The sequence below is a fragment of the Paenibacillus illinoisensis NBRC 15959 genome, assembly GCF_004000925.1.
Classification (GTDB): domain Bacteria; phylum Bacillota; class Bacilli; order Paenibacillales; family Paenibacillaceae; genus Paenibacillus; species Paenibacillus illinoisensis.
In genome coordinates, this window is sequence record NZ_BIME01000008.1 from 1 (window position 1) to 230,686 (window position 230,686).

The 230,686-nt window shown below is 48.2% G+C and carries 210 protein-coding genes, 1 pseudogene, 1 riboswitch and 1 other annotated feature (1 of these 213 cut by a window edge); of the genes and pseudogenes, 163 read left to right on the top strand and 48 right to left on the bottom strand.

Annotation, left to right across the window (positions count from 1 at the left end):
* Positions 1-251 precede the first annotated feature (251 nt).
* Positions 252-1,199 carry a class I SAM-dependent methyltransferase gene (locus PIL01S_RS18855; protein ID WP_127538875.1) on the top strand — a complete coding sequence of 316 codons (948 nt, stop codon included), beginning with the start codon at positions 252-254 and terminating at the stop codon, positions 1,197-1,199.
* Positions 1,200-1,275: 76 nt separating this feature from the next.
* Here the strand turns inward: PIL01S_RS18855 and PIL01S_RS18860 are convergent, their stop codons facing one another.
* Positions 1,276-3,663 carry a helix-turn-helix domain-containing protein gene (locus PIL01S_RS18860; RefSeq protein ID WP_127538876.1) on the bottom strand — a complete coding sequence of 796 codons (2,388 nt, stop codon included), beginning with the start codon at positions 3,661-3,663 and terminating at the stop codon, positions 1,276-1,278.
* A gap of 494 nt (positions 3,664-4,157) precedes the next feature.
* Between PIL01S_RS18860 and PIL01S_RS18865 the strand changes: the two genes are divergently transcribed.
* The 12 genes from PIL01S_RS18865 (at position 4,158) to PIL01S_RS18920 (ending at position 14,622) form a co-directional block, all read left to right on the top strand.
* Positions 4,158-4,466, top strand: coding sequence for a LiaF transmembrane domain-containing protein (locus tag PIL01S_RS18865; RefSeq protein WP_095292221.1), 309 nt, complete (start codon positions 4,158-4,160; stop codon positions 4,464-4,466).
* A 34-nt stretch (positions 4,467-4,500) separates the two neighbouring features.
* The gene (locus tag PIL01S_RS18870) at positions 4,501-5,172 is read left to right on the top strand and encodes a PspA/IM30 family protein (protein ID WP_127538877.1); all 672 of its coding nucleotides are present in this window, start codon (positions 4,501-4,503) and stop codon (positions 5,170-5,172) included.
* A 4-nt stretch (positions 5,173-5,176) separates the two neighbouring features.
* Positions 5,177-5,407, top strand: coding sequence for a PspC domain-containing protein (locus tag PIL01S_RS18875; RefSeq protein WP_095292218.1), 231 nt, complete (start codon positions 5,177-5,179; stop codon positions 5,405-5,407).
* Between the two features lie 17 nt (positions 5,408-5,424).
* Positions 5,425-5,928, top strand: a complete 504-nt coding sequence (locus PIL01S_RS18880; protein ID WP_127538878.1) for a PspC domain-containing protein — start codon at positions 5,425-5,427, stop codon at positions 5,926-5,928.
* 1 nt (position 5,929) lies between these two features.
* Positions 5,930-6,637 (top strand): PspA/IM30 family protein, encoded by a 708-nt coding sequence (locus PIL01S_RS18885; RefSeq protein WP_127538879.1) that lies wholly within the window; start codon positions 5,930-5,932, stop codon positions 6,635-6,637.
* Between the two features lie 149 nt (positions 6,638-6,786).
* Entirely contained in the window at positions 6,787-7,434 is a 648-nt protein-coding gene (gene liaF, locus PIL01S_RS18890) for a cell wall-active antibiotics response protein LiaF (RefSeq protein ID WP_127538880.1), read from the top strand.
* 34 nt (positions 7,435-7,468) lie between these two features.
* A complete protein-coding gene (locus PIL01S_RS18895; RefSeq protein ID WP_127538881.1) occupies positions 7,469-8,584 on the top strand; it encodes a sensor histidine kinase in 1,116 nt (371 codons plus the stop codon).
* Positions 8,526-9,194, top strand: coding sequence for a response regulator transcription factor (locus PIL01S_RS18900; RefSeq protein WP_095292211.1), 669 nt, complete (start codon positions 8,526-8,528; stop codon positions 9,192-9,194). Before PIL01S_RS18895 ends, PIL01S_RS18900 begins: the two co-directional genes overlap by 59 nt.
* Positions 9,195-9,413: 219 nt before the next feature.
* On the top strand, positions 9,414-10,151 hold the full coding sequence (locus PIL01S_RS18905) for a YwmB family TATA-box binding protein (RefSeq protein ID WP_127538882.1): 738 nt from the start codon (positions 9,414-9,416) through the stop codon (positions 10,149-10,151).
* A 248-nt stretch (positions 10,152-10,399) separates the two neighbouring features.
* Positions 10,400-11,950: a glucose-6-phosphate dehydrogenase gene (zwf, locus tag PIL01S_RS18910; protein WP_127538883.1), complete on the top strand. Its 1,551-nt coding sequence runs from the start codon at positions 10,400-10,402 to the stop codon at positions 11,948-11,950.
* A 349-nt stretch (positions 11,951-12,299) separates the two neighbouring features.
* Positions 12,300-12,698: a DoxX family protein gene (locus tag PIL01S_RS18915; RefSeq protein ID WP_024634146.1), complete on the top strand. Its 399-nt coding sequence runs from the start codon at positions 12,300-12,302 to the stop codon at positions 12,696-12,698.
* A 343-nt stretch (positions 12,699-13,041) separates the two neighbouring features.
* A complete protein-coding gene (locus PIL01S_RS18920) occupies positions 13,042-14,622 on the top strand; it encodes a peptide chain release factor 3 (protein WP_127538884.1) in 1,581 nt (526 codons plus the stop codon).
* 196 nt (positions 14,623-14,818) lie between these two features.
* Here the strand turns inward: PIL01S_RS18920 and sspI are convergent, their stop codons facing one another.
* Positions 14,819-15,052 (bottom strand): small acid-soluble spore protein SspI, encoded by a 234-nt coding sequence (sspI, locus tag PIL01S_RS18925; protein ID WP_095292206.1) that lies wholly within the window; start codon positions 15,050-15,052, stop codon positions 14,819-14,821.
* A gap of 167 nt (positions 15,053-15,219) precedes the next feature.
* Here sspI and PIL01S_RS18930 point away from each other — a divergent pair, with 167 nt between their 5' ends.
* Both PIL01S_RS18930 and PIL01S_RS18935 read left to right on the top strand, forming a co-directional pair.
* Positions 15,220-15,882 (top strand): potassium channel family protein, encoded by a 663-nt coding sequence (locus PIL01S_RS18930; protein WP_127538885.1) that lies wholly within the window; start codon positions 15,220-15,222, stop codon positions 15,880-15,882.
* A gap of 52 nt (positions 15,883-15,934) precedes the next feature.
* Positions 15,935-16,723: a TrmH family RNA methyltransferase gene (locus PIL01S_RS18935; protein WP_127538886.1), complete on the top strand. Its 789-nt coding sequence runs from the start codon at positions 15,935-15,937 to the stop codon at positions 16,721-16,723.
* A gap of 351 nt (positions 16,724-17,074) precedes the next feature.
* Here PIL01S_RS18935 and PIL01S_RS18940 read toward each other — a convergent pair whose 3' ends face one another.
* Entirely contained in the window at positions 17,075-17,944 is an 870-nt protein-coding gene (locus PIL01S_RS18940; protein WP_127539038.1) for a helix-turn-helix domain-containing protein, read from the bottom strand.
* A gap of 118 nt (positions 17,945-18,062) precedes the next feature.
* On the opposite strand from PIL01S_RS18940, the gene PIL01S_RS18945 reads away from it, so the two are divergent.
* A complete protein-coding gene (locus PIL01S_RS18945) occupies positions 18,063-19,223 on the top strand; it encodes a Gfo/Idh/MocA family protein (protein WP_127538887.1) in 1,161 nt (386 codons plus the stop codon).
* A gap of 339 nt (positions 19,224-19,562) precedes the next feature.
* Here the strand turns inward: PIL01S_RS18945 and PIL01S_RS18950 are convergent, their stop codons facing one another.
* Positions 19,563-19,883, bottom strand: coding sequence for a winged helix-turn-helix transcriptional regulator (locus PIL01S_RS18950; protein ID WP_095292196.1), 321 nt, complete (start codon positions 19,881-19,883; stop codon positions 19,563-19,565).
* 416 nt (positions 19,884-20,299) lie between these two features.
* Here PIL01S_RS18950 and zwf (PIL01S_RS18955) point away from each other — a divergent pair, with 416 nt between their 5' ends.
* From zwf (PIL01S_RS18955) to yunB, 4 genes are all read left to right on the top strand, one after another.
* Complete coding sequence (gene zwf, locus PIL01S_RS18955) at positions 20,300-21,754, top strand: glucose-6-phosphate dehydrogenase (RefSeq protein WP_127538888.1); 1,455 nt, start codon at positions 20,300-20,302, stop codon at positions 21,752-21,754.
* A 126-nt stretch (positions 21,755-21,880) separates the two neighbouring features.
* Positions 21,881-22,774, top strand: coding sequence for a phosphogluconate dehydrogenase (NAD(+)-dependent, decarboxylating) (gnd, locus tag PIL01S_RS18960; RefSeq protein WP_127538889.1), 894 nt, complete (start codon positions 21,881-21,883; stop codon positions 22,772-22,774).
* An 86-nt stretch (positions 22,775-22,860) separates the two neighbouring features.
* Positions 22,861-23,505: a fructose-6-phosphate aldolase gene (fsa, locus tag PIL01S_RS18965; protein ID WP_095361223.1), complete on the top strand. Its 645-nt coding sequence runs from the start codon at positions 22,861-22,863 to the stop codon at positions 23,503-23,505.
* 257 nt (positions 23,506-23,762) lie between these two features.
* Positions 23,763-24,638 carry a sporulation protein YunB gene (gene yunB / locus PIL01S_RS18970; RefSeq protein WP_174818713.1) on the top strand — a complete coding sequence of 292 codons (876 nt, stop codon included), beginning with the start codon at positions 23,763-23,765 and terminating at the stop codon, positions 24,636-24,638.
* Between the two features lie 77 nt (positions 24,639-24,715).
* Here the strand turns inward: yunB and PIL01S_RS18975 are convergent, their stop codons facing one another.
* Positions 24,716-25,774, bottom strand: a complete 1,059-nt coding sequence (locus PIL01S_RS18975) for a M23 family metallopeptidase (RefSeq protein ID WP_127539040.1) — start codon at positions 25,772-25,774, stop codon at positions 24,716-24,718.
* Positions 25,775-25,996: 222 nt separating this feature from the next.
* On the opposite strand from PIL01S_RS18975, the gene lipA reads away from it, so the two are divergent.
* Positions 25,997-26,896, top strand: a complete 900-nt coding sequence (lipA, locus tag PIL01S_RS18980; protein ID WP_110756964.1) for a lipoyl synthase — start codon at positions 25,997-25,999, stop codon at positions 26,894-26,896.
* A 14-nt stretch (positions 26,897-26,910) separates the two neighbouring features.
* Complete coding sequence (locus tag PIL01S_RS18985; RefSeq protein ID WP_246058480.1) at positions 26,911-27,306, top strand: YutD family protein; 396 nt, start codon at positions 26,911-26,913, stop codon at positions 27,304-27,306.
* Between the two features lie 80 nt (positions 27,307-27,386).
* On the opposite strand, the gene PIL01S_RS18990 is transcribed toward PIL01S_RS18985, so the two are convergent.
* On the bottom strand, positions 27,387-28,190 hold the full coding sequence (locus PIL01S_RS18990; protein WP_095292189.1) for an NAD kinase: 804 nt from the start codon (positions 28,188-28,190) through the stop codon (positions 27,387-27,389).
* A gap of 107 nt (positions 28,191-28,297) precedes the next feature.
* Complete coding sequence (ylbJ, locus tag PIL01S_RS18995; RefSeq protein WP_127538890.1) at positions 28,298-29,554, bottom strand: sporulation integral membrane protein YlbJ; 1,257 nt, start codon at positions 29,552-29,554, stop codon at positions 28,298-28,300.
* Between the two features lie 563 nt (positions 29,555-30,117).
* Between ylbJ and PIL01S_RS19000 the strand changes: the two genes are divergently transcribed.
* Complete coding sequence (locus tag PIL01S_RS19000) at positions 30,118-30,495, top strand: globin domain-containing protein (RefSeq protein ID WP_095361226.1); 378 nt, start codon at positions 30,118-30,120, stop codon at positions 30,493-30,495.
* A 38-nt stretch (positions 30,496-30,533) separates the two neighbouring features.
* Positions 30,534-31,265 (top strand): DUF2225 domain-containing protein, encoded by a 732-nt coding sequence (locus tag PIL01S_RS19005; RefSeq protein WP_127538891.1) that lies wholly within the window; start codon positions 30,534-30,536, stop codon positions 31,263-31,265.
* Between the two features lie 11 nt (positions 31,266-31,276).
* Here the strand turns inward: PIL01S_RS19005 and PIL01S_RS19010 are convergent, their stop codons facing one another.
* Together PIL01S_RS19010 and PIL01S_RS19015 are read right to left on the bottom strand one after the other, a co-directional pair.
* Complete coding sequence (locus PIL01S_RS19010) at positions 31,277-31,510, bottom strand: hypothetical protein (RefSeq protein WP_095292183.1); 234 nt, start codon at positions 31,508-31,510, stop codon at positions 31,277-31,279.
* Positions 31,507-31,677 carry a YycC family protein gene (locus PIL01S_RS19015; protein WP_095361228.1) on the bottom strand — a complete coding sequence of 57 codons (171 nt, stop codon included), beginning with the start codon at positions 31,675-31,677 and terminating at the stop codon, positions 31,507-31,509. The genes PIL01S_RS19010 and PIL01S_RS19015 overlap by 4 nt, the downstream gene beginning before the upstream one ends.
* A 131-nt stretch (positions 31,678-31,808) precedes the next feature.
* Between PIL01S_RS19015 and PIL01S_RS19020 the strand changes: the two genes are divergently transcribed.
* On the top strand, positions 31,809-33,608 hold the full coding sequence (locus tag PIL01S_RS19020) for a M3 family oligoendopeptidase (RefSeq protein WP_127538892.1): 1,800 nt from the start codon (positions 31,809-31,811) through the stop codon (positions 33,606-33,608).
* Between the two features lie 319 nt (positions 33,609-33,927).
* Positions 33,928-34,341, top strand: coding sequence for an O-methyltransferase (locus PIL01S_RS19025; RefSeq protein ID WP_095361230.1), 414 nt, complete (start codon positions 33,928-33,930; stop codon positions 34,339-34,341).
* An 80-nt stretch (positions 34,342-34,421) separates the two neighbouring features.
* Here PIL01S_RS19025 and PIL01S_RS19030 read toward each other — a convergent pair whose 3' ends face one another.
* Together PIL01S_RS19030 and PIL01S_RS19035 are read right to left on the bottom strand one after the other, a co-directional pair.
* Positions 34,422-34,655, bottom strand: a complete 234-nt coding sequence (locus PIL01S_RS19030; protein WP_127538893.1) for an alpha/beta-type small acid-soluble spore protein — start codon at positions 34,653-34,655, stop codon at positions 34,422-34,424.
* Positions 34,656-34,852: 197 nt separating this feature from the next.
* Positions 34,853-35,830, bottom strand: a complete 978-nt coding sequence (locus tag PIL01S_RS19035) for an aldose 1-epimerase (RefSeq protein ID WP_127538894.1) — start codon at positions 35,828-35,830, stop codon at positions 34,853-34,855.
* Positions 35,831-36,070: 240 nt separating this feature from the next.
* Positions 36,071-36,317, top strand: a binding site (T-box leader).
* Between the two features lie 72 nt (positions 36,318-36,389).
* On the opposite strand from PIL01S_RS19035, the gene trpS reads away from it, so the two are divergent.
* On the top strand, positions 36,390-37,382 hold the full coding sequence (trpS, locus tag PIL01S_RS19040; protein ID WP_127538895.1) for a tryptophan--tRNA ligase: 993 nt from the start codon (positions 36,390-36,392) through the stop codon (positions 37,380-37,382).
* A gap of 103 nt (positions 37,383-37,485) precedes the next feature.
* On the opposite strand, the pseudogene PIL01S_RS30140 reads toward trpS, so the two are convergent.
* Positions 37,486-37,551, bottom strand: a pseudogene (locus PIL01S_RS30140) (GntT/GntP/DsdX family permease); the annotation flags it as partial.
* A gap of 31 nt (positions 37,552-37,582) precedes the next feature.
* The gene (locus PIL01S_RS19050; RefSeq protein WP_095292171.1) at positions 37,583-37,780 is read right to left on the bottom strand and encodes a hypothetical protein; all 198 of its coding nucleotides are present in this window, start codon (positions 37,778-37,780) and stop codon (positions 37,583-37,585) included.
* Between the two features lie 118 nt (positions 37,781-37,898).
* Between PIL01S_RS19050 and PIL01S_RS19055 the strand changes: the two genes are divergently transcribed.
* On the top strand, positions 37,899-38,117 hold the full coding sequence (locus PIL01S_RS19055; RefSeq protein WP_095292170.1) for an alpha/beta-type small acid-soluble spore protein: 219 nt from the start codon (positions 37,899-37,901) through the stop codon (positions 38,115-38,117).
* Positions 38,118-38,224: 107 nt separating this feature from the next.
* On the opposite strand, the gene PIL01S_RS19060 is transcribed toward PIL01S_RS19055, so the two are convergent.
* Positions 38,225-39,205: a metal-dependent hydrolase gene (locus PIL01S_RS19060; protein ID WP_127538896.1), complete on the bottom strand. Its 981-nt coding sequence runs from the start codon at positions 39,203-39,205 to the stop codon at positions 38,225-38,227.
* 257 nt (positions 39,206-39,462) lie between these two features.
* Here PIL01S_RS19060 and cyoE point away from each other — a divergent pair, with 257 nt between their 5' ends.
* Both cyoE and PIL01S_RS19070 read left to right on the top strand, forming a co-directional pair.
* Positions 39,463-40,392: a heme o synthase gene (gene cyoE, locus PIL01S_RS19065; protein WP_127538897.1), complete on the top strand. Its 930-nt coding sequence runs from the start codon at positions 39,463-39,465 to the stop codon at positions 40,390-40,392.
* 238 nt (positions 40,393-40,630) lie between these two features.
* On the top strand, positions 40,631-41,242 hold the full coding sequence (locus PIL01S_RS19070; RefSeq protein WP_095361390.1) for an SCO family protein: 612 nt from the start codon (positions 40,631-40,633) through the stop codon (positions 41,240-41,242).
* 100 nt (positions 41,243-41,342) lie between these two features.
* Here PIL01S_RS19070 and PIL01S_RS19075 read toward each other — a convergent pair whose 3' ends face one another.
* Both PIL01S_RS19075 and PIL01S_RS19080 read right to left on the bottom strand, forming a co-directional pair.
* The gene (locus PIL01S_RS19075) at positions 41,343-41,690 is read right to left on the bottom strand and encodes a toprim domain-containing protein (RefSeq protein WP_095292165.1); all 348 of its coding nucleotides are present in this window, start codon (positions 41,688-41,690) and stop codon (positions 41,343-41,345) included.
* A gap of 165 nt (positions 41,691-41,855) precedes the next feature.
* Positions 41,856-43,037: an MFS transporter gene (locus PIL01S_RS19080; protein WP_127538898.1), complete on the bottom strand. Its 1,182-nt coding sequence runs from the start codon at positions 43,035-43,037 to the stop codon at positions 41,856-41,858.
* 216 nt (positions 43,038-43,253) lie between these two features.
* Here PIL01S_RS19080 and PIL01S_RS19085 point away from each other — a divergent pair, with 216 nt between their 5' ends.
* The 12 genes from PIL01S_RS19085 to PIL01S_RS19140 all read left to right on the top strand — a co-directional run bounded on the left by PIL01S_RS19085 (position 43,254) and on the right by PIL01S_RS19140 (position 57,714).
* Positions 43,254-43,709: an ATPase gene (locus PIL01S_RS19085; RefSeq protein WP_127538899.1), complete on the top strand. Its 456-nt coding sequence runs from the start codon at positions 43,254-43,256 to the stop codon at positions 43,707-43,709.
* Positions 43,710-43,727: 18 nt separating this feature from the next.
* Complete coding sequence (locus PIL01S_RS19090) at positions 43,728-44,876, top strand: transglutaminase domain-containing protein (protein ID WP_127538900.1); 1,149 nt, start codon at positions 43,728-43,730, stop codon at positions 44,874-44,876.
* A 106-nt stretch (positions 44,877-44,982) separates the two neighbouring features.
* Positions 44,983-47,007, top strand: coding sequence for a peptidoglycan D,D-transpeptidase FtsI family protein (locus PIL01S_RS19095; RefSeq protein ID WP_127538901.1), 2,025 nt, complete (start codon positions 44,983-44,985; stop codon positions 47,005-47,007).
* Between the two features lie 879 nt (positions 47,008-47,886).
* A complete protein-coding gene (locus PIL01S_RS19100) occupies positions 47,887-48,288 on the top strand; it encodes a hypothetical protein (protein WP_127538902.1) in 402 nt (133 codons plus the stop codon).
* Positions 48,289-48,589: 301 nt separating this feature from the next.
* Positions 48,590-50,566, top strand: coding sequence for a peptidoglycan D,D-transpeptidase FtsI family protein (locus PIL01S_RS19105; protein WP_127538903.1), 1,977 nt, complete (start codon positions 48,590-48,592; stop codon positions 50,564-50,566).
* A 307-nt stretch (positions 50,567-50,873) separates the two neighbouring features.
* Positions 50,874-51,788 carry a metal ABC transporter solute-binding protein, Zn/Mn family gene (locus tag PIL01S_RS19110; RefSeq protein ID WP_246058481.1) on the top strand — a complete coding sequence of 305 codons (915 nt, stop codon included), beginning with the start codon at positions 50,874-50,876 and terminating at the stop codon, positions 51,786-51,788.
* A 93-nt stretch (positions 51,789-51,881) separates the two neighbouring features.
* Entirely contained in the window at positions 51,882-52,640 is a 759-nt protein-coding gene (locus tag PIL01S_RS19115) for a metal ABC transporter ATP-binding protein (protein ID WP_127539042.1), read from the top strand.
* A gap of 2 nt (positions 52,641-52,642) precedes the next feature.
* Positions 52,643-53,602: a metal ABC transporter permease gene (locus PIL01S_RS19120; RefSeq protein WP_127538904.1), complete on the top strand. Its 960-nt coding sequence runs from the start codon at positions 52,643-52,645 to the stop codon at positions 53,600-53,602.
* The gene (locus PIL01S_RS19125; protein WP_127538905.1) at positions 53,602-54,474 is read left to right on the top strand and encodes a metal ABC transporter permease; all 873 of its coding nucleotides are present in this window, start codon (positions 53,602-53,604) and stop codon (positions 54,472-54,474) included. The genes PIL01S_RS19120 and PIL01S_RS19125 overlap by 1 nt, the downstream gene beginning before the upstream one ends.
* 306 nt (positions 54,475-54,780) lie before the next feature.
* Complete coding sequence (locus PIL01S_RS19130; RefSeq protein WP_127538906.1) at positions 54,781-55,530, top strand: Cof-type HAD-IIB family hydrolase; 750 nt, start codon at positions 54,781-54,783, stop codon at positions 55,528-55,530.
* A gap of 54 nt (positions 55,531-55,584) precedes the next feature.
* Positions 55,585-56,025, top strand: a complete 441-nt coding sequence (locus PIL01S_RS19135; RefSeq protein WP_095292156.1) for a DUF456 domain-containing protein — start codon at positions 55,585-55,587, stop codon at positions 56,023-56,025.
* Positions 56,026-56,085: 60 nt separating this feature from the next.
* Positions 56,086-57,714 carry a putative polysaccharide biosynthesis protein gene (locus tag PIL01S_RS19140; protein WP_127538907.1) on the top strand — a complete coding sequence of 543 codons (1,629 nt, stop codon included), beginning with the start codon at positions 56,086-56,088 and terminating at the stop codon, positions 57,712-57,714.
* Positions 57,715-57,843: 129 nt separating this feature from the next.
* Here PIL01S_RS19140 and PIL01S_RS19145 read toward each other — a convergent pair whose 3' ends face one another.
* The gene (locus PIL01S_RS19145) at positions 57,844-59,115 is read right to left on the bottom strand and encodes a DUF2515 family protein (protein WP_127538908.1); all 1,272 of its coding nucleotides are present in this window, start codon (positions 59,113-59,115) and stop codon (positions 57,844-57,846) included.
* A 118-nt stretch (positions 59,116-59,233) separates the two neighbouring features.
* Here PIL01S_RS19145 and PIL01S_RS19150 point away from each other — a divergent pair, with 118 nt between their 5' ends.
* The 6 genes from PIL01S_RS19150 (at position 59,234) to PIL01S_RS19175 (ending at position 64,751) form a co-directional block, all read left to right on the top strand.
* Positions 59,234-59,578, top strand: a complete 345-nt coding sequence (locus PIL01S_RS19150; RefSeq protein WP_127538909.1) for a thioredoxin family protein — start codon at positions 59,234-59,236, stop codon at positions 59,576-59,578.
* A 289-nt stretch (positions 59,579-59,867) separates the two neighbouring features.
* Positions 59,868-60,806, top strand: a complete 939-nt coding sequence (locus tag PIL01S_RS19155) for a COX15/CtaA family protein (protein ID WP_127538910.1) — start codon at positions 59,868-59,870, stop codon at positions 60,804-60,806.
* A 209-nt stretch (positions 60,807-61,015) separates the two neighbouring features.
* Positions 61,016-61,744, top strand: a complete 729-nt coding sequence (locus PIL01S_RS19160) for a Cthe_2314 family HEPN domain-containing protein (protein ID WP_127538911.1) — start codon at positions 61,016-61,018, stop codon at positions 61,742-61,744.
* A 123-nt stretch (positions 61,745-61,867) separates the two neighbouring features.
* Positions 61,868-62,008: riboswitch (SAM riboswitch) on the top strand.
* A 125-nt stretch (positions 62,009-62,133) separates the two neighbouring features.
* Positions 62,134-63,168 carry a methionine ABC transporter ATP-binding protein gene (locus PIL01S_RS19165; protein ID WP_127538912.1) on the top strand — a complete coding sequence of 345 codons (1,035 nt, stop codon included), beginning with the start codon at positions 62,134-62,136 and terminating at the stop codon, positions 63,166-63,168.
* 1 nt (position 63,169) lies between these two features.
* Positions 63,170-63,829, top strand: a complete 660-nt coding sequence (locus tag PIL01S_RS19170; protein ID WP_170948264.1) for a methionine ABC transporter permease — start codon at positions 63,170-63,172, stop codon at positions 63,827-63,829.
* An 85-nt stretch (positions 63,830-63,914) separates the two neighbouring features.
* A complete protein-coding gene (locus PIL01S_RS19175; RefSeq protein WP_127538913.1) occupies positions 63,915-64,751 on the top strand; it encodes a MetQ/NlpA family ABC transporter substrate-binding protein in 837 nt (278 codons plus the stop codon).
* Between the two features lie 122 nt (positions 64,752-64,873).
* On the opposite strand, the gene PIL01S_RS19180 is transcribed toward PIL01S_RS19175, so the two are convergent.
* Positions 64,874-65,875 carry a DUF2167 domain-containing protein gene (locus PIL01S_RS19180; protein ID WP_127538914.1) on the bottom strand — a complete coding sequence of 334 codons (1,002 nt, stop codon included), beginning with the start codon at positions 65,873-65,875 and terminating at the stop codon, positions 64,874-64,876.
* 208 nt (positions 65,876-66,083) lie between these two features.
* On the opposite strand from PIL01S_RS19180, the gene PIL01S_RS19185 reads away from it, so the two are divergent.
* Entirely contained in the window at positions 66,084-66,866 is a 783-nt protein-coding gene (locus PIL01S_RS19185) for an SDR family oxidoreductase (RefSeq protein ID WP_127538915.1), read from the top strand.
* 75 nt (positions 66,867-66,941) lie between these two features.
* On the opposite strand, the gene PIL01S_RS19190 is transcribed toward PIL01S_RS19185, so the two are convergent.
* Positions 66,942-67,187, bottom strand: coding sequence for a NifU family protein (locus PIL01S_RS19190; protein WP_062324083.1), 246 nt, complete (start codon positions 67,185-67,187; stop codon positions 66,942-66,944).
* Positions 67,188-67,267: 80 nt separating this feature from the next.
* Here PIL01S_RS19190 and PIL01S_RS19195 point away from each other — a divergent pair, with 80 nt between their 5' ends.
* Positions 67,268-67,522, top strand: coding sequence for a YuzB family protein (locus tag PIL01S_RS19195; RefSeq protein ID WP_127538916.1), 255 nt, complete (start codon positions 67,268-67,270; stop codon positions 67,520-67,522).
* On the opposite strand, the gene PIL01S_RS19200 is transcribed toward PIL01S_RS19195, so the two are convergent.
* Together PIL01S_RS19200 and mqnE are read right to left on the bottom strand one after the other, a co-directional pair.
* A complete protein-coding gene (locus PIL01S_RS19200) occupies positions 67,519-68,580 on the bottom strand; it encodes an NAD(P)/FAD-dependent oxidoreductase (protein ID WP_127538917.1) in 1,062 nt (353 codons plus the stop codon). The two genes, PIL01S_RS19195 and PIL01S_RS19200, sit on opposite strands and share 4 nt — an antisense overlap.
* 220 nt (positions 68,581-68,800) lie before the next feature.
* On the bottom strand, positions 68,801-69,907 hold the full coding sequence (gene mqnE / locus PIL01S_RS19205; protein WP_127538918.1) for an aminofutalosine synthase MqnE: 1,107 nt from the start codon (positions 69,905-69,907) through the stop codon (positions 68,801-68,803).
* A 474-nt stretch (positions 69,908-70,381) separates the two neighbouring features.
* Between mqnE and PIL01S_RS19210 the strand changes: the two genes are divergently transcribed.
* From PIL01S_RS19210 to PIL01S_RS19220, 3 genes are all read left to right on the top strand, one after another.
* Positions 70,382-70,738 (top strand): HesB/IscA family protein, encoded by a 357-nt coding sequence (locus PIL01S_RS19210; protein WP_127538919.1) that lies wholly within the window; start codon positions 70,382-70,384, stop codon positions 70,736-70,738.
* Between the two features lie 229 nt (positions 70,739-70,967).
* Positions 70,968-72,080 carry an acyltransferase family protein gene (locus PIL01S_RS19215; RefSeq protein WP_164764280.1) on the top strand — a complete coding sequence of 371 codons (1,113 nt, stop codon included), beginning with the start codon at positions 70,968-70,970 and terminating at the stop codon, positions 72,078-72,080.
* Between the two features lie 263 nt (positions 72,081-72,343).
* A complete protein-coding gene (locus PIL01S_RS19220) occupies positions 72,344-72,985 on the top strand; it encodes an NAD(P)-dependent oxidoreductase (protein WP_127538921.1) in 642 nt (213 codons plus the stop codon).
* A 135-nt stretch (positions 72,986-73,120) separates the two neighbouring features.
* Here the strand turns inward: PIL01S_RS19220 and PIL01S_RS19225 are convergent, their stop codons facing one another.
* The 4 genes from PIL01S_RS19225 to PIL01S_RS19240 form a co-directional block, all read right to left on the bottom strand.
* Positions 73,121-73,606 carry a hypothetical protein gene (locus PIL01S_RS19225; protein ID WP_127538922.1) on the bottom strand — a complete coding sequence of 162 codons (486 nt, stop codon included), beginning with the start codon at positions 73,604-73,606 and terminating at the stop codon, positions 73,121-73,123.
* Positions 73,607-73,752: 146 nt separating this feature from the next.
* On the bottom strand, positions 73,753-74,733 hold the full coding sequence (locus PIL01S_RS19230; RefSeq protein ID WP_371859973.1) for a glycoside hydrolase family 53 protein: 981 nt from the start codon (positions 74,731-74,733) through the stop codon (positions 73,753-73,755).
* Positions 74,734-75,027: 294 nt separating this feature from the next.
* The gene (locus PIL01S_RS19235; protein WP_127538924.1) at positions 75,028-76,065 is read right to left on the bottom strand and encodes an acyltransferase family protein; all 1,038 of its coding nucleotides are present in this window, start codon (positions 76,063-76,065) and stop codon (positions 75,028-75,030) included.
* Positions 76,066-76,549: 484 nt separating this feature from the next.
* A complete protein-coding gene (locus tag PIL01S_RS19240) occupies positions 76,550-76,777 on the bottom strand; it encodes a hypothetical protein (protein ID WP_095292093.1) in 228 nt (75 codons plus the stop codon).
* A 249-nt stretch (positions 76,778-77,026) separates the two neighbouring features.
* On the opposite strand from PIL01S_RS19240, the gene ppk1 reads away from it, so the two are divergent.
* Complete coding sequence (gene ppk1, locus PIL01S_RS19245; RefSeq protein WP_127538925.1) at positions 77,027-79,108, top strand: polyphosphate kinase 1; 2,082 nt, start codon at positions 77,027-77,029, stop codon at positions 79,106-79,108.
* Here ppk1 and PIL01S_RS19250 read toward each other — a convergent pair.
* Positions 79,068-80,594, bottom strand: a complete 1,527-nt coding sequence (locus tag PIL01S_RS19250; RefSeq protein ID WP_127538926.1) for a Ppx/GppA phosphatase family protein — start codon at positions 80,592-80,594, stop codon at positions 79,068-79,070. The two genes, ppk1 and PIL01S_RS19250, sit on opposite strands and share 41 nt — an antisense overlap.
* Positions 80,595-80,619: 25 nt before the next feature.
* Positions 80,620-80,874, bottom strand: a complete 255-nt coding sequence (locus tag PIL01S_RS19255) for a hypothetical protein (RefSeq protein WP_127538927.1) — start codon at positions 80,872-80,874, stop codon at positions 80,620-80,622.
* A 236-nt stretch (positions 80,875-81,110) separates the two neighbouring features.
* Here PIL01S_RS19255 and PIL01S_RS19260 point away from each other — a divergent pair, with 236 nt between their 5' ends.
* Together PIL01S_RS19260 and sda are read left to right on the top strand one after the other, a co-directional pair.
* Positions 81,111-81,770: a YheC/YheD family protein gene (locus PIL01S_RS19260; RefSeq protein ID WP_127538928.1), complete on the top strand. Its 660-nt coding sequence runs from the start codon at positions 81,111-81,113 to the stop codon at positions 81,768-81,770.
* A gap of 352 nt (positions 81,771-82,122) precedes the next feature.
* Positions 82,123-82,266 carry a sporulation histidine kinase inhibitor Sda gene (sda, locus tag PIL01S_RS19265; protein ID WP_017692430.1) on the top strand — a complete coding sequence of 48 codons (144 nt, stop codon included), beginning with the start codon at positions 82,123-82,125 and terminating at the stop codon, positions 82,264-82,266.
* A gap of 21 nt (positions 82,267-82,287) precedes the next feature.
* On the opposite strand, the gene PIL01S_RS19270 is transcribed toward sda, so the two are convergent.
* Positions 82,288-82,539, bottom strand: a complete 252-nt coding sequence (locus PIL01S_RS19270; RefSeq protein WP_127538929.1) for a hypothetical protein — start codon at positions 82,537-82,539, stop codon at positions 82,288-82,290.
* A 74-nt stretch (positions 82,540-82,613) separates the two neighbouring features.
* Positions 82,614-83,588, bottom strand: coding sequence for an NAD(P)/FAD-dependent oxidoreductase (locus tag PIL01S_RS19275; RefSeq protein ID WP_218029840.1), 975 nt, complete (start codon positions 83,586-83,588; stop codon positions 82,614-82,616).
* Positions 83,589-84,145: 557 nt separating this feature from the next.
* Between PIL01S_RS19275 and PIL01S_RS19280 the strand changes: the two genes are divergently transcribed.
* Positions 84,146-85,339, top strand: coding sequence for an NAD(P)/FAD-dependent oxidoreductase (locus PIL01S_RS19280; RefSeq protein WP_095361277.1), 1,194 nt, complete (start codon positions 84,146-84,148; stop codon positions 85,337-85,339).
* Entirely contained in the window at positions 85,336-85,593 is a 258-nt protein-coding gene (locus tag PIL01S_RS19285; RefSeq protein WP_095361278.1) for a hypothetical protein, read from the top strand. The genes PIL01S_RS19280 and PIL01S_RS19285 overlap by 4 nt, the downstream gene beginning before the upstream one ends.
* Positions 85,594-85,688: 95 nt before the next feature.
* Here the strand turns inward: PIL01S_RS19285 and hemQ are convergent, their stop codons facing one another.
* Positions 85,689-86,435, bottom strand: coding sequence for a hydrogen peroxide-dependent heme synthase (hemQ, locus tag PIL01S_RS19290; protein ID WP_127538931.1), 747 nt, complete (start codon positions 86,433-86,435; stop codon positions 85,689-85,691).
* Positions 86,436-86,688: 253 nt separating this feature from the next.
* Between hemQ and PIL01S_RS19295 the strand changes: the two genes are divergently transcribed.
* The 3 genes from PIL01S_RS19295 to PIL01S_RS19305 all read left to right on the top strand — a co-directional run bounded on the left by PIL01S_RS19295 (position 86,689) and on the right by PIL01S_RS19305 (position 89,765).
* The gene (locus tag PIL01S_RS19295; RefSeq protein WP_095292079.1) at positions 86,689-86,982 is read left to right on the top strand and encodes a YuiB family protein; all 294 of its coding nucleotides are present in this window, start codon (positions 86,689-86,691) and stop codon (positions 86,980-86,982) included.
* Positions 86,983-87,342: 360 nt separating this feature from the next.
* Positions 87,343-88,878 (top strand): replication initiation and membrane attachment family protein, encoded by a 1,536-nt coding sequence (locus PIL01S_RS19300; protein ID WP_095361280.1) that lies wholly within the window; start codon positions 87,343-87,345, stop codon positions 88,876-88,878.
* Positions 88,879-89,090: 212 nt separating this feature from the next.
* Positions 89,091-89,765: a hypothetical protein gene (locus PIL01S_RS19305; RefSeq protein WP_127538932.1), complete on the top strand. Its 675-nt coding sequence runs from the start codon at positions 89,091-89,093 to the stop codon at positions 89,763-89,765.
* Positions 89,766-89,888: 123 nt separating this feature from the next.
* Here the strand turns inward: PIL01S_RS19305 and PIL01S_RS19310 are convergent, their stop codons facing one another.
* Positions 89,889-92,645: an endo-beta-N-acetylglucosaminidase gene (locus PIL01S_RS19310; protein WP_127538933.1), complete on the bottom strand. Its 2,757-nt coding sequence runs from the start codon at positions 92,643-92,645 to the stop codon at positions 89,889-89,891.
* 211 nt (positions 92,646-92,856) lie between these two features.
* On the opposite strand from PIL01S_RS19310, the gene PIL01S_RS19315 reads away from it, so the two are divergent.
* The 11 genes from PIL01S_RS19315 to dnaI all read left to right on the top strand — a co-directional run bounded on the left by PIL01S_RS19315 (position 92,857) and on the right by dnaI (position 114,137).
* Positions 92,857-94,686: a sensor histidine kinase gene (locus tag PIL01S_RS19315; RefSeq protein WP_164764281.1), complete on the top strand. Its 1,830-nt coding sequence runs from the start codon at positions 92,857-92,859 to the stop codon at positions 94,684-94,686.
* A gap of 1 nt (position 94,687) precedes the next feature.
* Positions 94,688-96,202, top strand: a complete 1,515-nt coding sequence (locus PIL01S_RS19320) for a response regulator transcription factor (RefSeq protein ID WP_127538934.1) — start codon at positions 94,688-94,690, stop codon at positions 96,200-96,202.
* Between the two features lie 283 nt (positions 96,203-96,485).
* On the top strand, positions 96,486-97,958 hold the full coding sequence (locus PIL01S_RS19325) for an ABC transporter substrate-binding protein (protein ID WP_127538935.1): 1,473 nt from the start codon (positions 96,486-96,488) through the stop codon (positions 97,956-97,958).
* 78 nt (positions 97,959-98,036) lie between these two features.
* Positions 98,037-98,966, top strand: a complete 930-nt coding sequence (locus PIL01S_RS19330) for an ABC transporter permease (protein ID WP_127538936.1) — start codon at positions 98,037-98,039, stop codon at positions 98,964-98,966.
* An 84-nt stretch (positions 98,967-99,050) separates the two neighbouring features.
* Positions 99,051-99,905 carry a carbohydrate ABC transporter permease gene (locus tag PIL01S_RS19335; protein ID WP_217506623.1) on the top strand — a complete coding sequence of 285 codons (855 nt, stop codon included), beginning with the start codon at positions 99,051-99,053 and terminating at the stop codon, positions 99,903-99,905.
* Positions 99,906-99,938: 33 nt separating this feature from the next.
* Positions 99,939-102,248: a glycoside hydrolase family 3 N-terminal domain-containing protein gene (locus tag PIL01S_RS19340; protein ID WP_174818714.1), complete on the top strand. Its 2,310-nt coding sequence runs from the start codon at positions 99,939-99,941 to the stop codon at positions 102,246-102,248.
* A 3-nt stretch (positions 102,249-102,251) separates the two neighbouring features.
* The gene (locus tag PIL01S_RS19345) at positions 102,252-105,392 is read left to right on the top strand and encodes an alpha-mannosidase (RefSeq protein ID WP_127538937.1); all 3,141 of its coding nucleotides are present in this window, start codon (positions 102,252-102,254) and stop codon (positions 105,390-105,392) included.
* A gap of 294 nt (positions 105,393-105,686) precedes the next feature.
* Positions 105,687-107,006, top strand: a complete 1,320-nt coding sequence (locus PIL01S_RS19350; RefSeq protein ID WP_127538938.1) for a glycoside hydrolase family 125 protein — start codon at positions 105,687-105,689, stop codon at positions 107,004-107,006.
* Positions 107,003-110,170, top strand: a complete 3,168-nt coding sequence (locus PIL01S_RS19355; protein ID WP_127538939.1) for a beta-galactosidase — start codon at positions 107,003-107,005, stop codon at positions 110,168-110,170. The genes PIL01S_RS19350 and PIL01S_RS19355 overlap by 4 nt, the downstream gene beginning before the upstream one ends.
* 3 nt (positions 110,171-110,173) lie before the next feature.
* Positions 110,174-112,957, top strand: coding sequence for an alpha-mannosidase (locus PIL01S_RS19360; protein ID WP_127538940.1), 2,784 nt, complete (start codon positions 110,174-110,176; stop codon positions 112,955-112,957).
* Between the two features lie 229 nt (positions 112,958-113,186).
* Positions 113,187-114,137, top strand: a complete 951-nt coding sequence (gene dnaI, locus PIL01S_RS19365) for a primosomal protein DnaI (RefSeq protein WP_127538941.1) — start codon at positions 113,187-113,189, stop codon at positions 114,135-114,137.
* A gap of 97 nt (positions 114,138-114,234) precedes the next feature.
* On the opposite strand, the gene PIL01S_RS19370 is transcribed toward dnaI, so the two are convergent.
* Complete coding sequence (locus tag PIL01S_RS19370) at positions 114,235-114,390, bottom strand: YqzM family protein (RefSeq protein ID WP_095292061.1); 156 nt, start codon at positions 114,388-114,390, stop codon at positions 114,235-114,237.
* Between the two features lie 264 nt (positions 114,391-114,654).
* Between PIL01S_RS19370 and trxA the strand changes: the two genes are divergently transcribed.
* Together trxA and uvrC are read left to right on the top strand one after the other, a co-directional pair.
* Positions 114,655-114,972, top strand: a complete 318-nt coding sequence (gene trxA / locus PIL01S_RS19375; protein WP_095292059.1) for a thioredoxin — start codon at positions 114,655-114,657, stop codon at positions 114,970-114,972.
* Between the two features lie 284 nt (positions 114,973-115,256).
* On the top strand, positions 115,257-117,344 hold the full coding sequence (gene uvrC / locus PIL01S_RS19380; RefSeq protein WP_127538942.1) for an excinuclease ABC subunit UvrC: 2,088 nt from the start codon (positions 115,257-115,259) through the stop codon (positions 117,342-117,344).
* Here uvrC and PIL01S_RS19385 read toward each other — a convergent pair.
* Positions 117,313-119,010, bottom strand: coding sequence for a CPBP family intramembrane glutamic endopeptidase (locus tag PIL01S_RS19385; protein WP_127538943.1), 1,698 nt, complete (start codon positions 119,008-119,010; stop codon positions 117,313-117,315). The two genes, uvrC and PIL01S_RS19385, sit on opposite strands and share 32 nt — an antisense overlap.
* Positions 119,011-119,471: 461 nt before the next feature.
* Between PIL01S_RS19385 and PIL01S_RS19390 the strand changes: the two genes are divergently transcribed.
* The gene (locus tag PIL01S_RS19390; protein ID WP_127538944.1) at positions 119,472-120,812 is read left to right on the top strand and encodes a TrkH family potassium uptake protein; all 1,341 of its coding nucleotides are present in this window, start codon (positions 119,472-119,474) and stop codon (positions 120,810-120,812) included.
* A 16-nt stretch (positions 120,813-120,828) separates the two neighbouring features.
* Complete coding sequence (locus PIL01S_RS19395) at positions 120,829-121,500, top strand: potassium channel family protein (RefSeq protein WP_127538945.1); 672 nt, start codon at positions 120,829-120,831, stop codon at positions 121,498-121,500.
* 54 nt (positions 121,501-121,554) lie between these two features.
* Here the strand turns inward: PIL01S_RS19395 and PIL01S_RS19400 are convergent, their stop codons facing one another.
* Positions 121,555-122,478 carry a LysR family transcriptional regulator gene (locus tag PIL01S_RS19400; protein WP_127538946.1) on the bottom strand — a complete coding sequence of 308 codons (924 nt, stop codon included), beginning with the start codon at positions 122,476-122,478 and terminating at the stop codon, positions 121,555-121,557.
* 294 nt (positions 122,479-122,772) lie between these two features.
* Here PIL01S_RS19400 and PIL01S_RS19405 point away from each other — a divergent pair, with 294 nt between their 5' ends.
* From PIL01S_RS19405 to PIL01S_RS19430, 6 genes are all read left to right on the top strand, one after another.
* Positions 122,773-123,441, top strand: a complete 669-nt coding sequence (locus PIL01S_RS19405) for a succinate dehydrogenase cytochrome b558 subunit (RefSeq protein ID WP_127538947.1) — start codon at positions 122,773-122,775, stop codon at positions 123,439-123,441.
* A 41-nt stretch (positions 123,442-123,482) separates the two neighbouring features.
* Complete coding sequence (gene sdhA, locus PIL01S_RS19410) at positions 123,483-125,225, top strand: succinate dehydrogenase flavoprotein subunit (protein ID WP_127538948.1); 1,743 nt, start codon at positions 123,483-123,485, stop codon at positions 125,223-125,225.
* A 364-nt stretch (positions 125,226-125,589) separates the two neighbouring features.
* Entirely contained in the window at positions 125,590-126,354 is a 765-nt protein-coding gene (gene sdhB / locus PIL01S_RS19415) for a succinate dehydrogenase iron-sulfur subunit (RefSeq protein ID WP_127538949.1), read from the top strand.
* Positions 126,355-126,531: 177 nt separating this feature from the next.
* Complete coding sequence (locus PIL01S_RS19420) at positions 126,532-127,479, top strand: metallophosphoesterase (protein ID WP_127538950.1); 948 nt, start codon at positions 126,532-126,534, stop codon at positions 127,477-127,479.
* A gap of 72 nt (positions 127,480-127,551) precedes the next feature.
* On the top strand, positions 127,552-128,301 hold the full coding sequence (locus PIL01S_RS19425; RefSeq protein ID WP_127538951.1) for a metallophosphoesterase family protein: 750 nt from the start codon (positions 127,552-127,554) through the stop codon (positions 128,299-128,301).
* A 137-nt stretch (positions 128,302-128,438) separates the two neighbouring features.
* Positions 128,439-129,050, top strand: coding sequence for a GNAT family N-acetyltransferase (locus PIL01S_RS19430; RefSeq protein ID WP_110757061.1), 612 nt, complete (start codon positions 128,439-128,441; stop codon positions 129,048-129,050).
* Between the two features lie 273 nt (positions 129,051-129,323).
* On the opposite strand, the gene PIL01S_RS19435 is transcribed toward PIL01S_RS19430, so the two are convergent.
* Complete coding sequence (locus tag PIL01S_RS19435) at positions 129,324-130,133, bottom strand: histidinol-phosphatase (RefSeq protein ID WP_127538952.1); 810 nt, start codon at positions 130,131-130,133, stop codon at positions 129,324-129,326.
* 31 nt (positions 130,134-130,164) lie between these two features.
* Positions 130,165-131,067: a LysR family transcriptional regulator gene (locus PIL01S_RS19440; RefSeq protein ID WP_127538953.1), complete on the bottom strand. Its 903-nt coding sequence runs from the start codon at positions 131,065-131,067 to the stop codon at positions 130,165-130,167.
* A gap of 459 nt (positions 131,068-131,526) precedes the next feature.
* Here PIL01S_RS19440 and PIL01S_RS19445 point away from each other — a divergent pair, with 459 nt between their 5' ends.
* From PIL01S_RS19445 to PIL01S_RS19465, 5 genes are all read left to right on the top strand, one after another.
* Positions 131,527-131,985 carry a chemotaxis protein CheX gene (locus PIL01S_RS19445; RefSeq protein WP_095292039.1) on the top strand — a complete coding sequence of 153 codons (459 nt, stop codon included), beginning with the start codon at positions 131,527-131,529 and terminating at the stop codon, positions 131,983-131,985.
* Positions 131,986-132,040: 55 nt separating this feature from the next.
* The gene (locus PIL01S_RS19450) at positions 132,041-132,814 is read left to right on the top strand and encodes an SDR family NAD(P)-dependent oxidoreductase (protein WP_095361304.1); all 774 of its coding nucleotides are present in this window, start codon (positions 132,041-132,043) and stop codon (positions 132,812-132,814) included.
* A gap of 212 nt (positions 132,815-133,026) precedes the next feature.
* Positions 133,027-134,400 (top strand): DEAD/DEAH box helicase, encoded by a 1,374-nt coding sequence (locus PIL01S_RS19455; protein ID WP_127538954.1) that lies wholly within the window; start codon positions 133,027-133,029, stop codon positions 134,398-134,400.
* Positions 134,401-134,427: 27 nt separating this feature from the next.
* Entirely contained in the window at positions 134,428-135,180 is a 753-nt protein-coding gene (locus PIL01S_RS19460) for an ABC transporter ATP-binding protein (RefSeq protein WP_095292035.1), read from the top strand.
* Positions 135,181-135,182: 2 nt separating this feature from the next.
* Positions 135,183-136,400 carry an ABC transporter permease gene (locus PIL01S_RS19465; RefSeq protein WP_127538955.1) on the top strand — a complete coding sequence of 406 codons (1,218 nt, stop codon included), beginning with the start codon at positions 135,183-135,185 and terminating at the stop codon, positions 136,398-136,400.
* Between the two features lie 182 nt (positions 136,401-136,582).
* On the opposite strand, the gene PIL01S_RS29550 is transcribed toward PIL01S_RS19465, so the two are convergent.
* The 3 genes from PIL01S_RS29550 to PIL01S_RS19475 all read right to left on the bottom strand — a co-directional run bounded on the left by PIL01S_RS29550 (position 136,583) and on the right by PIL01S_RS19475 (position 139,101).
* Positions 136,583-136,720 (bottom strand): hypothetical protein, encoded by a 138-nt coding sequence (locus PIL01S_RS29550; RefSeq protein ID WP_164764282.1) that lies wholly within the window; start codon positions 136,718-136,720, stop codon positions 136,583-136,585.
* A 287-nt stretch (positions 136,721-137,007) separates the two neighbouring features.
* Positions 137,008-138,306: an aminotransferase class I/II-fold pyridoxal phosphate-dependent enzyme gene (locus PIL01S_RS19470; RefSeq protein ID WP_127538956.1), complete on the bottom strand. Its 1,299-nt coding sequence runs from the start codon at positions 138,304-138,306 to the stop codon at positions 137,008-137,010.
* Positions 138,307-138,483: 177 nt separating this feature from the next.
* Entirely contained in the window at positions 138,484-139,101 is a 618-nt protein-coding gene (locus PIL01S_RS19475; RefSeq protein ID WP_127538957.1) for a pyridoxamine 5'-phosphate oxidase family protein, read from the bottom strand.
* Between the two features lie 213 nt (positions 139,102-139,314).
* Here PIL01S_RS19475 and pdxR point away from each other — a divergent pair, with 213 nt between their 5' ends.
* Together pdxR and PIL01S_RS19485 are read left to right on the top strand one after the other, a co-directional pair.
* Positions 139,315-140,766, top strand: a complete 1,452-nt coding sequence (gene pdxR, locus PIL01S_RS19480) for a MocR-like pyridoxine biosynthesis transcription factor PdxR (protein ID WP_127538958.1) — start codon at positions 139,315-139,317, stop codon at positions 140,764-140,766.
* Between the two features lie 226 nt (positions 140,767-140,992).
* Positions 140,993-141,778, top strand: coding sequence for a helix-turn-helix domain-containing protein (locus PIL01S_RS19485; protein WP_095292024.1), 786 nt, complete (start codon positions 140,993-140,995; stop codon positions 141,776-141,778).
* A 373-nt stretch (positions 141,779-142,151) separates the two neighbouring features.
* Here PIL01S_RS19485 and asd read toward each other — a convergent pair whose 3' ends face one another.
* Together asd and PIL01S_RS19495 are read right to left on the bottom strand one after the other, a co-directional pair.
* Complete coding sequence (gene asd, locus PIL01S_RS19490; RefSeq protein ID WP_127538959.1) at positions 142,152-142,943, bottom strand: archaetidylserine decarboxylase; 792 nt, start codon at positions 142,941-142,943, stop codon at positions 142,152-142,154.
* 85 nt (positions 142,944-143,028) lie between these two features.
* Positions 143,029-144,159 carry a YheC/YheD family endospore coat-associated protein gene (locus tag PIL01S_RS19495; protein WP_127538960.1) on the bottom strand — a complete coding sequence of 377 codons (1,131 nt, stop codon included), beginning with the start codon at positions 144,157-144,159 and terminating at the stop codon, positions 143,029-143,031.
* A gap of 445 nt (positions 144,160-144,604) precedes the next feature.
* Here PIL01S_RS19495 and PIL01S_RS19500 point away from each other — a divergent pair, with 445 nt between their 5' ends.
* The 34 genes from PIL01S_RS19500 (at position 144,605) to PIL01S_RS19665 (ending at position 184,970) form a co-directional block, all read left to right on the top strand.
* Positions 144,605-149,935 carry a WIAG-tail domain gene (locus PIL01S_RS19500; RefSeq protein WP_127538961.1) on the top strand — a complete coding sequence of 1,777 codons (5,331 nt, stop codon included), beginning with the start codon at positions 144,605-144,607 and terminating at the stop codon, positions 149,933-149,935.
* Positions 149,936-150,220: 285 nt separating this feature from the next.
* Positions 150,221-151,108 carry a glycosyltransferase family 2 protein gene (locus tag PIL01S_RS19505; protein ID WP_246058483.1) on the top strand — a complete coding sequence of 296 codons (888 nt, stop codon included), beginning with the start codon at positions 150,221-150,223 and terminating at the stop codon, positions 151,106-151,108.
* Positions 151,109-151,112: 4 nt separating this feature from the next.
* On the top strand, positions 151,113-152,201 hold the full coding sequence (locus PIL01S_RS19510) for a glycosyltransferase family A protein (protein ID WP_246058484.1): 1,089 nt from the start codon (positions 151,113-151,115) through the stop codon (positions 152,199-152,201).
* Positions 152,198-152,971, top strand: a complete 774-nt coding sequence (locus PIL01S_RS19515) for a glycosyltransferase family 2 protein (RefSeq protein WP_127538962.1) — start codon at positions 152,198-152,200, stop codon at positions 152,969-152,971. Before PIL01S_RS19510 ends, PIL01S_RS19515 begins: the two co-directional genes overlap by 4 nt.
* The gene (locus PIL01S_RS19520; protein ID WP_127538963.1) at positions 152,968-153,699 is read left to right on the top strand and encodes a sugar phosphate nucleotidyltransferase; all 732 of its coding nucleotides are present in this window, start codon (positions 152,968-152,970) and stop codon (positions 153,697-153,699) included. The genes PIL01S_RS19515 and PIL01S_RS19520 overlap by 4 nt, the downstream gene beginning before the upstream one ends.
* A 222-nt stretch (positions 153,700-153,921) precedes the next feature.
* Complete coding sequence (locus PIL01S_RS19525) at positions 153,922-155,148, top strand: GT-D fold domain-containing protein (protein WP_246058495.1); 1,227 nt, start codon at positions 153,922-153,924, stop codon at positions 155,146-155,148.
* Between the two features lie 58 nt (positions 155,149-155,206).
* Positions 155,207-156,757, top strand: coding sequence for a glycosyltransferase family 2 protein (locus tag PIL01S_RS19530; protein WP_164764283.1), 1,551 nt, complete (start codon positions 155,207-155,209; stop codon positions 156,755-156,757).
* 209 nt (positions 156,758-156,966) lie between these two features.
* Positions 156,967-157,923: an aminoglycoside phosphotransferase family protein gene (locus PIL01S_RS19535; protein ID WP_246058485.1), complete on the top strand. Its 957-nt coding sequence runs from the start codon at positions 156,967-156,969 to the stop codon at positions 157,921-157,923.
* A gap of 186 nt (positions 157,924-158,109) precedes the next feature.
* A complete protein-coding gene (locus tag PIL01S_RS19540) occupies positions 158,110-158,388 on the top strand; it encodes a glutaredoxin family protein (protein WP_127538966.1) in 279 nt (92 codons plus the stop codon).
* Positions 158,389-158,686: 298 nt separating this feature from the next.
* A complete protein-coding gene (locus PIL01S_RS19545; protein WP_127538967.1) occupies positions 158,687-160,024 on the top strand; it encodes an LLM class flavin-dependent oxidoreductase in 1,338 nt (445 codons plus the stop codon).
* A gap of 136 nt (positions 160,025-160,160) precedes the next feature.
* Positions 160,161-161,801: an ABC transporter substrate-binding protein gene (locus tag PIL01S_RS19550; protein ID WP_127538968.1), complete on the top strand. Its 1,641-nt coding sequence runs from the start codon at positions 160,161-160,163 to the stop codon at positions 161,799-161,801.
* Between the two features lie 42 nt (positions 161,802-161,843).
* A complete protein-coding gene (locus PIL01S_RS19555; RefSeq protein ID WP_127538969.1) occupies positions 161,844-162,776 on the top strand; it encodes an ABC transporter permease in 933 nt (310 codons plus the stop codon).
* A gap of 47 nt (positions 162,777-162,823) precedes the next feature.
* Positions 162,824-163,741 (top strand): ABC transporter permease, encoded by a 918-nt coding sequence (locus PIL01S_RS19560; RefSeq protein WP_127538970.1) that lies wholly within the window; start codon positions 162,824-162,826, stop codon positions 163,739-163,741.
* A gap of 26 nt (positions 163,742-163,767) precedes the next feature.
* On the top strand, positions 163,768-164,316 hold the full coding sequence (gene ssuE / locus PIL01S_RS19565; RefSeq protein ID WP_127538971.1) for an NADPH-dependent FMN reductase: 549 nt from the start codon (positions 163,768-163,770) through the stop codon (positions 164,314-164,316).
* Positions 164,317-164,385: 69 nt separating this feature from the next.
* Positions 164,386-165,258 (top strand): LysR family transcriptional regulator, encoded by an 873-nt coding sequence (locus tag PIL01S_RS19570; RefSeq protein ID WP_127538972.1) that lies wholly within the window; start codon positions 164,386-164,388, stop codon positions 165,256-165,258.
* Positions 165,259-165,315: 57 nt separating this feature from the next.
* A complete protein-coding gene (locus PIL01S_RS19575; protein ID WP_127538973.1) occupies positions 165,316-166,377 on the top strand; it encodes an LLM class flavin-dependent oxidoreductase in 1,062 nt (353 codons plus the stop codon).
* A gap of 60 nt (positions 166,378-166,437) precedes the next feature.
* Positions 166,438-167,661 carry an amidohydrolase gene (locus tag PIL01S_RS19580; RefSeq protein WP_127538974.1) on the top strand — a complete coding sequence of 408 codons (1,224 nt, stop codon included), beginning with the start codon at positions 166,438-166,440 and terminating at the stop codon, positions 167,659-167,661.
* Positions 167,662-167,938: 277 nt separating this feature from the next.
* Positions 167,939-168,838, top strand: coding sequence for a diaminopimelate epimerase (locus PIL01S_RS19585; protein WP_246058486.1), 900 nt, complete (start codon positions 167,939-167,941; stop codon positions 168,836-168,838).
* Positions 168,801-169,607, top strand: a complete 807-nt coding sequence (locus tag PIL01S_RS19590) for a nicotianamine synthase family protein (RefSeq protein ID WP_127538975.1) — start codon at positions 168,801-168,803, stop codon at positions 169,605-169,607. The genes PIL01S_RS19585 and PIL01S_RS19590 overlap by 38 nt, the downstream gene beginning before the upstream one ends.
* A 38-nt stretch (positions 169,608-169,645) precedes the next feature.
* Positions 169,646-170,932 (top strand): opine metallophore biosynthesis dehydrogenase, encoded by a 1,287-nt coding sequence (locus tag PIL01S_RS19595; RefSeq protein WP_246058496.1) that lies wholly within the window; start codon positions 169,646-169,648, stop codon positions 170,930-170,932.
* Between the two features lie 17 nt (positions 170,933-170,949).
* Positions 170,950-172,548 (top strand): staphylopine-dependent metal ABC transporter substrate-binding lipoprotein, encoded by a 1,599-nt coding sequence (gene cntA, locus PIL01S_RS19600; RefSeq protein WP_127539048.1) that lies wholly within the window; start codon positions 170,950-170,952, stop codon positions 172,546-172,548.
* Between the two features lie 35 nt (positions 172,549-172,583).
* Positions 172,584-173,519, top strand: coding sequence for a nickel/cobalt ABC transporter permease (opp1B, locus tag PIL01S_RS19605; RefSeq protein WP_127538977.1), 936 nt, complete (start codon positions 172,584-172,586; stop codon positions 173,517-173,519).
* Positions 173,516-174,412, top strand: coding sequence for a staphylopine uptake ABC transporter permease subunit CntC (cntC, locus tag PIL01S_RS19610; protein WP_127538978.1), 897 nt, complete (start codon positions 173,516-173,518; stop codon positions 174,410-174,412). The genes opp1B and cntC overlap by 4 nt, the downstream gene beginning before the upstream one ends.
* Positions 174,393-175,217, top strand: a complete 825-nt coding sequence (gene cntD / locus PIL01S_RS19615) for a staphylopine uptake ABC transporter ATP-binding protein CntD (RefSeq protein WP_127538979.1) — start codon at positions 174,393-174,395, stop codon at positions 175,215-175,217. The genes cntC and cntD overlap by 20 nt, the downstream gene beginning before the upstream one ends.
* On the top strand, positions 175,204-175,956 hold the full coding sequence (locus PIL01S_RS19620) for an ABC transporter ATP-binding protein (RefSeq protein ID WP_127538980.1): 753 nt from the start codon (positions 175,204-175,206) through the stop codon (positions 175,954-175,956). Before cntD ends, PIL01S_RS19620 begins: the two co-directional genes overlap by 14 nt.
* Positions 175,957-175,969: 13 nt before the next feature.
* Entirely contained in the window at positions 175,970-177,166 is a 1,197-nt protein-coding gene (gene cntE / locus PIL01S_RS19625; RefSeq protein WP_127538981.1) for a staphylopine family metallophore export MFS transporter CntE, read from the top strand.
* Between the two features lie 179 nt (positions 177,167-177,345).
* Entirely contained in the window at positions 177,346-178,572 is a 1,227-nt protein-coding gene (gene cntE / locus PIL01S_RS19630; RefSeq protein ID WP_246058487.1) for a staphylopine family metallophore export MFS transporter CntE, read from the top strand.
* A gap of 282 nt (positions 178,573-178,854) precedes the next feature.
* Positions 178,855-180,051 carry a GTP-binding protein gene (locus PIL01S_RS19635; protein ID WP_127538982.1) on the top strand — a complete coding sequence of 399 codons (1,197 nt, stop codon included), beginning with the start codon at positions 178,855-178,857 and terminating at the stop codon, positions 180,049-180,051.
* A gap of 72 nt (positions 180,052-180,123) precedes the next feature.
* A complete protein-coding gene (rpsN, locus tag PIL01S_RS19640; RefSeq protein WP_063566651.1) occupies positions 180,124-180,393 on the top strand; it encodes a 30S ribosomal protein S14 in 270 nt (89 codons plus the stop codon).
* Between the two features lie 43 nt (positions 180,394-180,436).
* Complete coding sequence (locus tag PIL01S_RS19645) at positions 180,437-180,769, top strand: DUF3024 domain-containing protein (RefSeq protein WP_127538983.1); 333 nt, start codon at positions 180,437-180,439, stop codon at positions 180,767-180,769.
* A 340-nt stretch (positions 180,770-181,109) separates the two neighbouring features.
* Positions 181,110-181,913 carry an undecaprenyl-diphosphate phosphatase gene (locus PIL01S_RS19650; RefSeq protein WP_127538984.1) on the top strand — a complete coding sequence of 268 codons (804 nt, stop codon included), beginning with the start codon at positions 181,110-181,112 and terminating at the stop codon, positions 181,911-181,913.
* A gap of 206 nt (positions 181,914-182,119) precedes the next feature.
* Entirely contained in the window at positions 182,120-183,049 is a 930-nt protein-coding gene (locus PIL01S_RS19655; RefSeq protein ID WP_127538985.1) for a copper amine oxidase N-terminal domain-containing protein, read from the top strand.
* 294 nt (positions 183,050-183,343) lie between these two features.
* Positions 183,344-183,712: a hypothetical protein gene (locus tag PIL01S_RS19660; protein WP_127538986.1), complete on the top strand. Its 369-nt coding sequence runs from the start codon at positions 183,344-183,346 to the stop codon at positions 183,710-183,712.
* A gap of 343 nt (positions 183,713-184,055) precedes the next feature.
* Positions 184,056-184,970 carry a phosphotransferase gene (locus tag PIL01S_RS19665; RefSeq protein ID WP_127538987.1) on the top strand — a complete coding sequence of 305 codons (915 nt, stop codon included), beginning with the start codon at positions 184,056-184,058 and terminating at the stop codon, positions 184,968-184,970.
* 244 nt (positions 184,971-185,214) lie between these two features.
* Here PIL01S_RS19665 and PIL01S_RS19670 read toward each other — a convergent pair whose 3' ends face one another.
* Positions 185,215-186,588: an MFS transporter gene (locus PIL01S_RS19670; RefSeq protein WP_127538988.1), complete on the bottom strand. Its 1,374-nt coding sequence runs from the start codon at positions 186,586-186,588 to the stop codon at positions 185,215-185,217.
* A 191-nt stretch (positions 186,589-186,779) separates the two neighbouring features.
* Between PIL01S_RS19670 and PIL01S_RS19675 the strand changes: the two genes are divergently transcribed.
* Complete coding sequence (locus PIL01S_RS19675; protein WP_127538989.1) at positions 186,780-187,085, top strand: ArsR/SmtB family transcription factor; 306 nt, start codon at positions 186,780-186,782, stop codon at positions 187,083-187,085.
* Between the two features lie 608 nt (positions 187,086-187,693).
* On the opposite strand, the gene PIL01S_RS19685 is transcribed toward PIL01S_RS19675, so the two are convergent.
* Positions 187,694-188,758, bottom strand: coding sequence for a substrate-binding domain-containing protein (locus PIL01S_RS19685; RefSeq protein ID WP_127538990.1), 1,065 nt, complete (start codon positions 188,756-188,758; stop codon positions 187,694-187,696).
* A gap of 259 nt (positions 188,759-189,017) precedes the next feature.
* On the opposite strand from PIL01S_RS19685, the gene modA reads away from it, so the two are divergent.
* The 20 genes from modA (at position 189,018) to PIL01S_RS19785 (ending at position 205,474) form a co-directional block, all read left to right on the top strand.
* Positions 189,018-189,857: a molybdate ABC transporter substrate-binding protein gene (modA, locus tag PIL01S_RS19690; protein WP_127539050.1), complete on the top strand. Its 840-nt coding sequence runs from the start codon at positions 189,018-189,020 to the stop codon at positions 189,855-189,857.
* A complete protein-coding gene (gene modB, locus PIL01S_RS19695; RefSeq protein ID WP_127538991.1) occupies positions 189,854-190,537 on the top strand; it encodes a molybdate ABC transporter permease subunit in 684 nt (227 codons plus the stop codon). The genes modA and modB overlap by 4 nt, the downstream gene beginning before the upstream one ends.
* Positions 190,538-190,785: 248 nt before the next feature.
* The gene (locus PIL01S_RS19700) at positions 190,786-191,118 is read left to right on the top strand and encodes a hypothetical protein (protein ID WP_095291961.1); all 333 of its coding nucleotides are present in this window, start codon (positions 190,786-190,788) and stop codon (positions 191,116-191,118) included.
* Between the two features lie 278 nt (positions 191,119-191,396).
* A complete protein-coding gene (locus tag PIL01S_RS19705; RefSeq protein ID WP_127538992.1) occupies positions 191,397-192,236 on the top strand; it encodes a transporter substrate-binding domain-containing protein in 840 nt (279 codons plus the stop codon).
* Positions 192,237-192,260: 24 nt separating this feature from the next.
* Complete coding sequence (locus PIL01S_RS19710) at positions 192,261-193,004, top strand: amino acid ABC transporter permease (RefSeq protein ID WP_095361342.1); 744 nt, start codon at positions 192,261-192,263, stop codon at positions 193,002-193,004.
* Between the two features lie 4 nt (positions 193,005-193,008).
* Positions 193,009-193,719, top strand: coding sequence for an amino acid ABC transporter permease (locus PIL01S_RS19715; RefSeq protein ID WP_127538993.1), 711 nt, complete (start codon positions 193,009-193,011; stop codon positions 193,717-193,719).
* A complete protein-coding gene (locus PIL01S_RS19720; protein WP_127538994.1) occupies positions 193,716-194,468 on the top strand; it encodes an amino acid ABC transporter ATP-binding protein in 753 nt (250 codons plus the stop codon). Before PIL01S_RS19715 ends, PIL01S_RS19720 begins: the two co-directional genes overlap by 4 nt.
* A gap of 121 nt (positions 194,469-194,589) precedes the next feature.
* The gene (locus tag PIL01S_RS19725; protein WP_095291953.1) at positions 194,590-194,877 is read left to right on the top strand and encodes a nucleoside-diphosphate sugar epimerase; all 288 of its coding nucleotides are present in this window, start codon (positions 194,590-194,592) and stop codon (positions 194,875-194,877) included.
* Positions 194,878-194,900: 23 nt separating this feature from the next.
* Positions 194,901-195,239: a restriction endonuclease subunit S gene (locus PIL01S_RS19730; RefSeq protein WP_095291951.1), complete on the top strand. Its 339-nt coding sequence runs from the start codon at positions 194,901-194,903 to the stop codon at positions 195,237-195,239.
* Positions 195,236-195,535: a hypothetical protein gene (locus tag PIL01S_RS19735; RefSeq protein WP_095291950.1), complete on the top strand. Its 300-nt coding sequence runs from the start codon at positions 195,236-195,238 to the stop codon at positions 195,533-195,535. The genes PIL01S_RS19730 and PIL01S_RS19735 overlap by 4 nt, the downstream gene beginning before the upstream one ends.
* 1 nt (position 195,536) lies before the next feature.
* Positions 195,537-195,878, top strand: coding sequence for a FliH/SctL family protein (locus PIL01S_RS19740; protein ID WP_095291948.1), 342 nt, complete (start codon positions 195,537-195,539; stop codon positions 195,876-195,878).
* A 257-nt stretch (positions 195,879-196,135) separates the two neighbouring features.
* A complete protein-coding gene (locus tag PIL01S_RS19745; RefSeq protein ID WP_246058488.1) occupies positions 196,136-197,230 on the top strand; it encodes a CgeB family protein in 1,095 nt (364 codons plus the stop codon).
* A gap of 53 nt (positions 197,231-197,283) precedes the next feature.
* On the top strand, positions 197,284-198,423 hold the full coding sequence (locus tag PIL01S_RS19750; RefSeq protein ID WP_246058489.1) for a CgeB family protein: 1,140 nt from the start codon (positions 197,284-197,286) through the stop codon (positions 198,421-198,423).
* A 33-nt stretch (positions 198,424-198,456) separates the two neighbouring features.
* Positions 198,457-200,037, top strand: a complete 1,581-nt coding sequence (locus PIL01S_RS19755; RefSeq protein ID WP_246058490.1) for a glycosyltransferase — start codon at positions 198,457-198,459, stop codon at positions 200,035-200,037.
* A 13-nt stretch (positions 200,038-200,050) separates the two neighbouring features.
* Entirely contained in the window at positions 200,051-201,142 is a 1,092-nt protein-coding gene (wecB, locus tag PIL01S_RS19760; RefSeq protein ID WP_095291945.1) for a non-hydrolyzing UDP-N-acetylglucosamine 2-epimerase, read from the top strand.
* Positions 201,135-202,121, top strand: coding sequence for a polysaccharide biosynthesis protein (locus tag PIL01S_RS19765; protein ID WP_095361348.1), 987 nt, complete (start codon positions 201,135-201,137; stop codon positions 202,119-202,121). The genes wecB and PIL01S_RS19765 overlap by 8 nt, the downstream gene beginning before the upstream one ends.
* Complete coding sequence (locus PIL01S_RS19770; RefSeq protein WP_127538995.1) at positions 202,118-202,945, top strand: dTDP-4-dehydrorhamnose reductase family protein; 828 nt, start codon at positions 202,118-202,120, stop codon at positions 202,943-202,945. The genes PIL01S_RS19765 and PIL01S_RS19770 overlap by 4 nt, the downstream gene beginning before the upstream one ends.
* Positions 202,927-203,865, top strand: coding sequence for an NAD-dependent epimerase/dehydratase family protein (locus PIL01S_RS19775; RefSeq protein ID WP_127538996.1), 939 nt, complete (start codon positions 202,927-202,929; stop codon positions 203,863-203,865). The genes PIL01S_RS19770 and PIL01S_RS19775 overlap by 19 nt, the downstream gene beginning before the upstream one ends.
* A complete protein-coding gene (locus PIL01S_RS19780) occupies positions 203,862-204,578 on the top strand; it encodes a glycosyltransferase (RefSeq protein ID WP_127538997.1) in 717 nt (238 codons plus the stop codon). The genes PIL01S_RS19775 and PIL01S_RS19780 overlap by 4 nt, the downstream gene beginning before the upstream one ends.
* A gap of 179 nt (positions 204,579-204,757) precedes the next feature.
* A complete protein-coding gene (locus PIL01S_RS19785; RefSeq protein WP_127538998.1) occupies positions 204,758-205,474 on the top strand; it encodes a glycosyltransferase in 717 nt (238 codons plus the stop codon).
* A gap of 177 nt (positions 205,475-205,651) precedes the next feature.
* On the opposite strand, the gene PIL01S_RS29555 is transcribed toward PIL01S_RS19785, so the two are convergent.
* The gene (locus PIL01S_RS29555) at positions 205,652-205,822 is read right to left on the bottom strand and encodes a hypothetical protein (protein ID WP_164764285.1); all 171 of its coding nucleotides are present in this window, start codon (positions 205,820-205,822) and stop codon (positions 205,652-205,654) included.
* Positions 205,819-207,057, bottom strand: coding sequence for a glycosyltransferase family 4 protein (locus PIL01S_RS19790; protein WP_127538999.1), 1,239 nt, complete (start codon positions 207,055-207,057; stop codon positions 205,819-205,821). Before PIL01S_RS19790 ends, PIL01S_RS29555 begins: the two co-directional genes overlap by 4 nt.
* Positions 207,058-207,237: 180 nt before the next feature.
* On the opposite strand from PIL01S_RS19790, the gene PIL01S_RS19795 reads away from it, so the two are divergent.
* Together PIL01S_RS19795 and PIL01S_RS19800 are read left to right on the top strand one after the other, a co-directional pair.
* Positions 207,238-207,597: a hypothetical protein gene (locus tag PIL01S_RS19795; protein ID WP_127539000.1), complete on the top strand. Its 360-nt coding sequence runs from the start codon at positions 207,238-207,240 to the stop codon at positions 207,595-207,597.
* Positions 207,598-207,856: 259 nt separating this feature from the next.
* Positions 207,857-209,341, top strand: a complete 1,485-nt coding sequence (locus PIL01S_RS19800; protein ID WP_127539001.1) for a DHA2 family efflux MFS transporter permease subunit — start codon at positions 207,857-207,859, stop codon at positions 209,339-209,341.
* Positions 209,342-209,426: 85 nt separating this feature from the next.
* On the opposite strand, the gene PIL01S_RS19805 is transcribed toward PIL01S_RS19800, so the two are convergent.
* On the bottom strand, positions 209,427-210,500 hold the full coding sequence (locus tag PIL01S_RS19805) for a glycosyltransferase family 4 protein (RefSeq protein ID WP_246058491.1): 1,074 nt from the start codon (positions 210,498-210,500) through the stop codon (positions 209,427-209,429).
* Between the two features lie 370 nt (positions 210,501-210,870).
* Between PIL01S_RS19805 and PIL01S_RS19810 the strand changes: the two genes are divergently transcribed.
* The 7 genes from PIL01S_RS19810 (at position 210,871) to PIL01S_RS19840 (ending at position 217,464) form a co-directional block, all read left to right on the top strand.
* Positions 210,871-211,908 carry an ABC transporter ATP-binding protein gene (locus PIL01S_RS19810; protein ID WP_246058492.1) on the top strand — a complete coding sequence of 346 codons (1,038 nt, stop codon included), beginning with the start codon at positions 210,871-210,873 and terminating at the stop codon, positions 211,906-211,908.
* On the top strand, positions 211,905-212,621 hold the full coding sequence (locus PIL01S_RS19815) for an ABC transporter permease subunit (protein ID WP_127539004.1): 717 nt from the start codon (positions 211,905-211,907) through the stop codon (positions 212,619-212,621). The genes PIL01S_RS19810 and PIL01S_RS19815 overlap by 4 nt, the downstream gene beginning before the upstream one ends.
* Positions 212,622-212,625: 4 nt before the next feature.
* On the top strand, positions 212,626-214,020 hold the full coding sequence (locus PIL01S_RS19820) for a GldG family protein (RefSeq protein ID WP_127539005.1): 1,395 nt from the start codon (positions 212,626-212,628) through the stop codon (positions 214,018-214,020).
* Complete coding sequence (locus PIL01S_RS19825; protein WP_164764286.1) at positions 214,017-215,030, top strand: DUF4340 domain-containing protein; 1,014 nt, start codon at positions 214,017-214,019, stop codon at positions 215,028-215,030. The genes PIL01S_RS19820 and PIL01S_RS19825 overlap by 4 nt, the downstream gene beginning before the upstream one ends.
* A gap of 197 nt (positions 215,031-215,227) precedes the next feature.
* Positions 215,228-216,241, top strand: coding sequence for a YhcN/YlaJ family sporulation lipoprotein (locus PIL01S_RS19830; protein ID WP_127539007.1), 1,014 nt, complete (start codon positions 215,228-215,230; stop codon positions 216,239-216,241).
* Positions 216,242-216,488: 247 nt separating this feature from the next.
* Entirely contained in the window at positions 216,489-216,713 is a 225-nt protein-coding gene (locus PIL01S_RS19835; protein ID WP_017692532.1) for a helix-turn-helix domain-containing protein, read from the top strand.
* A 211-nt stretch (positions 216,714-216,924) separates the two neighbouring features.
* Positions 216,925-217,464: a DUF4303 domain-containing protein gene (locus PIL01S_RS19840; protein ID WP_127539008.1), complete on the top strand. Its 540-nt coding sequence runs from the start codon at positions 216,925-216,927 to the stop codon at positions 217,462-217,464.
* 148 nt (positions 217,465-217,612) lie between these two features.
* On the opposite strand, the gene PIL01S_RS19845 is transcribed toward PIL01S_RS19840, so the two are convergent.
* Positions 217,613-217,960 (bottom strand): hypothetical protein, encoded by a 348-nt coding sequence (locus PIL01S_RS19845; RefSeq protein ID WP_127539009.1) that lies wholly within the window; start codon positions 217,958-217,960, stop codon positions 217,613-217,615.
* 223 nt (positions 217,961-218,183) lie between these two features.
* On the opposite strand from PIL01S_RS19845, the gene PIL01S_RS19850 reads away from it, so the two are divergent.
* The 5 genes from PIL01S_RS19850 (at position 218,184) to PIL01S_RS19870 (ending at position 221,995) form a co-directional block, all read left to right on the top strand.
* Positions 218,184-219,047 carry a MurR/RpiR family transcriptional regulator gene (locus tag PIL01S_RS19850; protein WP_127539010.1) on the top strand — a complete coding sequence of 288 codons (864 nt, stop codon included), beginning with the start codon at positions 218,184-218,186 and terminating at the stop codon, positions 219,045-219,047.
* Between the two features lies 1 nt (position 219,048).
* Positions 219,049-219,777 carry a glucosamine-6-phosphate deaminase gene (gene nagB / locus PIL01S_RS19855; RefSeq protein WP_127539011.1) on the top strand — a complete coding sequence of 243 codons (729 nt, stop codon included), beginning with the start codon at positions 219,049-219,051 and terminating at the stop codon, positions 219,775-219,777.
* Entirely contained in the window at positions 219,774-220,988 is a 1,215-nt protein-coding gene (gene nagA / locus PIL01S_RS19860; protein ID WP_164764287.1) for an N-acetylglucosamine-6-phosphate deacetylase, read from the top strand. The genes nagB and nagA overlap by 4 nt, the downstream gene beginning before the upstream one ends.
* 29 nt (positions 220,989-221,017) lie before the next feature.
* Positions 221,018-221,512 (top strand): hypothetical protein, encoded by a 495-nt coding sequence (locus tag PIL01S_RS19865; RefSeq protein WP_127539012.1) that lies wholly within the window; start codon positions 221,018-221,020, stop codon positions 221,510-221,512.
* Between the two features lie 111 nt (positions 221,513-221,623).
* On the top strand, positions 221,624-221,995 hold the full coding sequence (locus tag PIL01S_RS19870; RefSeq protein WP_127539013.1) for a hypothetical protein: 372 nt from the start codon (positions 221,624-221,626) through the stop codon (positions 221,993-221,995).
* Between the two features lie 609 nt (positions 221,996-222,604).
* Here the strand turns inward: PIL01S_RS19870 and PIL01S_RS19875 are convergent.
* Entirely contained in the window at positions 222,605-223,960 is a 1,356-nt protein-coding gene (locus PIL01S_RS19875; protein ID WP_127539014.1) for a dipeptidase, read from the bottom strand.
* Positions 223,961-224,178: 218 nt separating this feature from the next.
* Here PIL01S_RS19875 and PIL01S_RS19880 point away from each other — a divergent pair, with 218 nt between their 5' ends.
* The 5 genes from PIL01S_RS19880 to PIL01S_RS19900 form a co-directional block, all read left to right on the top strand.
* A complete protein-coding gene (locus tag PIL01S_RS19880) occupies positions 224,179-226,581 on the top strand; it encodes an AraC family transcriptional regulator (protein ID WP_164764288.1) in 2,403 nt (800 codons plus the stop codon).
* Positions 226,582-226,913: 332 nt separating this feature from the next.
* The gene (locus PIL01S_RS19885) at positions 226,914-227,843 is read left to right on the top strand and encodes an ABC transporter permease (RefSeq protein ID WP_164764292.1); all 930 of its coding nucleotides are present in this window, start codon (positions 226,914-226,916) and stop codon (positions 227,841-227,843) included.
* A gap of 37 nt (positions 227,844-227,880) precedes the next feature.
* The gene (locus tag PIL01S_RS19890) at positions 227,881-228,768 is read left to right on the top strand and encodes a carbohydrate ABC transporter permease (RefSeq protein ID WP_095293262.1); all 888 of its coding nucleotides are present in this window, start codon (positions 227,881-227,883) and stop codon (positions 228,766-228,768) included.
* Between the two features lie 18 nt (positions 228,769-228,786).
* Entirely contained in the window at positions 228,787-230,298 is a 1,512-nt protein-coding gene (locus PIL01S_RS19895; RefSeq protein WP_127539017.1) for an extracellular solute-binding protein, read from the top strand.
* 206 nt (positions 230,299-230,504) lie between these two features.
* On the top strand, positions 230,505-230,686 hold the 5' portion of the coding sequence (locus tag PIL01S_RS19900) for a glycosyl hydrolase (protein ID WP_164764289.1). The gene runs 3,157 nt beyond the window's last position; only the first 182 of its 3,339 coding nucleotides appear in the window; its start codon is at positions 230,505-230,507; the stop codon falls past the right edge of the window.

Below are 230,686 nucleotides of genomic sequence, written 5' to 3' on the forward strand. Positions count from 1 at the left end.
GTATAACCCTGTGGATTGCTTAGACAATTCACAGGGTTATTTTTATTACTTTATTTCTCGCAATTGATGAATAGTCCAAACTATGAGGTTGACGTATAAATAAATTAAATATATTGTAGATAAATAAAGTCTTTGATATGGAGCCATTGTGATATTGGCTAAACAGTGTTGAGATACTTTTATTGGTTTAAAAAGAGAAGATCCTTTCTGGTGAACTTTCAATTTTATTACATAGAACGGAGTGAAACGAAATGCTTGAGCAAAAAGTGTCTGAGGAGAACAATTCAGTTAATTATTCAGAACTATTATTTGATCTATCGATCTGGGAAGAGGCGTGGAAGCAGCGGCCGAGGAATCCAAGATATAAGAAAAAGAGTGCGCCATTCGAAACGGAAGAAGCATTTGAACGCTGGGCACGAGACTATCATCATCAATCCTTCACAGAAGAAGGTAAGAAGCGTTCCGAGCGCATCATGAGCTGGATTGAGAATCAAGGCGTAGACTTCAGTGAGTTATCCATTTTGGACATTGGAGCGGCTTCAGGCATTTTTACAATTCCTTTTGCAGAAAAGGGGGCAACTGTCACTGCAGTCGAACCTTCAGAACTGCTTATTTCTTTGATGAAAGAGACAATCCCGAATACATTAGCATCTAAAATTGAGATCGTTCCTGAACGGTTTGAAGAAATATCGATTCAGGAGAAAGGCTGGGAACAGAAATATGATTTTGCCTTTGCTTCCATGTGCCCCGCAATGTCTGATTGGGAAACCGTTGAACAGGCAATTCAAAGTGCTCGCAAATACGTTTATATCAGTGCTATGGCCGGCCCGAGAGTGCATACGTTAATAGACGAGTTTAAAGAGGTACTTCATGTTAATCCGCCTTACCGTTCGGGAGATATGGGATACATACAACAGCTGCTATTCTTGAAGGGTTACGCGTATACGTCGTTAATTACTAATGAAGTCAACACCATTGAGATGCCTGTTCAGCAAGTTGTAGATCATCTACAGGAATGGCTAAACACCTATGGATTGCCTACGGACACAGACTCACTATACAGGGTTGAGCACTATATCCGAAGTGCCTATCCAGATGGCGTGGTTAACTTCCTACGTGGCGGCAGGTTCGGAAAAATACTAATTCAGCTGGACCAACAGAATATGAAGATTGTTCGTAAGAAAGAAGCTAAGCAATAAAATAAGAAATAAACCATGCGCGAATCATTAAAAGGAGCAGACCATCTGCTCCTTTTTCATTCGTTATTACAAACAATTATTTCATGGAAGAGCGAAGAGGCTTCTGTCTACGTTCCCGGTACTGACCTGGAGTGATTCCCTCCCATTTTCGAAAAGAACGGATAAAGTTCTGCGGGTTGTTGTAACGAAGCCGAGCAGCAATATCCTTAATGGTTAGCTCGGTTTCATCCAACCATTTTCGGGCCATCTTGAACCGATACTGTGACAAATATTCACTGAATGCGTAGCCTGTTTCTTTGCTGAACACAGTACTCAAATAGCTCGCATTATAATGGAGCCTACAAGCACACTCTTCGAGTGTCAGATCGGTATCGTATTCCTGATGGATGATGGCAATCATTCTTTCCGAGATCTGCTGATGCTGTGCATATTGCCTTTCTCTGAAAATGCCAATAACCGGTCTAATGATACGGTAAATAAACCATTGTTCGATATCGGCAGCCGTTTGCAGAGCGAGCAGTTCGTTAATCATTGGGCTGTGCCCTGAAGAGATCTGCCCAAGTCGTATACCTGATTCCTGCATCATTTGTAATATGTGCATCAATAATCGAGTTAAAGCAACCTGGTATTCTTCCTCGGTCCATTCCATATGATACACACGCTGGAGCAACTGTTGTAATAGTACGGAAGCTTCTGCCTCATCTGCAGATTGAATCGATTGCATAAGACGATATTCGAGGGACTCAGGGTAAGGTAGCGTCCACAAGGAAGAGTAAATTGAGGCTTCCTCATTTTGTTTGACGCTAGCTCCTGATATGGTCTGCAGCTGTAACAGCTTCCTGGCTTCAATATACGCCAGGTGTATTTCTGAAAAGGAAGAGTATGGTTGACTGAAACGGATATTCAGCTGAAGATTCAAAACTTCACTCACTCGATGGTGCAGAAGCTCAGTTATTTCGTAAAGTTCATTTGAAAATACAGAGTTGTCCATTTTAACAGAACCTATTACGGTTACTACAGTCTGTTCCACAATGATCGGAAGGAGTTGTCGATCCTTATCGATGGATTCCTCCACTATATTCTGAACGGCAAATAACAGGAGATCGAGATCGTGATGATCATACTTCGTTTGACTTGCTAAATCGATCTGTAGGTTCAATACGACTATTTGTTGCCACTCAATAAGATGATCTCTGTAGCCTAGTTCGCTCAAGATTTGGTGCAGCATGCCAGGCGAGCACTTACCTAGAAGCATATTTATCATATACTGAGTGCGTGTCTGCAAAACGTATTGATTTAATTTATACTCCATCTGGGATCGAGAAGCTGAAAGCTGGGTAATATGGGTCTTGATCTGCTCGAATTCATCTTGAGATCGTAAAAAGGATTGTTGCAGTTTCTGATTCGATAAAACTCTGTCAGTAATACCTAGCTGCGATAGCAGGTTCCGTATAGGGATATGCAAACGCCTTGAACCTAACCCTACGAATAATATCGAGAGTAGAAGGAGTATTACGCCGACAGACAAGGTATACAGTCCAATCTCAATATACTCTTGGGATAGGATATTCATGGGTGTAATTAAGATATAAGTCCATCCCTTTAACGGTGTCTTAGCGAAGGTTAAGGAATATTCTGTATCGGCAATTCGAACCTCGTGGTATTCCTTTGAAGCAGCAGACATATTCGGAGAGAGCAATTCGCTCATGTCCATTTTAGATTCAATATCTTCGATGTTCATTGCCGATAAGGGTTGTCCAATATACATAGGATCGGGGTGAACAAGAATACGCTGTTCCCTGTTCACAATAATCAATTCTGAAGCAGACATATCCATGTCAACGGATTCAGATACAATAGAATGATGTAATGAGCATGCAGGAATTCCGCCAATTAAAGCTGAGTCAGCGGGTGCATTCATAAACGAGATGGATCTGCCGAGCACGATATGATAGTTACATCCGGACGGGAAATCCTGTTCATTATGCTTAAATACAGATGATGGAATCAGCTGCCAGCCAGAGGTCTGGGTTTTGGACAACAAATCTCGCATGGGAAGAGCCAAAGGGAAGTCCGTGTTAAGATATAACCCCGCATGATCGACCAGCCAATCCTGAGCTTCGTTAACTAGCGTAATATCCATTAAGGGCTCCCAGGATCGCATATGTTGAAATTCGGATTGAAGCTGGTTAGCTGTCGTTAATGTTCCTGGAAGTGTGGCTGAAAGGGACTGAAGTGTAATAGGAGAGCGAGTCGCCTGATCCAGCATATAACTGACGGTGTTAAGCTTATGCTCGACGCTCGTCTGCATGTATAAAAGAAGTTGTTTATTCGCTTGCATGCGATGCAGCTCCGTTTGATTCATGGAATACAGAATTGCCGCTATTCCGGCCAGCAGAATAGGCAAGGTACTGAGCAGAATGCCAAATAAGATCATTTTATGAAGATAACTGATGGACCGCACAGCCCCCACTCCTAACTTCAGAATTAGGATCAATACTGCTTCTATTTTAGTAAACGCTTACATTAATAACAACATAAATTTGTTTATATGGATAAAAAAGTATTTGCGTTTCGAGTTAAGAAGAGCTTTTCATTCAACCGTACATCATTCGGGGGAAACGAATTCCTTTTGTAAACGTACATAAGGCTTAAGGGCAGATCATATCAATGGCGCTTGCAAGCTCAGATGAGTTAGTTCGCTCTCTAGTACCGGATAAGGGGATATGAAGCATTCCAATTTCAACCTCATTGTATGTCGACAGAGGTCTGATGCAAGGACAGACGGAGGTCCAACACCATCCCCGACCTGAGTCTAGGATGAAAAACCGTCCGCGGTCTGTTTTGAAAAGTCCCCGTTTCCCCTAGAATAAAGACATAAGGTTAAACAAGAAACAACAAACACAAACGAGCAAATAAACAAATCAAAATACAAACCGAAAGGGTGGTGAAAAAATTATGAGATGGAATAAGGGAAATGGTTGGGCGATTGTCCTGATTGCGCTGGGTGCTCTCATCCTTTTCGGAAAGTTAACTCCGCTTCTTGGACACCTGATGGGGTATCTGATTCCGATTCTGATGATTGCACTTGGTTACTACGGGGTTAAACGAGGAAATGTAATGCTGGGCTGGATCGTCTTGATCATCGGTATCCTGTCACTGATGGGTAAACTGGCTTGGTTGATCGGACCAATCATCGCCATCGGATTAATCATCTTCGGTGTCTCGATGCTCAGCAACAATCGCAGTCGTCGTGGCCGCTACTAAATTATCACGATCTTGAAAAGGAGGACAGAACATAATGAGTGTATTTCGTCGAATGCGGGATATTACCGTAGCTACATTAAATGAACATCTGGAGCAAAGTCAGGATCCAGTCAAACTGATTGATCAGTTTCTGGTCTCGACCCGCCAAGACATTGGCGAAGCCGAGAAGCTTCGTCATCAATATGCAAGCCATACTAGACAGATGAAGCAGCAAGCCTACCAGGCAGCAAGCATGGTGCACAAACGGGAAGAGCAGGCTTCAATGGCTCTGAAAGCAGGAGAAGAGCATCTTGCGAAACTGGCCCTGCAGGAGAAAATTCTCCATGAGGAAAAAATGGAACAATACAATGAACTGTATGCCCAGAGCAATGCAGCATTACAGGAACTTGATGAACAGATTGACCAGCTGAAAGTGGAGTATCAGAATGTGTACAGCAAACGTCAATACTACTACGCTCGTATGCAAACCATTCAATTGCAGCAACGAATGAATCAAAGAGGTCACTACAATAATCAGAATGTACCTCGAATGTTCAATCGCTTGGACGACCAAGTCTCTGATCTTGAATATGAGGCACAGAGTCTGAGAGACATTCGCCGCATGAGCCAGGATGGTTCAGGAACAGCAGGCAGCATGTCCTCCTCTACCTTGGATAAAGAGCTGGAGCGCCTGAAACAGAAGCTGAACAATGAAAGGAAGGAGTAGTCACATGAATAGATTATACCGCTCGACGCGTAACCGAAGGCTGACAGGTTTGATCGGCGGCATCTCTGAGAATCTTGGTTTTAGTTCGATGCTGCTGCGTCTCATCTTCTTCATCAGTATTTTCGCTACGGGGGGTACATCATTGCTGATCTACTTCATCGCTGCATTAGTGGTACCGAAGGAACCCTATCCTGCAGATCCATACGGATATGATTCCGTAACAGGATATAAGTAAACGAAAGGAGTAAGCACATGAGCAAATTATACCGCTCAACGCGTGACCGGATGCTAACAGGTTTGATCGGCGGGATATCCGAATCCATCGGAATGGACTCCACGCTGCTGCGGATCATCTTCGTCATCAGCATCTTTGTAACAGGCGGCACAGCGTTGTTAATCTACTTTATCGCAGCCCTGGTGGTACCGAAAGAACCGTTTCCACCTTATGACCCGTACGGTTACGGTCCAGGTCCTGGTCCCGGTCCTGGCAGAGGATACAACAGCTATGATCACGACCCGAACAGAGGACCTTTCCGGGGCAACAATCAAGGTCACGGTGGCTTCGGTCCCGGCCCAGGTTACAATAACAGACCCAATTCGGGCCCACGCTCTTACGATAATAACAGCTATGGAGCAGGTGCACCTCAAGAGAGTGAACTGGATTCCATGATGAAAGATATTGAGAAAAAAGCATTGAAAAAAGAAGTTGAAGAGCTTCGCCAAAAATTATCTCGTTACGAGAAGGGAGAAAAGTAAAATGGGAGTATTTAAACGGATTAAGGATATGACTAAAGCGTCGGTAAACGATATGTTGGATAAAGTGGAAGACCCGATTGTAATGTTGAACCAGTATTTGCGTGACATGGAGGCAGAAATCCATGAGGCTGAAGTGACAGTAGCCAAACAAATGGCAAATGAGCGTCGCATGAAACAGCGCCTGGACGAAGCGGAGCGTACTTCGGTACAACGCGAGTCCCAAGCTGAAGCTGCGCTGGCTAATGGTCAGGAAGAAGTAGCTCGCAAATTGCTGGAAGAGAAAATCTACTTTGATCAAAAAATTACGGAGTACAGTGAACTGCACGCACAATCTGAAGCACAAGCCAAAGATTTGCTGCAACAGCTCCATGACATGAAAGACGAGTTCTACAAAATGCGTAACAAACGCAATGAGCTCGTATCCCGTGCCCAAATGGCCAAAGCCAAAAAGCAAATGTCTTCCATCAACAGCCTGCATTCAATCGAAAGTGGTAGTGCATCGCTTGGATTCCATCGTATGGAAGAGAAAATCATGCAGCTGGAAGCTGAAGCAGACGTATCCCGTGCTCCTTACCGGAACACACAATCTACGTATACCAATCCTGTAGATGTTGAAAAACAATTCAAAGTAGATCAACAACTGCAAGCCCTGAAAAACAAACTGGGCAACGGATCTAAAAATGAAACAGGCAGCACTTCTAAAGAATAACTGTTCGCTCAGCAGACAATATGATATTCTATAAATCGTGAATAAAGAACGGTTTGTAGAACAAAGGTTAAGCCATACAGGTCATTATCGCCTGGTATGGCTTTTCCAACGAATAGGGAAAGTCAACTTGCAGAGGAGGTGCGGCAGAGATGAACAAAAAAGAACAATGGCTTGCATTTGCGATCATTATTATCGGTATAATCATGCTATTGAATCAGCATATTAATCTGCTGACAGCTGCCGCACTGATCCTGTTAACGATTGGAATGGTCCAGGTTCGTAAAGGAGATACGCACAAAGGTCACCGCTACTTGGCGATTGGTGGATGTCTTCTGCTGCTTGGGAACCTGATGATTGTATTTTTAATTGTACTTGCTTCACTAGCCTATTTTTATTCCAAAAACAAAAAGATGCATCTGCATGGCGATGTCATGCGCAAACAGAATTTTTTGGCCCGCTATTACTGGGACCAGGTGCCTTGGACGTTACGAAGCATGAGCTTATGGCACGCTATTGGTGAAGTCAATGCAGATCTGTCTCTCTCCATTCCGGAAGAAAAACAGACCATTGTATTGTTACAAGGGGTTATGGGAAATGTTCGTTTGACACTGCCTGAGGATTACGGAGTAGAGATTGAGGCTTCGGTCATGTTTGGACGAATTAGCCTGAACGGGGAAAAAGACAGTGGCATGATGAACAAGTTGATATGGAGAACGCCTGGTTATGAAACCAGTGAACATAAAGCAAAATTTGTTATTTCTTATATTGTTGGCGACCTAAGCATTCGTAATCCGTAATAAATCAATAAGTGAAAAAAAGGAGGAGACCCGGTTGAAGACAAAACGACATACCGACATGGTAACCCGAAGTATGGGTGAAGGGATCCTCCTTGTTTTCATAGTGCTCGCTGTTATCTTATATGTGCTGTATACATATGGTTATCTTGCTCCGTTTGCTGGATGGAGGCATCTGATTCAGTCTGGCTTAGCGCTGGTTTTATTGCTCATAGGCATCGGAGCGGCTTTTGGCTTCTATCAGAGTTACCGGGTCAAACGCAGGCTTGAATTGCTGCGGGAAACCCTTCTACAATGGGAAAAGGGATCTCTATCGCGCACCGTACCCGATCTGGGGATCGACGATGTAGGCCGTTTAAGCGAACAGCTCGGGCGGATCGGCAAGAAGTGGGAAGATCAGGTTACCTCACTGCAACGATTATCGACCAACAATGCACAGCTCGCAGAGCAAGCCAGAATAACGGCAATTGTGGAAGAGCGGCAGCGATTGGCACGAGAGCTGCATGATGCCGTTTCCCAGCAGTTGTTTGCCATTTCGATGACTGCCACAGCGGTTGGACGAAAGATGGAAAAGGACTTTGCACGTGCCCAGCGGCAGGTGGCGTTGATTGAGGAGATGGCTTCGGTAGCCCAATCCGAGATGCGGGCATTGCTTCTGCATTTGCGACCGGTTTATCTGGAAGGCAAACATTTAGAACAGGGCCTGAAAGATCTTGTCATGGAATTAAAAACCAAAGTACCCATGGACATTGTGCTTGAGATGGATGAAGATATTCATTTGGTCAAAGGCATTGAGAATCATCTGTTCCGAATTATTCAGGAAGCGATGTCCAATACACTGCGCCATGCCAAGGCAGAAAAAATGGAGATTCGGCTGCAGCGCCGGACCGATGCGATTCGTGTGCTTATTCGTGATGATGGTCAGGGCTTCGATCTGGATGACCAGAAGCAGGCTTCCTATGGTCTGGCCAACATGCGGGAACGTGTTACGGAGATCGGGGGAGCCATTCAATTTGTAACGGCACCAGGCAAGGGAACACGAATTGAGATAACGATACCTTTGATGAGCGATGAAAGTGAGGAAGAACATGTCAATGGAACCGGAAGTAGAAACGGAGACGGAAACGTCGATCAAAGTGTTGCTCGTGGATGACCATGAAATGGTACGGATCGGCCTCGCGGCCGTGCTCGATACGGAGGACGGGATCGAGGTTGTGGGTGAAGCGGGAAGTGGCGAGGAAGGCATTCGACTGGCACAGGAATATAAGCCGGACGTTGTTCTGATGGATCTAGTCATGGAAGGCATGGACGGGATCGAGGCTACCCGGCAGCTGCTCAAAATGTATCCGGAATGCAAAGTCATTGTGCTAACCAGTTACCTGGATGATGAAAAAATGTATCCTGTTATTGAGGCAGGTGCCTTCAGCTATCTGTTAAAGACATCAAGAGCCAATGAAGTGGCAGATGCCATTCGTGCTGCGGCACGTGGACAATCGGTTCTGGAATCGCAGGTGGCCTCCAAAATGATGAATCGATTCCGGCAGCCTCAGGCAGCAGCCCCGGCTCATGAAGAGCTTACTGACCGGGAGATGGATGTGCTTCGTTTACTCGCGAAGGGCAAGTCCAATCAGGATATAGCCGATGATCTCATTATCGGTATCAAAACAGTCAAGTTCCATGTAACGAATATCCTGGCCAAACTTGGTGTGGACGACCGGACACAGGCAGCCATCTATGCCTATAAAAATGGTCTAGCAGAGTAAGAAGACTGTAATGTGAACGACTTTAATTAGCAAAATTCATTGAACAAGAAAACGTACTTAACGAATTTGAATAGCATAGATAGGCAAGTGGAAAGGTCTGCTCTACCATGCACATGGTAGAACGGGCCTTTTTGTGATGTCCAAGGAAGTTTAGCAAATGGGGAAAGGGGGCATGCTGTTGATAGATTCATAGAACGAAAGAGAGAGCGGAGGATAACCATGTTAAATCGTTGGATGTCTGCAGGTATAGTGGCTTTGGCACTTATTATTGTTATAGGTATGACGACGGCGTATGCAGAGAGAAACGAGTCAGAAGGTGAGAAATTGGAACAGTTGATACATACTTCGAACGCAGCAATGGATCAGATGGAACGCATGATTATCAAATGGCAGGGACAAGGGACAGGGAGTGCAGAGGAAGAAGCAGCACGCTTGTCGGAGCAATTGGGACTGCCGCGACCGGTTTTGGGAAGCCAGACAGGTCATGATGTATATCGCAGCGAGATTCAGGCTGAAGGAAGTCGTGCAGGCATATTGGTAAATGCCGTCGTGACTGGAGAGAACAGATACTATGTTATTGTACAGTTGGCGGGTAATCGTTCCACTGAATTAAGCGAACTCGTTTCTTTGCATGAACAGGTAGATCAGCTGCTTGCAAATTCTAAGGTGGAAGCAACATGGAACCTTGCAGTTCAGGGCAGAGGAACAACCGATGCATCGGTTAGCAATCAACTAGAAGAGACAGAGGCTAAGCTGTCTAGCCAGCTGGGTATGCATGCAGCTGAGCGTTATACGGATGACAACACTGCAAGCGTGTCCTACAGTGTCCCTGAGCTCCCGACTGCGATCCAGAGTGGCTCGGATATTCTGAACATGCAGATTGCTGTACATCAGGACCACGATAAGGGAAGCAATCGTATTACGTTAGGTTTTCCGGTAATCACTATAGAATATTGAAATGATATTAGGTGAATTTATAGGCTCGATCATGAATATTTATAGATGAATTTTCAGAGAAATGTTTGGAGGAATAAGGGGCTCCTTTATCCGGAAAATTAGTGCAACCCTTCAGGCAATATGCTAAAATGGCATCACATCCAAGAGGAAGCTACTGGTAATTGTCGGTTGTATGTTGTGCATATATAACACCATTACATAGCTCGGGAAGAGCAGAGAAAGAGTCTTCCCGGAAGGAAGAGGAGCCCATGGTCGAAAAACAAATGCGAGATGAAGTGCAGACGCCAGGCGCAGTATTTTTCATTTTTGGAGCAACGGGTGATTTGGCCCGCCGGAAGCTCTTTCCGGCAATCTATAGTCTTTACCGCGAAGGCAAGCTAGCCGAAGACTTTGCGGTTATTGGTGTAGCCAGACGTCCGAGGACACCAGAACAATTCCGGGAAGACATTCATGAATCCATTAAGGAGTTCTGCCGCTATCCGGCAGGTGACCCTGATGAGTGGAATGCGTTTGTCGAACATTTTGAGTATAAATCTCTTGATATTAATAACGTGGATGGCTTCAGAGAGTTACGGGATCAAACAGAAGGTCTGGAAGCGAAGTTTAACACGCCAGGCAACCGGCTGTTTTATCTGGCACTGGCTCCAGAGCTGTTCGGCAGTGTCTCCTATAGTTTACGTGATGGCGGAATGCTGGAGAGCCGAGGCTGGAACCGGCTTGTCATTGAGAAGCCGTTCGGGTATGATCTGCAGTCTGCCGAGCAGTTGAATGAGCAGATCCGTGAGGTGTTCCGTGAAGAGGAAATCTATCGGATTGACCATTATCTGGGCAAGGAAATGGTGCAGAATATTGAAGTGATTCGCTTTGGTAATGCATTTTTTGAGCCGCTCTGGAATAACAAACATATTGCGAATGTTCAAATCACGCTTGGTGAGACCGTTGGTGTGGAGGAACGTGGGGGTTATTACGATCATTCCGGTGCGCTGCGGGATATGGGGCAGAATCATATGCTTCAGATGCTGACGATGATTGCCATGGAGCCGCCAAGCCGTCTATTTCCCGAGGATATCCGGGACGAGAAGGTTAAGGTGCTGCGTTCCTTGCGACCATTTACGTCCGATGAAGAAGTGAGCAATAACGTTGTCCGTGGACAGTATACGGAAGGGGAGTACCGTGGAAAACAGCTTCCGGGATATCGGCAGGAGGACAAGGTTGATCCGGAGTCGAATACCGAGACTTATTTTGCTGCGCGTGTATTCGTGGATAACTTCCGCTGGGCGGGTGTACCTTTTTACATTCGCACAGGCAAACGTCTGCCGGTGAAAACGACCGAGATCGTGGTTGAATTCAAGTCCATGCCGAACAATGTATATCTGGGCAAAAAATATAAACTGGAACCGAATCTGCTCGTCATTCGGGTGAATCCGATGGAAGGCATCTACATTAAAATCAATGCCAAGAAACCGGGCTCGGACTCCGAAATTCAGCCGCTCGCAATGGACTTCTGCCAGAGCTGCATGATTGGAATCAACTCGCCAGAAGCATACGAGCGTCTGCTGCATGATGCAGCAGAAGGGGATTCCACGTACTTCACCCGCTGGGATGAAGTGGCGACGGCATGGTCTTTTGTCGACCGTATTGCTTCCGCATGGGCTGGAAATCATGGAGAACTGCATACGTATCCTGCAGGTACATGGGGACCGGAAGCGACAGGGAAGCTGCTGGAGCAGGATGGTTTCCACTGGTGGCCGGTGAATGGGCAGGACGAAGACAGTGTTATTTGGCAAGTGAACAACTAATCTAGTAAATCAGGTGTAAAGAAGCCTTGGATAGGACGTAAGTGCGCGTTCTTCCGGGCTTTTTTTGCGTAGGAGAGAGAAAAGAATAATAAGGAAATAAATAAATAAAAATAAGTTGTTGACAAAAAGTAAGTGAATAACTTATACTCAACTCAAGAGTTAAAGAAATTACGCAAAAAGAAAAACGGACGAAGGAGTTCTAAGGAGCTCTTCGAACCTATAGATTATTCATGAGATGAAATTTGAACCAGGTGAAGGGGTTACGATCACATTCATGAAGTAAAATTTTCGCATAATATCTTTAATATAAGAATACCAGATTGTAACTATTTGAATGGAGGAAAAGAACATGTTGGATGTAGGACTTTTGTTGATTCGTTTGGTAATCGGTTTGTCGTTTATGGCTCATGGTGCACAGAAATTGTTTGGTTGGTTCGGGGGTTATGGGATCAAGGGTACAGGTGGATGGTTTGAGTCCATGGGGATGAAGCCTGGTGCACTCGTTGCACTGCTGGCAGGTTTGGCGGAATTCGGTGGCGGCTTGCTGCTTGCTCTGGGTCTGCTGACTCCAGTTGGTGGCATTCTGATTGCACTGACCATGGTGATTGCGATTGTGAAAGTTCATGGTGCGAATGGATACTGGTCTACACAAAACGGATTTGAGTATAATCTCGCGATCCTGGTGATCGGTGTGGCGTTGGCTCTGACCGGTGGAGGACAATACGCACTTGATGCATTGATTTTCTAAGTAAGCTAGGAACGTGAATTAGGAGTACCTGGATGCCAATCTATTGGCTAAAGGTGCTCTTTTTTTGCGATTGGAAAAGTGAAGAATCCTTTGCAGGTAATCGGTTATTTTCGGTAAAGATTATGGTACAATAGGAGAGTTGGGTAAGAAGCAGGTTAACGGTTTGTTATAGCAGCACAGGAATAGGGAGGATGAACTCCGTTGTAAATGTGTAAAATTAAACCTAATGTGCAAGAATCGAAGGAAACAATCAACCGGTATCGCCGGATTGCATAAATGATTGAGATTAGACCGGCCAGGCCGGTAATTAACGTTGAATGAACGGACGAAAGGGATAGAACCTATGAGCAAAACAGATAACATTCTTCAACAGGAAGTGGACAAACGCCGGACGTTTGCCATTATCTCTCACCCGGATGCGGGTAAAACCACATTGACCGAGAAGCTCTTGCTGTTCGGGGGCGCGATTCGTCTCGCCGGTACGGTCAAAGCGCGGAAAGCAAGCAAGCACGCTACAAGTGACTGGATGGAAATCGAGAAACAGCGGGGGATATCGGTTACATCTTCCGTCATGCAGTTCGATTACCTGGGTCATCGTGTAAACATTCTGGATACTCCGGGTCACCAGGACTTCAGTGAAGATACCTATCGTACACTGACGGCTGCAGACAGTGCAGTCATGTTGATTGACGTGGCCAAAGGTGTTGAGGCACAAACCATCAAGCTGTTCCAGGTTTGTGCGAAGCGCGGCATTCCGATCTTCACGTTCATCAACAAGCTGGACCGTGAAGGACAAAGCCCGTTTGATCTGATGGAAGAGCTCGAAAACGTACTGGGTATTCGCTCCGTACCGATGAACTGGCCAATTGGTACAGGACGCGATCTGTGCGGCGTGTATGACCGGATGAAAAATCAGGTGGAATTGTTCCAAGGGGACGATCACTCCACGATTAAAGTGCAAAAAGTGGACGGCTACGAAGATCCGATTATCCGCGAGATGGCGGGAGAATATCTTCATGACCAGCTGTGTCAGGATCTGGAACTTCTGGATGTAGCGGGAGATCAGTTTGATATGGAGAAGGTACAACGTGGAGAGCTGACACCAGTATTCTTCGGCAGTGCCATCAACAACTTTGGTGTGCAGACATTCCTGGAGAACTTCCTGCAGCTGGCTCCTAAGCCTGAGCCGCGTCACAGTACCGCGGGTGAGATCGAGCCAACGAATGAGAAATTCAGCGGATATGTATTTAAAATCCAGGCAAACATGAACCCGGCACACCGTGACCGTATCGCGTTTCTGCGGATCGTGTCTGGTAAATTCCAACGGGGGATGAGTGTTAAGCATAACCGTGTGGGGAAAGAGATTAAGCTGTCCCAACCACAGCAATTCCTAGCTCAGGATCGGGATATCGTAGAAGAAGCATATGCTGGCGATATCATCGGGTTATTTGACCCGGGTATTTTCCGGATTGGCGATTCGCTTAGTCAGGGAAGTGAGGTTGTGTTTGATGAAATGCCAACCTTCTCGCCAGAGATTTTTGCCAAAGTAACCGTCAAAAATGCACTGAAACATAAACAGTACCAAAAGGGTATCGACCAGTTAACGGAAGAAGGAACAATCCAGGTGTTTAACACCGTGAGTTTCGATGAAACACTGCTTGGTGTTGTAGGTCAGCTCCAGTTCGAGGTATTCGAATACCGGATGAAAGGCGAGTATGGGGTAGATGTACAGCTGCAGCGTATGCCTTATCAGTTTGCTCGCTGGATCGTGGATGAGAATCTGGATCCGAGCAAATTCCGGATTAACTCTACCCTGGTGAAGGATAAAAAGGGGAATTACGTTGTCCTGTTTGAGAATGAGTATGCGATGAGAACAGCAATAGACAAAAACCCGACTGCTCAATTCCTTGAGACAGCTCCATAAGTTTAGCTTAAAATGAAGCCATTATTATAATGGCAGAAATACAGAAATAATAAAGATCCCTCCGCCTTCTGGCGGGGGGATCTGTTGCTTTGCACCTTACTTAGATGGCAGGTATGATCCAGCCGGATAAGGGAAAGCTTTCTTTTGCAGGCAGAACAAACGTGATGACGGTTACCGATCCCTTTCAATACCTCGATTAGCGAAGCGGTTGAACGGGGATGGTGTGCAGATGCTCCTGCGCGACTTGAATCAACTCATCCTGCTTCGCAGAATCAGTGTTCTTCCAGATCATTTCAAAAATGGCGCCAAGTCCGGGCAATGCGGCTTCCGGTCCATCGACAGAACCTTCAATCATCTCCCGGAGCTGATCATCACTTTTGTCATGAACTTTATGAACAATCGCTTCACGCAGGCTTAATGTAATTGGCATCGCAATTCCCTCCTCGTATATTCGGCTGCTCCTATACTGTTCCCTGGGAAGCGTGAGCGCATTCAAGTTTATCCGGCTTTGTGGTATACTACGAAGGATATTTAAGTAAGCATTGACATCCGAAAGGATGTGCAAGAGCTGAAGTGCAGCGGGAGGTTAAGACCCTAATGGCTAAGAAACAGTATGCCGTAATTGGCATGGGGCGGTTCGGATCAAGTGTGGCCAATGCGCTGAGTGGTATGGGATTTGACGTACTGGCAATTGATGCGGACGAGCAGCGGACCCAGGAAATGTCCAATGTGGTGACTCATGCTGTATCGGCAGATTCAACAGATGAAGAAGCGCTGCGAGCGCTGGGCATACGAAATTTCGACGTTGTCGTTGTGGCAATCGGTGAAGATATTCAGGCGAGCATTTTGACGACCCTGATTTTGAAAGATATGGGTGTACCGGTTCTGATCGTCAAGGCACAGAATGAGCTGCATGGTAAAGTGCTGCAAAAGATTGGAGCGGACAAGGTCATTTACCCTGAGCGGGATATGGGGCTGCGTGTAGCCCATCATTTGACCTCCCCTAACATACTGGATTACATTGAGCTGTCTGAAGATTACAGCATATTGGAGATGAGAGCCTCCGAGCAGATGATCGGCAAAAACCTGTTGGAGCTCAACATTCGTGCACGCTTCGGTTGTAATGTCATGGCTATTCGCAGTGGGAATTCCATGAATATCTCTCCATATGCGGAAGATCGGATTGAAGCTGGAGATGTATTGATCATAGTGGGCCACAAAGACCATTTGACGAAAATGGAGCTCGCCTATCCGAAGTGATCTCTCGGAGTCACCCGGAGTAAATTGAACGGCAGACGGGAAGGATGGAAAGATGGATATAGTATCACCGCAAAATTCACGTGTGAAGGAATGGGCACAGCTGCTGGAGAAGAAGCACCGTACCCGTCAGCATAAATACATCATTGAAGGCATTCACCTGGTTCAGGAAGCGCTGCGTGCACAGGCTGATCTGGAATGCATCGTTTACGATGGTGAGCAAGGAGTACCTACAGAACTGGCTGGCCTCGAAGGACCCCTTCAACGTATAGAATGGATCAGCGTATCGCCGGCTGTGATTGCCAAATGCACGGATACGATGACACCTCAGCCTGTTTTTGCCATTGTACGTAAAGGTCGTGAGCCACTGAAAAGCCTGCTCTCTGAAGAGCGAGGACTTGTTGTGGTGCTGGATGGGGTGCAGGATCCGGGCAACGTGGGAACGATCATTCGCAGTGCTGACGCAGCCGGAGCAGCCGGTGTGGTGCTGGGTGCAGGCTCTGCCGATGTGTATAATCCAAAGACGATTCGTTCAACGATGGGATCATTGTTTCATTTGCCCATTGTGGAAGGGCAGCTCGAATCTTTGCTTCCAGAAGCGAAAGCAGCAGGCGTGAAGCTCGTAAGTACCTCTTTGCAGGCAGAGTATTCATGTTATAGCTATGATTTTACTCAATCCGTTTGGCTTGTGATCGGCAATGAAGGCAAGGGGATATCCGAGTCTACGGCAAGGCTTGTGGATGATGCGATTACGATACCAATGCAGGGACAAGCTGAATCGTTAAATGCCGCAATGGCGGCGACGATTTTGATGTTCGAAGCAATGAGACAGCGGATGGTTTAGTTTATAGATATGTAAATAGTAAGTACGATATAGAACAAGGATTCAAGAAAAACAAATTAAGTTTATTCCTACTTTTGTGAGAGATAGGGATGAGCTTTTTTCTTTTGGAATATAAAGATTATCGACCAATCAGAAAAATGAACTGGATCAGAGAGAAACTCTACAGCTCTCTGGAGAAGCTAGGACTTGAAATCAGGGAATCCTGTAGTAAGGAATAGTGGGAAGAATCTGAACACTGCTTGTAACTTCAATCTGACATTCAAATATGATTTGGATACAATCGTTCCGAAAATGAATGAGTGAAGGCGGAGGGCATGTTCCTTCGCTTTTTTGGGTGTACGGATTATTAATTCATGCCCTCCCTTGTACGTTCAGCCGATATTGATGCGGAGTTGTACCGGTAACAGAACGGAATACTTTACAGAAGTAGGAAGGCGTGGACATGCCTACACGATGACCTATTTCAGGGACGCTGTATGAATTGCGGGCAAGCAATACACAAGCATGACGAATACGGGTAGCTTGAGTATAGGCGACAATGGTCGTTCCTGTGGCCTTTTTGAATACATGAGACAGATGATAAAGAGACATGTGCAGTTCTGCAGCGAGATCTTTGAGTTGAAAGGGTTCATGGTAATGTTCCTCAATCCACTTCATGATGGCTTCAGCGTGAGGATGAAGGAGACTGTTGAAGGTTGGACGCACGGATTGGGAGAGGGCATGCTTGTCTTCTTCCCATATGTATTGAATCTGTACGAGCAGGTTCAGTAAAAAGAGCCGGGCAGCCTCCTCTTCTCCTTCTCCATGAAGTCCGTTGAGATGAATCTGCGCGAACTGTTCCATAAATTGCACCAGCATGGATGAAGAAGGAAGAATGAAAGGTGCAATAGGTGAAGGTTGTCCCAGAAACTCCTGTACAAATTGATGAGTAGCCGTAAAATACCGCCAGGTTTCCTTCAGCAAATCCAGATCAAACATAAGTACACTACGGACAAAAGGATGATCATCCGTAACCTGAATCTGAACCTGATGCAGCTGAAAAGGACGGAAAATGATCAGTGTACCCGGTTTAAGAGGAAAAGCTTGGCCTTCCGTAATTAACTGACCATATCCATCATGAATGTAGGTCACTTCCATTTGGGAATGGGCATGAAATATTTCACGAAAAGTCGTGGTGGATGTACGTCGGCAAGCCAGATCGAATTGCTCATTGTCTAACATGGACAATGCCTATTCCTCCCTTACATGAGCACAAGATCCTTTTATTTTAACACAAGATACACGCATAAAAGCGCTTAATAATTGTGTATTGTGAAAGGAACAAAGGAGGTATGTTCAGATGTTAAAAGTAGCGATTATTGGAGCTGGTGCAATTAGTGGAGCACATATCTCAGCCTATTTGGCCTTTCCCGATCGATGTCAGATTGTTGCTGTGGTTGATATGTACCCTGAAAAAGCACAGAAACGAATTAACGAACATGGACTGAAGAAGGCACAGGCAGTAACGGATTATAAAGAATTGCTAAGCCAAAATATTGATGTGGTCTCTATCTGTACTCCGCCGTATACACATGCTCCCATTGCGTGTGACTTTTTGTATGCGGGTACCCATGTGCTGGTGGAAAAACCGATGGCTTCTTCCCTGGAAGAAGCGGACCAGATGCTGAAGGCAGCCGAACAGAGCGGCAAACTTCTATCGGTCGTGGCACAGAATCGGTTCACTACACCGATGATGAAGCTTAAGGGTGTACTGGACAGTAAGCTCATGGGTCCGATTGTACATGTTCAGGTGGATTCATTCTGGTGGCGGGGTCATAACTATTATGATCTGTGGTGGCGTGGGACTTGGGAAAAAGAAGGAGGTGGCTGTACGCTTAATCATGCTGTACATCATATTGATGCCATGCTCTGGATGATGGGTCCACCCGTGGAACTGCAGGCCATGATGGGCAACACGTCGCATGATAATGCGGAAGTGGAAGATGTGTCGATGGCAATGCTTCGATTCCGTGAAGGAGCACTAGGTATGATCACGAGTTCCGTCGTACATCACGGAGAAGAGCAGCAGTTAATTTTTCAAGGCAAAGAGGCCCGGGTATCTGCTCCGTGGAAAGTGGTTGCCTCAACGGCACGTAGTAATGGATTTCCGGAGCCAAATCCGGAGCTGGAACAGCAGATACAGCAGAAGGCCGACGCATTGCAAGATGTCATTCACGTCGGTCACGCAGGTCAGGTCGAGAATGTGCTAAACGCCATCGAGATCGGATCACCGCTTCTGGTGGATGGACAGAGTGGGCGGAATACACTTGAACTGATTGTAGGTATATATAAGTCCGCGAGTACGGGGGAGAAAGTTACCTTTCCTCTGGAATCAGGCGATGCGTTCTACACACGTGAGGGTATAATGCAGCATGCGGTGCACTTTTACGAAAAGAAAACGGCAGTGGAGAACTTCGAGGATCTGAGCATTACGCTGGGAACCCAGTGGGAGTCAAAATAAATAAAGGAATGAATAGCAAAAAGATGCCAAGATCTCATAATAAAAGTGAGGCGGCATCTTTTTTGCTAGACCAGAATCTCACGCATATATGTTATCAAACCTATCATATAAATGGACGATAATTTGAATACCTAGATCCCCTGGAACTATCCGATCCTCAATTTGGGGAATAAGCTAAATGACACTTCATGTAACTATTACAACATCTGCTGCACTTTTGTAGGAATTAATCCAAAATAATCCGTTTACCTGCCACGTTCCACTTACTCAAGGGAAACGCTATTTGCGGAATCGAAAGGGAACGTTATTGAGTAGTTCCAGACATATTATATAATAGCATTACAGCCACTTATCCGCCCATCGCTCCACCGCACTTAATGCCCTTCCCAGCTCCGTCCCTTTGCGGGACAACATATATTCTGTCCGAACTGGTCGCTCTGTAACCACATGGCGCACGACCAGACCTTCTTCCTCCAGTTCTTTCATTCGTTCATTCAGTACGCGTTTGCTCAAGTCAGGGATATAAGCGTGAATTTCACTGAATCGTTTGGGCTCTTCCATCAACGCATGAATAATGAGGGCAACCCACTTCCGGCCAATGATCTGATAAGACTGTTCCACCTTTTCGCATATTTGCTTGGCATTCTCATCATCGCTCATAATTGTACTCCTTTGAATTAGTTATGCTTATTATAGCACTAGTATACTTATTGTAACCTGGATGTCTAGAAGCGTTATGTATAAAATATCACATACCAATTGTTTATAATCTTACCACATAAAGCGTTAACAATAAATAAAAACCCTGTAAACACTGGTGTTCACACGTTAGACATGATTGTTGACGAATTGTGACGACAGGTGTAATATGGGTAACGTTAATTCAAATGGTTACAATTTATAACCTTGGTTTAAGGTTGTGGAGAGAAGGAATGTTCCATGGTTAAATTCGGGTATGTTATATAAACGGAGGCAAGGCGGGTCACGCACCCACTTATTCCGTCTTTTGTCATGCTTGGATTTGAACATTTTGCACCATCATATACTATACTGCACAGATCACAGGAGGCACTCCAATGGACGCAATGACATTTGTCCTGTTCGGGGCAACAGGCGATTTAGCCAAACGCAAGATTTACCCTGCATTATATAACTTGTACATTGATCAAAAAATGCCAAAATCCTTCTCCGTTATCGGTCTTGGACGGCGTGAATTGTCGGATGCTGACTTCCAGGCGAATGTCGAAAAGTCACTGCATGAATTCTCACGGCAAACGCCTGAAGAAGAATCCCAGGTACGTGATTTCATTGGAGCTTTCCGTTATTGCTCCCTGAATAATACGAAGCTTGAGGATTACACAAAATTGTTGAAAATCGTCGAGCAGCGTGAACAGGAACTGAGCATTCCGGAAAATCGCATGTTCTACATGTCAGTTGCACCAGAATTCTTTGAGCCAATCGCACTGAATATTCAGGAAAGCGGCCTGGGTAACACCAAAGGCTGGAAGAAGCTAATTATTGAAAAACCATTCGGACACGATCTGCAATCTGCACGTGAACTGAATGAGAAACTCAGCAATACCTTTGCAGAGGAAGAAATTTATCGCATTGACCATTTCCTGGGCAAACCGATGGTTCAAAATATTGAAACTCTGACGTATGCGAACCCGGTCATTCAGGCATTGTGGTCCAACCGTTACATTGCCAATGTGCAAATCACAGCTAGTGAAACGGTTGGTGTTGAAGAACGTGCTGCGTATTACGACCAAAGTGGTGCCGTTCGCGACATGTTCCAGAACCATATGCTTCAATTGCTGATGATGATTGCCCTGCATTTGCCAAAACGCTGCACACCGCAAGAAATTCAGTTTAAAAAGCAAAAGATTGCTGAAGCACTTCGACCACTGACCAAAGAAAACATCGCTTCTGAAGTGATTCGTGCTCAATACGGCGCAGGCGAGCTGCAAGGGAAATCCGTTGTCGGCTATCTGGACGAGCCTGGTATCCCGGCTGGTTCCCAGAACGATACGTATGTTGCGGCGAGATTGTGGATCGATGATCCATTCTGGAGCGAGGTTCCCTTCTACATTCGTACAGGTAAACGCCTGGCTGAGAAATCCACACGCATCGTAGTTGAGTTTAAGGCGCCGCTTAAAACAGGTCATGAATCCGAAAATACGACCGAGCCTAACCTGCTGACGATTGAAATTGGTCCAGGGGAAAGCATCTCGCTTCAATTGAATGCGAAGAACCCATTGAACCATGGTGAAGTGGAGCCAATCAACATGACATTTGCTTCAGGCAAACGCAATATTCCGGAAGCTTACGAAAACCTGATCTTTGACGCTATGCGCGGAGATTCCACTTTCTTCGCTCACTGGAACGAAGTGGAGCTGGCATGGCAGTGGGTACAGCCGATTCTGGAAGCCTTCCAAGATGGCAGTGTACCGCTGGATACGTACAGCGCAGGATCGCAAGGACCTGAGTCCGCAGATCGTTTGATTGCAGAGAATGGCTACCGTTGGTGGTAAGCACATCTAAGGCTAACTTAATTTACCGTTCCAATTTTGCATAAGTCCTTCCGGTAAATGGCCGGAAGGCCGTAAAAATTTTTGATATAGATAAACTTATAATTGTTCATAACAGGAGGATTTATTATGAAACTTGGACTTATTGGATTGGGCAAAATGGGATTGAACCTGGGCAGAAACCTGATTGACCACAAACATGAAGTGGTTGCTTTTGACTTGAACGCTGAAGCTGTTAACGAAATGAAAGAATACGGAGCACAAGGCGTTTCTTCTTATAAAGAAATGGTTGAGTCTCTGGAATCTCCACGTGTGCTGTGGATCATGGTTCCTCACAATGTGGTTGATGCTGTACTGGCTGAAGTAAGCCCGCTGCTCTCCAAAGGCGACATCATTATCGAAGCAGGTAACTCCCACTACAAAGAGTCGATCCGTCGTTACGAGGAATTGAAACCATCCGGTATCCACTACATGGATGCAGGTACTTCCGGTGGTATGGAAGGCGCACGTAACGGTGCTTGTTACATGATCGGTGGAGACCCTGAAGCTTGGGCAATCGTTGAGCCGGCATTCAAAGACACTGCAGTAGAGAACGGTTATCTGTATGCAGGTAAAGCAGGTAGCGGTCACTTCCTCAAAATGGTGCACAACGGTATTGAGTACGGTATGATGGCATCCATCGGTGAAGGTTTTGACGTACTTGAGAAAAGCGACTTCGACTTCGACTTCGAAAAAGTGGCTCGCGTATGGAACAACGGTTCCGTTATTCGTTCTTGGCTGATGGAGCTGACTGAGCGTGCATTCTCCAAAGATGCGAATCTCGATGAAATCAAAGGTGTAATGCACTCTTCCGGTGAAGGACGCTGGACTGTGGAAACAGCATTTGACCTGCAAACCGCTACACCAGTTATCGCATTGTCCTTGCTGATGCGTTATCGTTCCCTGGAGACAGATACATTCACAGGTAAAGTGGTAGCAGCACTGCGTAACGAATTTGGCGGCCACGCTGTAGAAAAAAATTAAGTTAATATATAACTGTTAACATATAAGGTTATTCGGGTAATGAATATCATCGTGTTTATAAATTCATCAAGTGGAGGGAACATATCATGAAATTTTTCTTGGATACAGGGAATGTTGAGGAAATCAAACGGATTGAACGTCTTGGTCTGGTGGATGGAGTCACGACCAACCCGTCTTTGATTGCCAAAGAAGGCCGAGTATTTAAAGAAGTGATTCAGGAGATCTGTGGCGTTGTCAAAGGCCCAGTCAGTGCTGAAGTCATCGGTCTCAAAGCCGAAGATATGTTGAAGGAAGCTTATGAAATTGCTGAATGGGCACCGAATGTAGTCATTAAACTACCGATGACCGAAGATGGGCTGTATGCTTGTCATGAGCTTACGCAAAAAGGAATTAAAACCAATGTAACGCTGATCTTCTCGGCAGCACAAGGCCTGATGGCGGCAAAAGCAGGAGCGACTTACATCAGCCCGTTCGTTGGCCGTCTGGATGATATTGCGGTGGATGGCATGAAGCTGATTCGTGACCTACGCCTTATCCTGGATACGTACGATATGCCGTCCGAGATCATTGCAGCAAGCATCCGCAATATCAAACATGTTGAAGATGCCGCCCTTTCCGGTGCGCACATTGCGACGATTCCTGGATCGCTCCTGCCGACATTGTGGAAACATCCGCTGACAGACAGTGGCATCGAGCGCTTCCTGAAGGACTGGGAGACTGTTCCTAAATAATGTTGCGAAAGACTTATACTTTGTTATGAAGCATAGCATAAATGGATCGAAGCCTTCACCTTGCAGAGCAATCTGCAGGTGAGGGCTTTTTTTATTATGATGAAAAAAGAATAGCTAAGCCACTCTGAGCGAACCGCCAATTTAATAAACGGATGTTGTTGCCGTCACATGGGTGCTGTCCTTCTTTTTCGGGACAACGGTGCATAAGGATAACATATAACCCTAGAGCTCATCCCGCAGGGAGAGGGGGACACCCGATGATGAGAAAAAGATGGCGGAGCCGAAGACGACGGAAGCCGCCAAGCGGCAAACGCAAGATGTGGCTGATTATTTTACTGGTAGCGGTATTTTGCCTGATGCAGGGCTTTGCGTATGTGGATAAAAAAATGAAGCCTCCAATTATGCATTTGGCCAAAATACGGGTGAAGCAGATTGCTACGGAAGCGATCAACAAGGCCATAACGGCCCAGGTGGCGGAAGGCAAATCGACCGAAGGGCTGATTGACTGGAAAACCGATACTGCCGGTAAAGTGTCCGGTTTCATGCTGAACTATGATGAGCATATGCGCATTACCGCAAGTACGATGAATATTGTGCAGTCTACGTTACAAAATGTGCATATGTTAAAAGAAAAAATCCCCCTTGGTCAGGCTCTGGGGAGCCCGGTTCTGGCATCCTTTGGCCCGAATATTCCCGTTCGTATCGAGCCACAGGGGGCTGTGAAGGTTGATCTGAACACCAGGCAGCAGAATGCCGGAATCAACATGATCCTGGTAGAGGTGTACATTCATATCATTGCCGAAGTGGCCGTGGTGGTTCCCTTTGATATGGAGCCAGAGACGGTAGATACCGAAATACCGATATCCTACCTTCTCGTGGTCGGGGATGTGCCCATGTATTACTACGATAATCAGGGCAAGCCGGTAGGCAGTAACGGCAGCAGTGCACCATCTATCGCACTACCATCAGGCCAGCCTGGCGTTTCCGGCGGTACTGGGGTGACACCGAACCCTTCCGGTCAGAATCAGCAGCAGACACCAGGCGGTCATATGCAGGGAGATGAGCTGGAGCTTGAGCCTGATCTTACAGAAGAAAATGGTGGACTGCCGCTTGATACAGACGTGAATCATTGAATTGATTTGAATTGAATTAAACTAAAGAGGTTCAACCAACAAAAAAACGGGATCCTCTCCTAAGAGGTCCCGTTTCTTTATTTGCTTTTCGCCTTGGCCTTCTTCTGCTCACGTTCTTCCCGTTCCCAATGCTTCAAAAGCGGATAAGGGTCAAACGACCATTCCGTCAGTCCGGTATCCCGGTAGATGCCGTAATGCAAATGGGGAGGGAATTTCCCCTGGGTACCTGGTTTGCCATAGCCGGAGCTGCCTACCCAGCCCACGACTTGACCGGGGGTAACGACCTCGCCAATATGGGCATTCTTATCAAAACCGGATAGATGGGCGTAATAGTGATAGTGGTTGTTCAAATCACGGATCCCAATCCGCCAGCCACCAAAGGGATTCCAGCCCTTAATCTCCACGACACCGTAACAGGTGCTGCGCACGGGAAGTCCGTGGGGAGCGAAAATGTCTGTTCCCTCATGGATACGATAACCACCCCAGCTGCGTTTGGTCCCCCATGTGCTGCGATAGGAATAATTTGTGCCGAGCGGAACAGGAAACGCATGGGTAAACAAATCGATACTGTCAAAATGCTCGTATAATTTCGCAAACTGCTGAATGCGCTGAACAGCCCGGGTATTATGATAATACTCCCACAGGGCAATGCTGAAGTCCTCCTGACGGGCCCCGAATCCCTGGATAACGTTCGCCATACTGTACAGCACATCCAAGTCGTTGTTGGCATCCGCCAGTCCATCTCCCGATCCATCACGGCCGTATCCATTAAAAAAAACGATGGAGCCCGGCTGTTGATCCGTCTCATCCGGGTTAAGCCAGCCTCTCCAGGCGGGAGATGTCATGAAAATCCCAGTCAGTCGCTCCTGGTGCTTACGGTCTTTGGGATGAGCACGTGTCAGAGTTCGTTCATATTGGTCGATGGCTGCGAGTCTGAACCACGGGATGCCGGTTATTTGTTCAATGCTCTCATATAAACTTCGGCGTGCTTTTAAAATCTCCGCTGGTTTCATTTCGGAAAGTTCGGTTTTGGATGGCGCAGCAGAGGATTCACCATAAACATCAACAGGCAAGAATGGGAGAAGCAATGTGCCTGCAAGTAGGGTTTTAATCCAAAAAGAGTGAGTGAGGTGCATTTTGTTGCGATTTTGCACAGGGAAGCAGCCCCCTTTCCATTGAGATGATGCACAGGCGTGCCCGGTGAACCAAGCTATAACCTAGCGTTCTTCAAAAGTCCTTATTTTATCCGTGTAAGGGTGGATTGCACAAGATGTGACAAATGGGGGTTTTTCCAACGCTTTCATGGTATAATATGTTCCGAGCAACAGCCTAACTTCATTAGAAAGAGGGTTTACGCATTGGCTAAACGTGTTAAGGAACCGAAACCGGACTGGATTCGGATTAAATTGACAACCGGCGATAACTATCAGGAAATGAAAACGATGATGCGTTCGAAAACGCTGCATACAGTATGTGAGGAAGCACGATGCCCAAATATTTATGAATGCTGGGCCAATCGAACAGCTACTTTTATGATTTTGGGCGACATTTGCACACGGGCATGCCGCTTTTGCGCTGTAAATACCGGCTTGCCGACGGAACTTGATTTGCAGGAGCCAGAACGCGTCGCAGAAGCTGCGGAGCAAATGAACCTGCAGCACTGTGTTATTACAAGCGTTGCTCGTGATGATTTGAAGGATGGCGGAGCGACCATTTTTGCCGAGACGGTAAAGGCAGTTCGACGCCGCTTGCCTTTATGTAGTGTAGAAGTGTTGATTCCGGACTTCCTGGGTGATCGGGATTCCCTGAAAATTGTCATGGATGCCAAACCTGACATTCTCAATCACAACATTGAGACGGTAGAGCGGTTATCGGACAAAGTCAGAGCCAAGGCCAAATACAAGCGTTCACTTGAATTGCTTGCTCGTGCCAAAGAAATGCAGCCCAACATACCGACCAAATCCAGCATCATGCTGGGTGTAGGTGAGGAATATCAGGAAATTTTGCAAACCATGGATGATCTGCGTGCTGTAGATTGTGATATCATGACGATTGGTCAGTACCTGCAGCCATCCGAGAAGCATCTGTTTGTTGAGAAGTATTATCCGCCAGAAGAGTTCGCAGCATTGAAGCAGGAAGGACTGAAACGTGGATTCAGCCACGTTGAATCCGGACCGATGGTGCGCAGTTCCTACCATGCACATGAACAGGTTAAATCTGCTGCAAAACATGCGGAACAGGCGGCAACACACGCATAATGGAGGACACTGGATTGGAAGAAGAAAAAAGCACTGAGCAGGTTCAGGACACAGTCCAGGACCAGCCTCAGGATAAACCAGAAGAAAAAGTACAGGAAAAAATCATCGTTCAGGTGAACGGTAAAAATTATGAGATTGTGCAGAACCATAAAGAAGGCTGGAACCCGGAAGTTTTCCGCGACCGGTACAGTGAAGTGCTGGAGCGCTACGATTACATTATCGGAGACTGGGGCTACAGTCAGCTGCGGCTCAAAGGCTTTTATCGTGATAATCATCCCAAAGCCACGAAAGATTCCACCATCTCCAGCATGGTGGATTATATCAATGAATATTGTAACTTTGGCTGTGCTTACTTTGTTCTTCAGAAGAGCAAAGAACAGCCTCAAGCCAAAGCAAAAAGCGGCTCCTGAGAAGGGCCGCTTTTTTGTGCATGTTATTATATCCGGGAGTATTCTTTGGTGAACAACAATCAGCTTGTTTCCGAACCAGGCTAGTCCAAAAAGGCAGTGCGAACCCGGTTCCAAAACGGATAGGGGCGATATCGGGCAAAGCTTACCTTGTGACTTGCTACCTGACAACGTACGGAGATCAGATCCTCCACCATGACATTGACATGATCGATTGTCAGCAGCAGCCTTTGGTCCTTACGCGAGAAAATGTCACAGTGATGGTGCTTGGGCAAAATAACCGGTGAACCCAGCGTCCGATAGACACGGTTATTGATTGAAGCAATTTCAGCAATCTGAATTGCCTCAATGGTCGGATGTACCATGGCACCACCCAGGGCCTTATTATAGGCTGTACTGCCTGAAGGCGTGGATACGCAGATCCCGTCACCCCGGAACATCTCAAATGTCACGTCATTAATGTCGACTTGGGCTACGACCGTACCGTCCACACCTTTTAACGTAAATTCATTTAAGGCAATATAGGAGGTGTTACCCGATTTTTTACGAATTTCAAGCTCCAGCAGCGGGTATTCTACAATTCGGGGTTTGAGTCGTTCGGGATCCCCTTTTCCGCTCATCAATCGTACCAATTCCTGTAATTCGTCCTTCTTCCAGTCGGCATAAAAACCGAGATGGCCTGTATGAACCCCAACAAAAGCAATGTCCGGGATCCGGTCGATGAAATTGTGAAATGCCTGCAGCATTGTACCATCGCCTCCGATGGAGATAACAATCTCCGGCGATTCTGCATCCAGCTTGAACCCTTCTTCTTTTGCCAGCGCATGAAACTGCTGACTCAGATCAATCGATAACTGGTCTCCGCGGTCTTGAACATAGTATCTCAAGATGAAAGCTCCTTTGTGGTCATTATATTACCGATGATAATCAATTCCAGAGCAGAACACAACGCTTGGACTGATATTCATTCGAAATATATGTGCGCAAGCAGGGCTTATTTTTGGAATCGTCTTGGGAAGAGTAGGATACGAAGCAGAGAAAAGAACAGCAGCAAAAGCAGCACGCCACCAAGGATCACGAATCCGAACCATATAATTTGTCCCGCATCTGGTGAGTATATTGCTGCTGTAGCTACAGGTGAAGAGCTGGTCTCACTTATGGCGGGCCATGCGGCTTGACCCATTAAAGGTACCCAAAGTAATAAAACAAGTACAGGTGCGATTAGAGCATGTATGGCTCTCGCAAACAGAAACGGCCCATATCGCATCGGTGTGTTGCTGAGTATGCTCATGATCTGGGCATGTACCGACAATCCTCCCCAGGACAACACAAATGCAGCAGCGGCTGCCTTATAAACAAGAGGGACGGCTGTACCTGCTCCTCCCGCTTCCTTGGCACCAAGAGTCACTTCAAACAAACCACCTACAAGACTCTGCGATAAGGCAGGCGGCAAGTTCATGAAGGTGAGCAGCTGCTCTGTCATTTGATACAGCACGCCAAGTGATCCGGTCTGTACAAGTAACTCCATCATGACAGAGAAGAATACAACAAGCCCACCTACGATAATAATAAGGCGAAGGGATGAGGAGACGGCCTGGCGCAGTAGTTCTCCGAATGCACGCCCATCTGCCATTCGTGCCTCATGCATGGCATGGATAGCCTGTATGAGTCTGCTGCCCTTTGGCTTCACGGTTGAGGTTGAAGGCGTAGGGGATGGAGAAGATGAGCTAGCTGCCCTTCCATGGAATCGCATGAGCAGACCAACGATGAAGGCAGCGGCATAGTGAGAAGCGACCAGAACCGGAGCAACGGCTACATTGTGAAAAAAACCGACGGATACTGCACCGATCATGAAGATGGGATCGGATGAAGTAGTGAAGGCCACGAGCCGCTCACCCTCTTCCCGCGTGACCAGCTTTTGATCCCATAATTGAGCGGTTAATTTCGCTCCTGTCGGATAGCCGGAAGCGCAGCTGACCGCGAATACAAAACCTCCGCTCCCTGGAACACGAAACAGGGGGCGCATGAGTGGATTTAACAGGGTCCCGAGAAAATGGACAATGCCGAAACCGAGCAGCAGCTCAGAAAGAACCAGAAAGGGAAAAAGGGATGGGAATAACACATCCCACCAGATGGAGAGCCCTCTTACACTTGCATGCCAGGTCTCTGCAGGGAACAGGACCATAAGAAAACAGAGAACGAGGAGAGCGAGTGTAATCAGAACATGGGTAAGTTTGTATGAAGCTGCCATGCATACCTCTCCTTTATATGATAATGGTCGTTAAGCCTGCTGAAGTGAGTGTCGCTTGTGCCATCAATATATGAACCAAGGCGGACAAACAGTACAAATTAATATCCGGAAAGCGCTTGCAAAAATGGCTGTATTTTTAAACGATGTATGCTAAAATGATAAAAAACGCCTGAACGTCACCTATTTGTCCAATAGGGTGAAATTCAAATCGGATGGAGTGATGATTATGAGTCTTGTCACCGGAATCCTGGTCTGTGCTTTTGTCTATGTGATACGTGCCTCGCTTGTACGCTCTGAAGAAGAGGACTGGCGAAGTTATTAATGGAATATATGGTGCGCCAATCTTGCGATTGGTGCTTTTTTTGTGTCTTCCGAAGTGAAGAGGTTCTAGAGGAAAAGGTACGAAGACATCTTGACTTGCTGATGTTAGATAGGACTTTTGGGATTTTTTTGATAGAATGAAGATAAAGGTGATGGCAACCTGATCTCGATTTTGTTTTCACATTTAAGCATTGATGTGTAAGATATGCCAAAATTCGACACGACTAGTGAGGGTTAGATGAATGAATCCCAATCTGAGTATTTATGAAAATCTGGGCGGAGAGCAGGGTGTTCGGGCATTAGTTGAAGCCTTTTACCCTATAGTCCAGCAAAACGAACAACTGGCTCCTCTATTTCCGGAAGATATACAGCCGGTTATGGACAAGCAATACATGTTTTTGTCTCAGTTTTTCGGTGGACCTGCGTTGTTCTCTGAAGCGTATGGTCATCCGATGATGCGTGCCCGCCATATGCATTTTGAGGTGACCGTTGAACGGGCACACGCCTGGCTGGCATGCATGGATCAAGCGTTGACACAGATCGGTGTGGAAGAGCCGCTGCATTCTTTTGTCCTGCAGCGTTTGTCGGGGCCGGCACATCATTTTGTGAATACGCCGTAACTCCGAATACAGGTAAAACGGGAGAGGGATGGAAACGAGTGGAATTAGAACCTCTATATAAGGTGAAGGTCACATGTCATTATTGTGAAACCGAGTTTGAAACCTCCAGAGTCAGACCGAGCTTGAAGCGGCCCTATCGGACAGATTCCGATTTTTGTGCCTACTATAAGCTGGAGAATCCGGATTTCTATGTTGTGCGGATCTGCCCTGAATGCGGGTTTGCATCGACAGAGAACTCGACAGATAAACTGACTGACAAGCAGCGACTTGCGTTCAAGGAACAGATCGGTAATCGTTGGGAGAAGCGGGATTACAGCGGAGCACGGACACTAGATCAGGCACTGGCCACATACAAGCTCGGTCTATTCTGTGCTCAGGTGATCCAGGAGAAGGATCGCATTGTAGCAGGACTGCTGCACCATATCGCCTGGTTGTATCGTTACCGGGAAGATCATGAGCAGGAACGGCGCTTTCTGGAGTTTAGTCTGGAAGCTTATGTTAGAGTGTTCGAGCGGGAAGGCGCGGGCAGTAATGAAGCAAGACTGCTGTACCTGCTTGGTGAGCTGAATCGCAGAGCAGGGCACTTCCACGAGGCCGTCAAATGGTTCGGGCGTGTCATTCACGATAAACGGATCACGGATGCGGCTATGATTCGGGCATCTAGAGAGCAGTGGGCCCTGCTGAGGGAACAAATGATATCCGGCAAGATGGAACTGCCTGAAGAAATGATTGAAGCAGATAAAGAGGCTGCTAAGCGCAGCCCCATCTAATTGAACTTTGATTATTTGCGGACAGGTTTACTGGAGAGCAGATAATCACTGTCGTTATCAATAACGGTCATGCTGCCATTACAACAAGGAAAGACCAGCAATTTCTTTTTGCCTTCACGAATGCGTACAAGCTCTCTCGGTTTGAGGGGCAGCAGCACATTGCTTGCTTGGCAAAACGGGCATTGCTGTACATAGATGTCCCCCATGACAATATCATAGGGCCAGCTGTTTTCAAAAGGGATCATTCCTGCTCGCCTTCTGAAGGGGCTGGTTTGGATGCTTCTTCTTTGGCCAATTCGGCAATCTTCTGCAACAGGATGTGCTGGGGCATGTGCATCAGGTGCTCAAGCGGTACGCCAAGGGATTCTGCTAATTTGACGGCTGTGTCAGCCGATATTTGTAAGGGTTTCATCACATTTACCTCCTGAAAAAGTGGCTTAAACTATTTCTCTAGTATAGAGATAGAGCACTCATAAAACCAGTTTTTAATTGAAGTATTTTAGCTCAAATCCTTGAATTCCAAAAAGAGAGGTGCCTTATTAAATGAAAACACCATTAAAACCTGTATGGGATCTGGAGTCCATTTTTAGTGGAGGTTCTTCCTCCGAATCGTTCGCTGCGTACTTGGCCCTGCTAGAACAGGATGTACGCAAACTTCAAACCCTGTTGATTGAAACCGCTGCACCAAAGACACTTGAAGAAACTTATGCATTCGACGCCATTCTGGAATTACTGCAGAGCTGTTACATTCGGATTTCGGAAGGTTCTGCATTTGTGTCTTGCCTTTCATCGCAAAATCAGCAGGATAAGAAGGCTACGCAGCTGCAAGGCTCCGTTAGTACTCTCGGGGCCATGCTGAACAGCAGCAAGTCCCGTTTTGATAACCTTCTTAGTCAGACAGCAGATGACATATGGGAGAAATGGGTTGCTCGCGAAGATATCAAGCCTTTGGCTTTTGTACTGAATGAGAGCCGGACACAGGCTCGTGAGAAGCTGTCCCCTGAACTTGAAGGCCTTGCGCTGGATCTGGGCGTGGATGGCTATCATGGTTGGGGCAAGTTCTATAATACGATCGTAAGTAAAGTAAACATTCCGTTTGAACAAAACGGTGAAACGATCATGCTATCCGCCGGACAGGCTGCCAACAAGCTGAGTGACAGTGATCGCAACGTGCGTGAAACGGTATTTGCGAGCTGGGAGAAGGCTTGGACGGATGTAGAAGACTTCTGTGCCGATACATTAAACCATCTAGCCGGATTCCGTCTGAAGTTATATGAGAACCGCGGCTGGGACGATATTCTCAAAGAACCACTAGCTATCAACCGGATGTCTCGCCAAACGCTCGATACGATGTGGGACGTTATCAACGGAGCCAAACCGGCACTCGTGAAGTATCTGGAACGTAAGGCGAAGCTGCTGGGTGTGGATAAACTCAGCTGGAGTGATATTGATGCACCTGTAGGCAAGTCCGGTGGCAAAGTGACTTATGATGAGGCGGCAATCAATATCGTTGAACAATTTGCCAAATTCAGCCCGAAGCTCTCGAAATTTGCAGAGATGGCGTTTGAGAAACGCTGGATTGAAGCGGAAGATCGCCCAGGCAAACGTCCAGGTGGATTCTGCACTTCTTTGCCGCTAAGCAAAGCTACCCGCATATTCATGACGTTCTCCGGAACGCCATCCAACGTTTCTACACTTGCGCATGAACTGGGTCATGGTTACCATCAGCATATTATGGAAGAGCTGCCTGCACTGAATCAACGTTATGCCATGAATGTGGCGGAGACGGCCTCCACATTTGCCGAGCTGATTGTTGCCGACGCATTGGTGCAGTCAGCGACAGATGAACAGGAGAAGCTAGCTCTGCTGGAAGATAAGATTCAGCGCAGCGTTGCCTTCTTCATGAATATTCATGCCCGTTTCCTGTTTGAGAATCGCTTCTATGAACAGCGCAAAAAAGGCTTGGTTAATGCAGATGAGTTATCCAAGTTGATGGTGGAGGCTCAGCAGGAAGCCTTCTGTGGTGTTCTTGCAACGGATCATCCTCACTTCTGGGCATCCAAGCTGCATTTCTATCTGACAGGTGTACCGTTCTACAACTTCCCTTACACCTTTGGCTACATGTTCAGTGCGGGCATCTACGCCAGAGCACAGCAGGAAGGTACAGCCTTTGCAGACAAATATGATGATTTGCTGCGGGATACCGGGCGAATGACGGTGGAAGAGCTTGCACAGAAACATCTGGGTACAGATCTGACACAGCCTGACTTTTGGCAAAATGCTGCGAATCTGGTAATTGCCGATATTGAGCAATTTCTTGAAATGACAGCAACCACGAAGTGACAAATACGGGGAGTGGTACCCAAGCATTTTGAATGAAATGCTTCGTATACTCGTATGTGAAAAAGAGAGCTGCACCACATGTTAACCAGCATGTGGATGCAGCTCTCTTTGGTTATTCTATTCGTGGGACTGATTCGTATAATTTGTCGGATTATCAAGAATTAACTCGTTTTAAAGCATTGGATTGGCAATTAATTGTGCAACTTATAGTCATAAATACCCAAGTTTGTTTCATTTTGTTGAATGAGTATATTTGTTGTCATATAATGGTTCGTAAGTCCTTGTTTTGAGGGATGAAGTGCATAAAGGAGGAGCAATAATGGTAAATATTGACCAGCTTTCATTAGCAAGACAGTTGGATTTGGTGTTTAAAGAACTTGATAAGGAACTGTCAGGGTTAGACTCAGGTGTAGTTTTTGTGCAAATACGCAATAATGTAATTGGAAAGTTCGGTATTCGACATAATCCGATTTCTGGACGGAATGGACAAATGGAAACAGAGGATCAGGGGTTAACTGGAAGTCAGCGCTCCTCATTCCGAGCTATGGCACTTGAGACTTTAAAGTTTAAGCAGAACTGGACACATGGAGAAATTTCGTATGACTTCACCGTAAGACAAGGCGTGATTTTGGTGGACGCTACGATGGAATCCAATTACAACATGGCTAACCTTATGATTCGCTACCCTAGAACAAATACATATAAGGATTCAGGAATGGAGTCGACATCTTAATTGTGCAGACATGCACAAAAGCGGCGCTTCCGGAGAAGGCCGCTTTTTGGCTTTAAATCATCCAAGCATTAGTCCAGAACTTAAGAACGACCAGACAATTGTTGCTCAGCGATTTGTACCAGACGTTTAGTAATGTATCCACCCAGAGAACCTGTCTCACGGGAAGTGTAGTTACCGTAGTAACCGTCTTGTGGAATTGTTACACCCAGCTCTTGCGCAGCTTCTACTTTCAATTGTTGCAGCGCTGCGTTTGCTTGAGGAACAACCAGATTGTTGGAACGGCTTCCGCTACCTCTGTTTTGACCTCCGTACATGTGTGTCACCTCCTTATGGCTTGGTGATGTTAGTATGGTTAGAGAATGAGGAAATATACGTGATATGGCGTAAGGGAATAATTGGGATTTAATTGTAAAGAAACACATGAAAAAAGCCGATCCAGACAGGATCGGCCTCTTTGTTAATAAGGTAAATATTATAGGTGTGTTGTACTACCGTACAAGATTGAAAGGGACTACTCCTTGGTAGGAGCTATAACCTCAATCCGGGTGAGAAGTTCAACGGGTTGTTCAGGTTCCAGACGAATTAACCCGGTCTGTTCATCCGTCAGAGGGAGGTTCGGGGCATCGGAGAGCCAGGTGTAGGGCTCAATGCACAGAAACTGATCGGATTCACCCTTGGTAAAGAGCACCCAGTGTTTAAAATACTGTTCATCTGCTGAGTAGTTCAGCATATATCCATCCTGACGACGGAGCTGGGCAGTCGCTGCCTGACCTTCCGTAGCTTTGAGAATCGTATCCCAGTTGCGTCCCTGCATATTAACACCTTGATTTAAGGCGTCCCAATCTCCAAGAGGTTCAAGCTCACCCGTGGGCAGCTGTTCCTCGTTCTGAGCATATACGCCAGAGACAGGTAGTTGAAGTGTCCAATCGGCAGGCTTGCCGTCTAGCAGGAACCATGTATGATATCCCATTCCAAACGGAGCGGGAGTCGAACCCAGGTTGGTAACACGAAGACGCTGGCTCAGCACGGAGTTTTGCAGCCTGAACGTCATTTCGAGCTTCAGAGGCACCGGAAATTGTTCCATCCAATGCTCTTCATTTGCAGTCAGCAATTCGGTTGTAATGGCACAGCCTTCTTCATCTTCTTCAATGTCGCTGACACACCAGGATTGGGTGCGATGGAGACCGTGAATATGGTTGTCATTTGCCGTATTCTGATCGAACTGGTATTGAACCCCTTCGTATTCGAAGCGTCCACGATGTATGCGTCCTGGCGGAACTAGAAGCGGAACACCGAAGTGATAAGGTTTCTGCAAATAAAATGCTAAATCATCTTCTTCTGGACTGCGGACGACATCACGATCCTGCACCAGATCACGAATCGAGATGATATTGTTTCCTAGACGCGGTAGCAGGGTGATCTCCAATTCACGGCTATGTAGGATATACGTGTCGTAACCATTCCATTGGCCTTTGGTCACTTGTTTCATATCGATGCTCCTTTTCCCACTTGAAATCTGTCTGCAAGCGGCTTAACATGCTCCGCTGCAGGCGTGTCATTGAGTACATGCCAGCAATCCCATACAGCCCTCCGTGGGAGGGCTAAACAGGATAAGCAATTCCATCATAACAGATTTCGGCTTGGCGGGTAAAAAAAGCTGATTCCATTTTTGACAATCTGCGTGAAGCGGATTAAGATGGAATGCAGAAGGAAATAACATATGAATTGAATTAAAGCGATGACAGGGATAAGTAAGTCAGGAGAAAACTCTTCAGAAAGCCGGTGGGTGATGCGAACCGGTGTGAACTCTTTACCGAATGGACCCTGGAGTGCCGATTGGAACAGGTGCCTTGCAGAAATGCAAACCGTACCTCAGTAGAATTGGACGTCTATTCCACGTTACGGGAAAATGAAGGTGTTTTTCGCATGATTGAAAAACACGAATAAGGGTGGCACCACGGTCTCACGTCCCTTGCGGATGTGAGGCTTTTTTGCGTCCGCGGAGAAGAAACAGACTTGAACAAAACATGAGGAGGCGCAAGTGACTTATGAAAACTGTATTATCTGGAATCCAGCCAAGCGGTAAACTTACGCTGGGCAACTATATTGGTGCAATCAAGAACTTTGTGAAGCTGCAGCATGATTACCAATGCCATTTTATGGTGGTAGATCTCCACGCAGTAACCGTGGCTCAGGAGCCAGCTGCACTGCGTGAACAGTCTGAAGCCGTCGCTGCACTGTTTCTAGCAGCGGGGATCGATCCAACAAAGTCAAATGTGTTCCTGCAATCCCATGTTCCTCAGCATGCTGAGCTTGGATGGTTGATGACGACACTGACATCGATGGGTGAACTGGAGCGGATGACCCAGTTCAAGGATAAATCTTCAGGCAAGGACTCGGTGGGGGCAGGCTTGTTCGTATATCCTTCATTGATGGCAGCCGACATTTTGCTGTACAATGCGGACCTCGTTCCTGTAGGAGAGGATCAAAAACAGCATTTGGAACTCACCCGCGATCTGGCGGGCCGTTTCAATCATCGTTATGGAGAATACTTTACCATTCCGGATCCATATATTCCGCAGGTGGGCGCACGCGTGATGTCCCTGGACGATGCTTCCTCGAAAATGAGTAAAAGTAATCCAAATGCGGGCAGCTACATTGCCCTGTTGGACCCGCCGGATGTGATCCGCAAGAAAATCAGCCGTGCCACGACGGACTCCGGACGTGAAGTGGTTTACGATCCGGCCAAAAAGCCAGAGGTCAGCAATCTGATGAGCATCTATGCAGAGTGTGCAGGCATTACGCTGAATGAAGTAGCAGAGCGTTACGAGGGTAAAATGTATGGTCCGTTCAAAAAAGAGCTGGCCGAAGTGGTTGTCTCTGTTATTGAACCGTTACAGGAACGATATCGCGAAATTCGTGAATCTGGCGAACTGGCCGAGATTTTGGAGACTTCAGCACGTCGTGCTGAAACAGTCGCTGCCAAAACGCTTCATGATGTGAAAGAACGCATGGGGTTTGTTCCTAGACGTACAGTATAGGCTATCACGGACATCGTTCAACAATGTTAAAATTTCACGATATAAAGTGAACAAAAAAGAGAGGAGCCAACAGCTCCTCTCTCTTTCTGTTCATATAGGAACCTGCACCGCCTGATTCAGCCATCATTTTGCCCAGCATCGTGCCAAGTCCGATAACATTGGCTATGGTTCAAAGCGTACTACTGAGTCCACCTTCCAGGTCAGGATGTCGATTCGGATGTAGAACGCAATTCCTGTCGTTCCTTCTTGGCACGAATGACGAAACCCCAGCCGATATTGGCAATGGACAGGATGAACAGCAGCGAGGCTAACCAGCCGTTATAAGAAATCGATATGGCTGAAACCGTTAACAAAACAATCGAAGAGAATGCGAACCATAAGGACAAACCTTTACTCATTGGGAAAAACCTCCATCACAAATTTAATGAATCTCCGTATAACTTGAGGCGTGCGAGCCATAATAATCTTGCAAGCTTGCAATACATTACAGACACAGATTGAAAGGAGATTTTAAATATGGCTCAAGGATCTCGTTCTAACAACTTGGTGGTACCTCAAGCAACTGCAGCACTGCAACAATTGAAAATGGAAGCTGCACAGGAACTGGGTGTAACAATCCCGCAAGACGGTTACTACGGTAACTACACTTCCCGTGAGACAGGATCTCTTGGTGGTTACATCACCAAACGTCTGGTACAAATCGCTGAGCAACAATTGTCTGGGTCTGGCAAATAATTTATCATAAAAGCAAGCAACAAAACAAAGGCCCGGAGCGGAAACGCTCCGGGCTTTTCATCGCGCAACCGTTCCTTACTTGATTGTGCCTTTCCCGGTCCTTCTCGTCAAGACCGGGCAGATAAAAGTTTTTTATCCATTTTTTCATCGCTTAACCAGCCCACATACGTATCAATCGTTTCAAAATTGCGGTCCATCACGACAACGGCGACAAACGGATACTGCTTGCGGTGTCGATACCGTACATCCGCCCAGCGGACTTTGTATCCTGCAGGCAGCTCCTCTACCTCCGCAACCGCATAGGAGGTGAAGTAGAGAAAGGCAGTGACCTCTGGTGATTTGCGTGAGGCAGCTACAGCCGCATGAGTGGAAGAAGAGGCATGCAGATGCCATGTCAGCTCTGCTCCATCCATTTTTCCGATTTCGTAACTGTTATCCGCAAAATGCTTCACCACATGCCAGCGGTTCCAGGATATCGTTGGAATGACGATATAGCGAAGCGCCGGTTTGTTGTTGTCCAGCCTTTTTACTTTGGCTACAGCCTGGGCATGGGCAATGATTCGCCATACATAATAGAGGGCTATAACGATATACAGTGTGACAAACAACGGAGCAGGGGCGATCAGATCAAAGGCCCACAGCAGGATTGCCACCACGTGCGAAGCGAACAGAAACGGATCGAAAATATGAATGATATTCCAGGCAATCCATCGTTCCGAGAATGGTCTTGCTGCCTGGGTTCCATAGGTGTTGAACAGATCGGTAAAAACGTGAACGCCCACAGCGACAGCTGTCCAGGTAGCGACGTGTCCAATGGGAACATCCGGGAAAATCAGTGCAATGACGCCCGTGATGAGCAGAACCCATAATAGAAGAAAGGGCGGCGAGTGGGACATACCCCGATGATTTCGAATGTACAATGAGTTGCTTTTGAGACGCAGTGCCGTATCAATGTCAGGGGCCTGCGAGCCAGCAATGGTACCCACCATCACCGCAGCCGCGAGCATGGGACTGGAAGCCACGACAGGATCGACATAAGCCAGACCTGCCAAACCAATACCCATGACAAAATGTGTAGAAGTATCCATAAACGTCTCCTTTGTGGTGTAGCTCGATTTCATCATATTAATGATTCTCTATCTAGGTGATACCCATATATAGTGTATATTATCCGCCTGTCTTGAAGCAAAACAGCCAAAACCCGAAAAAGATGTCATAAGAAGTTCATTTCACCCAACATTTGTACGAGCATTGTCATACTCTTGGCCATTTACCTATGATAAACTTTATATCGGAGACAAAGAGAGAAACCTCCAAACCGAGAATTAAGGGGGATTAACCAAGCGTGGACAATCAGTTGGGATACCAGGCTTCTTCCGATTCTGCAACATTGACCTCGCCTCCGACCAAGTCGGGATCGTGGAAAGACTTTATTCATATCACCAAACCGGGAATACTTCGGACCAATCTTATTGCTGTTTTTGGAGGGTTTTGGCTGGCATCCCAGTGGGATTTCAACTTGGTAAAGATGCTGCTGACCCTACTTGGGACTGCGCTTGTTATGGCTTCTTCCTGCGTATTTAACAATTATTTTGATCGTGAACTTGATTTGAAAATGGAACGTACCCGCAACCGCTCCTTACCGACAGGAAGGCTAACACCGAAGGTGGTATTGTCGTATGCCATCATTTTAGGCGTGCTAGGCTTAACTGTTCTTTTTGCTTTTTCGGGTATACTTGCCGGATTATGCGGCATTTTTGGCATGTTTGTCTATGTTGTTATTTATACGCTTTGGTTAAAACGTTCTTCAACATGGAGCACATCCATCGGTGGTTTGTCAGGTGCCATGCCGCCAGTTATCGGCTATGTCGCTGTAACGGGACGTTTGGACCTGGGTGCATGGCTGCTTCTTGCCATGTTGTTCCTGTGGCAGCCTCCGCATTTCTGGGCGCTCGCCATCCGCAGGGTAGAGGATTATCGGGCCGGTGGATTTCCGCTGCTGCCTGTAGTGAAGGGCATTGAACGGACCAAGATTCAAATGATTCCTTATCTGGTGCTGCAGATTTTTGTTCCCATTCTAATGTATGCATACGGGTATGCCGGTATTTTTTATCTGACGGTATCACTGGTGCTGTCTGTACTGTGGCTATATTATGCACTCAAAGGATTTCGTGCGCAGGATACGGACGCCTGGGCCAAAAAGGTATTTCTTTATTCCATTAATTATCTGTCTCTGAGCTTCATACTGATGATTCTGGATACGGTTCATAAATAATGGGATGGATTACGGTGAAGGTGCAAAATAAATGCTTGGGCATCTGCATCAAGAACGGTTACAATAAGGAAGGGTCCCATCCAGAGTGGGGTTCTTCGTATACATATGCAATTTCAAGCAAAAGAAGTTACTTATTTCTTCATAACGTGACATCCCGGGCAAGAAACGATAGCCATGTAATTCAAAGCAAGATATGTATGCGCATTCATATCGAAAGCACAGAGAAAGGACGAGGATGATGCTGAAAAAGTACAAATGGACCTGGATGCTGCTAGGTCTCGCACTGATTATGGCTGTATACCTCATGTGGGGCACCGTCTTTGCCAGCAAGGAGAAATTACCCGAGATTCGGGAGATCCAATCCTTCTCCATGGAAAATGTGGATGGGACAACGGTTTCGCTCGATGATACCAAAGGCAAGGTGCGGCTGTTCTATTTTTATTTCACCAGTTGTCCTGATGTATGCCCAATTACGACGTTTACGTTGTCCCAGGTGCAGGATTTGTTGAAGGAAGATGGCACATTCGGCAAGGATGCGTCCTTTGTTTCGATTTCATTTGATCCGGAAGTCGATACCAAGGAGAAAATTAAGGAATTCGCGGACCGTTTCCACGCGGATTATGACGGGTGGTATTTCCTGCGAGGGGATATGGATAAAACAAAGCAGCTCGCCAAGGATTCATTTCAGATCCTGATTGAAGGCGAGAGCAAGGATGACTTTGCACATATGAACATGATTGGTCTCGTAGACCAGAACAATCAGCTGCGCAAGGTGTATAATGCATTTAATACAGAAGATGTCGAGCCTGCAGTAATCGCAGAGGATATCCGCAATCTGATCAATGAATAATCTGTTCAAATTATATTAGAATCCTGTTAGTATCCATAAAAAAGGCTGATTGTCGGGTTGGTAAATAACCGGTAATCAGCCTTTTGCAATTGTTTTACGTTTAGAATGACGGGTACTCGGGGTATTGAATATACTCTTCCAAACCGGCCTTCTCCAACTGGGCAATGATGTATTCATCAGGGGTTCCTTCCACACCCGCATAACCACGTCTGGTATACATCTGCACTGCATCAGGGAAGGCGTCTCGCAGCACACCTCTGATTTTTTTACCCGAACTGTCATTATCCATAAACAGATATACTTCATCATAACCAACCTGTTTGCGCAGGGACTCCAGCTTGAGCGAATTGAGAGTGCCGAATGTACATAAAATGTTGATTTCCGGCCCAACGAGACGTTTCAGCTTGCTGCGATCATTCTTACCTTCCACAATGACATGAATAGGCATGATATTCACCTCTTGTTCGAGAGCTAGTGTCGACATTCCCCGGGAAATGTTGCAGCGAAAATCGACTGGATTATATATAGTTTAGCTGTAAATGGGGGAATGATGCAAAGCAAAGGTGAATACAAGCCATTTTAATAAAAAAAGTACTTACATCATGGATTACGTTTATCCCAGTACGCTATTCGGATCGGTTGAAGACAGGGATGCCTCACGTCTGCTGGTGAAGTAAGGAAGGAGCAGAATGCCGACCATTAATAGAATAAACGCGATGAAATACGGCGAGACACCTACACGCAGCTGACCTGCGGCGATTGGACCAATGAAGGATCCAATGGAGGTAGCGATGGACTGTAGTGAGAAAATACGTCCCAGCTTGCTTCCGCCACTTAAACGGATAAACAGGGTAGCCATAGCTGGAAAAGTAATCCCTTTGGACATGCCAAGTACAAACAGTACAGCTGCCAGAGGAATGTCCGGGAAGGCTGCCAGCGTGAAGAAGCAGAGGGACATCAGCAGCACACCCGCAGTTAAACGCAGCTTGGGCGAATAACGATTAAGAAACAGCATGCTGAGGGTGAGGAGTGCTCCGACACTAATGACCGAAAACAATAACCCTGTAGACATCATGGAGGAGTGTCCACCGCCCCGAAGAGGCAATTCAAAAAACAGAATCCCTTGTGCACAAGCAATGACCAGAGGCAATGCAAAATAACGCCAGGAGACAGGAATGAAGGTATTCGTACTTCCTCCGAGGTTAGCAGGTTTGGGAGGTACGGTTTCTTTCTCACGCTGAACATCGACAAGCCCCTTCGGCATGGACAACCAGGCGATCATACCCGACAGAATGAGCAGGTATCCAAGACTTGCAAATGTAGCAGAGAATCCCAAAGCACCAACAATCAGTGCTCCAGCAGCTGGAGATACAACAGACGCCAGCGTATGCACGACACCATGTCCGGACATATACTTGCCCTGAGTGACCGGGTTGGTCGACAGCTGAGCAAGCAGTGCTAGACAGGCCGGAGACAGAAAGGCGAGCACAAAGCCGCTGATGGAACGAAGCGCAAGCAGCTGCCATGGCGTGTGAATGTGGGCTTGCAGCAGCAGAATAATACCTGCTCCAAGCAGACTAAACACGATATAACGCCGACTGCCGTGTTTATCGATTTGTGTGCCGGCAATTAAATTGCCGGGAAGATGAGTCAAGGAGTAGATTCCCATCATCCACCCGATGAAGGTGGGTGCAGCTCCAAGCGAGATGGCAAAGGGGGTCAGGATGGGATATTGGGCGTGCAGGTCAAAAACAGCAAGAAACAAAAATAGATAGAGCCAGATGGCCGTTTTCACAAAAGCCCCTCCTTGTTAAACGATACATGTTCATGCCAGGTCGTCAGATGTGTTCCCGATTCTTCATGCAAAACCTCATGGTACTACTTGTACGTTCAACTGGACGAACTTAGACCTTTATTTTTATGAGAGAGTGCTTAGCTGACAGCGGGTTCGGAAATCATGTATAATATTCGGGAAGTGTGATTTCTTAACTCTAATACGGAAGGTGTAATCATGAACATAGAAGTGATCAAAGAGTTTGTGATGCAGAACTGGCTGGTGATCGTCGTTGCACTGATCATTTTGTTCTTTGTTCTGAATGTGGTCAAAACCGTATTGAAATGGGCGATTGCCATCATCATTATTGCGGCTCTGTTGATATACAGCGGCATCTCCATCGATCAGATTAAACAGACGGTTTCAAATGTGCAGTCCAGTACGATGGACACATTGAAAAAGGAAGCGACCAATATGATGGTGAAGGAAGCCTCCAAGGCCACCTACGCCAAAGGGCAGGATGGACAATTTACCATTACGAGTCCCAATGTGGAAATTAAGGGGACAGCCGGGTCGAACAAGGTCAATGTGACCTTGCGCGGAATTTCACTGGGCGAATGGAATCTCGACAATGAAACGATACGTACGTTTGTCGAACAGGCCAGAGGAAATGGAACTGTACCAGCTTCTTAGCAAAGGGGGAATGAATACGTGTTGCAGAGTTGGCTGGACAGCCTGAAGGAATTCAATGGCATCACGATTATGCTGTTATTGATTGTGGCAGCTTCATTGCTCCAGGGATGGTCCAGAGGGGCTTCGCGTTCTGCAGGAAGATTATTTGGATTCCTGATGGATGGCATTATGGCGGTCATTGGCATTCTGCTGTCCATTGGTTTGACCCTTTGGCTGGCGCCGTATGTGCAGCAGTGGTTGTCTGCACATGCTTCAGCCATGCCGAATCGGGATCTGAACCGATGGGAGCAGATGTATTATACGTTGGTTACGGCGATTGCTGATTTTCCATTGATGCGGTTTGCCGTGTTGTTTGTGCTTAGTTATGGATTTATTCGTATGGTTCTTGGCTTGTTCTCGTCCCTTTTCTTCAGAAGGAGATATCATTCGGCAGAACAAGAGAGCAGTCCCAAGGGTATTATTAGCCGCTTCATGGGTGCAATCATAGGAGCAGTCATTGGATCTGCCCGCGGGATGATTGTCATTGCCGTTCTTTTCATGATTGTCAGCCTGTATCCCGGAAGCATGTTCAGCCGATATGTAGAGGCTTCGCCGATCTACATGCAGGGAGCAAAGTCCGTTATTGAACCGTTATCCGGTAACCTGATCAAGGACAAGCTGCCGGTATTTACCCAAGCGGTTCAGAAGGAACTGGGCGGAATTTTGCAGCGCAAATATGATGTCATTGACCACAATATTCCTGCAGATATTGAATCTGCAGCCAGTGAAATTGTGAAAGGTCACACGACGGATGAAGCGAAAGCACGGGCCTTGTATGATTGGGTTGGTTCCCGCATTCAATATGATTACGGGAAAGTGGATGATTATGAGCAAAAAGGCATATGGCATGAACAGACACCGCAGAACACGTTTGATACGCGTAAAGGGGTATGCATTGATTACGCACGTTTGTATGCGGTCATGGCCCGTTCACAAGGGCTGGATGTTAAGGTCGTTACAGGACTTGGGTACAACGGCCAGGGCGGATATGGCCCACATGCATGGAATGAAATTTATTTGAGTGATTCCCAGAGCTGGATTCCGCTTGATCCGACATGGGCGGTGAGCGGTGACTGGTTCAATCCTCCGAATTTTGCCGATACCCATCTGAAAGATCAGACAGCATAACATTACACCGGACAGGGTTCCGGATTATGACGACGTTGCCAGGTTATCATACCGCGGCTGGACTTCTAAGAGCGGTATGCATCAAGTCATGAAAGAGGTAGGATGAATGAACAATCATTCAAAAGAGAAGGATGAACTTACCGACAAACGGCGCTTCAGTTACCGGATGAACGTATTTTTCTTCGCTTCCTTTGTTATTTTTAGCGTTATTATCGTACGGCTGGCGTTTCTGCAATTCGTGGAAGGGCCTGAGCTCAGTCAGGAAGAGGCCAGCAACATTACCAAGGATGTGCCGCTCGCTCCGGTGAGAGGAACCATCTATGATTCAACCGGTGAGGTGAAGCTGGCGTATTCCAAGCCGATTCAGTCTCTATACCTGACGCTCTATAAAAACTATGGTGATGTAAACGGACAACCAAGTCCAAACTTCCCGGAAGCTCAGGATATTGCAACAAGGCTGCATGATGTGTTCGAACAGTACAAAACCAAGGAGTCGGAGTCCCTTACCGTTGATCAGATCATTGAAGCGATGGATCTGAACTCCCGCAAGGCGAATGGCTTCATGCCACGACTTATCAAGAGCGATCTGTCGGAGGAAGAAGTGGCTTATTTCCTTCAGCACAAGGATGAATTCACGGGAATTCAGATTGTTGAAGAAAGTGTGCGATACTATGATCCGGACACCGTGGCTGTTCAGACCATCGGATATTTGAAAAAATTCAAAAGTTCCAAAACATTGGACAAATACCAAGAGATTGATGAGGCCAACAAAACGCAAACGGACCCGGGACTGGTATATACGGAAAACGAGTTTGTCGGGTTCGACGGTCTTGAGCTGCAGTATCAAGATATACTGCGCGGCAAAAGCGGTTATAACTCCGTGGATGTGGATTTGCGGAATTTGCCTGAGGGCGTTGCAGGATCTACTCCACCTGAGAAGGGCTATGACCTGATTACGAGCATCAACAAAAACGTGCAGGTGAAGACAGAGCAGGCGATCCTGGATCAACTGAGCTGGCTGCATACGCACCCGGTTTCTGGTAGACTGCACCCGAATGCTAAGACAGGTTTTGCGGTAGCAATGGAAGTGGACACTGGGAAAATTGTGTCGATCGCCAGTATGCCGGACTACGATACGAACATCTGGAGAACAGGAAGCATCACGAACGAACAATATGATGACATCAAATATGTCTATCAAAATGGTACCATTCGTTCCTTCCCTCCGGATGATTCCAAAAAGCGGGCTGAATCGGTTGTATTGCTTGGTTCCACGATCAAACCTCTGAGTGTATTGATCGGTCTAAAGGAAGGTTTCTTCACTACGAATACCGTATATCCAGACAGGGGTTCTACAACTTTCGGTGGGGATAACCGCAGAGTACAGAACTCTTCCGGTCACGTATACGGTCCGTTGACTCCACATGATGCGATTCGTCACTCTTCCAACGTTTTTATGATCGATGAAATCGGTAAGAAGTTGTACACCCAATATGGTGCCGGAGGGATCGATATATGGGATAAGTACATGAAGCAATTCGGTCTCGGTGTTTCGACTGGAATCGATCTGCCAAACGAATGGCTGGGATACAGAGAATACACGAATGAACAGGAAAGTTCTCTGACTCGTCTTGTGTATGCTTCTTTTGGTCAACAGGGGAAATACACGGCCATGCAGCTTGCCCAATATACAACGATGCTGGCCAACAAGGGTAAACGAATGGAGCCGCAATTGGTAAGTGAGATCCGAGATTCCGAAGGGAATGTCGTAGAGAAAATGAAACCAAAAGTGCTAAGTACGGTCGATTTCAATGACGCTTATTGGAATGAGGTACAACGAGGCATGGCTACGGAGGTTACTGCATTTAGCGGATTCCCTTATGACTTTGCCAGAAAAACAGGAACCTCTACACAGGTAGTCGGCGGAAAATTGGTCGACAACGGGGTATTTATCGCGTATGCGCCGCGGGAAAATCCAAAACTGGCTGTAGCCGTGGTTATCCCCGAAGGGGGCTTCGGTTCCAACAGTGCGGCTCCTGTTGCACGTGCGATCTTTGATGCGTATGACGAGGAGTTCGGTTTGGACGGTGTTCCGAAGAAAGATAAAACGGAAGAAACAGATACACAATAAAACCAGTCGCTCCAAAAACAAGATAGGGAAAATGCATGTATGATCTTGTAAAGTGGCATTGAGAGTAAATCTATTCGACGTCCATTCCAGGAAGTTAATTCCGGGAGAGGACGTCTAATTTTTTTGAAATAGTTTACGATATAAAATAAAAATATGCGACGAGAGGATAAAAATGGTAGAATAGTCCTTGCTTAGCATAGATTTATCGAGAAAATACGGCTAATAACGGCTGAGATGCCGGTCCAGCGTTTGATACAATTGCAGGATAGTCTTGCCTCTGAAATCAATAGCTTATGGTATCTGATCCGGATTTATATACATACAGAGTTCTGGGGGCGAATAATGAGAACGTTTTTTGGAGTGCTTTTTATAATTATAGCGGTACCAATATTACTTCTATTTTTAGCTTTGTTGACCCGAGTACAGAAAGGATATGATCTGTTTATCGTGATAACGGTCTTCCTCTTACCGGGGATTATATTGATGTGGGCTGGCATTAAAAACCTCAATAGTAGGCCCAAGATATCGTATTCCGTTCCTCCTTATCGTCCAGACAATCATGTGGGAAACGATGGAGGGAGCGACCATCTACATCAGTCGGATTCGGTTATTAAACCTAACGTTTTCCGACAGAACATCAACGTAATTAATGGTCATCGAGACCAGCAGGTTGGAATTAATTTAGACCCTGATTTTAATACATACAACAATAGTTCACCTGAGAATGAACACAGGCAGGAACCACAACGTCCCAAGGGTCCTGTGTCAGTTGAATGTTCCGGGTGCGGAGCAAAGGTCAAGGTTCAAGGAATGATGTCTGCTGACTGCGAATATTGTGGCACGACTGTTCAAATTTCGTAACTCAGAAGGGGAATTTCAATGAGAAAAATGTTGGCTAGCATCCTTTTTCTATTATCATGTCTGCCCGTTTATTCTCTCTCTGTTCATACAGCCCTGGAGGGAGGTTGGGAAATCCCAGTTGCTATTTTCTTTCATTTTATACCAGCAACTGCTTTGTTGTATGTTGTATTCAGATTGTTCAAGGGATATCCGTTATTTGATCGAGGACACCGTTCCGGTTCTACAAACCACAAGTCTAGTGAAGAGCATGCCTCAATGGTAGACGAGAGAGAGTGTCGTCAGGAAAAAGAACAAGGGGAACCTGAGCAAAAGGAAGAGAAGAAGCTGCAGATTTCTTGTTCTGGTTGTGGTGCAAAGATACACGTTTCCATTCATTCCACATCTCCATGTGAATATTGTGGAACTATGGTACATGCTTAATAATTGGGGCAAGGAACAAAGTAGACAACCATAGAATTTATAATCGGCAATTTCTTCCTTGAGGAAGGGTTGCCGATATTTTTTTGTGATTTTGTTGATAAATGCAGTCTTGATCCTGAAACCAATTTGCTAAATTGTCACTTGCATATGTTTAAGATGACTCATGTTTACGAAAATGTAACCAAATTTTGGGGGACATGGAAGTCAACCTTTGATAGACTTATATAGGGAAAATATCTGAGCTGTACGTTAATGATTTAGACTGTTAACCATTATTGATATAGAACGGAGAGGCTTATACATGTTTAACCGATGGAGGAGCAAGAAAGCATCCGATGAAGACAAAACTGTCAACAAGCCGTCCGCAGCAAGAATAAACCTGTTCTTTTTCGCTGCATTTGTCATCTTCAGTATTCTTATTTTTCGATTAGCCTTTGTGCAGTTTGTCGAGGGACCTGAATTGACGTATATGGAAACGACACGTAATACAAAAGACATTCCGCTGGCACCTGTGCGTGGACCGATCTATGATGCCACGGGAAAAGTGGCGTTAGCATATTCCGAGCCTGTACAGTCTCTGTATGTATTATTGTATGAGGACTATAGTAACGGTTCCCGGCAGGAAGAAGCTCAAAAACTCGCAGATGATCTGGCTGCAGTGTTCAAAAAGTTTAATCCTGGTGATAAGAAACAGCCGGATGCTGAGGAGATCATGAAACGCCTCGATCTGGATTACCAGAAGACACATGGGTACACACCAAGGTTGGTGAAATCCGATCTGAATACGAAAGAAATCGCTTATTTCATGGAAAAAAAGGCTGAATATCCAGGGGCTATGGTGCTGGAGGAAAATGTGAGAAAGTATGACCCTGATAGGGTTGCTGTCCAGGTCATTGGCTACACTAGAGAGTTCAAGGGGCAACAAAATAACTTGGATAAATATAAAGAAATTAGTAAGTCACTGGCCACGGAAAGAGACCCGGGCCTTCGCTATACTCAGCAAGAAATGGTTGGGGTAGGTGGGCTGGAGTTTCAATATCAGGAGGAACTTCGTGGAAGAAGTGGCTATCAATCTATCGATATTAATGCACGTAATCTTCCTGAAGGAACAATCATGCAGACTCCGCCGGAGAAAGGCTACAGCCTAGTCTCCACAATCAACAAGGAAATTCAGTTGGCAGCTCAGGAAGCGATTACAGATGAACTGCGCAAGCTGCCTAAAGCCATTACGGGGTATGCAGTGGCGATGGAAGTAGATACCGGAAATGTTGTGGCCATGGCGAGCATGCCGGACTATGATCCGAATGATTGGGATTATGAGAAGATCAAATACGTCTACCGTAATGGGACGATCGCTTCCTTCCCGCCGAATGATTCAAAGCCTAGGCATGCCGAATCCGTGGTATTGCTAGGTTCCGTCATTAAGCCTCTTAGTGTGCTTATCGGTCTGAAAGAAGGCTTGTTTACAGCAGGACAGACCTATCACGATCAGGGATATGCCATTCTGGGGAAAGACGGGCGGCAGGTGAGAAACTCCCACTCTGCTTATAATGGTCATATCACGGCAAGACGCGCCATAGAGAAGTCTTCCAATGCGTTTATGATTGATATGGTAGGCAAACGTTTGCTGAATAAATATGGCTCAGACAAAGGGATAGATAAATGGGACGAATATATGAAAGATTTCGGCTTGGGGGTCTCTACAGGCGTGGATCTGCCAGGTGAGTACCTGGGCACACTTGAATATAAAGATAAAGACGAATCAGCATTGACACGTCTGGCGTTTGCCTCATTTGGTCAACAAGCAAAATACACGACGCTTCAGCTCGCACAATATACTACGATGCTTGCCAATAAGGGCAAACGGATGGAGCCTCATTTGGTGAAAGAAATTCGTGACGCAGAAGGCAATGTCGTTAAAAAAATTAAACCTAAAGTTTTAAACGAAGTGGATTTTGCGGATGCATACTGGAATGAAGTACACCGCGGCATGGTCACCAAAGTAAGCTCGTTTGACGGATTCCCTTATGACTATGCCCGTAAAACAGGTACGTCCGAGCAGGGAACCGGACCGAATAAGAAGGAGAACGGTGTGTTTATCGCATTTGCACCGCGTGAGAATCCAAAACTGGCCATCGCAGTTGTTGTACCGGAAGGCGGATTCGGGTCTGTCAGTGCGTCGCCAATTGCACGCAAAATCTTCGATGCATACGATGAGGTGTACGGTCTGGACGGGACGCCAAAAGGGAAAAAGGGTCAGGAGAAGGACAAAGAGTAAAACAAGATTTTTGAGAAGAGGTACCAAAGTAACGGAGATTAACCCATGTGCAGTGGGGTATTCCATATCACGATCCTGCAAAACAGCCAGTGAAAAGGCTGATATACGCAACCGGACAGGCAAGGGAAATTAGCCCTTGCCTTTTTATTTTTCATCGGCTAAAATTTGCACAAGGGAAACATTATTAGTCGTGTATAAATTTTAATACCTTGTACAACAAAATTAGATGCGGACAATTATGTTAGGAGAGGGAAAGGAGAGGTTCGAGTTGTTAATGGTGAAAATGAGGAGTATTCAAAGAGGGCTCATGACGCTGTCAGCCCTGGTGTTGATTGTGGTTTTGACCGCTTGTTCCAGCTCAGCCGAATCGGGAAACACAGAAGGGAAGATGCAGGTTACAGCAACCACAGGCATGATTGCAGATGTAGCACGTGAGATCGGAGGGGCATACGTTGACGTTACCGGGCTAATGGGTCCAGGCGTAGACCCCCATCTGTATAAGGCTTCGCAAGGGGATATCCGCAAGCTGGAGCAAGCTGAAGTCATTTTTTATAACGGGCTGCACTTGGAAGGGAAAATGACTGATATTTTGGAGAAGATGTCCAAGAGCAAAACAGTAACTGCCGTAACAGACGGCATCCCAGTAGATGAATTGCATTCGGGTCAGGAAACCGGAGGTACGGAATATGATCCACATGTCTGGTTTGATGTGAGCCATTGGATGCATGCGGCAGAAGCCGTGCGCGATACACTTGTGGAGGCAGATCCGGATCATGCTGAGGCGTATCAGGCTCAAGCTGAAACGTATTTGGCAAAGCTCGAGGAGCTGGATAACGAAGTGCGCACAAAAATTCAGGAGATCCCTGAAGCGAGCCGGGTGCTTGTTACCGCGCACGATGCTTTTGGATATTTTGGTGAAGCCTACGGCATGAAAGTGATGGGACTTCAAGGTATCAGCACAGCAGCCGAATATGGTGCGAAGGATGTCAGTGAACTGCGGGATTACCTCGTGGATAACAATATTAAGGCGGTATTTGTGGAATCGAGTGTACCAGCCAAAGCGATGGAAGCCATTATTGCCGGAGCCGCCGAAAAAGGACATACGGTCAGCATTGGCGGGGAACTGTTCTCGGATGCCATGGGTGCTGAAGGAACAGAAGAAGGTACTTACATTGGCATGATCCGTCACAATACCGAGACGATTGTAGAGGCATTGAAATAATGATTTTATCCAGAGAGGAGTGGAAGCAGCATGAGCAAGACAACGTTATCTGATAACATGCTTACATCCCAGCATCCGAATGAATTGCAGGGAATGAAGCCTACAATGGCCCCTCTTAGTGTACGGGATCTGGCTGTAGCCTATCATAAAAAGCCAGTTCTCAGCGGGGTTTCCTTTGATATACCCGAAGGCCAGTTGATTGGGATTCTCGGTCCGAACGGGGCCGGGAAGTCCACCCTGATCAAGGCTGTACTCGGACTGGTACCGAAAATGCACGGTGAGGTGCGGATTTTTGGTCAGTCCTACCGTGAGCAGCGGCGCCGGATCGGCTACGTTCCCCAGCGGGAATCGGTCGATTGGGATTTCCCAACCCATGCACTGGATGTGGTGATGATGGGCAGGTATGGTCATCTGGGCTGGTTCCGCCGTCCAGGCAAGAAGGAACGGGATCTGGCTGCACACTGCCTTGAGCAAGTGGGTATGGGAGACTATATGCATCGCCAGATTAGCCAGCTGTCAGGCGGACAGCAGCAGCGAGTCTTTTTGGCTCGTGCGCTGGTTCAGGATGCGGACCTGTATTTCATGGATGAACCGTTTGCAGGCGTGGATGCGACAACGGAAAAGGCCATCATTTCCCTTTTGGAACAGTTGAAAAAGCAAGGGAAGACGGTACTCGTTGTTCATCACGATCTTGCGACGGTGGAGGAATATTTTGATCATGTGCTGCTGCTCAATGGGCGACTGGTTGCTGGCGGGCCGACAAGCGAAGTGTTTGTACCGGATACGCTGCAGGAAACTTACGGAGGCCGGATTGCAATGATCGGAAGCCGGACGGAGAAGGGCCAGGTGTAGTAATGGGGAACTGGATCCTTTCCATTCTGTCTGACCCCAACACACGCTGGATTTTGCTTGGCTGTTTGTTGCTCGGGTTCAGCAGTGGCATTATTGGTTCATTTACATTTTTGCGCCGCCAAAGTTTGATGGGCGATACACTGGCACATGCGGCATTGCCAGGGATTTGTATTGCTTTTATGTTGACGGAAACCAAGTCCGTAGGTCTCTTTCTGTTTGGTGCACTCGCTGCAGGAATCATTGCGACCTTCGGGATATCCTGGATTACCCGATATTCACGGATTAAGCAGGATGCAGCGATGGGGATTGTGCTGACGGTATTTTTCGGCATCGGTGTAGTCATGCTGACCCGTATCCAGCATGGTGCCAGCGGAAGCCAAAGTGGGCTCGATAAATATTTGTTTGGTCAGGCGGCCTCCATGGTGATGACCGATGTATACGTCATGGGCGGTGTCTGTCTCGTTTTACTCATTGCCTGTCTGCTCTGGTTCAAGGAATTCAAGCTGGTGAGCTTCGATCCGGGATTTGCACGGGGCATGGGTCTGCCTGTTGCGGTGCTTGAACAGCTGATTTTGCTGCTGACAGTCATCGCGGTTGTAGCGGGAATTCAGGCAGTCGGAGTTGTTCTTGTTGCTGCCTTGCTTGTGACTCCTGCGGCAGCAGCGCGCTGCTGGACGGATTCACTTGCACTTATGGTGCTGCTCGCAGGCATATTTGGTGCTCTGAGTGGTGCCACGGGCACCATCTTCAGCACGCTCGTTCCTAATCTGCCGACAGGACCCGTGACGGTCCTTGCGGCTACGGTACTGTTTGCCGGCTCGGCGCTGCTTGCTCCGCGTCGGGGGTTACTGGCTCGCCGTTTGCGAAGCATGCAGGCCAAATCGGCTTATCTTCGAGAAGAGCGTGCAACACTTCAGACACTTTCCGCCCAAGGAACACAGCAGGAACGGGGGGAGCTATAATGGCTACATTTTGGATCATATTAACGGCTGTATTGGTTTCGTCCGCATGTGCCATTCTCGGATGTTTCCTTATCTTGCGGCGAATGGCACTGGTTGGGGATGCCATCAGCCATGCCGTGCTTCCCGGGATTGCCATTGCTTTTCTGTGGAGCGGTTCCAGGGATTCATTATGGATGCTGCTCGGGGCCACTATTTTCGGCCTGTTAACAGTTTTTCTCATTCAAAGCCTGCAGGCCGGAGGACTGTCTTCCGATGCGTCCATTGGCATTGTATTTACGGCACTGTTTGCTGTCGGTGTTATTCTGATCAGTCTGAATGCCCAGCATATTGATCTGGACCTGGACTGTGTGCTCTTTGGTGAGATTGCCTACGTTCAGTGGGATACGTTAACACTTGGGGGTACGGATGTCGGGCCAAGGGCCGTCTGGATGCTGGGTATTACGCTCTTGGTCATCCTGATTGTTATCGGATTGTTCTATAAACAGTTCAAATTGTGCGCCTTCGATCCGGCGCTGGCAGCTGCCTGCGGTATTCCGGTCGTATTGTTCCATTACCTGCTCATGGGGCTTGTATCCATGACGTCCGTGGCTTCCTTTGAAAGTGTGGGGTCCATCCTCGTGGTGGGCATGTTGATTGTTCCCGCGGCGACAGCTTATCTGCTCACGGATCGATTGGGAAAAATGATTTTGTACAGCGTACTGGTGGGGGCTGCTTCCTCTGTTGGGGGATATATGATGGCATATGCATTGGATGCTTCCATTGCAGGCTGCATGGTGGCGGTAGCTGGAATTCTGTTTGTTTTGGCACTCTTGCTCTCTCCGAAACATGGCATTATCCTCCGCTACGCTCGTCGTAAATTCGCGACACGTTAGAACTAGATAACAACCGTCTGCATACGCAGGCGGTTTTTGCTGTTTGGGATGTGTGATATCGGGTATGACATCCATATAGATGAGGATTTCCCTCGATCTGCTCCAGCACATAAGTGCATATGATCTTGTCTGCCTTCATATCGTTATTTGGATTGACCGTTATTTTGTTGCATCTGGATGATCTGTGGTAAAATGGCGTTAGCTGTGACGTCCGGAGCGTCCGCCTCCTGCGGATACCGGGCGGTCTTTTTGTGAGAGAATAGTTGGATAGAGAGAAGTAGAGAGACAACCGAGGAGGAATACTGCATGAGTGAACTTAAATACAAATTGCTGGCGCTGGATATGGACGGGACATTGCTCAACGATAACCATGAAATTACCCAGGAAACCGCTAAGTGGATACAGATCGCCATCCGGCGCGGGGTGCATGTGTGCCTTTCCACAGGAAGAGCTGTATTCCATGCGATGCCGTACGCGGTACAGCTTGGACTGGAAACGCCGATGGTCACGGTGAATGGCAGTGAAGTCTGGAAAGCTCCACATGACCTGCACATTCGTCATCTGATGGACCCGGCCCTGATCCGTACCATGCAGGAAATTGGCGAGAAATATAACAGCTGGTATTGGGCATATTCCGTAGAGGAGCTGTTCAACCGTGAGCGTTGGACAGAAAATATTGAAGATCTGGAATGGCTGAAGTTTGGTTTCAATACGGAAGATGATGAAGTTCGTCATCAGATCATGATGGAACTGCAGCAGCTGGGAGGCCTTCAAATGACGAATTCCTCACCAGTTAATATCGAGATTAACCCGGCTGGCATTTCAAAAGCGAGTGGCGTGGCTGAGGTCTGCAAACTGCTGGGCATAGAAATGTCCGAAGTCGTCGCAGTGGGAGACAGCCTGAACGATCTGGCCGTAATCGAGGCGGTAGGTCTGGGTGTTGCCATGGGGAACGCACAGGACCAAGTGAAGGAAGCCGCTGATCTGATTGTGGCGAGCAACAATGAAGATGGAATCGTGGAAGTCATTCGTGAACACATTTTGAAGGGGGAATAACCTTTGCTTGCAACCGTTGGCTGGATTTTAATTGTGCTTTTGTTTGCAGTGGGAATGGCCGGAACGGTATACCCGATACTGCCTGGAGCTATAGCGATCTTTTTCGCGTTTCTGGTCTATGGCTGGTTCTTCAGCTTCGATCCGTTTGGTGTATGGTTCTGGATTTTCCAGATTCTAATCGTGGTGGTCCTGTTCGTAGCGGATTATGTGGTTAGTGCATGGGGGGTCAAGAAGTTCGGAGGCTCCAAGCTATCTACAACCCTGAGTACGATTGGTGTCATTATTGGTCCATTTGTCATCCCTGCATTCGGGTTGGTATTGGGACCGTTTATCGGTGCATTTATCGGGGAATTAATCGGCGGATCATCACCTTCCAAGGCTACAAAGGTCGGGTTCGGTTCCGTCGTTGGTCTGTTTACCAGTACGGTAATGAAAATTATTTTGCAAATCGTCATGATTGTTCTGTTTATTATCTGGGTAGCAAGATTCGCATAGACGTTCGGGATGGGCTTCAACCAGATGCACGTCCGTGTGGGGGAAAGAAGGGGAATTAGTTTGTCTAAGAAGGAAACATTCATTAAGGGTACGCTCATCCTGGCGGCCGCTGCACTCATTGCCAGAGTACTTGGTCTTGTGCAGCGGGTACCGCTGGAGCATATCCTTGGCGATATCGGTAACGCATCGTTTACCATCTCCAATACGGTATACTTAATGCTGTTAACCGTCGCAACGGCGGGAATTCCCAGCACGCTCAGCAAGATGGTGTCTGAACGCTACGCGCTGGGGCGCGCAGGAGAAGCACAGCAAATTTATAAGGCTGCCTTGATTTTTGCTGCGGTAGCCGGGGTTGTCATGTCAGCCTTACTGTGGTTTGCAGCGCCTTATTATGCAACGTATGTATCCAAGGTACCGGAGGCTGTTAGTGCGATTCGGGCCCTGGCTCCGGCACTGCTGCTCTTCCCGGCTATTGCCATGATGCGTGGTTACTTCCAGGGACGCGGCAATATGACGGCAGGCGGTATATCTCAGATCGTAGAGCAGTTTGCCCGGGTTGGTACAGCCATTATCGTGGCATATGTTATGCTGCAATGGAATTATGATGACAGAACGATTGCTGCAGGAGCTTCATTCGGTGGGGTGCTAGGAAGTATCGGTGCCTTTGCCGTCATGCTCTACTTCACCTTGAAGCTGCGCCGTAGTGATCGTGCAGCCCAGCTGGAGGTTGTTCGTGCAGAGCAGCTGCCAATGCGAGGGATATACAGTGATATCTTCAAACTGTCGATTCCCATAGTGTTATCGTCCCTTGCGGTTCCGGCGATTAACTTTATCGATTCATCACTTGTGGTTCCGCTGCTCAGCGGTCGTATTGGTTTGGAAGAGGCAACAGGGGTGCTGGCGATCCTCGGTGCGAAGGCGCAAAGTATTGCGGGAATCCCGCCGATTCTGGCCATTGCGCTTAGCCAATCGCTCGTGCCTGTCATTTCGGCAGCCTTTGCACGCAAAGATGAAGCCCATCTCCAGAATCAAATTACGCTGGCCATGCGCATTTCGATTTTGACAGGGATGCCGATCGTCATTGCCCTTTGTGCGGCAGCCTATTCGGTGAATGGATTACTGTTCAGTACGCCAGATGGGACTCCCATCATTACCTTGCTGACCTTCGGTACCATTTTCCAAATTACGATGATGACAACCAACTCCATTCTGCTTGGAGTTGGTAAACCGCGGATTACAATGATCAGTGTAGCTGCAGGGATTATCGTTAAATTTGTAGCAAGTTTGATTCTGGCTCCGATATTCGGCATCTATGGGATCATTATTGCAACAGCATTATGTTTCCTGGTGATTACGTATCTGAACCTGCGAGTACTGAGAAAAATCGTAACCTTCTCGATCATGGGTGAACGCTGGGTTGGCTTCGTGGTAACTGTCCTGCTTGCTGCAGGTATTGGTTTCGGTGCAAACTGGGCTGGCAATTGGCTCTTTGGTTTATTCCTGCCAGCACGTGTATCCTTCCTCATGACCTGCCTGGTTGTCGGTGCGCTCGTTGTGGTCGTATACCTGGTCATGCTTGTCATTCTTCGCGTATTGCGCAGAGATGAACTTGGCAGCTATCCGCGTATTTTGCAAAAGGTACTGCGGCCGCTCATGCGTCTTCAGCGTGGTACGGGTCAGCGGGCATAGGTTGATGCTAAACATTTAAAAAATAAGTACAAGCTCTGTCTGCTGCTTAAGTGGGCAGGGCTTTTTATTTTGAAATCGTACAAGATGAACTGCTGACAGCCGATTCGAGAAAACCGTACTCTAGGTCACTTAATGCAGCAATGTCTTGGCATCATGGGCAACGGCCGTTTTGAGCATCCCATATCGGTGTTCATGGCTCATTTCAAATAACCAGGGACGACGCGGTGCACTGAGGTGTCCAAGACTATCCCGATTTTGCAGCCAGTCCTGTCTGGTGATCGGTTCATAAGGCGTGTCTTTCCATACGGCGAGCAGCTCTGGACTGTATAATCGCCCACCTTCTGGCATCCATTCGTGTTCCAGCAGTTCCTGAGTATAGAATTTCGAGTCTGCTGCCCCCTCCAAGCTCGTTGTGAATAGACCCGGCCAATATTCGGCACGTGAGCCTCTGTGGGGAACCGAACGGGCAAACTCTAACACTTGTGTGTACACTTGCTCAATGCCAAACAGCATGGCGTACAGGCTTTTGCCAAACATGATTCGCTCATCCAGCTTGCCAAAATGTTCGATTACCCTCCCGGCGAGTCCTTTTCCGCGCCCAAGGGGAAACACAATATGATTAAGCCCGGCGAGGTTGTGCAGGTGAAATGCAGGCTTGGAGAGTACTTCTTTTTGAAAATAAGGATGCTGTACGACCCGGCTCTCAATATAGTTCTGCTCATTAATAATTAACGCCACACTAAGCAGGGAGCTGCATCGTTCCAACCAGAACCGCTCCCAGATGGGTGTCATGAACGCCGATACGTGAAAATGGGATAGCAGGTGAAAGCAGCTTCGCCCGATTCGCCTGCTGTTCATGTAGAGCAGAAGCTGAGGATAGGCATCCTGGAAAATGAGTGCATTACAACGTTCAAGCAACCGATACATATGTTCCCGATCCGTCTGGTTTTGCAGATTATGCATAAGGTTGCTCTGCAGATCGGTCATATGATAACCACCATTGCGGGAAACCATGTGGGCAAGCAAGGCCCAATGCAGTTCGGGATATTGGTCATAACATGCCAAATAGGCTGCTGTACGCGTGATATTGCTTCGATTATTTTCTACCGTTAGCGTTTTAATTTCTTCCAGAATGATGCAATCCTCTTCACATAATGGGGCGCTTTTGGCATGTCGGGTAGAAGCCGTCTCCGTAACGGGTAACAGCCGTTCAATCTCCCCCTTCAGCGTCTCAGCCATTTCAGCTTCCCAAGCCAAATCTCGTGAAGGATGACGAAGCTGCGCTGAAGCCTTCCAAGCGGCCTGTTTACCACGCCATACTTCTTTGGCGGCTCCAGGAATGGAACGAACAATACGAAAGAGCGAATCAGGGGATACAGCATCGTTTCGGGTGGAAGTCATCGCCTGTCATCCTTTCATCAGGGTTGGTTTTAAAATAAGTATGTGCTGAATATTTGACTTCCACTCGGCAATTTGCTTCACTAAGGATAAGACAAGGTACAGAAAGGAAGATGTTGTCATGGAACAGATTACATCCAAACCTGCATTTGATGTGGCCATTCAATCTCCTCGGCTTACCGTAGCGGTATTTAAGGCAGATTGGTGCGGAGACTGCAAGTACATTGATCCGTTTATGCCTGAGGTCGAGGAAAAATTTGCTCGCGATTTGACACTGGTTGAGGTCGATGTAGATCAGGTGGGCACCGTTAGTGAGGAACAAAATATTTTGGGTATTCCAAGCTTTGTTGCATACACTGATGGTCGCGAACTTGTTCGCTACGTGAACAAACTTCGCAAGTCGAGAGAAGAGATTGAACAATTTTTGCAGCGTGCGGTTGAAGTGTACAATACGATTCATAAATAAAGGAAGGCACGGGCGAATTCGTCTGTGAATTCTAATTGGCGCCGTTTCTCTTGAAAAGAGGAAATGGCGTTTTTATTTTTTGCTTTTTCAGGGGACAATAAAAAGGTACATATAAGGGATGACTTGTTGGTCATTCTGTCGACAGACGTTAACATTTTGTCACAAAGCGAGGCGTCAATGACACTTTTATCCGGTATAATGAATTTAGTTGTGAAATAAGTGTCAAAGTATCGAAACAAGCGGAGAGATCGTTCTTCGCCATCTTAAACCAACAGCGGGTGAGAAAAAATTGAAGCACTTAACCTTGTTTAAATGGTTAACCGTATTAACTTGTCTTGTTATGTTCCTGGCTACGTTCGGCGGTGGGGTCGTTACCAAGACGGAATCCGGACTGGGGTGCGGCACGGAGTGGCCTTTATGTAACGGTAAACTCGTTCCTGCACATACTGTAGCCTCACTGATTGAATATTCGCATCGCGCGGTAAGCGCATTGGCTGGATTGCTTTCTGTTGCCTCTTTTGTTGCATTTCTACGATATGGCAAATCACGTCGTGATCTGCAGTTGTTTTCATTCTTAACGTTGATCTTTGTCATTATCCAGGGGATTATGGGGGCTTTTGCCGTCGTCTTCTCCCAATCATCGGCGGTCATGGCGCTGCACTTCGGTTTTGCCCTGATTGCCTTTGCCAGTTCCCTGATGATGGCTCTCGGTATTAGGCAGGAGGCTCGTCATGGTGGTCTTGAAAGGTTGAACAAATACCCGCGGGTCAGCAAAAACTTCCGCAACCTGGTATGGTTCTCAACCATCTACACGTATCTTGTGGTATACACAGGGGCCTTTGTAAGTCATACAGACTCAGCTGGGGGCTGCTCAGGCTTCCCGCTCTGTAACGGACAGATTATACCTGAACTGTCTGGTGGCGTGGCCGTAGCGTTTGCTCACCGTGTAGCCGCTGCTTCCCTTGTTATTGTGATTGCGATCCTGGGGCATTATGCATATCGCAAACATCCGGATAACACGGAACTTCGGGCATTGGGCGTCGTATCTGTGGTGCTCATTCTGCTCCAAGTCCTGATCGGTTTTGGCATGATGCTTACCATCAGCCGTCCGGAAGTGTACATGTTCGTGGCTCTGGCTCATATGCTTGATATCGCCATATTGTTCGGGATATTAACCTATATGAGTTTCCTGGTGTACAAGCTTCATCGGCCGGCTGATCGGTTCTAGAATTTCACTCGAAAGTCAGTCGTTCTGGTTTCCAAATTGCCAAGTCCATCATCCAATGATGCACATCATTGGACAGGTGGACTTTGTTTGATGTCAGGCGGGTCAGGGCACCCTAAGTTTGCAGCGACCACACGTTTACTCTGATTCCGATTAGGTTTAATATTATAAATCATCTTATTGATCAGCAGAGTGGAAAGAGGAGGCTGTATATGCTGCGAACGTTGCTGGGTGAATTGCCGCGTCAGAATGAGGGCGTATTGGAAGAAGCGATCGAGTCCATGGTGGAGACACTCGGACTTTTACAACGACAGCTGGATTTGAATCAGGACCCGACTCACGATTATCGCAAACTGTACGTATGGACGCAGGGATTAATTTCTTCACTGGACGAGCTGGAGCAGGCCTGCTTCGCTGCTTCCCACTTCCGCCAGAAGGTCAGGGCTGGCTCCACCGATGATATGACCATTGAGGAGAAGGCTGAGTACGCCCGATACGTGTACTTCTACAAGGATGGGTTCATTCGTTGTTTTGCGATTCTCGATAAGACAGGCACGGTTTTAAATGAAATATTTAATCTGAACACATCCAAGGTGAAATCCCATTTTTCGTATTTCACCGTGATGAGACAGTTTGGCTATTCGAAAATGCATAATGATCTTGCTGTTGAGTTAATTAAGATTAAGGATGCATACCGGGAACCGATGAGCAAACTGCGCAAACGTCGGAATATGGAGATTCACTACATGAATTCCGAGATGCAGGATGATCTGTGGCAGCTTCATCAAACGTTGCAGGGGAAAGTGAAGCTTGAAGATCTGGATCAGCACCTGGAGGAATTGCGTCAGGGCGTGGATATGGTTTGTGAAACGCTAAAAGCGGCTTATGGTTACATCAATAAAATGTGGCACAAGCAGGGCATGTCAGAACTGGCAAAATAAATGTGTAATATTTACCTTTGACAAAGCGGAATACTTGGATTATACTGAGTTTCTAATTAAGCGTTACATGACATTAACATGCATACCATTTACATTTTACCACTGAACTTATAAATTTAATATTTCTTATCGAGAGCGGCGGAGGGACAGGCCCGATGAAGCCCGGCAACCGATTTATAACGACATGACAACCAGTCATACATTATAGATGTTAGGTGCTAATTCCTACAAAATGGTGCACAGCACGATTTTGGCAGATGAGAAGGTATATTCTTTCGCGTGAAGAGCCCTTTTTGTTTCTGCAAAAGGGCTCTTTTTTATATGTCAGAGGGGAGTTTTCCTTTCATTCGGGTAAAGATACATGTAGGCGGTGGGAAGGAGAAGTCATATTGATCGAATTAAAAGGATTAACCAAGACGTATGGCAGAGGTTCAAAACAAACGACAGCCCTAGCCGATTTGGATCTAAAGATCGGTAAAGGTGAAATATTCGGAGTGATTGGACACTCCGGTGCAGGGAAAAGTACATTGATCCGTTGTATCAACCTGCTCGAAAGACCAACATCTGGTGAGGTATGGGTAGATGGAGTCAACCTAACTGGTCTCCATAAGACAGAGCTGCAGAAGCAGCGACGCAAGATTGGCATGATATTTCAGCACTTTAATCTGTTATCCTCGGCTACAGTATATGACAATGTAGCTTTTCCACTAAAGCTCGTGAATACACCTAAAGCTGATATTGACCGCAAGGTGAAGGAGATGCTGACTCTCGTTGGATTGGAGCATCATAGCAGCAAATATCCAGCTCAACTGTCAGGTGGACAAAAACAAAGAGTTGGTATCGCCCGGGCACTTGCCAGCGATCCTGCCGTTCTGCTGTGTGACGAAGCAACATCTGCCCTTGATCCGCAGACGACAGCTTCGATTCTGAAGCTGCTGCTGGACATCAATCAGAAATACAATCTCACGATTGTTTTGATCACGCATGAGATGCATGTTATTCAGAGCATTTGTGATCAAGTTGCTGTCATTCATCAGGGGGGAATTGTGGAACAAGGCCCTGTAACGGATGTCTTCCTTAAACCACAGCATGCCATCACGCGTGACTTCATGCAGCGTGATCACGAGTCTGAGCTTCTCTTGGAAGAAGCAGCATTGGCGAATGCGGGTGGAACAGTAGAGCAGGATGGCCGATCACAATTGGTCAAAATTTCGTTTTTGGGTGAGAAGACGTATGAAGCCATTCTATCGAGAACCGTTCGTCAGACCGGAGTGGACTTTGCCATTCTGCAAGGAACGATCTCAAGGATCAAACAGATTCCATATGGTCAGTTGACCGTGCGGTTTGAAGGCGATACGGATGCGATCAGCCGGACTGTGCAGGAATTGAAAGAGCAAGGGCTTGATGTGGAGGTGCTTCGTTAATATGGATTTTTCAACTGTACGTTGGGAAGAGATCGGTAAGGCCTCCATTGAAACACTGCAAATTCTGGGAGCTTCCGGTTTGTTCACCATCATTATCGGATTGCCGCTGGGTGTGCTGTTATTCATGACAGCAAGATCGGCTTCCATCCAGTCACGTACAATCTACACCGTGTTATCCATTATTGTGAATATTCTGAGATCAGTACCATTTATCATTCTGATTGTTGCCCTCATTCCGTTTACACGTTCACTCGTCGGTACAGCCACTGGGGTGCTTGGCGTCATACCGCCGCTTGTAATCGCAGCTGCTCCTTACTTCGCAAGGTTGGTTGAGACAACGCTGCGTGAAGTAGACCGTGGCGTCATCGAGGCCGCTCAGGCGATGGGAGCATCCACCGGACAGATTGTAAGACGTGTACTGCTGCCTGAGGCGCTTCCTGGCCTTCTCGCGGGAATTACGATCACTATTGTTACTCTGGTATCTTATACTGCCATGGCCGGCATGGTCGGCGGCGGCGGGCTCGGAACGCTTGCGATTAACTATGGATACTTCCGTTACCAATATGAAATCATGATTATTTCCGTTGCATTTATGGTGATTCTCGTACAAGTTCTGCAAATGTTTGGCGATCAACTGGTTAAACTGTTCACCCGGAAATAACACATATATAGCATACTGCATCCATTCAATACTGAATGAATGTAAAGATGCAACAAAAAAATTTATTGGAGAAGGGGTTTTACACATGAAAAAATGGTCTTTTGCACTGCTAAGCTTGATGCTGATTGCGGTACTGGCTGCATGCGGAAACAACAAGGATTCCGACAGTGGCGCAGATAATGAAGCGGGCGCACCGCGTACCGTGGAACTGAAAGTCGGCGCTTCACCTACGCCGCATGCTGAAATTCTGGAGAGCATCAAACCTGAGCTGGAAGCTCAAGGCATTCGTTTGCAGGTTGTAACGTTCAACGATTATGTTCAACCAAACCAACAACTGGCGGACAAACAGTTGGATGCAAACTTTTTCCAACACCAACCTTACCTGGATACTGAGAACAAAGAACGTGGTTTTAACCTTGTAACTGTAACTCCTGTCCACGTTGAACCTTTTGCTGGGTACTCCAAAAAAATTAAATCCTTGGATGAGCTGCAGGACGGCGCCAAAGTAGCCATTCCAAATGACCCGTCCAACGGTGGTCGTGCACTACTGCTGCTTGCAAAAGAAGGAGTCATTACGCTGAAAGACAATACGGACATTGCATCCACCATTCAAGATATTACAGCTAATCCGAAAAACCTGAATATTATTGAGCTTGATGCAGCTATGATGCCTCGTCAACTGGATGAAGCGGATCTGGTATTCATCAATGCCAACTATGCACTTGAAGCTAACCTGAACCCAGAGAAGGATTCTTTGCTCATCGAGGATTTGCAAGGCAACCCTTACGCTAATATTCTCGTTGCCCGTGAAGACAACAAGGATGCAGATGCCATCAAGAAGCTGGCTGCAGCCCTGAATTCCGAAGCAGTTAAAACCTTCATCAAGGAACGTTATCAAGGTGCAGTTGAGCCTGCATTCTAAATTGCCCATTCAATGCTACTCGAAATTGAGTTGAATAATGTACGAAAAACCGAGCCTCTCTGCCTGAGAGTTACTCGGTTTTTTTATTGTTCTTGGAATTGATTGGTGTACGCAGATGATCCTTATTGTTTATTTTCAGGAGATATGTGCTCCGATTTCCGATTATAGTAGGACAATTCATTGTGATCGGCGTATTGCTGTTCATCTGCTTCTTGCAGATAGGCCTTTTCATTAGGGGATAATGCATCATCATCTGTCCCTTGCTTCCTCCGTCTGAATTTCAGCCAACAGAATAGGATAACCACGATAGGAAGAATAACGTACCACCCTTTTTTGAACAAAAGCAAAATACTGAATTTTTGCCCGGCAGTGTAACCGATCCCGCCTACCAGAATGCTTTTGAGTCCCACGGTAGATGTTTTGTCCGTTGATTCATCATAATCTTCGTAGGTGTTCCCTGGATTAACGCTAAGCTGATTCAGAACCACTTCTTCAAATGCCAGGCGATTTTGTCCAAAACTAGGCTGATCTGTAACGAGAATGGCCGTAATGTACCCTTCACGAGTCAGAAACTTCACATTGTAATTAACCATAGCTTGCTCATTCGCGTCCTTGAAACCAACGGAGTAAACCAATTGACGCTTGATAGGGTCAAATGTTGGTTCAATTTCCCACCCCGTAATAGATATTTTATCTTCAGGAGCGAGTTCCCTATTTTCTTCTTCTGTGCCTCGGATATAACTGCTTAACAATTCTTCAGCATCTAAGTTCTGATCGTGATCATGGATATGCCCTGTTTTGACGTACTCAAACACCACATACCATGATGCATGCTCACTGGTGCTGTACAGACTTCCAATTTCGTTGCCATTAGGTTTCGAACCACTGTTTAGCATAGAACGCTGAGTGTTGGCTTTGTCCAAAAATGAATGATCCTTGAATATTTGAAGAGTTGCCTTATTATCCAAAGACACGGAAACAGGTCCATCAATCCAGCCATATTCATAAGGAGATGGAGAAGTTTCGCTTGCAGCGAAGATGGGCGAAGTAAAGAGATGTGTTAAAGGAATTATTAGCAATAATGCCAGTAGGAAGGTGATAAAACCTTGGTTGCTGTTCTTCATTTTGGGACCCTTTCAACATAATGTATATTTTAATCAAATCTTCAATGTAGATTCTTTAGCCTCATCGACATTAACATATAAAGAGGTTTTCCATCAAGGTATTTTTGGAATAAAAGGGATTTATTAGATAAAGGGAGAAGCAAGTTGTGAGGGGATGATAAATCTTTTATACTGGATGAGTGACTGCTCTTTGAAGAGGGGGATGGACGTGAAGGGGAAGATTGCCCTCATAACGGGAAGTGCCAAAGGTCTTGGGAAAATGACGGCCCTCCGTCTGGCAGATCAGGGATGCCATATTGCCTTGAATTACGTGCACAGCCGTACCGAAGCTGAAGCGCTTCAGGCCCAGATCACAGCAAAAGGTGTACAGTGCATTGCCATTCAAGCAGACATTTCCAAAACGGAAGACATCGCCAAGTTGGTAGAACAGGTTGAAGTCGAGCTGGGCAGTATTGATATCCTGGTGAATAATGCAGGACCTTTCGTTCGCGAACGCCGATTGTTTGCTGACTATACCGAGGCTGAGATTCAGATGTTGGTACAAGGGAACTTGCTTGGACCCATGCTTCTGGACCAACGCGTGCTTCCGGAGATGCGACGCAAAAAGTGGGGCCGAATTATTCACTTTGGTTTCAGTCATGCGGGAGAGGCGCGATCTTGGCCTCATCGTGCAGTTTACGCTGCTGCGAAGGTAGGTTTGGTATCCTTTACGAAGACGCTTGCTGTGGAGGAAGCTCCTTACGGCATTACGGTGAATATGGTGTGTCCGGGCGATATCCGGGGGGCCAATAAGGAAAAAACCATTGATGAATTAGCTGGCATAACCGATCAGGAGACGCCGAGAGGACGTCCTGGGAGCGGTGAAGATATTGCAAGGGTGATTACGTATTTGTGCCTGGATCACTCCGATTTTATTACAGGCAACATTATGGATGTTTCGGGCGGGCTCGATCCTATACGTCCAACCATCCAGCGTGAAGAGGGACATTAGTGAAACGCACAAAAAAAGAGCCCTCCGCTTCAATTGAAGCGAAAGGCTCTTGAGGTTTATTTCGTGAAGGATTGATTAGAATACTTGTACGACTTCTTCGACACCGTCAACTTCTTCAAGAAGGGCGCGTTCAATCCCGGCTTTTAAGGTAATGGTGGAGCTTGGGCAGCTGCCGCAGGCACCGACCAGTTTCAGCTTAACGATGCCGTCCTCCACGTCGACCAGTTCCACGTCACCGCCATCGCGTTGCAGGAACGGACGAAGTTTGTCAAGCACGTCAGATACCTCATCATACATGGTGCTTTGTGCGTTTTCGCTCATATTTTTCAACTCCTTTCCTCTATATATTATATTACAATTGGCCGTAAATTAAAATGGTCAAACAAAGCAGGTGAATCTACATGAGACCGATTATTGAATTTTGTGCCAACAATATGCATTTTGGCACAGATGAAGTCATGGAGCAACTCGAAGAGAATCCAGACTATGATGTGATAGAATACGGCTGCCTCAGCAACTGTGGCCAATGTTATATGACTCCTTTTGCACTAGTTAATGGTGAAGTTGTCATCACGGACAAAGTGGAAAATCTATATAACGCCATTCTGGCCAAAATTGCCGAAGCCGATGCCTGGGATGAGCTGGATCTCGACTAACCGAGATGACGCTTGGACATCCAGAGCACGCCGCTTTTCAAGATACGAGGTACACGTCCCATCATGGACGTTTTGCCCATCAGCCCAAACCCAGCCTTCTTGCCGAGTGCACCTAGCGTGCCACGGAGCTTGAGCGGCTGCGGGTTGGGCTTTTCGCCTTTCCAGAGGGCATGCTGAATATGAGCGATCTGTTCACCCTGTACTTCTGCAGCCTGACCGCTTGGTGCATAAGGTACACTGGCACAGTCACCGACAACATAAACATCTGTGTATTCAGGAATTTGATAATATTCATTCAGTACAACCCGGCCCTGAGGGTCCTTTGTAACGTCGAGATCCTGCACGACTTTAACGGGCTGAATGCCGGCTGTCCATACTACAGCATCCGTCAGAATTTCTTCATCCCGGTTATAGATAGCGTTCCCTTCAACACGAGAGATGGCGACATGTCCGCGTGTCTCTACCTGATGTTCGTTAAACCACTCATGCACGTAAGCGGACAATCGCTGCGGGAATGCCGATAATACGCGCTCACCGCGGTCCAAAATACTAATGTTGAGATCGGGTCTGCTCTCTCTTAGTTCGGCAGCCATCTCGACACCGCTCAAGCCACCGCCAACAATATGCACGTGTCCGTAAGCTTTAACTTCGTTCAGACGGAGGTAGGTTTCCCGCGTTTTGCTAAAACTTTGAATGGTACAGCTGTATTCTTCCGCTCCCGGAGTATTGTGGAAACGGTCTGTACAGCCAAGTCCGATGACAAGCTTGTCATACTCCAAAGGATCCTGGCCTTCAAATTCAATCTGACGCTGTTCCAGATCAATCGAAGTGACTTCTCCATAACGGTAAGTAACTTTCTCATGGACTGGAAATTGGATGCGCAGGTCATAGTCGGATACGGTACCTGCTGCGAGTGCGTAATATTCAGTCTTCAATCCTTGAAAGGGGCTCCGGTCCACCAACACGATTTGTGTATCTGACGGTATTTTGCCTTCCAGAAGTTCCTTGATGATCGTGAGGCCGCCATAGCCGCCCCCGAGAATGACGAAATTTTTCATGACTCGGCTTCCTTTCTGCATCAGTCCCGTATGATCGGGGCTGTAACCTGTGGAGCAGCTATGCTTTCACATAGCTGCTCCTTTTGTTTTATTTTAATTAATTATTATATCGAAAATTTTGGAGTTTAAAATCAGAGGTATTATACCAACTTGATGCATCGATTCGAATGGTCGTTCTCCTTGTATGGATGAAAGAGGCTATCGAGACGATGCAGCAGGTTTATTCGTATACTTGAATTTCGTTGTAGAAGGTGTCGCGTTCAACAGGAATGCGTCCAGCGCCCTTAATGAGCCAGATGAGCTCTTTGCGGGTGAGGCCTTCAGGTGTTAACGCACCTGCAGCATGACTGATCCGTTCGCGAACGATAGTACCATGGGCATCCGAAGCGCCGAATCCAAGTGCAACTTGGGTCAGCTGTGGGCCGATATTGATGAAGTATGCTTTAATGTGGTCGATGTTATCCAGCATGAGGCGGCTAATCGCAATGGTTTTAAGATCCTCGTATGCCGAGTTGCGGCGCATAATGCTGGCATTTTTGCTCTTAGGCTGCATGGAGAGTGGAATAAATACCATGAAACCGTTGGTTTCATCCTGCAGTTCGCGAATTTGTGCCATGTGGTTAACGCGATCCTCGTAAGATTCAATCGATCCATACAGCATTGTAGTATGCGTACGCATGCCCAAATTATGAGCGGTACGGTGTACCTCAAGATAGCGATCCACGTTTGCTTTGTCGACACGCATTTTTTTGCGGTATTCATCGGACAGAATTTCTGCTCCGCCGCCCGTCAGTGATTTCAGGCCTGCTTTTTGCAGTTCCTGCAGTACTTCCTTAATGCTGAGTCCGCTGATCCGGGTGAAGAAATCGATCTCAGCTGCCGTGTAGGCCTTCAGCGTAACATCCGGATATTTCTCGTTTAAAGCACGTAGGGAATCGACATAATATTGAAAAGGAACATGGTTGTTATGTCCGCCTACAATATGGAACTCACGTACACCAGGATGAATATGCTGTTCCACGTAGTCGATCATTTCCTGTCCGGATAGTGTGTAGGAGCCTTCTTCGCCCTGGTCTTTGCGGAAATTACAAAAAGCACAGTGTGCTTCACAAACGTTCGTAAAGTATAGGCTCATGTTTTCAATAAAATACACTTTCTTGCCGTTCTTCCGCAGGTTGGCCTCATTGGCCAGTTGGCCGAGAGTCAGCAGATCATCCGTTTGATACAGATAGACGCCGTCTTCTACGCTCAGCCTTACGCCGTTCTGCACTTTCTCAACGATTTCCGCCATTCTTTTGTCTGTGAATGGTGTTACCAATGTAGACATTTTGTTTCCTCCTGTTCTTAACCGGATTTGAGTTAAATGTAGGTCTTGTTTACAGAACTACATAAAAAAGATGCGGTCATCTGCCGCCTCCTTAGAGGACTAACCCTCCATTACCCGGTGCAGCATATGCTGCATGTGTAAAGCTGAATTTTTCTTTAAATTTCTGGCCTCATGGATGTAAAATCTAAAAGTGAGTCTGATGACTCTATATGCATTGGGGACTGCGTGGCAGTCTCGAAATGTGAAAAAAATTACAACTCCATATATGATCATCATTTGAATAAGTCATGACAAAATATCGACATTTCAGAGCGATCACCTATCCATTATAAACCTCGTGTCCCGGGGGTTCAATACACTGGCAAGAAAAAGGAGCCGAGGACAGACTCGGGAATAAGGATAAACATGGCTTGAGCCTCTTGACGGGGTGGAGTATAATTTAAAGAGAGTTAATGAAAAGGAGAGTGACCTGGCATGATTAGCATCAGCGAAACAGCTGCCGATCGATTGAAAGAGATGCTTTCACAGCAAGAGACACCTGGCATGTTCCTGCGTCTGGGCGTAGCTCCGGGAGGTTGTACCGGATTTTCGTACGCCATGGGCTTTGATGATAAAGAATCCGAAGAGGATATTTATATGGATATTCACGATATGAAGGTTGTAGTCGAGAAGGAAAACCTGAAATATCTGAACGGTCTTGAAATTGATTTTGAAGAGTCCGGTATGTCCGGCGGCTTCACCATCCATAACCCCAATGCGGTTGCGACATGCGGCTGCGGATCTTCTTTCCGTACGAGAGAAGAAGCTGGGGTACCGGATAAGGATTGTTAGGACTTCAACAGTTCGACGTTATTTTCTAAACATAAAATGAACTATTAAAATCAGGCCTCTATAGCGTGTTAGTCTCGGACTAATTACGTTGTAGAGGTCTTTTTGTCATGTTCTTGAATGTAAGCAAAAGCAATGGATTTGAAAAATGACAATAAAATTCAATATTTACTAAATCAATTCATCAATGATACAATCTGTATCAAATTGAAGGGGAAAGGGGAGTTTGGTATTGAAAAAAGAATTGGTCTCAGAAGTTATCTGGCTTAGGTGTCTTGCCTGTCTCACTGTTGTCGCCATTCATTGTATTAATATGACCTTTACAAACTATGAGGGGGTACTTTCTAACTTATCCGTAACGTTCCTAGAGGTAGTAAAACTTGCTCTCTTGTTTGGGACGCCAACATTTGTCTTTATTTCCGAGTTTCTTTTAGCAAAAGCCTATCCCACCCAAATTCCCGATAAATTCCTGTGGAAGCGTGTTAGATATATCCTGATTCCCTACATAACGATGGCAGTAGTCTATGCTTTTTATAGCTTAACCAGATCAGGGGAACTAACAGCAACTGCCTTAATTGTTAAAAGCCTTAGAAACATTGTTGTAGCTGATTATATAGCCTACTTTATTATTGTTATCTTCCAATTCTATGTATTGCACATCATTTTTACTAAATATTTTCAAAAGGCTTCACCTAAGCTCATGATTACTCTGTGCTTAGTGGTTAATCTAATCTACCTTGGTTTCTTCAACTTTGTCCCCCCGCTTAATTTTGTTCCGAGTGCGGAATATATTTGGACTCGTCTATACTGGGTGCCTTTTCCTGGCTGGTTATTTTATTTCTCAGTAGCTTACTATTGTGGTAGAAATCATGCTGCATTTAAAGAGTTTTTGAATCGAAATATGAAGTGGCTCATTTACTCACCTATAGTCACTTTCCTTGTCATCTTGTTCTTACGATTTGGAGAACTACTACCCGAGGCAAATTCAAAAAGGGTAGACATCTTGTTCTATACGATAAGTATGATCTTCGTTATTTTCTATCTTACTTCTAAAATTAAACACATACCTTGGATTATTGATCTGGTAAGCAGGTATTCCTTTGGTATCTACTTATTACATTTGATATTCGTGCAAAACTTTAGCGAAATTTTCGATGGGCTCAATCCATGGATCAATATACCTTTAACTTTTGTTCTGAGTATTAGCATATCAATTCTACTCACTTTTGTGCTTCATAAATTGAGGATTGGAAGCTATTTCGTGGGTAAAATTGGGGCCAAGTTTAGTACGAAAACAAAAAATATACAGAATGAAAATTGGGTTGAGAAGGAAGTAAAGGTTTGAGGTAATCCTGACATCCTGACACTTGTTAATCACCGCGGTTCCATAAATTTTGAGTAACGTAATAAAGGAAGATTAAAGACCCATGCCAAGACTAATCATAGAAATGTAAAGAAATAATGCGCAGTTTTCAGTTGGGAGGTACATCTGAAGCTGCGTATTATTATGTTTTAATCACCAGAGGGGAATAGTTGACAAAGTTAGTTGTAACTAATATAGTTACAATATAAGTTATCCCACAAAACAAACTTAAAGGAGAGATGATGATGAAAATCGGAATTATTGGTGCAACAGGCAAAGCAGGTAATCTGATCCTGAAAGAAGCAGCGAGCAGAGGCCATGAAGTAACTGCAATTGTACGTAACGCATCCAAGGTGGAAGACAAAAGCCTGAACGTATTGGAGAAGGATGTATTCGATCTTACTTCGCAGGATGCTCTAGCATTTGATGTTATTGTTAATGCATTCGGTGCACCTGCTGGAAAAGAACATCTGCATGTGGAAGTGGGACAGGCTCTGATCAACATCCTGAAAGAGGCTCCTCAAACTCGCCTGATCGTAATAGGCGGGGCTGGCAGTCTGTTCACCGATGAGACGCACTCCCTGCGTGTCGTTGATGCGCCAGGGTTCCCTGATGCATACAAACCAACAGCGACAAACCAAGGGAAAAACCTGCAGGACCTGCAAGCATCCTCCGGCATTCAATGGACATTCCTTAGCCCGGCAAGCTTCTTCAATCCAGAAGGTGCACGCACTGGAAAATATCAAACGGGTAAAGATCACATCATTCTGAACAGTGAAGGCAAAAGTTATATCAGCTATGCAGACTATGCCATTGCCTTAGTGGATGAAATTGAAAATGCAAAACACAAAAACGAACGCTTTACTGTCGTAGGCGAAGCGAAGTAACCCTGTTTAGCCATATAACTAAAACGGACGTCGATCATTTCAATAGATCAGCGTCCGTTTCATTTATAATAGAGTTATGGATGTAGCTAATGCTGCAAAAGAATTAAGTGTTCGTTTTACCGAATTTTCGGCGGATTAGGTGATATCTGTAGGCTCCGCAATGCTCGCTGTATCCATACCATCAGCACCATCAACGGCATCGATGACACCTACAGCAAGAGTAGTCACTGCGGCCGCCGCAAGAAGATGCTTGGCACCAAGCTTCACTCGGTCCATATCTTCTTCTTTGATGCCTACGACAACATCCTTGCCACCGTTATATACATATTTGGCTGAAACGGCAACGCCCTTTGCCGTGTTGGTCACGGCATCTCCCAAATCGGCAAGTCCTGCCTCAACCGCTGCATCATCTTTTCGAATGGCGCCGCTGGCCAGATCATATGTACCACTTGCTAATTGTCCTACCGTTTTCCCCGTGTTAATCGTAGCTTTCTCTACGCCGTTGCCAACCTCCTTGATAAAGGGGCTGCCTGCGATCTCACCGACAACCCTTACGCTGCCGCCAAGTACTTTGCCGGTAACTTCCCCTGCGAACTGCCCTAATCCTTTTAAAAAGCTCATCCCTAAACCTCCTCTAGAAACGATAAGTTCTCTTATAGCTTATTATATTCGTATGCATGCCAAAAAACCAACGGTGACAGCCCAGGCATCGGAAAAAAAGACACTGCCCCACCGGGGGCAGCGCCTTTTCGCATACTCGACAATTCCTAGTCGATAAATCCTTCCATGACCACTGTCGGCATCATATTCGACTGCCAAGCGCCTTTGCCGTAACCACCGTTATACCCTGGAGTAGCTTGCGGCTCCCAGTAAAATATGCCTTTTCCTTTGCCGTTTGGCAGATTGCGGATTTGATTTTTCATAGCGGCGACGAAGCTTTTGCCTGCAGCAGCCTGGTTATTGTCCATGCCGATCTCGGAGATGATGATTTCTTTGCCGTAGCGATTGATCAGGTCTTTCGCATTGTTCACCGTGTTCGTCACCGCTGTGTTCCAGCCGGAAGCCGAAGGATAGAGGGACATGGCAATCATATCAAAGTTAGCCCCATTATTGATTAATCCACCAATATTCCATACATACAGTGCGTTATCGTCTCCGCCTGCCAGATGCACGATTGTTTTGGTTCCAGTGCTCATGGACTTGACGGCATTATGGCCCGTGTTCACCAGCCAAGCGTAATTTTTCATGTTCGTGGATGCTTTGCCATCCTCCCATAACATGCCGTTGCTGGTTTCGTTACCGATCTGCACCCAGTCAGGCGTTACCCCTTTGCTCTGCATGGCCGTCATCACGTCACGTGTATGGTTCCATACCGCATCCATCAGCTGTTGAAAGGTGTAATTTTTCCAGGCAGCCGGTTTGGTTTGTTGACCAGGGTCAGCCCAAGAATCACTATAGTGTAAAGTCAACATGACGCTCATGCCCGCATTCTTGGCCCGCTGTGCCAAAGCTGCTGCGCGATCCTTATTCATATATCCGTTGCCATAATCATTGGATGGATTAACGAACACCCGAATACGAACCGAATTGATCTGATAATCATTTTTCAAAATATCAATAATGTCACGCTGTACACCATTTTTGTCTTTCCACTTGTAACCTTGCGCTTCCATGCCCGGTACCCAACTGATATCTGCCCCTTTGGCGAAGCTGGGAGCTGCGCTGGCATGCTGACCTGCAGGCAGCATAATCGAAGTGAACAACAAAATGAGAACAAGGACAATTGAAGTTTTGTAACCCCTTACAAATCTGACCATTAAAATATTCCTCCCTGAATATTAGAATGAGTTGCAATCTAATTATAGGCGGGAGAACTGTACCACTACAGGGTTCATTTCCAATATTTTGGTTGTTTTTTAAACCACTCTACTGATGGATTTATCAGTAATATGCAAGGAAGCTGCCCCGCATTGGGACAGCCTCTTGAGATGTTCTGTACGAACCTGAGTGAGCACGGTTGTTCATACACAGCAGTTTCTGCTTCAGCTAACCGGTGTTGTCTGTGGTGCTGGAGTGGGTACATGAGGTGTAATAGGACGTTTTTTGCGTTTGAGATAACGATTGGTGAAGCGATTTTCTATGACTTCATAAGAAATATGAGAGATTAAGGTTGCAATAATCAGACCGGCCACAAATGTGATGGATACCGATACATAATCAGGCAAATTGAAGCGCGCCATTACTCGCTGGAAGGGAAATAGGGCAAAGGGATGCAGGAGATAAAAGCTGTAGCTTATCGTTCCGAAGTACTGGAAAAAGCGAGTACTCAACACATTTGATAAAACTCCATGTTCCTTGATGATCAGATAGAAGAAATACACGCCGAAGATGATCGAAAAATAAATATCCCCGAAGTATGTAGCCAGATAAATGATGATTAAGGCTAAGAGCGAGTGCAGCTTGGAGGGGAGAAAATTAAACTTCTCACTAGCGTAATAGGCCAGAACTCCTGTTAGAAAGAACAGTGCCCGCGGCATGCGAATGACGACAGCCAAAGTGATGGCAAGACCCAGTATGATTAAAAACCACTTCATGTATTTATTGTTTAAGGGTTTGAGTGATACGAAGAAAATGACGCTGACCAGGTAAAAAGCAAATTCATAACTGAGTGTTCTTGCATTACGAACAGCTTCTTCAAGTGGAAAAACACCTGGAAGCATGAACAATCCATAAATGAAATTCAGAATGTATTCCGAAGCCGTCAAATTGGCCAACCAATCAAATTGAATTACAGGTCCTGCCACAAACATAATGACAAGCAAGGGGAGATATACCGGATAGATTCGTATGATGCGATTATAGACAAACTGTCCAATCTTCCCGTGTTTCACTAAACTTTGCACAATAAGATAGCCACTAATCATGAAGAAAACATCAACACCGATTTCTGCCAAGACCAAGGTAGCGTGCTCGTTCATGGTAAGGTAACCGCCGTTAATCGACATGGATATAACATGTCCGACAAAAACCATTAGTGCACATAATCCACGCAGTCCGTGAATTGTATGGTTCTTACTCACGTCAACACCATCTCCAATTTATAAAATGATTATTTGTCTATTGAGGCAAGCGTATCGTGTATGTATTCACAACCCACCTTTCGTTACAGCCTTTGAAATAAAACCAAGGGTTAACAGCCAGTGTGTTCCGATTTATGATACAAAATGTATCATTGTGTTATTTGAATCATAACACTTGATAAATTAATTGACAATAAGTTAAGAAAAATTTGAAAATTTCATTTTCTTTTCATTCTATTCGCTCCTACACAAAAAAGGACAAATAAAAAAAGCCGTCCGAAGACGGCTTTTCTACCCGTGGCGCTTATTAAAACCTTGATCCGTATCCCGCGCCTCCACCAGTCTCATTTAATTTGAGCTAGTGGATCGGGTAAGGGACACGTTCAACATGTGATTAGAAATGTTGACGCACCTCCTTTCCTTGTGGCAAGAGTATACAACACCTGGTTTCGGAAAGCTAGTGTTTTTTTCGTATTAACGCAAATTATTTTTCGGTCTGGAACATCGTCATATCTCGTGCATAATGACTCTTCGTTCCGTTCTCGTTACGGATACGCACGCTGTCTTCGCTGATCCGCTCGACAATCCCGCGACCCACTTCGCAATATACACCAGCCGGGTCTTCTTGCCATGCCGTTACGACGCATTGGGACAGGGCGGCGGTGAAAAACTCTATATTTTTTTGTAACGTTCTAGGTTTATTTGATTTCATTATATACTCCTTTAATAACGACGTATTTGGAAGAAGAACAGCAACCGGACCAAATCGCACTGTACCTCACTTTACTCTGTCTACTGCACTTTGTAAAGGGATGGAAAAAGTTATCGTCATGAGGTATCATTTACATAAATTTTACACTGCTTTTACACTGCGATGACGCTTGTATCCAATCACGGATAGTACAATTATAGTAGAACCAACTAAACAAGGATTGATATGCAACACATTCGGAGGCCATACATGCATAGAGATATTAAAACAGGCAACTATGTTAACCGTGACTTAAGCTGGGTTGAATTTAATCGTCGTGTGCTTCAGGAGGCGCAGGATTCTACCACACCTCTATTGGAACGGTTGAGATTTCTCGGAATTGTAGCCAGTAATCTGGACGAGTTCATGAGTGTAAGGGTAGCAGAGACAAAAGAGAAAATTAAAGCAGGATTTACCCAAAAGGATTTCACAGGATACACCCCGTCCGGTTTATATCGGAGATTGATCAAACGAACAGGTGCCATGGTGGCTGAGCAATATAAAACCTATCGGGAATTGATTCGCCTGCTCGCCAAAAAGGGAGTTGTTCTACAAGAGTATAACGAGCTTAATGGAACACAGCAACGGGCAATGGATCAATATTTTCATGATATTATTTTCCCTGTATTGACACCCATGGCCGTGGATCAGAGCCGACCATTTCCACTGGTGCATAATAAATCGGTCTATCTCGCCGTGATGCTTCAGAAGGAAGAAGAACAGGAGGATGACCCGTTTTTTGCGATTGTTCAGGTCCCCTCGAATCTGCCGCGTGTCGTTCCGGTACCTCTGCGTGCAAACAGCAAAAAGAAAACATTCATATTAATAGAAGATTTGATTAAACATCATACACATACCCTGTTTAGCGGATATATTCCGCTGGCTGTCCAGGAATTCAGGCTAACCCGTAACGCGGACCTTTTCATTAATGAAGAGGAAGCGGAAGATTTGCTGGAAGCGATTGAGAAGGAACTGCGGCGCCGACGCCGGGGAGCTCCAGTGCGGCTTGAAGTATGCAAGGACTTTCGTTCGGATGCTCTGCTCGAGCTGCAGGAAGAATTCGAGATCCAGGATCCAGTATATGAGATCGATGGTCCGCTCGATCTGAGTTTCCTGGCTGGATTTGTAGAGAGTATCGAAGGCTTTTCTCATTTGAAATATAGTCCGGTTCAGCCGGTGTATCCACCGGAATTTTTACCGCGGGAGAGCCATTTTGAACTGCTGCGCAAACGGGACGTACTTGTTCATCATCCTTATGAATCATTCGAACCAGTCACTGATTTTGTCCTTGAGGCATCGGAAGATCCTCGAGTCATGGCTATTAAAATGACATTGTACCGGGTAAACGGGGATTCACGTCTCATCCCGGCCTTGGCTCATGCAGCAGAGAGTGGCAAACAAGTGACCGTTGTGGTGGAGTTGAAGGCACGCTTTGATGAAGAACGCAACATTGCGTGGGCGCGCAAGCTGGAAAAGGCAGGCTGCCACGTTGTATATGGTTTGGTTGGTTTGAAGACCCATGCAAAAATTATTCTTGTTGTGCGCAGGGAACAGAATGGCTTAAGACGTTATGTGCACGTTGGAACAGGTAACTATAACGAGAGTACGGCGAAGGTGTACACAGACGTAGGACTGTTCACCTCCAATCCGATCATTGGTGAAGATGCATCGGAGCTCTTTAATGAAATAACCGGTTATTCGGGACCGAAGGCCATGCAGGCTTTCCGCGTTGCTCCGGATGGCATGAAGGATGAACTGTTTTCACTCATACGGAGGGAGACAGAGCATGCGCTTAAGGGGAAACGGGCCCGCATTATTGCCAAAATCAACTCGTTATCTCACCAGGATATGATTGATGAATTATATGTTGCATCCCAGGCAGGTGTACAGATCGATTTAATTGTCCGCGGGGTGTGCTGCCTTCGCCCAGGTGTTGAGGGACTCAGCGAAAATATTCGGGTGATCAGTATCGTGGATCGATTTTTGGAGCACTCTCGCCTGTTTTACTTTGAGAATAGCGGGAACCCGGATGTATATATCTCCAGTGCAGACTGGATGACCCGGAATCTGAAACGGAGAATTGAGCTGATGTGCCCGGTATTTGATCCGTCACTCAAAAAGATGCTTGTCGACATCCTGAATCTGTCCCTGAATGACAATGTGAAGGCAAGGGAATTGATGCCTAGCGGCAATTATGTCTTTGTGGAAAACGAAAAGCCCCCGCTGAGAAGTCAGACGGAGGCAATGGGCATTATTCCTTGGAAGCCTGCAGAGTGGAGTATGTCAACTTAACGTCCCAAGCTTCTTCCAGATCCTTGGCGGCCTCTTCCAGGCCATGCATTTCCAGTAACGGCTCGGCTGAGCAGATGAGTTTGATCTGCAGCGAGCCGTTTTCTTTGGTTACACGTATCGCAGAGATTCGCTCCGAACGATGAATGGCCTCGGCTATGCGCAAGATGGAGCCCAATCGGTGAGCGTGCCGTTCATCCGAATCCTTCAGAATGTCCCGGTGCTTATTCAGCAGCTGGGGCGTTCTTTTTTTGGGATGATAATCGGCTGCGATAGCTGTCAGCACGGTCTCCCGGTGGGAAAGTCCATATATGCCCGCATTCATAATCCAATACGCCGAGTGCTGGGGATAACGGAAATAATTGATCTGTTTTCCTGCCCCATGAAGCATGCAGGCGGTATACAGGATTCGTGCATCTGCTGGTTTGGGTGCGTCCCCATCCAATGCCTCATAGAGCACGGTTGCATCCTGATGGATTCGTTTCAGCTTCTTCTCGGGAACTGGCGGGCCAAAATGAATGAAGTTGCGGATGCTGTCCTCCAGTGCAGTAGGAGAGGCTGGCCGGTGCGGGGCCATCAGATCACGCAAAATCCCGTCACGCAATCCCGCTCCGCTTACGACATAACGATCTCCCTGAAGAATGTCGAAGACCGTTCTGAGAATCAGAACACCGGGCACAATGATGTCAGCACGATCCTTCGCCAGGCCAGGCACCTTTTTGCGCTGACCTGATGTCAGATAAGGCAGTGATTTGGCCAGGTTCTCCATGGCTGAAGCACTGATCTCGTAGTGGTGGGTTACAGGTAACGAGTATTGTGTTCTTTTTTGCTCAATTTTGGCCAGAGTACGCATGGTACCTCCAAGACCGATGAGCGGAAGACCTGGATGCTGACGGACCCAATCCTGATCTTTCAATGCCTGAATGACATCATTGCACAGCGCAGCAACATTTGCTTCAGACCAGGAATCCTCCCCGCCATACCTGGCATGCGAGTTTACGGCACCAATGGGCAGTGAGATACTGTGGAGTCTTTTGCGATCCCGGAATACGGTTACTTCCGTACTGCCGCCACCGATATCCACGACATAGCCATCCTGCAGATCAATGGACTGAATAACCCCAAGAAAGCCGTAATACGCTTCCTGATCTCCGGATGCACATTCAATCTCAAGTCCGGTCTCCTCTTCAAGCCAGCCAATGATCTGAGCAGCGTTGCGTGCATTGCGAATGGCAGCTGTAGCCGCAGCACGAATGACTTTCGTTTGGAATGCGTCACAAGTAGCCTTGAATTGTTGCAAGACGGTGATGGCCTGTTCCAGCGAATGGCGCAGGATCTGGCCATCCTCTTCAACCACGTTGCTGAGGCGCGCAGCATATTTATCTTCATGAATGATCCGGTAGGCTCCTTCATGATCCAGTTCGTAAATGACGAGACGAATGGAGTTGGAGCCAATATCGATAATGCCGAGAGTTCCTTTTGAGTTCATATGCATCTCCTTCTAGACAGGTATTCTACCCAAGTTGCAGCAGGGCAGCCATGGCTTCCGGTGAACCTGGAGGGGTGGAGGAGAAGGGCGTGGTCAGCATTACCACAATAATGAAGACGATGAAACAGGCAAACAGTATGCAGCTTACGGCAAAACCGCGATTGCGTTTCTTCATAAACAGCCGAATACCTGTAACGAAAAGAAGTACTGTGACGGCGACCAGCACGATAGACATTGCGACATAGGCTACGCCATACAGTGATTTGAAAAATGCTTCCATATTTTCTGAACGCTCCTTAGATCCTCTTATTTAAGCCTTTCCATTACATTCCTTAGTAGCATACGACAGATTGATGCGTTTGAAAAGTAAACCAGGCGTGTGTGCCTTTCTATAAACAAGCCTATAGACACTTCTTACGGAAAAGGGGCAACTGCCTTGGACAGACATCCAAGAGGGGACGGCTTCTGTTGAGTATGTATATGGAAGGACCATTGTTCAGGAAAGGAGATCAACCCATGTCAAGACAGCTTGCAAGCAAATGGCTGAAGACTGCAGCACTGATGAAATATCCGGTAGCAGCTGTCCATATCCCGCAGACGATGGCATTTAATTCGAGAAATCTGCTGCACATGCTCAGCCGTTATGGAATGGTGTATATCAAACCTATAGTCGGTGGCGGAGGTTATGGTGTTATCAGGGTATCCACAAGCGGAGGGAACTACCGCTATACGCATATGAAAGTTACACGTACATTTACCAACTACGGCCAGATGTATCGCTCGCTGGTACGGATTAAAGTTAGACGGAGATATCTGATCCAGCAGGGAATTCATTTGGCAATGATACAGGGCAGACCTGTGGATTACAGGGTAAAAGTCGTCAAAACCGAGCGAGGCTGGGTTTTCCGTTCCATGGTAGGGCGTTTGGCTCGTCCCGGATTGTGCGTAACCAATCTGAGCAAAGGCGGGACGATGCTGCAAGGCAGAAGGGCCCTTAGTTTATCACTCCCTCATATATCCACCAGACACAAACGCCGGGAAATGCGTTCATTGACGTTGACATGCACTCAGATTATGGAAAGGCAATTTCCAGGTGTAGGTCAACTCGGTTTCGATTATGGGCTCGATCACTCCGGGAAGATATGGATTCTAGAAGTGAACACCAGACCTCAATAAAAAAGTGAAAAAATATAAAAAAAACCAAGATTACACCGATAAACATATAGAGAAAATATTTTGGAAAACGTTTGAAATAAAAACAAATTGGGTAATTTACACGGAATAAGTCTTAAAACTATGAGTTGAAGCTAAAAAAAATTCTCTCACATTCGTTCTAATAGAAACGTTACGATCCTGTGCATAAGTAATATCCACATTATCCACGTTGCTTAATCAACATTTTTACCATTTATCAACAACCTATGCACAGGATTTCCACAAAACCTTGTGGATAACAGAACGCTTGTTCTCTTTATAAATCTCTGATATGATAGTTTTGAGGAAAAAAAAGGAAAGGTTGTGGCGGGAAATGGCTATGTTATCCGATGAGATGTTATTGGATTCCTACCATAAGGCGATTGAGCTTAATCTCGAGAGAGATTTCATCGCGCTGCTATTGGCAGAAATCCATAAGCGCAAACTGGGTACCGACGTATCTGCCATTCTTCACTAGAGATCCTCATTGCAGGCAATGTTACAGGTTTCCGGACATGTCCCATTGTGCTACAGACCAGAGGGTGCTGGTATGACAATGGTGACAGTACAACATATGCATGCAACCGTTTTCGTTTCCGTCTTCCTCTATCATGGAAGTCTGTAACGAATAGGGGCTGTACGGTCCGGTGTAATCGTCCAATTTGCCGCATTCTGACAGTCCCTGAAGGCAGTGGGGACAAGCCTGCTCCGGTACAACCAGACCGTTACACAGCGGGCATATATAAGACAAGGGTATCCCTCCTGATATTGAATGTTCAGGAGTAAGATACCCTTTTTTGTACCTTTTATGTGATTCGCGTAAAACTATCGTTTCATGTTGCTGCTGTGTCCTGGGGACAACTTTGCATCCGGATCGAAGTAAACCTTCGCGTTGTTAACAGCGGTTGGTGCTTCACCAAACCCAACAGCGATCAGCTTCAGCTTGCCTGGGTATGTTGTAATATCCCCGGCGGCAAAAATGCCTGGAATGGATGTTTCCATACGGGAGTCAACAACGATGGAGTTGCTATCAATTTCGATCCCCCACTCGGCAATGGGCCCGAGCGATGATACAAATCCAAAGTTGACGATCACGGCATCAACGTCAATTTCTTGTGTTTCTTTGGTTTTGACGTGTGACAGCGTGACTTTGGTAATAGCTTCATCCCCGTGCAGTTCTGTAATCTCCGTAGGTGTAACCACGTTGACTTTGGAGTTCATCAGGTTCTCCACACTGTGCTCATGTGCACGGAATTTGTCACGACGGTGGATCAGGGTTACTTGTTCTGCGATTGGCTCCAGCATAAGTGCCCAGTCTACGGCAGAGTCACCGCCACCACTGATCAGTACTTTTTTGCCGGCAAAAGCGTTCAGATCACTGATGAAGTAATGCAGGTTTGATTTTTCGAACTTGGCTGCACCTTCAAGTTCCAGGCGACGTGGTTCGAAAGCACCAACACCGGCAGTGATGATTACTGCTTTGGCATGATATTCGTTCACATCGGTTTTGACGATGAAATGACGCTCGTCCAGTTTTTCAACGGATACTACTTTTTCCTCAAGACGAATATTCGGGTTAAAGTGACTCATCTGCTCAATCAGATTGTTTACCAGTTCCTGAGCCGTCACTTTGGGGAACCCTGCAACGTCATAAATGTATTTTTCGGGATACAGCGCAGCCAATTGTCCACCAAGTTGTGGCATGCTTTCGACCAGAGTAACGGATGCCTGACGCATCCCTCCGTAAAATGCGGCGAACAGACCTGCAGGGCCGCCACCAATAATAAGTAAATCGGTCATGTCATGACCGGCAGTTTGTGCAGTCAAGAATCAACAACACCTTTCTTATTTTAATAGGTAGTTAACAGAAATAATGTAGCCGGATACCTCATGTAGCCAGCGTTTGTTGCTGAACTGTCTTTCTCATTATAAACGGTGTAAACTGGGTTGCAAAGTTGGTAACGGGACTAACATGGGAACAATTGATGAAGATCAGGTGAGAATAGGATGAAATTGGAAATGAAAGGTTATGAAAGATAACAAAAAAAACCTTGATATTTACCAGAAATACAGATATTCTTGACCTGTACTATGTGTTTTTTTGTCTAAATAAAAGCCAATTTGTAAAACGAAGACATTACCTGTAATTTGTTGATTCTTGTGTATAATTTCACAACTTTAATTGGACATGTACATACAAAATATTCAAATAAATTCGTGAAGTTAACATTTGTCGTCATATGGATAAGACCTCATCCATATTTTGTAGTAAGTACAGCTGAAGGTATGATACCCGAATGAAGATACAAAATGTTGTAAAAGTAGATGATGTGAGTGAAACCGGAAGGGGTTAAGACATGAGCAGCATTCCCAAAATCGTCATTCTCGGCGCGGGCTATGGCGGGATTTTAACAGCCCAGCGGCTGCAGAAGGAATTAAATTATAATGAAGCCGACGTCACATTGGTGAATCGGCATGATTATCACTATATTACAACACACCTACATATGCCAGCAGCCGGTACGGATTCGATTGAGCATGCGAGGGTGCCGATTTCCAAGCTGATTGATGAATTCAAGATTGATTTGGTCAAGTCGTCGGTGAAGGAGATACGACTGCAGGATCGCAAGGTCATTTTGGAAGATGGAACGTTATCCTATGACTATCTGATTATTGGACTCGGCGGTGAACCGGAGACCTTCGGTATTCCGGGCATGCTGGATCATGCCATGACCATTCGCAGCATCAACTCGGTACGACTCATTCGTGAGCATATCGAATATCAGTTTGCCATGTACAAAAACGATAACAAACGTAACCGCATTCGTTTTGTAGTGGGCGGAGCAGGTTTCAGCGGAGTTGAGTTTGTGGCGGAGCTTGCTGACCGCATTCCGCAGTTGTGCAAGGAATTCGACGTTAATCCAAAAAATGTGCATATTTACAATGTAGAGGCAGCGCCTTCAGCCCTGCCTGGCTTCGATCCGGAGCTGGTAGAGCATGCAATGAATGTGCTCAAGAAGAAAGGCGTAACCTTCAAAATCGGTGTTCCGATCAAGCAATGCTTGCCGGATGGTGTCATTGTGGGTGAAGGTGAAAAAATTGATGCTGCCACGGTGGTATGGACCGGTGGAATCCGCGGTAACGCGCTGCTTGAACAGGCTGGCCTCGAAGTGATGCGCGGTCGGGTAAAAGTGGACGAATATTTGCGAGCTCCGGGACATGAGCATGTCTATGTTATTGGTGACAATTCACTCGTATTTAACGGGGAAGGACGTCCATATCCACCAACAGCCCAGATTGCCATGCAGCAAGGTGTGAACTGCGCCAAAAACGTTGTCGCTGCCATTCGCAAAAAACAGCCACAGCCCTTTGTGTTTACCAGCAAGGGAACGGTTGCTTCGCTCGGTAAAGGGGAGGCCATTGCTGTGGTTGGGGGTAAAAAATACAAGGGCTGGAAAGCTGCCCAGCTGAAGAAACTGGTGGATCTCCGGTATTTGTTCATCATCGGTGGAATCCCGCTTGTGCTGAAGAAGGGGCGGTTTTTTGGATGAGACATTGCAGTGTTCAAGTTCGCGGCCTGCTTACGCGTGATGAGCTGGATCGTTATAACGCCCTGATGCAGGTAGGTGGTTATCTGGAGGAGCAGAACCAGTATGACCTGGCTTATATTGTGCAAAAGGAAGTGGACATTCTCATCCTGCCTGCAATTGAGCGGTTGAAGGAAAAGGGACGGGATCGTGACCGGGCCACGGCCGAGTTTCTGGAATCGCTTAAGGCAATGGAAGAAGAAGAGGACCGGGATTAATTCGGAGTTTGAACATTTCTGGATAAAATGAATACCATAAAAAAAGCACCGGTGACTCTCCCCTTGGGGAGTGTCATCGGTGCTTTGCGTTTTACTTACAGTTTCAACATGTCTTCCAGCGAACCTTCGCCCAGCAGGCTTCCCACATAGAACGAACCGAATTCGCCATAACGTGCGCTAACTTCATCAAACCGCATTTCGTAAACCAGTTTTTTGAACTGGAGTGCATCGTCTGCAAACAGGGTAACGCCCCACTCCCAATCGTCGAAACCAACGGATCCGGTAATGATCTGTTTAACTTTACCCGCATAGCTGCGACCAATCATGCCATGGCTGCGCATCATGCTGCGGCGTTCGTCCATGGACAGCATGTACCAGTTGTCGGCCAAGTCGCGTTTTTTGTTCATTGGGTAGAAGCAGATGTACTGACGCTGTGGCAAAACTGGCTTGAGACGTGCAATGATTTCCGGGTTTTGCATCGGATCTTCGCCTTCTTTGCCAAGATAGTTGCTCAGTTCCACGACGCTGACGTAGGAATACGATTTGGTAGTGTATTGTGCAAACATCGTTTTGTTGAACGCGTTCTCGACGGCCTTGAGGTCCTCAAGTGTTTCACGCAGGTGCATCATGACAAGGTCAGCCTTTTGGCCGACTACAGTATAGACCACAGTGCTTCCTTTTGAGGAATCTTCGACATCCTTCCATTCTTTCCAAAACTCTTGAAGCTCGTCCAGTGCTACGGCACGTTCCTCGTCATCGGCTGCTTTCCAAGCGGCCCAGTTAATTGAGCGGAAGTCATGCAGGGCATACCAGCCCTCCAGTGTTGATGCAGCTTCGTTCATTGGTTCTGTTCCTCCTGCAGTTTATATTTCCAAATCCCATGAGGGACGGTTAAGAAAAACTATATCGTTTACATTGTATCCCAACACCGAGCACAAGGGCAAATGAAGAGAACATGAATATAGGAGGATTTATCCAGAAAGTTCGTTGCTTCGCCACATTTTTTGCGGTACACTATCTACTAGCCAGAGAAGAAAATACAGTAAGTTATGCAAAATAAGCCCTTAGTTCATAAGAAGAGGTGAACGTCACCCGATGCAGTTTATACCTGTGCTGGTATTAATGGTGTTATTTTTCGTGATGATGTTTGGGATCGGTTTCATTCTGAATATGTTGATGAAGACTACCTGGTTTCCTTCTTACCTGTTCATCATTGTGATCCTGCCTGTCGTGGTGTATTCCTTGTGGGATCACACGGCTTCACTGATGACCCATCTGGGCTCGTTCCAGATCGTCGATTATCTGACCGGTGTGGCTGGGCTCGCAGGCGCAATCATCAGTGGTTGGACCATTCGCAAACTTCGACTGGGTGGGTATAAAATGTTTTAACCGGATGAGCTTCATATCTTGCCCTGACTGCCATGGCTAATGGAAACAAAGAGTCCTGCCTTTCTCGTAACCGCTTACGCGAGCAAAGGGAGGGCTTTTTGTCATATGTTATGAAAATAGACATAAACGAACCGCTGAGCTGCATACACATGTGGATAACCATTTCTAAATAGTTTCACTTGTTTTATATGGCTGGAGCTTTTATAGTATTCTAGCAACTCTGCGAAAACGTGAATGCTGTCGACCTAGGACGAAACGGAGCGAGAACAGGCCATCTTTTTACCTGTTTTTGAACATTTGAAGATCAGGCATTTATGATAGAATAGATAAACACACTTTTGGGGAGAAGGAGATCAAGCCATGCGCATGAAGAATTTGCTGCATTACACTGAACATCATCGCTACTGCGTATACAGGGAGTTTGGACTTAGTGCTCTGGACGACCGTATGCTTACCGGGGCATATCAGCCCATGGTAGGTGCTTTCGCAATTGGCTTGTATCGGCTGTTGTTTCAGCATCTTCCCGGTGAACAGGTCGGTTACTCACCCCTTGAACAGCAACGAAAATTGTTCATGACACTTGGACTCGAGCCCAGTGAGAAGGGCCGCAAGTATCTGGTGGAGCAGGCTTCCAAGCTGGAAGCGGTCGGATTGCTTCAGACGTCACGCCTTTACATTCCGGAGAATGATGATTACATCTATGAATATGAGCTGCAGCCACCGCTGTCACCGGCAGAATTCTTCCGTACACAGCATTTGACACTGCTGCTTCGTGACAAGATTGGCAAGTTTGCTGTTCTCTCCCTGCGTTCGGGATTTTCGGCAGTAGAGAATGGGGACGCACCTTATCCTGCAGCGAGTAAAGAAAATATCTCGGTTCCTTTTTACGATATATTCGAACTGAATACGCATGTAATAGATTACGAGCTGGAGCAGGCGCTCTCGGAAGTATCCACATCCGCACAGCGGAGTGGGACAAGTGTCGCGGCGGAAGAGCTTACGTTAAATTACGCCGACATTATTTTGCGTTTTCCGCGCGAGTCGGTGAACCGTCGTCATGTGGAAAAACTCCGGTTTGATCATGAGCAGCTGGGCATTGTGAATTACGTGGTGAACAAGTTCAATCTGAGTGTGCAGGACGTGTGCCGTTTACTGGATGAGGATGATATCTTCAGTCCGCAAGGACAGCTGATGTTGGATGATCTTCAGCATAAGGCAAGCTTGCAGTTCCGTCAGACGAAGAAACGTCAGGAACAGCAAACCGTACAGGCAGCCAAAGTGGTCGCCCTGAGGCAGCATCTGGACGAGCCTGAGCAGCAGAGCGATTCCGGGGAACCGCCAGTGGAACATGTGGTGCAGATGGAATACTATGTGGAGGTTCCACCGCAGTTTGCAACCAAATGCGATATTCACCAATACAATATGATGCTTCGTAACGAACCATATACACGGCTTTTACAGACGTTTTTCCCAGGAGCCGTACCGGATAATCTGGTCGATATCTTTGAGAAAATTGATCTGAGCTATAAGCTGCCTGGTGAAGTCATTAATGTTCTTATCCATTATTTGATGCAGCTCCTTGTGTCAGGTGGAGAACAGCGGATTAACCGTAATTTCGTTGAAGCGATCGCTTCCAATATGCTGCTGAAGCAGGTCAATTCATATGAGAAGGCAGTCCAATATATTCGTGACCAGGCCAAGGTAAAAGGCAAGCAGGCTGCTGGTGCAGCCGGAACCCGTTCCCGTACATACGGCAAAGGAGCCAAAGCCAAACCCGAAATCCCGATTGTTCAGGATGTTGCCGCTGAAAGCGATGGAGTATCCGAGGAAGAGTTCGAAGAGATGATGCGATTTGCCCAGCAGATGCAGGCGAGCAAGCAAAAAGGAACTTCATAAAATTTCTTGTTTATAAAGAGACCCAAGGCGAGTCCCCTAATTAAAGGAGGCTCGCCTTTTTGCAAGCTTGCGCCTATCTACAAATACACTGGAAGAATTTATTGCAATATTCTACTATTATATTTTAAGTAAAAGCTTATGCACCTAATCTTGTTTTTTATTGATGCTTCGTCGTCATCTGAATTAAGAAGATTGAAACACTGGGGGGAGTCATGAGGATACAGGACAAGTTAGATGGGATAAGAATTGCGAGTAGACCAACAACAAAACAAACCGTCATTTCCGTCACAACTGCAGCAATTATTGGAGTTGTTTTAGGATTAGCAGCCAAGCTTGTAGATACTCCGGGGATTAATCCCCTATTTGACGATATTGGCGGACGTCTCGGAATCTGGGTATTCGCTGCAACTTTATTATCCGTTTTCAGTTATTCTCCCAAGCTAGCTGCCGTCAAAGCTTTTGTCTTCTTTGCATCCATGCTTACCGTGTACTATGTATATACCGTGTTGTTTCTGCACTTCTTCCCAGCAAGAGCTATTTTATTTTGGGGGCTATGTGCAGTGATATCTCCCATATGTGCATATCTGATTTGGTACGCGCGAGGAGTTGGAGGATTTTCATATTTAATTGCGTCTCTTCCAATTACCGTATTGCTCGTAGAAGGTTTTGAATTACGAAATGCCTATTTACCCATCCACACGCATTATTATTTAATCCCATTACTGATGGGAGTCTATTTCATAATGATCACTCTTCTCCTGATTTTCATTCCAAGAATTAAAATGCGAATCTTAGTCATTCTCCCCATCGCTCTTATCTTGTCTTTTATGATGATTTATTTTAATGTCTTGAGCCTGATATTTGGTGGTATGAATAGTTTCTTATAGCGCCATGTACATATCTCATCCTATGAATTAAGCCCTCTCCGCCTTCTGTTGAAAGCGGAAAGGGCTGCTGCTAATTAGGGTTTAATTTTCTTACAGCATTAATCTTTCATTTGCTGAAATCGTCTATCTCAAAATGGTGGTTGCCTTATTACCCGCATAATCTTCAATAACGACCTTCAGTGAGCTGCTGCTGGAAGCTGGTGTGAAGGTCATCTCACTCAGCTTGGTTCTTCCCCGGATAATATACGGAAATTTTTGCGTAACGTAAGTCACCCCGAATTCGCGAGGTACTTCATTTTCGTAAACATAGATCTTGTACCAGTCCTCCAGATCAGGCAGGGCGAGGGTGTATTTTCCATCATTTACCGTAACCTTTTCCTTCGCGTATGGTGTAATCTGATGATCAGCCAGTTGTCCAGTAACTGTGACCGGTTGTTGCTTGCCTATGGCAATGTTGAGCACGTATTGTTCACCATTCGTTGGCAATCCCGTCAGGACAGCTGAAGGTTTTCCTTTCTTGAGCTGAACGGTCTTTGTGAAAGGTTCATTCGTATATTCGGTTTGCAGGGTGAGCTCGATCGCTTCCTTGCCTTTGGTTTTCTTAGGGTATTTCCAGCTGACAGTGGCGTCGCCCTGTTTGTTAAATTTCACTTGGATATCCTGAACGGCTGCATCCAAATTATAGGACAGGGTTGCAGGCTCACTCTCACGGCCATCTGCGCCTACGGCACGAATAGATAGCTTACCGGAACGATTCTTCAAAGATTTGATGTAATAGGTGGAATCATATATTCCGCCAACATAAGATCCATTTTCATATAAATTGTATTGCTTAACCTTCGAATAGTCTTCCATATCCCATGCCACAACGAGTTCATCTGTATTGGTCAGAGACTTGGCGATGTGGAAACCTGTAGGAGTATCTGGTTTGGCCGCAGATCCATCGAAGATACGGATTTCACCGATGTTCATCTGATAATCTTCAATTGTGTTTCCATTTGGGTCAAATACCAGTCCGAAAGCCGCAATGTTTTGGCCCGCATAGGCACTCAAATCCAGGGAAGCTGTTGTCCAGCCTTTCGTTTGTTTGCCTGAATTCGGAACATTGACTTTGACCACATGGGATGGATCATCTTCGAGAATTAAACCGACTTGCAGGGTGGACTTATCGCTCTTCGATGGTTTGTTATAAGTGAGTTCCAATGTAGACTTCGCATTAACCGACAGATCCGTTTTATACAGACGCAGGAAGTTCTCCGCGTTCAGCTCACCGTTAACGACAAGAGAGCTGCCGCCATTGAAGGCCCCAATGGAATCGTACTGGTAACGGGCACCTTTTTCATAGGTTGGGCCATAGTCAAAATCAACACTCAGCTTATCCCCTTCACTATCCATCCACCACTGCCAGGTGACAGGGATGTCCTGGATGTTGATGTTGGACCATTCGGTATCATTGGATACCTTTCCGTTTTCATAATATTGCAGACCATGTCCGGTATTGAAGTTCGTAGCAAAGTTTGAACCATTAACGACGGAACGTTCCGTAAGGTAGGCGGCTATGCCGTCCCAATTGGCGCCGGAAGCGTAGACATCCGACAGATCAACCGATGCATTGCGGCGGGCTTCGGTAGGGTCCTGATTCGGTCCAGACCACCAGGCACGATCGCGCACAAAGGTCATCCACTGATACTCGTCTTCAGCCCTGTGATTGGTGCTTCCATCGCCCATCTCTTCATCAAGGGCATTGTGGGTAAAATCTGCACCCAGCGTTGCTATGCTGTTCATCGGCTGACCGTTCTCATCCAAATTGTTGCGTAGGTCATAGAGCTGTTTCCACCGTCCAAACCGGTCATGGCCGCCTTCAACGCCGGCAAAGACGGTTTCCAGTGGATCCAGGCCAAGGCTGAAGGCATGATCACGTGAATCCTGCAGCATCTCATGGTTCCAGACATAGTTCAGGAAAATGGAATCCGAAACCCTGCCGAGAGCCGTATCCTGTACAAATGGGCTGTTGAGTTCGTTAAACTCATTCTGGTATTGAATCTCTCCCGTCGTATTAATGGTTGAGTCATACCACTGAACATAGAGACCCTGATCTCTTAAATATTGCATGAATTTCTTGTAGGATGGAATGTCTTCAGGGGCAACGCCCCTCGCTACCTCTTCCTGATTGAAGAAGTATCCATCATAATTGTAGTACTTGGCCATCTCGGCCAATTTAACAGCGACCGGGAAATTGCCGTCTTCATCCTGTACGAGCATCTGCTTGTATGTTTGAGGACCACGGTCATTGTCAGAGAAGAAAATGTTGGCAATGGAACGAACGCCGTTTTTATGCGCGGCATTGGTGTAAGCCGGGTTCGGAATGTTCAGAATACCGAACTCGAAATATCGCTCTGTCCACTCCTTGTTCGGGTCATACAGCTCTTCCGGCACTCCGGCAGAAGCCATGCCATGCCAGTAGCTGTAATAGTCTGTATATTGCCAATAATTAAACAGATACTGGCTGAATTCGTTCGTATAAGGGGTACTGTCGAAGAACGCATTGCCGTAGTCACCACTCATCGTAAAGAGCTGGGTATCCGGGCTAAGTTCGGGGTAGGCCTGTGTGGCGGCAAAAGCATCATTTCGCGGCTGTAAAGGTACATGTGCACGGAGCAGTTCTCCATAGATGTCACTCTCGGGTGTCCAATTCAGAATCTGTGCAGAGGTGTAGCCATGCTGATAGGGCTGATTGGCGCCTTTGGCACTGTCACCTGTGTAGGGAAGTGTATCCCCTGCATATACAGATGAGGCGACCAACTGTCCGATCAGAGCTGATGTGATGGCCAGTGCAGTTACCTTGGGAATGATGCCTTTCGGTTTGAGTTTGCGTGTCATGCTGTTCCTCCTTCAAGTGGACTGAATGTAAGGTATTCGTTTACACAAATATAAACTTATGGTTAACGATAGAGCATGAAAGCATTTTCAAATAGGGCGAAATTAAAGAAAGGCAGGTATAAACTAAAGAAAAGTTCAAGGTGAGAAGTTAATGTCAGAAGGCAAATGATATAATTCAGACAGGACAGCCGCATCGGGGGGAACTTGCGATTTGAAAATTGTTAGCGTTTACAATAATTTCTTCAAAAATAATATGTTTATGAAAATGCTGCTTATTTTCTCAATGATTTCGATTGTGACGATTATTACGCTGTCGTATATCATTTTTCTATCGGTGTCCGACTCCACGATCCGTCGTGAACTGGCTATCCAAAAGGCGGCTATGGAAAGTGTGGACCGATATATTCATCAGCAGTATGAGTCCGTACAAAATATGGTGAGAGACATGCATCAGAACGAGGCGCTGTCAGCCAATATCTCCTATCTGATGAGCCACACCTATGCAGATTATGTCCAGCATCTCACCAATGGATATTACGCCAATCAGGATGACTATTCCGCAGATGTACTGAAACATTTCCAGAATATTATGGATCGAAATGCGGACATTCATCAGTTGATGTTATATAGTGCAGAGCGCCAGGACATGTCCATGTTCAGCCCCAATAAGCAGTTCAAGAAGCTGGACACGAGTGCTGCCCATTCCTATATTCCAGACGTGATGGCCATGGAGACGCCTAATATCAGTGCACCCAACTACTGGATTCGCAAAGAGATCAATGAATGGAGCCCGGACCTGTACGCGATTCGTGTTCCCATCAACAATACACAGACGCTGCGGAATCTGGGGCAGTTCCTCGTTTTTTTTGACTCAGCAGGCATTGGAAATGCGCTTGATAGTTATGAGAGCAACTTTAAGGGAGAAATCGTGGTACTGTCGGCCAAAGGTAACGTGTTATTTGACTCCAGCAGCAACTATTACGGCAAGAAGTATCCTTATGTTGAAGTAGCGGATTCGCTATTCGATCAGACCGAGATGGATTCGATGAAAAAGGAAAAAAACATGTATGTAAACAAGTTTGTCTCCGCAGACCAGGGCTATGTGATTGTAGCCACGGTTCCTGTGGAAGAGATGGCTGAGGCCTATGCAGGTATTCGGAATACCATTATTTCAATTAGCATCATAAGTACCCTGTTTGCTGTGCTCGTTCCGGCGTTTTTTATCATTAACTTTGCGAAGCGGACCCGGAGAATTATCCGATTTACGCAGAAGGTGAAGTATGGCAATCTGAGCGCACGAATTGACGATACCCGTGACGATGAGCTGGGGCAGATCTCGCACAGCTTTAACGATATGCTGGATGAACTTAATTTGTATATTGAGCGGGTGTACAAGGCCGAGATCAAACAAAAGGAGACGGAGCTGGTTGCTCTGCAGGCCAGAATTAATCCTCATTTTCTCTATAACACGCTTGAAGTGATTCGTATGAGAGCCATTTCCCAGGGGGCAAGGGATGTTGGGGAGATGATCTACAGCTTATCGGTGCTCTTCAAGAGCCTTGTTCAGCAGAAGAAAAACTATACATTGAAGGATGAGATGGAGGCTTGCCGTCTATATCTGGAACTCTTTCGAATCCGTTATAAGGATATCTTCACCTATACGATTCAATTGGATCCTGTGCATAATCAACATCCTGTGGTCAAGCTGTCCCTGCAGCCGATCATTGAAAACTATGTCGTGCACGGAATCCAGACGGAACGCTCGGATAACAAATTGTCCATTGTGGTGGAGGAGATTGGCGATGTGCTGCAGGTGGAAGTCAGAGATAATGGCAAAGGCATTGATCCTGCCCGATTGGCAGAAATTCGTGAAGAGCTCGATCGTCCAGAGGAATCAGGACAAATGTTTGGGCTGCGCAGTGTGCACAGTCGTCTGCGCTACCTGTATGGACCGGAGTTTGGAATGACGATAGAGAGTTCGCTTGGAGAAGGGACCCTGATCAGGGTGCGTTATCCTCATACGGAAGGGACAGGTGTTTAGCATGTACAACGTGTTTATTGTGGACGATGAGCCGTTCATCATTGAAGGATTATACGAGATTGTGGATTGGTCTTCATTTGGAATGGAAATTGTGAACCATGCCGGCAATGGCCAGGCGGCGCTCCAAGCGCTGTCTGCCCAGCCTGTCGACATTCTGATCACGGATATTTCGATGCCCATCATGAATGGACTGGATCTGATTCGGGAAGCAAGGCGTGTCCAGCCTGACCTTAAAGTGATTATTCTCAGCGGGTTCAATGAGTTCGAATACTTGAAGGAAGCGATGCAGCTGGGGATCGAAAATTATCTGCTCAAGCCGATCAATGTGGAGGAGCTGGAATCAACGCTGCGAAACACGGCCTCCAAGCTGGATCAAGCGCCAGCAAAAACAAGTTATGATGCCTACGGCATTCAAATTTTGAAGGACAACATTCTTCATCGATGGTTGACGGGGCAGATCGCAACGGCGGAATTCGAAGAGCGTTCTCTGTTCATGAATCTTACACTTGATGGTCCATGCTATGGCATTGCCATTCTCCGTACGAAGGGAGAAGAGCCGGGCATATTTGATCAAGTGCAGCGTCTACTTGCAGACAAGCCTTATGTGAGTACTTTTCATGATTTGGATGGCGATATCGTCATGATCGCGAGTGTGGACGAGCAGCAGGTCGATAGACAGATGTTTATGGATTGCGTCACCTGTTTATCCAGGCAGATCTCTGAAGCACACCCGTCTGTTTATATTGGTATGGGGAGCATGGCCAAGGGCATACATCAGGCACCCGCGAGTTACAAAGAAGCCAAGCGCGCTCTGCAGTATGTGATGATCTACCCGGATCTTAAAGTGATCGATCATGCGATTCTTGAAACGGGAAGCAGTGCTGGCAGTCGTTTCTCCTTCGACTGGAAGGAATATGCCAAGCTGATGTTATCCCGAAATACCGAACAGCTTTCAGAACGAATTCAAACGGATTTTGAACAGTATCGCGACGGGATGACTCCTGTGGAACTGCAGCATACGGCGCTCGAATTGGTTATTCGTTTCAAAATGGAGCTGGAGAGCATTAAGCATACGGATGAGTCTGTCATTTACCAAAAGGGGTTAAGACGGGTGCTGGACAGCAGTACCTTTGCCGAACTGGTGCAGGCCCTTCAGCAAGTGGGGAGCGAGACGATCGAATCTCTGCTGCAGGATCTGAAAAACCCGATTGTGAGCCAGGTGCTTCAGCATATCGAGAAGCATTACGCAGAAGAGCTTTCCCTTAAGCTGCTAGGGGCTCATTATCATCTGCATCCCGTGTATCTTGGACAGCTGTTTCACAAGGAAACAGGAGAGACCTTTGCCGAGTACATCAATAAATACCGGATCGAGCGTGCCAAGGAACAGCTGCGCAGTTCCAATCTGAAGGTGCATGAGATCGCAAGAAACGTTGGATATTGGGAGACAGGATATTTTTATAAGCAATTCCGCAAATATGTAGGCATTTCACCGACCGATTTCAAGGTTTTTAATTAATTCGGTGACGAGAAGATTCGATCTGCGGACTCAACGTATAAGAGACATTTCGGGAACAGCAGTGGCATGTGTAGAGATCAATGCCATATGTTACCCGTCATGTCTCTTTCATGTAAGCGATTTATTAAATCAGGGACAAAAACAAGAGTCAGGGAGAATATCTCTTTAATTTGTACCCCGAAAACTTAAGTTTATCTTCTTTTTGAAAATGCTTTCATTCGATAAGGTTATAGCAGTTAGTTTGTTAGTGCTTAAGGGAAAACGAAAAGGGAGGATCTAAACAATGCTTAAAAAAAGAAAAAGTTTTTCTCTCGTCCTGGCATTATTAATGGCCGTTACACTTGTACTTAGTGCCTGCGGTGGAAGCGAGAGTGCTTCGGAATCCGGCGGGGCTGGAGATGATTCAGTCGAACTAATCTGGTACACCATCGGTACCCCGCAAAAAGATGTGAACAAGGTCATGGAAGAAGTCAGCAAGTATACCAAGGAAAAAATCAATGCTACCGTAACCATGAAAATGGTCGATTGGGGTGACTATCCTCAAAAGATGCAGGTGAATGTGGCTTCCGGTGAGCCTATGGACATTCTGTTCACCTCTTCGGGGGGATTCGACTATGTTCAAAATGCGAGAAAAGGCGCGTTCTTGGAATTGGATGAACTGCTCCCCAAATATGGCAAGGATCTGATGGACACGATTGACCCGGCATTCCTCAGCGGTTCCAAAGTGGATGGTCATAACTACGGTATTCCAGCCAACAAAGAACTGCCGCAGCAAGAGGTATGGCGTTTCAACAAAACACTGCTCGATAAATACAACCTGGACATCTCCAATATCCGCACCTTGGACAGTCTTGAACCTTTGCTCAAAACAATCAAGGAAAATGAGCCAAGTGTGACGCCGTTTGCGATGGATAAAAACTATGTCCCTTACGTTCCTTATGACTATGTCATTCAAAATTTGCCTATGGCAATCAAACTAGACACGACGGATTACAAGCTCGTGAACATCCTGGAGACTCCTGAAATGAAGGAAGCGCTCACAACGATGAACAAATATTACAAAGCTGGCTATGTATCTGCAGAGGCAGCAACAACAGGATCAACCAACGACCTGACTACATCGGGCAACTGGTTCCTGGATCGCGCACAGACTCAACCGCTGGCCGACAATCAATGGTCTGCAAGTTATGGATATCCTGTCGTTTCCACACCGGCAAGTGATGCAATCATCACAAACACTTCTGTACAAGGATCCATCATGGCGATCTCCGCCAACTCCGAGTATCCGGAAAAAGCAATGGAATTCCTGAACCTGCTCAATACGGATCCAGTGCTGCGCAACATGGTGGACTCCGGTATCGAGGGCACTCACTACAAAAAAGTGGACGATACACACATGGAAAACCTGGCTGAATCGAAGAACTATGACATGCCTTCGTATTCCCTTGGTAACAACATGCTGCTCTATCTGAACAACAACGATCCGGATAACAAATGGGATGAGTTCAAGAAATTTAATGCTGAAGGCGTGAACTCCCCAATTCTCAGCTTCAACTTTGATGCAAGCAACGTTTCTACTGAATTGACAGCTGTACAAAACGTGAAAGAACAATACTGGGCCGCATTGATGACTGGTACGCTGGACCCGGCGACCAACTTGGATCAGGTCATTGAGAAGTTCAATCAAGCCGGTCTTGAGAAGGTAATGGCTGAAGCCCAAAGCCAGCTTGATGCCTGGAGAGCGGAAAATAAGTAAGGTTACATTCGTAGGATCGGGCGGCTGCATGTAGCGTCCGATCCTTTTTTTCATTAAAGCTTGAAGGAGGATATCCCAATGACTGCATTTTTGAAAAACCTGATAAGAAACCGAGTCATGCTGTTCATGGTGCTGCCTGGCGCCATCTGGTTCTTCTTCTTCTCTTATCTGCCCCTGGTGGGTACTGTAGCGGCATTCAAGGAATATCGCTTTAGTCGTGAGGGATTCTGGGCCAGCCTTGCGAAGAGCGAATGGGTGGGCTGGGACAACTTCAAATTCCTGTTCAGCAACAATGACGCGCTGCTGATTACCCGAAATACACTTCTGTATAACATCGCCATCATATTCTTGGGGTTAGTGTTCGCCGTAGGTTTGGCAATTCTACTCTCGGAACTTATTAATAAACGGCTCGCCAAAATATATCAAACAGGAATGTTCCTCCCATATTTCCTCTCCTGGGTCATTGTAGGTTACTTTGTGTTCAGTTTCCTAAGCATGGACCGGGGAATGTTGAATCAGATCATCGGCTGGTTCGGGATGGAACCCATCCAGTGGTATTCGGAAGCCAAGTATTGGCCGTACATTCTGATTTTCGTCGCACTTTGGAAAACGATCGGCTACAACAGTATCGTCTATCTGGCATCTATACTGGGCATTGACCGTTCGCTCTATGAAGCCGCAATGATTGACGGTGCGAGCAAATGGCAGCAAATTCGCAACATTACGATCCCACTGCTATCCCCAATCATCACGATTATGACACTTCTGGCTGTGGGCCGGATCTTCTACGCTGACTTTGGTCTCTTCTATCAAGTGCCGAGGGATTCGGGTACGCTCTATTCCGTTACGAACGTCATTGACACGTATGTATATCGCGGTTTGAAAACGAGCGGTGAGATTGGCATGAGTACCGCTGCCGGATTGTATCAATCGGTTGTGGGCTTTGTACTGGTTATCATCTCCAACTATGTGGTACGCAAGATCGATAAAGATAGCAGCTTATTCTAGGACAAGGGAAAGGAGTGAACCACTGTGGCTCAACTCGTAAAAAAACGCGATTTCCATCATGTATCCAGCGGCTGGAACATCATCATGAATATCATGGCCGGACTTTTCGCTCTGATCTGTGTGTTTCCTTTTATATTTGTCGTCATCATCTCGTTTACGGACGAAAAGGCATTGGCCCGTGATGGGTACCGCCTGATTCCGGCGGAATGGAGTCTCGCGGCATATCAATTTGTCTGGCAGAGCGGTGATACACTGCTGCGTGCGTATGGGGTTACCATTCTGGTCACGGTACTCGGGACAATCATCAGTTTGATCCTCATGTCCCTGTATGCCTATGCCATTTCCCGCAAGAGCTTCAGATATCGGAGATTTTTCTCCGTGTTTGCCATTTTGACCATGTTGTTCAACGGCGGGATGATCCCGACCTATATGGTCGTATCCCAACTGCTTGGATTGAAAGATACCGTGTGGGCATTGATTCTGCCGCTGGCGATGAATGCCTTCTATATTATGATTCTGCGTACGTTCTACTCCACCAGTGTGCCGGATGCGGTTATTGAATCCGCAAGAATTGATGGTGCCGGAGAGTTTTATACCTTTATGAAAATCGTAATTCCATTGTCCCTGCCGGGGCTGGCAACGATCGGGTTGTTCAGTACACTGGGTTACTGGAATGACTGGTTCAACGCACTCTTATACATTGATAATCCCAACCTGGTACCGCTGCAATCCATGCTGATGCGGATCGAGTCCAGCATTCAGTTTATTCAGCAGAACTCCGCCAACAGCTCCATGAGTCTGGCAGCCATGCAGTCCATTCCGCAGGATACTTCCCGGATGGCGATGGTCGTGCTTGCAACGCTGCCGATTATATTTGCCTATCCGTTCTTCCAGCGCTATTTCGTACAAGGTCTGACGGTTGGAGCGGTGAAGGAATAACCGGATCACTCTATAGGATTGGAGACTTTCAGGATGATGACATATAAGGACAAAAGCAAGCCCGTCGAAGAACGGGTGCAGCACCTGCTTGGCCTGATGACTACGGAAGAGAAGGTAGGCCAGCTCATTCAGCCTTTTGGCTGGCAGACCTATAGGAATGACAAGGGAAATATCACGCTGAATGGTTCCTTCAAAGAGCAGGTGGAAAACGGTGGCGTCGGCTCTCTCTATGGTGCCCTTCGGGCCGATCCCTGGACTGGCGTTACACTTGAAAATGGCCTATCCGCGAGAGAAGGCGCAGAAGCCGTCAACCTGATTCAGCGTCATGCTGTGGAGCATTCCCGACTGGGAATTCCGATCCTGATTGGGGAGGAGTGCTCTCACGGCCATATGGCCATTGATGGAACGGTATATCCCGTACCGCTTCTGCTCGGCAGCACTTGGAATGTGGACCTGTACCGAGAGATGTGCCAGGCCGTAGCCAGGGAAACGCGTGCCCAGGGTGGAGCGGTTACGTATTCTCCGGTACTCGATGTCGTGCGTGATCCTCGCTGGGGACGTACCGAGGAATGCTTTGGCGAAGATCCGTATCTCATTGGGGAACTGGCGGTAGCTTCTGTCGAAGGACTTCAGGGGGAAAGTCTTGACCGGGATGATGCAGTTGCTGCAACGCTGAAGCATTTTGTCGGTTACGGCAGCTCGGAAGGCGGACGCAATGCAGGACCTGTACACATGGGCTGGCGTGAATTGATGGAAGTGGATCTGTATCCATTCCGAAAAGCGGTGGAAGCTGGGGCAGCATCCATTATGCCTGCTTATAACGAAATTGATGGCACGCCTTGTACGGTAAATACGGAATTGTTGGATCGTGTTTTACGTGAAGACTGGGGCTTTGGGGGACTGGTCATTACGGACTGCGGCGCAATCAACATGCTGGCAGGCGGGCATGATGTTGCAGCGGATGGGCTCGATGCATCTGTTCAGGCCATTCAGGCAGGCATCGATATGGAAATGTCCGGTGAGATGTTTGGACAGTATCTGGTGCAGGCTGTTTCGGAGGGCAAGCTTGATGTGCAGGTTTTGGACCGGGCTGTCAGCCGCGTACTGGCATTGAAATTCAAACTGGGCTTGTTCGAGCAGCCTTATGTGGACGCTGACCGGGCCGCAGAAGTAATTGGCAGTGAGCAGCATATCCAGCTGGCACGGCAATTGGCAGCAGAAGGAGTGGTTCTGCTCAAAAATGAGCAATCCGCTCTCCCGCTAACGATAACAGGAGCTGGGCAGATTGCTGTCATTGGTCCGAATGCGGATCATGCCTACAATCAGCTGGGTGATTACACGTCACCGCAGCCCAAATCTAAAGTGGCAACCGTACTGGATGGTATTCGCTCCAAGCTCGCGGGGAATGAAGCTGTACGTGAGGTGCTTTATGCGCCAGGTTGCCGAATCAAAGGCGATTCCAGAGAAGGCTTCGAGCATGCCATTGAGATCGCCGGCAAGGCAGATACCGTCATCATGGTGGTTGGCGGTTCAAGTGCCCGTGATTTCGGCGAAGGAACGATCGACCTGAAGACAGGGGCATCCAATGTGTCCGATCATTCATGGAATGACATGGAGTGCGGCGAGGGTATCGACCGTATGACGTTAGGGCTTGCGGGAGTTCAGCTGGAACTCATTCAGGAAATTCACAAGCTCGGCAAAAAGCTGATTGTTGTCTACATCAATGGCCGTCCTATCACTGAACCTTGGGTGGATGAACATGCCGATGCCATTCTGGAGGCCTGGTATCCGGGGCAAGAAGGCGGGCATGCCATTGCAGACATTCTATTTGGCGATGTGAATCCATCGGGCAAATTGACGATTTCCATTCCGAAGCATGTCGGTCAGTTACCTATCTATTACAACGGCAAACGTTCCCGTGGCAAGCGTTATCTCGAAGAGGATCTGGAGCCTCGTTATTCATTTGGATATGGACTTAGCTATACCACTTTTGAATACAGCGAGCCGAAAGTCAGCAGGGCATCCATGACAGCTGGAGAATCAGTTATGGTATCGGTGGATGTGACCAATACAGGCCAGCGTAGTGGCGCAGAAGTGGTACAGATGTACATCACCGACGTGGTCAGCCAGATGACTCGCCCGGCCAAAGAGCTGAAAGGATTCACAAAAGTGAATCTGGCACCTGGTGAGACGCAAACGATTGAATTCCGTGTTGGTGCGGAGCAGCTGCAATATATCGGACGGCATTTGAAACCCGTGGTTGAACCGGGACTATTCCGTATTCATATCGGCAGCAGCGTAAACGACACACAAATGGCCGAGCTTACGGTAAGGGAGGCGTAAAACATGGAACGTATTAGACGATTTATTCGTGAACTGTCTGAACATCAGTGGCTGGAGCAGGTGGATCTACGCAGCTGGAACATCACCCGTGCTTATTATGACGTGCCGGGAAAATATGAGAATCAAGGGCCTTATCCGGAGGGAGAAGGCCTGGATCGTTTTCCAAGCACACAGGGGACCACCTACTTTTTTCGAACCCGTTTAGAAGTCCCTGCTTCCTGGCAGCATGCCCCATTCGGACTGTTGTTTCAATCGGGAGGAGAAGGCTTGCTGCGGGTGAATGGTCGTTCTTATCAGGGTCTGGATCGCAATCATACGTACGTTACGCTGGACCCGTCCAAGATTGGAGTTCATCCGGAGCTTGAAATCGAACTGTTCGATCCTGTACCTGAACCTGTTGATCCGTTGAACCAGCAGGCCGTTATTCAGCCGCCGATCACATCAATCACCAGTCTGCTGGTGAGACCGAACGAGGCGGTTCGCAGCCTGATGTATACGGTCATTATTGTACGCGATTCGGCCATACTGCTGCCCGAAAGCGACTTCCGGCGTGTACGTCTGCTGGAAGCCATCTATCGTGCGATGGATCAATTTGTCGGCATGACAGATGAAGAGATCAAGCGGGGGGAAGGCATTCGCCAGATTGAAGAGAGTTTAGCGAATCATGTGCGAGAGATTGGTGGTAACGCCGAAGGTCTTGAACATATGGTGGGACAGTCCCATATCGACATTGCCTGGCTGTGGCCTGTACGGGAGACCGTACGCAAGACAAGTCGTACATTCTCAACCGTGGATGCACTAATGAATGAGTATCCCGATTATGTGTACTCCCAGAGCCAACCTTTGTTGTACGCCTTTCTGAAGGAACATGATCCCGAATTGTATGCACGGGTGAAGCAGCGCATTGCAGAAGGACGCTGGGAACTGGTTGGCGGCATGTGGGTTGAACCGGATCTGAACATTCCGAGCGGGGAGTCGCTGATTCGCCAAATGTTATATGGCCAGCGTTTTTACATGGAGGAGTTCGGCAAGACGTCACAGATTGAATGGCTGCCGGATACATTCGGGTACTGTGCCTCCCTGCCTCAGATATTGAAGCATGGCAATGTGGACTATTTCATGACGACGAAGCTGGGATGGAACGATACCAATGTATTCCCGTACGATCTCTTTCACTGGGTTGGCATTGACGGTACACCGATCCTGTCTTATCTCAACCATGGTGTCAATGAACACACTTTACCGAAGGATATTCATGATCACTGGCAGTCCTACCGTGAGAAAGCAGCACATCCCGAGCACATGCTTCTATATGGGCATGGTGATGGTGGCGGCGGAGTAACCCGCGAAATGCTGGAGTACGTGGATCGTGCAGACTTGATGGTAGGGCAGCCTGCCAGTCGCTACAGTACAGCGGGAGCCTTTTTTGCAGGTATTGAAGCAGGGCAGCCTACACTTTCGGAATGGCACGGTGATCTGTACCTGGAACTGCATCGAGGCACGTACACGACACATGCACGCAACAAGCGCAACAATCGCAAAGCAGAGGTCCTGTACCGTGAAGCTGAGCTGTGGAACACACTTGCTCTGCCGGACATGGAGGCGCAGACAGAAGCTGAAGTCCGTTCGGCACTGCACGAGGGCTGGAAGCTGATTTTGCTGAATCAATTCCACGATATTATTCCAGGCTCAGCGATTACAGAGTCATACGTGACTTCGGATGAGGAATATGTACGAGTTTTTGAGTTAGGTAGAGCAGGGCTGAATCAAGGTGCTGCGGCATTAACGGCAGGTATTAACACAAAGGGTCCAGAAGGTTCAGCGGCCTATGTGGTGTTCAACAGCCTTGGCTGGAAGCGTAATGCAGTCATTCAGCTCCCCGTGCACGATGGCTTGGATCGTTATGCGGTAGATGTAGAAGGTCAGCACCTGCCAATGGATCGGGAAGATAACGCGATTTCGATTCTTGTGGATGACATTCCTGCGTTCGGGTATAAGACGATTTGGCTGGTGCCTGAAAATACTAGGGAAACGAATGCACAAGAAGTGACAAGCCTTGCCGGTCAACCGGTTTTTAACGATACATGGGATACGGCGTTTTATCATGTGGAGTTTAACAACCGAGGCGAGATTACTCGTCTGTGGGATAAGGCAGCAGAGCGGGAAATGCTGAAGCCGGGTGAACGGGGCAATCAATTCCACTTTTTCCACGACCGTCCGACGCTCTGGGATGCGTGGGATATTGACAGCCGTTATGAAGAACAGGTTGCCGGGGAAGTTGAGCTATTGGAGAAAAAGCTGGTGCTGGCTGGTACAACGAAGGACGTCCTGCGTTTCCGCTGGAAACTCCATCAATCGGAGATTACACAAGATATCGTCTTCTACCATGATTCACGTCGGATTGACTTCCAGACACAGGTGAGCTGGAACGAAAGTCACAAGCTCCTGAAAGTCGGTTTTCCAATCGATGTCGTAACCTCAAAGGCAACATACGAAATTCCTTTCGGCGCATTGGAGCGGCCAACGCACCGTAACACCAGCTGGGAACAAGCCCAATATGAAGTTTGTGGCCACCGGTTTGCGGATGTATCCGAATATGGATACGGCGTGAGTTTGCTTAATGACTGCAAATACGGATACGACGTACAGGGAAGCACCATTCGTTTATCCCTGCTTCGTGCACCGAAATGGCCGGACCGAACCGCTGATCTGGGAGAGCATGAATTCACGTATGCCCTGTATCCGCACGAAGGGGATTGGCGTACTGCGCATACGGTACGTCATGCTGCAGAGCTGAATCACGAGGTGACGGTACAGCAGGTGCTGCAGAGCACAGGGACTGAAGTTGATTCAACTGCAACTGCCTCACCTGCACGCCAGGCAACCGGAGCATGGATTGATTTGGATAGCGAACATGTCATTTTGGATACGGTTAAAATGGCAGAGGATGGACACGGCGCGATACTTCGTTTCTATGAATCTTCAGGCAAACGTGAACGTGTAACCTTGCAATGGCCACATGCCTTCGAGCAGGCCTATCTCTCCAACGCATTGGAAGAACCGGGTGAGCCTTTGGATATGACGAATGGTCAGATTACATTGACCTTCGCCCCTTACGAAATTAAAACCGTGCTGCTGCGGTAAACCTTTTTGAAAGATCTCAGAGCTATGCAAGATGAACTTAAACATTTACACGATAACGCAGAGTGCAGAAAGTATCCGAAGAAGCAAAGCGTTCGCCTAAAAGCTTTCTGAAGGAAAGCTACATCGGAAGCATACGCTATCCCCGGATTTACCCTTTGAAGAAGGGAATCAAAACATCCGGGGATAACAGCGATCGGAAGATGGTTCTGCAATCGTAGTGGCCATGTGTAAAAGTTTATGGGTTCATCTTATATAGCTACACCATTCAATACGTTTAAGGAGTTGCACTCATCCATGGAACAATTCAGATTACCCAAAATACCAATGCCTCCCGTTGCTGTGCCGCAATCCATTCAGGCAGTGCTCGAAGAGGCGGAACAGAAGCTGGCTCATCGACCGAAGCTGCTTCAATTATTCAAAAATTGTTTCCCTAATACAATAGAAACGACTACAAAATTGATGGACGATGGCACGACTTTTGTCATCACCGGAGACATCCCAGCCTCGTGGCTGCGTGATTCCGTGGAGCAGGTGGTGCACTACATTCCGTTTGCGAAGGAAGATGAGGACCTGCAGCGGATCATTGGCGGCCTGATCAAGCGCCACATCCAGTATGTTCATATTGACCCGTATGCCAATGCCTTCAATGAGACGGCCAATGACTGGCACTGGAACACGACGGACGAGACCGACATGTCGCCATGGGTATGGGAACGAAAATTCGAGATTGATTCGCTGTGCTTTGTTGTGAGACTGGCCTATCTATATTGGAAGGAAACGGAGCTAACCGACATTTTCGATTCCAGCTTCAAAGCAGCCATGCGCAAAATCGTGGACCTGTTCAAGGTGGAACAGCATCACATGGAGCAATCTCCATATCGCTTTACGCGCAATAACGGCATTCCAACAGATTCTCTGCGTAATCATGGGAAGGGCATGCCGGTCAATTATACAGGCATGATCTGGTCTGGCTTCCGTTCCAGCGACGATGCGTGCGATTTTCACTACAATATTCCGGGCAACATGTTTGCAGTCGTAGCTTTGCGCCAGATGCAGGAGTTTGCCGAGTGGGTGTTCCGGGATATGGCGCTGCTGCAGGAACTTAAGGATCTGGAACAGGACGTGGATCACGGCATTCAGCTGTACGGCATTTATCGTCATCCGGAATTTGGTCCCATCTACGCGTACGAGACGGATGGCTACGGCAATTACTGTCTCATGGATGATGCCGGTACACCGGGACTGATGTCCATTCCGTATCTCGGTTACGTCACAGCGGATGATCCGATCTATCAAAATACCCGCCGATTCGCCCTGAGCAAAGAGAACCCGTTCTATTATGAGGGCAAGGTTGCCAAAGGGATCGGCAGCCCGCACACACCACCGGATTACATCTGGCATATGGGTCTATCCATGCAGGGACTGACGGCACAATCTGCCGAGGAGAAGCTGGAGATCATTCGTATGCTGGAAGCGACAGATGCGGATACAGGTTATATGCATGAAGGTTTCCATGCGGATGATCCAACAATATTTACGAGAAAATGGTTTGCATGGTCCAACAGCCTGTTCTCCCAGTTGGTCTATAAATCGATGAAGGATGGCCTGTTATGAGTACACATGTGAAGGACAAAAAGCTGATTATCTTCGCTGATCCTGATTTTCCGGCAGAAGGCCAGCGGCCATCCCGCGAAGCTCTGGATACTTGGCAAGGGTCTCATGAGGTCATCGTTGTTAGCGCGTGCGAACTGGCTGAGGTGTTGAAGGCAGCAGCAGGCGAGGGCTGTCTGGTAAACCTGCATGCACCCTATTTTCCCAAATCGGCCTGGATGGAAATTGCAGCCTATCTGCATCAGGGAGGAAGCCTGATCAGTGTGGGTGGAGCACCGTTTAAGCGCCCTGTCCGGGATCAGGATGGAGCATGGGTTGTGGAGTCAGAGCAGACGGCGTATCACCAGGAGCTTTATATTCACGAGGCGCTGAACGTATCTTCAGCGAATATCCAAACGTACGCTTCCTCTGAACCCATTTCATTGCTTGCTGGCAAAGAGGGCTTGTTTGAGATTGCAGACACGTGGAATCTGGTCCCGCATACCACCAAGTCTAGTGATCTGCCTCACCAGATGGGTTCGGCAGGGCCGATGAGCACGCAGATCTATCCGTTACTTTGCGGAGTGAGTAAGGATGAACGCAGCATTGCCGCTCCGGTTGTCCTGTGGGAGAACTCCCGCAGTACATTTGCTGGTTCACGCTGGATGTTTGTGAATCTGCCGCTGGCCGCTTCATTCTGGGAGCAGGACGGTGCTAATGAGGTTGTGAAGTGGGCACAATTCTGTGCCAAAGGGGTTACTGAATTGTCGCTCAAGCCTAACTATGCCACGTACGAACCAGGTGAACGGGCTGTACTTACCCTTCAAGGACAGATTTTACAGCGCGCGGGTGACAGACGTACAGCTTCCGAGTTGTGGACGTTTGATCTGACTGTTGAACGGGAGGATCGGGCAGGCACAGCTGAGAAGGTATGGAGCCATAAGCTGCAGATGGAGCTTACCGTAGAACAGCAGTTTGTACGCCTCCCTCTTCCGGTTTCAGTAGAAAGCGGGCTGTACCGAATCGTATGTCTTGCGCAAGCACCTGACGGTGAAGTTCGGGTCTTGCGCCAAGGCTTCTGGGGCCAGGATGACGCATTGCTTGCAGAAGGTGAAGTCATCACTCGCAGCAGAGACTACTTTGTAAAAGAAGGACGACCTCTCCCTGTTGTGGGCATGACGTACATGACCTCGGACGTAGCCCGGAAATTTCTGTTTCTGCCGAATGCCGACGTTTGGGATCGGGACATGGCACAGATGGCGAAAGCGGGCATTAACTGGATTCGGACCGGAATATGGACGGCATATCGCAATATGATGCAGGTGGACGGACACATGGCAGAGGATGTGCTTCGCGCGATTGATGCCTTCCTGTTAACGGCGAAGCGCCACGGCCTGCAGGTCACGTTCACATTCTTTTCCTTTACGCCTGAAACGTGGGAAGGAACGAATCCGTATCTGGATCCGCAAAGTGTCGAGGCACAGAAGCGTTTCATCCGCAGCATCGTCAGCCGGCATACACACACCACCCATGTGGATTGGGATCTGATTAACGAGCCATCGATGTTTGATCCGGTGCGCATCTTCTCGGCTGGCCCGCGCTCAGCCAGGGATTCACACGAACAGCAGGCTTTTGTGAAATGGCTTGAGCAGCGTCATGAAACCATTGAAGCGCTGCAGGAAGCATGGAACATGTCACCGAAGCAGCTTCCGAACTTTGCAGCAGCAGTCATTCCGGAACCGGAAGAGATTAACTTTGATGTACAGGACATGCATAAGGCGAAAAAAGGAACCCGCTGGCTCGATTATTGTCTCTTCTCCATGGAGATGCACAATGTTTGGGCAAGAGAGCTCGTAGGTACGATCAAGGATCTCGTGCCGAATCATCTCGTTACCGTAGGGCAGGACGAAGCTCTGGGTGCACAGCGTCCTTCACCGTTTTTCTATGAACGTGAAGTGGATTATACCACCGTGCATTCCTGGTGGTTGAACGATGATCTGATCTGGGACGGCATTTTCACCAAAACTCCGCATAAACCGAATCTAATTCAAGAGACGGGCATCATGTATGTGGAGACCCCGGATGGACGTGCCAAGCGCACGGAAGAAGAGCTTCGCAGCATTCTTGAACGGAAGTATGCCTATGCATTCTCCACAGGTGGTGCCGGAGCAGTGCAATGGATCTGGAATACCAACTTCTATATGGATAATGCCAATGAATCTCATATTGGAGCCCTCCGTGCAGATGGTACAGAGAAGCCTGAAGCGGATGTATCCTATGACTTTGGCCGCTTCATGCAGAAGGTGCGTGATCTCTTCGAGGATCGTGAGCTGGAGGAGATTGCGGTCGTGTTCCCGTATTCCAATGACTTCTCCAACCGTTCCCTTGCGTATGATGCAACAACCAAGCTTACGCGTGTGATGTCCTATGATCTGAAACTGCCATTCCGTGCCGTATCCGAATATCATTTGGAAGCACTGGAGCAGCAGCCGCCCAAGCTGATTATCGTGCCGAGTCCACACAATATGGATAATGATGCATTGCTTCAGTTGCTTGCATTCACGGAGAAGGAAGGCGTATGTCTGCTGATCACTGGACCACTGGGACTGGACGCGTACTGGAAGGCCAGTGACCGGGCCGATCACATTGTGGGTAAACGCAGTTTGGGTAATGTGCAGCGTGAAGAACTGCTGAATATCAATGGGGTGAATCACCGGGTAACATATGGCCGGCGTCGTATTGCTGAGGTGGCTAAAGAGACGCTGCTTCATCAAGATCATGACACTCCAGATGGAGTGACTGTTCTGCCATGGGGGAAAGGAAAAATTATGTGGACCCCGCTGCCGCTCGAGCTTAACGGACGGGATGAGCCGCTGGCGGACCTGTATCGTTATGCGGCCGAAACGGCTGGCATCCATAAGGAGTTGGAATGGGTATCTGGAGGAGAAATCGCAGGAATCTATGGCCGGAAGCTCAGTTTTCCAAAAGGAAATCTATATGTATTTGTGTCAGAGTCTTCACTCCATCACAAGGTTCAAGTCAGAGATACTCGCACTGGCGTATCCTATGAATTCAAATTGGAGAAAAATCGGTCCGTGCTGTTTGCCACAGATGCTGCAGGAAAGCTGCATACGGTGTATCGCCCGGAAGAAGTTGAGATTGTACAACAAAATGGAGAGGTGGGCTAACGCATGACGGAACAAAAGGATAAACCAAAAACCAAAAGAGCCCATATCATTTCGCACACTCACTGGGATCGGGAATGGTACCTGCCCTATGAGAAGCACCATATGCGGCTCGTTCAACTGGTGGATTCACTGCTGGATGAGCTCGATGAGGGAGCAGACTACAAAAGCTTTTATCTGGATGGACAAACGATCATTATCGACGATTATCTTCAGGTCCGTCCGGAGCAGAAGGAGCGACTGGAGAAGCATATCCGTAATGGCCGGATCGTGATTGGGCCATGGTATATTTTGCAGGATGCGTTCCTTACCAGTGGTGAAGCCAATGTACGCAATATGCAGGTTGGGCATCGGGATGCGAAGCGTTACGGCACGCCCTCCAAGATCGGTTATTTTCCCGATACGTTCGGGCTGGTTGGACAGACGCCGCAGCTTATGCTGCAATCTGGCATCGATAACGTCTTTTTTGGAAGAGGCGTGAAGCCTACAGGCTTCAATAATACCGTATCGGATGCAGGATACGAATCCAGCTTCTCCGAGCTGATGTGGGAAGGGCCGGATGGATCGAAAGTGCTTGGTGTGCTGTTTGCCAACTGGTACTCCAATGGTAATGAAATTCCGGTAGATGAGGCTTCAGCTCGCAAGTTCTGGGAAACCAAACTGGCAGATGCCGAGAAATATGCCTCCACCAATGAGCTGCTGTATATGAACGGTTGTGATCACCAGCCTATTCAGCGGGATCTGCCTGAGGCGATCCGAATGGCCGAGCAATTACATCCCGATATTGAATTCGTTCACTCCAACTTTCCGGATTATCTGACGGCCCTGAAAGAATCATCGGAACATGAGCTGTCCACGGTAAAAGGAGAGCTGCGCAGCCAGCGTACCGATGGCTGGGGTACATTGGTGAACACCGCCTCGGCACGGGTTTATCTGAAACAGATGAACCAGCTTGGTCAAGCCATGCTGGAAAAGGTGGCTGAGCCACTGACATCCTACGCCCATCTTCTTGGGCATGCTTATCCGCATGATCAGCTGACATATGCCTGGAAAACGCTGATGCAGAACCATCCGCATGACAGCATCTGCGGCTGCAGTGTGGATGAGGTTCACCGCGAGATGGTCACTCGATTCGAGAAGAGCCGTCACGTCGCTGAAGCCATGATTGAAGAGAGCACAAGTCAGATTGCTGCTTCGGTGGATACCTCAATCTTTGCCAGTTACGGTGAGGATGCGCGGCCGCTGATCACGTTTAATACGACAGGCTGGGAGCGCAGCGGCATTGTTCAGATCGAACTGGATGCGGCTCGTATCTACTTCCGTGATGGAATTTCATTAGAGGGTATGGCTGCCCAAATGAACAACGTAGACCTGTCCGGTCGTGTCCTCGTTGACGAAAAAGGAGCGCACATTCCGTGTACAGTAGAAGATCTGGGCCTGCAGTTCGGTTATGATCTGCCGGATGACCGATTCCGTCAGCCGTACAGCTGCCGCCGGGTCAGAATTACATTTGAAGCTGAGAACGTGCCAGCGCTTGGATTGAAGGCATATGCTTGGGTTCGCAGTGAAGCTCAGGATGATTCTGTTTCGAATGGCACTGCACTGCGCAGTGGTGAACGTAGCCTGGAGAATCAATATGTTGCCGTTACAATCGCAGACAATGGCTCCTTTACACTGAAGGATAAACGCACAGGACGTACGTACCAAGACCTTGGCGTGTACGAAAATGTTGGGGATATCGGTAACGAGTATATGTTCAAGCAGCCGGAGAATGAAGTTGCCTTGACGACGAAAGAATTAACTGCCGGCATACAGATCATAGAAGATACGCCGTACCGTGTCTCCTACGAAATCATACATGATTGGGAAATTCCGGCTTCGGCGGATGAGGTGCTGGATCGTGAACAACGTGAGCTCATCTATTACCCGTATCGCAAGGCACAGCGTTCCAAACAAACGGTCACACTGCGTATTCGCACAGTATTGTCGTTAAGTCGCAGCGGAAAAGGAGTTCATGTGCAAACCACGTTCAACAATCAGGCGAAGGATCACCGTGTACGTGCCCTGTTCCCAACCGATCTGGCGACTGCGGTTCACCATGTGGATTCCATGTTTGAGATTGCTACTCGTGATAATGTACCCGCACCGGAGTGGCAAAATCCAAGCAATACACAGCATCAGCAAAGCTTTGTGGATGTGAGTGAAGAACAGGCTGGACTGGTCGTAGCCAATCTGGGACTGAATGAATATGAAGTTCTTCAGGATGGGCGCAATACGATCGCCGTAACGCTGCTCCGTGCCGTAGGGGAGCTCGGGGACTGGGGATTGTTCCCGACACCGGAAGCACAATGTCTGGGGGAGCATTCGTTCCAGATGGAGATCATTCCGCATGATGGAAGCGGTGCATCATCAGATGCATACATCGAGGCTTACCAGTTCCAGGTTCCATGGACGCTGGTTCAAACGGATGTTCACTCAGGAACGCTGTCATCAACGCATACCCCATTTGCATGGCAAGGAGAAGGCTTGGCATTCTCCTCACTGAAAGTGAATGAGGAATCAGGTGATCTGATGATGCGCTGGTATAATATGAAGCCGGACACATCTCTGCTGAGTTTGGCTGCGACCGAATGGAATACGAATGAAGTAGCATACAAGAGCAATATTTTGGAGGAGAAGGGCGAGAAACTCGTATCCTCTTCAAATGTTTCTACTAAACTATTCAGCGGCAAAGAATGGTCCATCCCGGCAGGACCTTGCGAGATTGTTACGGTAGGGCTTCCTCGTTAAAGGAATCACCCTGAGAGCAGGCAGGTACTGTCATCCACACCATTCGCGATACGATGTGTCACGAAGGAGATCGTTTTTTCCAGACGGAACATGTTGAGTTATGCCCCGAGTTTCTATAGAATGAACAATAGAATTGCAATCGATCGAAGGAACCTTTGCCGTCATCATGGTTATTGGTAAAATTCAGGTGGTTCATTCTATATTGAATACATTAAGGGGGCTTGAAGCCATGGAATCCTTGGGAGGACTGCTTCAGCAGCTTAATCCTTCCTTTCGTGAGCAGTCGCGGCGAATTGCGGCGGAGCTGATGGATGATCCGTACGTACGCGAATTCCGAGCAGGTCACCCGGAACTGAAAGATGCGCAGCTCATGACCGATCTGAGCAAGCTGTATCAGTATGCCCGAGATTCGAAAAACTGTGCGAATTGTCCGGGGCTGGATAACTGTCCTAACGATTTCCAGGGTCACTTTTGCAAACTGGAAGTAGAGCATTTTAACGGTAAACCCGAAATTATAGATAAAAAAGCTCCGTGTTCCAAACATATTGCCAGGCAAAATGAGCATGTGATCAAGAAGAGAATCCGCAGCTTCTATGTGGACGAGCGTGCGCTTAGTGCAGGATATAACGATGTGGAAATTATGGGCAAGGATCGGATGCGGGCTCCGGCGGTAAACCAGGTTCTGCGTTATATCAATGACACGAAGGAGAACGGATTATCTCCGCAAGGACTGTTTCTTGAGGGATCATTTGGAACAGGCAAGACGTTTCTGATGTGCTATTTGTTACACGAATTAGCCGTTGCGGGATACACAGGGGTCATTATCTACATGCCTGACTTTGTGGAGGATCTGAAATCCATGATCACGGATGGGCAGAAGCTGAAGGAAACGACAGATATACTCAAAAGCTGTGATCTGCTCATCTTCGATGATATAGGCGCAGAGAATCTGAATCCTTGGGTTCGGGATCATGTGATGGGTTCCATTTTGAACTACCGCATGAATCGGAAACCGACGTTCTACACGTCCAACTACAATCTGGATGGGCTGGAGAAGCATCTTAGCTTTACGAGCAGGGATGGCGAGGAAATGAACAAGGGGCAGCGTCTGATGGATCGCATTCGTCCGTTTGTTGACGTCGTTTCTGTTCGTGGAGAGAATCAGCGAGGCAAGCGATAATTTTTATATTCATACGGTAAGTAGTCCACAAAAAAGCCTGGTTTTTCGCGGTAGTCGCGGAAACCGGGCTTTTTTGGTCCTGCGCGGGCCTGACATCCTATTCGGTCAGGAATTTGAAGATGACCATGCCGAAGAAGATGACTGTCATCAGGCCACCCATGCCGGCAACACCCGCAATCAGATCGAATAGATCGTTACGGGGCTCCTCATTCACATGTTCACGCGGGTCGCTGATCCGCACATTTGCGTCCATGGTATTGCCTCCTTATGTGGATCAACAGCTTGCCCTTCCAGGGAGCTGAAGCCCGGAGTAATTTTAGTATACTTGGAAAAGAAAGCGTTTGTAAAGATTTAGCAGCAATCGTGTCAAGATGACCAATTGTGAAGATTTGATGGTGGAGAGATGAACATTGCACGTTCATTTCACAAGTTTAGATGACCTGTGTTATACTGGAAGTGTCGTTCACGACGTTACAGGTTAAAATAAACCGTAAGTATATATAAGGAGGACAATTTCATGGCTATTGTTAACGTATCCGATCAATCCTTTAACGCTGAAGTCGAAGGAGAAGGAACGGTTCTTGTTGATTTCTGGGCGCCTTGGTGCGGTCCTTGCAAAATGCTCGCTCCAATCCTGGAAGAGCTGTCCACCGAAGTTGGCGATGCAGTGAAAATTGCCAAAGTCAACGTTGACGAAAATCCGGAATCCGCTTCCCGCTTCGGCGTAATGAGCATTCCGACATTGATCTTCTTCAAAGACGGCCAACCGGTTGATAAAGTGGTTGGATTGAACTCGAAAGAAGCACTCAAAGGAATCATCGAGAAACACCAATAATTCACTAGGCTAACAGATACGCCTCCGGTTTATGCGCCGGGGGCGTTTTGCGTCGAATATCTTTTTATAGGACAATATAAAAGTAATCATTATTTTACACTTATAATGTAGAGTACAGAACCGATTCGAAGAAGCGGAGCGCTCGCATTTATCACCGGATTTCCCCATGCAAGTGGGATCAAAGAAATCTGGGGATAACGGCGATCGGAGAACGGTACTGTAATCGGAATGGTCTAGTGTAACCGTTGATTATACTTTTTTCGGAAGGGAGGACCCACCGAATTATGGATGAATTCATCAATGTTCTGCAAGAACAGGAGCAGGCCCTGGAGCAGATACGGCACAAGCTGGCGCTGCTGCCTGATATGCCTGGCTGTTATTTGATGAAAAACAGTGAAGGTACCATTATCTATGTAGGTAAGGCCAAAGTGCTGAAAAACCGTGTACGCTCTTATTTTATTGGCAGTCATAACGGAAAGACGCAGCGTCTGGTATCCGAAATCCGCGATTTCGAATACATTGTAACCGGCAGCAATATGGAAGCACTCATCCTGGAGTGTAACCTCATCAAAAAACACATGCCGCGTTATAACGTTTTGCTCAAGGATGACAAAACCTTTCCTTATCTTAAAATTACGAATGAAAAGCATCCCCGGCTCGAAGTGACCCGGCGTGTGCTGAAAGATAAAGCCAAGTACTTTGGACCCTATCCGAACTCGTACGCGGCACACCAAACGAAAAAGCTACTCGACCGCATGTATCCGCTGCGCAAATGCGGCGTAATGCCGAAGGAAGTCTGCCTGTATTACCACATGGGACAATGTCTAGCTCCCTGTGTGAAGGAAGTAGGCAAGGAGCAATATGACCAGATTTCCCAAGAAATCGGTTCATTCCTGAGCGGAGGTCACGAAGAAATCAAGAAGGATCTGCAGCGCAAAATGCAGGAAGCCGCAGAGGATCTGTATTTCGAACGTGCTAAGGAACTGCGGGACCAGGTCATAGCGATTGATGCCATGATGGAAAAACAGAAAATTACGATGGCAGATGCCAGAGACCGCGATGTGTTTGGGTTCGCCATTGATAAGGGCTGGATGTGCGTCCAGATTCTATATATGCGTCAGGGTAAAATGATTGAGCGCCATGTATCGACGTTTCCGTTTTATGGCGAAGCGTACAGTGACTTTATGTCCTACGTGACACAGTATTATAGCGATAATCCGGCACTGCCGCAGGAGATCTTGCTGCCTGAAGTTCCGAAAGAACTGGTCGCTGGAGAACAGGCGGACAACGCTGAAGTTATGGCTGCGGATGTGCCGGCAGCTGTGGCGTCGGAATCGGATCCATTGTCGTTAGTATTAGATGATGTTTCTGCTGAACCACAAGTTGCGGAATCCCGTGCAGCTTATGGGGAAAACCATGCTTCTGAAGAGTCTGAAGCAGAAACGGCAATGGCTCAGGAAGTATCCGATCAACAGGAGGATACGGCTGCGGATTCTAACCGCCCTGGATTGGAAGACCCGTTCCAGGCTGCGGCGGCTCTGCAGGAATGGCTGGAGATCAAGGTGCACATCCCGCAGCGCGGGTTGAAACGCCAAATGATCACCATGGCTGTGGATAACGCACGTGTGGCCTTGGAAGAGAAATTCCGTCTGATTGAGCGTAACGAAGAACGTACGTCCAAAGCATCCGAGGGTCTTGGGCGCTGGATCGGTCTGGATCAACTGCGCCGGATCGAGGCGTTTGATAACTCCAACATTCAGGGAACCAATCCGGTGTCGGCGATGATTGTATTTACCGATGGCAAGCCGGACAAGAAAGAATACCGTAAATATAAGGTTCGTTCAGTAGAAGGACCCGATGATTACGAAACGATGCGTGAAGTCATCCGCAGACGCTATGAGCGGGTATTGAAGGAAAACCTGCCCCAGCCTGACCTGATCGTTGTGGATGGCGGAAAAGGGCAGATTTCGGCTGCTGTGGATATATTGGAGAATGAACTGGGTTTGTTTATTCCCGTGTGTGGTCTGGTGAAAGACGCCAAGCACAAAACTTCTCAGCTCATGATTGGCAATCCGCCGGAAGTTATTTCACTGCCGCGGGACAGCCAGGAGTTTTATCTGCTTCAACGTATTCAGGAAGAGGTTCACCGCTTTGCCATCTCGTTCCACCGGGAGCAGCGCGGCAAGTCCATGGTCACTTCTCGTCTGGATTCGATTCCTGGCATCGGCGAGAAGCGTCGTAAACTGCTGCTCAAGCATTTTGGTTCTTTGCGCAAAATAAAAGAGGCCAGCGTCGAAGACTTCCGGCCTCTATCTATCGGTGATAAACTAGCTAATCAAATTATTGCAGCACTTCGGGATGAGGAGTCGTAACATACGGCTTCTCTTTTTTTTGTGGATTCCATTTGTAAATCACATAACCAACGATGGCTGGAAGCACAATCCAGAAGATTCCTGCGGAGATATTCATTGCGTCACCCATAAAGATCAGGCTGAGTCCCATCAGCAGGCTGTCGAAGATGACATGGCTGAACACAACCGCGATAAAGCCGTGGCGAAGCATGACCAGGCTGAACAGCAAACCGATGACCATAAGCTCAATGGGGCGTGTGATAACCGGGTAGATTGGATAAAGTGTATGTCCAAGTGCCCAGATCAACGTTGGAATCAGACAGGCGATGAAGGTATTGCGCACGATTTTCTGCATCATGCGAATCCCGAACAGCCGGTACACCGTTTCCTCTCCAATGCCGGCCATCCAAGCCATGATGGGAAAGATCCATGCATATGACATGTTGTAAGTCGATTGGTCTGCCGAGGTGGTAGACCAGCTTCCTATGCTTCGTTCCAGAATGAAGAACAGGATGGATTGAACGCCAAGCAAGATAAACGCCCACAGGTACCCTGCATACATGCTGTGAAGGACATATTTGCCGTATCCGGGCTCTTTTGCACGCGGCCAAGGATTTAGTCCGATTTTGCGCCACATGCCGTCTCCAGCAACGAGTGAGAGGTAGATCGTGGCACTCATGACCAGAGTGATCCCCGTCTGCATGAGCATCAGGAAGGCCAGCATGAAGCTGGACAGGCCCTGTGCCTGAAACAGTGGAATCATGTTTAGTGTACCAATAACGGATGCGGTGAAGTACACCAGGGACAGAATAATCCCGCGTTTAAATGACGTATGCGCCCGGGTGAGAATGCTGTAGATAATTGCCAGCACACCAAGCACGAAGGTTAGGAATGCATAGCCTCCATAAGTCATCCAGTTGGCCTGACGAGTTTGATCCTGTACATAATTGATATGCTCGTCTGGAACCGAGAAGACCGATTCGAAGGAGCGGACCGCTCCGTTTTCAAAGGTAAAATTCAGTTCCAGCTTGGAATCACCGATCTGCTTATCCACATCCGTGTAGGTTAATCCACCTTCACCTTCTCGGGTATCCAGCTGAAGTTTTGGGGCGTCATAGCCGAATTCGGCAAGAATTCCGGAAGCTAGCTGCTCCTTTTCGTCCAATGGGATATTGCCCTCGGCGAGCTGAATCGTGGCATTGCGTTTGTTCTTGTCCTGCTCAACCTCAGCGGATGCATACAGGGAAGAAGGTAGTTCTCGTTTGAAACCAACAACTTTGCCAGTTCTCATATGTACGTCCACATTCAAATAACCGCCGTTGTCCTCATCAGGCAAACGAACGCGAAACACATCGTAGGGATAGGTTGCTTCCCATTTTTGATTATACGAATCAAGCTGTTTGGTTTTGGCCATGTATCCATAGATATCGGAATGGGTCTGATAGGTGACCAGTGTCTTGCCGTTATCCGAAGGAAGGGTGTAATTGGCTATGGAGGCTGCAAATGATCGTGCGGATTGGGTTGCCTGTTCCTTGCTTATAAAAGATGTAGACGGAATATCCGTGGTTTGTGATGAAGTAGCAGGGAAGATCTGAAAGACAAAAAACAAAATCAGGCCAATCGCCGCCAGCAACCCTAAACGCTTGAAGTTAGCTTTGAGTACCAAAGGCTGCCCTAAGGGGTTCATGTAATGGTGTTCCTCCTTTATTAATTTGGATATTAAAGTAAAGATAGCACAGGCCGAACCCTGAATGCCAATGATGAAACGAAAAGACGTGCAAATCCCTGAAAATGAATGAAAATGATCGAATGAATCTGATCTATTCATTGATATATCTGAGTTTTTCCCTTTTTGCCGGAATTCGATCCTATTTACACAAAAATCGTTTTGTCTGCAACAGCCGCAGCGCTTATAATTTTGAAACAAATGTGCAATATTTGCATGTCTTTAGCCTTGCAAGGGAACGAATAAGAGGATTCCAACCTTAATGCATATGTGGTTATGACTACAATCATACATGTTTATATGCTCCGATCGGAGCTTATCCAAGATTTAGTGTGTTGGCCCTGTGCCAAGGATAAGTGATTCGGAGAAAGGCTCCACAATGTGGGGTCATTTTCTTTTTGGCAGAGGTGGATGATACACAAGTGAAACTGAATAATCAATGGGTGCGGCTATCGCCCCCACGTATTCTTGTCTTGGGATTTGCGGGAATTATCCTGCTCGGAACATTGCTTCTCATGCTTCCGGTTTCCAGTCGCAGCGGGGATAGTCTTCCCTTTATTGATGCATTATTCACGGCTACATCGGCGGTCTGTGTTACCGGTTTGGTTGTTGTGGACACGGGTACTCACTTTACTGTACTGGGTCAGGTGATTATTGCTGTTCTGATTCAAATCGGTGGTCTTGGCTTCATGACCATGTCCACGCTGGTGGCCATTGCGTTTAAGCGGCGGATTTCACTGCGGGAGCGATTGATCTTGCAGGAAGCGATGAACCAGAGCACGATGGAAGGCATTGTGCGGCTTATCCGCAAGGTCGTGGTCTACTCGCTCATTTTGGAAGCCGTATGCGGCACGCTATTTGCAATCCGCTGGTCATTCGACATGCCTGTCGGAAAGGCGATTTATTACGGATACTGGCATGCCATCTCGATGTTCAATAATGCAGGGTTTGATATGTTTGGCGACTTCCGCAGTCTGACCGGGTATGTTTATGATCCACTTGTGAATTTTACGGCGATGTTTTTGATTGTGGCTGGAGGCATTGGCTTTGTCGTTTTATCCGATCTGGTGGATTATCGTAAAACGCGCAAACTTTCGCTTCATTCCAAGGTGGTGCTGCTAACCACAGGTTTGCTGATTGGATTCGGTGCACTGGTCATTTTTGTGTTTGAATACAGCAATCCACAGACATTGGGCAGCTTGAACTGGGGTGGCAAAATTCTCGGTTCGTTTTTTCAATCGGTAACCCCGCGAACGGCTGGAGCTAATACGCTGGATATTGCCGGTCTCAGACAGGCAACGCAGTTTTTCATTATTATTTTAATGTTTATCGGGGCTTCTCCAGGTTCCACCGGAGGCGGGATCAAAACGACAACTTTTATGATCATGATTGGTGCTGTCATCGCGATGATGCGCGGCAGAGAGGATATTGTTTTTTTCAGATATCGGCTGCAACAGGAACGTATTTTCAAGGCACTGACAGTTACGCTTCTTGCGCTGCTGCTCATCATTGCCGTTACCATGCTGCTCACCATGACGGAAGATAGCGGTTTTCTCATGATTTTATTTGAAACGACATCGGCCTTTTCTACCGTCGGATTATCAATGGGATTGACGCTGAAGCTGACCACATTCGGAAAGCTCATGATCTGTTTTATGATGTTCGCAGGCCGACTTGGACCGATTACGCTGGCGTATGCACTTGGACAGAAAAAGGGTAAGGAACTGTATAAGTATCCTGAAGGAAAAATGATTATTGGATAGGGGTTCGTGAAGAACAATGAAAAGACAGCAGTTTGCGGTAATTGGGCTGGGGCGCTTCGGCTCGAGTCTGGCACAGGAATTAATGGAACTTGGCTACGAGGTGCTTGGCATCGATAAAAATGAAGAGGTCGTTGAAGACATGAGCGAACTGGTCACTCACGCGGTTGTGGCGGATGCTACGGATGAGGAAGTGCTGCGCTCACTGGGAATCCGTAATTTCGACTGCGGCATTGTAGCCATCGGTGACGATATTCAGACCAGCATTCTTACCGCAATCCTGTTGAAGGAACTGGGAGTGAAAACGGTCGTTGCCAAGGCAATATCCGTCTTGCATGGGCGAGCTCTGGATAAGCTGGGCATTGATCGCGTCGTTTATCCGGAACGGGACATGGGCATTCGGGTAGCCCATCAGCTCGTCACCCCGAATCTGCTGGACTACATTGAACTTTCCAATGATTATAGTATTGTGGAAATGAAAGTTCCGGCATGTCTGCACAATACCACACTGTCCAGCCTGAATGCGCGTGTACGCTACGGCTGCAGTATTGTTGCCCTGCAGAAGGAGACAGGAGTCATTATCGCACCGACTGCACTGGACTCTCTCCAGATGGGAGACATCATGGTCATTATCGGAATGAACGATGATATCGACCGGTTCGAACAAGAGATAATCAGCCAGGAGGGTTGAGCCGATCCTGGCGTTCAGGCATGAGCAGGTGCAGATAAAGTTGATATCGATCTATTAAGGCGTCGTAGTCCTCCTGGAGGGCAGCGGCGCCTTTGCTGTAAAGAGCGCTGCGGTTTCTTTGACCCACTGTCTGGATGTCTCGCTGAGGTCTTCCTTTTCCCCGTAGATCATGCAGGTGGTCCGTCGAGTCTGCTGCAGCTGGGGCAGATACACGGAGACCAGATCATTGTCAGCAAGCAGCTGGGGACGGAGATAGGACTTGGGCAGCAGCGCAGCAGCCTTGCAGGTGGGCAGGAGGCGTACGATGGCTTCAAACGAATCAATCTCCATGCGAATATCCGGCATGACGGCACAGCGCTGAAACAGATCATCTGTCAGCTTGCGATACCAAGTGCCTTTGGAAAAGGTAATCATGGGCAGATCCTGCAAGTGCTCCATCCCGGCCTCTTTGCCGGACAAAGGGTGCGTAAGCGGTACAACCAGCTCCAGGTGATCATCGAAGAGAGGTACACAGTTCAACCCGGCTTCATTAATGGAAGAGGCAACAATGCCAACGTCTGCTTTTTTGTCCCGGACGAAGGAAACGATCTCATGTGTTTTCCCAGTCACGAGCTTGATCTCCGCATTGGGATGCTTCTCCATGAAAGTATTGACCAAAGGGGGGAGTGTGGTCTGAAGTGTAGTCAGGGACGCTCCAAGCGTAATGGCGCTCTGCTCCTCGTCCTTATACTGGGCAAGCATGGTCAGAAACTTCTGCTGCTGCTGCTTTTGTTCCACAGCGAAGGTGTAGGCAAGTTGGCCGACACTGGTCAATTCAAGGCGTTTGCCTCGGCGGTGAAAAAGCGATACCCCCAGTTCATCCTCCAGTTTCGCAATTTTGCGCGAGAGGGCAGGCTGAGACAGATTCAGCAATTTGGATGCACGATTCAGACTCGATTGCTCCACGACTGCCGCAAATGCATTTAAATCCTCGAACATAAACACTAACCTCTTTTCCATGGGGTGTGATTGTTGTCCTTGATAAATCGTTTTCAATGCGATATGCCTGCCTGTCCGATGTTTCAGCTCTTATACCTATAGGTTATAACATTTAATAATTATATTGCAATTCCATTATAAGAAAAAAAGGAGTAACATGAATTGTGACACAAGTTGTTCACACCTGATGAAAACGGAACAATTTGTCGAACCTTTCCATGGGAAAGGTTTGTGTCATGATAAGCGAAATATTTTATGAAAACGTTGTATTTAGCGAAAGGGGAACGACATTTTATGAAAGGGTTTTACTCCAGAAAGCTGCACTCCTTGCTTGGCGTCATCCCGCTCAGTTTGTTTTTTCTTGAGCACCTGGTGACGAACTTCTCGGCAGTTGAAGGCGGCAAAGAAGGTTTCGACGGTGCTGTTGCCTTCCTGAACAGTCTGCCTCTCGTTATTGTTTTGGAAACGGTTCTCATCTGGTTGCCGTTGTTCTATCACGGTGTATACGGTCTGTACATTGCTTACCAGGCCAAGCCTAATGTCGGACGTTACGGCAATGAACGCAACTGGCGCTACACATTGCAGCGGATCAGTGGTGTCATTACGTTTGTTTTCGTAATCTGGCACGTTTGGGAGACTCGTGTGCAGGTTGCATTGGGTAATGTAACGCACGAACAACTTGGCGGTGTCATTCATGACGTCGTGATGAACCCGGTAACGTTTATTTTATATCTGATCAGTGTGGTTGCAGCCTCCTACCACTTTGCTAACGGCTTATGGTCGTTCCTGGTTAGCTGGGGGATTACCGTTGGACCGCGTGCGCAGCGTGTATCTTCTTATGTGTGCATGAGTCTGTTCGGTATTGTGGCTATTATGTTTATCGCTTCGTTGTTTGCTTTCCGGAGCATTGATTTCCAAACGGCAACAACGATGCTTGATACGATTAAGACAGTTCTGATTTAAGCATTTGTGATAAATGCTGACTTATAAGGGAGTGAACAGCAATGGCATCATCTAATGTAATTATTGTGGGCGGAGGTCTCGCGGGGTTGATGGCGGCGATCAAATCGGCTGAGGCCGGAGTCCATGTTCATTTATTTTCATTGGTTCCCGTAAAAAGATCCCACTCCGTATGCGCACAGGGTGGCATTAACGGGGCGGTAAACACCAAGGGTGAGGGCGACTCCCCATGGGTTCACTTTGACGATACCGTGTATGGCGGCGACTTCCTTGCGAACCAGCCACCAGTTAAAGCGATGTGTGAAGCAGCACCTGGTATTATCCACCTGATGGACCGGATGGGCGTTATGTTCAACCGGACACCGGAAGGTTTGCTTGATTTCCGCCGTTTCGGGGGTACGAAGCATCACCGTACGGCATTTGCCGGAGCCACGACAGGACAACAACTGCTCTATGCATTGGATGAGCAGGTTCGTCGCTGGGAAGCAGCAGGTCTCGTTACCAAATATGAGAACTGGGAGTTCCTGCAGGCAGTTATTGATGACGAGGGGATCTGTCGCGGAATTGTGGCACAGGACCTGAAAACAATGAAGGTGCAGACGTTCCCTGCAGAAGCGGTTATTCTCGCAAGCGGCGGCCCTGGTATTATTTTCGGTAAAACAACGAACTCCGTTATCAATACAGGTACAGCAGCAAGTGCGGTGTACCAGCAAGGCGTGAACTACGCCAACGGGGAATTCATTCAGATTCACCCAACAGCCATTCCAGGAGATGACAAGCTTCGTCTGATGTCCGAATCGGCGCGTGGTGAAGGTGGCCGGATCTGGACGTACAAAGACGGTAAGCCATGGTACTTCCTTGAAGAGAAGTATCCTTCCTACGGTAACCTCGTTCCTCGTGATATCGCAACGCGTGAAATCTTCAGCGTTTGTGTGGATATGGGACTTGGAGTTAACGGTGAGAACATGGTCTACCTTGACCTGTCTCACAAGGATCCGAAGGAGCTGGATGTTAAACTCGGCGGTATCATTGAAATTTACGAGAAGTTCATGGGTGATGACCCACGTAAAATCCCGATGAAAATCTTCCCGGCAGTTCACTATTCCATGGGCGGCATGTGGGTGGACTACAATCAAATGACGAACATTCCGGGGCTGTTCGCCGCTGGTGAATGTGAATATCAATACCATGGCGCAAACCGTCTGGGTGCAAACTCGCTCGTATCGGCCATTTATGGTGGTATGGTAGCTGGCCCGAAAGCAGTTGAATATATCAAGGGACTCAAAAAATCGTCCGCTGATGTAAATTCTTCTGTATTTGACGGCTACACCAAACGTCAAACGGATAAATATGAAGGCATCCTAAAAATGCAGGGTAACGAAAATGCCTATGTCATTCATAAGGAGCTTGGCGAGTGGATGACGGCGAATATGACCGTTGTACGCTACAACGATAAACTGGAAGCCACTATCGGCAAAATCAAGGAATTGAAAGAGCGTTACGGCAAAATCAACATGTACGATACATCCGGTTGGAATAACCCGGGTGCAGCATTCACACGTCAGCTGTGGAACATGCTTGAACTTGCTGAAGCGATGACACTCGGCGCACTGCTGCGTAACGAAAGCCGCGGGGCACACTACAAACCAGAATTCACGGAGCGTAACGATGAGGAGTTCCTGAAAACGACCATCGCCAGCTGGTCGAAGGAAGGCCCGCAAATCTCGTACGAGCCTGTAGATGTATCCCTGATTCCACCACGGATCCGAGACTATTCGAAAGATTAAGTAAAGCCGGATAGATTTCAATTTATAAGTTTAAAGTTAAACGTCTATAAGGATAGCCCGAAAGATACTGAAGAAGCGAAGCATTCGCGAAGCTTCTGAGGTTAACAAGGCAATCCAGAATGAATTATTGCTACTTTCAGTAAAGAGACTCAGCAGCACGACGCAGCGGAGGAAGCGGAAATGACCTGAAGAAGCGAAGCGTCCGCCTTTGATACTCCATTTTATCCGATAAATTAGTCATTCAGTAAAATGGAGGAGCAACAGCGGTCGGAAGGACATTCCGCTGACGGAGCGTCTACCGTGCATACAACGTCTCTTTACGCATCAGCAATCAATCATCGTCACCAAAGGAGGGGACAACGATATGGCGGAACAAGCTACAGCGAACAAAACCGTCAAGTTTATCATCACCCGTCAGGACAGCCCGGAGTCGTCTTCGTACAACGAAGAATTTGAACTTCCGTACCGTCCCGGCATGAACGTTATTAGTGCCCTGATGGAGATTCAGCGGAACCCGGTTAACAAAGACGGCAAGTCCATTGCCCCTGTCTGCTGGGAATCGAACTGTCTCGAAGAAGTCTGTGGAGCATGCTCCATGGTGATCAACGGTAAGCCACGTCAAGCGTGTGCTGCCCTGATCGATAAGTTGGAACAGCCGGTTCGTATCGAACCGATGAAAACCTTCCCGGTTGTTCGTGACTTGGTCATTGACCGCACCCGGATGTTTAATGCCCTGAAACGGGTTAAAGCCTGGATTCCAATTGATGGTACCTACGACCTCGGTCCAGGTCCGCGGATGCCGGAGAAGAAGCGCCAATGGGCTTATGAGCTCTCCAAGTGTATGACATGTGGTGTGTGTCTGGAAGCTTGTCCTAACGTGAATGAAAAAACAGACTTTATCGGCCCGGCAGCACTTTCCCAAGTCCGCCTGTTCAATGCTCACCCAACAGGAGAGATGAACGCCGAGGATCGTTTGGAAGCCCTGATGGAAGATGGGGGAATTGAGGGCTGCGGTAACTCGCAGAACTGTGTGCGCTCTTGTCCAAAAGGCATTCCGCTGACAACTTCCATTGCGGAAATGAACAAACAAACAACCAAGCATATGTTCAAACGCTGGTTGGGCGTATAGTATCGTGAAAATCCCTTGCAGATGTGGAATCTGCAACATTAGGAGAAGTCGTGACCTTCGGCAGCTTGCTGCTGAAGATCACGGCTTCTTTTTCTACAATTGCGAAGGAACCGGGCTCGTCATGCAGAATATGGTATACTGTAGAGATGCATGTAGAGCGGAGAAGGAGGGGAAGACATGGCAGAGACACCGCGTAAGGGCAGCTCATGGCCACCGCCCCGGCGCTCAGACGCTGGATCCGAGCAAGGGTCCATTTTTCCCGGTGAGGAGAAGGATCACGATCCCTCCCGGCGCAGTTTCCTGTTACGGATGATTGTGATGACGGCAGGTGCAGCCTTATTCACAGGGGGATATGCATGGCTCTGGGAGCCGCGCCGTCTGGAAGTGAAGCAAGTACCCTTGGAACTGCCAGGATTCCCTCAGTCATTCGAGGGGCTGCGTATTGTACAGTTTAGCGATGCACATCTTGGCTTTCATACCGGTTTGAAGGAAATGGAGAAGCTGGCTGAGACCATACAGGAGCAAACGCCGGATCTGATCTGTTTTACCGGAGATATGGTGGAACGGGAAGCTGAACCGATGCGGGAGTGTATACCCGTGCTGGCATCCATGCAGGCCAAGTATGGCAAATTCGCCGTATTGGGGAATCATGATTACCGGGGCAGACAGCAGAAACAAGTGGAAGCGATGTTCAAGGAAGCCGGCTTCACGTTGCTTCGCAACAGTCATGCTGTCATTAAACAAGGGAACGAGCAAATCGCGGTGACAGGTCTGGATGATGCTCTTACAAGCCAGCCGAATCCTTTGGAAGCAATCGAAGGTTTGGACAACGATACGTGGAAACTATTGCTGATGCACGAGCCGGATTATGCCGATATGGCGGAGCCGTTCGGATTTGGACTTCAGTTATCTGGTCATAGCCATGGCGGGCAGGTTCGTTTCCCTTGGATTGGAGCCGTTACCACGCCTCGAGGTTCACGCAAGTATATTCAAGGGTTATATTATGCAGGCAAGGCACGTATGCCTGTATATGTGAATCGCGGTTTTGGCATGACCCAGCTGCCGATTCGTTTTTTGTGCAGACCGGAATTGACTGTTTTTGAATTAAGGGGAACACGAACATAGCGTTTATACAAAATGAATTTAATTTTTGAGTTTTTCTAAGTCTTCAAAGTATTCGACGAGGAGGTTGGCCAGATGGAACGAATTGCGATTGTATCCGATATTCATGGCAACATGACAGCTTGGGAAGCTGTACTCAGAGATATCCGGAGTCGCGGGATGGAGCGTATCTTTTGTCTGGGCGACCTCGTGGGCAAAGGTCCGGATCCGGTGCAGGTGGTTGATTCGGTGAGAGAGACGTGTGAATACGTGATCCGGGGCAATTGGGATGAGCTGGTTGCGGTGAACCAGGATAATGAGAATTTTACTTGGCAGGCTGCACGATTGGGAGCAGAACGGCTTGCATACTTGAAGAGCCTTCCCTTCAGCCACCAATTTGAACTCAGTGGGCGCACCATTCGTCTGGTGCACGCCTCGCCGCAGAGTGTGTATCACCGGGTGCAGCCATGGGACGAAATGGAGAAAAGGATAGCCATGTTTGATGCTCCGGCAGATCATCCGGATCTTGGTGAAGCAGATATCGTGGGATATGGAGATGTGCATAACGCTTACTTGCAGCATTTTAATGGGAAAATGTTGTTTAATGCCGGAAGCGTAGGTAATCCTCTCGATATGACCCAAGCCTCTTACTGCATCCTTGAAGGAGAGAGTGGCCGTGATCGAAACAAGGCCTTCAACCTTCAATTTGTCCGGGTTCCCTATGATATTGAGCGTGAAGTGCTGGCTGCACAACAAGCCAATGTACCTTCATTGGACTTTTACATCCGGGAGATTCGTACGGGGATCTATCGGGGACTGCAGGAACAGAACTCGGCAGAGGAATAAATAATGGCAATGAATCGACATACTAACGTTTGAAAACCAAGACGGCGTGTTATCCACCATTTTTACATGAGCCGGATCATCCCAGAGCTTGCTTGTCTTACCGGACCAGAACCCGATAGACAAAAGGAGCGATTGCCATGCTTACCCGAAAAATGCTGGGTCAAGGACTTCCTGTGTTATGGACAGACCGACTGCTGCTTCGATCTTTGCGTCAGAGTGATTTCAGCACATTATCGGAACTGTTTTCCGATCCGCAAGTCATTCAATATGTGAATAGGGGAGGCCAACCAACGCCAATTCGTGCCCGGCGACTCCTGAATCAGATCCGGAGCAGCAGTTCGAAGCTGGATTCGCTGCATTACGGCATCTGCTGGAAAGGCAGGGAGCAGATCATTGGCATCACGTCTTTTCAGCACTGGAATGAGCATAGCGGCACAGCCCAGATTGGCTATATTTTAAACAGATCCTGCTGGGGCATGGGCGTAGCAACCGAAGCGGTACAGCGACTGCTGCACTTTGGTTTTACGGAGCTGAACCTTCAAAAAGTGGAAGCGCGCTGCTACGAAGCCAATGTATCATCCGAACGGGTGCTTCGCAAAAGCGGGATGTCGTACGAACGCACTCTTCCTTCATTTGGATGGAGTCAAGAGGATGGTCAGACACAAGACACTCTGCTCGACGTCAAAGTCTATGCTTTATATCGGGAAGAGCATGTGCGATTACAAAAGGATAAAAGCCTGCAAACCTAGGTATCCAACAAACAAAAATAACATAGAATAAAATAGCAAAATCAGTTGAATCGAACTTCAATCATTTGTTACACAATTGAAATATAGCTGCAATTGAACTCTAACAGACAGCGGGTAAACTTATCTCATGACCCCCTTTTTGATAAATAGATATGCTGTTGGGACCCGCCGCGAGCGGGTTCATTTTTTTTGTCCAAAAGAAAAACCCTACGATAGGGATCGTCCCTTAGACCGTAGGGTTTCAAGCTTGTTATTCTGTTGTCGTTACAGTCGTTACAAAGGAACAATCTGCATCTGTTTCTGTTTAAAATAAACCCATTCCGTAAAGCCGATCTCTTTCAGGCGAGTCTGAACATCTTCCAACTCGTCTGCTACGCGAGAAGGCTTGTGCGCATCGGATCCGAAGGTGACTTTTACGCCGTAATGATTCGCTCTCTCCAAAATGGCATCAGAGGGATACCAGCCGCCGCTTAGCTTCGTTTTGCCGGAGGTGTTGATCTCAATCGCCACACCCGCCTCCGCAATAACCTGCAAGGTTTCATCAATGGCATGATCAGCCACAATCTCGGAGAATGCAGGGTAATTGCCTTTCATGGCATCAATATGTCCAAGGATCTGGAACATGCCACTCCGGGCAGACTGTGAAATCAATGAATAGTAGCGTTCCTTCACTTCGATTTTCCGTGCATCACTGAGTCCCTTCCACCGGGTTTTATTGAAAATGCTGACATCCTCCGTGTGGTGAACCGAACCAATAATATAGTCAAAAGGATGCTGTCCCAGCGTACTGCGATACAACTCGGCATGGAGAGGGAAATAATCGGATTCGATGCCAAGCAGCACGTCAATTTTCCCTGCGTATTCCTCTTTCAGTGCAAGCACCTCTTCCACATAATGGCGCAATTCGGACTTGGCCATCGCAATGCGGGGGAATGCTTGCTCTTCCTTACTGGCGAAATAGGGCGTGTGATCGGAGATTCCAATGGCTTGAAGACCAGCCTGAATGCCAGCTTCGATGTATTCCCGAATGTTGCCATCCGCATGCCCACAGCGGAAATGATGCGTATGAAGATCGAATTTCATGAATGATCCTTCCTTTCTCCTGCCTTGTTTGTCATTCCGAACTGATAAATTGGGTTTCCGGCATGCCTTTCAGGTCGCTCAGGAATTGATGCATGGCCGAATTAAGATAACGACTGGATTTGTAAATGACGCCTACAGGATGACTAACCTCAAGCTCACTTAGCGGAATCATCCGAAGTGTACCCTGACGCAGTTCATGTGCGACGGATTGCTTGGATATCACGGCCGCTCCAAGGTTGATCTCGACCATCCGTTTGACTTCCTCACTGCTCGACAATTCCATCACAATATTGGGCTCAATGCCATGTTTTTTAAAAATGCCTTCCGTAAACCGTCTGCCGACCGTATCTGGCGACAGCATAATCAGAGGGGTGCTGCGCAGCACATCCACCGCAGCATGCTTCTGCTTCGCAAGGGGATGAGCAGGAGACACAACAAGTTCGAACGTGTCGTAATAGAGAACAGAGGTGTTCAGATTGGGATTGCGCTCGGTTAGATAACCGATACCAACGTCAATCAACCCATTTTCGACCTGCGTATAGATCTGTGAGGAAGGCAGGGACTGAATACTGGTTTTGATCAATGGGAACTGATCCTGGAAGTAGGATAGCACCCGGGGGAGAATCTGAATCGCAATGGAGGTTGTTGTACCCAGTACGATATGGCCTTGAGGCGTTTCATCGAGATCGGACAGCTTCTGCTTCAGTTCGTCTACAATATCTAGCATGCGCTCGGCATGCTCCAAAAACACTTGTCCGCGATCGGTTAAAGTGACAGGTTGGTTGCGATCTACAAGAACGGTGTTGAATTCATCCTCCAGACTTTTAATCTGGGCCGAGACGGCAGGCTGGGTTAGGTTCAGAAGTTCTCCCGCTTTGCGGAAACTCATCGTTTTTGAGATCGTAATCAGCGTCTCCAGTTGGCTGATATTCATGTATGGCCTCCTTGCGGGTAAGATGTCGTGTCATGGAGTGTTCCTGTGAGGAATGGAATCCCGTAACTTTTTTTTGATTTGTTATCTTAAATTATAGGTGATTCGAGACGGCAGGGCAATGAAGGAGACACGTGGAGTTTAAGAAGAATACATGAGCGTCAATTAAACTTAATATCAAGAATTTTAAAAAAATTACATTTGTTAAAACACAGTAAAAAAGTCCTAAATCTTAATGCGCATTGAATTGAATCAAAAGTCTTCCTACAAAAGGGGTGCAGAGTTCTGTTATTTCGTCAAAAACAGCTATAAACTATTGCCCCGCGCATGACGATAAATTATAGTACACATGACTTACCGAATTCATAGTGAATTCTTGTACGTGATAAAGTATAATAAAATTATTGAATATGGGACTTTTGGTATGTGACCAATAACCCAGTGTAAGGGGGACATTAGACAGTGAAAGCGGAAGTAATTAATCCTTTCCTGGAATCCGCACGCAACGTATTCGAACAACTCATCCAGGTTTCGCCTTCCACCGGGAGTCTTGGCGTGAAGAACGTAGAGTACATAGCAGACCATGTTTGGATCGTGATCGGAATGACCGGCCAGCTGAGCGGAAACATTGTTTTCGGAATTCAGGAACAAGTTGCACTGCGAATTGTCTCCGCCATGATGGGCGGTTTTGTAATTACCGAAATGGATGAAATGAGTAAAAGCGCCATCTCGGAACTGGGCAACATGATTAGCGGCAATGCGAGCACGATTCTGTCCAATCAGGGTGTCGTAGTGGACATCACGCCTCCGCAAGTGTTGAAGTCCGAACATTTGACTGAATTTAATGCAACGAAGGCACTGAGCATTCCACTGCTGATGGACGGCATTGGCGAGATGGATATTCAGGTCATGATCTCGTAGAATAGAACCATAGCCTGAACAGGCAAATGTGTTCAATACGGGAGGACTTCGGGGTATGCTGAAAGATCAGGTAGTATTCATCACAGGTGCGTCGAGCGGAATTGGTGCGCTCTGTGCACAGATGTTGATTGAAGAAGGAGCTATTCCCATTCTTGCTGCCCGATCTCGGGACAAGCTTGAACAGATTGGTGCTTCATTAAAAGGGCCGCATGAGCTGCTTACGCTGGATGTAACCAATGATGAGCAAGTACAGACAGCGTTTAACATGATGCTGGAGAAGTATGGACGAATCGATATTTTGCTGAACAATGCAGGTTACGGAAAGTTTGCCGCAATGACGGAAATGACGGTGCAGGAATTCGAAGATATGATGGACGTCAATTACATGGGAATTGTCCGCTGTACGAAGGCAGTTCTGCCGCACATGCTGGAACGTGGCAAGGGACAGATCGTGAATGTGGCCTCCATGGCTGGCAAAATTGGAACTGCAAAATCGGCATCCTATACAGCAACCAAACATGCCGTACTTGGATTCAGCAATGCTTTGCGTCAGGAGCTGCGTAAGACCGGAGTGACGGTTACGACCATTAATCCGGGTCCCATTGATACGCCGTTTTTTCATCGTGCAGATCCATCCGGTAATTACGTTAACAACGTGCGCTGGATGATGCTCAAACCGGAAGAGGTTGCAGGGCATATGATCCGGGCGATGAAGAAACGCAAGGAAGAAGTGAATCTGCCAAGACTCGCTTCGGCTGGCATATGGCTGTATCAGCTGTTTCCTCGACTCGCTGACCGGCTGTCGCATGGGGTCATGAACCAGAAGTAGAAATGCAGCAACCTGAGCATCATATAGGGAATAAGAGAAAAGCTCCGCCGAGGGGCTTTTCTTTTTTTGCGCCCAAGCGGAGTGTTACCGAATAAGATTTGGTCCACAGCCTTTTTTCGCATATAATGAAAGATAATGTGATGACAGGCTTATGCTCCAGAAGTACAAGCAGGAAGTAGCATCGTAAGAATAAAATTAAAGGATGGACATACATGACGAATGAAACATTTGCTTCAATAGGCGTGGCACAGGATCTGGAGGCGATACTCGCGTCGCACGGGATTAACGAACCTTCTCCGGTACAGGCCCAGACCATACCCGTTATTTTGGAAGGCCGCGATGTGGTTGCGAAATCCCAAACGGGTACAGGCAAAACGCTTGCTTATCTTCTGCCATTGCTGCAATCCATCAAAAGTGATGTCAAAGGTACACAAAAGCTTATTATAGCGCCTACCCAAGAACTGGCAATGCAGATCGTGCGCGAAGCACAGCGATATGGAGAGGGACGCAGCATCGGCGTACTTGGCCTCATTGGGGGCGCTGCTGTCAAGCGCCAGATCGAGAAATTGCGTGAGCATCCCGAACTGGTTGTCGGCACGCCGGGACGACTGAAAGAACTGATCACGCTGAAAAAGCTGAAAATGCACAACGTTTCCACGATTGTCATTGATGAGGCTGACCAGGTATTCCAGCTCGGTGGCGTGAGTGATGTGGAGTTTGTGCTTCGCAGTGCACTGCGGGACCGTCAGCTGATTTTCCTGTCTGCGACCATTGATGAGCACACTGCTGGACTTGCCAAGCGTGAGATGAAGGAACCTGTCCAGATCGGAATTGAACCGGACCGGGCAACTGCTGCGGGACTGGAGCATTATTATTTTGTGGAAGAGACCCGTAACAAAATCGATATGCTGCGTCGTCTGGTTAGGCAGTATAACCCTGATCGTGCCATTGTGTTTGTGAACGCTACAGAAGACATCGGCGAGGTAGAGGCCAAAATGAATCATCTGGGACTTTCCGCAGCCGCATTGTATGGTGATGCGGACAAGGTCACCCGGAGCAACGTCCTTTCTGCGTTTCGCAATGGCAAAATCAAATTGCTGATTGCCAGCGAAGTCGCGGCAAGAGGATTGGATATTGAAGGCTTGCCAATGGTCATCAACTATGACCCTGCTTTTGACTCGGAGCACTATGTTCACCGTGCGGGACGCACGGGACGAATGGGACGTAGCGGAATTGTGCTGTCCATCGTGGATGAAACGCAAATCTTCATCATGCGCAAATTTGCACGTGAACTTGGCATTGAATTGCCAGAACGCGTTCTGTTCGGCGGCAAAGTACTTGAAGCTGATCCACGTCCCGACACCCGGCCTGAAGGTCATTCTTTCTCGAGAAAACCGGGACCGTCCCGAGACCGCAAGCCAGGCCAGGCAGGCCGTAACGGCGGAGCAAGAGCTGCTGTGTCGAATCAGCGTACAGCAGACAGCAAGCCTGCTCGCAATGCTGGAAGAACAGAGCGGGATCAGGATCGTAAAAATAAGGGTGCACCCAAATGGAGCAAGGGAAACACACCGCGTTCCGAAGAATAAAACCTGACGAAAGAGGTGCAGGGATTGATGGATAACGGACAAACGCCCGTACTTAAAATCAGCGGGTTAAGCGGAGGATACAGTGCCAAACGGCCGGTTCTCCACGGTATCGATCTCGAAGTTGGACGCGGAGAGATGGTCGGACTGATCGGATTAAACGGTGCCGGAAAAAGTACCACAATGAAACATATTTTAGGCTTGATGACTCCCCAGCAAGGGGAGGTTCGGGTCATGGGCAAGAAGCGGGACGAGGACGCGCAGATCTATCAATCGGCGATGGCATTTGTACCGGAGTCCCCCGAATTGTATGACGAGATGACCGTAATGGAGCATCTGGAGTTCACAGCCAGAGCATATGGCGTATCCGAAGCGGATTTCAAACACCGTACGGAGAAATTGCTGGACCTGTTCCGCATGAGGGAGAAAAGCACAAGCCTGTCGACCCATCTGTCCAAAGGAATGCGGCAGAAGGTGATGATCATGTGTGCTTTTGTTGCAGGGCCCCCGCTCTACATTATTGATGAACCGTTCCTTGGGCTCGACCCGCTCGGAATTCGTTCTTTGCTGGATTTCATGTTGGAAATGAAGGCATCCGGATCATCCATTTTGTTGAGTTCGCACATTCTGTCCACGATTGAAAACTACTGCGATCGCTTTGTTGTATTGCATCGGGGTCAGGTTATCGCTCATGGAACATTGAATGAGCTGCGCACCCAGTTCGGAGATTCGGATGCGGCGCTGGAGCACATGTTCTATTCTCTTGTGCAGGGCAGGGATTAGGCATGGACCTCAAGCTGTTATGGAAGCAAAGACGCACGGGATTCTGGAACGGAATTCTTCCTTATCTGGGCTATGTCATACAGAGTGGCGTGGCCATGGTCTTTCTCTTTCTCGTCATTGCATTCTCTGCCTGGTATACCTCGTTTGTACAAAACATTCCTGCTGGATTTCCAATTCGCTGGATTGCATTGCTGCTGCTGGCACCGCTAGTCCTGTTCAGCAGTTATCGTACATATCTGCATCCTGCCGATATCGTATTTCTGAGACCTCAGGAGTACCGGATGCAGGAGTACCTGAAGAACAGTTTTGCCCGGGGAATCATCTACAAAAGTCTGGGCATGCTGCTCGTATTTGTTACGCTGTGGCCTCTCTATGTTCGGGCGGACCAGGATGCAAGGCCATTTGGCTGGTTTATCGTTCTTTTGCTCCTCTGGAAGGGACTGGCTAGCTATGGCGCCTGGCAGGAGCTGCGGATGGTTCAGACCGGGGCGGCCAGAGGCTATCGTTTGCTGCGCTGGGCACTGTCTATACTTGCGATTGCCGCATGGTTGTGGCAGCCTCCACTGCGTAGTGTCTGGTTCCTGTTGCTGCTGGCGGCCCTCTATGTGGTCGCACTGCGAATTCCGGTGAAGCACCGGATAGCATGGGAACGTCTGATTCAGGTGGAGCAGGGCCAGGCCGGTCGGGTCATGCAGACACTGGGCTGGTTCGTGGATGTACCATCATCCGGCCAGAAAGTAAGTGCTCGCCGCTGGCTCAGTAAGTGGGGAAGCAGACTACCCTGGAATGCAGGGAAAGCCTATCGCTATCTCATTACCAAAACATTCATTCGAACCGAAGTGTTCACCATTGTGTTGCGATTGATCGTACTGGGCATGCTGCTCAGCTGGTGGACAGCGGGAAGTTACTTTGGCGTAGGGGTATATCTGTTCTTCCTTCTGCTGGTTGGTGTTCAGCTTGGCGCATTACGCCGCAGTCATGGTGAATCCTTCTGGATCATGATCTATCCCATCTCTGCAGAGAGCCGCCGTTCCCAGGTGCTCGGATTCATCTTCAATCTGCATGCTATTGCTGCTCTATTGATGTGGCTTCCGATGTGGGCTGCCGGAATAAGTGGATTGAGTGTTACCGGAATAGCGCTGGTGCTCGGCGCGCTGGTGATCTACCTCATGAGGCGTTCGCAGGGCAACAAATGGTTGAAGGAAGAAGAAGACGAATGAAACTTGACCTTGTTGATGCAGACCTGGACTGGTGAAGGTAAACTACAGCAACGAGGGTACTGTTGATATAAACAAACAATATCGAAAAAAAGACGGTTATGTTGAGGCTGAGTCCCCAAATAACCGTCTTTTTTTGTTGCGGTCAGATCACGTGGCGCTGCCGCTTGACCAGAGCGATTGAACTAGCAGAGGAACGATTTCGTGATGATAACGAGCAAGATGAACAGAACAAGAATCGCACCTGTATTTGTAAATCCTCCGAAACCGCCGCATCCATAACCGTATCCATAACCGCCTCTTGTTTCTTCAACTCCAGACATGGGTCATTCCCCTTTCGAGTGGTGTTTGGCACGCCCTTGCGTACAACGTATACTATGTGCCTTGGGTTTTTGCTGATTGGGCCACTGCCCGGAATCATTTAGAAATAAATATATTTCAGGTGAAGCACAGCTTCTGCTGATGAAAATAAAACATGCCAAACAGCCCTCTCTGGAGACGTGGTGTGCACATCACCGTATAGAGGGCTGTTTATATTGCAGGACATGCCCAGAAGCCTGGGAACGTCCTGAGTTATTCATTTTTACAAGAGCGAAGCCGCTGCTTGGAATCAGTTGTTCTTCAGATCCGTAATTCCACGGTAGATGGTGTCAAACAGATCTTCCAATCCGGACTCTTCAATACAGGAGAAGGCGATGCGCAGATCAGCCTCACCCAGTGCAATGGTACCTACACCGTACTTGTGCAGCAAGTGGGAACGAAGTGTTTCTGCATCAACGTCTTTTAGCTTCAGACACATGAAGTAACCGGAGTTGAACGGATAGTAATCCCAGACCTCGCCGTATTTGCCGCTATCGAGAATGGCTTTCACCTTGTTCGCACGGCCTTTCATGATCTCAAACTTCTCCTGTTTCTGTGCTTCAAACTCCGGTGCTTTCAGTGCATCCAGGACAAAGGTCTGTGAAGGATGCGGACCACTGGAGATGGTTGCCCGGATAATGCCAAGCGTTTTTTGCTCCAGCGCATGCAGAACCGCAGCATTTTCATGTCCATAAGTGATGAAGCCAACGCGGAAGCCCCATACGAACTCTTCCTTCGTTGCACCATCCACTTTGACAGTGAGCACGCGTGGATGAATGTTAGCCAATTTGCCAAACAACGATTCGTGAATGGAATCCTCGAAGAACAGACCAAAGTAGGCATCGTCTGTCACGGCAATCACATCTACGCCTGCTTCCGCAGCCTGACGGATGGTGTCCACAATCGCATCGGCTTCTTGGCCTCCAGGTGTGTAGCCTGTTGGATTGTTCGGGAAGTTGAGCAGCACGATGGCTTTGCCTTTGCCCTTCTGTGCAAGCAGTGCTTCAAGCAGTCCCTGACTGTTAAAGTTCAATTGGTCATCGAACAGGGGATAATGAACCAGCTGGCCATGACGACGAATTCCGAAAGTCAGCTCGTAATTTTCCCAGTTTTTATCCGGATATATAACAGCGTCTCCTTCTTCAACGAAGAGATCGGCTACAATACTAAGTCCGTGAGTCAATGCATTGGTAACAATAGGGTTGCCAAATGTTTTGCCTTCAAGTGAAGGGGTCTCCTTCAGCATTTTGTCTCTCCATACCGTCCGCAGTTCAGGCTTACCCGCAGGCGGAGCGTAAGGATAGAGGTCCTTCGGTTGGAATGCAGACAGCTTCTCCTGAATAACCGGAAGATGCATCGGCACACCGCCCTCCAGAGCAATACCAATCGTAGCATTATAGGTCTTGGCCAGGCTTGCTGCTTCAGCAGACTGACTCAGGATACCTTCTTTTGGGAAATAGATCTCTTTGCCGAGCTGCGACAGCATGGAGTAGACGTGACTGCTGCCTGCCTGAATACTTTCGTTCAACTGTTCAGCCAGTGGATTCATTCTTTTCATCCTTCCAAGTCTTTGGGATTCAACTGCCTAACATTATATCACCTTGACATCCCCCCGTCACGGAAATTACGCAATATGACAGTTATATCACTTCACCGCGTTGTTGCAGGAGGTCGGAAGGCGGAATTTAGGCACGTTGTTCCCTATGGTGTAGCAAGAAAATACCGTTTATTGCTGGTGAAAAGGACAATATTTCCGCATCATTTCGGCTGTTTCTGTATCTCTTCCCTCATTGCGCAGTTCCAGCTGCCCGCTGATATGCTCGAATCGCTCGGTGGAGAGATTCTGACCAAATTTGAACTTGGCAGTGATGTGCTCCGGTACAATCCGAACCACAGCAACAGCTTTGAGATTACCCTTATACCGGGAATCGGCAGCATCAATGGGAACATATCCACCCTGCGGCTGAAGCTTCTCCATGAAGCGCTGCAGCACCTTGCCCTTGATTTCCAGATCCTGAACAGGCTCTGCCTGACCGGATGCCATGACACTTTTGAAAAAGGAGGTTGCGGGACAAGCCAGTTCGGGATCACTGAAATAGGAGGGGATCAGTGAAAATTCTTCAGCCACCGTAAAGCTGACCGAGGAATCATGCTTGATTTGTTTCATTTTCTCCCCGGCAAGACTGCCATGGAAGTAGAAGCATCCGTCCATATAGACGAAATTGAGTGGTGTAACCCGTGGTTGTCCATCCGGACTGACAGTTCCCAGAAATCCGAAGGAGCACTGATCCAGAAATGCTGTAATTTCTTTCTCTTCATTCACTGTAAATTCTTTGCGTCTCATATGGTTTTCCCCCTTGGTTGTGATTCATCTGAACTTGAATGGCAATTGAAATGTTGCTCTAACGATAAAACATGCATTGACATAAAAATAGATCCAATTTACATTCATTTTTATAGGCCAATTACTGAGGTGGAAGTTGGAGACTACAATGAACTTGGAGTAAGAAGCACCGCCATATGGTTTGAAAATATTAAAGAAAGGAGAGCGAGAGTCATGGAACTGTGGCTGCCCTTGGATTCCTATGAGCATCAGCATCGTTATAAATACACGGCACTGTATCATGCCTTGCGCGACGCCATTCATGCGGGAACACTCGTGGAAGGGGCACGTCTTCCTTCTACGCGAGAACTCGCAAGCCAGTATGACATGTCACGCGGTTCTGTGGCACAGGTATACGACATGCTGCTCGCGGATGGTTACGTAGAGGCACATCGGGGCAGAGGTACGTTCGTTAAAGGCACATTTAGGACAGAGGCACAAGGGGAACAGGAAGCAGTCATTCAGCTCTCCCCATGGGGAGAACGCGTAAGCAGACTGGATACCCAAAAAGGAACGGAATCTGTCTCTGTTCAGGATCGGCATATCATCGATTTTCATGTCCATCGCATGCCGGCTGGCCACTTCCCCACATCGGAATGGAAAAGCGCACTCGCCGCCGTACACCGAAGCGATTGGCGGGAGCAAAGCGGTGCAGCAGGAGACCCTGAACTGCGTGAGGCCATCGCTTCACATCTGAGATGGACACGGGGGATTCAGGCGGATGCATCCCAGATTGTACTGTTCAGTGGTTCGATGCAAGGTATTACATTGCTGGCACAGCTGCTGATCCCGGAAGGGGCGCAGGTCATATTGGAAAATCCGGGGTACCAGGGAATCGCACATGCGGTGAACGCCTGTGGGGGCAGAGCTGTACCGACAGCTGTTGATTCGCAGGGCATCATCCCTGAAGATTGGAACGCCCAGACGCTGTTCGTTACCCCAACCCGGCAGTTCCCGACTGGGGCGGTGTTAGGACTGGATAGACGCAAAACGCTGCTAGCCTGGGCCTCGAGGCGCAACGCCGTCATCATTGAAGATGACTACGACAGTGAATTTCGCTGGGGAGGCAGACCGATTGAACCGCTTAAAGTATTGGATCGCGAGCAGCGGGTGATCTATGTCGGATCATTCTCACAGACAATGATTGCTTCCTTCCGGCTGGGCTATGCGGTCCTGCCTTCAAGTCTGGTGCAGCCACTCCTTGCAGCGAAAGCCCTATATGAGCCGGTACCCCCTGCGTTATTGGATCAGCGAGCCTTGGCCAAATTCATGAGCAGGGGCGGATATCTGCGGCATTTGAGACGGTTAACCCGGCTATACGGGGAACGGCATGCTTTTTTTGTCCAGGAGATGGTACATCAGTTACCAGAGGCTTTCACCATGCAGCCAGGAGATGCAGGACTTCACATCTACGCGACCTGGAATGGCAGTCCGGACAGCTTTCTGAAATTCAAAACGATAGCGAAGGAAGAAGGCGTGATATTTCGGGATGCCGAGCGTTATCAGCTGATCCCCGGTCCTCCTGCTGTTTGTTTTGGCTTTGCGCATCTGGAGAAAGAGGAGATCACGGAAGGCATCAGAAGACTGCGGCTGGCATGGGAGAAGAGTACATTTTCGTTTCACTGAAATTCGCTGTATAATGGATGAAGACATTTCGCTCCGGGAGGAGCAGAAATCACATACAAGCACTTTGCATCAGATTCCAGGAAGCGTACTGAGTTTAGGGACAGGCTGAACCGAAAGGATTGTGTTCTAATTCTAAGGCCTGTTAACCGTAAGCGATCTATAAGCGATTGGAATTCAATGATGATGCAACATGCGGAGAGATTAACTTTCAAGGGGGAGTGGCGACATGCTGCAGGCATCGCCGTCATCTTTTGTTATTTTGCCCGCCGTCGCCAAAATTGTCTGCGAACCGGGATGGAAGTGGCAGAAGCGGGAAAAACCGATGCAGAACTATGACTTATTTTATGTATGGAGTGGGGAAGGGACCGTTGTGCTAAATGACCGGTCGTATGAGGTCGGCAAAGGCAGCTGTTTCCTATTTAGACCAGGCGATCATCCTACTGCAACACATAATAAGCAAAAACCGTTGGTACTTACGTATATTCATTTTGATGTAGATATACCTGTGAATGATGTGCCTCAGTCTTATCGTGAGGTACAGGAAACCGTGGAATTCGAACATTTGCTGGCCCGGTATGTAAGACTGTTCTTATCCGATGTATATGGGCGGGACGAGGAGAGTCGGCTTATTTTGAAACAGCTGATGATTCATTTGCTGCGTGCGGATACGGAATCACCTGTGGAGAAAAGGGTCAGCAATCAATTGTCGGATGTCATTCAGGAAGTGGCGAATTATGTACGCCAGCATCCGGGGATTACCCACCGGGTGGAGGATCTGGCTGCACGTGCGGGCTTGTCGCCCCGATACTTCTCTATCAAATTCAAGGAATTAATCGGCTCTTCTGTTCAGTCGTATATCATTCGCATGCGCATTGAGCGCGCAGAACATTTGCTGGTGCATACGGGCATGAATGTAACCGAGGTCGCCGATGCCCTCGGGTATCGGGATATCTTTTTCTTCAGTCGTCAGTTCAAGCAATACACCGGCAAAAGTCCTTCCGAGATTCGTTAGGTACGACGCCTGAGATCAGGGTAACGTTTCAAGTCTGGAGGCTAGGGGTAAGTAAGTAGCATTCCAGACGAAACGAAAGGGGGAACTTGTGATGAACGGAAAACGGCGGATCCGCAACCGGGGATGCTCTATGAAGGGATGCAATATTTTCCGGAACCGTCTGCGTCGCTTCAAACCGGCGGAGGAACTGCAGGACGTGTGGTTTTGAAGAAAAGTCAGAGGGCCTATACATACGGAGCGATGTTTCGTATTGAATGTATATAAGGAATCTCCAGTGACTACCGTGGAGCGATCATGTTTCAATCCTAAAGAGGATGGCGCAAGCACCTGAAATCAGGTCTTGCGCCATCCTCTTTATTTGGTCCTGGAGTATTCAGCGATTTGGCTTCAGGCGGCCAAGCAGTGTACCCATTTTGACGGAATCACCCGGCTGGAGACTGGGCTCAGGTTCAAATGTGCCGCTCTGCGTCAGCAGTACCACAGTGGAACCGAATTCAAAATAAGCCAGGTCATCCCCTTGTGCCCAACTACTTGCAGCCGTATCCGCGTACTGAATGCTGCTTACGTTCATGGCGCCGACTTTGACGACAGCGACTTCTCCATAAGCGTGACCGATATACGTAATCAGACGTTCGTTTCGACTTAGCACCGACTTCATATGAGTCAGACCAAAATCATTTACAGGGTAAACCTTCCCCTTGATATGCTCACTTTCGATTCTGTGCCCGCTAACGGGTGAATGAATCCGGTGGTAGTCACGAGGGCTGAGGTACAGGACGAATGCATAACCGTGCTTGTACTTCTCCAGATGTGGAGAGTGGTTTAATAATTCAGCAAGTGTATAATTTTGTCCCTTAACATTCAGGAGTGTGCCTGCAGATACCGGCCCTGCTGCCGTGATTTTGGCATCGACGGGGCTGATGAGTGCATGTTCCGAAAGATCCAGCGGGCGCATGCCCGGCTTTAATTTGCGGGTGAAGAAATCATTCAGTGAACGATATTCCTTCCAGTCTTTCTCGGCTTCCTGAACAGGGATGTTGTAGGTCCGGACAAAATAAGGGATAAATGCCTTGCTTCCCCTGCTCTTGGAGAAGGCTCCCACGGTCCGGGAGATCCACTTGCGAGAAGAAAGCTCGGTCATTAACCGCAACAGCGTTTTTGCCATGAATATCCCCCTTAGGGTTAGTGCGAACTTCAAGGCCGGCAGGACCGGCCGTTCTGCATAATATTGACACAGAATGCCAGTGAAATCAATATGGGTACTTACGGTAGGTTTGCGGTTGACGTGGAATCTGCGAATTTTGCTCCATCAGCAGACGTCCATATGCCATGGGCTCACGGTAGCTGGCCTTCCAGTGTTCGGGCATTCCCGCCTTGCGAAAACCGTAACGCTGGTCCCGTCCATTACATTCGATGAAGTAAATCTGTCCGTTTCTGGCAATCCCCAGATCAAGGCCCAGGTCGGCCAGATGCGGCAGGCTGGAAGCCAGTGTGCGTGCAATTCGGAGTCCAACTGAACTGATGCGGGCTTCGAGCTCTGGAATGCTGATTCCCAGTTCTTCTTCATCCAATGCTTCTGCCAAGGTCATCACCTTGCCCCCTTGAGCAATATTGGTGACAAAGGTGTGGGTTGGTGCTGCCTTGGCGAACATGCCCGTGATGCCCCATAGACCGTCAATCCCCCGCTGTACAGATACACGCAGATCTACGGGTCTTCCTTCGTAACGAACCAGTGGAATCCGTTCCTCAATGAGATATGCATGGCGAAAAATTCGTCTTAAGGTGGCGGAGGGCAGTTGTCCCCTGCTGAGTCGGAAGGTTGCCCATCCTTTGCGTGAAGCCCTGGTCTGGCACGTCAATTTCCAGTCCCCGTCTCGTTTATACAAACGCATGATACCGTGTCCGATACTGCCGCTGCACGGTTTGATGATCAGATCATTATAATGTTCCATCATATAAGCCAGAGACTCCGGCGTAGCTTTGGCGGCATAAGGGAGATGTTTCTTCAGTGCAGGATCCTGGTGCAGCATGTCATGAATATGATCCTTGCGATACCGATTCCGAACGTTAAATACCTGTATGCCCTGCAGCAGCAGCTTGGTCACCTCATGCTGATCTGCCCGGCGAAGTTGGAGAGCCCGATTATGGATAACGGTAGGTAGAGGCATTTTTTGACGAACGTAAACGCCATCCTTTTTGACATATGCCAGACAGGTCTTCGTCTCCGAATCCACATCTTCAAGCCGCAAAAAGCAAGGCGTTAATCCATAACAGGCCGCTGCCTGCTCATAATTCGCGAGCGATTCCTGACCGGTCCTTCCGGCCGGTATCCCCCGATACATGCGTGAATCGAACATGATGCCGATCGTTTCTGGGGGCATGACCGTTCCTCCTTCAATATTATTGCGACATGGATCGTCCATATATGGGATGCCGGTCTGTCAACGCATGATGGGACATCACAATCACGCAGACCGGAATGATGATGCACCTTCATGCACCGGCGTGTTATTAATAGCTCCACACATCCAATTGAGAACCCAGGTAAGGGTGAAATGAATAAAGCACATTGCATTGTAAGCCGTTTTACGGATGTATACGGAAGGCTTATGAAGTATCGTATGACATTTTTCCAGCAGGGGCGTGGACAGCCGCCTTACATCTATAGCCAGGCACAGCCTATTTCACTATGGACAGGTTCATTTTTTGCAGTTTGACCTGCTCATCCATCTAATCTTGCCTTCAAAAGTCGTGATATGAAGTGGCAGATGCCCATACCAGAGCATATGATGCCGGAGATGAACGTTAGAGGAAGGAGCAAGCTGCATGAGTAAAAAAGGCAATAAGAAGGTTCCTACACCGAAACTGCGGCATGTGAGCCCCAAATTTAAGGAACTGGAACTGACCGAACGCCGTGCAGGCACCATGAATTCAGGTCTAACCCAGAATAGGGAAGAGCGCTTGAATACAAATAAACCGGATTCGAGAGCGAATCAGGCACCCGAAGAATTCTTGTACGAATCAACGGAACTCCCTGCCTCTATGAACGAGCTGGAGGACCTGGTTATCGCAGGCGAAACGAATGATCCGGAACCTGCCGCATCGGATAGCGAGGATGCCCAGACACAAGATAACCCAGAAAAGCAGATTCAGGTGAGCAGTGTGGCTTCGCTTGCTCTGGAAGAGCAAAACATCATCCAGCAGGAGACCGCAGGTAGAGACCGGTTGGAGATTCTGAACCAGAACCAGATGCCGGGCCATACCGGACACTATATCTACACGGATGATCTGAGTGATTTTGCAGTTACGGAGAGCAAGCTGGCTCCATTCTCTGTGGATGACTCCAAGCTGAAACCGGGTGCAGTCGGCAGTGAAGCATTGCAGGATTATGCGGTGACTAGCATTCACATTGCAGATGGAGCGATTGTCTCTGCCAAACTTGCAGAGGCTTCGGTATCCGAGGAACACCTGATTGATGGCTCTGTGTCCGGTCACAAAATACGCAATGCGTCAATTGCCGGCGAGAAAATCAAAGACGGCAGCATTACGTCACAGAAGCTCGGCAATCAGGTCATCGATTCGGCCAAAATTGCCGATGGCTCCATCGGCACAAGACATCTCAGCCGCATGCTGGTTACGGAAGATTTGATCAAGAATCATGCGGTAACCGGAGATAAGATCGCCATTAGCGGTGTGGATACCCGGCATCTCACGGGAGGCGCCGTGCATACGTCCAAATTGGCTGATGATGCGGTGACTACGTCCAAAATTCGTGAAGGTGCTGTCACGGGCAGCAAAATCCATGAACAATCCATTGAGTCCCATCATATTCAGGCAGGTGCAGTTCAACAGGAGCATCTGGCAGAGGGGGCTGTCGGTCGTTCACAACTGTCTTTGGGCAGTATTGGCAGTGATCAGATTGAGGACGGATCCATACAGACCAGACATTTAGCTGAGGGTTCACTCAGTGGAAAACACTTGCTGGATGGATCTATTGGTTCGAAACAGATTCGCGCTCAGGCCGTGGGGAAAGAGCAGCTTGGCAAAGGTGAAGTGGGCAATGAGCATTTGGCGGAGGGAGCCGTAACCAGCAGTAAACTCGCAGACCAGTCGGTTGGAACGGCAAAATTGTTGGAACAGTCGATTACGGCTTCCAAGATCTCGGACCAAAGTGTCATTGCTTCCAAAATTGCAGATGAAGCGATACAGGGCAAACATCTTGCCAAAGGCTCCATTCGAGCGGAACATATCGTCAATCGGGGAATTACACCGGTACATGTGGATAATGCTGCGATTCACTCGATCCACATTGCAAATGGAAGCATTGAGGCACCTCATCTGTCTACCGGAAGTGTGTCCGGAGAAGCGCTTGCAGATGGCGTAGTATCCGAGCGGCATCTGGCTGAGGCTGCGGTGGGTACGTATGAATTACAGGATGCTGCAGTGACAGACGTGAAGCTTGCGGATGGAAGTGTGACATCCGAAAAACTGGGAACAGCATCGGTTAGCAGCAGAGCGCTCGCTCCGGGAAGTGTCGCATCCTCGCATCTTGCAAGCGGTGGTGTTACGGGTACACATCTGGCTCCAGGAAGCGTGGGATCCGAGGCCCTGAGACCATATGCCGTGAAATCGGAGCATCTGACGGAACACGCCGTAGGTGTCCCTCACCTTCAGCCGGGTAGTGTTGAAACGGATGCCATTGCACGTGCGGCAGTTACAACGGACAAATTGGCTCCTGGCAGCATAACTTCGGCTCAGCTGGCGGGAGGGTCCATTTTTCCGCCGCATCTGACAGATCATTCGGTTACCTCCCCCAAGCTCTCACCAGAGAGTGTTGCTACGGATAAACTGGCGGATTTTGCTGTCACATCAGCCAAACTGGCCGACGGCAGCGTGACTTCTTCCAAGATCATGGCAGAAAGCATTAACGCCAAGCATATCCCTGCCGGAACCATACGTGGTTATCATCTGAAGCAGCATGCTGTCTCTCTGGAACATTTATCGGAGGAAATACGTTCACCGGAATTATTCGCCGATGGCAGCATCACAGGCAACAAACTACGCCATGGGTCCGTAACTGTAGACCACTTAACAGCAGACTCGGTATCGGGGACAGAATTACAAGAGGGTGCCATAAGCAGTAAACATCTGCAGGCTTCCGTCGTGCAAACGGAACATCTGGCAGACGGTAGTGTGAAGTCGGACCATCTGGATCATCATGTCGTAAACTCACAGCATCTGAAGCCAGACATTATTCATGCTGAGCATATTGCTGAACAGGTCATCACCTCCCATCACCTGGCTCCGGGGTCTGTTGAAACAGACCATCTGGCACCTTTATCCATCACAGCGGCTCACCTTCAGCCCGGCTTGATCAGTGGGCTGCACCTTCAGGCAGAGTCGACAAGTGCGGTTCACCTGCAGCAGGGCGCAGTGCATTCCCGCCATATTCAAGATGGTGAAATACTTCCGCATCATATCCATGAACGCAGCATCGGAACGGCTCACCTGGAGGAAGAAGCAGTAAGTACAATTATACTGCAGGATGGAGCAGTAACAGGCTCCAAGCTGGCAAGTGGCAGTGTGGATGGCAGCAAATTGGCCGCAGGAACGATTGAGGCCGCCCATATTGGAGACGAAAGTGTGCAGTCTCGTCATATCCAGGAGGGAGCCATCCTCGCGAATCATATTCAAGAGGGCAGTATTGGCGAAGCTCATCTGGAAGAGGAGTCGGTAAGTGAGGTTCATTTGCAAGATGGGTCGGTAACGAGTGCGAAGCTGGCGGAAGGCAGCATCAGCGGCAGCAAATTGCTCGAAGGAACGATATCCGCAGCTCATATCGCAGCGGAAAGTGTGCAATCAGAGCATATACAGGCAGATGCGATCCATGCCGATCATATTCAGGAGCGGAGCATCGGTACAGTTCATCTGGAAGAAGATGCGGTAAGTGCAATTCACCTGCAAAATGGATCTGTCACGAGTACCAAACTGGCCGACGGCAGTGTGAGTGGAAGTAAGCTGCTCGAAGGTGCGGTATCCGGTATTCATATCACCTCCGAAAGTGTGCAATCCCGTCATATTCAGGAAGGAGCAATCCTTGCTGACCATATTCAGGAGCGCAGCATTGGCACAACCCATCTGGAAGAGGAAGCGGTAAGTGCGATTCATTTGCAAAATGGATCTGTAATCAGCGCCAAACTGGCCGACGGCAGTGTAAACGGAAGCAAGCTGCTTGAGGGAGCCGTATCCGATATTCACATTGCAGATGATAGTGTGCAATCCCGGCATATCCAAGAAGGGGCGATCCTTGCTGGCCATATTCAAGAGTGCAGCATCGGCACAACTCATCTGGAAGAGGAGTCGGTGAGTGCAATCCATTTGCAAAATGGATCTGTAACCAGTGCCAAACTGGCCGACAGCAGTGTGAGCGGCAGCAAGCTGCTGGATGGAACGATATCCGGAATTCATATCGCAGCGGAAAGTGTGCAATCCGGGCATATTGAGGCAGGTGCCATCCATGCCAATCACATCCAGGAGCGTAGCATCGGCACAAACCATTTGGAAGAGGAAGCCGTAAGTGCGGTTCACCTGCAAAATGGATCCGTCACGAGTGCCAAACTGGCCGACGGCAGTGTGAGCAGCAGCAAAATACTTGAAGATACGGTAACGGGAGTTCATCTTGCATCGGAAAGCGTGCAATCCCGCCACATTCAGGAAGGAGCCATCCTGGCTGACCATATCCAGGAGAACAGCATCGGCACGGTTCACTTGGAAGAGGAAGCCGTAAGTGCGGACCATCTGCAAGATGGGTCGGTAACGAGTGCCAAACTGGCTGATGGCAGCGTAAGCAGCAGCAAATTGCTTGAAGATGCCGTATCCGATGTCCATATTGCGAATGGAAGTGTGCAATCCCGGCATATTCAGGAGAAAGCCATTCATGCCGACCATATTCAGGAACGCAGCATAGGAATCTCCCATCTGAAGGCGGAATCGGTGAGTGCGATTCATCTGCATAATGGTTCCATCACAAGTGCGAAACTTGCCGATGGCAGTGTAAATAGCAATAAATTGCTTGAAGGTGCAGTATCCGCTATCCACCTGACAGATAAAAGTGTGCAATCCCGGCATATTCAGGATGGAGCCATCCTGGGTGACCACATACAAGAACGCAGTATTCGCACAGCTCATTTGGAAGAAGAATTGGTCAGTGGAATTCACCTGCAAAATGGATCCGTCACGAGTGCTAAATTGGCAGACGGCAGCGTAAACGCCAGCAAACTGGCTGAACAAAGTATCACTTCCAATCACTTGAACGCGGGCATTGTAGGCCCGGCGCACTTGAGTGAAGAGATCTGGAATGCGATTCGACAGTTCAGTGGAGAAACGCTGGAGAAGCTGGCTGCGATTAAACGTCAGGAAGCGCTGCTTCAGGGAGAAGATGAGGCTGTACAGCCATCACAGCCTGCCATCCTCACGGAACTGCCGAGTGCTGATCTGGGGGAAACCCCAACGTTCCAGACTCCGGTTCAAGAGCTGGACCAACAAGTACAGGAACAACAAGTACAGGAACAACAAGTACAGGAACAACAAGTACAGGAACAACAAGTACAGGACCAACAAGTACAGGACCAACAAGTACAGGAACAGCAATCACTAACCAATAATGTTGGAGAAACATTGGCGGATTCCTTGACGACAGCTGATGTAGTTCAGCCACAGGTACTGCAGCCAGAACCTGAACTTCCGCAGGAGATCGATAAAATTACGGAGTTTGAGCTGAGTGAGCAGGCGGTTAAACAGGAGCATCTGAGTGAAGGTGCTGTTGGAAGCAGCCAGCTGCAGCATGGAGCAGTTAGTCCTGAACACCTGTCATTCCAGCCGGTTCGCAGTGTCAGTCGTCAGCCGGTCGTTCAGCAGTTTGGCATGGAAGCTTTTATACTGCCTGAAGATGAAGCATGTGTTGAGGTAACGGTAGCATTCGAGCAATCATTCGCATCAGAACATTATGTGATTGTAGGAATGAGTAATGATCGCGGATTCCAGGTATCATTGCTGTCCCAGAGTGAGGATGAAGCGGTATTGGAAGTGTTCCGTACACCTGGATGCAAGCACACCTATGGTTTGTTGTCCTGGATTGCAGCGGGTCCTGCAAATTAAAAAAATACGTCAATTCACGAAGTTCATGCACAAAAGCGGTTCCTGGAATTGTCCGGGACACCGCTTTTGTTCCTATATTAGAAGGTCCTCTAAAAAAGTGAAGGAGGAGGTGTACGATTTTTATTTTGACGAATATGCACTGAAGGGTGAGGCTGAATAACTCTTTTCCTGCCAGAAGCTTATGGAAATCAAGGACAAACGCCGTTTCCACTATTCCCTAATTACATAGAATAACGTGTACTCCCTTGGCATGTTGAGTATTTTTGAGGGTGGGAGGTGACAGTATTGCAGCAGCGTCGTCGTACTGTTCATTCAGCCGCCAAAGTAGTGAGCCGAAAGAGGAAGCAGTTGCACAGAAGACGTGTAAAACCCGTGAGCAAGAAGGGTGCGGGAACCCCCAGATACGTCATCCCCCCAATACGGGAGGAAATCCATCCAAACATCCCCATGCTTTCGGTGATTATACCGGCAATGAATGAAGAAAAGACGATTGGCAGAGTTGTTAGGCAGGCGCTTCGCATCTGCAGGGATTCCGAAGTAATTGCCGTTGTCAACGGCTCAACGGACGGCACGGCAGCAGCGGCACAGGCAGCAGGTGCAAGAGTGCTTTTGTATACAGAGGCTCTGGGTCACGATGCAGGAAGACGAATGGGGGCAGCGGCTGCCCGCGGAAGAATCCTCCTTTTTACCGATGCAGATATCCCCATACCTGCAGAGCAGCTCGCTCCCTATGTGCAGGCCATATTGGATGGGACAGATGTAGCGCTTAACGATTATGACGGTCCGGTTAAACGGAATCCTGTACATCCAGTGGTGGAGGCCAAGCATGTCCTGAACAGCATCCTGGCCAGGCCGGACCTGCAGGGAGCTTCAATGACAGCCATTCCGCATGCGTTAAGCCGCAGGGCACTTGATGTCATAGGCGTTCCTTCGCTGGAGGTTCCTCCGCTTGCATTAGCCAAAGCCGTATCGAGTGGATTAGAGGTACGCGCCGTTCATCATGTACCTGTAGGTAAAATGAATGCGGTTCGGGTGAAACGGCGAAGCGGGCCTGATCCGCTGAGCCAAGTGGTGCTGAATGATCATCTGGCAGCGATCAGGTGGATCACCGACGAACTCGGTCCACGCGGAGGGTATTCCGACCTGCAGCGTGTTCGCTGTCTGACGAGGTGAGAAGATGAAAGAACGTTCGAGAGTTGTCCGCCATCGTCGGACGATGAAAAGACAACTGGCGTCCAGACGGAACATTCCCGGGAGAAGGCGGCCGAAGGGTAGAGCAGCCAAAGCTCCAGAACCCAGTTTGAATGCAGTATGGAAGTCGGGGCATCAGGCAGGACGCAGTGCACCTGAAGATAGAGCGTTGGCTGCCCAACATGTACGTCTTGCCTGGCGTGAGCACTGGCAGTCCATCTCGGGGAATTTCGGAAGCTATGAAGCTGCCATGCAGGCAGGGAAAGCATATATGCAAGGATACGTGCAGGGTGCAGGATATCCAGTGGATATCGTTCCGCTCCCCCTCCATCATTCTGCTGCCGCTGTTGTCTGTGCGTGCAATGAAGAACGGACACTCGGAAAAGTAATGGCACAGTTAAAGCGGCTGCCGCTGAAGGACATCATTGTTGTGTTGAATGGAACAACGGACGACAGTCTGGATCTGGTGCTGGCCGAGTCCGGTATAACGCTTGTGTATGAACCGGATCGGGCAGGACATGATGTAGGCCGCGCACTTGGAGCGAAAATGACCGAAGCGGAAGTGATTCTTTTTGTGGATGGGGACATGGTGCTTCCGGCAGAACAGCTGGCTCCTTTTCTGTATGCAGTAGACCGGGGAAGCGATGTGGCCCTGAATGATCTGAATTCATTGCTGCCACCGTTTGCCCGGCAGGATGATGTGAGCCGGATCAAGGCGTATCTCAACCGTACTCTCGGAAGACCTGATCTGGGGTCCAATTCCTTGACTGCCGTCCCGCATGCTCTTTCCCGCAAAATGGTTATGACTGTTAAGCCTGAGTCCCTGGCAGTCCCGCCGAAGGCGCAAGCCATGGCGATTCGGCATGGTCTAAGCGTCACGGCGCCTTGCCAGGTGGACGTGATTCGCTCCAATCGTCTGCGTACAACAAATACAGGCAGTGGTAACGAAGTCGCGGGATTGATCATTGGGGACCACCTGGAGGCGATTGCAGCCTGGATGGCGTCAGCAGACCATGGGCCGGATTCGCGGATGTTATCCCGAGCTGAAGTGGCTTACAGGAGGAACGCCCGATGACACTGACGAGTATCGTGATTCCAACGTATAACGGACTGGACCTGTTGAAGCCGTGTATTGATGCCATTCGGGAGTATACTGGAGCAGGCACGCCTTACGAGATTGTGGTTGTAGATAACGGTTCCGTCGATGGTACGGCAGCCTATTGTGCCCGTGAACGAGTCCGATTTGTTCGATTACCGGAGAACCGGGGTTTCCCAGCAGCCTGTAATGCCGGGCTGCGTGCGGCTTGCGGTGATGAGCTGCTGCTGCTCAACAACGATGTCACGGTGACCCCGCGGTGGCTCGAAAATCTTCGGTTCGGACTCTACAGTGAAGCAAACATCGGAATCACCGGTCCGGTAACCAATTATGCAAGCGGGATTCAGCAGGTTGACCTGGACTTTGGGAGCATGGAACAGTTCCAGCAATTAGCGGCAGCCAACAATGTCTCCGACCCAACCAGGTGGAAGGAAGTCAGTCGCATCGTAGGACTGTGCATGTTGTTTCGGAGAGAGGTCATGGCGTCCATCGGCTTGCTTGACGAAGCCTATTCGCCTGGACATTATGAGGATGATGATTATTGTTACCGGGCTCGCATGCAAGGGTATCGACTGCTTGTATGCAGAGATGTACTTGTGCATCATCGCGGCAGCGCAAGTTTTCAGAAGACGGACCCGGCTGCATGGAAGCAATTGCTGGAACGTAATCGCTCGATATTTATCCATAAATGGCATGTCGATCCACTTGAATATATTGAGACATCCGATGAGGGAGGGAATGTGGAATGAAAGGAGTAATTCTTGCTGGAGGAACGGGAACACGGCTGTATCCTCTGACGCGGCTGATTAACAAACATCTGCTTCCGGTCGGTAAACATCCGATGATTGTGTATGGCATCGACAGACTCCGTCAGGCGGGTATTGAGGATATTTTGATTGTAATGGGCAAACATTCGGCGGGACTGTACACGGAGTATCTGGGCGGCGGAGCCGAGTTTGGAGTTCGGTTGACCTACCGGATTCAGGAGCAGGCGGGAGGCATTGCTGAAGCACTTGATCTGGCAAAGTCCTTTATTCTTCCTGGTGAAAAGTTTGTCGTACTGCTGGGTGACAATCTGTTCAGTGATGATCTGAAACCTTATGTTGATCGTTATGTGCAGCAGCCTGCGGGAACAGCACGTGTGCTGCTGAAAGAGGTGGATGATGCCAGACGTTACGGTGTACCTGTCTTTGACGCGAACCATCCGGAGCGCATATCGTACATTGAGGAGAAACCAAGCCAGCCGAAAACCTCTTACTGCGTAACGGGGATTTACATGTACGATGATCATGTATTCCATCTGATTGACGGCATTACGCCTTCTGCACGCGGGGAGCTTGAAATTACGGATGTCAATAACCACTATGCCTCTGCTGGAGGCCTGGAGTATGACATCCTGCAAAAATACTGGAGCGATGCAGGTACCTTCGAATCGCTGCAGGAAGCTGCAGTTCGCATGAAGGGACAACTGCCATAACATCATGCGCCTGATGCTGCCGCTGTGCGGTGCCCCATGGGACCCGAGTAACCTGCGCCGGAGCTGGAAGGAGGCTCCGGCGCTTTGTGCAGCGGCGCTCCCGTGCATGTCAAGGGAGGGAATGCCATGAGAGTAGCGAAACGGACCGGGCACACGGAAGCCAAGGCGACAGGTAAGCCGCGAGGTACTCGCCCGGCAGCATTTCAAGGGCAAGGCGTTCTAATGGTGACAGGAACCCCAGAGGCTGGAACCCGGCGGGCTGCCGTCAAGCCCGGGCATCGCACTGCGCGGGCCCCGGCGGGCGCACGTACTGCTGTGGCGCGTAAGCCTGCTGGCAGGAAGGCCGCTGCACGCCGACGCTCCGCTGGCAGGCGCGGGCATGCCGCGGCTCACGGCCGCCGCCGCGTAGTACCCCGGCGGGCGTTGCGCCCGGCTGCGCGACGTGCGCCTGTGCCCGCACCGCAAGCCAGCACGCCGAAGGCAGTGCCTGCCCGCGGTGCGGGCACGGCCCCGCTAGGGGCGACACACCACCCGAACGGTGGTGTCGCCCCCGCGGGGCAAGCTGGCGCTGCTGCTGCACATGCGGGCAGCGCCAAGGCCCTGCCGCCTGCAGAGCCGGCAGGCGCACCCGGCGGCTACGCCGAGGGCTACCGCGACGGCGTATTCGCGGGCGGAGAGGCACTGGTGGCGCAGCATATCCCGCCGGACCACATTCTGCCTGCCGTAGCGGCGGCAGATCTGATCGCGGCGGGTTTTCGCCAATATGCGCCCAGCCTCACCCGTCTGGCCAGCCCCCACGAGGTGGCTGACCAGATCCGGGGGGCGCTGGATGCACAGCGCCCCCTGTCGGTCGTTCGCCTCGGAGATGGCGAACTGCTGACGCTGGCAGCCGATACGGTGCTGCCCGGCGAGCAGGTGCAGGAGCTGGCACCGTTCCTGCCTTACGCAGGGGTGCCGCGCTCCGTTCCCGAGATTCGGGCTGCGCTTGCCGAAGCGATACAGGGGGCGGATTGGGTAGGCGTTCCGATCTCGCGGGCGCCCACGTTTCAAGGCTTGTTATTCCCGGTGATGCGCCACTTCGGGATTGACTGGTCCCGGTTGAAGCTGACCAGTTCCACAATCAACTATAGCCTGCATCAGACGGGGCTGCTGCTGCCTATCCTGCAAGGCCGCCGCGTGCTGGTGATCGGCAGTCAGGCAAGCGGGCTCGGTGCATTGCTTCTCAGTCACGGAATCCATGTGACGGGCATGATTGGGTCCGTTGCCGGGGTTATGGATGTGCCCAGGGTGGTGCAGGAAACGGCAGCGCATTCCTTCGATATTGCGCTGGTTGCTGCAGGAGTTCCGGCCGTAATCCTGTGTCGGCGCATTGCCGGCGAACTAGGCAGGGTTGCTCTGGATTTTGGGCATTTGGCTGATAAATTGGTTACAGGAGAGCTTCATCTCTAATGGAGTCTGGCGGATGGTTGACGCGACCATCCGGACGAGGGGAAATGGGGGAAGCAACATGAGCAAACCAGGTATCATATCCAAGCATCGGGGCTCCGGACCCGCCAAAGTTGTTCTGCATTCCGCTGGAAAGAGCACAGTGTGGAAATCGGGACACAGAGGGAAAGGCAAGCGGGGGGCCCGAGCTGTCAAACTGTACAAACAAGGGTACAGTAGGGGATACGATGAAGGGGTAAGACAGGGTCAGAGTTCATTTGGATTGTTATTTGAAGGGGTCAGCATCATTATTCCGACCTATAATCAGCGGGAGTATGCCCTTAAATGTGTATCCAGTATCGAGAAACATACGCCTGCTCCCTACGAAATCATTGTGGTGGATAATGGTTCGAAGGACGGGACGGCAGAAGCGATGCTGCGTAAAGGCGGCATGGTGAGAGTGGCTGCACTGGATGTCAATCGCGGATTTGCCGGAGGTGTCAATCAGGGTCTAATGATGGCGAGAGGCCGTCATATCGTGGTGCTGAATAACGATACGCTGGTCACGCCAGGCTGGCTTGATAACATGATGGCCTGCCTGGACAGTGATCCGGATATTGGCCTGGTCGGCCCAGTTACCAACTATATAGGAGGCGATCAGCAGATCGATGTTCCGTATTCCGAGGTGCAGGATATGTGGTCCTTTGCCGCCAGACACAACCGGCCTGACCCTGGTAAACACCGGGTGACCGATCGGCTTGTCGGCTTTTGCTGGCTGTTCTCACGAGAGCTGCTGGAGCGGGTAGGATATCTGGATGAAGGATATGCGGTGGGCAACTTCGAAGATGATGACTGGATGATTCGGGTGAAGCTGGCAGGGTATAAGCTTGCGGTCGCAGGAGATGCCTTCATTCATCATTTTGGCAGCGTCAGCATGAAGGCGCTGGGCGAACCAGATTTTGCAGCTGTGAACAAGGGGAACGAACAATTTCATTCCACAAAGTGGGGGGATCCTCACGCTCTGGTCGCGAAAACATTGCAGCTGGCACATCATATGGCACAGGAAAATTCATCGGCAGCGCCGGATTCCGCCCATTTGGGCAAAGCCAACCCGCGCCAGCAATTGTCCACGAAGGGCAGTCAGGACGGGGTACCGAAGACAAGACGCAGCAGCGACTTTTATCCGGAAGGCTGCTTCGTGTCTGATACGAAAGGCGATGTATACCGTCTGGCGGGAGGACTGCGCCGTAAGCTGAATATTCCGGTACCGCGCGGCATATCCCCTGTTCAGGTAGCCAAGCCGGATCTGCTGGGGGTCCCTGCTGGAGATCCTGTAATGTCTGCAAGTGAAATTCGGGGCTGGCCGCTTGAAGTGAGGCATGTGCATGTTTCATCGATTCATGACTCGGACACGGGTTGGACGGAAGGCTGTATTCTTGCGGCAGCTGATGCGCCGGAGGTTCGCTATCAGATCAGCGAGGGCAGACGGAGAAAGTTCGCAACGGTGTATGCAGCAGAACGATGGGGCGTACATTCGGGTCATGTATTGAGCGTGTCTCCGGAACAGCTGCATGCAATTCAGGAAGGCCTGCCCATCATCGCACCGCCGCAGCTCTTAAACGAAGATCTGTAAAGATGAGGCTCGCTGTGAACCGGTTCGGCATGATGCGAGATGTAATGTGCAGCATTCGGCTCCATTTCATTTCGCATCCAGGCTTTCCATAGGTTACATACAAGGCAATCTTATGTTTATAGATGGTTGAAAAGTAAGCGATTTCATTTTACACTATGACCAATTGAATCATCGCAGAGCTAACTTAAGCAGCGGTATGGGGATGGTGCATGATGAAGAATGAAAGCATTGTACTGGCCGAACGAATAGCCAGTCATTTTTTGCAGGAAAAAGTAAAGGCAGCACATCAGATTGTTGGGAAGGGTTTCGTCAATCAGGTTTGCGTAGTTGAGACGGAAGGTCATCAAGTGGTTGTGCGCATGAACGACAAAGACGAGTATCCCATCTTCTTGAAAGAAAAATGGTGCATTGAGCAAGCCGCCGCCGCTGGGATTCCTGGTCCAGAGACGTTATCCGTTGGAATCACGGATGAAACAGCATATATGATTCAAACGGTAGTCCAAGGGGATAACGGACTCGAAGCAACAATAGACTCCATTGATATCTGGAGAAAGCTCGGCGAGTACGCAAAACGAATTCATTCCATTCCGGCGGCAGGTTTCGGAGAACGGATGGACCCTGTCTCGGGTACATTTTATTCCCCGCCGCATGCGGGATCAGATGGCAGCTGGCAGGGATACGTCCAGTACAATATCAATAGTTTGACGGAGCATGATCCCTTAATTGAGCTGGGTGTACTAACTAAAGCAGAATCGAAAAGGGTAAGACAGTGGTTCGAGCGTTTGAAAATGGAAACGTTCCGTTTTGGCCTGTGTCATGGTGATCTCTCATTGAAGAACACGATGGTTGATTTGGCAGGTCAAATTACACTATTGGATTGGGGAAATGCAGAAGTCACTGTGGTGCCGTATGGCGATATCATACATATGATACGATGCCAGATCCATGGAGAAGGGCCAAACAGTGCAGAATTGGAAGCCTTTATAGAGAGTTACGGGCTGAATGAGTATGAGCTGGATCAGATGAGACTTGTGATGGTCTTGAAGACCTTTGATACGCTTCGATGGGCTATCGATCAAAGTCCGGATGAGGTTGATTTTTACGCCGGGGTGGCCCGGAAAGTCCTTACTTTGGTCAAAGCAGCAAGCAGAGACGGATGGATGTAATCGCTTTTTCAAAAAAATTAAATTTAATCTTTCTATGCTGCTATAGGTTTATTCTATTAGGAGCTCCATTGACGCTTGATGGTACGAAGAGTACATTTATAGCCATAATTCTTATTTAACAGGTAGGAATTAAAGGTCTGAGGCGTACCTCGATCTTATCCTTGAATACAATCAGGAGGGTTATCGATGTCTACATCACCCAAAAAAGTAGTGCTATGGAGCAAAACAGGCTGTCATTTCTGTGGAGAGGTAAAAGCGTTTTTGACGTCCCGGAATCAGCCTTTTGAGAACATTGAAGTGGAAGGCAATGATGTGCTGAGAGATGTGCTAGAAGTGAAATACGGCATTCGGCATGTTCCTGTGATTGAAGTGGGAGGAGAAGGGAAGTTTGAGGCTTTGCTGGAACCGGATCTGGAGAAGCTTGCCGCGCTTTTGGCCCATCCGGATGAGGCAGCAGCGGTCTGATCGTCCTTTGCACGATCGGATTGAATTCGTCGTTTCCGGCTATGGAAAGCTGCTGGGACAGTGGAACGTAGCCGGGAGCGTACGAATGACCTGTCTTATACAGATCTCTGATTTATATATAGAAAAGTTCTATTAGTCACCCCGTTGACCCTTTCACAGGGCAGTGATAAGATTTGTGAAATTATAAAACTGACCAAACTCATAGGAATAGTTACTTTTGAGTTTCGAAAATGTAAATGTCGTGTCTTGGATCCTGATGCATCATCCTAAATCCAATATGAGGGAAGGCGGAATGTATATGACGGCAAAACGCAGTTTAAAATTTGGAGCCATTGTTCACGGTGTCGGAGGCAGCATGACCACATGGAGACACCCGGAGGTTCAACCGGATGCGAGTGTGAATTTTGAGTTCTATAAGCGCCAGACGCTGAAAGCGGAAGAAGGTAAGTTTGATCTCGTTTTTATTGCCGATGGTCTGTACATCACCGAAAAATCCATTCCCCACTTCCTGAATCGGTTTGAACCGATCAGTCTGTTATCTGCCTTGGCCGCCGTCACTTCGCGGATTGGTCTGGTGGGAACTCTCTCCACGTCCTACAGCGATCCGTTTACGGTTGCCAGACAGTTTGGTTCGCTTGATCTGATCAGTGACGGCCGCGCAGGCTGGAACGTAGTTACCTCCCCGCTTGAAGGATCAGCCAAAAACTATAGTAAAAGCAATCACCCTACCCATCCAGAACGATACCGAATTGCAACAGAATATTTGCAGGTAACCAAAGGCCTGTGGGATTCATGGGAAGATGATGCGTTTGTCCGAGACAAGGAGAGCGGTGTTTTCTTCGATCCATCCAAACTGCATACACTCAATCACGAAGGGGAGTTCTTCTCCGTACAGGGACCACTGAACATTGCCCGTTCACGCCAAGGTCAGCCGGTGATCTTCCAGGCAGGCTCCTCTGATGATGGCAAGACCCTTGCAGCGAAAGAAGCGGATGCGGTGTTTACTGGACATGATACGATCGAGGATGCACAGGCTTTTTACAAGGATGTCAAAACGCGTGCTGCTTCCTATGGACGTTCCTCTCAGGATATCGTCATTCTGCCAGGCATCAGCCCGATTGTAGGACGGACAGAAGAAGAAGCCGAACGTAAATACGAGGAGGTTGCCAGCCTCGTTACGATCGACAAAGCGCTGGATTATCTGGGACGTTTCTTCGAGCACCATGACTTCTCCCAATATCCGCTGGATGAACCGTTCCCTGAACTGAACGGCATTGGCAGCAACAGCTTCCGCAGCGGCACGGATAAAATCAAGAAGGATGCCAAAGAGCAGGGATTGACGCTGCGCGAAGTGGCATTGCGTGCGGCTACGCCGAAGAGCAAATTCCTGGGTACACCGGAACAGGTAGCTGACAAAATACAGGAGTGGTTTGAAGCAGAGGCCGCTGACGGGTTCATTATCCATTCGGAATTGCCAAGTGGTCTGTCTGATTTTGTGGAACTGGTCGTTCCGATTCTGCAGGAGCGCGGCATTTATCGTACGGAGTACGAGCACGATACACTCCGTGGCAATCTCGGTGTGCAGATTCCGGTTAATCGTTATACGGCTGCCCGGGAGCAAGTGCAGCAGGCATAAGATGAACTGCCCGTGAGATGAGCACTAGAGCCATATGAATCCTTAATTGCAATATTTCCGTGTTTTAAAACCGACTTATCTCATAGGTTATATATAAAATAAAAATGACACCTGTATACACAGAGGGGGAAACGATATGAACAGGTCTATCGCATGGATGAAATTTATGGCACTGGCAGCAGTATTAGTAATGGTATTGTCTGGCTGCGGAGCGGGCAGCAGCTCTAGCGGTGCGGCTCAGGCATCTGGTGGAGAACAGACGAGTCAAGCGGAGGGAGGGAATCTGACTTTCGCTCTCGCAACTTCACCGGATACGCTGGACCCTCACCGGAGCGGGCTTGCCGTTACGGTACGTGCCATCCGGACCATTTACGACAATCTGGTGGTGCAGCTGCCTGACGGTTCCATCAAACCATGGCTTGCCACGGAATGGAGCGTATCTGAGGATGGCAAGAGTTACACGTTCAAGCTGCGTGAAGACGTGAAGTTCCACGATGGCACGCCGTTTAACGCAGAAGCCGTGAAGTACAACCTGGATCGCATCATCGATCCTGCCACCAAAGCTGCCAATTCCCTTGCGCTGATCAGACCCTATCAATCTTCCGAGGTCATTGATGAATACACCATCAAGGTGAATCTGGAAACACCTTCACAGGCCTTCCTGGGCAACTTAAGCCAGGCCCTGCTGGGTATCGTGTCACCTACAGCTGCCAAGAAATATGGCGATCAACTGGGCAAAAACCCAGTGGGCACCGGACCGTATACCTTCGTGAAATGGGATGAAAATGCGGATATCGTCGTTGCCAAAAACAAGGATTACAACTGGGGCCCAGAGACGGTTGAAAACAAAGCCGCACCTCATCTGGATACGATCACGTTCAAAATTGTACCAGAGGAAGCGACACGGATCGGAAGCGTACAGAGCGGTCAGGTACTCGCTGCAGAGACCGTTCCACCGCAAAATGTTGCGGCTCTGAAGAATGACCCGAACCAGCAATTGCTGCAGGCCAATACGGTGGGACTGCCGTATACTCTCTTCTTCAATCTGCGCAAAGCCCCTTGGGATGATGTGAAGGTCAGACAGGCGGTACAATCCGCCGTAGATGTGGAATCTATCGTCAAAACGTTGTATCTGGGCAACTACGAACGAGCCTGGTCTGCATTGTCGCCTGGCATTTTGGGTTACGATGCCTCGCTGGAAGGAAGCATCAGCCCGGACATCAACAAAGCCAATCAGCTGCTGGATGAGCAGGGCTGGGTGAAGGGTGCGGATGGCATACGTGAAAAGGATGGTCAGAAACTGACGCTGCGTTATGTGGATGGTTCCCCAAACCGGGAGAAGCGCAATGATATCGCCGCCATCATTCAGCAGCAGCTGAAACAGGTTGGCATCGCCGTTGAAGTTGAGATTACAAAAGACATTGCCACTGTCATTTATCAGAACTGGGACTATGATCTGTATGGCAACAGCCAGGTCAATTCCGATCCGAATGCCCTATACGCCTTCTATCATACGAGCGCAGAAGGGGAGCGTCCGACGCTGTCCGGGTTGTCTGATCCGAAGATCGACGAGCTGCTGGAACAGGGAGCGGTGGAAACGGATCCCGAAAAACGTGTGAAGATCTATAACGAGATTCAGCAATTTCTGATTGATCAGGCGGTCATTCTACCGATCTATGTATTCCCTTATACGGTAGCAGCATCCAAATCCGTTCAGGGAGTGAAGTTTGATTCGCTTGGGTACCCATTGTTCAACGACGTGCGAATTCAGCCATAACATGAGCAGCCCATCACGCATTCAGGAAGGAGACGACCCGGTATGGTTCAAACGATACTGACTCGGCTTGCAACATCACTATTTGTAATATTCGGAGCTTCGGTGCTGGTGTACTGCATCATGTATCTTCTGCCGGGTGATCCGGTCCTGCTCATGCTGGATCCATCCTCGGCTACGCCGGAGATGATCGAGAATTTGCGGGCGCAGCTTGGCCTGGATCAGCCATTTTACATTCAATTTGCGAACTATTTCGGAGACATGCTGCGGGGCGATTTTGGCAAGTCCATGATTAACTCGGATCCAGTGCTTCCCAAAATTCTGGAACATTTCCCGGCCACCCTGGCACTGACGGCACTGAGCTCCATCATTGCGATTACCATCGGCATCACGCTTGGCGTGCTGTCCGCCATCCACCGAAATGGCGTGATTGATTTTATTGCCCGTCTTGTTGGACTGTTTGGTATTTCCATGCCAACGTTCTGGACCGGCATTCTGTTGATCCTGCTGTTCTCGGTTCAGCTCGGCTGGTTCCCGGCCATGGGTTCGGAGGGCTTTGGCTCATTGGTTCTTCCTGCAGCCACACTGGGTCTGGTTGGTGCAGGTTTCATCGTACGGATGGTACGTAACAGTATGCTTGAAATCATTAATGAACCGTTTATCGTCGCCTTGCGTGCCAAAGGGCTTACGGAGCGAACGATCATGTACGTTCATGCACTGCGCAATGCACTGATTCCGGCCGTAACGGTCATTGGCATGTTGATTGGGGATCTACTCGCGGGAACCGTCGTGGTCGAAACGGTATTCTCCAGACAGGGAATCGGACGGATTATTGCCGATGCCTTGATGGCGAAAGACCTGCCTGTTGTACAGGGCGTTGTCTTTTTTACGGCAATCATCTATGTGGTGCTGAATCTGCTGGTGGATATCTCGTATGCGTACATCGATCCAAGGGTCAGACGTGCAGTCCGCACATGATCGGCGAGGACCATCTGTACTTTGAGGGATGAGGAAGGAGGACTCTTATGAGCATGAAACCATTGGTGGGTGACAAAAAGGCATGGACCGGCAGCAAAGGGCGTGTACGCCTATGGAATCGCCGTTTGGGACGTCACCGCTTCTCGTTCGCGGTTTCCCGGTTATTCTTTTATGCAGCGCTGCTGGTCGTGTTATTCACCGTTACCTGTGCCATTGTTCCGGGCTGGATTGCTCCTTATGATCCAACTCAGATGATGACGGATGCGATCCTGCAGGCACCTTCTGCTGCGCATTGGTTTGGAACTGATTATTTCGGAAGGGATATCTTCAGCGTCGTCGTGCACGGCAGCAGGGATTCACTGCTAATCGGATTCGCATCGGTGCTTGTCGGAGGCCTGGTGGGAAGTGCCCTGGGGATTATCTCCGGGTATGCTGGTGGAATGGTGGATACGGCGATTATGCGTACTGTCGATATTCTGATGGCTGTGCCGGGAGTACTGCTGGCCTTGTCCGTAGCTGCGGCACTGGGTCCTGGACTGCTTAACATTGCACTGGCTGTTGCGGTAGCCTCCATTCCGGGATATGCACGGGTCATGCGCGGACAGGTGATGTCTGTCAAAAGCCTGCCGTTTATCACAGCGACACGATCGCTTGGCGGCTCGAACGGACGTATTTTCTGGCGGCATGTCCTGCCGCATTCCCTGTCTCCTCTGCTTGTGATGGCAACATTGGGAGTGGGTACTTCCATCCTGACGGGTTCCGGTCTCAGTTTTCTTGGACTTGGGGTATTGAAGGAAATTCCGGATTGGGGAGCACTGCTCTCTCAGGGACGCGGTTACCTGACCGTAGCCTGGTGGATCTGTACCTTCCCTGGACTCGCCATTACCATGTTTGTACTCGCAGTGAACCTGATTGGAGACGATATCCGTGACCGGCTTGATCCAAGAGTAAAAGGAGCGGCTTGACCGCTATTCCAAGGAGGAGATTCATGATGTCTCATGTCGTTATTATTGCCGGAACACCTTCCAAACGTTCACGTTTGACCGGCCTAACCGATTATAGCAGCAATAAATTAACCGAAGCAGGTATTACTGTTGAGGTGATACATGTAGCGGATCTGCCGGCTGAAGACCTTGTGCAGGCCCGGTTCGACAGTTCGCATGTGCGAGATGCGCTAGCCGTAGTTGAAGCAGCAGATGCGGTCATTGTGGCTACACCTGTGTATAAAGCATCTTACTCCGGTGTACTGAAGCTGTTCCTGGATCTGATCCCACAGGAGGGGCTTCGCGGTAAAGTGTCACTTCCGCTTGTTATTGGCGGCTCCATTGCGCATCTGCTGGCTATCGATTATGCATTGAAGCCTGTACTGGCCGCACTTGGGGGAAGACATATTTTAGGTGGGGTTTACGCGGTTGATCAAGGCGTAGAGCGTCTGGATGACGGAAAATATGCACTTTCGGCCGACATTACAACCCGTTTGGACCGTTCGCTGGATGAATTGATATTGACACTGGAAAAGGATGGTATTACGATTACTTAAAACCAAGTAAGTTGATTGGTTAAATTGATATAAGGTCAAACGTCTGTGGACCTGGATGCGGAGGCGCTTATGAATATTGAGAACATTGAAGCATTTGTATATATCAATCATTACGGAAGCTTCAATAAGGCTGCCGAAGTACTCTTTTTGTCCCAACCATCTGTAACGGCTCGTATTCAATCCCTGGAACGTGAGCTTGGCTGCAAGCTGTTTGATCGGCTTGGTAAACAAATCGTGCTCACGGATGAGGGCAGAAAATTCCTACCGTACGCGCAGCAGGTGCTTCAAGTTATCCAAAAGGGCAGGCAGAAGATTCAGCAGCGCCGGACCACACCAGACGCGCTGCGTCTCGGCAGTACCGTATCGGTATCCAACTATGTCATTCCAGACTTCCTGCCCAAGATCAAGGAAGCCTATCCTGAGGTCAACATCAAGCTCACAACGGCTACAACCGATCAATTGATCGCAAAGCTGCTGAATCAGGAGATTGATCTGGCATTTGTACGCAAGGTCATGCACCCAGCCATACGTACCATTGCTTTTTATGAGGACCCGATCCAGCTGTATGTTTACAAAGGACATCCATTTATTGAACGCGGACACGTCAGCATGGAGGCGATTCGCAATGAGCGGCTGGTGTTCTTCGAATGCGGTTCCCTGGACTGGCTGCGTATTCACCGTGCGTTCGACTCCCTAGACCATCCGCCGGATATTACATATCATGTGGACCATTCGGAAACGGCGAAGAAACTGGTTCTTCAGGGAGCGGGTATTGCCTTCCTGCCGGGACTGACGGTGCAGAAGGAAGTGCAGGACAAGGAGCTGTTTCCCATTCAGGTTCATGAAGTTGCTGGTGTATCGCTGCAAATTAGTGTCGTGACGTTAAAAGAAGAACATTCACCGTTTGCAGAGCCCTTTGGGGAGCTGCTGCGGCAGTTATAGAAGCAAGAACGAGCTTGGCAGCCGAATACGGCAGCACAATTGGAGGAGGAGAAACGTATGGGGATTCGTCTTGGCATATTGGATCAGACCCCAATCTATGAAGGGGAGACACCGGTGGATGCATTCCGGCATACGATTGAGCTGGTACAGCGTGCAGAGCAGCTTGGATTTCACCGGTTCTGGGTATCGGAGCATCACGATTCAGGACATGTGGCAGGTTCTTCGCCAGAAGTGCTGATTTCGCATTTGCTGGCACATACAGAGCGAATTCGTTTGGGTTCCGGCGGGGTGATGCTCCAGCATTACAGTCCTTACAAGGTTGCCGAGAATTTTAATGTGCTCGCAGCGCTTGGACCGGGAAGGATCGATCTGGGCATAGGACGTGCGCCAGGAGGACTGCCCCGTTCTACGCAGGCTCTGCAGCAGGGTATTCAGGAGGCAGCGTCACTGAAGGAGAAAATACGTCAAGTGAAGCAGTATATTCATAATGAACCGCATGCAGATGAATCCCATCCACTTGCCGGTTTAAGTGCTGCACCTGTGTCCGAAGTACCTGCCGAGCTGTATGTGCTTGGAGCAAGTGTCGATAGCGCTGGCATGGCGGCGGAACTAGGACTCCCTTATGTGTTCTCCTTGTTTATTAATAGCAATATTGAAGTGGCACAAGAAGCCCTTCGTGTCTACCGCGAGCAATTCAACCGTTCAGAAGGCCGGGAGCCTTATGCTGTTCTTGCTATCTCCTTAATTGTGGCAGAGAGTAAGGAAGAGGCTGAAGAGCTGGCAAGTGAGCATATGCTGGTCAAGATCCACCTGGAGAATGGCAAAGTACTGACGGTTGGTTCGGTGGAGCAGGCAGAAGAATTCGGACGGCAATCAAACGAGAAATATCGCATTGAGGTTCTGGAGCCGAGTGTAACCCGCGGCACGAAGGAAACGGTGGGCCAGGCTCTGCAAAAGTTTCAGGATGAGTTTGCCGTGGATGAGTTGATTGTCACAACAGCCACACGTGATTTCGCGAAACGCATTCGCTCTTTTGAATTGCTGCGCGAGGCATTGGATGAACAGGGACTGGGTGAATTCTGGAGTGAATCCGAACCTGCGCAAGCGGCTATTGGTTAGATCGGAATTCAGAACCCGCTTTTTTTGCAGCACATAGATGACGATGAAGGAGGCAGCGTTATGAAGAGTGAGCTGGAACAGCCCAAGCAGCAGGCAGGGCAAGAAGAAAGAGGCACGCAGCGCATCCCTTCTGAGACCGATGAAGCATTTGCGGAGCGGCTAATCGCGATTCGGCGGCATCTGCATCGCCATCCGGAATTGTCGGGCGAGGAAAGGGAAACAACGGCCGCCATCCGCGGCTGGCTGGAGGAGGAAGGGGTACGTATAGCAGATGAATATTCACTGCGTACGGGTCTTATTGCCGAAATCGGACAAGGGGACGGCCCTGTCGTTGCCCTCAGAGCAGACATTGATGCTCTGCCGATTCAGGAAGAGACGAAGCTTGAGTTTGCTTCCCAGGCCGCAGGCAAAATGCATGCTTGCGGGCATGACGCACACACGGCTATTTTGATTGGTGCTGCACGATTGTTGAAACAGGGGGAGTCCCAGCTGCTGGGCAAAGTAAGGCTCCTGTTCCAGCCTTCGGAGGAAAAAGCAACGGGCGCACGGCAGGTTATTCAGAGCGGAGCGCTGTCTGACGTCCGTGCCGTGTTTGGTCTGCATAACAAACCGGATCTTCAGGTCGGTACAGTCGGTATCCGGGAAGGAGCACTCCTGGCAGCGGCGGATGGTTTTGTAGTAAACGTCGAAGGGGTGGGCACACATGCTGCGGTACCGGAAGCAGGAATCGATCCGATTGTTGTTGCCTCGCATATTGTAACGGCTTTGCAGGCAATAGTGAGCCGCAATGTGGGTGCACAGGAGAGCGCCGTGATTAGCGTGACCAAGATTCACAGCGGAACAGCCTGGAATGTCATTCCCGATCAGGCTATATTGGATGGCACTGTGCGAACCTTTGACGAGAAAGTCCGTGCACGGATTCGGGAACGATTCAACCAGGTCGTGGCTGGTGTGGCGGCTGCATACGGTACACGGGCGACGGTTCGCTGGATTCAGGGACCACCTGCTGTGGTTAACGATGCTTCGCTGGCTTCCGCGGCGGAACAGGTGGCGGTTCAAGTGGGATTGAACAGTGTCAGACCGCTGCCCTCTCCGGCAGGTGAAGATTTCTCCTTTTATCAGAAGGAGGTTCCGGGCTTGTTCCTTTTCCTGGGTACATCCGGACCACATGAGTGGCATCATCCTGCATTCGATCTGGATGAACGTGCGCTACCTCTGGGAGCGCATCTGCTCGCTGCTTTGGCGGAGCAAGCGCTGCAAAACCTGCAGCTGCAGAGTGAGTGATGAGATAAACGCAAGAACCAAACTGTGTGCTTTGAAAGGACGGTTACCCTCATGGGGTGACCGTTTTTTTGTCTGGCAGGCAGAGAAATGAATGCAAAACAAAGAGATGAATGCAAAACAAAGAAGCTTCTTGAAATGGAAAAATATTGTTGACGGCCTCAATTTTGTATGCTATATTTTTCTCGATTATTAATCGTAAAAATTACTATTAAGGCAGCAGGGTAGCGCAAGGTGAAACTCATCCGAATCTGAATGAACAGGAATAGAGGTAGCTGGGATGAAACAGGAGATCGAATTTATCAAGTTTAATCCAACACAGAATATGACGGTTTTGGTGAAAACAAGTCATCCAGCAGAGGAGTACCAACATATCGCTTCAAGCATCATGTCCTACGATCATGTATATGCGGAGCAGGTCGGATTTATTGTGCCAACCCTTCAGCGCGGAGCTGCAGCACGGTTGCATATGGCCGGAGGGGAGTTTTGTGGTAATGCCTGTATGGCTCTAGCTGCCTACCTTGCATCTGAACAGGAGATGGGTTCTCAAGATTATACTGAATTGCTGCTTGAGGTCTCTGGTACAGAGCAGTTGATCACCTGCCAAGTGAGGAAGCAGCTGAATGAATACTTTTGTCAGGTGACCATGCCGATTCCCAGACAGATTGAACGGCAGACCATACCGTACGAAGGCATCGATCTGGATATGATTATTGTCCGGTATGAGGAGTTCATTCATATCGTGGTGGAGGTGGACGGGTTCGATGATGGGATCCGAAAAAGAGCACAAAACCTCGCGCGTCTGCTTGGACTAACCCTGGGAGACAAACTGATTGGCATTTTGTTGTTCAATCCACGTTCCGAAGAGTTGGCTCCACTGATTTATGTTCCCGGACTGGATAGCCTGATATGGGAGAGAGGATGCGGTTCAGGTACAGCTTCGCTTGGCGCTTACCTTGCATGGAAGACAGGAAGAGAGATTACCGCCCGAATTAAACAGCCCGGAGGTTCGATCAACGTCGTGGCCCGGTTTGCTGAACATGGGCTGGGGAGTATTCACATTGAAGGTTCTGTCGGCATTGTGGCACAGGGGAAAGCTTTTATTGATGTACAACAGATGGACATGAATAAGGGGGAAACACATGAATACGGTCGTGGATTTTACCAGACAGTTGAATGATTTTCTGAATACCTTTGAACAACTTGCCCGGAAATACGATCATTCCATTCATCATGCGGAACAGATGGAGCTGGCCATCAATGCCTATTCCCAGTGGATCACCGATAAGCGCCATGAGTCGTTCTGGGCAGAGAAGGAGCATGAGGAGGGCACCGGGTTCACACAGCTTGTACTGAATCTAAGGCATCAATCTTCCCGCTGCGTAGCGATCATGGAGAAATATCGGGCATTGAAGCTGCAGCACGGAGAAGTGGAGATTGCGGATTATTTCAAAAATATTGAGGAATGCATTGAGAAGGAATTCGGCAGTTTCCATGTGACTTCAGACTCCAAGGTGCTTCTGATCGGATCGGGAGCATTTCCAATGACTCCCCTGCTTATCGCCAGAAGGACGGGGGCACAGGTGATAGGCATTGATATTGATGAAGAGGCGATCGGGTTAGGCCAGACGGTTGTGAATACATTGGGGGCCGGTCTCCGCATCCATCTGCAGAAGGCATCTGTTCAGGAACTCGATGTTACGAAAGAAGCCACGCATATCATTTTCAGTTCCACAGTCGCCATGAAGTATGACATCCTGGATCAGCTTCATTCGCTCACCAATGAACACGTTGTTGTTGCGATGAGATATGGCAATGGATTGAAGTCCTTGTTCAATTATCCCCAGCAGGAGACGGATCCGCTGAAATGGCGAATGGTGGATAACATTTTGCGTCCACACGATGTGTTTGATATTGCACTGTACCAGAAAGCATCGCAGGTCGGATGAAGGAGGCGGATAGGGTGGATTTTGAACGAGTCTTAATCATGGGAACCGGACCTGCATCCGTTCAATTAGCTGTACTGTTCAAGAAACAACGAGGGTCCACCATTAGTATGGCAGGAAGGGAATCGATTAGATCCAATGAATTCTTCGGGTCATTGAAACAAAATGACCAGCAGATTCGTGTAAGTGTTCAGAATGAGAAGCACCGGATCGTGGAAGGCGAGTGTAGGGTGGATGAGGTTTTTACAGAGTACAGCCGGATTGAAGGCAGCTGGGATACGCTGATTCTTGCTGTCACGACAGATGCTTATGTTCAGGTATTAAGTCAGATGAATCTGGACGTCCTGAAGCAAGTCCGGTGCATCGTGCTGGTATCTCCCACATTTGGATCGAACCGCCTGGTTCATCAGTATTTAAGTGAGCTAGGCTACACGTCTGAAGTAATCAGTTTTTCCACCTATTGCGGGGATACGCGATGGGCAGATCGTCAGCCCTCCAATCATGTCGTGACAACCGGAGTGAAGAAAAAACTGTATATCGGTTCCACACGAACCCCTTCAGAAGCAGTGAACGAATTATGCAAAATGGTTGATCAGCTCGGAGTGGTGATGGAAGTGATGGCCTCCCCGTTTGAGGCGGAGACGCGAAACATCTCGCTGTATGTGCATCCGGCGTTATTCATGAATGACTTTTCTTTAAACGCGATCTTTGGAAACGCTGACGTCCAGACGTATGTCTACAAGCTCTACCCGGAAGGGCCTATCAACCAATATCTCATTCGGGATATGCTCGCAGGATGGAAAGAAATCATGAGGATTACAGACCGGCTGCACATACGGCCGCTCAACCTGCTTCAATTCATGACGGACGATAACTACCCGGTTCATTTGCAGAGTTTATCGCGCTCTGATATCGAAGAATTTGTCGGCTTGCAGGACATATATCAGGAGTATTTGCTGTACATACGGTATACCTCGTTACTGATTGACCCATTCTCGCAGCCGAACGAACAAGGGAAATATTTTGACTTTTCGGCCGTGCCATTCCGGAAAATGTTCATTAATCACGAAGGACAGCTTGAGATCCCAAGGATGCCCCAGGAAGATTATTACCGCATCAAAATCATTCAGGGCATTGCAAGGCATCTCCGGGTGGACTGCCCCACCATAGACAAATTCATCGCAACCTATGAGAACAAACTGGTGCAAGTGGCACAGGAACAGAGAGAGCTGCCGTTATCCAGCGCATTTCAGATCCGGACGTTTGCTGGTGATCTGAACATGATCTGTGAAGGACTTGAAATTTATCATCAGGAGGAAACGTTGTGAAAAAGGGAAGATCCGGTATGGGCTTAAGTATTATATTTGCGCTGGTGTTGGTCGTATTGGCCGGTTGCGGCGAGAAGGGAACTGCACAGACGGGGGCAGCTGAAGGAGAGAAGAAGACGGATCTGATCTATGCTTCCGCCAAGGATATTAATGATATGAATCCTCATTTGTATACAGGCTCCATGCCTGCTCAAGGTATGGTATATGAGTCATTGGTAGAGAACACGGCAGATGGCATTCAGCCCTTGCTTGCGGAATCATGGGATATTTCCGAGGACGGTAAGGTCTATACCTTTCATTTGCGAAAAGACGTAAAATTCCAGGACGGAGAACCGTTCAATGCCGAGGCGGTCAAGGCTAACTTTGATGCGGTCCAGGCCAATAGTGAGAAACATGCGTGGATTAAGCTGTCTACCAAAATTGTGAGTACAAATGTCATTGATGAACATACCGTGGAATTGGTGCTGTCCAGTACCTATTATCCGACATTGGTGGAATTGTCCATGACCAGACCCTATGTGTTCATTTCTCCCAAAGACATGATCAATGGCGGGACCAAAGATGGTGTGAATGGTTACCATGGAACAGGGCCATACATGCTTACGGAGCATAATGTAGACGAGAATGCGACGTTTGTGGCGAACGAAAGTTACTGGGGAGGCAAACCTGAAATTCAAAAAATTGTAGCCAAAGTTCTCCCGGCAGGAGAGACAACGTTTCTGGCTTTGCAAAAAGGCGAAATTGACTTCGTGTTCACCGATGACCGGGGTGCCGACAGTATTGATGTTCATGCGATGAATCAACTGGCTGAATCAGGGGAGTATCAGGTGATACGAAGTGAACCGATGAACACGAGCATCATTGCGGCCAACAGCAGCAAAAAGGATAACCCGGTCAGTGAAACAGCCGTTCGGGAAGCCATTTGGCATGCCATTGATCGGGACACCATCAGCAACGACATCTTTGAGGGAACACAGACACCTGCCCAGACCCTATTCTCTTCCAATGTGAATTACGCCGACGTGGAATTGAAGACACGACCTTATGATGTAAGGACTGCAGAGAAGCTGCTGGATGAGGCGGGCTGGCGTTTAGGTAGTAGTGATGCTGTACGAACCAAAGAAGGGAAAGAGCTGAAGATGGATTTGTATTATGACAGCAATTCCTCTACGCAGAAAACACAGGCTGAATACATTCAAAATGAATTGAAAAGCATCGGTATCCAGCTATCGATCATCGGCGAAGAATCCTCATCCATCGCTAACCGAAGATCTACGGGCGAGTATGATCTGCTGTTCAATCAAACGTGGGGACTGGCTTATGATCCTCAGAGCACCATTTCGGCTTTTGCCTCCAGCTCAGCCTATCTGCATACAACAAGCGGGATGGCTGGTGCCAAGGAAATGTACGCCAAGATTGAAGACGTGATGGTGTCCACCGATGAAAATACAAGGAAAGCGCTGTATGCTGACATCATGAAGATGGTTCATGAGGAGGCCGTGTTTATCCCTCTTACCAACGGAAGCATGACGATCGTGGCACCAAAAAACCTGGATGGCATTGCGTTTAAGCAGACCCAATTTGAGCTGCCATTTGAGCGAATGAAATTTCAATAGGGTCCATTGGATTTTATGTGAAAAAGGAGATGGATATGGGGAGTTTTATCGTCAAACGGATTCTGCTTGCAATACCCCTGCTGCTGATTATTTCGTTTCTAACCTTTGTTCTGATCAATCTGTCCCCGCTGGATCCTGCCGTTGTTGTGCTGCAGGCGCAGGAAGTTCCGCAGATTACGGATGAGTTGATTGCCCAAACCAAGGCAGAGCTCGGCATGGATCGGCCGTTTATGATTCAATATGGAAACTGGCTGCTGGCCTGTCTTCAGCTGGACTTTGGCCAGTCCTATGTGACCGGAAATTCCGTCTGGTCCATGATTGGCCCGGCATTTGTGAACACGCTCAAATTAACGCTGATTTCCTCTGTCTTCATTATCTTTTTCTCAATCCTGTTAGGTGTAATCTGTGCGATGAAGGAAGGGAAAATGATGGATAAGTCCGTACGAGGTTTCTCCTTCCTGCTCACGGCGATACCTTCCTACTGGCTTGCAGCTATGCTGATCTGGTACTTCTCCGTCAAGCTTGATCTGCTGCCCACCAGCGGAATGGATTCGGCGCAGAGCTATATTCTGCCGGTCATCGTCATTACGGTAAGTTATGTAGGGATCTACTTCAGGAGCGTTAGAAGCTCCATGCTTAACAATTTAAATGAAGACTATGTTCTATACGCCCGAGCCAGCGGAATCCCCGAGAGAAAGGTAACAATGCATATCTTGCGGAATTCGCTGCAGGTGTCCGTTTCCATCTTTTGTATGGCCATCCCTATTGTACTTGGAAGCACGGTTGTGATTGAAAATGTGTTCGCCTGGCCAGGTCTGGGCCGTTTAAGCGTCAGATCCATCCTGAGCCGGGATTTTCCGATTATCCAGGCGTACGTGCTTATTCTGGCTGTCACGTTTGTACTATTTAATACACTTTCCGATATCGTGAACGCGGCACTGAATCCCAAACTCAGAAAGGAATTCGAATGAGAAACCTTCGCAATTTAAGCCAGGATAAGCTCGCCATGGCGTCTCTTGCTTTTATCGTGGTGCTGATCGTTGCTGGCGTTCTTGCTCCCTTGTTTGCACCGCATGATCCCGAAGAAGTGAACATGAAGCTCAGGTACGCATCAGCATCGTGGTCGTATCTCCTTGGCAATGATCATCTGGGCAGATGTGTGTTGTCGCGGCTGATCTATGGCATTCGGCCAAGTGTACTGTGGGTTTTGGTTGCTCTGCTGGCCTCTGTTCTTCTGGGGGCCCTCGTGGGGTTCATCTCTGGTTACTTCAAAGGAAAAACTGACGCTATCCTCATGAGGATCTGTGATATTATGCTTTCTTTTCCGGGATACGTGATGACGCTTGCGGTAGTTGGCATTTTGGGTGCTGGTCTTGAAAATATTCTGATCGCCTTTGTGGTCATGAAATGGGCATGGTTTGCCCGGGTTATTCGTACATCAGTCATGCAATATTCCGAAATGGATTATGTGAGATTTGCCAGAGCTTCGGGAATCAGCCACCTGCGCATCATACACAAGCACATTTTGCCCGTTACCTTTTCCGACATTGCTGTCATTTCGAGCAGTTCCATCTGCTCCATGATCCTGCAAATTTCCGGGCTGTCATTTCTCGGATTGGGCGTTCAGGCACCGCAAGCCGAGTGGGGCATGATGCTGAATGAGGCCAGAGAAGTCATGTTCTCCAGGCCAGAGCTGATGCTTGCGCCAGGTCTGGCGATTGTTTTGGTCGTATCGGCATTCAATTTTCTGTCCGATGCGCTGCAGGTGGCGCTTGACCCCAAATTGATGACGTCCAAACCGGGTGGCAAGCTACGCGGAAGGAAGAGAGGTGAACAGGTCTCTTATGAATATATTGGAAGTTGAGCAGCTGCGAATATGGGATGCACTTACGGAAGAAGTCATCGTGCCCAATAGTTCATTCCAGTTGAAGCAAGGTGAGTGCCTGGCCATTGTAGGGGAAAGTGGGAGCGGCAAGTCGATGACATGCAGGTCCATCATGCGCCTGAATAAACCAGCCATCCGGCAGTCCGGCCGGATTCTGTTCCAAGGGGTAGATTTGAACCAGCTCACGGAGCAGGAAATGCGCAAAAAAAGGGGCCGGAATCTGTGCATGATTCTCCAGAACGGAATGAGTGCATTTGACCCCTCCTGTGTGATCGGCGTTCATCTGAGAGAGACCCTTCAAGCGCATTACGGATGGAATGCCAAGGAAGTCGAGCAGAACATGAAATCCGCCATGGAACGGGTCATGCTGAGAAATCCGGTGCACATCATGAATCAATATCCTCACCAGCTGTCAGGAGGCATGCTGCAGCGCATCATGATTGCGCTGGCACTCGTGCTGGAACCGGATGTGATCATAGCAGATGAACCTACTACGGCTCTGGATACGATTTCCCAATACGAAGTGGTTGAGCAGCTGATCCAATTGCGGGAACGAATGGGATGCGCCATGATCTTTGTTTCGCATGATTTGGGAGTCGTACGGAAAATCGCGGATGAGGTTTTGATCATGAAGGATGGACATATTGTGGAGTCGGGCAGCATTCACTCCGTCTTTTCGAAACCGCAGCACCCGTATACACAGTTCTTGGTGTCCACCCGCCGGGAGCTGAGCAATCATTTCAGGCAATTGATGCAGGAGGAACAGCATATTGCTAAACGTTGACCATGTTCATAAATCCTATCCACTAGGCGGCTTGTTTTCCGGAGGCCGAAAATCCGTTCTGCATGATGTCAGTTTTGAATGCTCGCGCGGAGAATGCCTGGGTATCATCGGGGAGAGCGGGAGTGGAAAGTCCACCTTGGGCAGACTGATTTTGGGGATGGAACGCCCGGAGCAAGGAAAGATTTCGCTCGAAGGCAGATCTGTGCTGGACAGAAAGGCGAGAAGGGGCAGCATCAGTGCCGTTTTTCAGGATTACAAGTCGTCGATCAATCCGTTTTTTACGGTCGAGGAAGCCATTATGGAACCATTGCGCCTACAAAAAAAGAACCCGGAAGGCCATGCCCATTCGCTCAAAATCGATGTGCTGCTTAGCCAGGTTGGGCTGGATAACTCATACCGATCCAGGTATCCACATGAATTGTCAGGGGGAGAAGTGCAGCGGGTTTGTATCGCTAGGGCCATCTCAACAGAGCCTCAGTGCATTGTGCTGGACGAAGCAATCAGTTCGCTGGATGTATCGGTTCAGACTCAGGTGCTCCATTTGCTGAAAGAGCTGAAGGAGATTTATCAGCTGACCTATATATTCATTACCCACGATATCCAGGCAGCGGCTTATATTTGTGACAGAGTGGTTATTTTCAGAGAGGGTCGCATAGAAGAAATGGTGCCTATCGAACAGCTGAAAACCGTGAAGTCCGAGTATGCGAGAAAGCTGCTGGATCATTTAATTACTTTCTAAAGGAGTACACACCGTGAGTGGAGCATTGTCATGGCCTTTTCTGCGTTTATATCTATTGACGCTCTTATACTTTAGCGCTAACGCCATCCTCAATGTCATCATCCCTTTAAGAGGTGAATCATTGGGGGCAAGCAGCACTGTCATTGGTCTCGTCATGGGAGCGTACATGTTCACAACGATGTTTTTCAGGCCATGGGCAGGTCAGATTATCCAAAAGCATGGCCCGATCAGGATCCTTCGAATCATTCTGATTCTGAATGGACTTGCGCTGATCCTGTATACCTTTACAGGATTGGGGGGCTATTTCGCAGCCCGTGCCCTGCAAGGGGTGTCTACCGCCTTTTTCTCCATGGCGCTCCAGATCGGCATCATTGATGCCTTGCCCGAGAAGGATCGTTCCCAGGGGATCTCATACTATTCCCTCTTTTCCTATATTCCGGGCATTGCCGGGCCGGTGCTTGCTCTGGGACTGTGGAATGCGGGCGGAATGGATTATTTCTCCATCTTCATGATTGGGATTGCTATGATAACGGGGCTGTTTGGTTACAGTATCCGGATGGAAAAGACGAAGGAATCAGAGATTGACACAACACAGGATAAGACTGGACAGAAGTTCGGTATGCTGGCTTCCTTCGGGGAGCTGATCCGAAATCCGTTTTTGTTCAAATGCAGTGTCATTATGCTCATCTCGTCGATTGTGTTCGGTGCCATAACTGCGTTTATTCCGCTGTACGCTCCACAATTGAATCACGGAAATGCCGGCGTGTTTCTGATGATTCAGGCTGCGGTGGTCGTGGTTGCCCGTATTGCGCTTAGAAAAAAAATCCCGTCGGACGGAACATGGCACTCTTCATTTATGATGGGAACGATGCTGCTGCTGACACTCGCTGCTGCGTGCGTAGGACTGTCCATTCAGGCAGGTGCAATCCTATTTTATCTGGGCGCGGGACTCATGGGCATTGCACAGGCCATCGTGTATCCAACGCTGACGACCTATCTGTCTTTTGTCCTGCCACAGACGAACCGCAACGTGCTCATTGGTCTATTCATTGCAACGGCGGACTTGGGCGTTTCGCTTGGGGGTGTCGTTATGGGACCGGTTGCTGATCTGTTTTCTTTTTCCTGGATGTATTTGATATGTGCAGTACTTGGAGCGCTGATGATTATTTTTGCGTATGACCGTAGGGGACTATTGTCAGCGATGAGATAGCAGGAAGGCTGATGCGGAAGCGTCGGTTTTTTTCTGTTGTTTCATTATAAGCATACGAAGTACGCATACAATTTCATTGACAAGACAAGCGGTATACGATAAATTGTCTTTTTAATCATAATAATTACGATTATTCGACTTGTCTGTTCTGGCATTTGTGAGAAAGTGGGGACAAACTTTTGGATGCTTCTGCAAACAATCATGGCAAATTAAATCCGGTCTCTTTTTCCTTTATCCGGTTTTATATGCTGGCTTTTTTATTTTTCGCCGCAAATTCGGCCTTAACGATTATTCTTCCACTGAGAAGTGAGGCAGCAGGATTGAGTCAGGCCGAAATTGGACTCATGATGGGAGCTTACATGTTCACGTGTATGCTTCTGAGGCCGCTGGCTGCACAGCTTCTGGGGAAACATGGTCCCCTCCGGGTCATGCAATGGCTGCTTCTTCTGCATGCCGTAACGCTGGTGCTCTTCATGATCGGTGATGTGGAAGCTTACCTCTGGCTGCGGGCATTGCAAGGTGTGGCGACTGCGTTCTTCTCCATGACCATGCAGGCTGGCATTGTGGAAAAGCTCGAAGACAAGGACCGCGCACAGGGGCTATCCATGTATACGCTCTTTACGATGGTTCCCTCTCTTATCGTTCCGATTCTGGCAATACAAATCTGGGAAAGTGCCCGCGAGATATGGTTTACGGTCCTCATGATTGGTTTGGCTGTATTGCCACTTCTGATCGGATACCGTGTAGATCTGCCCAGGCGTACGGTGCAAAATCAGTCTTATACCCTTAGGGACATGATCCGCTCCTTTCGTGGTATTTGGCGCAGTACACCGCTGTTGATCAGCAGTGCAGTCATGCTGTTTGCTTCCTGCGTATTTGGAGCAACGGCGACGTTTCTTCCGCTGTATATGGTATCGACGGGACTTGCGAGTGCTGGGGTGTTTTTAACGATCCAGGGACTGGTTGTTATTCTATGCCGATTTATGCTGCGCAAAAAAATACCTTCCGACGGGAGCTGGAATACCTGGCTAATCGCAGGATTACTGCTGTGTGCAGCTCTGGGAACCCAGATGCTCGCGCTGCTGGAGCTCATTGGTCCTTTGGTGTACTTGTCCGCGGTGTTTAGTGGTTTTGCCCTGGCACTCATGTATCCCACATTAACGACGTATCTGTCCTTCGTACTCCCTGCTGATTCCAGGTATGTGCTAATGGGCATGTTCATGTCCTCCTACGATCTGGGTTTCTCCTTAGGCGGACTCGCCATGGGTCTGATTGTTCAGAACAGCTCCTATTCCACGATGTTTACGATCTGTACGTTACTTTCCGTGGCGGCCATGATGCTGGTCGTTATATTTAGAAAACGGATGGAATCAGGGAATAGAGAAAGGTTCTCTACTGCAAACTGAGGAAGCTCACTATACAGGCAATACGTTGTGGTGTGCTGGTTTTAACGAGTCGTGCTGCCTGACCATAGACTTCTATTTGGATGCAAAAGTTAAAGGCTTACAGACTGGATTTTTCGGGACGCATCATGTTGATGCGAGCTGCCGGAACCAGACTGTAGGTCTTTTTTTTACAGAAATGATTTGACAAGAGAAGCCAACAGGATTATAGTCATTGTTGTTAATCGTAATAATTACTAATAAGGTCGATAACCTATTGGCTGTCACTATAAGGAGCAGATCGAAATGACACAAAAGCAAGTTCCGGTAACGGTCCTCAGCGGTTACCTTGGTTCAGGTAAAACGACGGTGCTTAATCATGTACTGCACAATCGCGAGGGTCTTAAGGTAGCCGTCATTGTGAATGACATGAGTGAGGTGAACATTGATGCAGCGCTGGTCAAGGGAGAAGCCACGTTGTCCCGAACCGAAGAGAAGCTGGTTGAGCTATCCAATGGCTGCATCTGCTGCACGCTGCGGGATGATCTGATGCAGGAGATCGAGAAACTGGTGAACGAAGGCCGGTTCGATTATATCCTGATTGAATCCACGGGCATCAGTGAACCTGTTCCGGTTGCACAGACCTTTACATACGCCGATGAAGAGTCGGGGATTGATCTGACCCGTCTGGCGAAGCTGGATTGCCTGGTAACGGTGGTGGATGCGAACCGGTTCTGGCATGATTTTGCCTCAGGACAGAGTCTTCTGGATCGGAGTCAGGCAGCAGGAGAGGAAGATACCCGAGACGTGGTGGATTTGCTGATTGACCAGATTGAGACGTGTGATGTCCTGCTGCTGAACAAATGTGATCTGGTCGATGACGTGGAGCTGAACAAGCTTGAAGGCATTATCCGTAAACTTCAGCCCCATGCCAAAATTATTCGGACCGTGAAGGGACAGGTGAATCCTGCTGAGATTTTGAATACCGGTCTCTTTGATTTTGAAAAAGCGAGCATGTCGGCCGGATGGATTCAGGAGCTTGAAAAAGAATCACACACCCCCGAGACGGAAGAGTACGGAATTGGCTCCTTCGTGTACCGTCGCAGAAAGCCATTCCATCCCGCACGTCTGGCTGAGTTCATGAGCTACTGGCCGGAAGAGGTCGTTCGTGCCAAAGGCCTGGTTTGGCTGGCGGCTGAAGGAGATGTAGCAGCAAGCCTGAGCCAGGCGGGGCCTTCCATTCAGTTTGGACCTGCCGGACATTGGGTCGCGGCCTTGCCGGAAGCGGACAAGGAATTGATTTTTCGCACCGAGCCGGATGTCCTGGACAAATGGGATGCTCAGTGGGGAGACCGCCAGACCGAGCTGGTGATGATCGGGATCGAGATGGAGCGTCACATGATTGAGGATGAGCTGGACCAGTGCCTGCTCAGTGATGAGGAGATGCAAGCCGACTGGGGAGGGTTTGATAATCCGCTGCCGTGGCCCATTGAACCCGTCTGATCGAAAGAAGGTTCTGTAATTGGAATTGTAAGGTGTAACATGTTCAAAAAAATCGTAGAGGAGCTGTAAATGATGGCCAAAAAATCAAAAGTCGTTCGTGAAAAACAGCGTCAGGCAACGGTAGCCAAGTACGCAGAGCTGCGCCGGGAGCTGAAGGAAAAAGGAGATTATGAAGCGTTGCAGAAGCTGCCACGTAACGCCTCTCCAACGAGACTGAAAAATCGCTGCGAACTGACAGGACGTCCAAGAGGATATTTACGCAAATTCAAGGTTTCACGAATTGTCTTCCGCGAACTGGCCCATCAGGGACAGATTCCGGGTGTGACCAAGTCCAGCTGGTAACGCAGAGGATATTCATTTTGGCAATGAAAGGCTGTGAACTTATATGCTGGACTCGTTTACCATTCGAAGGATTCAGTCACTCATGAATGGGTACATCCACGAGAAGGTGCCTGCACCACTCCGCACGATGGTGAAGCTGACCTATGTGATGAATAACGACGAGCTCATTCTTACGGAGGAAAGGCCAGCGGGTGAAAGGTATCAATGGGATATGCTGCCGATAGCCCGGTTTCATTGGGAAGGTAAACAATGGAAGGTATACGCCCAGGATGAATATAGCAGCTGGAATGCTGTAGACGTTATTGAGCCTTGTCCCGACTTTGAGGATTTGCTCGAACAAGTTGAACGGGATGAGACGGGCATATTCTGGCGCTGAGTCCAACCAATGCAGAGCTGAAATAATCTGTCTCTGGTTCTACGAAGTGACTCTGGATTGATGATGGAGAAGCAGGCTCTATTATAGTTGTAGTAATAGAAAAGGCGCCGTGCAGATGCAGCGGCGTCTTTTGCTTGGGTATTGCATGAATAAGGTGATATGTGACTTGGCAGGATAGTTGAACAAGATTCATCAATATGATCTGTATATCCATTAAATGATGTGACGATAATGTCACACTGAAATGAATAATGTTATGCTAATCGATGGGAATATATAGTCATTCACCCTTATACTTGAACTTGCTAAGCGAGTTTATTTCGTAAAGGGGATATCTTCTATGACTGATCCAATAAAAGCAATCATACTTGGGATAATAGAAGGGTTAACTGAATTCTTACCAGTTTCGTCTACTGGACATCTTATTTTAGCAGGCAATCTACTTGACTTTGAGGGAGACGCGGCAATAACCTTTAAAATTGTTATACAGTTGGGTGCGGTGATGGCAGTTCTAATTCTTTATTGGAAAAGGTATATGGAGATTGGGACAAACTTAATTAAAATGGATTTTTCAGCAAGTAAAGGATTAAACGTAATACATATGATTTTGGCTATGTTACCAGCATTAATCGTCTATCTTCTACTAAAAGACACTATAAAAAGTCAATTATTCGGCCCTACACCTGTCTTATTTGGTTTAATTGCTGGTGGTTTGTTAATGATCATCGCAGCACGGAGTAAGAGAACTACCAGGGTTGACACAATGGATAGGATTAGTTACAAACAAGCTTTTGGGATTGGCTTATTCCAATGTCTGGCCCTGTGGCCGGGTTTTTCGAGATCAGGTTCGACGATTTCAGGTGGCCTTTTGCTCGGTACTAGCCAAAAAGCTGCCGCAGATTTTACATTCATTATTTCTGTACCTGTTATGTTTGGTGCTACCTTGTTGGACTTATACGATAGCATCGATCTACTTCGTTTAGACGATTTGTATCTGATGTTAATTGGATTTATGACATCTTTCCTTGTGGCTATGATTGCGGTAGTAACGTTTATTAGATTGATCAAGCGACTTCGATTGGAGTGGTTTGCTCTATATCGTTTTGTATTAGCAGTTCTTTTCTATTTAATCGTCATACTGTAACTTTAAACTTCAATCTAACGGGAAACGTTAGTCCAAAAAGGAAAGGAGCAGTTGCCGGTTGGTAGCTGCTTTTTTTTCGTTAAGCTAACGGGCAGGTTATTTTAGTAAGAGTAAAGAAATCCTCAAGAATCTACTCTATTTGTAGGTAACCTTACGATTTTTTTTGAGTCTAATTATATAAGGATGTAAAATTTAGGAGGATTCTAATGATGAAATTAGTATTATTTTCTTTTGCTGTTCTATGTTCTACGCTTTTGAACCTTCCAACCAATGAGGTAGCTGCAGAAGCACAAAGTCCAAAAGGAACACAAGTTGTAGTGAATAATAACTACTTAGATTCAAATGACATTCTCAACAAGAACAACCAGGTATTTTTCAGCCTGACTTCACTCAAAAGTTTAGGTGGCTTAACGTTTGCCTGGAATAATACTACTAAGCAAGTGACAGTGAAGGGGAGTGACACAAACTTGAAGTTGACAATGAATAAAAAAGTAGCTCATAAAAATAGAACTTTAGTTTCATTAAGTACTGGTCCATTTATTCATAACGGTAAAACAATGATTCCCTTACGTTTTGTTGCAGAAGCGCTGGACGGTTCAGTAACTTGGAATCAAAAGACCCAAACTGCATTTGTTTCGAAACCCAGCACGAAACTGCTTACTGATGTTAAGAGCAGTGAATTGAGCACGGCTAGAAATGCTGCGATTAATCTTCCTAGAGTTTCAAAGCTCACGGAGTACTTTGAACCATCTATGGAAGCAGCCAGTCTTCAATATTATTTTCCGAAAAATACAAAAGACCGATTCATTGAGGTCAATAATAATGTAATCCGCTATTATCAAATTACGAAGAACACAGCTTACCTTAAGTGGCAAGCTTTCATTAGCGAAAAGGCAGCTACGCAGGATAATCTTTATTTCATAAACCGCTCCTTTACAAAAGAGAACGGTTCCTTACCAAATTTCAAAGATACGACATTCGCCAACTTTCGTTGGATGCCTCATATTACTTCTACTGGATATGGTTTAATCAATAAGGAGAATTGGAATGATGTTGTTTTTAAAGAAACTGAAGTGCCTCACACTGATCTGAAGGAAAACTATATTATTGTTGACACTCCAGAAGATAATAATTAGTAAGTCGGTTAAAGAAGGTGTGAAGTTCAATTCAGGGAAAAACTGGCTAACTATGGGGCATTAGAGAATGAATATAGTTTATTTATAACACTACTCAACACCGGAAGGCCCTTGTCTTATGTTAATTCACGCAGGGAAATTGTCTGAGGGCTACTTGAATCATTACTCTTCATTATTGAATATAAAATACACATTCTTTTATGGAGGTGATTTGAAATGAGATTTCAAAAAGGGGTGATTAGTATTATTGCTGTTCTAGCTATTGCTGTTACATCCGGATGCGGGTAAGAAACGATGAGTAATAATGAAAATCAAAAAGAGGTTAGTAATGGATCAGGAACTACTCAAGAGGCAACAGATACAAAAATTACATCTATCAATAAAATAGGGAGCAAAACCTTTTTATTCAAAAAAGAGTTCAGTCAAGAAAAATCTGATCATTCAAATTTCAAAGAAGGTGTTTCCATTGACTTATCAGAGTATGTGAAAGACTTCTTCACGCAGGACATAGCCGACAAAGTTCAACTGAATATGAATGCTATTGTTCAGCATGATGAAACAAAGTTCAAAGAAAATATGCTTAATGAGGATTCCATTAAATTTAATATGCCTTGGTTTAATGACAACTATAAAGAAGGTATGAAATATGAATTTACGAGCTAAATGAAATAACTTATGATGAAGACGCCAAACGTATTCAAGTGATTGTTACCTTCTATAGAAATATAAAAGATGAACAAATTGAGCAAGGAGTTATGACCTATTCGTTATTGGAGGATAAGAAAAGCGGAACATGTCTCTTTGCTACTATGGACGGTAATTAAAGAATCAAGGCGGCTCCTCTTGTAGGAAGCTGTATCTTTGTTACTTGATAGCTTTTTTTAAAACCTAATTCCATGAAGGCCAAATTGATCGGCTGCTATTGTTCAACTAACGGGCAGTTATGCGTAACTTCCAGGGATTGTAAACATCTAACTAATGTAAGGAACGAGGAGGCAGACAATTCATGGGAGGAACGAATGTATGGGATGCGGAGTGGGAGGTTAACGAAGAGCAGGCGCGGACGCTGATCGGCAGACAATTCCCTCAGCTGTCATCGAAGCAAGTAAAGCGATTGGGCTGGGGCTGGGACAATACGGTTTTTCTCATCGGTGACGAGTACGTGTTCCGGTTTCCAAGAAGAACGATTGCAGTTGGCTCGATTCGTATGGAAGGGAAGCTGCTGCCGAAGCTGGAGGCATATATGACCATCCCCTATCCGAAACCGTTGTTTTATGGCGAAGCAAGTGACGAATACCCGGCACCATTTCTTGGCTATGCCTACGTGCCAGGAGATTTCCCAATCGGTTTGACGGAAGAACGACGGGCTTTATCTGCAGAGACGTTGGCGAAATTTTTGCGGAGATTGCATGAGTTTCCGGTGCAGGCGGCGCTGAAGTGCGGAGTTCAGCAAGATCATCGAAACTTGACGGACATAGCATCGCGCAAAGAAAAATTGGAGGGCTTTCTATCGAAGGTGGTTGAACACTTGTCGCCGGAGGAGTCCAGTGTGATCGAAGCGTATATTAGCAGGCTGCAAAAGGACCGTGTCGAGGCGGTGAATGCACTCATACATGGCGATCTTCATTTTAAAAATATGCTTGTGAATGAGAACGGGATCGTTTCCGGCATCATTGATTGGGGCGATCTGAGCGTAGGTCATCCGGCTTGCGATTTGAGCGTTGCTTATAGCTTTTTACCACCTTACGCTCGCGGCGTGTTTTTCGAAACGTACGGAGGAGCGGACGAGGAAACGAAGCTGCTGGCGCGGCTGATCGCGGTATACATCCCCATACTGATCTTAATGCAAGCGGTCGATGACGGGAATGAAGCGATTGCGGCAGAGGCGAAATCCAACATCATGCGGGCACTGTCGGATTAGGCTCATTATTTCGTTGCGGCTACGGGGCTATGGCTATCGGCACCATTTTGTCGTTTAAAGGCCGGGATAAGGTACGATCCGCCTTCTCTGATGCCGCTTTATGTTGAGAAACACGAAATTCAACAGAGTAAGTCGTTGCGCTAACGGGAAACGTTAGTTGAAAAATGGGAGGAAAAGGAGCCGATCAATATGATCGGCTCCTTTTTTTATACAACGATATTCAATGAAATTGTATGTGGCGGCCTCAGTTTGGTTGTGTAAAACTTCCGCTTTTTCTATAGATGAAAGCAGAAACAACACCAACGACTGCTAACACACATAAGCCCCAGTAAATATTCGTATATGCTGTGGCCAAGGTGAGTTGTTGCTGTTTTTCTAAAGCAATGGCAACTATGGCGACCCCAAAGGCTCCACTGAAAAACTGAAGAAGTTGATATAAACCCATTCCTGAACCTATATACTTCCTGTCTAGTACACGTGAGATTTCGTTGGATAAACAGCTAGAGAGTGCTGTAAATGCCAGACTAAGAATCATATAGGTAATCATTGCTCCTATCCAAGAGTGTCCAATCAATAAAGCGAAGAGAATCGTAGAAATTAACAACAATATAGGTCCATACTTCAAAAAGGTACGATTTCCGTAACGGTCAATTACTCGACCCACTTGGCGTGAAGCGAGGATAGCAAGTAACGAACCAGGAAAAATGATTAATCCCGCATTTCCGGGTGTAAAGTTGAAATTCTGAGTTAAGATCTGAGGCAAGAGAAACAAAGTAGAAAAATTACATATATAACCTGTCATTCCTAGTAAAACGAGTATTAAAAATGGGCGGTTTGCAAACAGCGACGGGAGTACAAATGGCTCCGGGGTTTTACGAATTCGCACAACAAAGAGTGTCAAAGCAACGAGTCCAGCAATCAGCATAATCCCCTTCTGGTTAGTCGTGAACAGAAGTAATGAAGTCGTACCTAAAGCGAGCAATATCCCACCGATCAGATCAAAGGAACCTGCCTGTGGTAACTCTTTTGGAAGCAACGTAAGAAATAATGGAAGCAGCAGCAAGACGAATGAAGTTAGAATAAACAACCAGTGCCATCCCAAATTTTCGACAATTGCTCCGCCGACAACTGGTCCTGCACCAAGTCCTAGTGATACAGCAGACATATTGATGGCCATAGCAGCACCACGACGTTCTATAGGAATATAACGCGTATATAGCACCATAGACAGGGAAATAATACCGCCCGCACCTGCTGCCTGCACAATCCGACATAGAAGCAATACAACAAAGCTATCACTAAAGAATCCGATTAAGCTAGCCAGTCCTAAAGCGACGACTCCAATATTCAGCAGCCGTCTGAGTGGTATGAAATCAGATAAACGACTGAATGTGATCGAAGAAACAGCAAACATTATGGAATATCCAGACACAATCCAGGAAGCTGTGGACGAGGAAATATTGAAATCCGAGATAATATTAGGCAGCGCCAAATTAAACATGGATGTATTCATAAGTGCCAATACAATAGCAATACATATGGCAACAATGGTAAAGCCTTCTCGGGCTAAAAGTGGCTGCTCGGATTGAACTACCGAGGAATTTTTTTCTGAACTCATACGATCTCTCCTTCTGATTGTATTAAATATGTATACATATTATTTTATTGTTCGTAAAATAGCGAACAATTGAAGTATATAACGCAGTATTGTAAAATACAACATGAATTTGTTTTTGGAGATAAGCTTAAAGTGTAGGCTCACATCAGCTAATAATAAATAAGATATAGGAATATAATGGGGGAAATTCTATGAAATCACTACATCATCCTGATCGTAAAGACTTCATGTTACCAGCAGTTCTGCATGCACTCAGTGATCCAATTCGTCTTCACATGGTGGCACAAATGCATAGGAGTGGAGAGCAGGCTTGTAAGAATTTTGATGTTCCCATTGCGAATTCTACAAGGTCACAACACATCCGGACACTTCGGGAATCTGGAATTATTTATACTCGTTTTGAAGGAACCAAACGTTTGTTGTCACTTCGAACAGAAGACCTGAATGAACGCTTCCCTGGCTTAATAGATTCGATACTAAATGTTTATGAAAGTTAATCGAGATAAGCAAAGATTTTAGAACGCGGGCAAAATATGAATGAACCAGACGCATGCAGAAGGAAGATACCCAGCGATTCATTTACAACGCTTCAGTCATTTTTCAATGCGGCGGCTATCCGGTTTTGCAAAAAGACTTTTTAATGGACTATGAATTATCGGATGTGATTTAGAATAGCAGTGCCGTTATACTGGATGCTAGTGCTGGCTCGTTAAACATGGCTGCCCAATGGTTAAGCTTGCACAAATATTGGCAATGATGTTGAAACAACTACGATTTATGATGGTATTGACTTTGATCAATTTGCCTATGAATCTCTACCTGTTCCTTTTGTCTGAAGAGATTGATGTGTATGCGGCAGAACAGGAAAGCGCTATACGTGTAAAGGACGGCAAAATAGAAATATTGGGTCCTGTATATTTAAAGATTCAGAAATTGGTTGAGACGCTCTAATTAGGGTGTTCAGGCTAACGGGAAACGATAGCTCAATAAATCTAAGAAAGCAGCTGATCATGTGATCAGCTGCTTTCTTTAACTAACGGGCTGTACAGTGTTGACGTATGGGAGCATAAGTGTGGGTTTTGGCAAACTTGTACATGAAGTCACATTATATTTCGTACAAAATCTCACCTGTACGGGAAACATCATAGCCTTCGAAGGATTGCAGTTCCTGTCTGAACTCCGAAGATTGAAGAATGCGCAGGACCGAATCGGTCCACATCTCATTGCCCGGTTTCTTTAACATAACCAGATCATAGCGCTCCTGAGTCAGTGGAATGAAATCAACCTGACCGACAAGACGTGCAGCCTTTTCAATGCCAATGCCCACATCCGCTTCACCGGAACTGACTTTGGCGGCAACACCCATATGACTGGTTTCTTCCAGGTTATAACCAATCAGGCGGGAGGAAGGAATCCCGTGCAAACGCAGCTGCTCATCGAGCAGGACACGCGCCCCGGAACCTTTCTCGCGGTTGGCGAGTCGCAGATCAGGCTGATCCAGGTCTACCCAGCCTTGTAAGCCGCGCGGGTTACCGCGCTGTACATACAATCCTGCTGGTCTTGAGAGCAGGTTTACAACGACGTAGGACCAGCCAATCAGAATTTTTCGGATGTAGGGTAAATTATATTCGCCCGTATCTCCATCGAGCAGATGAGTGCTGACCAGGTCAGACTCACCGCGGTACATGGAGATGAGCCCGTCCAGGCTGCCCATGAAAGAACGCAATGGACGAATGTCCCGCGTTTGTTTCTCCATATGGCGCATGAGAATATCCAGGCTCACATCCTGCCCGGTAATGACGACATGCCGCGCTGCATGGGGGGCAGGAGACTCCCCACGTACGATGCGGGATGCTTCGGATACCGGAGGTCTGGCTGGGGCATTGGAATAGTCATCAACAGGTGCAGCCAGAGATTTGCTTGCATCAGCACTATCCATTACTGGCGCTGTTCCCGAGGATTGACTCGAAGCGGATAGCGGCCCGGCTGAGGACTGCAGCTGCTTGGCACGCCGCTTATATGCTTCCAGGTCGGTGGCATCAATCCTCATTTGTTTGCCGACGCGATAAGCGACAAGGTCTCCTTTTTTAATCAGGTCATACACGGTTAGTTTGGATATTTTGAGCAGTTTGGATATTTCTTCGGTCGTATAGGATTGCTCCTCTGTCATGTGTGAAGATCCTCCTTCAGGATGGCAAAAGCATATATGGTTAAGTTCATCAACATCATGTGTAGTTTGCTGAAAGGTTTGAAACAGTCTCTTGTACTATACCATTAACTGCTGGAGTGCAGAAACAAGACCTTTCCATTTGACCGATCTTATGTATAATGAAATATAATTAATTATAACTAGATATAACTAAACATAACGTGTAGAAGGATCAGGGGGAGAAGAATTGAGAAAAAGAATAGGATACATACTGGGGAGCATGTCTCTAGGGATGGCACTTGTATTGGCGGGTTGTGGTGCTGGTGCGGACAGTGCGGATTCATCGACAGCAGTTGAGCCGGTGTCCTCGGCACCTGCGACATCAGGAGATGTCAATTCAGCAGAGAATACAGAGCCGCAGGAAACCGTAGAATTAACCATCTCCGCAGCAGCCAGTCTGACCGATGCGATGAAAGAAATCGAAACAGGCTATGAGCTTGCCCACCCTTCTGTTGAACTCAACTTTAACTTCGGGGCATCGGGGGCACTGCAGCAGCAGATTGAACAGGGTGCACCTGCTGATATCTTTGTATCGGCGGCAACGAAGAACATGAACGCTTTGGTGGACGAGAACCTGATTGCACCCTCTGATCAGAAAAATTTGCTGCAAAACTCCCTTGTTGCCATCGTTCCAGCAGGTAGTGAAAATGCGGTATCGAGCGAGCAGGATCTGACAGCTGATACTGTTAAAACCGTAGCTATCGGAATTCCGGAAAGTGTCCCCGCAGGAACGTATGCGAAGGAAGCACTGACGAATGCCAAGCTGTGGGATCAGCTCGAAAGCAAGCTTGTGCAGGGCAAGGATGTCAGACAGGTTCTGCAGTATGTAGAGACTGGGAACGCAGACGCGGGATTTGTGTACAAAACGGATGCACTGACCTCGGATCAGGTGAAAATTGCATTTGAGGTGGACAAGAACAGATATACACCGGCCAATTATCCTGTAGGCATTATTGAGGGCACGAAACACCGGACAGAAGCAGAACAATTTTACGCGTATTTGCAAACCCCTGAAGTGCTGGATGTTTTTGCGAAATACGGATTCTCTGTTCCGAAATGATTGGTACGGAGATCGACTGGTCAGCGTTCTGGTCACCTGTGCGCCTATCTCTTCAGGTTGCTCTGTTGTCCAGCATCATTGCAGGCGTGCTTGGCATTGCGGTAGCCTGGCAGATGTCACACCGCTCTTTTCGCGGCAAAATTGTGCTGGAAACCGTGTTCATGCTGCCGCTGGTGCTTCCACCGACCGTCGTTGGCTTTCTGCTGCTCGTTTTGCTGGGCCGCAAAAGTCTGCTGGGACAATGGATTGAAGCTATCTTCTCGGCACCGGTCATCTTCTCCTGGTGGGCGGCGGTGATTGCCTCGGTGGTTGTAGCCTTCCCGCTCATTTATCAGACCATGAAGTCCGGTTTCAGCGGTATTGATAAGGATCTGGAGGATGCGGGCAGGTCGATCGGGGCGAATGAGTGGCAGGTGTTTCGCTACATTTCGCTGCCGCTTGCAGGACGTGCATTGATGACTGCTTTTATATTAGGATTCGCTCGTGCACTGGGGGAATTCGGGGCAACACTGATGATCGCTGGAAATATTCCTGGCAAAACCCAAACCGTACCTACAGCTATCTATGTTGCAGTGGATTCCGGTAATCAGACCATGGCATGGGCATGGACCGTTTCCATCATTATCATCTCATTTGTCATGCTGCTTCTAACGAGGCAGCCAAACCAGGAAAAGGCTTGAACGACGCAAGGCAGATACAGTAGGGATTAAATGATGAAGACCCGCACAAGGAATGCTCCTTGGAGCGGGTTTTATGCTGTATGCTCCAATCCGAACGATCTATATGTTAAATAGAAAACTTTTATGCACAAAAAAACCGAAAAAATTTCCAAATTTCGTACTTTCAACCCTCGCCTAAAGCAGCCCTTTTCCTGTAAAATAGAAGTAACTGATTCCAGCCAAGCACTGAAATAAGGAGAGAGACGACAATGAATACTAAACCTGATTGCGGCGTATCGTTGCAAATCGACGATTATCTGGATCTTTTGCATTTTGCCATCCAAATTCAGGATCAGGAATGGCAGCAGTCCCTTATCCACCAGCTCAAAATATTTCAGCCGGCAGCGGAGCAGCAGCGGACACCAGAAGAGGAATTATGGACACGGCTGGATTATATCAACAGTAAGCTGACGGGGCTGTGCAACCAGTTGCATGCAGCACACACCCAGGATGAACGCGACAAATGCAAAGAACGAATTGGCCTCCTGCAATCCCAGCGGCTGGAAGTCGCACGTAAAATTAAATGGGCCAGTCGCAGATAGATAACATCACGAATCGAAGAAGCCTTTTCTCCGCCAGACCGATCGGGGAGGGGCTTTTTTTGATATATGGATTTCATAGGCAATGTCCGGATAGAGAAGTTCTATAACATTATCAGGATGTCCTATTAGCCTTCGTATTGCCTCAGGATAACCCAGGGTGATATTCTTTGATCAACCTAATTCCGACTATACAAGTAAGAATGGTTAGTTAAGAATTTGGAGAAATGGGAGTTTACATTATATTGGCTGTGTAACACAGTCTGTGGAGGAGATCGGGAATGGCTAAAAAATGGGGGATTCATCAATTTCGGACAGCGCTGCTGTTCGTAACTATGCTCGCGGTGCTGGCAGGATGCAGCACAGGCAATGCTTCAAATGAAGCGGAGACCACATCTGCGTCCGGTCAAGATACAGTGAAGAAGATTATCGTAGGTACAGGTACGCAATTTCCGAATGTATGCTTCATTGATGAGAATGGCAAATTGACTGGATACGATGTGGAATTGATTCGTGAGATTGATAAACGGCTGCCCGAGTATGAGTTTGAGTTCAGCACCATGGAGTTCAAAAACCTGCTGCTCAGCCTGGAGACGAAAAAGATTGATCTGATCGCTCACCAGATGGAAGTGAATGAAGAGAGACAGGCGAAGTTCCTGTTTAATGATGAAGCTTATAATATTTTCCCCAACAAAGTGGTCGTGAGTCAGAAAAACCAGGATGTGAATTCCATTGACGATCTGAAAGGGAAAAAACTGATTGTGGGTGCAACGAGCAATGCGGCTGTGCTGGCTGAGAAGTGGAATGCGGACAATGGCAACAGCATTGATATCGTATACTCGGGAGCCGGTGAAGACACGATTACCCAGATCAAATCAGGTCGGGTGGATGCAACAATTAGTACGCAATTCGCCATTGACTATCAGAATAAGGCTGTGGATGCCCAATTAAAAACGGTGGGAGAAGCTTTATCGAATTCCAAAGTATATTTCATCCTCAACAAGGACGAGCAGGAACTCAAAGCCAAAGTGGATGAAGCTCTCAAATCAATCAAGGAAGACGGAACATTAAGCAAGCTGAGCACAGAGTGGCTTGGCGCGGATTATACGGTTGAAGAGTAGCGTGAGAAAGGTGTGCAAGCCGTAATGGGAAAAGCATTCGATATATCCTTGGTTCTGGATTTCATCCCGGAACTGCTAAGGTATCTGCATATAACTCTGATCGTGCTGGGCGGGTCCATTGTGCTTGGTCTGGTAGGCGGTGTGCTGCTGGCAGTTCCTAGACTCTACCGAATTCCGGTACTGAGTCAGCTCGCCACCCTGTATGTATCTTTCATGCGCGGCACACCGATTCTCATCAAGCTGTTTCTGGTCTATTACGGCCTGCCCGAATTGCTTAAGCCAATTGGCATTGACCTGTCCAGAACCGATCCGCTGGTATTTGTCATCGTGACCTATGCACTTAGCGATGCTGCATCCTTTGCGGAGATCTTCCGCGGAGCCGTTCGCAGTGTTGACAAGGGCCAGACCGAAGCGGCTTATGCAGCAGGGATGACTACGTTTCAGTCCTTTCGGCGGATTGTTGTTCCCCAAGCACTTATTGTGGCTTTCCCCAATATGGCGAATACGCTGATCGGTTCGCTTAAGGACACGTCCCTTGCTTTTTCCATCGGTGTCATGGATATGGTGGGCAGAGGGCAGACGCTGATCTCGGCAACGTCACATGCGCTTGAAGTGTATATCAGCTTGTCGGTTGTTTATTATGTCATTGTTATTGTCCTTGAAAAAGGGTTTGCTCTTGCTGAACGCAGACTGCAGCGTCATGAACGCAAAAGCACCATGCCTAAGCCAGCGGTCAGAGCTGAACGACTGAAACGAATAGCGGGGTGAGCATATGTCCATTGATCTCCAGTTTATTTATACGTCTTTTTTCAAAATTCTAACGGCATTGCCACTGACACTCGTGATCACGATTGTGCCGCTGATAGCAGGTTTCGGGATTGGTCTTGCCACTGCGCTGATTCGAATCTATCAGGTGCCATGGATTCACCGGTTGGCCGCCTTCTACGTTTCCTTTCTGCGCGGTACGCCGATGCTAATGCATCTATTTCTGATCTATTACGGTATACCGATGATAATTGATAAACTCTCGGAACGGTACGGATGGGCTTTTCAATCGGCTTCCATACCTATTCTGGTGTTTGTGTTGATTGCCTTCTCCCTGACTGCCGGAGCATATATGTCCGAGATTATCCGTTCGGGTATTCTGGCTGTGGACCGTGGACAGATGGAGGCTGCGCATGCCGTAGGCATGAGTACCTCACAGGCCTTGCGGCGCATCATTCTCCCTCAGGCCATCGGTGCTGTATTGCCCAATCTGTGCAGCATGTTTGTCGGATTTCTCCATGGATCGACCCTGGCCTTCACGGTTTCACAGATGGATATTCTCGGAAAGGCAGATGTCGTTGCATCCGTCAGTTTGAAATTTCTGGAGGCTTTCATTGCAGCGGCAGTGATCTATTGGGGCCTGACAATCATCGCCGAACGGATTACGGCTCTGTTGGAACGTCGGGTTGCCTTGTATAGCAAAGGAGGGGTTTCATGATTACACTAAGCAATATCTACAAGTCTTTTGGCAAGCAGGAAGTGCTGAAAGGCATTGATCTGACGGTAGAACAGGGGGACGTGGTCGCCATTCTTGGACCCAGCGGGTCAGGCAAAACAACATTGCTGCGCTGTGTGAACTTCCTGGAACGTGCGGATGAAGGAAAGGTCCAGATCAGCGGATTGGGCGTGGACTGCAAACATGCGCGCAAACACGATATCGTGCAGATCAGACGGAAAACGGCCATGGTTTTTCAGCATTACAATTTGTTCAAACACAAAACGGTGCTGGATAACGTCACGGAAGGGCTAATAGTGGCACAGAAGATGTCTAAGGCGGATGCCCGTGCACGTGCCCTGCGTGTTCTTGAACAAGTAGGGCTTTCTGCCAAAATCAATGAGTATCCAAGCATGCTGTCTGGCGGACAGCAGCAGCGGGTCGGCATTGCCCGTGCTCTGGCACTGAATCCGGAGGTCATCCTGTTCGATGAACCGACTTCTGCCCTGGATCCAGAGCTGGTCGGAGAGGTATTATCGGTCATTCGTTCGATTGCCCAGGAGGGCATCACCATGATCGTTGTTACCCATGAAATGGGTTTTGCCCGTGAAGTGGCGAATCGGGTTATCTTCATGGATGGGGGGCATGTCGTGGAGCAAGGAACACCTGAGGAAATCTTTTTACGGCCCAAGCAGGAACGAACCCGCCAATTCCTGAGCCGATACTCCTCTGATTGGAGTTATGTCATTTGACGATATAGGCGCAAGCTGGAGTAACTGACGATCCCGGCCCGGCATATGCTGTAGCAGGCAAATGCTGATAGGCCGGGTTTTTCTATGGGTGAAGCAGGCCGTGACGGTAAGGAGGAGGACCATGCAGAGCAAAGTTGATGAAATACTCACACATATTGCACACTCACACCAGCAGCTTGCACGAGTATTGGATGCCAAACGTCAAGTCGCTGTGCGGATGTCTGAAATTATTAATCATTTGCCGGATATCGAACCGGAGCTAGATGGCGTCGAGGGTCTGCTGGATAGCTCTGGACAAATCAACAAAAGCATCATCTCCTATTTGGGGGGCCTTGCGGATCTGGAAGAAGCTGTTGCCGAAACGCTGACCCAGGTCATGCGGGAGATGGCAGGTCAAGAGGAAGAATAAGCCCGGAAGGCGGGTGAGAGAACATGAGCAGAGAACAAAGTCTCATTCTGATGCTGGATGCTGCAGCCAAGATGCAATGGAACATTGCACTGATTTTGGAAGCCAAGGCGATTGAAGCTGAGAAAGTTCGGAATTGGGCGCTGAATCACCTGAACGGTGAAGCATTTCTAACCCACGGTGATCAGGTGGCAGAACCGCTGAAAATGCATGATCAACTGGTTGAAATGCTGGAAGGATTAACCCGGATGGAAACAGGGCTCTGCAACAACTTGAAAGCTGTCATGGTCGATAACAGTGCTGAAGAAGGCGGGATGGACGGAGGCATGTTTGGCGGCATGGATCTTGGAGACATGGGAAAATGAGTCTGCTGCAGCGTGAGCAGGAAGTTAAACTGGCTCTTATTGAATCCATTGCACACAGCCAGCAGGCCCTGGCTCGCATTCTGGACAGTGTAGCCAGCGTAACCGCTCATTCGGAAGTATCTGCCCGCAATCTTGCCGAGAACATTCGTCTGCTGAGCAGGTATCAGGAAGAAATGTCCCGTATGGTTACGGGGATCAGGCTGGCACGAATTCAGCAAGGGGAGCCCGGCTTGCCGTGGCTCAAAGAACCTGAATATGCGGTACGTATCGTTCGGGACATACAGGAGGAATGTTGATATGTTGAGAAAGAAAAAGTTGAAGCTTAGAACGAAAAGAGCTTTGCTTGCACGTGGTGCCCGTCTGCGCAAAATCCGTAAGCTGCGTGCCATCAAAGGCAAACGTGTACTGCACAAACGCACGCTTAAAGGACGTAGTGCGTGGCTCAAAAAAAAGAAACGTTCGGTACGGCGGCACCGGAGTCCGAAGCCGGTACAACCAGTCGTCCCGGCTACCCCTACCGATCCGAACCCGGACAACGCGTACAGTCAGGGCTACAACGAGGCGTACAACGAGGGATTCAACGCGGGTTTCGCCAAGGGTTTCGAGGACGGACATCAGCTGGCGTACAAGGCACAATAACCGAATAGGCCTGATTAGCGGCAGTCGGATTGCTGCAGGTCCAGCACTTATGATCACCCGGGGGGATAGTTCCCTCCGGGTGATTTGCATGGCCGCAGAAGCGGACATGCCCGTACAGGCCAATGTGGAGGGCAGACGCCAATTTTGCGCCTTGCAGGACACCCGTCCATGATGCATCTGACCCCGGGGCATATCCTTTAGAGGGAAGACCAATCTCGAGGAGAAACGGATACGGAATCTCCTGAAAGGAAGACAGGGTGAAGGATGTGGCAAAAAAACGACACCGATCGCTCCCGGAAGCGAAGATAGCTTACCGCAGCGGATATGCTGAAGGCCGCAGATTCGGCGGCTGTCAGGCCATGATGGGGCGAGTTCAGATGTTTGAGCCGACCATGCTGGATATGAAAGTACTGTACATTCCGCAAGGATTTGATGCCATCGATGAAGGTGTCATCTTAGCTCTGCAGCAGTCTGTACGTGAATGTGTTGTCGGGTCGCCGGCAACCATGCTGCAGGATGCAAGTCAGCACAGGCCGGATGTCGTGTTGGTCATGAACGGATTGCACGTATTTCCTGCGGATCACCTGGAGCAGGTAGACGGGATACGGGCCCTCGGTATTCGGACAGCAGTGTGGTTTGTGGATGATCCCTATTTTACCGAAGATACGGCGACCATCTGCAGGCACTACGATGTGGTGTTCACGCATGAAGAAGCTGCGGTTCCATTTTACGGAGGGAACGGAGCGAGTAGAGTCATCTATATGCCACTCGCGGTTAATCCCGGCATGTTCCAGCCTCGTCGCATCGAGCCTCAGCACCAATACGATATTTGTTTTATCGGCACTGGCTTCTGGAACCGGATCGCTCTGTTCGATGAACTGGCCCCTTTTCTGGCAAACAAAAAAGTATTCATTGCCGGCGGCCAGTGGCACCGGCTGACACGGTCGGATGTACTCGGCCCTTTTATCCATGAGGGATGGATCGATCCAAGCTCAACTGTTAATTATTACAACGGCGCCAAGATTGTCATTAATGTTCACCGGACCTGCGAGAATGGCGAGGACAATCGCAATACGCATCATCTGGAAGGCCGATCCATTAATCCAAGAACGTATGAGATCAGTGCCTGCGGCACAATGCAGATTACGGATGCACGAGGTGACTTGCCCCGCTTTTACCAGCCGGGTTATGACATTGAGACGTTTACGACAGCAGCCGAACTGGAGAGCAAAATCAAATATTACCTGAAGCATGAGCAAGAACGGCAGGCCATGGCTTGGCGGGGGCTGTTGACCACGTTGAACCAGCATACGTTTGCCCGCCGAATCGCCCAGCTGCTGGAACATGTGTAGAACAGCAAGCCAGCAATACAGCGAATGTTATTTCAAACAGAAGGAGTGGCGGTATGTCTATCAAACACCGTAAGAAGAGGAATTATCATACGCCAGTGCTCAGCCTGGCTGAGCAGGCCCGCAAAAACGGGCAGCATGCCGGATACGATGCAGGCAAGGAAGAAGGATACCTGCGCGGGCGGGCCAACTATATTGTCAATTGTGCACAGGAACCGCTGCCTTTCCGGCAGATCCACGTCCTGTACGTCTCTTCGGGTAAAGGCTTCCCCTATTCACCGCTGGATGAGGCGATTATGGCCACCCTGCAAGGCATGGTTGCTCAGGTGACTCTGACTGATCCACGGCAGCCGGTTTCCGAGATTGCGCTGCAAAATCGCCCCGATCTGGTGCTTGTCCTGGATGGCATGGATATTCCGCTTGAGCATGTCGATGCGATTCGGCAGGCTGGCATTCCGACCGCAATCTGGCTGACGGATGATCCGTACTACACGGATATGACGATGGAGCGTGTCCACCATTTCGATCATATCTTCACACTGGAGTTAAACTGTGTAGAACTGTACCGCCAGAGCGGATGCGCGTCTGTGCACTACTTGCCGTTTGCGGCATTCACCAATCATTACTTCCCGATTACAACGCCATCCCCTCTGCACCGGGACGTCAGTTTTATCGGATCTGCCTACTGGAACCGGGTCTACTTCTTCAATCCAATCATGGCACAGATCATGTCACACAATACCGTGTTTAATGGCATCTGGTGGGACCGTCTGCCGGACTATGAAGCCTATGGCGAGAAGATTGAGCACGGACGCTGGATGAGTCCACAGGAAACCAATGATGTATATAACGGCACCAAAATCGTCATTAACCTGCACCGTTCCCACGAAGACGATTCCGTCAATAACAACCATCTCAAAATACCGCCAGCATCACCGAATCCAAGAACATTTGAAATCTCGGCTTCCGCAACACTGCAGCTGACAGATGCGCGTGACGACCTGGCACGGTTCTATAAACCGGGCGTGGAGATCGAAACGTATTCTTCTCCCCAAGAGCTGCTCGATAAGGTTGAATACTATCTTACTCACGAGAAGGAGCGTCGTGAAATCGCCCTTCGCGGATTGGAGCGGACCCTCAAGGATCACACGTATGGCAGAAGGATTAACGAATTGCTGACGATCATATTCCCTTAATTTCCGGTCGGGAGGAGGTGTGCACAGACCTGCATGACATTTCATGCAGTGGTCCGTGCAGCCATGGCGACTAAACCGAAACTCATGTTGTTTTCCCATGTATGCAATACCCGGAGTATTACAGGGGCGGAGAAGCTGCTGCTCCATTTTATGCGGGAAATGGGCTCCATCTTCGACTGTGTGCTTGTTGCCCCGCAGGAAGGCAAGCTCGCCGGACTTGCGCGGAGATTCGGCATCCAGGTCAAAATATGCTCTCTGCCGCTGCTTCACGGTGTGTACACACCCTACCAGGGCATTGCCAATGATGCAGAACAGCTTCGCTACACACCAGCTTATCAGGACGTGGTTTCCCTCATCAGGGAAACTTCTCCTGCGCTGGTATTGACGAATACCTGTGTGAATGTGCTGCCTGCCGTTGCAGCCAAATCGCTGCAGATTCCGGTTATTTGGAAGATCACGGAGATTATTCAGATCAATGCTCATACAGACGAGGCCGTGCAGATGATAGACCGGTATTCGGACTGGATTATCGGCATATCTGAGACGGCTGCGGCCCCGTTTAAACATGCGGGCATGAGCGGGAAGCTGTCGGTTCTTCCACCAACCTGGGACCCGGCACTGCCTGCCCCGGACCGCTGGCTTCATTTGCGTGAGCGCAAGCGCAAGGAGCTCGGTTTCAGGAACTCGCATGTCTGTATCGGCTATATCTCTTCTTTTATATATGATGCCAAAGGGCTGAGACCTTTTATTGACATGGCTCTGCAGCTCTGCGAAACCCACTCGAAAGCCAGGTACTGGATCATTGGTGCGCCAGCAGACAAAAAGTACTATGACGAATGCGTAGCACGGGTGAAAAAGTCAGGATATGCCCGCAGATTTACCTTTACGACATTTGAGGAAAATGTCTCTCTTGCCTATACGGCAATGGATATGGTGGTTATTCCGAGCATGGTCAAGGAAGGCTTTGGCATGACTGCGCTGGAGGGTGTGTATTTTGCTAAACCGGTTATTGCTTTTGCCCAGGGCGGCCTGTCGGAGCTGCTGGAAGGGGTGGGCAGCGGCCAATTTCTAGCTCCTCCGGGAGACAGCAATGCACTTGCCGTTTTGGCCACGACCCTTCTGAACGACACGGAGATGGCGTCCGATATTGCCTGGCGAGGCCGGGCAGAAGCGGAACGATTGTACGGAATTGAAACCTACAGAGCTGGCATGCATACGATGGTGACACAGTGGTTGCTGCGGTACCCTGGTTGGTTCCCTTACATTCAGGCACCGAATGGCCCGGTGTATACCTGGGGAGAAGGCGGATTGCGTACCGTACTCGCTCTAGACCCCGGGGCAGTCAGAGCACTTCTGTTCCCGCTGTCGGTTATCCAGGCATTGCCAATCTCTCCACTTCCGCCGATTGCTATAGGCAATCCTGTCCCCGCTGATGTGGTTCAAAAGCTTACAGCCAGCCGAATTGGCAAACGGAAAACAAGAGCAAAAAAGCGAATCCGGAAGGTAACCCATAAAAAGAGAAAGCATCTGTACAGGGCGAAACCAACGGCACGCAAGCGTACGCCTGCCAAGTCAAGGCGCCGGGCGCGCCGGAAAGGTTCCAATACACGATGAAGGCGGGATTACGATGAAGATCATGACGGTGCTGGGCACGAGACCAGAGATTATCCGGCTCAGCCTGATCATTTCCAAGCTGGACCAGTACGCGTCCAAGCATATTCTTGTGCACACGGGACAGAACTTCACGGAAAGTCTCAGCGGTCAGTTTTTCAAGGAAATGGGCCTGCGGGCGCCAGACTACGTGCTTCAGGACGAAGCTGCCTCGCTGGGCCGTCAGCTATCCTCCATGTTTACTCAAATGGAAGATCTGCTGCTTCAGGAAAAGCCGGACAAAGTGCTGCTGCTGGGTGATACCAACAGTGCACTCTGTGCCGTGCTGGCTGAACGCATGGGGATTCCGGTCGTCCATATGGAGGCAGGCAATCGATGCTTCGATCTGGATGTACCTGAAGAGAAAAATCGAAAAGTCATTGATGCCATATCGACCATTAATATGCCTTATACCGAACAAAGCAAGAAGCACCTGGTTAATGAAGGTGTGCCCAGTCGGCGAATTGTGCTCACGGGCAATCCGATCTATGAAGTCATGCGTCATTATGACGCCCAGGTGAACGCCAGCAAAATACTGAAAAAGCTCAAGCTGAAGTCCGGACAGTACTTTTTGGTAACCGCCCACCGGGCAGAAAATGTAGATCATCCGCCTCATCTGCTGGAGATCATGAAAGGACTGAACCAGGTAGCGGAAGAACACGGCCTGCGGGTGATCTGCAGCATCCATCCCCGAACGGCCATCCGTATCGCAGAACATTTGCAGCTGGAGATGAATCCGCTTGTGGAATTCCACGAACCGTTCGGATTTTTTGACTTCGTCATGTTGGAACGTCATGCACGCTGTGCACTGACGGACAGCGGTACCGTTCAGGAAGAATGCTGCATCATGGGTGTACCCACAGTCACCATGCGACGCACAACCGAACGTCCGGAGACGGTGGACTGCGGCAGCAACGTAGTCTCCGGTCTGGATGCAGCCCGCATTGCGGGATGTGTGAAGGTCATGACGGAGATGGCAAGTGACTGGGAATGCCCGCAAGGTTACAAGGCAACAGATGTATCCGGTAAAGTGGTCAAATTTCTGCTTGGAGGGAAAATACATGTTTGAAAATAAACGTATACTCGTGACAGGCGGTACTGGATCATGGGGGTATGAACTCGTGGCCCAACTGCTGCCCCAAAATCCAAAGGAAATTATCGTTTACTCCCGTAATGAATCAAGCCAGGTGGCCATGAGCCGCGAGTTCGAGGATCCTCGTCTTCACTTCCGAATTGGGGATATTCGTGACAAGGAAGCATTAACGGCGGCTTGCCAGCAAGTGGACTATGTATTCCATCTGGCGGCGCTCAAACATGTGCCGGTATGTGAAGATCAGCCTTATGAAGCACTTAAAACCAACGTGATTGGTACCCAGAACGTGATTGAGGCTGCCATCGAAAACCATGTTGAAAAGGTCATTTATATCTCGACTGACAAGGCGGCCAACCCATCCAATTTCTATGGCATGACCAAGGCGATCGGCGAGAAATTAATCGTATATGCGAATTTGCTGCACAGCAATACCCGATTTGTGACTGTACGGGGCGGCAATGTACTTGGCACCAACGGCAGCGTTGTGCATCTCTTCAAGAACCAGATTCGTCAGAAAGGTCAAGTATCCATCACGGATATGAATATGACTCGTTTCTTCCTCACACTGAAGGATGCCATCACATTGCTGTTCAAGGCTTCCGTGGAGAGTGTAGGCGGTGAGATTTTTGTCATGACGATGCCTACGTGCAAAATTGTGGACCTTGCAGAAGTGCTGATAGAGGATTCCGGCGTAGAGAACGTGGCCATTGTGGAACGTGGTACCCGGCCTGGTGAGAAAATTCATGAAATTCTGATGAGTGAATTCGAGAGCATGACAACGGTTGTTTACGACGAACAATATCTGGTCATTCTCCCTACACTCGGCATACCGGGATTGCGTGAGCACTACACGAACTGCCCTCCGGTTTCCTTTAGCAGCTTCAGTTCAGAACATCAGTTGATGACGAAAGAGGAGATTCGCGACATTCTGAAACGCGGAGGATTCCTGTCATGAAGCTCCTGATACTTGGGGGAAACGGAATGGCCGGCCATGTTATGGTCGACTATTTCCGCCGTCAAGGTCTGCACAGTGTCTTCTACACCACGCGGGATGTGTCTGACCCGAACGGTCTGCTGCTGGATGTAAATGACAGCTATATGGTGGATCGTCTGGTGGAGGCTGTGCACCCGGACGTTATCGTTAATGCTGTTGGTGTGCTGAACAGCTTCGCAGATGAAGATAAAATTACCGCTTATCACATTAACGGCTTCCTTCCGCATCGTTTGCGGAGGGTGGCCGACACCATTGGTGCCCGACTAATTCATATCAGCACGGACTGTGTCTTCAGCGGGGACCGTGGTTCCTATACGGAGAATGATGTTACGGATGGGACATCATCCTACGCGATTACCAAGGCACTGGGTGAGGTTCACGATCCAGGGCACCTCACGATCCGCACCTCCATAATTGGGCCGGAAATCCGGAAGGGCGGCATCGGCCTGATGCAATGGTTTATGTCCCGTACAGGTGAAGTGGGTGGATATACGCGTGTGTTCTGGAACGGTGTAACTACACTGGAGCTGGCAAAATGGGTGGATCATTATCTGGCGTCACCTGTCAGTGGCCTGATTCATCTGGCGCATCCTGAACCTGTTAGCAAGCACGATCTGCTGCTTCTTTTCCAGCAGACCTGGAATAAGCAAGATGTGAATATTGTGCCTGATGACAGTCTTGTGCAGGATCGTACCCTCGTTTCCACACGCGAGGATGTGAAGACAGACCTTCCGGATTATTCTACGATGCTGAAGGAGCTGGCATTATGGATGGAGCAGAGCTAACGGGCAAGAAGGTGTTGATTACAGGTGCCTCCGGTTTTACCGGACGGCATGCTGTAGCATATTTTAAAAGCGTCGGTGCTAAGGTTGCCGCCGTGGTGCGGCGAGCAGGCGTGCATTCGTTTGGCGAAGGCGTGACTGTACATGTGTGTGATCTTAATGATAAACAGCAGGTGCGTCATCTGATTGATGAGGTGCAGCCGGATTACGCGCTGCATCTCGCAGGGAAAAACTCAGTCCCTGACTCATGGTCGGACCCGCTGCTTGTACTGGAAACGAATGTGATGGCTGTCCTGTATTTACTGGATGCTCTTCGATGCTGTCCATCAGCACGGACGGTCATCGTGGGATCCCGGTTGAAATACACCGTCGAACCAGGCCGAAAACCAGAGCCTCCTCATCCTTACAGTCTCAGCAAAGCGCTGGAAGAAATGGTGTCATTGTCATGGATGTCCCTGTTTGGGCAGCAGATCATGCTGGCTGAGCCGGGGAATTTGATCGGTGCCGGTCCTTCTACAGGTATCTGTTCGCTGCTCGCACGGCATGTGGTTGCCTGTGAGCAAGAGGGCAAGCGTGAAGCTTTCCGTCTATCCGGGCGGGATAATACACGGGATTTCCTGGATGTACGGGATGCGGTCAGAGCCTATGCCACACTTCTTGTGCATGGAACTACGGGAACTGTCTATCCTGTGGTTTCCGGGACGGAGCGCAGTCTGGGCGAAATCGCGGATACCTTGCTCTCCATGTCAGAAGCAGAAGTGCCTGTCCGGTGGGACGGAGCCTCTTCAGGACCGGATGGGGCTGGCAAGGAGGAGGAGTTGTCGCTGCTGCGTAAACTGGGATGGCAGCCTCAGATTCCATTTGCCCAATCCCTTCAGGATATTCTGAGCGATGTTCGGAAGCAAGGGGGAGGGGCCAGATGAATCCAAAAGTATCCGTTGTCATTCCATTCTACAATTGCCCTTATGTGCAGCAGGCGATTCAAAGTGCGATAAACCAGACGTATACCAACGTGGAGATCATTGTGGTGGACGACGGCTCTACAAGGCATGCGGAGCTTCTCCAGCCCTATCTGTCTCATATCTATGTGCTTGGCAAAAGCAACGGCGGCACAGCCTCGGCTCTTAATCACGGCATTCGTCATGCTTCGGGTGATTATGTGGTCTGGCTAAGCTCGGATGATCTTCTCTATCCGGATAAAATACGTTATCAGGTCGAGTTCATGCAGCGGGAAAATGTGCTTGCCTCACATACCAACTTTCATTACATCAATGAATATTCGGCGGTTACCAAGCTGCATGGCGGAGCAGAACCGATGGCCGACGTTGACTGGCTGCGCCGTTTCGTGGGTGGCAATCCTGTCAATGGTTGTACCGTCATGATTCGCAAGGATCTGTTCGGAGCTGTAGGCCTCTTCGATGAGCTGCTTCCATATACGCATGATCTGGATCTCTGGCTGCGTATCCTGCTGAATGGATATCGTTTTCCATACCTGAATGAACCCCTTACGGCATATCGCTGGCACGGCGGGATGGGGTCGGTGCGTCATGCGGAGACGATTGGCAAGGAAGCCTCCATGGTCTGGTCCAGATATCGTGAACCTTTGCTGCAGCGAATTGCAGCTATGGGTGGTTGAACCGTATGAAGGGATTGAGGGGTTATGGGAGCGAGATACCATAATACCCTCTTTTCTATGTATCCGCTCATGCGTAATTCTTGATCTTTCCCTCACAGATGCCCGCGAACCGGAGACAGTTCCATCATATGATAAGAGTAGATGTTTTATAGAGACAGGCGAGGAAAGGGGAGGCCCGAATGGAACCCAAAGTTTCAATTGTCATCCCGTTTTACAACTGTGCTTATATTGAGCAGGCTGTTCACAGTGCTCTGAACCAGACATATCCTCATATCGAGGTTATCGTGGTGGATGACGGCTCTACGAAGCACGTGGAGAAGCTGAAACCATTTATGGATCGTATCACCTATGTTCGAAAGGAGAATGGGGGGACGGCTACAGCGTTGAATGAAGGGATCAAGCGTGCGTCGGGGGACTATTTCGTCTGGCTCAGCTCGGATGACGTAATGCTGCTGGATCGTGTGGAGAAACAACTGGAATTCATGCTTGAGGTAAAAGCCTCCTTCTGCCATGGAGCCTATCATTATGTCAATGAAAACAGTGAATGGATGGATACGGTGCAGCCGGAAGTAGGCAGCCGTCTCGAAATGCTGCAGGTGCTGCTCGAAGGCTGTCCCATTAACGGCTGTACCGTGATGCTGGAGATGGATGCATTTCGGAAGTTCGGCATGTTTGACACCGAGTTCCGCTATACCCATGACTATGAGATGTGGCTGAGATTATTTCCGGTCTATGAGCTTTTTTATTTCAATGAGCCTTTGATGTGTTACCGGGTTCATGATTCAATGGGAACCAAAAAACACTTTGAAGCCTTAAAAGCCGAGATGGAAATGGTTCAGGCCAAACATCGGCCAATTTTACTGAATCTGCTTCAGATCGGCGGTTATTGGCAGTAATCATGGGTACAATCCGACATAAGAAAGATAAAAAGCACGTAAAGAGAGGGCAATTCTTCTGGTTCTCCTGAGTTGTGGACCAGTGGGGATGCTCTCTTTTTGCTTTTTGCATGATTTAGATCGTCTTTCAATGGAAATAACCCTCTTGCAGCAAGAGGGTCAGCATCCCCAATATAATTAATCATTAGAGCACATAATAGCCATTGCTTCCGGATCAGGCAGGGTATACTCCTTGGGGAGTGTTTCTACCAAGGCATTCATAATCTCGTAACTCACTTCAATGTGGGGGGTAGAGACAGGGACGGAAAACCAGCCATTATATAAATCACTCGGTACGAGCAGGGTCATATCGGGTGCCCTCCTTTTTGAATTGCTTCCTGATACACCTGTAGTGTGCGCATACCCATTTCCTCCAGGGAGCGGTGCTTCTCTGCCCAAGCCCTAGCCTGTGCACCAACCCGCAGACGAGTGGCGTCATCCTGCAACAGGGCGTTCAATAGTGCGCTCAGGGAGTCCACATCCTGCGGAGGAACGACCCAACCGGTATGAGCAGGCTCCACCATCTCAGGCATGCCTGCTGTGCCACTTACAATAACAGGAAGTCCGGCAAGCTGGGCTTCTGTAACCGAGAAGGGCTGCGTGTCCTGCAGGCTGGGCTGTACATAAATATCGGCACGGCGCAGGAACGAAGGGATGTTGTCCAATTTGCCCCAAAATACGATATCTCCTCCGACACCAAGATCATTAGCCTGGGAACGTAGGTCTTCCATCAAATTCCCTTCTCCCGCAATCCAGCAGACCCAATCAGAGCGAAGTTGCTTTAGGCTGGCCAGAGCCTTGATCAGTACATGAACGCCTTTGATAAATTCCAGTCTGCCTGTGAAGGCAATGACTTTTTTGCCTGACGGTGGGCGCTGACGGAACTTGACCGCCGCCTGAGCGCGGTAGGCAGGAAGGTCGACTGCATAAGGAATAAGGCGGAACTTCTCTTCAGGAACCTGCAGTGATGTCAGCGTACTCTTGATCCAGCGGCTGGAGACCAGAATCAGCTCGGATTGTGCGGCGCTCCGCTGCTCCAATGAGAGGAAATAACGTCCGCGTCTGGACTGCAAATACGCTGGAAGAGTGAGCTGCGGATTGGAATTCTGCTCATCATAAAAGGCTTCGCGTGCAAGTGCCCCGTGATAACTGGTTACCATGGGGGTGTTGTTCTTCAGAATACGTTTCATCGCCACGGCGGCCACAGGATCCTGTGCATGAATCATGTCATAGTGTTCTACACCCAGACAGGCAGCAGCCATTTCAAATGCATACCGGTTCAGTTCGTAATACGCGAGGAGAGGGTCGGCTGTAAATTGCGGAAGATCGGTCGGATTGAGCTTGGATTGCAGCATAGGCCATACGTTTTCTTTGGAAAAGGTCCGATTCAGGTTACGTATATAAACTTCATTTTTCGCGCCGTTCGTTCCCATGATATCGACTTCAACGCCAAGTGCCATCAACCTGTCGGCAAGCTGTTTTACATAGGTCCAGATGCCTCCCATTTGTGTAAGCTCCCAGTAGGTAACGAGCAGAACTTTCATAAGTACCTCCTTCTCACGGCCTGCACAGGCGGTTCTGCTATCCTTCTATTCTATGAGAGAAGCTGTGCCAAAGGCCGGGCAGGAAGGTACATCTGTCAAAAATGGGTGAATACAACTGGCATAGGATAGGAGAAAGCATAAACTACATACAGGTGTACAAAGCAGAAGGAGGCGCTAGCTGTGGGTGCATATGTAATGGAAGTTCATGAGGGCATGCTTCAAACTGCTGTTCCGATTAAGTACGTAGATGTGGAGGTCGCATTTGTAGGGGACGACGGGGCGGATGTATATGTGGGCGGGATCAGCCCAACCAATGGAGAATTATATCGGCATATCTTTCATATTGGAGCCGAGTCGACCGGTAGCAGCCGTAACCACATCATTCATGACCTGAACGTTTCACCTCATATGTGGCAACTCCGAATCATCAGCAACAAGAGCAGACCCTATCATCTTGCGGTTCGGCTGTATTGCAGAAGCGCTTGTGGACAGACGCTGGGTGTGCTCTCTGAACACCAGATGATTAAGCTGGCAGATTAGTTAGGCAAAACGTATGATGGAAAACTAGCCAAATCGGTGGAGCAGGGGAGAGCCTGTTCCCTTTTTTGTGTTTGCTTATACTGAATTTTACATAAGAAAATAGCTTGACAGCAAAGGTATTTTCATTAAAATAAAACCATGGTTAAAACAAAAGTTTAAAACGACGGTTTAAAACAAATGTTTGAATCGTTTGAATCAGTCATGATTATAAGGCTGTACGCGAGGAGAAATTCCTCCAAGCCGGAAAAGAGAGTGGTCAATGAAACAACAAACAGCAGTTAACCAGAATCCGGAGGAGTTCTCGATCAAAACGATTATTCTTCCGCTCTTAGCCATCATCGTTGGTATGATTATGGTCATTCTGGACAGTACGGTCGTGAACGTCGCCATTCCGAATCTGGTACAGTACTTCGAGACGGATCTGAAGACAATCCAATGGACCGTAACGGGTTATACCTTGGCTTTATCTGCAGTTATCCCATTAGCCGGATGGCTCACGGATCGTTTCGGTGCCAAAAGAGTCTTTCTGTTCACAATAGCCATGTTTACCCTCGGATCGGTATTATGCTCGATTGCACAGTCTCCCGAGCAATTGATTGTGTATCGGATTATCCAGGGACTTGGCGGAGGAATGGTGGCTCCTATTGGGATGGCTATGGTTTTTCGTCTGGCTCCACCCGAAAGAAGGGGCTCCATCATGGGCATGCTCGGGATTCCAATGCTGCTGGCTCCTGCGCTGGGACCGGTATTGTCTGGCTGGTTCATTCAGTCCCTCAGCTGGCACTGGATCTTTCTGATCAATCTGCCAATAGGTATTGCTGCTTTTATTCTATGTATCAAATTTCTGCCTGATACGGACCGTGGAAGAACACCCGCGCTGGACCTGCTTGGCATGATTCTCGCGCCGATCGCATTCTCTATGCTCGCCTATGGTGTAAGTGAGGGAGGCACAAGTTGGACCTCCACTTCAACACTGACAGGTGTAATCGTTGGAGGAGTAGCGTTGATCCTGTTCATCATTGTGGAGCTGCGTCACCAAAATCCATTGCTGGAACTGCGGGTCTTCAAATCCTCCGATTTTACACGTGGTATTATCCTTGCATGGGTTTCACAAATCGCTTTGTTTGGGGCCATGATTTTGATTCCGCTCTACCTGCAGCAGATCAAAGGCTACACAGCTTTAGAAACAGGGTTAATCCTACTACCACAAGCCTTGGCATCCGGTATAGGCATGCCGCTTGGTGGCCGTTTGTTTGATAAAATCGGGGCGAGACCCCTTGCATTCGTGGGTCTGGGTATCATCTCGGGGGCACTCTTTATCCTGTCTTCCATTACATCCGAGACGGGTCTGGGTTTAATTATTCTTAGTCTCGTGATGATGGGACTCGGTATGGGTCTATCCATGATGCCACTGAATACACATGTGCTAAACGCTGCTCCGCGCAAATTGGTTGGTCGGGTCACACCGCTTACCGCTGCTGCGCAACAAGTCGTTGTATCTTTTGCGGTTGCTGGTTTGACCGGGTTCCTGACTTCCCGAATTGCGACCAATACAAGTGGTACGGACGTTGCATCTGTCATTAAGGGTCTCGTGTCTGGTTTCAATGACACGTTTTTCCTGGCCGCGTGTATTGCATTGTTCGGTTGTTTACTAAGTCTTATCCTCCGTAAACCAAAACGAATGCAGGAAGAAACGCTCCAGACCGGGGATGAACCGGATCCGGCCATGATGATGGGGCACTGATGGATCATCCTATTTTATGAATAGGTGCTTATTCTCTTTAATCCGAGGCAGTTCAGATATGTTCTGAACTGCCTTTTTGCTTTGCTCATGAGAAGATGCTCAGGGCGGTCATCATTTCCCGGAAGGAAATAGCGTACCGATCCGGTGAGAAAGAGGCTGTCATATGCTCTCTGCCCTGTTCACGGACATATTTACGCAACTTTTTGTTACGCATGAGTTCGACCGCTTCATCTACTGCTGCATTTACATTGCCCAGAGGATAGAATTTGCCTGTCTTGTTATGAGTAATGAACGAACGTACACCATCCGAATCGGTGCTGAGTACCGGGCAGCCGCAGCTGATGGCTTCGGCAACCGCATAACCAAAGCCTTCAAGAAGGGACGTAGAGAGCATGATTCCTCCAGAAGCTGCAATCATGGAATAGAACGTGGGCATCTGGGAGTGAGGAACATTGACAAAGATGCCGATGCGGTCCTCCAAACCATATTCAGCCAGCATATGACGGAACATCACTTCGTCTTCAGGATTGGCCAAGCTGGGATCATGAAACAGCCATAGTCTGGCTTTGGGAATTTTTTTGATGATTTTGCTGGATATGCTCAAGTATTCTCTCCAGTTTTTGTTGTGTTCCAGCCGCCCGACCCAAGCCAGAACGGGGTAAGGTGGAGTGTCTACGGGAACTGGAGCAAACGTATCGGTGTCCAGCATATTGGGGATAACAAACCGGTGCAGCCAAGGGCAGATATGAATAAACATATCCAGCAAGTGATCGGTAGGAGGCAGAACAGCAGCGTCACAATGTGCCTGGAGGTAAGGAATTGCCATCTGGATCGTTTCCAGTGCCTGATCTCTCGTTCCGAGACCCTGGGCTTCAAATATAATTCGTCCTGTATAGCCGAGTCCTCTCAATCTACCAGGCATGGAAATATCCGAAGTCACAATAATGGCGTCATAACGCTGGCTGTGAATCAAAAAACGTATTTCTTCATCATTGGACGCGGTGAAGACCGGAGTGCCGGTGTTGTTCTGCAAACCCGATCCTGTATAAAGGTACAATAGATGCGCTTCAATGCCATGACGTTGCAGAACGGCTGTCCGCAATCGGTTCAAGGTATCCACGCCACCGCTTGGTACAAAAAACGTGAATAATACTTTCACACGGTTCACCCTCTGACTTTTGTGCAGGAACTCATACTCTTGAGCATTTTGCATAAATCCAGTAAGCGACTTCCAATCCTCAATATATAGATCGAAATGGTCCTATTCGTCTATAATATTGTCCCTTGGAGCGAGTGGAATCGAATTATGCAAAATGCTGACTCCTGTATTGTATGGTACGTTTCCCCAATGCACAGGGTGTGGGTGAAACCCAAGTTGTTCACATTTTGGACATATATTTTTAATCTTTCTTTTAAGTGTCATTAAGCTGGATTTAGGATAGACCCCGTAAGATACAAGGAACTTCCCGTGTAGACCATCTGGATTGCTTGATGGCACACGGGTATTTTAACGGGAAAGGATGAATGATGTGCTCGAAGTGAAACAGGTCAGCAAAGTGTATGATGGACGGCGCGGCGTGCATCAACTGGATTTCACAATGGAGCGCGGTGAGATTGTTGGTTTTCTGGGACCCAATGGTGCTGGCAAAACGACAACGATGCGCATGATCACCGGTTACCTGCAACCCACCACCGGTTCGATTGTGGTTGATGGACAATCTGTGCATGATCAGGGCAGGGCTGTTCGTTCCAAAATCGGTTATCTTCCGGAAACACCGCCGCTATATCCGGACATGACGGTCCAGTCCTATTTGAAATTCGTCGCGAACCTGAGGGATGTTCCGGCACGCGAGATTAAACTGCGGGTCAGTGAGATGGTCAGCAGGCTGGGGCTTCAGGAACGGGAAAAACAACTGGTGCGTGGACTATCCAAAGGTTATAAACAGCGTCTGGGACTGGCGGGAGCCATTATCCACAAGCCTGATCTGCTCGTCCTTGATGAGCCTACATCGGGGCTGGACCCGAATCAGATTATGGAGATTCGTGATCTGATCCGGGAACTCGGCGAAAATCATACGGTGCTGCTCAGTACGCATATTTTGCCAGAAGTGAGCACGCTATGTAACCGGATGTTGATTATTAACCAGGGACAGCTCGTACTCGACGGTTCACCACAGCACTTTGGTTCTTCGATGGGTGATCAGTTTAAGGTGTCCATTGAAGTTAAGGCAACCGAGCAGCAGCTACATAACTTGTTCACACCTTGGGAGAAGGTGCGGAGTGAAGTCATACAACCAACGGACGGAAATCGCGGTACGGAGCAGCAGGACACGGTTAAAATGCTGCTTACCGGACAATCATCCGAAGATTTCCGGGAAGAGCTGTTTTATCTTTTATCCGGAGCGGGACTGCCGATCCTGGAAATGAAGAAGGAAAATCTCAGTCTGGAGCAGATCTTCCTGAAGCTGACTACAACGGAACTAGACAATGAGTCATCTGATAAAGGTACACCTGACCTGGTTAGTGAAGACTCTGCGGATTCGCCAACAGAGGAGGAATCCAAATGAGACGAATGATGGCTATTTGCAATAAGGAACTTCAGGCGTATTTTTTGTCACCCACATCCTATTTCGCCTTTGCGGTCTATGTGCTGATGACAAGTTTATTGTTTTACTCCAGCTTCGTGTATTACCAGCCCAGTATAGTGGATTATCGCCTAGTGCTCGGTGATACCTTATCCATGCTGCTGTTTGTGGTGCCTTTATTGACCATGAGACTGGTTGCTGAGGAATTCAGGCAGGGTACAGATGAGCTGCTGCTGACCTCCCCGGCTCGGGTAACGGAAGTCATATTTGGAAAGTATCTGGCCTCTCTGGCCATTCTGATCGTGCTAGTTCTGTGCAGTCTGGTCTATCCTTTCATTATGTCGTTCTTTGGAACGTTGGATCTGACCTCGGTTTGGCTGTCGGCGCTGGGACTCTTCTTCTTGGGCGGCAGCATGATGGCGATCGGATTGTTTGCTTCTACATTATCTCAGCATCAGATGGTGTCTGCGGTGGCCGGTTTTATTATTTTGCTCGTATTGTGGATGCTTGATTCATTCGCAGGCAATACCGGTTCTGCGCTGCAGAAATGGCTTGATCCATTTGCGCTGACGAACCGTTTTGACAGCTTCACGAAGGGTGTACTCAGTGGACCGGATATCTTGTATTATGTGACGCTATCGGGCGTATTTCTGCTACTGAGCATTCAAATCGTGGAACGGAAGCGGTGGAGGTGAGAATATGAAAAAATGGTTGAGTCACACGAATAGTACGGTGCTGTCTGTAGCGGTCATCGGCATTTTTATTTTGCTTACGCTGTTTCTGAATTCACTTGGCGGATTCCAGCTGGATCTGACGGCAAACAAACAATACACCCTATCGGACCAGTCACTGACCGCGATCAAAAATGTAAAGGATGACGTGAGCATTAAGGTATTAACGGTGGAGAACGCCAACAATACCGTCTTGAATCGCGAAGTGACGGACATGGTCCAGGAGTATACCAAACGAAACAGCAAGCTGAAGATGGAACAGTATAATCTGACACAGGAACCGACGCTGGCCTCGAAATACGGCATCACAGGCAGTTCCATCGTCCTGGAGCAGGGGGATCAATATAAAGTTATTGATATTGCCAGTCTCTTTACAGCAGTAGGGGATGGCAGTGATGGGTCATACCAGTTTACGGGGGAGGAAAAATTAACGCAGGCTCTGATGAATCTGTCTTCCACCGAAATGAAGAAAATGGTATTCCTGACAGGGCATGAGGAGCTTGGTCTGGATCAGTTGACCACGCTTCGTTCGTCCCTGGAGCAAAACAACATTACAACAGAAGAACTGCAGCTCAATCAGGCCGGAGTGGTTCCCGAAGATGCGGACGTACTCGCGATCATTGGCCCGCAGCGTGATCTCAGCGACACTGAATTAAAAGCCATTCGAACCTATCTGAGCAGTGGTGGCAAGCTGATGTTGTCCCTCGGTTTTGTGGAGGATATGAAATCCAGCTGGAAAAATATCGACAAGCTCATGGCCGATTATGGAGTGGTTGATGAGCATGCCGTAATGGTGGACAACAAGCAGGCCAGCACGATGGGACCACTATGGGTTGTACCCGAATACGGTACACATGCCATTACAGATAAACTGTCCGCAAGTCAGTTGTATCCGATGTTATCCCTGTCCATTGCCCTGACAAGCAAGGAACAGGAGAAATATACACTGTCGCCTCTCATTCAATCTTCGGATGATAGTTACGGCGAGACGAATATTGAAGGCTTGCTGCAAAACGAAACAGCGAATGATCCGGATCAGGATATCCAGGGACCTGTCGAGCTAGGATATGCAGCAGATACAACCGAAGGCAAACCGAAAGCCGTGATCCTTGGATCTTCCATCTTCATGCAGGATTCGGAAATCGGGAATGGCGGCAACCGTGACTTCATTTTGAATACCATCAATTATTTAAGTGAAAAAGAGGACGGGTTAACCATTCGCCCGCGGGTGCAGGCTGGTTATGAAGTGGCTTACCTGAATGGTGAGCAGGCCAGAACGATTTTCTTCGTTGCGATTGTTGGTTTCCCGCTTATCTTTGTTATCATAGGTGTATTCTTATGGTGGAGGCGCAGACGTGTATGAAGAAATGGATTCCGACGATTCTGGTCGTGTTGGTACTGATTGTGGGCTGGATTTATGCGGCCAATCAGAATTATTTTCGCGAAGAAGAAGCGGTGAAGGTCCAGCTGCTTGGCATTCAGTCTGATGATATCCAGTCAATCACCATTCATGACCCGAGTACAGATAAGACGGAAGGCGAGGCTTCTTCCTCTGCATCTGCCCAATTGGAGCTGAAAGACGGCGTATGGAGCATGGTGGAACCCAAAGGGTATCCGCTTAACGGTTACACGATCAGCAGCTGGCTTGACGCGCTAAGTGGAGCAGAACAGGATTTGGTTGTGGAAGAGACGCCGACGGATCTGGAGAAGTATGGATTGGGTTCGACTGCTTCCCGTCTGGATATCAAAACCAAGGACAGCCGTGACATCACATTAAAGATCGGCGGACAGCTTCCGGCAGATGACGCCCGTTATGTTCAGGTGAATTCCGGGCCCGTTGTTGCTGTGCAGTCTGAGTCGATCGGCAATATGGAGCTGACAAGGCATGATCTGCTCGATACGACACCGTTTAATCTCGATGATACGAATGTGGCTTCTCTGGACTGGGAAGGAGAAGCAGCGACCTGGGTATTGAAGTCGGCATCGGAAGACGGTGCGGCCGAGCGGACATGGACGCTAAATGGTGAGACGGTTGAATCCACGGAAGCCGTATCCCTCATCGGCAAAATTAAAAATCTCTCCACTGCGGACGACGTTCGCAAAGCTTCCGAGCTCAAGGATGCTGTGCCACGATTCACACTTTCTGTTGAGCAGAAGGTAAATGGAGAGAATGTAACCGACGTCTACCGGGGGCTTACCGTTGCATCGGAACCCGGTATCATCTACGTGATTACACCCGATGGTCAGTGGGCATATTCCCTTCAGGCAGATGCCTTGCAGGATGCGGAGAAATTTCCTGATACGGTGAAAGCAGCTAACGTATCGACAGATGCAGGAATTGGAAGTGAAGATTCAACCTCATCCGCTGAGTAGTCTTGGAAATGTGAATATAACCGGTTTAGGTAAACCAAACCCATATGCTATTTTTGGAAAGAAGCGGTGTCGCACATAACGTGCTGGCGCCGCTCTTTTGTTGTGCAGGACAGGTTCCATATCCTTTCAGCATATCGGGTCCACCAGAAGCGCATCCTATCCTTGTGACCTAAACCATACACATTGGAGGATGAGACATGCCAGCAGCCAAAAAGGCGAAAGCAATCAGCTTATCATTGTCTACTGCAATTTTTGTAATGGCCGGACTGACAGGGTGTGGTGATGGCCGGGATAACAACAATATGCAAACCAATAATGCGGGTCAGGAAGTTCGAGGGCTCAACCGTTATGGTGTGGAGACCAATGGAATGGATGGCATTCGTGCCAAGAGTTATCGCATGCACAATGTCACTGACCTGAAATCCAGTGACGAACTGGCAAAACGCATTACCGAAATGAAAGAGATCAAGTCGGCCAATGTACTGTTAACTGACCGTAACGCTTATGTTGCTGTCCGTTTAACAGACGGTCATGCTGGCAAGATGGACAGTCAATCGAATCGTAACGGTAACCATAACAGCACGATGAACGGTACTTTGCGGAACCGTGCGAGTGGAACCATGCGAACTGAGAGCATGAATCAGGATCTGGGTGGTATGCGCGTGCATGCGGGCGACGGAACGATGTCACCGTACACGACCAGTGGTATTGCTCCAGGATTGAACACTGGTTCGGCTACAGACCGCAGCCATATGGGGAATGACCGCAGCATTTACGGAACGATGGGTACCGGATCTTTCGGCATGATGCGCTGGCTCACGAACACGGGTAGAGAACGTACGATGAGTGATGGTCATTACGGAATGCAAAGCGAAGGACAAGGCGTAGGACAACGTCAGGACAGCTCGGATGACAACACGTCTGAAGAGATCAAAGGCAAAGTTGCAGCAAAAATCAAGCAATTTGCACCGAATGTGGAGAATGTCTATGTATCGGCCAATCCGGATTTTGTTGAGCATGTGGAGTCCTATGCCAAGGACATTCGTAACGGCAAGCCCGTTAGCGGCATGATTGATACGTTCCAGTCGATGGTTGAACGCATCTTCCCGACCAATGCCATGAATCAACGCCGTGATGGTATTCTCGATGATGGCGTGTTAAACCGCAATAATAACAATAATGATGGCATTATGCATCCTAATCATCGGTAGAAACAGCTAAACAAATATGCCTTTGCGCGGATGGGTACATCAGTGGCAAAGGCATATTTTTTATCACAACATCTAAGAAAAAGCAGAACTACATAACGGTGTGTATCTTCCATTACGAAGGATCAACAAATGACAGCCCATTTTTTTCATAAAATTGAACCATCGCCCTTGACCTGACATAAGATGAGTTGACTGTATCCCCTTAACCTTGTTACACCAACACAACCCGAGCAAGGAGGGGTGAACATTGAAGGGTATCGATCATAAAAGCAAATTTTTGTTGACCCACCGTGAACGCGAAGTATTCGAATTGCTGGTTCAGGACAAAACGACGCGTGACATCGCAGGGCAGTTATTCATCAGCGAGAAAACGGTGCGTAACCATATTTCGAATGTGATGCAGAAACTCAATGTTAAGGGTCGTTCGCAAGCAGTTGTAGAGCTGATTAAGCTCGGAGAACTGAAGATCTGACGCGAATAACAGTTAGGAAGTTGAAGCAGCATGAAAGCCTTTCTCTATTCTTTAAATGATGAAGAATGGGGCAAGGCTTTTTTGCTTTTTAGACGGGGGAAGCAAGCATAAGTGACAAACAAGGTCACGAAATAGCGACTTGTTCCAATTGTTAAAATCAACCATAATAAGCTTATAGATCATGATTACATAAGAAATGAGAGGAAAGAAAATGGATCACTTCTTAAAGGAATTTGAGGACAAGTTTAGAGCCGGCTTTCTTCCCGATCTGGAGCAAACGCTGCAAGAGATGCAGCATGAAAAGGTATATGCTTGCGCGTTTGGAACAGACAGTGACTGGATTACTCTGTTTTTGGCGGCAAATACGGAGGAATCGCTAGCGAGGCATATTGCCAGGATGAAAGAAGAAGGACTGTGTGACAGTGAGCAGGACGAAATCTACTATCGATGGGGCTGCTCCGAATATCAGTATGGCGAAGATAAACAATTTAATCATATTAGCCGATTGTTGTATGCAACGGAAGATGTTCAGCATTATAAGGATGAGATGATTAATATTATTGCCAAGGTTGTGAGTGAAACACCGAATGAAGTTTTTGCCCGGTACGGTCAATCCAAAGCAGACATTACGTTTTTCATGTCCATGACCGATGATGATGAGGCTGAAGAACTCGAAAATCAATCCGTCGTATTGATGACAGAAAGCGGCCTGGCCAGTGAATTTTTGAAACGGTATGATGGTCTGGAGTAGTTTATTGATTTGACAAGATACCACAATGTATAAGATGAGTTAACGGAATGGAATGAAGTATATTTGAGTTCATTTCAAAGTCTTTCCCCGTTCTTAATCGGATTAGGGAGAGGCTTTTTTTGGTATATCCTGAAAAGAAATGAACTCCCTACATAAGGCTGTTTTCTCGAATAAACAATCTCCATGTTTTCTTCGAAAAAGGCTGATAAAAGAGCTGCTCCAACGCCTCGTACCGGGCCTCATCTAGATGCAGATAGAGCGCCTTTTTGGCGATTTTGGCGGCTGGTTGCGAAGCAGATTTCCGACCTCCCGCTTTTCGCCTGACCGGAATATGAAACTGCAACAAATCCTCCAGGCGGTCCCAGCCTTCCCAGCTCATTCTTCCGCCACGTTTCCAGTCGATTGCATACAGGGCATAATAGTCCCGACCACCGCTTTGCTTGACAGCAATAACCCAGGAGGAAGGGATGATCTTTTGTTGTTGTCGTTGATTCACTTGAGGGAGCTCCTTCGTTGATCCATAGACTGCATTCATCTTTACTATAAGCCTTATGTCTTGTCTGCTTCAAGAAGCGTTGATGTAAACTTTCATTTTGAACATGGAGTAATTCCGTAAATTCCCTTGATTTGCAGATGGAGCTTGATTAAAATGAAGTTATAAAAATTATTTTCTTTATTTCTTTTAAAAATATAAAAATTATTTTCAGAGGAGAAGACTTATGGCAGCCATCATACATGCGTTACAGCAAGAGCTGGATGGACTTCCATCGCAGGAACGGCGGATTGCAGAGGTTATTTTGCAATCTCCGTCGGATATCCCCGGCTGGACGATTAATTATCTTGCTGAACAAAGCGGAACCAGTCCGGCAACGGTCACCCGCTTCTGTAAGTCCTTTCACTTCAAGGGTTTCCCGGATTTCAAAATGAAGCTGGCCGCAGAGCTGTCTCATTCGACGGACAAAACGGCTTACCAGGATATCGTGGCAGGCAATCCGTTGTCCAAAATTGTGGAGGCCATCGAAGCCAACCACCTTGCCTCCATTGCGGATACCACTCGGCTGCTGGATTTGGGCAGATTGGAGCATGCGGTTCAGCTATTATGCCATGCCCGTCGCATTGACCTGTACGGTGTTGCGACCTCATCCATCGTGACACAGGATTTCTATCAGAAACTTGTGCGAATTGGCAAAAGCTGTACAGCCTTTTCGGATTCACATATGCAGATTACGTCAGCTTCCTCGCTAAGTGAAGGAGATGTGGCCATGGCCGTGTCCTACTCGGGGGAAACGCCAGAGACCATCGATGCCCTGCATTGCGCCAAACAGGCGGGAGCTGCAACGATCTCACTTACTTCCTACGGTAACAACAAGCTCGCCGGCGTATCCGATATTCCGCTATTTACGTCTTCACTGGAAGAGGGGATGAGACGGGGAGATATGGCTTCCCGGATTGCGCTGCTGCATGTCATTGATATTTTGTTCACAGGCATGATGAGTGCCGATTTCGACCGTTTTATCCCCAAACTGGAACAATCGTATCACAATGTACAGTCCTATCGAGTTCAAAAACATGGAGGTGCGTGAGATGAACATTCGTATTTTTGAAAATGAAGAAGATCTGAATGCAACAGGTGCTGGCCTGATTGCCAGCTTGCTGCAAACGAAACCACGAGCTGTGCTCGGACTCGCAACGGGAAGTTCTCCGGTGGGCATTTATAAACAGCTCATTAGCTTGTATCAGAAGGGTCTGGTGAGCTTCGCGCAGGCTTCTTCCTTCAATTTGGATGAGTACGTCGGGCTTCCGGTGGAGCATCAGGAGAGCTATCGCAGCTTCATGAATGAGCAGCTCTTTCATCATATTGATATCGATCTGGCAAAAACGCATGTACCGAACGGGCAGGCAACCGACCTGGACCAGGAATGTGCCATGTATGAACAGCGGCTGGATGACCTGGGACCTGTAGACCTGCAGCTGCTGGGTATCGGACATAATGGACACATTGGTTTCAACGAACCGGGGAATGAACTGACCGGACGCACGCATGTGGTGGATCTGAAAGAAGAGACCCGCAAGGCCAATGCCCGTTTTTTTGCAAGTATTGATGAAGTCCCTGCTCAGGCCATAACGATGGGTGTAGGTACGATTCTGAAAGCCAAACAAATTTTGCTGATCGCTCGCGGTGAGGAAAAGGCCGAAATCATTCGCGAAGCCTTCATGGGGCCGATTACAACCCAGTGTCCTGCGTCCTTGCTGCAATGCCATCCGAATGTGGTTGTACTGCTGGATCGTGCTGCCGGGAGGTTGGTCAAATGAACGATAAAGGCATAGCCCATTTGGAAAAAGAGAGCGGCAGCCCCATTTATCTTCTTCGCGGTAAAATGGTACTGCCTGAAGGTCTGGCGCAGGATGGCCTGCTCGCCTGGACCGAAGGGAAAATCATATATGCCGGGTCACCGGAAGGTCTGCCGTCATCTATTCGTAATCAGGCGGTCTCCGTGCCTGTACCCGATGGGGGCGTTATCGTCCCCGGGTTTATTGATATCCATGTCCACGGTGGCTATGGAGAGGATTTCATGGATGCGAGCCAAGAAGTGTTGGACAAGATTACTTCATTTCACAGTACGCAGGGTACGACTGCCATGCTTGCAACATCCATGACTGCTCCGAAGGACAGACTGGATCGGGTGCTCGCTGAAGTGGACCGTTATCGTTCCAAGCTCATGCCATACGCCCAGCTTGAGGGAGTGCATCTGGAAGGACCGTTCTTCAGTCCAAAATGGCCTGGCGCGCAGAATCCGGAGCATATTGTACTGCCCAATGTATCATGGCTCGCAGAATGGGAAAAAGAGTATCCCGGCCTGATTCGCCAGGTCACGCTGGCGCCGGAACGGGAAGGGGCGCTTGAAGTCATTGCATGGCTGCGTCAGCAGCGGATTACAGCAGCGCTAGGTCACACGGATGCGACCTATGAAGAGGTGGAGCGAGCGATTGAAGCCGGGCTGCATCACGCCGTACATACGTACAATGCAATGACTCCGCTGCATCATCGTAATCCCGGAGCTGCGGGAGCCGTACTGAGTGATTCAAGAATCAGCGCTGAAGTGATTGCTGATGGCATTCATGTGCACCCTGCGGCGATCTCCATCCTTGCCCAGCTGAAGCAGTCTGCCGATCAGCTCGTGCTGATCACAGATGCCATGTCCGCTGCCGGGCTGGAAGACGGGGAATACAAAATCGGCGACCTGCCCGTGATCGTGAAGGAGGGCGTAGCCAGATTGAAGGACGGCGGTGCCCTAGCTGGAAGTACACTGACGATGATTCGTGGCTTCCGCTATCTGGTACAAGACGTGGGCATGAGCCTGAGCGCTACATCTCGCGCAGCCAGTCTCACCCCGGCACGCCTGCTCGGAATCGACCATCGCACCGGTTCCCTGGCTGCAGGGAAACAGGCAGATATCGTTTTGCTTAACCAGAAATTGGGTATTGAGGGTGTATGGATTAAAGGCAGAATGATTGGCGGTTAGGCAGCAAGGTGAAAGGTTTTGGTCAATGAATGATTCGAAAATTTAGAAAGATGGATATCGTGCTAATTGTTGCCGTTGTTGCTGCATTAATAGTTAGCATCGGGTACTGGATCAAAGCTAACCAATCGATTAATAAAGCAGATGTAGAGGCATTTATTCAGGATCAAAATCTGGATCAGGTCCTCATACATCAGGTCGATAAGTCCCTATACTATATCTTCGGTGAGGATGTCATTTATGCGTTCAAAGACAAACAGCACTTTTCCAAATCGGGATATGATCACAAGGATGACGTGGTGTTTGGTGGGCTAACCAAGGGGGCCATGGGACTTGTAATTAACGATCCGGAGATTATGAAGCAGGCCAACTTGTATACACTTACGATAGACGGGACGACCCGCAAGTATAATTATGGTGGTGAGAAGTATCTGGTCATCGCTGATGAACGCATATGGAATCCTTCTCCGCAATTTCAGCTGAGCTTTTATAATGCAGAGGGAGCAGAACTTTATCATCAGGAGTAAGATCAGAAGCATGACGGTTTTCCGCTGGAGAGGCAATCGGGTGAGTAATGTGTTAAAATAGTCTCAAAAAAAGACGGGATCTGCGGATCACGCATAACGGAGGCGTGAAACATGGAACGTAACGCTATGCTCGAGTTCGATCCATTCCTCACAGAGCTGGCGGAAAAACTGCACGTGCACGGATATTATGCCTTTTATGGTGAGCATTACAATGAAGCCGATATGGAGCAGTACCGCAGACACCTGTTTAACTCATTCCGCAATATCGTATGGGTAGAGCTGGATGCACGCAAAAAATATATGATTGTCGATCATCGTGGACGAAACACCGTCATGAAATTGATCGATGGCATGCTGAATACCCGTAGAACACTGCGGGCCAATCAGGCGATGGCGGGCACGGATACGTCCAATGTCCAGCAGGAGATTACCCATCTGACGCAGATGGTGCACATGCTAAGATTTACGACATTTAGAACATAGTAATATCAACCAAGAGAGACTTACCCCAAGGGGAGTCACTCTTTTGAATTTTCAACAGTTCTAACGAATCCATACCACCTTATCACAAGGATTCGTACAGAATGCCAAAGATAACGAACTCCAGTCACGTTAATGCAACGTTTACCTATTCCAGATATGTCCACAGCATGGAATAACACGTCACTGATTCGTTAAACCACCGATCTCATTGTAATCAATCTAATAACACTCGCTCAGTTCGTTAAAATGGGCTAGGTGCCTGATTAAACATTCATTTCTATTCTATCGCTACTAATTCTAACGACAAAAAGAGTGTCCCGTCATAAAACAAACGGGACACTCTTCTTTTTAAATTGCACTTAACCTCTATCCACATGTAAAGGTAGCCTCAATCGTAAAATCAGTTTGGGCAATTGCTGCAAAAGTAGTGAAGGGAATGAAATCGATTCTGTAGAAGCGGAGCGTTCGCGTTTATCACCTGGATTTCTCCCTTTGATAAAGGGGATCAAAGAAATCAGGGGATAACAGCGATCGAAAGAACGATTCGGAACCGAAACGGCCACGTCAGCACACTGCCCCGCACTTATTTTTCACATGAGTTTTCAAACTCTACAAGCTCTTCAAGAACTGTACGATCGTCAACAACCCTTTATCAAAGTTCTCCAGGTTGAAGTGTTCATTTGGTGCGTGCAGATTCTCATCCGGCAAACCAAAGCCCATCATCACGGCAGGTACGCCGAGGACACGGGAGAGCTTCTCAACGATAGGGATAGAACCGCCATCTTTGGTAAACAGGGCACGAACACCATACACCTGCTCGTAAGCGTCAGCCGCTTTTTGCAGGATCGGATCGGTCGGATCGGTATTGAACGCAAAGGCTTTCTCGATTTGTTTCACATGCAGCGTGGCACCTGGCTGTACGTGTGCACGCAGGTGTGCTTCAATGCGGTCCAGCACTTGTTGCGGGTCTTGGTCGGCAACAAGGCGGCATGTGATTTTGGCATGAGCCTCTTTTGGAATGACCGTTTTGGTACCTTCACCCTGGAAGCCGCCCCATACACCGTTCAGCTCCAGTGTCGGACGTGCGCCAACACGTTCCACGAACGAGTAGCCTTCTTCACCGTACAGTTGCTCCAGTCCAAGATCTTGGCGAAGCTGCTCTTCATTAAAGCCTTGCTTCACGAACTCTTCTCTCATTTCCGGAGAGAGGGGGAGGACGCCATCATAGAAACCATCCACGCTCACGCGGCCTTGCTCATCATGCAGCGAAGCGAGCAGGGATACAAGCGCATGCAGTGCGTTTGGTACACCACCGCCGAAGGAGCCGGAGTGCAGGTCAGTGTTAGCTGTGTTCAGATCCACTTCAAGTGAGCAAAGGCCGCGCAGACCTGTGGAGATCGCCGGTTTTCCTTTTTCGAGCAGGGAAGTATCGGAGATCAATACCATGTCTGCACGAAGCTTGTCCGTATTGTCATTCAGGTAGATCGGCAGGTTCGGGCTGGAGATTTCCTCTTCGCCTTCGATGCAGAACTTCACGTTAATCGGGAGTTCCTTGTTTTCAGCCAGCAGGGCTTCTACTGCTTTGATATGTAAGAAGATCTGTCCTTTGTCATCTGTCGCCCCACGTGCGAACAGTTTTCCGTCCCGAACAGTAGGTTCGAAGGGAGGCGTTTCCCACAGGTTAAGCGGATCGACAGGTTGTACATCATAGTGTCCATAGATCAGTGCTGTTGGTTTGCCAGGAGCATGCAGGTGGTCTGCATAAACAATCGGATGTCCAGCGGTTTGAATAACCTCTACATTTTCCATGCCTGCACGTGTCAGTGCATCTGCCGCCCATTGTGCAGCACGGTTAATATCCTCTTTATGAGCCGAAATGGCGGAAATGCTGGGAATGGACAGCCATTCATTCAGTTCTGCCAGATGTTTTTCTCTATTCTCTTGAAAATAAGCCTGTTCTTTCATTAAAAAAGCCTCCTTCATGTTTTGCTTTATCCTATTGTAATCCATTTTGGCATCTTAATAAAACATTGGTTAAAAAATGATCGGCTGTGTACCGTTCCATTCCGCCGAAAATTGTGAGTATAATACAGGAAACGGATTTCATCCATATTTTCTCAGCAGGGGAGTTGGGGAAGTTCCCATGATAGTCAGACCACATGCAAGCAGGCAGGTGAATGATGATGGAAACGACTAAAAGAGAGAGACTGCCAGGTCGATTGGCGCGTTTCCAAGGGTTCACGCCTCGACGCCACAAAGGACGTTTTTACCGGAATAGCCTGATGATTATTTTGCTCATTGCCAGCATCCCCGGTTTGATTACAGGTATCGTGATGTACCAGCTGGTTGTTGGCAGAATGGAAAATGAATTCAATCGCATGCATCAAAACCAGATCGAGAATCGGGCACGCAATGTGGACGACCAGCTGGCCTACCTGGAGATGACCCTTTCGCATTGGGCCTTTGAACCAAGGTTTGGCAATGCACTGCGAACCCTGGACTTTGTCTATTATTTTAATGAAACGCAGGAGATCGTCACCACTTTATATGTACTGGAAGGGTCGCATCCTCTGATTAAGTCTGCACAGCTGTATTTGCAGGAACCGAAGCCGATCCTGTTTAACCGGGAGTATAACGAATTATTAGATGATGCGAAAATAAAAGCCTATGACCGCTACCTAGCCATGGGCAATCATGTGTACTGGACAGACTGGGTATCAAATGCAAGCATTGAACCAGCAGCTGCCATGAATAGCAGCCTGCTGCATACCGATGCAGGCAACGCGCTGGTTCTGGTACATAAAATCCCGGGCGAACATAATAACCCGTTCGGTGCACTCATCATTACTCTGGACAACGAGAAAGTCGCCAGTTTATTGAAAACGCTTACTCCATATGACGAAGGCCTAACCTTTCTTATGGATCAGGAAGGAAATACGCTGGTCACCGGTAATCCGGGAGGGGGTCAGCAGAATTCCACCTTTGAACAGCAGCTTAAGGAAGAGGTCGCACAGCATGCTGACAGCACGTCTTTTTTGTTCAAATATGAAGATCAGACCTACTCCGTATCCTACGGCTCCTTAAGCCGAATTGATTCCGACTGGACCTATGTCTCCGCTGCACCGCTGACATCTGTGACATCACCGGTGAAGCTGGTATCCAAAATAATTGTCATTGCGAGCGCAGGCAGCCTGCTGCTGGGGCTCATGTTATCCTGGCTTGCTTCCCGGCGGATTTACTCCCCTGTGGCGAGAATGCTTCATCTTCTGACACCAGGCAAACATGAGGCTCATGCCAATCCGAGGCTGGACGAATTCCAGCTGCTGGAACAGCAGTGGAATGAGCTGACTTCCCGGAGCCTTACCGCACATCGTCAATTGCAGGAGCAGCTGCCGCATTTGCGTGACAGCTTTGTACTGCAGCTGGTTCAAGGACACTTATATGCCTACAACGAGGAAGACCTCCAGAAGCGCATGAAGAATCTCGGATTCGAAGTGGAAGGTCAGCAATTTTTGCTGCTGCAAATGTATTTTACGGGTTATGCCCGGCTGCAGGGACGATTTGGAAGCCAGGATACCGGCCTGGTGACCTTTGCAGCTGTAAACATCATTGAAGAGGTGGCCAAAAGCTATTTTAACCAAGTCAGTATGATGAACTTTCATGACCTCTCTTCAGCCATGCTTGTCATTGCACCGAAGAATGTACAGCTCAAGCCGCAGGCATTGCTCTGGGGTCAGGAGCTGGTAGAGGTTATCGGGAAGACGCTAAAAATGAATGTCACGGTCATGATTAGTCACTCCGCTGATTCCTTGCATGAGCTGCCCGGCATCTTTGTTGAGATGGAACAGGCGGTTGCTTATCGCAGCATAGAGGAAGGGAGTCAGATACTCGATCTGGAAGATGAGCAGTGTTTCCGCAGAGCGGAAGAAGCAGCTTATCCGCTGGGCTTGGAACGCGAGATGATTCAGGCGATCAGGCTCGGTAAGCAGGAGGAAGCGGATCGGGTGCTGGAACAATTTATGGGCGAAATCGCCCGGACGGGTAGTACCGAGTTTCAGGTACAGCAGATGATGCTGCAGCTGCTAGGAAGTGTTCAGCATATGATGCTGCAGACGGGGGTAACACCGTATAAGCTGTTCGGAGGATGCAATATGTACGAACGATTGTCAGCAATCCGCGAACCTGCACAGATGAAGCAGTGGATGATGAGCAAGGTACTGGTGCCATATATACAGGAAATCGAGATGAGATCGCAGGAGCCGCTGAAACAGGTGGTGGAACGGACGATGCTGTATATGGATGAGCATTATCGTAACGAAATCTCACTGGAAGGCTGCGCAGATGCAGAACAGATGACTCCCTATGCGCTTAGCAAAGCCTTTAAGCAAGTATCGGGCATGAACTTTATTGATTATTTGACAAAGGTCCGAATGGAGGCGGCCAAACAGCTGCTGCGTGAGACAACGATGAAAATTAATGACATCGCGGCTGCTGTTGGTTATCAGCACAGTTATTTTAATCGCATCTTCAAAAAACAGGAGGGTGTAACGCCAAGCCAGTATCGGGATCAGTGGTTTGGCAAATGATCTGTGTACCACCTTGCTGTCTCACCGGGATCCGAACCATCGGATTCCGGTTTTTCTTGTTGAGAAGGATGCAAACAAAGAAGGATAAGGCTGCAAAAATGTGCAAGGGAGTACAATGCAAAATGTCCAAATAGAAGCGAAAGTGGCGTCATAGCGGGCTTTGTGGCCTCGCCCAGTATGTAAGCAAAAAATGAAGGTTGCCGGAAAAGGGGGCTCTGTATAGTCTGAATTACAAGCTCGATTGATAACGCTTACATAAATGAGGGAGGGGAGAGATTATGAACGGGAAGACCAAATGGAATGGAAATACCACAGCGGCAACCCAGGCGGAAATGGCCACCATGCCGATGAAGCGGGAGTCCAACTGGAAGAGGCAGATCAAGCGCAACAAATGGCTGTACGTGCTTGTGCTTCCCGGATTTCTGTACTTTGTTATCTTTAAATATTTGCCCATGTGGGGAATCGTCATTGCCTTTCAGGACTATCAGCCTTTTCTCGGTATCAAGAACAGTGAATGGGTGGGCATGGAGAACTTTACGACCTTTTTCTCCAATCCAGACTTTTTCCGGTTATTGCGTAACACGCTGGTCCTTGCCATATATGATCTCATATTCTTTTTCCCGGCACCGATCATTATTGCCCTTTTATTAAATGAAATTAGGATCGCGTTCTTCAAAAGAACGATTCAAACGCTGGTGTATGTACCCCATTTCGTGTCCATGGTGATTATCGCCAGTATTACTTACGTATTCCTGACCCCTCAAGGCGGGGTGCTGTACGACCTGATTGCCTGGATAACGGGAAAGCCAATAGATGTATTGTCCAGTCCGGGTTCGTTTCGTCCACTCATTATCATTCAGATGATGTGGAAGGAGATGGGCTGGGGAACGATAATCTTCCTGGCCGCACTCGCAGGCGTGGATACCGAGCAGTATGAGGCTTCCATTGTGGATGGTGCGGGACGGTTGCGACGCATGTGGCACATTACGCTGCCGGCGATCCGCACAACCATTGTGATTCTGCTCATTCTAAGACTGGGAAACTTTTTGGATACGGGATTCGAACAGATTTATCTGATGACCAATTCGCTTAACCGCGACGTGGCCGATGTATTTGATACCTATGTCTATACGGTAGGGATTACGCAAGGGGCATTCAGCTACAGTACCGCAGTAGGATTATTCAAATCGGTCGTGGGTATCATCCTGGTGCTCGGCAGCAATAAACTTGCCAAAAGATTTGGCCATCCGGGGATTTATTAAGCAGGCATTCTGCATGAATTCATAAGGAGGAAAGCCCATGAACAGCCGTCTATACAACAGCCCTGCCGGCAAAGTATTTGATATTTTCAACTACGTCATGCTGGGTATTCTGGGCATACTGACTGTCCTTCCTTTCCTGTATATTATAGGGAATTCGTTCGCGACCGAAGCCGAGATTACGGAACGAAGTTTCTTTCTCATTCCGAAAGTCTTCTCCTTCAGCGCGTATGAGTATATTTTTTCTTCGTCTACCATCTTCCGCAGCATTGGCGTCTCCGTATTTGTGACGGTAGCAGGCACGCTGGTCAATCTGTTCTTCACGCTGACGATGGCTTATCCGCTATCCAGAAGCGACTTCTGGGGACGCAACGTCATGATGAACATGGTGATCTTCTCCATGCTGTTCGGCGGAGGAATGATCCCGACGTATCTCGTCATCCGTGGACTGGGATTGCTCGATTCTTACTGGGCCCTTATGCTTCCTGGCGCAATCAGCGCTTTTAATTTAATCGTTGTCAAAAACTTTTTTCAGCAAATGCCGCCCGGGCTGGAGGAAGCGGCCCGTATCGACGGCTGCTCGGATCTCGGGGTACTCTGGCGAATTGTCCTGCCATTATCCAAACCGGTGATTGCCACGTTTGCGTTATTTTATGCCGTAGGGCATTGGAATAACTTCTTCTCGGCACTCCTGTACATTTCCGACAGTGACAAATGGCCGTTGCAGGTGATGCTGAGGCAGATTGTTCTGCTCTCGCAGGCAAGCGTTGGGGATATGGCCAATATGGATCCCAATTTCGTACAGCCACCGGAACAGTCCATTAAAATGGCTGTCATTGTGGTAGGTACCATTCCGATTTTGCTCGTGTATCCGTTTTTGCAAAAGCATTTTGCCAAAGGTGTCATGTTAGGCTCAATCAAAGGCTAAAGCCAAGGGGGAGAACGTATGGGACAAAAAGCGGGAATCAAAAAAACAGCACTTGTACTTTCGGCAGCATTGTTACTGAGCACGGTTCTGGGAGCTTGCTCCACGGACAAAACCAACGATACGGGCGAAGCGGCTGCAGGTGGAACCGATCAGATCACGATCATGCTTCCGAACTTTGAAGCCGAAAATCCGCCTGAAAACAGTCCGGTAATCCAGAAACTTGAGGAATTAACCAAAGTGGATGTGAATCTGCAATGGGTACCGAGCAGCTCTTATGAGGACAAATTCAACATTACTCTGGCCTCGGGCAAGCTGCCCGACGTGATGGTCGTGCTCGGCAAATCCCCAAGCTTCATTAACGCTGCACGTACCGGGGCTTTCTGGGAGCTGGGGCCTTATCTGAAAGACTACCCGAACTTGAGCCAGATGAACGAAATTATTACGAACAATGCCTCCATTGACGGCAAAACCTACGGCATCTACCGGGGAAGGCCGCTGGGACGTAACGGAATAACGATCCGGAAGGATTGGCTGGAAAATCTGGGTCTGGAAGCACCCAAAAATCTGGACGATCTTTATAATGTGCTAAAAGCATTCACTACAGATGATCCGGATGGCAACGGCAAGGATGATACGTATGGTTTGGTAGCGAGCAAATTTAACGGGCCATGGGACAATATGCAGATCTGGTTTGGTGCGCCCAACAAATGGGGCGATGATGGCAGCGGTAATTTGATTCCGGCACACGAAACACCCGAGTATATGGAAGCACTGAAGTTTTTCCGTCAGATCTACAGTGAAGGTTTGGTGAACAAGGACTTTGCCGTGATGGATGCGACCAAGCTGCCTGATCCGTTTGTCAACGGGCAGGCGGGTGTCATGATTGATGTGGCGGATAACGCACAGCGGATAGAGCAGAAAATTCTGGAGAAGGACCCATCGGCCACAGGGCGGGTGGATGTGCTTCAGGCGGTGGAAGGACCCAAAGGGCTGCGTGACATGCCAACCTCAGGCTACTCCGGTATGATCGCCGTCTCCAAAAGTGGTGTGAAAACGGAAGAAGACCTGAAAAAGGTGCTCGCATTTCTGGATCAATTGAACGAGCCGGAGCTCCAGGCTTTGCTGTCTAATGGTCTGGAAGGCAAGCAATATGAGAAAAAAGGGGAATATGTTGTTCCGACCACCGACAAGCTTGCACTGCGAGATCTGCAGGGTCTGAACCAAATTTTGATGTTCCTTCCGGAAGACCGCGCCTTCCGGGTTGAACCGACGCCGGTGCGTGAGAAGGTGGCAGAGGTACAAAAGGCCAACGAGGAGATCGTTGTTCCCAATCCGGGTGAGCCGTTGATCTCTGATGTTTATGCACAGAAAGGGCCCCAGCTGGATAACATCATCAACGATGCCCGTATCAAATTCATCGTGGGACAGATTGATGAGAAGGGATTCCAGGATGCAATCGCACTGTGGAAGAGCAGTGGCGGTGATGAGTACGTGAAGGAAGTCAACGAACTGTACGCTGCATTGAAGTAGAAGGATACCAGAGCCCGGCAGCCGTACGTAAGTACAACAGAAGCTGTCGGGTATTTCCATCTATATCAATTTTTTAAAACATTTTGTATTTACAGGCTCCCTAACCGCATTTTTTAAGGTATAATCATAGCCAAACAAACGTACATGAACATAAATGAACCGTAATGGAAGAAGAAAAGACTCTTTTTAACAGGGAGGAAAGCGACATGTGGAACGGGGAGGCATTTGCGAATCCCGCCGCGCAGTACCGGATTCATCCGTTCTGGTTTTGGAATGGGGATATGGAGGAAGAGCAGATCCAACGGCAAGTGAATGAAATGTCAGCACAAGGTGTGGGCGGTTTTTTCATTTGTCCGCGTCAGGGGCTTCAGATCCCCTATCTGTCGGA

Coding starts and splice junctions, on each gene's coding strand:
- PIL01S_RS19710 (WP_095361342.1), top strand. CDS start 192,261: ATGGGAAAAGCATTCGATATATCCTTGGTTCTGGATTTCATCCCGGAA.
- PIL01S_RS19735 (WP_095291950.1), top strand. CDS start 195,236: ATGAGTCTGCTGCAGCGTGAGCAGGAAGTTAAACTGGCTCTTATTGAA.
- trxA (WP_095292059.1), top strand. CDS start 114,655: ATGGCTATTGTTAACGTATCCGATCAATCCTTTAACGCTGAAGTCGAA.
- PIL01S_RS19020 (WP_127538892.1), top strand. CDS start 31,809: ATGAAAACACCATTAAAACCTGTATGGGATCTGGAGTCCATTTTTAGT.
- PIL01S_RS19675 (WP_127538989.1), top strand. CDS start 186,780: ATGAAATCACTACATCATCCTGATCGTAAAGACTTCATGTTACCAGCA.
- PIL01S_RS19595 (WP_246058496.1), top strand. CDS start 169,646: ATGGGAACCGGACCTGCATCCGTTCAATTAGCTGTACTGTTCAAGAAA.
- cntA (WP_127539048.1), top strand. CDS start 170,950: ATGGGCTTAAGTATTATATTTGCGCTGGTGTTGGTCGTATTGGCCGGT.
- PIL01S_RS19320 (WP_127538934.1), top strand. CDS start 94,688: ATGTACAACGTGTTTATTGTGGACGATGAGCCGTTCATCATTGAAGGA.
- PIL01S_RS19345 (WP_127538937.1), top strand. CDS start 102,252: ATGGAACGTATTAGACGATTTATTCGTGAACTGTCTGAACATCAGTGG.
- sspI (WP_095292206.1), bottom strand. CDS start 15,052: ATGCCAATTACATTAAGCCTGCGTGAAGCGATTGTTCATAAAGTTCAT.
- PIL01S_RS19385 (WP_127538943.1), bottom strand. CDS start 119,010: ATGAACCCCTTAGGGCAGCCTTTGGTACTCAAAGCTAACTTCAAGCGT.
- PIL01S_RS19755 (WP_246058490.1), top strand. CDS start 198,457: ATGACATTTCATGCAGTGGTCCGTGCAGCCATGGCGACTAAACCGAAA.
- PIL01S_RS19580 (WP_127538974.1), top strand. CDS start 166,438: ATGAAGAGTGAGCTGGAACAGCCCAAGCAGCAGGCAGGGCAAGAAGAA.
- sda (WP_017692430.1), top strand. CDS start 82,123: ATGGCTATGTTATCCGATGAGATGTTATTGGATTCCTACCATAAGGCG.
- PIL01S_RS19730 (WP_095291951.1), top strand. CDS start 194,901: ATGAGCAGAGAACAAAGTCTCATTCTGATGCTGGATGCTGCAGCCAAG.
- PIL01S_RS18975 (WP_127539040.1), bottom strand. CDS start 25,774: ATGCACCTCACTCACTCTTTTTGGATTAAAACCCTACTTGCAGGCACA.
- PIL01S_RS19370 (WP_095292061.1), bottom strand. CDS start 114,390: ATGGACGCAAATGTGCGGATCAGCGACCCGCGTGAACATGTGAATGAG.
- PIL01S_RS19195 (WP_127538916.1), top strand. CDS start 67,268: ATGAGACCGATTATTGAATTTTGTGCCAACAATATGCATTTTGGCACA.
- PIL01S_RS19095 (WP_127538901.1), top strand. CDS start 44,983: ATGAACAATCATTCAAAAGAGAAGGATGAACTTACCGACAAACGGCGC.
- PIL01S_RS19685 (WP_127538990.1), bottom strand. CDS start 188,758: ATGACAGAGGAGCAATCCTATACGACCGAAGAAATATCCAAACTGCTC.
- fsa (WP_095361223.1), top strand. CDS start 22,861: ATGAAATTTTTCTTGGATACAGGGAATGTTGAGGAAATCAAACGGATT.
- PIL01S_RS19075 (WP_095292165.1), bottom strand. CDS start 41,690: ATGCCTATTCATGTCATTGTGGAAGGTAAGAATGATCGCAGCAAGCTG.
- PIL01S_RS19350 (WP_127538938.1), top strand. CDS start 105,687: ATGGAACAATTCAGATTACCCAAAATACCAATGCCTCCCGTTGCTGTG.
- PIL01S_RS19405 (WP_127538947.1), top strand. CDS start 122,773: ATGAAAGGGTTTTACTCCAGAAAGCTGCACTCCTTGCTTGGCGTCATC.
- PIL01S_RS19470 (WP_127538956.1), bottom strand. CDS start 138,306: ATGAATCCACTGGCTGAACAGTTGAACGAAAGTATTCAGGCAGGCAGC.
- PIL01S_RS19560 (WP_127538970.1), top strand. CDS start 162,824: ATGAGCATGAAACCATTGGTGGGTGACAAAAAGGCATGGACCGGCAGC.
- PIL01S_RS19310 (WP_127538933.1), bottom strand. CDS start 92,645: ATGACACGCAAACTCAAACCGAAAGGCATCATTCCCAAGGTAACTGCA.
- PIL01S_RS19770 (WP_127538995.1), top strand. CDS start 202,118: ATGAAGCTCCTGATACTTGGGGGAAACGGAATGGCCGGCCATGTTATG.
- wecB (WP_095291945.1), top strand. CDS start 200,051: ATGAAGATCATGACGGTGCTGGGCACGAGACCAGAGATTATCCGGCTC.
- PIL01S_RS19360 (WP_127538940.1), top strand. CDS start 110,174: ATGACGGAACAAAAGGATAAACCAAAAACCAAAAGAGCCCATATCATT.
- PIL01S_RS19440 (WP_127538953.1), bottom strand. CDS start 131,067: ATGAATATCAGCCAACTGGAGACGCTGATTACGATCTCAAAAACGATG.
- PIL01S_RS29555 (WP_164764285.1), bottom strand. CDS start 205,822: ATGACCCTGCTCGTACCGAGTGATTTATATAATGGCTGGTTTTCCGTC.
- PIL01S_RS19060 (WP_127538896.1), bottom strand. CDS start 39,205: ATGGATACTTCTACACATTTTGTCATGGGTATTGGTTTGGCAGGTCTG.
- PIL01S_RS19330 (WP_127538936.1), top strand. CDS start 98,037: ATGACTGCATTTTTGAAAAACCTGATAAGAAACCGAGTCATGCTGTTC.
- PIL01S_RS19890 (WP_095293262.1), top strand. CDS start 227,881: ATGAACAGCCGTCTATACAACAGCCCTGCCGGCAAAGTATTTGATATT.
- PIL01S_RS18940 (WP_127539038.1), bottom strand. CDS start 17,944: ATGTTAGACAATGAGCAATTCGATCTGGCTTGCCGACGTACATCCACC.
- PIL01S_RS19815 (WP_127539004.1), top strand. CDS start 211,905: ATGAGACGAATGATGGCTATTTGCAATAAGGAACTTCAGGCGTATTTT.
- PIL01S_RS19115 (WP_127539042.1), top strand. CDS start 51,882: ATGAAGCCTACAATGGCCCCTCTTAGTGTACGGGATCTGGCTGTAGCC.
- PIL01S_RS18885 (WP_127538879.1), top strand. CDS start 5,930: ATGGGAGTATTTAAACGGATTAAGGATATGACTAAAGCGTCGGTAAAC.
- PIL01S_RS19895 (WP_127539017.1), top strand. CDS start 228,787: ATGGGACAAAAAGCGGGAATCAAAAAAACAGCACTTGTACTTTCGGCA.
- PIL01S_RS19825 (WP_164764286.1), top strand. CDS start 214,017: ATGAAGAAATGGATTCCGACGATTCTGGTCGTGTTGGTACTGATTGTG.
- PIL01S_RS19520 (WP_127538963.1), top strand. CDS start 152,968: ATGAAAGGAGTAATTCTTGCTGGAGGAACGGGAACACGGCTGTATCCT.
- sdhB (WP_127538949.1), top strand. CDS start 125,590: ATGGCGGAACAAGCTACAGCGAACAAAACCGTCAAGTTTATCATCACC.
- PIL01S_RS18855 (WP_127538875.1), top strand. CDS start 252: ATGCTTGAGCAAAAAGTGTCTGAGGAGAACAATTCAGTTAATTATTCA.
- PIL01S_RS19455 (WP_127538954.1), top strand. CDS start 133,027: ATGACGAATGAAACATTTGCTTCAATAGGCGTGGCACAGGATCTGGAG.
- PIL01S_RS19255 (WP_127538927.1), bottom strand. CDS start 80,874: ATGGAAGCATTTTTCAAATCACTGTATGGCGTAGCCTATGTCGCAATG.
- cntD (WP_127538979.1), top strand. CDS start 174,393: ATGAATATATTGGAAGTTGAGCAGCTGCGAATATGGGATGCACTTACG.
- modB (WP_127538991.1), top strand. CDS start 189,854: ATGATTGGTACGGAGATCGACTGGTCAGCGTTCTGGTCACCTGTGCGC.
- PIL01S_RS19030 (WP_127538893.1), bottom strand. CDS start 34,655: ATGTACGGAGGTCAAAACAGAGGTAGCGGAAGCCGTTCCAACAATCTG.
- PIL01S_RS19400 (WP_127538946.1), bottom strand. CDS start 122,478: ATGTTCGAGGATTTAAATGCATTTGCGGCAGTCGTGGAGCAATCGAGT.
- PIL01S_RS19585 (WP_246058486.1), top strand. CDS start 167,939: ATGAAACAGGAGATCGAATTTATCAAGTTTAATCCAACACAGAATATG.
- ppk1 (WP_127538925.1), top strand. CDS start 77,027: ATGCATAGAGATATTAAAACAGGCAACTATGTTAACCGTGACTTAAGC.
- PIL01S_RS19170 (WP_170948264.1), top strand. CDS start 63,170: ATGGATTTTTCAACTGTACGTTGGGAAGAGATCGGTAAGGCCTCCATT.
- PIL01S_RS19435 (WP_127538952.1), bottom strand. CDS start 130,133: ATGAAATTCGATCTTCATACGCATCATTTCCGCTGTGGGCATGCGGAT.
- trpS (WP_127538895.1), top strand. CDS start 36,390: ATGAAAACTGTATTATCTGGAATCCAGCCAAGCGGTAAACTTACGCTG.
- PIL01S_RS19535 (WP_246058485.1), top strand. CDS start 156,967: ATGATGAAGAATGAAAGCATTGTACTGGCCGAACGAATAGCCAGTCAT.
- PIL01S_RS19250 (WP_127538926.1), bottom strand. CDS start 80,594: ATGAACTCAAAAGGAACTCTCGGCATTATCGATATTGGCTCCAACTCC.
- PIL01S_RS19105 (WP_127538903.1), top strand. CDS start 48,590: ATGTTTAACCGATGGAGGAGCAAGAAAGCATCCGATGAAGACAAAACT.
- PIL01S_RS19035 (WP_127538894.1), bottom strand. CDS start 35,830: ATGAAACAAGTGACCAAAGGCCAATGGAATGGTTACGACACGTATATC.
- ylbJ (WP_127538890.1), bottom strand. CDS start 29,554: ATGGCAGCTTCATACAAACTTACCCATGTTCTGATTACACTCGCTCTC.
- PIL01S_RS18935 (WP_127538886.1), top strand. CDS start 15,935: ATGGATATAGTATCACCGCAAAATTCACGTGTGAAGGAATGGGCACAG.
- liaF (WP_127538880.1), top strand. CDS start 6,787: ATGAACAAAAAAGAACAATGGCTTGCATTTGCGATCATTATTATCGGT.
- cntC (WP_127538978.1), top strand. CDS start 173,516: ATGAGAAACCTTCGCAATTTAAGCCAGGATAAGCTCGCCATGGCGTCT.
- PIL01S_RS18950 (WP_095292196.1), bottom strand. CDS start 19,883: ATGAGCGATGATGAGAATGCCAAGCAAATATGCGAAAAGGTGGAACAG.
- PIL01S_RS19120 (WP_127538904.1), top strand. CDS start 52,643: ATGGGGAACTGGATCCTTTCCATTCTGTCTGACCCCAACACACGCTGG.
- PIL01S_RS19650 (WP_127538984.1), top strand. CDS start 181,110: ATGACTGATCCAATAAAAGCAATCATACTTGGGATAATAGAAGGGTTA.
- PIL01S_RS19665 (WP_127538987.1), top strand. CDS start 184,056: ATGGGAGGAACGAATGTATGGGATGCGGAGTGGGAGGTTAACGAAGAG.
- PIL01S_RS19180 (WP_127538914.1), bottom strand. CDS start 65,875: ATGAAGAACAGCAACCAAGGTTTTATCACCTTCCTACTGGCATTATTG.
- PIL01S_RS19465 (WP_127538955.1), top strand. CDS start 135,183: ATGGACCTCAAGCTGTTATGGAAGCAAAGACGCACGGGATTCTGGAAC.
- PIL01S_RS18920 (WP_127538884.1), top strand. CDS start 13,042: ATGAGCAAAACAGATAACATTCTTCAACAGGAAGTGGACAAACGCCGG.
- PIL01S_RS19705 (WP_127538992.1), top strand. CDS start 191,397: ATGGCTAAAAAATGGGGGATTCATCAATTTCGGACAGCGCTGCTGTTC.
- PIL01S_RS19700 (WP_095291961.1), top strand. CDS start 190,786: ATGAATACTAAACCTGATTGCGGCGTATCGTTGCAAATCGACGATTAT.
- PIL01S_RS19590 (WP_127538975.1), top strand. CDS start 168,801: ATGAATACGGTCGTGGATTTTACCAGACAGTTGAATGATTTTCTGAAT.
- PIL01S_RS19750 (WP_246058489.1), top strand. CDS start 197,284: ATGTCTATCAAACACCGTAAGAAGAGGAATTATCATACGCCAGTGCTC.
- PIL01S_RS19055 (WP_095292170.1), top strand. CDS start 37,899: ATGGCTCAAGGATCTCGTTCTAACAACTTGGTGGTACCTCAAGCAACT.
- PIL01S_RS18905 (WP_127538882.1), top strand. CDS start 9,414: ATGTTAAATCGTTGGATGTCTGCAGGTATAGTGGCTTTGGCACTTATT.
- PIL01S_RS19550 (WP_127538968.1), top strand. CDS start 160,161: ATGAACAGGTCTATCGCATGGATGAAATTTATGGCACTGGCAGCAGTA.
- PIL01S_RS19430 (WP_110757061.1), top strand. CDS start 128,439: ATGCTTACCCGAAAAATGCTGGGTCAAGGACTTCCTGTGTTATGGACA.
- PIL01S_RS19800 (WP_127539001.1), top strand. CDS start 207,857: ATGAAACAACAAACAGCAGTTAACCAGAATCCGGAGGAGTTCTCGATC.
- PIL01S_RS19335 (WP_217506623.1), top strand. CDS start 99,051: ATGAATATCATGGCCGGACTTTTCGCTCTGATCTGTGTGTTTCCTTTT.
- PIL01S_RS19110 (WP_246058481.1), top strand. CDS start 50,874: ATGACGCTGTCAGCCCTGGTGTTGATTGTGGTTTTGACCGCTTGTTCC.
- PIL01S_RS19885 (WP_164764292.1), top strand. CDS start 226,914: ATGGCCACCATGCCGATGAAGCGGGAGTCCAACTGGAAGAGGCAGATC.
- PIL01S_RS19220 (WP_127538921.1), top strand. CDS start 72,344: ATGAAAATCGGAATTATTGGTGCAACAGGCAAAGCAGGTAATCTGATC.
- opp1B (WP_127538977.1), top strand. CDS start 172,584: ATGGGGAGTTTTATCGTCAAACGGATTCTGCTTGCAATACCCCTGCTG.
- PIL01S_RS19260 (WP_127538928.1), top strand. CDS start 81,111: ATGTCAAGACAGCTTGCAAGCAAATGGCTGAAGACTGCAGCACTGATG.
- PIL01S_RS19160 (WP_127538911.1), top strand. CDS start 61,016: ATGCTGCGAACGTTGCTGGGTGAATTGCCGCGTCAGAATGAGGGCGTA.
- PIL01S_RS19500 (WP_127538961.1), top strand. CDS start 144,605: ATGAGTAAAAAAGGCAATAAGAAGGTTCCTACACCGAAACTGCGGCAT.
- PIL01S_RS18865 (WP_095292221.1), top strand. CDS start 4,158: ATGAGATGGAATAAGGGAAATGGTTGGGCGATTGTCCTGATTGCGCTG.
- PIL01S_RS19175 (WP_127538913.1), top strand. CDS start 63,915: ATGAAAAAATGGTCTTTTGCACTGCTAAGCTTGATGCTGATTGCGGTA.
- PIL01S_RS19570 (WP_127538972.1), top strand. CDS start 164,386: ATGAATATTGAGAACATTGAAGCATTTGTATATATCAATCATTACGGA.
- PIL01S_RS19715 (WP_127538993.1), top strand. CDS start 193,009: ATGTCCATTGATCTCCAGTTTATTTATACGTCTTTTTTCAAAATTCTA.
- PIL01S_RS19050 (WP_095292171.1), bottom strand. CDS start 37,780: ATGAGTAAAGGTTTGTCCTTATGGTTCGCATTCTCTTCGATTGTTTTG.
- PIL01S_RS18870 (WP_127538877.1), top strand. CDS start 4,501: ATGAGTGTATTTCGTCGAATGCGGGATATTACCGTAGCTACATTAAAT.
- PIL01S_RS19575 (WP_127538973.1), top strand. CDS start 165,316: ATGGGGATTCGTCTTGGCATATTGGATCAGACCCCAATCTATGAAGGG.
- PIL01S_RS19425 (WP_127538951.1), top strand. CDS start 127,552: ATGGAACGAATTGCGATTGTATCCGATATTCATGGCAACATGACAGCT.
- PIL01S_RS19275 (WP_218029840.1), bottom strand. CDS start 83,588: ATGACCGATTTACTTATTATTGGTGGCGGCCCTGCAGGTCTGTTCGCC.
- PIL01S_RS18880 (WP_127538878.1), top strand. CDS start 5,425: ATGAGCAAATTATACCGCTCAACGCGTGACCGGATGCTAACAGGTTTG.
- sdhA (WP_127538948.1), top strand. CDS start 123,483: ATGGCATCATCTAATGTAATTATTGTGGGCGGAGGTCTCGCGGGGTTG.
- PIL01S_RS19150 (WP_127538909.1), top strand. CDS start 59,234: ATGGAACAGATTACATCCAAACCTGCATTTGATGTGGCCATTCAATCT.
- PIL01S_RS19555 (WP_127538969.1), top strand. CDS start 161,844: ATGGTTCAAACGATACTGACTCGGCTTGCAACATCACTATTTGTAATA.
- PIL01S_RS18900 (WP_095292211.1), top strand. CDS start 8,526: ATGGAACCGGAAGTAGAAACGGAGACGGAAACGTCGATCAAAGTGTTG.
- PIL01S_RS19510 (WP_246058484.1), top strand. CDS start 151,113: ATGAAAGAACGTTCGAGAGTTGTCCGCCATCGTCGGACGATGAAAAGA.
- PIL01S_RS19225 (WP_127538922.1), bottom strand. CDS start 73,606: ATGAGCTTTTTAAAAGGATTAGGGCAGTTCGCAGGGGAAGTTACCGGC.
- PIL01S_RS19785 (WP_127538998.1), top strand. CDS start 204,758: ATGGAACCCAAAGTTTCAATTGTCATCCCGTTTTACAACTGTGCTTAT.
- zwf (WP_127538888.1), top strand. CDS start 20,300: ATGGACGCAATGACATTTGTCCTGTTCGGGGCAACAGGCGATTTAGCC.
- ssuE (WP_127538971.1), top strand. CDS start 163,768: ATGTCTCATGTCGTTATTATTGCCGGAACACCTTCCAAACGTTCACGT.
- PIL01S_RS19530 (WP_164764283.1), top strand. CDS start 155,207: ATGAGCAAACCAGGTATCATATCCAAGCATCGGGGCTCCGGACCCGCC.
- PIL01S_RS19840 (WP_127539008.1), top strand. CDS start 216,925: ATGGATCACTTCTTAAAGGAATTTGAGGACAAGTTTAGAGCCGGCTTT.
- PIL01S_RS18930 (WP_127538885.1), top strand. CDS start 15,220: ATGGCTAAGAAACAGTATGCCGTAATTGGCATGGGGCGGTTCGGATCA.
- PIL01S_RS19865 (WP_127539012.1), top strand. CDS start 221,018: ATGATTCGAAAATTTAGAAAGATGGATATCGTGCTAATTGTTGCCGTT.
- asd (WP_127538959.1), bottom strand. CDS start 142,943: ATGGCAAAAACGCTGTTGCGGTTAATGACCGAGCTTTCTTCTCGCAAG.
- PIL01S_RS19870 (WP_127539013.1), top strand. CDS start 221,624: ATGGAACGTAACGCTATGCTCGAGTTCGATCCATTCCTCACAGAGCTG.
- yunB (WP_174818713.1), top strand. CDS start 23,763: ATGATGAGAAAAAGATGGCGGAGCCGAAGACGACGGAAGCCGCCAAGC.
- PIL01S_RS19280 (WP_095361277.1), top strand. CDS start 84,146: ATGAGCAGCATTCCCAAAATCGTCATTCTCGGCGCGGGCTATGGCGGG.
- PIL01S_RS19720 (WP_127538994.1), top strand. CDS start 193,716: ATGATTACACTAAGCAATATCTACAAGTCTTTTGGCAAGCAGGAAGTG.
- PIL01S_RS19000 (WP_095361226.1), top strand. CDS start 30,118: ATGAATCCCAATCTGAGTATTTATGAAAATCTGGGCGGAGAGCAGGGT.
- PIL01S_RS19100 (WP_127538902.1), top strand. CDS start 47,887: ATGAGAAAAATGTTGGCTAGCATCCTTTTTCTATTATCATGTCTGCCC.
- PIL01S_RS19015 (WP_095361228.1), bottom strand. CDS start 31,677: ATGAAACCCTTACAAATATCGGCTGACACAGCCGTCAAATTAGCAGAA.
- PIL01S_RS19780 (WP_127538997.1), top strand. CDS start 203,862: ATGAATCCAAAAGTATCCGTTGTCATTCCATTCTACAATTGCCCTTAT.
- PIL01S_RS19230 (WP_371859973.1), bottom strand. CDS start 74,733: ATGCTGCCTGCAGGTCAGCATGCCAGCGCAGCTCCCAGCTTCGCCAAA.
- gnd (WP_127538889.1), top strand. CDS start 21,881: ATGAAACTTGGACTTATTGGATTGGGCAAAATGGGATTGAACCTGGGC.
- PIL01S_RS19200 (WP_127538917.1), bottom strand. CDS start 68,580: ATGAAAAATTTCGTCATTCTCGGGGGCGGCTATGGCGGCCTCACGATC.
- PIL01S_RS19285 (WP_095361278.1), top strand. CDS start 85,336: ATGAGACATTGCAGTGTTCAAGTTCGCGGCCTGCTTACGCGTGATGAG.
- PIL01S_RS19475 (WP_127538957.1), bottom strand. CDS start 139,101: ATGAGACGCAAAGAATTTACAGTGAATGAAGAGAAAGAAATTACAGCA.
- PIL01S_RS19145 (WP_127538908.1), bottom strand. CDS start 59,115: ATGACTTCCACCCGAAACGATGCTGTATCCCCTGATTCGCTCTTTCGT.
- PIL01S_RS19010 (WP_095292183.1), bottom strand. CDS start 31,510: ATGATCCCTTTTGAAAACAGCTGGCCCTATGATATTGTCATGGGGGAC.
- PIL01S_RS19660 (WP_127538986.1), top strand. CDS start 183,344: ATGAGTAATAATGAAAATCAAAAAGAGGTTAGTAATGGATCAGGAACT.
- PIL01S_RS19295 (WP_095292079.1), top strand. CDS start 86,689: ATGCAGTTTATACCTGTGCTGGTATTAATGGTGTTATTTTTCGTGATG.
- PIL01S_RS19820 (WP_127539005.1), top strand. CDS start 212,626: ATGAAAAAATGGTTGAGTCACACGAATAGTACGGTGCTGTCTGTAGCG.
- PIL01S_RS19085 (WP_127538899.1), top strand. CDS start 43,254: ATGAACATAGAAGTGATCAAAGAGTTTGTGATGCAGAACTGGCTGGTG.
- PIL01S_RS19450 (WP_095361304.1), top strand. CDS start 132,041: ATGCTGAAAGATCAGGTAGTATTCATCACAGGTGCGTCGAGCGGAATT.
- PIL01S_RS19300 (WP_095361280.1), top strand. CDS start 87,343: ATGCGCATGAAGAATTTGCTGCATTACACTGAACATCATCGCTACTGC.
- PIL01S_RS19645 (WP_127538983.1), top strand. CDS start 180,437: ATGCTGGACTCGTTTACCATTCGAAGGATTCAGTCACTCATGAATGGG.
- PIL01S_RS18945 (WP_127538887.1), top strand. CDS start 18,063: ATGTTAAAAGTAGCGATTATTGGAGCTGGTGCAATTAGTGGAGCACAT.
- PIL01S_RS19420 (WP_127538950.1), top strand. CDS start 126,532: ATGGCAGAGACACCGCGTAAGGGCAGCTCATGGCCACCGCCCCGGCGC.
- PIL01S_RS18915 (WP_024634146.1), top strand. CDS start 12,300: ATGTTGGATGTAGGACTTTTGTTGATTCGTTTGGTAATCGGTTTGTCG.
- mqnE (WP_127538918.1), bottom strand. CDS start 69,907: ATGTCTACATTGGTAACACCATTCACAGACAAAAGAATGGCGGAAATC.
- uvrC (WP_127538942.1), top strand. CDS start 115,257: ATGGATGAATTCATCAATGTTCTGCAAGAACAGGAGCAGGCCCTGGAG.
- nagA (WP_164764287.1), top strand. CDS start 219,774: ATGAACGATAAAGGCATAGCCCATTTGGAAAAAGAGAGCGGCAGCCCC.
- PIL01S_RS19525 (WP_246058495.1), top strand. CDS start 153,922: ATGGTGACAGGAACCCCAGAGGCTGGAACCCGGCGGGCTGCCGTCAAG.
- PIL01S_RS19025 (WP_095361230.1), top strand. CDS start 33,928: ATGGTAAATATTGACCAGCTTTCATTAGCAAGACAGTTGGATTTGGTG.
- PIL01S_RS19305 (WP_127538932.1), top strand. CDS start 89,091: ATGAGGATACAGGACAAGTTAGATGGGATAAGAATTGCGAGTAGACCA.
- PIL01S_RS19765 (WP_095361348.1), top strand. CDS start 201,135: ATGTTTGAAAATAAACGTATACTCGTGACAGGCGGTACTGGATCATGG.
- PIL01S_RS19515 (WP_127538962.1), top strand. CDS start 152,198: ATGACACTGACGAGTATCGTGATTCCAACGTATAACGGACTGGACCTG.
- PIL01S_RS19790 (WP_127538999.1), bottom strand. CDS start 207,057: ATGAAAGTTCTGCTCGTTACCTACTGGGAGCTTACACAAATGGGAGGC.
- nagB (WP_127539011.1), top strand. CDS start 219,049: ATGAACATTCGTATTTTTGAAAATGAAGAAGATCTGAATGCAACAGGT.
- PIL01S_RS19830 (WP_127539007.1), top strand. CDS start 215,228: ATGCCAGCAGCCAAAAAGGCGAAAGCAATCAGCTTATCATTGTCTACT.
- PIL01S_RS19135 (WP_095292156.1), top strand. CDS start 55,585: ATGGCCGGAACGGTATACCCGATACTGCCTGGAGCTATAGCGATCTTT.
- modA (WP_127539050.1), top strand. CDS start 189,018: ATGTCTCTAGGGATGGCACTTGTATTGGCGGGTTGTGGTGCTGGTGCG.
- PIL01S_RS18875 (WP_095292218.1), top strand. CDS start 5,177: ATGAATAGATTATACCGCTCGACGCGTAACCGAAGGCTGACAGGTTTG.
- dnaI (WP_127538941.1), top strand. CDS start 113,187: ATGGAATCCTTGGGAGGACTGCTTCAGCAGCTTAATCCTTCCTTTCGT.
- PIL01S_RS19740 (WP_095291948.1), top strand. CDS start 195,537: ATGTTGAGAAAGAAAAAGTTGAAGCTTAGAACGAAAAGAGCTTTGCTT.
- PIL01S_RS19775 (WP_127538996.1), top strand. CDS start 202,927: ATGGATGGAGCAGAGCTAACGGGCAAGAAGGTGTTGATTACAGGTGCC.
- PIL01S_RS19485 (WP_095292024.1), top strand. CDS start 140,993: ATGCTGCAGGCATCGCCGTCATCTTTTGTTATTTTGCCCGCCGTCGCC.
- PIL01S_RS19725 (WP_095291953.1), top strand. CDS start 194,590: ATGCAGAGCAAAGTTGATGAAATACTCACACATATTGCACACTCACAC.
- PIL01S_RS19495 (WP_127538960.1), bottom strand. CDS start 144,159: ATGCCCCCAGAAACGATCGGCATCATGTTCGATTCACGCATGTATCGG.
- PIL01S_RS19240 (WP_095292093.1), bottom strand. CDS start 76,777: ATGAAATCAAATAAACCTAGAACGTTACAAAAAAATATAGAGTTTTTC.
- pdxR (WP_127538958.1), top strand. CDS start 139,315: ATGGAACTGTGGCTGCCCTTGGATTCCTATGAGCATCAGCATCGTTAT.
- PIL01S_RS19880 (WP_164764288.1), top strand. CDS start 224,179: ATGGAAACGACTAAAAGAGAGAGACTGCCAGGTCGATTGGCGCGTTTC.
- PIL01S_RS19875 (WP_127539014.1), bottom strand. CDS start 223,960: ATGAAAGAACAGGCTTATTTTCAAGAGAATAGAGAAAAACATCTGGCA.
- PIL01S_RS19340 (WP_174818714.1), top strand. CDS start 99,939: ATGATGACATATAAGGACAAAAGCAAGCCCGTCGAAGAACGGGTGCAG.
- hemQ (WP_127538931.1), bottom strand. CDS start 86,435: ATGAACGAAGCTGCATCAACACTGGAGGGCTGGTATGCCCTGCATGAC.
- rpsN (WP_063566651.1), top strand. CDS start 180,124: ATGGCCAAAAAATCAAAAGTCGTTCGTGAAAAACAGCGTCAGGCAACG.
- PIL01S_RS19355 (WP_127538939.1), top strand. CDS start 107,003: ATGAGTACACATGTGAAGGACAAAAAGCTGATTATCTTCGCTGATCCT.
- PIL01S_RS19395 (WP_127538945.1), top strand. CDS start 120,829: ATGAAAAGACAGCAGTTTGCGGTAATTGGGCTGGGGCGCTTCGGCTCG.
- PIL01S_RS19540 (WP_127538966.1), top strand. CDS start 158,110: ATGTCTACATCACCCAAAAAAGTAGTGCTATGGAGCAAAACAGGCTGT.
- PIL01S_RS19190 (WP_062324083.1), bottom strand. CDS start 67,187: ATGAGCGAAAACGCACAAAGCACCATGTATGATGAGGTATCTGACGTG.
- zwf (WP_127538883.1), top strand. CDS start 10,400: ATGGTCGAAAAACAAATGCGAGATGAAGTGCAGACGCCAGGCGCAGTA.
- PIL01S_RS19635 (WP_127538982.1), top strand. CDS start 178,855: ATGACACAAAAGCAAGTTCCGGTAACGGTCCTCAGCGGTTACCTTGGT.
- PIL01S_RS19670 (WP_127538988.1), bottom strand. CDS start 186,588: ATGAGTTCAGAAAAAAATTCCTCGGTAGTTCAATCCGAGCAGCCACTT.
- PIL01S_RS29550 (WP_164764282.1), bottom strand. CDS start 136,720: ATGTCTGGAGTTGAAGAAACAAGAGGCGGTTATGGATACGGTTATGGA.
- PIL01S_RS19125 (WP_127538905.1), top strand. CDS start 53,602: ATGGCTACATTTTGGATCATATTAACGGCTGTATTGGTTTCGTCCGCA.
- PIL01S_RS19070 (WP_095361390.1), top strand. CDS start 40,631: ATGCTGAAAAAGTACAAATGGACCTGGATGCTGCTAGGTCTCGCACTG.
- PIL01S_RS19325 (WP_127538935.1), top strand. CDS start 96,486: ATGCTTAAAAAAAGAAAAAGTTTTTCTCTCGTCCTGGCATTATTAATG.
- PIL01S_RS19130 (WP_127538906.1), top strand. CDS start 54,781: ATGAGTGAACTTAAATACAAATTGCTGGCGCTGGATATGGACGGGACA.
- PIL01S_RS19850 (WP_127539010.1), top strand. CDS start 218,184: ATGGCAGCCATCATACATGCGTTACAGCAAGAGCTGGATGGACTTCCA.
- PIL01S_RS19655 (WP_127538985.1), top strand. CDS start 182,120: ATGATGAAATTAGTATTATTTTCTTTTGCTGTTCTATGTTCTACGCTT.
- PIL01S_RS19210 (WP_127538919.1), top strand. CDS start 70,382: ATGATTAGCATCAGCGAAACAGCTGCCGATCGATTGAAAGAGATGCTT.
- PIL01S_RS19545 (WP_127538967.1), top strand. CDS start 158,687: ATGACGGCAAAACGCAGTTTAAAATTTGGAGCCATTGTTCACGGTGTC.
- PIL01S_RS19460 (WP_095292035.1), top strand. CDS start 134,428: ATGGATAACGGACAAACGCCCGTACTTAAAATCAGCGGGTTAAGCGGA.